Below are 226,474 nucleotides of genomic sequence, written 5' to 3' on the forward strand. Positions count from 1 at the left end.
GGGGACAAAGGAGAGCCCGACGGGGCCACGACCGTGCTGCCCGTGGAGATATGGAAGACCGCGTTCACCTATTCCAAGGTCGGTTACGCCTCGGCGATGGGGGTCGTGCTGTTCTTCCTCACCGTGACGTTCGCGGTGCTGACCTTGCGCACCACGCGGCGCGAGAGGATCGAGCTCTGACATGACCACGCCTCGTCCGGCCAGACCTCGGCTCGGGGTCCTTGGCGGCCTTTCGCATCTGGCGCTCTTCATCTGGGCGCTGCTGATCATCCTGCCGCTGCTCTGGACGTTCCTCGCGTCGTTCAAGAACAACACGGAGATCTTCGGGGACGCGCTTCAGCTGCCCGGTCAGTTGCGGCTCGACGCCTGGGGGAGGGCCTGGGACAAGGCCCACGTGGGGCAGTACATGCTCAACACCGTTGTCGTCGTGTTCTTCAGCACGTTGGGGACGATGCTGTTCGGCTCGATGGCGGCGTATGTGCTGGCGCGCTACCGGTTTTTCGGCAACAGGGTGATTTATTACTTCTTTGTGGCCGGGATGGCGTTCCCGATCTTCCTGGCGCTGGGGCCGCTGTTCTTCGTCGTCCTCCAGCTCGGGCTGCTGAACTCCCACGTCGGGCTCATCCTGGTCTACATCGCGTACTCGCTGCCGTTCACGGTCTTCTTCTTAGCCGCATTTTTCCGTACATTGCCGGACACCGTGGCCGAAGCGGCGGCGATCGACGGCGCCTCGCACACCCGCACGTTCTTCCAGATCATGCTCCCCATGGCCAAGCCCGGCCTGATCAGCATCACCATCTTCAACGTGCTCGGCCAGTGGAACCAGTACCTGCTGCCCCTGGTCCTGCTCACGGACGACAAGGACAAGTGGGTCATCACCCAGGGCATCGCCGACATCTCCACCATCGCCGGGTACGAGGCCGACTGGCCGAGCCTGTTCGCCGCCCTCAGCATGGCGATCATCCCGGTGATGATCGTCTACATCATCTTCCAACGCCAGATCCAGTCCGGCCTCGGCGCGGGGGCGCTGAAGTAACGTGAGTTCATGGACGTCGACAGCAAGCTCAACGACCTGCCTGAATGGCGTAGGGAGGGCGAGGAGATCCGGCGTACGATCACCGCGCCCGACTTCCCCACGGCCATCCGGATCGTCGACGAGATCGCGGTTCAGGCAGAAGAGATGAACCACCATCCCGACATCGACATCCGGTGGCGCAGACTGCACCTCTCGCTGACCACCCACGACAAGGGACGGCTCACGGAGAACGACTTCACCCTGGCCGGACTCATCGACGGGATCGCCGCCAAACACGGTGCGTAGTGGATCGGTTACTGGTTAGAGTGGTGGCTTCGTGAGCCTGGCCAGGGCTCGTCACCGCTTTGGGGGTTCCCATGCGCCTGCCCACGCCCGCCATCGCACAACGGATGCCCGCGTCCGTCCGGTCACAGAGGGCGCGTGCCCAACTGAGTCCTGGATACCCCGACTTCGTCATCGTGGAGCAGTCCGCCGCCCCACTCGGCACGGGCCGCGCGACCGCCCGCGACGCCGTCGGCGGTGCCGCCCGATCTGGCGGCACCGCCCGTGACACCGCCCGGCCGGGCGTCTCGGCCCATGGGGTCGCTCGCCCGCTGAGGGCGCGTTCGGCCGCGTTGCTGCTCGCCCTGGCGGTCGCGGGCTGCGCGCAGAGCCCGGCCGATCCCGAGGCCGACGCGCCCGTGGGAAACGCCGTCCACAGCTCCGACGCCGCCGCGGCGCCCACCACGCTCACGGGCGCCGGAGTGTTCAAGCCGCGCACCACGATGGCCATCGTCTACAACCGCAAGCTGGTGCCCAAGGGGGCTCAGGCGAGCGTGACCGCCGAGTCCACGGGCGGCAAGACGGTGACCTCGCTGGTGGTGGAGGGCCTGGTGCCCAACCATCGATACGGCGCCCACCTCCATGTCGCACCCTGCGGAAAGGGCCCCGCCGCCGCGGGGGCGCACTTCCAGCACATAGCCGGCCGCGCTGACGCCACCAGCGAGGTGTGGCTGGACCTGAAGACGGACGGCTCCGGCGCCGGACGCGCCACCGCCCGCCACGACTGGTCGCTGACGGGCGAAGTGCCCCACTCCCTGGTCCTCCACGCCAGGCCGACCACCCCCGACGAGCAGCCCGCCCCGCGCATCGCCTGCCTCACGCTCAACTGAGCGTTTTTAAGGGCGATTTTTACGGGCCATTTTTTACGGCCGGCCACACCCACCCCACCCACCGTCCCACTTGGGGTCTGTCCAGGGGCACGCTCCTGCGGTTCACGGGGCTGGGCACCGTGACGTGCGCACTCTTGGCCGCCCGCAGGGCCCATTCGTAGACCGGTGTCAGCACGAATGACGAGAGGGTCGTGGACCGCTGTCAGCGCGTGCGACGGGAGTTTCGTCGCCCATGGTCAGCCCGTACGACGAGAGATTGGTAGACCGTGGTCGGCGTGTGCGGCGAGATGGGCGCCCGTCACGGCAGATGCCGGGCGGTCGCGGCACTCGCCCGGCATCTGCCGTATCCGGCCTCCGTCATGGATCGCCCTTACGAGCTGACCACGACGTCGATCGTCATCTCGTCATCACCCGGCGTGCCGGAGACTTCGATGGTCACGCCGGTCCATCCGCCCCCGGGCAGATCGAGTGGGGGCCTGGTGTCCCGGCCGATGCTCGCGTTGCCCAGCGACGGATACAGATCGTTGGCGTCACCCCTGTTCCCCAGGCTGCCGATCTGGGCGAGCTGGCGCAGGCCGTCGGCCTGCATCAGCTCGATCGCCAGGCGCCGCTCGTCGTCGACGTTGGGGATGGCCTCGTCCACGACGTAGGCCGCGATGCCCTGGTCGGGCAGGAACTCGTCCTGGCCCCGCTTGCGGCGATATTCCACGACGATGTACTGCGAGTCCTTCATCGTCCGATCGTTACGGATGACGATGAAGTCACCGCCCTCGGCCACCGGCCGGAGCGTGATGCCGTGGGTGGTCTCGGTGACCAGCCGCGGGGTGACCCAGTCGTGGAACATCCGCAGCATGCTGGTCGGGTACACCGGCGTGACCCCGCGGTTGCCCCACGAGCCGGCCGCCATCAGGCAGAAGTTGCCCAGCCCGTGCGACTTGGCGCCGGTCTGCGCCCGGTCGGTGTCGTAGTAGTCGGCCCAGCGCGCCGCCAGGTGCCCCCACTCGTGGGCGCAGACACCGACGTTGCAGTCCTCGGGCACGGTCAGGAAGGTGCTCACCTCCAGGTCGGGCCCGACCGCGATGGGCTCGTCGCCGACGGTCCACTTCAGGCTCCAGATGTACTGGAGCCCTTCGGCGTCGGCGAAGGTCTCGGCGCCCGGGCCGGCGTGCACGACGAACAGCGCGGTGACCCGGTGCTCGTCGAGTACGTCGTAGGAGGGGTCGAACTCGACACCCGCCGCCATAGCGGCCTGCACGGCGTCCCGCGCCATACCCTGCGCGTTGCGCGGGAAGTGGTCCTCGTCCAGCCCCGACTTGTTGTTGGCGTAGAAGGCCAGCTTCTGCGGCAGCCGGAACCAGCCGAACACCTCGCCCTGCACGTCGATGCCGTGGTCGTCGCTGAAGCCGCTGACCTTCCGATAGAAGTCGCGCATGCTGCCCGGCTGGGTGCCGAACAGCAGCCGCCTGAAGTGCTCCGCGTCGTGAGCCGGATCGTGCGGCCGGTCGTCGAAGTCGACCAGCAGCACCAGCGTCTTGATGACGCCCTTGAGCTTCTTCGGCGGCCGGTTGATCAGGCTCACGTCGGGAGCCTGTGGGGTGAGGTTGCCGTCATCCAGGCCCACCGAGCGCGGCCCACGCCGCTCGGAACGCCACATCGCGTAGTAGTCCTCGAACGTCAGGTGCTCGGGCAGGAGCCCGGCCGCCTTCAGCTCGTAGAAGCGGGTCTCCAGCTTGGCCAGCGCATCCGGCGCTAATGGAACGAAGTGCATGGTGTCCCCCCATCGTCCGTCCTTCCGTGAAGGTAGGCCGGATAATGGGGTCCGTCCTGAGTACCCCCTACTCAACCGATGCCGTGCACACCAGACCTCCAGGGCGACATAATTACACAATTACATGTGGGAGGTATGGGTGAGCAGGAGTTGGCAGCCGCCTAGGTTACGGCTGTTCGAGGGAGTGCAGCGACGGGCCACCTGGCTGGAGCTGCTCTATGACCTGGTGTTCGTGGTGGCCGTGGCCGAGTTGGCCGATGTACTGGCCGAGGGGACCGAACCAGGGCGGATTCTGGCGTTCATAGGGCTGTTCGTGCCCATCTGGTGGGCCTGGGCGGGATACGTGTTCTACGCGAACAGGTTCGACACCGATGACGTGAGCCATCGCCTGCTCGTACTGCCCCAGATCCTGGCCATCGGCACGATGGCCGCGAGCGTGGGCGACATCGGGCAGCGCTCCGCGTTGTTCGCGCTGTCCTATGTGGCTGTGCGGATCCTGCTCATCGTGGCCTACCTGCGCGCCGGGCGGCATGTGCCCGAAGGGCGGTCGCTGACCAGCAGCTATGTGGCCGGGTTCACGGTGTCGGTGGTCATCTGGACGGCGTCGCTGGCCGTCGAGCCGCCGCTGCGCTATGTCCTGTGGGCCGTCGCCATGGTCATCGATCTGGCCACGCCGCTCATGGCGCGGCGGCACCAGGGCGCGCTGCCGCCACAGAGTGAGCACCTGCCTGAGCGGTTCGGGCTGTTCGTGGTGATCGTGCTGGGCGAGGTCGTCGCCGCGGTGGTGGTCGGGCTGAAGAGCCACGCGGTCACGCCCGGCACGCTGCTGATCGCCCTCGCGGGCATCGCGATCGCCATGGCGTTCTGGTGGCTGTACTTCGGGCACATAGATGAGTCCGTGGTGCTGCGTACGCAATTGGCCGGACAGGTCTGGGTCTACTCCCATCTGCCGCTGTCGCTGGGCCTGGTCGCGTTCGGCATCGGTGTCGAGCACGCGATCACCCACCCGGGGACGGGCTGGGCCGTCGGAGTCCCCGCCGCGGTGGTGTTCGTCACCCTCGGCCTCCAGCACCTGTGCTCCGGCGACCGGCTCGCGACCGCCATCCGCATGGCGGCTGCCGTGCTCACGCTCGTCACCTCCGCGCTCCCGGCCGCGCTGGCGCTCCCCTTGATTCTCTTGTACGGCGGAGCGCAGGTCGCCTACGATCTTCGCCGTCCCCTGCCCGGAGGAGAGGCATGACCGTGATGGAGCTGTTCGACCGCCAACTGGCCGCTATCGCGGATCGGGACCTGGAGGCCCTGCTGGCGCAGTACCACGAGGAGGCCATGGTCGTCCGCTTCGACCGCGTGGCCAGGGGAGCGGGGGAGATCCGGGAGCTGTTCGGCGCCTATCTGGCCGCCGAGCCCCAGGTCGTCGAGGTCACGTCGATCCAGGCGGTGGACGACGTCATCTTCTACAACGCCCTCATGACCGTCGCCGGCAACAAGGTCACCACGTTCGGCACACTAGTGATCAAGGACGGCAGGATCTGGCGCCAGACCGCCGCCGCCCTGCCGTCCCCCTGACCACGCCCAGCCCTGACCTGCCCTCCGCCAGGCCGCGCGCAGCCCGCCGGCCCGGCCCGGCTCGCCCTGGCTGAGCTCGGCTCGTTGGCCCGGCTCGGCCTGTGAGCTCAGCCCATCAGTTGCCTCATCGGCTGCCACGGCGTGGCGTCGAAGATCAGCATGATGGAGACGATCCGGCCGTCGGCGAGCTGGAAGTGCTCGGCGGTGCGCTGGGTGCCCACCGGCGTGGCGGTGTGCACGTCATAGACGAGCGTGGCCTCCGACTCGCCGTAGAGCTCGCTGATCAGGTCGACGCCGGTGACCACCTGGACGAAGCCGGTGATCCCGGCCAGGTGGCCGGCGGCGTCGTCGGAGCTCATGAGCGGGCTCTGGAAGCTGAACCCGTCACCGATGAGCGCGGCGGCCGTTGCCACATCGCCACGGAAGCGCGCCTCGTGGTAGCCCCGTACGACCTCACGTGTCCGGTTCTCACCGCTCATGAGGCACCTTCCAGATACTGCGCGAGCCGGTGCTGATTGTCGGCCACCCGCAGGCACAGGTCTCGGAACCGGGTCAGGTCGTCGGCCGTGAAGTCCCTGAACATCGCCGTCATCGCCCGCTGCGACGGCTCGCTGAACGCCTTGATCCAATCCCGTCCCCCAGCCGTGATCTGGGCCAGGACCGAGCGCCGATCATGCTGGTCGGGGACCCGCCGCACCAGGCCCTCGCGCTCCAGCGTGTCGACCAGCCCGGTCACGTTACGGGAGCTGACGCCCGCGGACTGGGCCAGCTCTCCGATGCTCACTCCGTCCCCCTCGGCGGCGCCGAGCCGCATCAGCAGGTCCATCGCGCCGGAGCTCAACCCTCTGCCCTGGCTGCCATGAGCGCGCATCCGCTCGATGGCGTGGAAGGCGGTGCGAACGGCGGCCGCGGCCTCCAGCGTGGCGGTGTCGCCTCCGCCGGTGAACTGCCGCATGGCGGTCCTGGTCGCGGGATCGAAGAGGCTTCCGTCGGGGTCAGTGTCAAAGTCTGATTTATGTACGTCCTTCATGATGAGGCAGCACATTAGTACGTACTTCACGACTTGTCGATCGGCCGGAGCCGGGATCGCAGGGCTCCCGGACGGGGCCTCCTCGCGCCAGGGCGGTCCGTCCGACCCATGGCCGGGCCGTCCGGCCATGGGTCGCACTCGACGAGCGTGCCGAATCGGCGCGCACTTTTTATGAACTTTGCCGTCGATGTCGTCGTCTTTCCTACGGAAATGCAAAACGACAGGGGGCATTGTGAAAAAGCTGCTACTCGTCACCGCCATCGCCGGACTGGCGCTCGCCACCATGGGCACCACCGCCGCTTCGGCAACCGCGCGGGCGATTCCCCGCGCATCCCTGAGTGACGGGCACGGGGGCGTGCTCGCCGAAGCTCAATTGGAGAGCGACACGAGAATCATCGTCTGCGACCGGAACGCCGATCACCGCTACGCGATGGCCAAAGTCAGGTACCAGGGGCACACCTACCAGTACGCCAACTACTACAAGAACCAGGACTGCCTTGAGCAGCGGACCAGGCGCATGTCGCACGGCAAGATCGAGCTCTGGGCCTGTGTGAGCAAGCCGTACAAGGTGAAATTCGACCACTGCGGGCCGAAGAAGACGGTGGTGCGCCCGTAATCGCTGCGTCGCTCTTAAACACAATGGGCCGCCGTGAATGACGGCGGCCCAGTTCCAACGAGTTGGTGGTGTTCAATAGCGAAACGCTCGATAGCGGGCCCGCTTAATAGCGGGCCGCTCGATGCGATTCTCGTAATCAGGCGGCGGGAATGGAGCCCAGGCGTCCCGCCTGATAGTCCTCGAAAGCCTGGGCCAGCTCGGCGCGGGTGTTCATGACGAACGGCCCGTAATGGGCCACCGGCTCGCCGATCGGCTGACCGCCGAGGATGATGACCTCCATCGTGTCCTTCGCCGACAGCGTGATCGTCTCGCCCGACGTGGTCAGCCCCGGACGGTCGCCGAAGCCGTCGAACACGGCCAACTGGCCGCTGACCAGCGGGCGCCGCTCGGTCCCGACCGTGCCGCGTCCTGACAGGACGTAGGCGAGGGCGTTGAAGTCCTTGCGCCATGGCATCGTCAGCCGCGCACCCGGGCTGATCGTGGCGTGCAGCAGGGTGATCGGCGTCTGGGTGCTGCCGGGCCCGGTGTTCCCGGCCAGGTCGCCCGCGATGAGGCGGACCAGGGCGCCGCCGTCGTGGCTGCTGAGCAGCGCGACGCTGGAGCTTCCGATGTCCTGATATTTCGGGGCGATCATCTTCTTGGCGCCCGGCAGGTTCACCCACAGCTGGATGCCGTGGAACAGCCCGCCCTGCTGCACCAGCCACTCCGGCGGCGCCTCCTTGTGCAGGATGCCGGCGCCGGCGGTCATCCACTGGGTGTCACCGTTCGTGATCGTGCCGCCGCCTCCGTTGGAGTCGAGGTGCTCCATCACGCCGTCGATCATGTACGTGACGGTCTCGAAGCCGCGGTGCGGGTGCCACGGGGTGCCCTTGGGCTCGCCGGCCGCGTAGTCGACCTCTCCCATCTGGTCCATCATCACGAACGGGTCCAGGTACTCGGGCTTGATCGCGGCCAGGGCCCGGCGTACCGGGAAGCCCTCGCCCTCGAAGCCGCTCGGCGCGGTCTCGACGGCGAGCACCTTGCGGCCCTGCTCCTCGGCCAGCGGTTCCGGCAGGCGGGGCAGGCTGAGCGGGTTCTCTACGGTGACGGCGGGCATGTCGGGCTCCCTTCGGCGGAATCTGCTGTGCTCAACCAAGTTGAGAATTCAACTATTCCAGGCGAGCGGCCCCGGCCGCCAGGAAGCCCGGACTCAGGCGGCCAGGCCTCCGGGCCCAGGGGCAGGACGCCGAAGGGTCCAGGGGCAGGACGCCGAAGGGTCCAGGGTCAGGACGACTTGAGCAAGGCGAAGGCGCCCCGCGAGAGTGCGATGAGCTCCTCGTACACCTGGTCCTCCTTGAGGGCGGCGGCCGGGTCGGAGGCCATGGCCGTGACCACGAAGGTGCGACCGGACGGCGTGCGGGCCAGGTAGCTCAGGTCGAGCACGCCCTGCTCGGAGCCGCCCTTGTACCAGACGGTGGGCCACTCCTTGGCCGGCAGTTGGATCCCGCCGGGGTTCTGCGACATGATCTCGCCGACGCGCTTGTCACGGCTCTTCGCCAGTCCCGCGTACGCGCGGCAGATGTCGGCCGGGGAGCCGAACCACTCCACGGTGTCCAGCTCGCGCGGCTCGGCCCACGCCCTGATGCTGGACCGCGGGAGCTTGTCGACGACCGCAGACAGGTAGTCCCGCCGCCCGGCCGTGTCGCGCGACAGGAATTCCTTGGAGTATCGCGGGTAGTCCGCGCCCTTGAGCGCGAACAGCTCCCTGGTGGTCAGGAACGGCGTGTTCCGCTTCACCTGGCCGTGCCAGGCCCGTACGCGGCCCTCGACCGCCGTCCGCCCGGCCTGGTGGAGCAGCAGGTCCGCCCCCGTGTTGTCGCTGATGGCGATCATCATCTTGGCCGCCTCCAGCACCGACACCTGGCTGTTGTCGGGGCGGTCCTGGAGCTCGCCGCTGGGCAGGCTCTTCAGCTCGGGCTTGATCGTCATCGCGGTGTCCCACGAGAACCTGCCCTGCTCGATCTTCTTGGCGACGGCCCCGAGGACGTACAGCTTGAACATCGAGCCGAGCGGGCGCGCCTGCCCGCCGGCGATGGCGTGGACCGGGCGGCACGTGCCATCGCGCTTGACCTCGGCGGCGAGGAACCCCACGCGGGCCGCCGCCTTGCGCGCCCGCCGATCCAGCTCGTCCCAGCTCGTGGGGGAGGGCTGAGGAGTGGCCGGTTCGGTGAACCGCACGCCGTTGATCTTGCCTGTGGCGTCCACCGAGAGCGTCAGCTTGAGCGTCTGGGCGCCGACCACCACATACGCGATCAGAGCGGTGGGCGCGGCTCCAATGATCTTCTGCAACTGGATCCCGCGCAGCCCGGTCAGGGTCTCGTTGACCTTGTCCGCCGGGACCTGCTCCAGGAACGCCGGGGCGAAGTGCTCGGCCAGCTCGGCCTGCCCGATCGGCACCCTGGCGGGGGCGTCGAGCAGCCAGCGCAACTGCTGCCCGGCGGGCGTACTGGGAATCTCCACGGGCGGCGCGGTGGTCGCCGAGGGAGTGTTTGGAACGTTCCTACCAGCGGCGGAGACCGTGAGCGCACTCACGGCGGTCACGGGCGAGCTCGTGTCGCCCGCAGGCCGGTTCGCGGCGACCCTGGACAGGCTCGTGTCGCCCGCAGGCCAGTTCGCGGTGACCCCGGACAGACTGGTGACGGCCGCAGGCCGGTTCGCGGCCGCCCCGGGCGGGCGGCTGGTGGTGGTCCCGGTCGCGCAGGCGGTCAGTGACACGGCCACGGCGGTGACCGCGACAGCGAGGGCGGGCTTCGACGGGGAGGACATGGTGGCTCCTTCGACTTCGCGTTCGACTTCGATTTCGACTCAGACCCAGGTGGAACACGCGCCTCCCACTCAACAGACCCCGTCCTACATACCCCACCCGGTGAGCCGCCGTCTTGAGACTGCGGATAACCGCACCGGATGTGCGGTTATCCGCATAGACGCAGCCCACCGCCCCCGCGACGATGGGGCCTTATGAGTTCCAGGTTGGTGGCCGGGCTGCTCGCGGTGATCGCGGCCGCGGGTGTGACGGCGGGCGCGTTGCTGGACAGCGGCCTGCCCGCACCTCTGACGCAGTGGGCGTACATCGTCATCGGCCTGGTCTTGCCCGCGCTCGGCTGGCTGCTGGCGGTCCGCCGGCCACAGATCCCCTATGTCTGGCTGCTCCTGGCCACGGCGGTCTGCCTGGGTGTGAGCACTTTCGGCGTCGGGCTGAGCAAGCTGGACATGGCATCGGTGGTCGTCCGCGTGCTGGTCGCGGTCTTCCCCGTCTACTACGGCCTGTTGTGGATCTTTGTCCCGCTGCTGTTCCCCGAGGGTCGGCTGCCGTCGCCCCGCTGGCGGCCCGTCGCGTGGATCGGGGCCGTGGCGATCGCCGTCCACTCCACGGGCAACCTCCTGATCGGCCCTATCCCCTCCGCCGCGCCCGACCAGCTGGTGCCGGCCAGCTCGGCGGACCTGGTCGCCGGGCTCATGTCCGCGGTCGGCCAGCTCGTCACCTGGATCATCACCCTTGTTGTGCTCGGCGGGCTGGTGATCCGCTGGCGGCGGAGCGGGAGCGGCGAGCGCGGCCAGTACGCCTGGATGGTCGCCGGAATGACCGTCAACCTCGCCGGGTTCGTGCTGCTCTCCTTCTTCCTCTTCGGAGTCGCTGAGCCGCTGGCCGGGGTGGTCGGCGTGCTGGCCGTGCTGGGGTCCCTGCCCGTGGCGATCGCGGTCGCGGTCTTCAGGCACCGGCTGCTCGACCTCAGGATCGGCATCATGGGCTCGCGGCTCCTCGTGGTGTTCGACGTCCGGCCGACCGTGGGCGAGATGCTGACGAGCCTGGGCACGGCGTTGGAGGAGACGCCGGAGCCCGTGGAGCAGCTTGGCCGGCTCGCGGCGGCCGTACGCGATGGGCTGGAGGTCAGGTGGGCGGCGGTCACGCTCGCCGACGGCACCCGCGTGGTCGCCGGGCGGGAGGAGGGCGCCGCGGCGCTGACGCTGCCCGTGCGGGGCGGTTCAGGGCGGATCGAGTGCGGGCCCAGGGACGGCGACAGCCTCACCGCCGCCGACCGGCGGCTCCTGGAGGCGCTGGCCGTGCCCGCGGGGCTCGCCATCCAGAGCGCCGGGCTGGCCGGACGCCTGGTCAACGCCCAGGAGGCCGAACGCCGGCGCATCGAGCGCAACATCCACGACGGCGTGCAGCAGCAACTCGTCGCGCTCATCGCCGGGCTGGAGCTGGCTCGCGCCACCGGTGGCGGCCCCGGCATGCTCGCCGAGCTGCGCGAGCAGGCCCGCCAGACGCTCAACGACCTGCGGGAGCTGGCCGCCGGCATCCATCCCAGCTCGCTCAGCCAGGGTGGCCTGGTGGAGGCCGTGGAGGAGCGCTGCGCCCGGCTGCCGGTGCCGACCACGGTCGTCGCGAGCAGGGAACTGCGCGCCCAGCGCTTCCCCGACGAGGTGGAGGGCGCGATGTACTTCACCGTGAGCGAGGCGGTGGCCAACGCGCTCAAGCACGCGGGCGCCACCAAGATAGAGGTACGCCTGGCGCGGGCGGACGGCCGTCTGCGTGCGACCGTGATGGACGACGGGCGGGGCTTCGATCCGCCGGCCGTCGTCCGTCGGGGGCTGGCCACGCTCGCCGACCGGCTCGACGCGCTCGGCGGCGGGCTGGATCTCGACAGCGGGCAAGGAGAGGGGACACGGATGAACGCCTGGGTGCCGGTCGATGCCTGAGCGGATCCGCACGATCGTGGCCGACGATCACTACCTGGTACGCGAGGGCACCCGGCGGCTGCTGGAGACTTCGGGCGAGGTCCTGGTCGTCGGTGCGGTGGGCAACGCCGACGAACTCGTCGACGCCACGCGCAGGCTCGGCCCCGACGTGGTGATCACCGACATCCGGATGCCGGGAGGGGGCTGGCGCCAGGGGTTCGAGGGGATCGACGCCGCACACCGCGTTCACGCCGATCATCCGGGCGTCGGGGTCGTGGTGCTGTCGCAGTTCTCGGACGCGCTGTTCGCCTTCGAGCTGTTCAAGCACGGCACCGAGGGGTTCGCCTATCTACTCAAGGACAGGGTGGGCGATCTCGACGAGCTGCTGGGAGCCATCAAGGCGGTTGCCTCTGGTGGCTCGGTCATCGACCCCAAGGTGGTGGAAGGGCTGCTGGCCAGGCGCGATGTGCGGGGCGAGCAGGAGGCGCTGACGTCGCGTGAGCGCGATGTGCTGCGTGAGATGGCACATGGCCGGTCCAACGGCGCCATCGCCAGGGCGCTGCACCTGTCGGTCTCGTCGGTGGAGAAGAACGTCAACTCCATCTTCGCCAAGCTCGGCCTGGAGAACAGCGGCGACGTCCACCGCCGGGTCGCCGCGGTCCTGGCCTACCTGGGGCCCTGAGCCCGGTTATCAGCTTCTCAGCCGAAGACGGCCGGGGGTGGCACCGGGGCCAGCACCGCGTCGCCGTCCTTGATCGGGTGGGCGCCCGCGACGAAGTTCGTCAGCGCCTCCCCGTACACACACCTGGCCTGAGTGAGGCCGCCGGCCGCGCGGCGGGTCAGCAGGTCGATCGGCAGTTCGGCCCGCGAGGCGGCGACGATGAGGTTGCCGAAGCGGCGCCCGCGCATGACGCCCGGCTCCGCCAGCAGCGCCACATGCCGGAACGTCCCCTGGACCGTCGCCGCGAGCCGCCTGGCGAAGGCCAGGCCCTTGCCGTCGGCCATGTTGATCAGCAGCGTGCCCGACGGGCGCAGCACCCTGGAGATGTCGCCCATGTACTCCGTCGTGGCCAGCTCGACCGGCATGGTCGCGCCGGAGAAGGCGTCGAGGACCAGCAGGTCGGCCGAGTCGTCCCAGACCTTGGCGGTGCCCTCGCGCCCACCCTGCACGATCACCTTCAGCCGTGGCACGGACCGCAGGTCGAGCTGCTCGCGGATCAGGTTGACCAGGAGGCCGTCGGGTTCGAGGACGATGTGCCGGGACCCTGGCCGGGTGGCCGCGACATAGCGCGGGATCGTGCACGCCCCGCCGCCAACGTGGACGCAGGCGAGCGCGCCTTCCGGAAGAAGGTCGATCACGTCCGCCATAAGCCGTACGTACTCGAATTCCAGATATGTAGGGTCTTGTAAGTCAACGTACGACTGAGGTACGCCATCCTTGGACAGTACCCAGCCGTCCTGCCTGTCCAGGTCCCGGAGCAGTTCGATCTCGCCGAACGTCACCGGGTAGAGGCCAGGCATCGGCTCCCGCTGTCCTCGTGCCACGATGATCCCCTCCTGGGAGTAACCGTATGCGACGACGAAGACTGATTGTGCTGGTTATCGCCGTTGTTGCGGTAGTAGGTGCAGGTGTCTTCGCGACGGTGGTGGCCAATCGGGTCAAGGGCAGCGCCGCGCAGACCTCGGCCGCGTACTTCACGGCATGGCAGCGGGGGGACCTGCGGGCCATGGCCACCCTTGTCTATCAGCCGCCGGCGGACTTCGTCACCCGGCACCGGTCGTTCTCGGACGACCTGCACGTACAGGACATCCAGTTGCGGCCCGGGGCCGTGAAGAGCACGGGGGAGACCTCGGCCGAGGTGCCGTTCACCGGGAGCAGGACGCTGAGCGAGTTCGGGGCGTGGCCGTTCAGCGGCACGTTGCGGCTGGCCGTGCGCGACCGGACCTGGAAGGTGCTCTGGGCGCCGGAGACGCTGGACCCCCGGCTCAAGGACGGGGGCACGGTGCGGCTGGCCGAGTTCGACGGGCCCGCGGTCGAACTGGTGACCAGCGAGGGTGACAAGATCCCCAACGACAGCTACGCCGAGTCCTATCTCGCCGAGCTCAAGCCCGAGTTCGACGACGTGGCCCAGGGATGGGCGCTGGAGACCGCGCTGCCGGGTCAGCAGGCGCGGCGGCTCATGACCGTCGAGCCCAAGGTGAGCCTGGAGCGTACGACGCTGTCGCGCTCGGTGCAGGCGGCGGCCGCGCGGGCGCTCGACGGGGTGCGGAACGCGTCGATCATCGCGATCCGGCCCAGCACCGGCGAGGTGCTCGCGGTGGCCGATCGGCTGGAGGGCAACTACAGCGCGATCCGCGACTTCTTCCCGCCCGGGTCCACGTTCAAGACGGTGACGGCGGCGGCGCTGTTGGAGTCGGGCCTGGATCCGGCGGCGGAGGTGGACTGCCCGGCCACGTACACGATCCCGCACTTCAGGACGTTCAAGAACGCGGGCGAGCAGGCGCATGGCCAGGTGACGTTCGCCGACGCGTTCGCGTACTCCTGCAACACCACGTTCGTGCGCGAGGCCGTCGCCCGATTATCGGGTGACGATCTTGTCGAGACCGCCGCGAAGTGGGGGTTCAACGGCGCCGATCTGGCTACGGGCCTGGGCGGCAAGTGCGGGCGGATGGACCCGCCCGACGGCATGGACGAGCTGGCGGCCGACTCCTTCGGCCAGGGCTCGGTGGAGGCGACCCCGCTGTGCATGGCGATGGTCGCGGCGGCGGTCCAGAGCGGCACACTGCGTGTGCCACGCATCCTGTCCAAGGCCGCCGCCGAGCGGATCGACGGCCCGGCCGCCAAGCCGGTCGACCTAGACGAGGGGACGATCGCGGCGCTGCGGGAGATGATGGCCGCCGTCGTCGACCACGGGACGGCCGCCAACGCCGGGCTGCCCGCGGGCGTGTCCGGCAAGACGGGCACGGCCGAGGCCGCCGGCGGGCGGGAGCACGGCTGGTTCATCGGCTACCGCGACGACCTGGCCTTCAGCGTCTTCGTACGCAACGGCGGCTCGGGCCGGAGCGCCGCGCTGCCGGTCGCGGCCCGCTTCCTCAACGGGATATGACCGGCTTCTTCGGCGGGATATGACCTTCGTCTCGTTGAAGGTCCATACCCTCAACGTGGCTATAACCTACGGTACCGTAGGTTATATGACGACCATCACTGCGAAGCCGAGGCTACGAGGTTGGTTGCACACTGGAGCGTTGCCCGTGACGCTGGTCGCCGGGTTCGCGCTCGTGGCGCTCGGCCCCACCCTCCAGGCCCGTCTCGCGTCCGCGATCTACGCGATCACCTCGGGTCTGCTCTTCGGCATCTCGGCCACCTACCACCGCGGCACGCTGGGCCCCCGCCTGGCGGAGGCGCTGCGGCGCTTCGATCACGCCAACATCTACCTGATCATCGCGGGCACCTACACGCCCTTCGCACTCCTCGCGCTCGACGGGGCCGCCCGCGTGGCCGTCCTGGCGGTCATCTGGGCCGGCGCGCTGTCCGGGGTGCTCTTCCGGGTGTTCTGGATGAGCGCGCCGCGCTGGCTTTACACGGTCCTCTACCTGGCGCTCGGCTGGACCGCGATCTTCGTGCTGCCGCAGCTGCTCGCGGGCGCGGGCGTGGCCGCCGTCGTGCTGGTCGCCGTCGGCGGCGTCTTCTACAGCGCGGGAGCCATCGTGTACGGTCTGCGCCGCCCGGACCCGGCACCTGGCTGGTTCGGCTACCACGAGGTGTTCCACGCGTTCACGATCGCCGCCTACCTGGTCCAGTACATCGCGGTGTCGATCGTGGTCTACTCCCAGGTCTAAGGACCTGCTCGGTTTGGTGATTTCGCCCGAGTTTTGACCGTGCTGTGGGCTGCTTGCGTGATCGATCGGGAGATCACACCAGTATGGAGCAAATCGCACGCAACTGGTGGCTCGTCCTGATCCGCGGCATTTTGGCGGTGATCTTCGGCATCCTGGCGCTGATCTGGCCCGCGATCACGCTGCTCGTGCTCGTGATCTTCTTCGGCTCGTACGCCATCGTCAGCGGGCTCGTCTCGGTGTTCTCCGCCTTCCGGCATGGAACAGACTCCCGCGTCTGGCTCATTATCTCCGGAATTCTCGGGATCCTGGCGGGGATCATAGCCTTCGTCTGGCCGGGCAAGACATCGCTGATCCTGCTCTTCGTGATCGCGTTCTGGGCGATCCTCAGCGGGGCGTCGGAGATCGTCGCGGGCGTACAGATGCGCAAGGTGATCGAGAACGAGTGGATGCTCATCGTGGGCGGAATCCTGTCCATCGTCTTCGGGGTCCTGCTGCTCATCTGGCCCGGCGCGGGACTGCTGACGTTGGTCTGGCTGGTCGGGATCTTCGCCATCCTGTACGGCATCGCGATGATCGTGCTGTCGTTCGAGGTAAAGAAGTTCGCCCATGCCGCCTGAATTCCGGAAATTTTCCGCATAGACCTAGGTCTGGCAGGGAAACGTATGCCATGTCTGGTTTCAACGTGGAGGTGACATGGACGTACACGACCGCCTTGCCCGCCATCTACTCGTCGACGGCTACCGGCTCGTGCTCGATCTGGAACACAGCCAAGGCTCCTGGCTCGTCGACGCCGGCAACGGCCGCCGATACCTTGACTTCTACACGTTTTTCGCCAGCGCGCCGCTCGGCGTGAACCCGCCCTTCGACCCGGAGTTCGTCCGTCTTCTCGGCGAGGTGGCCCGTAACAAGCCCGCCAACTCCGACATGTACACCGCCCACCTGGCGGACTTCGTCGAGACCTTCTCCCGTGTCCTCGGCGACTCCGAACTGCCCCACCTGTTCTTCGTCGAAGGCGGTGCGCTGGCCGTCGAGAACGCCCTGAAGACCGCCTTCGACTGGAAGAGCCGCCGCAACGAGGCGGCGGGCCGCTCCCGCGACCTCGGCACCCAGGTCATGCACCTGACGAAGGCGTTTCACGGCCGCAGCGGCTACACCTTGAGCCTGACCAATACCGAACCAGGCAAGACCGACCGCTTTCCCCAGTTCCGCTGGCCGCGCATCGACGTACCCGCCGTACACCTCGGAGACGTCGAGGCCGCCGAGGAGCACGCGCTCGCCCAGGCGCGCGCCGCCTTCGAGGCGCACCCGCACGACATCGCCTGCTTCATCGCCGAGCCCATCCAGGGCGAGGGCGGCGACAACCACATGCGCCCGCAGTTCCTGCAGGCGATGCAGCGGTTGTGTCACGAGTACGACGCGCTGTTCATCCTGGACGAGGTGCAGACGGGCGGCGGCACCACGGGCACCCCCTGGGCCTACCAGCAGCTCGGCCTGGCGCCGGACATCGTGGCCTTCGCGAAGAAGGTCCAGGTGGGCGGCATCATGGCGGGCCGCCGCGTGGACCTGGTCCCCGACAACGTCTTCCAGGTCAGCGGCCGGATCAACTCGACCTGGGGCGGCGGGCTGGTGGACATGGTCCGCTCGCGCGGCCTCCTGGAGATCGTCGAACGCGACAACCTCATCCCGCGCGCCGCCACCCTCGGCACCGTCCTCGTCGAACGCCTCGTCAAGCTGCAGGCCGAACACCCGGACCTGGTCTCCAACGCCCGGGGGCGCGGCCTGATGTGCGCGTTCGACCTGCCCGACGGGGCCGCGCGCGACGCGCTGGTCACGCGACTGCGGGACGAGGCAGGCGTACTGCTCCTGGCCTGCGGGCCGCGTTCGGTACGGCTGAGGCCCGCGCTCAACATTCCCGAATCCGACCTGGAACACGGCCTCGCGGCCATTTCGGCGGCTCTTCCGCAGATGGCACGGGCTTAGGTCGCGAATCCGACCTAGAACGCGGCCTCGCGGCCATTTCGGCGGCCCTCCCGCAGCTGGCACCGGGCTTGGGCCGCCAACCCTCTGACACGCGGCGACGTCCACGCGACGTCGCCGCCTGGCCGAAGCTTCCACCGGCACTGTGCTCGGGCCTGGCTGTGGCTCGCGCCCCTGCCCGGCTGCGACGCCTGCTCGGCTTGTGACCTCAGCCCGGCTGTGATGCCTACCCCACTGTGACCTCAGCCCGGCTGCGACGCCTACCCCACTGCGACCTCAGGCCCGCTGCGACCCTGCTTGCGTGGAGGTCAGGAGGGGGTCTGTGGTCGGGGTGAGCAGGCGAGCCGAGCCGGAGTGAGCGGGAGGCGAGCGGGCGGCCCGGGTCGGGGTGAGCGGCGAGGGATCGGCGGCCCCGAGCCGGGGTCAGCGGCGAGGGATGGGCGGGGGAGCCCACGTGGGGTCAGTCACGGTGGCGGGACCGCAGGAAGGCCGCTGTGGCGGCGTCGGCGGGCAGGAACGCCTCCAGCTTGAGCTCGGCCAGCGTGACGTCCACCGCGGTGGCGAAGGACGTGAGCGTGGTCAGCAGCCGCAGCTCGGCATCGCCGGTACGCAACCGCAGCGGCACCGCGAACCCGAGATGATCGCTCCCCGGCACCGCGTCGGGCACGTACGACTCCAGTTCGGCGATGAACGCGTCCAGCCGTGGATCCGGGCTGCGGAGGAGCTCGGCCCGCAGGCTCTCGATGATGTGCCGGCCCCAGTCCGCGAGGTTGACCACCCGAGGCCCCATGCCCTTGGGATGCAGGGCGAGCCGCAGCACGTTGACCGGCGGCTCCAGCAGCTCGGCCGCCGCCCCCTCGGTGAGGACGTCGAAGGCCGCGTTGGCCGCCAGCAGCTCGCCGTAGGGCCGGACGACGACCGCCGGATACGGCAGGTGCCCGTCGAGGATGCTGTCCAGAGCCTCGCGTACGGGGCGCAGCATGGCGTCGTCCAGACCCGACTCGGGGAACACGGGAGCGTAGCCGGCCGCCAGCAGCAGGCCGTTGCGTTCGCGCAGCGACAGCTCGAGTGACTCGGCCAGGCGCACGACGATGGCCCGCCCGGGACGGGAACGGCCGCGCTCGATGAAGCTGAGGTGACGCTGGGTGGTGCCGGCCCGGTTGGCGAGTTCCAGCTGGCTCACCCGCCGACTGCTCCGCCATCGCCGCAGCTCGCTCGCGAATCGTTCCACGCCTCCCTTTTTAGCCCACGCGGGTGACGGAGCACGATTCCCCGCAGGGAATCACCGGGGGCGGTCATGCCGCGGCGGGACGACGCCTCGGTTCTCACAGTGAGGTCGGTTGGATTCGTCCCGGGGCCGGGTTGCGGCCGGTGAGCAGCCGGGCGGCTATCAGCAGGGCGGCGGCGAAGACCAGGGGGCCGATCGTCTGAGGGACCTGATGGTGAGCGGCGCCGATCGCCGCGTCGCCGATCTGGACCGCGCCGTTCAATGCGAGCAGCAGGCCAAGGGAACGCCACGCGCGCAGGGCCAGCAGCCAGACCATTCCGCCGAGCAGCACCACGCTGCGGGCCGCCATGTAGGCGGCATAGGTCCTGGGGGCGGTCTGATCGCCTCCAGGCACCAGCCCGCCCGGGTCCGCCAGGCTGGACACCGCGAAGTAGCCGGATGTGACCACGGTAAGGAGCGCGACAAGTCCGCCGAATCGGCGCGCATTTAGTGAGGTAGCCATATCATTCGGATGCCGAATCATATGGCTAGGCTAGCATTGGTGGTGTGACGGTGGAAGAGTCGTTGATCGGCACGGTGGGGTTCTTGCTGGGCAAGCTGGGCCAGCAGGCGAATGGGCAGTTCGCGGATCGCCTGGCCCCGCTCGGTCTGCGTCCGCGGCACTGTGCCGTCCTGGAGCTCCTGGTCGGCGGGCCCAGGGCGCAACTGGAGCTGGCCAAGGCCATCGGGGTGACCGCCAGTGTGGTCGTCGACATGCTCGACGAACTGGAGAAGCTCGGTGCCGTACGACGGGTGCGGGACACCGCGGACCGTCGGCGCCAGCTCATCGAGCTGACGCCGACCGGCCAGGACCTGCGGCAACAGACGCTCGCGCTGGCGAGGCGGAACGACGAGGAATTGCTGAGCGCCATCGACCCCGCCGAGGTGGCGGCGCTGCGCCAGATCCTGGGTCGGATCGCCGCTGCGACTGGTCTCGTGGAGAAGTGACGGCGTCACGCGAGACAGCCCGCTACGCAAAACAGCCCGCTACGCAAAACAGCCCGCCACGCAAAACAGCCCGCTACGCGAGACGGCCCGCCACGCGAACCGGCCCCACTACGCGAGACAGCCCGCACGCGAGAGGGCCCGTCACCTGAGAAGGGCCGTCACATGAGGCAGCCCGTCACGGCGAAACGCGCGAGATGGCCGGATCAGGGCAGGTTGGGGCGAGACTGCCAGAGGCCGATCGCGGTGACGCGCGAGTCCACGCCGAGCTTGGCGTAGATGCGATTGACATGGTTCTTGACCGTCTTCTCACTGAGAAACAGCCGCTGCGCGATCTGCCCATTCGACTGCCCAGTGGCGATCAGGTCCATGACCTCGGTTTCGCGCTTGCTCAGGGACGTGAACACGCTATCGAACGCTGCGTCTTCGACTCTCATCCGGCCTCCGGGGGCGCGCGCAGACGGTCAGATCGCCGAGGCCCCCGCGCATCCGGCGTAAGCGGTAGACAGCGAGCATAACTCGCAATGTCATGTTTTGGGGACGTTGCCGTAGAAAAACGACAACGGCCGGTCCCGAAGGACCGGCCGCGTGCATGGGGTGAGTGAAGGGACTTGAACCCTCGACATCCAGGACCACAACCTGGCGCTCTACCAGCTGAGCTACACCCACCATTGGCCGCCGACGTGGCGGCACAGGAAAAGTGTAGCGTTCTTCGGGAGTCTTTACGCCACTCGATTAGCCGCTGACACGCTCGGCGACCGCTCTGGCGGTGGCCGAATCGGGGCCGGGCTGGCCGACGAAGATGGCCGCCCGGTAGTAGCGGAGCTCCCTGATGCTCTCCGTGATGTCGGCCAAAGCGCGGTGTCCGCCCTGCTTTTCCGGGGCCGCGAAGTAGACCCGGGGGTACCAGCGGCGGACCAGCTCCTTGATCGACGACACGTCGATCATCCGGTAGTGCAAATAGCCGTCGACCACGGGCATGTCGCGCGCGATGAACGTGCGGTCGGTGCCGATGGAGTTGCCGCAGAGCGGCGCCTTCTTCGGCTCGGGGATGTGGCGGCGGATGTAGTCGAGCACGAGCGACTCCGCCTCCGCCAGCGTCACCCCGCCCGCCATCTCGGGCAGCAGCCCCGAGGCGGTGTGCATCTCGCGGACCACCTGCGACATCTGCTCCAGCGACTCGGGCGGCGGCTTGATGACCACGTCGACGCCTTCGTCCAGCTGGTTGAGCTCGCTGTCGGTGATGATGCACGCCACCTCGACGAGCGCATCGCGACCCAGGTCGAGCCCGGTCATCTCGCAGTCGATCCAGACCAGCAAGTCACTCATTCGATCTCCTCGCCCAAGCGGCTCGGAGTCATCCGCCCGCCTGAATACCCCACCAGCCTAGTGCCACCGGTTACGCGGGCTTGAGCGAGCTGAGAACCTTCTCGACCACGTCGGTGCCCAAATTGTCCGGAACTGACACGTATACGAGGGCTGGGCTCTGGCCCGCGCCGCGATCCATCACCACGATCGCGCCGTTTTCCTTGTTCCACTTGTAACCTTTGGCCTTCGACTCCTTCGAGAAGTCGAGCTGGAACTGGAGCACCCAGGCGGACTTGTCGCCGATTTTGAGTGCTTTGTCCTGAATGATCTTGTTGGTGTGGGTAACCGGGTAGTACTGGGCGAAGTCCACGAACACCGTCTTGGCCGTGTCCCCCAAGCCGGTCGTCCCCGTGTAGGGGTATTGCTTGTTGAGCAGCCCTGTGTAGATGTTGCCGCTCCAGTCGTCCTTGCCGTTGTACTTCTCCTGCGAGGTCGCCCCCACGCCGCTCGACCAGGCCTGCTGGGACGGGTCACTGCCGTTCAGGGAACTGGCGGCCGGCACCTTCCAGCCCTCGGGCACCTGGTACGACAGGTTGGCCTGCGGGTCGGTGATGCGGCCGTCCTGGGGCTGGGGCAGCTCTGTGATGCTCGGTGGCGGCTCGGTGGTCTCCTGCTGCTGCGGCAGCTGCTCCGTCTCGCTGGGCGTCGGCGACGAGGCGAGGGTGCCGTCGGTGTTGCGGTTGACGAAGAAGATCCCGGCCACCACGATCAGGCCGACGACCACCAGCGCCGCGAGGCCGCCGAACACCCACGGCAGCGGATTGCTCTCCTTCGGCTGTGTGCCGTAGCCGGGGCCGGGCAGCGGCGTGCCACCCCACTGGCCCTGACCGGGCTGCCCATACGAGCCTTGCGAAGGCTGGCCGTACGCGGACTGGCCCTGGGTGGATTGCCCGTACGCGGGCTGTTCCTGCGTCGGCTGCCCGTACGCGGCCTGTCCGTACGTCGGCTGCCCGAACTGCCGCGTCGGGTTCGCCGGCGTGGCGGACCAGTCGGGGCTCGACTGCTGCTGCGGTCCGGAAGACGGTTGCTGTTGCGGTGACGCCCCCTGCTCCAGCGGGTGGGTGGCGTCCGTCCACTGGCCGCCGTCCCACCAACGGAGTTGGGGCGATCCGTAGGGGTCGGGGTACCAGCCCGAGGGGGTCTGCGTGGTCATGTTCGTCAGCGTAGTAACAACGGCTTTGATATGCATTGCTGGCTCGGCACCAACGCTCAAGATCAGCGCTCAGCACTTGTACGTGAAGCTCGCCTTGTCCGTCCTGAGCGGGCCGGGGGACAGCACCCGCAGCGTGGCCGTGGCCTTGACGGTGCTCTTGCCCTTGAGCGTCCATCGAAGCGGCACGGTGTAGGAGGTCTGGTCGGCGGTCGTCCGGAGTGTCTGCTTGACGACCTCCTTGTCCAGGTTCTTGCGCCACTCGTAGCTGATCTCGCCCGCCTCGCCATTCGTGACGATCTTGCCCGTGACCACGACGGCGCTGTCGCAGCCCTGCGTCTTCTTCGGGGCCACGACGTCGATCGACTTGATCGCCAGCTCCGGCGCGCCGCTCAGCTTGAGCCAGGCCAGTATCGCGCCGCCCATGATGACCGCGAACAGTATCGCCGCGAGGATGGTCCGGCGCCGCCTCGCCCGTGCCGCCTTCCCCGGCTTTCCGCCGCGCTGGACCGTTCCGACCTGCTCCCGGCCCTCACGCCAGATCCGTTCGGCCGTGGTGCCGGCCTGCGGCGACTCCGTGCTCACTCCTGAGCTGACGCCCGGCCCGAAGTGCACCGGAGTCTGATGGGGGCTGGGAACGGCGAGCAGCGTGACGATGTCGCCCTCGTCGAGCGGCGGCTGCGCCTCCACGGGAGGATGCGCGAACGCCGACCTGCCGCGGGCCGCCTGGGCCAGCTGATCGTGCCTGATCGCCCCGCCCGGCAGCGCTGCGGGCTCGGAGAGCACGACGGACCTGGCGGTGCCCAGGCCGTGCGTCGTCGTGGTGACCGCGGCCCGCTCGAACAGGGCCGCCGCGCGCGGGGCGCTCCGCGTGACCGCGGCGGCCAGTGCCCTCGCCAGTGACGCCCACGCCGCCACGTCCCGCTCCGGTGGGGAGACCTGGCCGCGGATGGCGTCGGACAAGCCGCGTTCCGACAGCAGCGCCGCGCCTTCGGCGGTGATGACCACCGAGCCGGGATGCACCGAGCCGTGGGTGACCCCGGCCGCGTGCAGCGCGAGGAGGGTCTGGGCGGTCTCCGCCAGTACGGCCGCCGCGCCGCTCGCGTCGATCGCCCCCGAGGCCAGCAGGTCCGACAGCGTCGGGCTCACGGCCTGCGCGGTGAGCAGCCAGACCTGCTCGCCCGCCGCGACGACGTCGGCGACGGGGATCAGCCCGGCCAGCCCGCCCAGGACCAGCCGCTGGTCGGTCAGAACCGTCGCCACGACGCGCTCACGCACCCCGGGCAGCCCGATGATCTTCGGGTCGAACAGCAGGGCCCCGGCCCGGCGTCCATCGGGCGAGATCGCGTCGATCCAGTTGCCCAGTTCGGTGTTCCAGGTGTGCTCGGTGAGCCGGAAGCCGGCGATACCGTTCCTCGGGTTGTCCATCGCCGTAGCCCCCCGATGCCCTTCTCGTGCTTCGTCCGATGTCATCCCGCCATGCGGCGCTTAACGGCAAGTGTGACCGGAAGTGCGCCAGTCGTCACCAGCACGAGCCCCGGCAGGGCGCCGTCGCGCGGTGACGGAGTCCGTGTTCATCCTTTCCCGCGGCCGTCGTCGCCGGGGCTGCTCGGCGGGTCGGAGGAGGGGGCCGGGCTGCTGAGGGTACGCGTAGGGCGGACGGTCGGCGGCGCGGTCGTGGGCGGCTTCGTGGCGGCGGCCGTGGCCCCCGGCGGCGGGTCGTCGACCGTGCCGGTGATCTCGGGCTCGGTCGAGGCGACCGGGGGCGGGGTCCTGATGACGGTCTTCGACGGCCTGGGCTTCACGGTCCTGATGGGCTTGCGCGTCGGCGTGGGAGTCGGTGTCCGCTTCGGCGTCGCGCTGATGACGGGCGGTGGCGCGGTGCTCGCCGGGGTCGTCGGCTCCGGCGTCGTCTCCTTCGCCGTCGGCGTGGGCTCCTCGGAAGGCTCCTCTTCCTCCTCGGCCGCGGCGGACGGCTCCGGCGCCGTCGTCGTGGGCGTCACCTGCGTGGTCTGCGCCTGCAGGGCGGGCTCGTCGGACATGGTCTTCACCAGGACGATCGCCACGCCGATCAGCAGGCCCGTGCAGGCGGTGCCGACCAGGATCTTCGTGGAGAGCCTGCTCAGCAGCCCGCGCGGCTCGGTGAAACGGGTCTCGGCCAGCGAGGTCTGCGCCTCGGCCGGCACCTCGGGCGGGCCGGGGAAGAGCATGAGCAGCAGGCCGGACAGCCGGGCCAGACGGCGCCTGCCGCGCTCCTCCCAGTCGGACCCGTACGCCCTGGCCGCGACCGCTTCGAGCTCCGTCAGGAACGCCTCGGCGGACGACGGGCGATCGAGGGCGTTCTTGGCCAGGCCGCGCTCGACCAGGTTCCGCAGCGGGCCGGGCACCTCCTCGATGGGCGGTGGCGAGCTCTGGTGCTGGCGGGCCAGTGCCGCGAGGTTGGGCGAGCGAAAGGGGCGGGTGCCGGTCAGGCACTCGAAGAACACGATGGTGGCGGCGTACACGTCGGTGGTGGGTGCGGCGGACGCGCCCGACCACTGCTCGGGCGCCATGTACGGCGGGGTGCCGGCGGCGCTCGCGTCCTCGCCGGTCCTGACCGCGATGCCGAAGTCGACCAGCTTGCTGGAGCCGTCGCCCTGGACCATGACGTTCTCGGGCTTGAAGTCGCGGTGCACGACGCCGATCGCGTGGGCCGCGGCCAGGCCCTGCAACGAGCCCTTGAGCACCACCAGCGCGGCCTCCGGGCCCGTGGGACCCTCCGACCTGAGCAGCTCCCGTAAGGAGACCCCGTTGACGAGCTCCATGACGATGGCCGCGCCCCCGCCGGCCTCGACATAGTCGATCAGGCGGGCGTTGTGCGGGCTGCGCATGGTGCCCAGCAGCCGGGCCTCGTGCCGGAACCGGGCCACGAAGCCGACGTCGGACCGGAGCTCGTCGGACAGGTACTTGACGGCCACCTCCACGCCGTCATGGTCCCGCCGAGCCAGCACGACCCGCCCGGCGGATCCCGCGCCGAGTTCGCGAATCTCGGTGTAGCCCGGGACCCCCCACTGACCATGGTCGTCGTACATGCGGTCTCCCTCTGCGGTCCTCTGGGCCCCCACCCTCATCAGACGGACCGTAGCTTAACCAGAGGCGACCGCTTTCCCACAGTTAATGTCCGGACACAGTATGAATACGGAGGTCAACCAATGGTTCCCGAATCGTCGGACGACGGGTCAGGGGCCGGGGTCTTCGGTCCGTCCTTCGTGGGGTCGTCCTTCGGCGGGTCGTCCTTGGGTGGGTCGTCGTCCGTGGGCGGGTCCTCCTGGCAGGCCGCGGTCTTGCCGCCCGAGCTGTCGCCGCCGTTGTCCGCCGTGGGCCGGGTGGCGGCCGTCACGAGCCAGGACGTGCCGCACGGCACCTTGTCGAAGGTGTAGCTCACGGTCCTGGTGTAGGAGGTGTCTCCGGACAGGGTCAGGGTCTCGGTGTGCGCGATCCGGCCGCCGAGGGAGAAGGCGACGCTGAGCCGTACCGGCTGGTCGTTGTCGGTGGTCACGGCGACGACCGCGGTGGCCGGGCCGCGCGGGCTGAGCGAGGCCCGCACGATCGATACCTTCCGCACGCTCGGCGGGCAGGTCACCCTGGTCCGGGCGGTGGCCGTCCGGTCGCCCGCGCGGACCACGACCGAGACGGTGGTGTCGCACGGGCGGGACCTGAAGGCGTGGCTGAATGCCCGCGAGTAGGCCGTGCGGCCGGACAGGGTGGCCGAGCGAGTGGAGACCTGGTCGCCGTTCAGCGCGAAGGCGGCCTCGACGGGCACCTCGGCGGTGCCGCTGGTGGTCACCCTGACCCGGGCCTGAGCCGTACGGCCCGGCGAGGCGGCCAGGTCGAGCGAGACCCGCAGGCCCGTCACCCGCGTGGGACACGGCGGTACGTTCACCGTGGCCGTCCGCGCCCCGCCGGGAGCGGCGGGGAAGGTGGTGACGGTCAGCGTGACGGTCTTGCCGCACGGGCGCTCGTCCGCGGTGTAGCTGAGCGGGCGGTCATAGGACCGGTCGCCGCTCAGCCGCAGAGTCTGGCTGCGTACGCCGACGCCGTCCACGGACCAGGCGGCGGTCGCCGTGATCCGTCCCGTGCCGGTGGTGCGGATGGACAGCGAGGAGCCGGCCACGTTGTCGTCGTTGAACGTCAGCCCGCCGAGCGTGAGCCCCGCGACCGAGGTCACCGGGACCGGCGTCGGCGTCACCGTCGGCGTGGTCACGGTGACGATCGGCGTCGGCGTGATGGTCTTGGGCGGCTTAGGCGTCTTCGTCGGCGTGGGCTTGGTGACCTTCGGAGTGGGCTTGACGGGCTTGGTGACAGTGGGAGTGGGTTTGACAGGCTTGGTGAAAGTCACCTTGGGAGTGGGCACGGGCTTGGTGGTCGGTGGCGATGTGGCCACCACCGGCTCGGCGGTGTGCGGCTTGGGGCTGGGGGAGGCTACGGCCAGTGCCGTCGGCTGGTCGCGGGGGAGGCCGACCGGGGACTCCTCGGGCGGCTGGCTCAACGTGACCGGCGTGGCCGGCGGTGAGCCCTCCTCGGCCGGGCCCTGCGACTGCGAGGGCCTCGCCAGGGCCACTTCCACGGCCTGGTCGCGGCTCGACAGCACGACGATCACGGCGATGGTCGCGACCGCGACCACCCCCACGCCCATGGCCAGCCGGGCCGCGTTGTGCTTGGCCGTACGCAGCGTCGTACGGAAGACGGTCTGCGCCAGCGAGGTCGTGACCTCGGCGGGGGGCGTCTGGGGCATGGGCAGGAGCAGGGCGAGCAGGGCCACCAGCCCGGCCAGCCGCCGCCTGCCGCGCTCCTCCCAGTCCTCGCCGTACGCGGCCCGCGCCGCCGCCTCCAGCTCGATGACGAACGCGGCGGCGCTGACGGGCCGCGCGGCCGGGTCCTTGGCCATGCCGCGGGTGATCAGCTCGCGCACCGGCTCGGGCGCGTCGTGGACCGGGATCGGCGCGTGCATGTGCTGGTAGCCGAGCACGCTCGGCTCGGTCGACCGGTACGGCCGGTGCCCGGTCAGGCACTCGAAGAACACCGCCGTCGCCGCGTACACGTCGGTGGCGGGCGAGGCGGGCATGTTCTCCCACAGCTCGGGCGCCATGTACGGGGGCGTGCCCTCGGCCCGCGAGGCGGTCCCCTGCCGCACCGCGATGCCGAAGTCGACCAGCTTGCTGGCCCCGTCGTCGCGGACGATCACGTTCTCGGGCTTGTAGTCCTTGTGCACCAGTCCGTGCGAGTGGGCTCGGGCCAGGCCGAGCAGCGAGCCCTTGAGCACGGCCAGCGCCGCCTCCGGCCCCGTCGTCCCGTGCTCGCGCAGCAGCGCTCGCAGAGACACGCCGTTGACCAGCTCCATCACGATGGCCGCGCCGTAGCCGTCCTGGATGTACTCCCACAGCGTGGCGATGTTCTGGTCGCGCAGCGTGGTCAGCAGCCGCGCCTCCGACTGGAACCTGGCCAGGGCCACCGAGTCGCCGAGTAACCGCTGTGACAGGTATTTGATCGCGACCTTGACGCCGGTCTCATCGTGCACCGCGAGCACGACTCGGCCGCTACCGCCCGCCCCGAGCTGCTTGATCTCCGTATAACCAGGAGCGTTCCACTCCATCGCCATCCCCCATCAGGAGTTGGGCCCACCTGATGAGACGTGTGATCAAGGAGAGAAGTTTGCCAGGTGGTTCCTGATTTATGGAACTACCTCCGGCCGCGGATGTGAACAGGTACGTCGATACCTTCTGGGAGTACCGGATCCGGCACAGGCTCCCCCCAGGACGTCACGAGCGGCAGAACCCCGGCCCAGACGGGCAGCTCGTAGTCCTCCTCCTCGTCCAGAGGAACGCCGCTCCGCATCTTCACCGACGCCTCTTCGAGCGACAGGGCCAGCACGGCCGTCGCGGCCAGTTCCTTGGGCGACGGCTCCCTGACGTAGTCCCACTGGCCCGGCGCGAGCTGCTCGGACACCGCGCGGAGCCCGGCCAGCCGCTCTTCCGGGTCCGTCAGCAGCCGCGCGCGACCGTAGATGATCGCGGAACGGTAGTTGACGGAGTGGTGGAAGATCGACCGGGCCAGCACGATGCCGTCGAGGTGGGTGACGGTGACGCACACGTCCGTGCCCTCGCTCGCGCGCAGTGACCGCGCGCCGGTGGAGCCGTGCAGGTAGAGGGTCTCGCCCAGGCGCCCGTATCCGGTGGGCACCACCATGGGGTGGCCGTCGACCACCACACCCAGGTGGCAGATCAGCCCGGCGTCGAGCACCTCGTACAGGTCGTTCCTGTCGCTGCTGCCACGCTCCTTGGAGCGGCCGAGCTTGGTGCGGGGTGTGGTGGAGAGCATGGGGCCACGGTAATGAGAAAGTGGACATAGCCTGTAGGGCCACTAATGACCGCTTCCCGGAGACCACTTTCGTGCGCACCCTCGTCGACCTGCCTGTATCCCTGTCCAGGGAGTCGGGCGTCCCGCTCTCGGCACAGCTCACCGGCTGGCTGCGCCGGGCCATGCTGGCCGGGACGCTCGCGCCGGGAGAGCGCCTGCCGTCCTCGCGCGGGCTCGCGGAGCAGCTCGGCGTGAGCAGGACCGTGGTCACGGAGGCGTACCAGCAGCTGTACGCGGAGGGGTGGCTGGAGGGGCGGCACGGCTCCGGCACGTTCGTGGCCGCGCTGGAGGCGTCACACCTGGCCGTCGAGCCGCCGGCCGCGCCCGAGCCGCCGCCGCGCCCACCGGCCGAGCGGATGATCGACCTGACCCCCGGCACTCCCTGGGTGCGCGACTACGACCGCGCGGCCTGGAAGCGGGCCTGGCGCAGGGCCGCCGACCTGCCTCCTGGCGACCACCCGGACCCGTACGGCCTGCCGTACCTGCGCGAACTGCTCGCCGACCACCTGCGGCGGGCCAGGGCCGTGACGGTCGGCCCCGAGAACGTCCTGGTCACCAGGGGCACCGGCAACGGCCTCGACCTGTGCGCGCTCGCGCTGCTGCGTGAGGGCGGCCGGGCGGGCGTCGAGGATCCCGGCTATCACGTGGCGCGTACGGTGTTCGGGGCCAGGGGCGCGAAGGTCGTGCCGTGTCCCGTCGACGAGGAGGGCGTGATCGTCGAGGCGCTCCCCGACGACCTCCGCGTCCTCTACACCACGCCGGCCCACCAGTACCCACTCGGCGGGCGCCTGCCGATCCCGCGCAGGGAACGGCTGCTCGCCTGGGCCAGGAGCACCGGCGCGATCATCGTGGAGGACGACTACGACGCCGAGTTCCGCTACGACGTCGCGCCGCTGCCCGCCCTCTACGGCCTCGACCCCTCGCGCGTCGTCCTGCTCGGCACGCTCTCGAAGACGCTCGCCCCCGACATCGGCGTCGGCTGGCTGGTGGGCTCGCCCGAGCTGCTCGACCGGATCGCCGCCATCCGCGGCTCGATCTCCGACCGCACCAGCGGCCCGGTCCAGCAGGCCGTCGCGACCCTCCTGGAGCGCGGCGACCTCGACCGTCACCTGCGCAGGATGCGCCTGGAGTACGCCCGCAGGCGCGGCGCGATCGTCGAGATCCTGGGCCCGGTGTGCCGCCTGCGCGGCGACACGGCCGGTCTGCACCTGGTGGCGGAGCTGCCGCTCGAAACGGTCACCGGGCTGGTCGCCGCCGCGCGGCGGCAGGGCGTGCTGCTCGACTCCACCGCCCGCCACCACTACGGCACCGAGCGCCTGCACGGCCTGGTGATCGGGTACGGCTCGGCCACGCTGGCCGAGGTCAGGCGCGGCTGCCGGACGGTGGCCGAGCTGATCCGCGCGGCCACCGGCGGGTAGCCCCAGCCGCCGGCGCGAAGCCCAGCCACTCACCCGTAGCTCGGCCACCGGCGCATAGCCGTCTCAGGCGGGCTCGAGCTCGCGCAGGATCGGCAGGGAGCGGGCGGCGTAGACCGGGTCGACGGGCAGGGCGTGGCGGGCCCACCAGCGGGCCGGGCCCGGATCGGGGGAGGGGTCGGTGAAGGCGGGCGCATAGTCGTCGTACGGCGGGTCGTAGAGGTAGCCCGTCACCACCCCGCGCCGCTCCAGCGCGGCGATGGCCGCGTCCCGGTCGCGCACGAGCAGCGGCACCCGGAACAACGGCTGGTCGACCTGATCCCGTACGCCCGCCGCCACCGACGGCAGCTCAGCCAGCGAGCGCACCCCCGCCAACCGGCGGGCCCGCTCCCCGGGCACCTTGGCCAGCCGCCTCGACTGGTACCAGCGGGCGAGCGCCCCTCTCCGGGCGCGGTAGTCGTGCAGATCGGCGCGGACCCACGGATCGAACGGCGGCAGCGACGGCACCTGCTTCATGGCCGCCGCGAGCTCGTCGGGCCGCAGCGAGATGCGGTAGCCCTCCCGCGACTCCTCCATGCCCAGCAGGCGCGAGAGCCGGAGCGCGGGCCGGACCAGGTCGAGCCGGAGGGCGGCCTGGCGGGCCATCGAGGTGGTCACGGCCAGCAGTTCGGCGCGGAAGGCGCCCGGCTCCAGCAGCGCGTCGCGGGCCCGTTCGAGCGCGCGCAGGTCCGCCAGGCTCTCCACCGCGAGGACCCCGCCCGAACCGGCCCCCGGATGCTTGGACAGGCTGAAGACTCCGGCCTGGCCGAACGTGCCGAGGGGGCGGCCGGCCACGCTGGTCTCCATGGCGTGGGCGACATCCTCGATCAGGATTTTTCCCGTGAAGGCGGACACGGTGTCCGGCAGGCCGTACAGGTTGGTGGTCAGGACGGCGTCCACCTGGCCGAGGTTGACGCGGGTGGCGTCGATGTTGCCGTCACGGCGCGACAGCGGCGCGATCACCGGGCGCAGGCCCGCCGCCAGCACCAGGAAGAGGATCTCGTCGGCGGAGATCGGCGACATGAGCAGCCGCTGGCCCGGCGTGCACCAGTGACGCAGCGCGAGGTAGAGGCCGAGACGGTTGGAGGGGAGCAGCAGGCAGTGACGCCCGGTGCGTTCGGCGATCGCCCTCACGACTGGAGGGCCGTGCGGAGTCTCCCGAACGTCTTCAGCGCCCGGTCGGCCGTCCTGTGCAGCAGCGGGTTGGCCAGCACGGTGGCCCGCGTCTTGCGCACGGGCACCCGCAGCAGCCAGTGGACGGCCGAGGCGGCGCCGACCGTGGCGACCCGCCCTTCGGCCACCTGGAACTCGCCGTTCTTGAGCTTCTCCTTGTACTCCTTCTCGCCCCGGCCCATGTCGATCACCTGGATGCCGGAACCGGCGGCCTGCTCGGCCATCGCCAGGTGATGGATGAGGCCGGGGGAGTATTTGGCGTAGTGGGTGTCGTAGGCCGGGAACCAGCCCGCGAGCGTGGTGCGCGTGCGGAGACCGAAATGCCCGGCCATCGGCAGGTCGTTCACGTAGATCATGTCGAGCACCCCGGCGAAGCCCTCGGTCTGCGTGGCCAGCAGCCGCTCGACCAGCTCGACGATCCACTGCTGGGCGAACCGGTCGGTGCGCCCCGTGCGCCGGTATTGGTCGGTCTTCCAGCCGAGCAGAGTGTGCAGCGGCGCCGGGTCGGTGGTCGCGTAGTCGTGGCGGATCGGCCCGACGTCGCGCTGGAGCTTGCGCGACTTGGCCAGGGTGGTCTTGTACGTCTTGCCGGAGTGCAGGCGCAGGAACTCGGTGTAGGGGCCGTGCCCCTCACGCAGGTCGATGATCGGCGACGGGTGGCGCTCGTGCCGCCCGGAGATCAGCGGCTGACCCGCGACCAGGTGGTCGAACTCGTAGACCGACAGCCCGCACTGCTTGATCAACCGGCGTGGGTCGATCTCCAGGTCCTTGGCGTGGACCAGGCCCTGCGCGTCGGTGAGCCCGGCGGCCACCGGCTTGCCGATGCCCATCGGATGGCGCTCGAACGGGAAGAACCCCACGATGTCGGGCCCGTCGTAGAGCACCGCGACACGGACCATGTCGCGCAGCTCACCGACCGTGATCGTGAACTCGGGGGACAGGAACGGATTGTCGAAGGCCGCGTGCCCCTCCTGAAGAGCCCGCCATCGGCTCAGCTCAGGTGCTCCCAGCTCGCGAGGGTGAGCAAGTGTGACGCGCATGGGCTCCTACGTTCGGCATACCTTCAGTTAGTTTGGAGGTAGCTGTGTATACCCAGGGTAAATGGTCTCGCATGATGGTCGTCTCCGCAGCTCCGGAACGTTACACAACTCTCAGCTAGCGTTCAGGACAGAGTGACGTTCTAATGTGTGTGCATGACCGTACCTGGGATTGACCGGCCCCGGCTGTTCGGCTGGATGGGCGCGAACGTGCCCGACGCGGGCGAACCCCTGTCCGTCTCCCTGATCTCCGGCGGCAGGTCGAACCTCACGTACCTCATCGAGACCCGCGAACGCCGGGTGGTGCTGCGCCGCCCGCCCCTCGGTCACGTGCTGCCCACCGCGCACGACATGCGGCGCGAGTGGCGGGTCATCTCCGCGCTGGCCGGGACGCCGGTCCCGGTGCCGGAGCCGGTCGCGTTCTGCGCCGACGAGGAGGTCATCGGAGCGCCGTTCTACCTGATGGGGTACGTGGACGGCCTGGCCGCCAGGACCCGTGAGCAGCTCGGCGAGCCCGCGCCCGCCGAGACGCGGCGGCTGGCGGAGCGGCTGGCCGAGGTGCTGGCCGCCATCCACGCCGTCGACTACCAGGAGATCGGTCTCGGCGACTTCGGCCGCCCCGACGGCTACCTGGCCAGGCAGCTCGGCCGGTGGTGCCAGCAGTGGGACCGCTCGAAGACGGCCGACCTGCCGGAGTACGACCGCCTGGTCACGCGCCTCCGCGCGTGCATGCCGGCCCGCTCGGCCAGCACGCTCGTGCACGGTGACTACCGCCTCGACAACACGCTCGTACGGCTGGCGCCCGGTCCGCCCGAGATCCTGGCCGTGGTCGACTGGGAGATGTCCACCCTGGGCGACCCGCTGGCCGACCTGGGGCTCACGCTCACCTACTGGCAGGACTCCGGTGACGAGGAGCGGGCGGGGATCCCGGTGGCCGGAGATGTGACGCTCACCCCCGGGTTCCTCAACGCCGCCGAGTTCGCCGCCCACTACACGAAGGTCTCCGGCCGCGACATCTCGGACCTTCCGTTCTACGTGGCGTTCGGGAACTTCAAGCTCGCGGTCATCGTGGAAGGTATCCACGCCCGTTTCCGGCAGGGTAAGACCGTGGGTGAGGGCTTCGAGAACATCGGCTCCGCCGTACCCGCGCTCATCGCCCGCGCGCACCGCATGCTGGACCAGCCCGTGAACCCCTGAGCGTGAACGGCCCGACCCGTGAACCGCCCGAGCATGAGCCCCTGAGGAGCGCACATGAGCACTGTGGCACTGATCACCGGAGCGGCGAGCGGCATCGGCGCCGCGGTGGCGCGGCGGCTGTCGGCGGGCGGGGCCAAGTGCGTCCTCCTCGACCTCGACGCCGAAGGGGCCGAGCGCCTGGCGAAGGAGGTCGGCGGCGTCTGGCTGGCCGGTGACGTCGGCACCGAGGAGGCTTCGCGGCAGGCCGTCGCGCTCGCCGAGGAGACCTACGGCCGGCTCGACCTGGTGCACCTCAACGCGGGGATCTCGGGCGGGGTGGATCTCGCGGCGTTCGACGTCGAGCGCTATCGCCAGGTCGTCGGGGTGAACGTGGACGGCGTGGTCTTCGGCGTCGCCGCCTGCCTGCCGCTGCTCAAGCGCTCGGGCGGCGGCGCGATCGTGGTCACCTCGTCGCTGGCCGGGCTCGTCGGCTTCGCCGGTGACCCTGTGTACACGATGACCAAGCACGCCGTGGTGGGGCTCGTCAGGGCGCTGGCCGCGCCGCTGGCCAAGGAGCGGGTCCGGATCGGCGCGGTCTGCCCGGGGTTCACGGACACACCGCTGGTGGCGGGAGCGCGCGAGATGTTCGTCAACGCGGGGTTCCCGCTGCTGAGTGCCGCCGATGTCGCCGCGGCCGTCGAAAGCGCCTTCTACGCCGACGAACCGGGCACGCTCCTCATCGTGCAACCGGGAAGGCAGCCAGTGCCGTACCGTTATGCGGGAGTCCCCGGACCGGCTGGAGGGCAGCGCCCGCCGGCCCCTTGATCGACCGCAAGTCCCTTGCAAGTACTGATATATACCGTGAGAAGGGCTGGGAGAGGCGTCCCGGCCCTTGTCTACGCGCGAGGGTGGAGGCACCGTGATTCCCACCGATGGCAAACACGCACGCAGACGGCCGCCATGGCCGATCGCGCTGGGCGTCGGGATCCTCGCGGTCGCGCTCGTCGCGGCGATCATGGTGTACGCGGGCACGCGGGGCGGCCCCCGCGACGAGTACAAGGGCGGCGAGGTCGCCCAGACCCAGCCGAGTGAGCCGCCGCCCACACTGGAGCAGCCGCCGGCCCTGGACGACTGGCCGCGCTGGGGCGTCACCCACACCCAGTACAGCGCCGACAACGTGCCCCGCGAGATCACCGAGCAGGCCAAGAACATCCTCGGCCGCGTCCCCATGCTGCAGAACCAGCACATCATGGGCTGGGGCGTGGGCAACCCGGAGCCGAGCCCGGACCAGTACAACTTACGGGACCTCGACCGGCGGCTGAAGCTCATGGCCTCCTCGCGGGCCGTCCCGGTCATCACGCTGTGCTGCGCGCCCGACTGGATGAAGGGCGGTCAGGCCGGCCGTACGGACTGGTCCAAGAACCACACGGTCGCCCCCAAGCGTGAGCATTTCGATGATTACGCCAAGCTCGCCGCGCGGATCGCCAGGCAGTATCCGACGGTGAAGTACTTCATGGTGTGGAACGAGTTCAAGGGCTTCTGGAACCCGTCCACGAACCGCTGGGACGCCGAGGGCTATACCGAGCTCTACAACAAGGTCTACGCGGCGCTGAAGAAGGTGAACGGCGACATCCAGGTCGGCGGCCCGTACATCCCGGTCGAGACCAACTCCGGCAGCGGCCCTTCGGAGCTCAGCGGTCCCTGGGGCACGGTCGACCAGCGCGCGCTCGACGCGATCGAATACTGGATCGAGCACAAGAAGGGCGCCGACTTCATCGTGGTCGACGGCGCCTCGATGACCAACGACAAGGCCAACGTCCCGGACGACTTCGCGGCCCAGGCCAAGTTCGGCGCGGTCACCGCCTGGCTCAGGCAGAAGAGCAACGACATGCCGGTGTGGTGGGCCGAGTGGTACGTCGAGCCCACCAACTCCGGCTGGAGCGAGGACAAGCGCACCGCCGTACAGGCCACGACGCTGATGGAGTTCGCCAGGAGCGGCGTGACGACGGCGCTCTACTGGAACCCGGAGCAGAAGGACGGGACGGAGTGCCCTGGCTGCCTCTGGTCGTCCGGCACGGGCCAGGAACTGCCGATGGCGGGGCTGCTGAGCGGGTTCGCGAAGTGGTTCCCCGCCGGGGTGAAACTGGATCCGGTCACCACCTCCGACCAGCGCATCAAGACGCTGGGGCAGGAGCGGCAGATGGTCATGGTCAACACGGCCGACACGAGCGTCACCGCGACCGTGGACGGCAAGCGGGTGACCTTGAAGCCGTACGAGATCCAGTGGGCGGGACGCGGCGCCTGAGGCCGGTCAAGGGCTCCGTTGGTCTGCTCGGGCGGGCGGGCGGAGCCCTTCTCTCACCATTCTTCGGAACAATCGTTGCCGTCCCCCGGAATTCCATTGCCTAGGGCGACTTGCGGCGGACAGAGAAACGTCAAACCGCTTTTCCACTTCTGTGGTGATCGAGGCGTCGGCTTGGGTTTGCCCAGGTCCCAGCGGGGTTCTGGTATGGGGCGGGATGTGAGCGCTTTATCGCTGATTTACATATCACACATGCGCAGATCTTTTCCATGAGCACCGGTCAAATCCGATCAAAGAACGCCCCCAAGCCCTGATTTTTCACCATTTGGGTGCTAGCGTCCTATTTTGAAAGCCGAAATAGTGCTACTGGCACAGGGGGGAATCATGACTCTCGGTAAGCTCTTCCCGGCTCACCGTAGCGACTGGTGGGGATGGGGCCGTCGCGGTTGTGGTCGGCGGCGCTGGTGGGGTGGATGCGGCGGCGGCTGCGGTGGCGGCTGGCGCAGGCGGTGGTGGTGGTAGAAGAGGTGCCACCTGAGAGCCGTCGGGTCTCCCAACGGCTCTCACTCTCCGCCCCGCCCCTGGCGCCGACGGTGTCCATCCGGAACACCTTCCGGGCGTTCTGGCCGGACACCCGCGGCGTCAGGGCGCTGTTCGCGGCCGGGGTCGTGTTCGCGATCCTGGCCGCGCTGTGTGAGGTCGCCGCGATCGCCCTGTTCGGCTACATCACCGACAAGGTCCTCAGCGAACGGGACCTGGGCGCCTTCTGGGCCCCCGCGGCCGCCTGGCTCGGCCTGGCGGTTCTGGCCGGTCTCGTCTCCTTCGCCGGTGCGTACATCACCGCCGCGGGCGCGGAACGCTTCCTCCTCAAGCTCCGCGACCGGGTCTTCGGCCACGTCCAGACCCTCACACCCGACTTCTTCGAGAACCGCCGCACGGGCGACCTGATGGCCCGGCTCACCGACGACATCGAGGCCATCGAGGAGCTCGTCGGCTCCGGCCTGGTCAAGATGTTCACCACCGTGGCCAGCGTGATCTTCTTCGCCGGCGCGGCGTTCATCATCAGATGGGACCTGGCGCTGGTCACGTTCGCGCTGATCCCGGCGTTCCTGGTGGTCTCCAAGCTCTTCGCGTCCCGGTTCAGGAACGCGGCGGCCCGCGAGCGGACCAGCAACGGCACCATGAACAGCGTCATCGAGGAGAGCCTGTCCAACCAGTCGCTCGTCCAGGCCTACAACCAGCAGGAGACCGAGGCCAGGCACCTGCACCGCGAAGGCCGCACCTGGCTGCGCGCGAACCTGTCCCAGGCGTGGCTCTCCGGCCTCTACGGCCCCGCCGTACAGGTGCTGGAGACCATCTGCCTGATCGTCATCCTGGGCTTCGGCGCCTGGGAGATCACCCAGGACCGCCTCACGCTCGGTGGTCTGCTCGCCTTCGCCGCCTACCTCGCCTATCTCTATCCCGCGGTCCAGGGTCTGGGCCAGCTGGCCCTCACCGTCTCGGAGGCCGCCGCCGGTTCGGACCGCGTCATGGAGGTCCTCTCCGTACGTCCGACCGTCGTGGACCGTCCCACCGCCGTGCCGGTGGTCGGGCGCAGCAGGGGGCGGATCGAGTTCTCGCGGGTCGGCTTCACGTACCCCAAGCGGATCAGGGCGACACTGCGCGAGCTGTCGTTCGTGATCGAACCGGGGGAACTCGTCGTCTGCACCGGAGCCAGCGGTGCGGGCAAGTCCACGCTCGCCAAGCTGCTCCTGCGTTTCTACGACCCGAACACCGGCCGCATCCTTCTGGACGGGGTGGACCTGCGCGACCTGACCCGATCGTCGCTGCGCGACACCATCACGCTCCTGCACCAGGAGAACCTCCTGTTCTCCGGCACGGTGCGCGACAACATCGCCTACGGCTCACCGGGTGCCGACGACGCCGCCGTGATTCTGGCGGCCGAGCTGGCCGACGTACACGATTTCATCCAGACATTGCCCCAGAAGTACGACACGCCCATCGGTCAGCGGGGCCGCCTCATGTCCGGCGGCCAGCGCCAGCGCCTGGCCATCGCCCGCGCGATCCTGCGTGACACGCCGGTGCTGGTGCTGGACGAGCCGATGACCGGGCTGGACGTGGTCACGGCCGAGCGGGTGATGGTGCCGTTGCGCCGGTTGATGGAGGGGCGGACGACGCTGCTCATCACCCATGACCTGCGGCATGTTCCGGAGGGGGTGCGCCGGATCGACCTGGAACCGGTACGGCGTTCGGACCGGATCCGGCTCCGGCCGAAACGAAGTGACCTCGGGGTGCATGGCGCGTACTGACCCGACAATTCACCGGGCCTGGGCGGGGAACCGCCCAGGCCCGGTCCTGTGAACGCCACCCCCGGCTCGGCCAACTGTGCCATGATCAACAACCGCGGATGTCGAAGCGCGGCCGCCGCTCAGTAGCCGGGAGCCTACTAATCCGGCATACTCCACACCCAGCAAGATCTGTTGTCAGATCCGGCGCCCATGCTCAAGCAGCTCGACTATTGGGCAGGGCAGGCGACAATGGCCGCAATTGGTGACCAAGTGCCCACGCAAAGCGAAGATTCCACTACAATCCGATCAAGACTTCCAGGCCGTATGTTTCTGACCTCCGACGAGGACTTGATGTCAGCAACTCACATACCTGTTCACCGTCGGGCCCTGCTCGTACCGCTTGGCGTCGCCGTCGTGGCCGGCGTCGCGTGCGTATGGGCCGTGGCCGAGGCGCCGGTCGAGGGGCGGACGCTCGTGGCCTGGTGCCTGGGCATAGCCGCCCTGCTGCTGTGCGCCGCCATCACCTATGGCTTGTACGGCCGGCAGCAGGCGAGCCTGCTGCGTGACCGGCTCGCCATGAGGGAGGCGGACCTCTCCCAACTGGCCGACCACACACTGCCCGCGCTGGTGAAGAGGTTGCGTGACGGGGCGTCGGTCGACACCGCGCTCGCCGAGGTGCCCAGGCCCGCCGACCTGGCTCAGCAGCGCATCCTGTGGACGCTGGCGCAGGAGGTCGGCAGAGGGGACAGGATGCGCGCGGCCGCGATGTCGGCCTGCGCCAACGCCGCCGGCCGGGTGCAGGCACTGGCGACCAGCATGCTGGCCGATCTGCGGGAGATGGAGGACCGGCATGACGAGAAGGTCCTCGGGGACCTGCTGAGGCTGGACCACAGCACCGCCCAGGCGGGCCGGCTGGCCGACAGCATCGCCGTGCTGACCGGTGCGCGTTCCGGGCGGCGCTGGACCAAGCCGATCGTGATGGAGAGCATCATGCGCGGCGCGGTGGGCCGGATCAGCGCCTACCAGCGGGTTCGGGTGCACTCGGCCAGCACCGTCGCGATCGCCGGGCACGCCGCCGAGGGCGTCATGCACGCCCTCGCGGAGCTGATGGACAACGCCACCAGCTTCTCGCCTCCTTCCGAGGAGGTGCACGTGTACGTCGAAGAGGTGAGCACGGGCATCGTGATCACCATCGAGGACTGCGGTCTGGTCATGAGCGCCGTGGCGCTGAACCGCGCGCGGCAGGCCGTCTCGTCCGAGCCCCTGGACCTGACGACGCTGTCCGGTACGCGACTGGGCCTGGCGGTCGTGGGCTGCCTGGCTCGCAAGCACGGTCTGACCGTCTCCTTCAGGCCGTCCTCACGCGGGGGCACCGGAGTGGTGGTCATGATCCCGCAGAAACTGGTCACCCAGCCCGCGCCGGCTCCCCAGGTGGAGGCCCCGCGTAGGCCGAGCGTCCCGGCCGCCCGCCGGGCCACCTCGGCCCCCGTCCCCGTGCGGGCCGACGCCGCGAAGGCCGACCCCGTCGCGGATGGCGAGCTGCCCAGGCGACGGCGCGGTCAGACACTCGCGGCGGCGACGTCCGCGGCCCCCGTGCCCGAGCAGGCTCCGGCGCGGCCCAAGCCGTCCCTCTCCGAGGCCGGAGCGAGATTCAGCGCTTTTCGCCAAGCCAGCCGCGGGACCGGCGCCGGCGCGGCGGGCCAGGAAGTCGAACACCCGCAAGCAGAGGGCCCGGCAGCAGAAGGCCCGAAAGACGACACCCGGTGACCAACTTACAGATTGGAGGGAGGGCTGCTCGTCCGGCGACGCCGGATGACCGTCCCAGACTCTCGATGAGAACCTCAGACCGCGACCTCGCCTGGCTGCTGGAGAACCTCCTGGAGAGGACACCGCAGACCCGGCACGTCTTGGTGCTGTCGAAGGACGGCCTCAAGCTCTCCCACACCCACGGGCTGTCGGTGGACCGGGCCGATCAACTGGCCGCCATCGCCTCGGGCATCCAGAGCCTGGCCCACGGGGCGTCGATGGAGTTCGGCGACGGTTCCGGCGGGCTGCGGCAGTCGATGACGGAGTTCCACGGCGGGCTGCTGTTCATCGTGGAAGCGGGAGAAGGCGCCCACCTCGCCGTCGTGGCGAGCGATGACGCCGACCCCGGCATCATCGGTCACAACATGAACGAACTGGTCGAGCAGCTCGGGGAGTATCTGACCGCCCCGCCGCGCGAACCCCAGCAGAGCAGCCGCTCGCTATGATCTCGCGGCGAGTGGCCAGCGAGGACCCGGACCGGCTGTACACGGTCACCGGGGGGCGCAGTCGCGCGGACGAGAGTGCCATGGACGTGGTCACACTGATCGTGAGCGAGTGCGATCCGACCCCCGGCATGCAGTCCGAGCACGTCAAGATCCTCCAGATGTGCCGCCAGCCGATGGCGGTCGTGGAGATCTCCTCGGCGCTGAGACTGCCCGTCAGCGTCGTACGGATCCTGCTGTGCGACCTGCTGGACACCGGACGCATCACCGCCCGCCATCCGCCCAAGGCTCCCGCCAAGGCGCAACTGCCCGATCCCGAAATCCTGGAGCAGGTGCTTGTTGGACTTCAGAACCTCTGACCCACCCGGCCGTACACCGCTACGGAGCACGATGACCACCGGTCTCAAGATCGTGGTCGTCGGCGGGTTCGGCGTGGGCAAGACGACCATGGTCCGCTCGGTCAGCGAGATCCGGCCGCTGAGCACCGAAGAGACGATGACCCAGGCAGGCATGGGGATCGACGACGCGAGCGGCGTACAGACCAAGACCACGACCACGGTGGCCTTCGACTTCGGCCGCATCAGCCTGAACGATCAGATGGTGCTCTACCTGTTCGGGGCGCCCGGCCAGGACCGGTTCTGGTTCCTGTGGGACCGGCTGTTCTCCGGGACGCTGGGAGCGGTCGTCCTGGTGGACGCCCGCCGCCTGGCCGACTCGTGGTACGCCATCGACCGGCTCGAACACCACGGAATGCCGTTCATCGTCGCGCGCAACAACTTCGACGAGCCGAAGCATCCCCTGGAGAAGATCCGGGAGGCGCTGGACCTGTCCGAAGAGGTTCCGCTGATCGACTGTGACGCCCGTCAACGCGACTCCAGCAAGGCCGTGCTGATCGCCCTCGTCAACCACCTCCACGCGATGTCCTCCGCCAGGGGGGTTACCCGATGACCGATTCCCACTACACACCCGAGCCCATCCGGATGTACGGGCCCCAGTTCCAGGAGGATCCGCAGCAGCTGTACCGGGACATGCGCAAGCTGCACGGGCCCGTCGTCCCGGTCCTGATGGAGGGCGATGTCCCCGCCTGGCTGGTGGTCGGCTACCGCGAGCTGCGCTACGTCCTGAGCAATCCGCAGCTGTTCGGCCGCGACTCCCGCCGGTGGAACGCCTGGGACCGCATCCCGCCGGACTGGCCGCTGATGGCGTTCGTCGGCTACCAGCCGTCCATTCTGTTCACCGAAGGCGCCGAGCATCAGCGGCGGGCCGGCGCCCTCAGCGACGCCCTCGCCTCCGTCGACCAGTTCGAGCTGAGATCGCAGTGCGAGAGGGTCTCCGACAGCTTGATCGACGCGTTCACCGGCCACGGCCGGGCCGACCTGATCGCGCATTACTCTCAGCCGATGCCGCTGCTGTCCATGGTCACGATGTTCGGGTTGCCGGAGGCGGAGACGCCCCGCCTGGTGGCCGACGTGACCACGGTGCTGAACGTCGGCCCGGAATCCGCGGAGGCGTACGGACGAGTCACGACCGCGATGCAGCGGCTGATCGCCACCAAACGCGAGCGCCCCGGCCCGGACCTGCCCTCACGCCTGCTGGCCCATCCCGCGGGGCTCAGTGATGAGGAGATCGCCCAGGACCTGGTCATCCTGATGAGCGGGGGCCAGGAGCCGACCGCCAACTGGATCGGCAACACCCTGCGGTTGATGCTGACCGATGAACGGTTCGCCGTGACCCTGTCGGGCGGCCGCCGCAGTGCCAGTCAGGCCCTGAACGAGGTCATGTGGGAGGACTCGCCCGCCCAGAACAGCCTGGGCCGCTGGGCGGCGCACGACACTCAGCTGGGCGGGCAGCGCATCCGGGCCGGTGACGCGCTCATCATCGGTCTCGCCGCCGCGAACGCCGACCCGCAGGTGCGGCCGGACTCCTATGGTGGCTCCGCCGGCAACCACGCGCACATGTCCTTCGGCCACGGCGAGCACGGCTGCCCGCACCCGGCGCCGGAGCTCGCCGAGGTCATCGCCTACACGGCCGTCGAGGTGCTGCTGGACCGGCTCCCGGACATGGCGCTGTCGGTGCCCGCCGAGCAGCTCGTCTGGCGGCCGTCCTTCCGGCTGCGCGCCCTGACCGCCCTGCCGGTGGAGTTCACGCCCGGCTACCTCAGGGGACCCGGCTAGGACGCCGAAGTGGTGTGTCCCCTGACACCTCCAGGGGACACACCACCGGTCAGCTCGCCGTCAGTGGACCGGGCGGCCCGTGATGGACAGCGGGGAGTCCTGCGGGGACAGCGTCGTCGCGGGCGGTTCCGTCGGGAATTGCGTGGCGCAGTGCGTTCCCGGCGCGGGCATGGTGCGGTTGATCAGATATTTCTCGATGTAGTCGCGGGCACAGGTACTGTTGCGGAACTGGCCGTGGCCGACGCCGTCATACTCCAGGACGACCGAGCGCGGGATCTGCCGTGCGGCGGCGTAGTTCCAGGCCGCCGGGGTTGCCACGTCATCCTTCGCCTTGACGACCAGGATCGGCGGGGTGCCGCTGATCTTGAGGCGGTGCTGCGGGTTGGACGTCCTGCCCTGCCAGTTGAGGCAGGACATCACGTCGGTCCAGAACGGGGAGAGCTCGGTGTGCGGGGCGATGGCCTTGAGACGGCGCTTGTAGGCGTCGAGTTCGGCGAAGCCCCTGACGTTCCACTTCCAGTCGGAGCACCAGATGGCCGGGTAGGCGTAGTTGACGCCCTCGGCGGTCGACGGCGCGGCCTCGGCCGCGGCCCTGGCCGTCGACTTCGCCTCCGCCGATTCCGACGCCACCGGCTTGTCCGCGACCTGCTGGTCCGCCTGGCGGGCCGCGAGCGCCTTCAGCCGCTCGGCCAGCGGGAAGAAGCCCGTCCACGGCCGGTACATCGGCTCGAACACCTCGATCCGGAGCTGCTCGTCCGAGATCACGTCGCCGGTCTCCGGGTCCTTCAGGGCGCCGGCCCTGGCCTTGGCCAGCAGGCCGTCCAGGACCGCCGTGGCGTCCTGGCCGTGCAGCGCGCAGGCCGCCGTCTCGCCGCACCACTTCGCGAACGCCTGATAGGAGCCTTCGAGGTCCTCGGTGGCGGTCTTCATGTACTGGTAGGCCGAGGTGATGCTGTGGTCCATGTTGGAGTCGATGGCCATCGCGCGCAGGTTCTTCGGGAACATCTCGGCGTACTGCTGGCCGACCTGCGTGCCGTAGGAGATCGCGAAGAAGCTGATCTGGCGCTCGCCGAGCGCCGCGCGGATCGAGTCCACGTCGCGCACCACGTTGGTGGTGCCGACGTGGTCGAACAGCGGGCCCGTGCGCTCGCGGCAGTCCTTCGACAGCTTGGCGTTGAAGGCCAGCCAGTTCTGATACTCCGCCTCGTTGGCCGGGTAGGTGAGCGGGGTCTCGTTGACCACGTCCTCGCTGCACAGAATGGGCGTGCTGCTGCCGACTCCGCGGGGGTCCACGCTGACGATGTCGAAGTACTGGCGCAGCGGGCTGTCGTCGGGGATGCCGCGGCCCATGATGTACGCGTTGAGGCCGGACCCACCGGGACCACCCGGGTGCACGAACAACACGCCCTGCCGCTTGGCCGGGTCGAGTGCCTTCAACCTGCCGATGGCCAGGTCGATCGTCGGGCCGCCGGGCTTCGCGTAGTCCATCGGCACCTTGATGGTGGCGCACTCGCCCTTGTACGTGGTGCCACATTCCGCCCAATCGATCGCGGTCGATGGGGCTGCCTGCGCTGACTGGGCTGATGCCGCTCCGGCGAGCTGGGTCACCAGCGCGGCACCGGCCAGTGCCGCGGTGAACAGTCGTAACCTCACTATCCATCCTTCCCCATGCGTCAAGCGGGCACATCGGCGCCGATGTGCCCGCTTTGATCATCCTGGCGGACGACAGTGCGGTTTGCGCGGCTTTACTGGGCTTGTTGGTGAAATATGAGTACTAGACGTAGTAGCCCTCGACCGGCGCCCGCGCCTCGTCGTACAGCGCCGGTCCTTCGAGTCGTGCCCCGGTGTTCCCCGCGGGTGGCTTGAGCCCGCCGAGCTGCTCGCTGGACAGCGCGAACACCACCCGCCCGAGCCCCGACCGCTCGATGGCGCCCGTGCACATGCCGCAGGGCTGGCAGCTGGTGTACATGACGGTGGTCGCCGCGGCCTCGGGGCTGAGCTCACGGGCCGCCCAGCGGGCCAGCTTCAGCTCGGGGTGCGCGGTGATGTCGGCGTCGCTGATGGAGGTGTTGACGTCCTCGGCGAGCACGTCGCCGTCCGGCCCCACCAGGAGCGACCCGAAGGGCGGGTTGCCCGCCGCCCGCGCCTTGGCGGCCAGTCCGATGGCCCGGCGCAGGAACTGCTCGTCGTCATGTGTCATGGCTGCTCCGTTCGTGGGTGGTTCGCGTGAAGGCCTCAGGAGGTGGCTATGGCCGTTCGTGGGCGGCTCGCGGCGAGGTCCCAGGAGGCGGCTACGGCCGCGAGAGCGCGCCAGGCCACCTCGGGGTGACGTGTCTCCTGTGGGTCGCCCTCAAAGGGGTCGAGGACGACGGTGTCCGCGCCGAGGAGACGTAGCTGTTCGAGGTCGTCCACGATCTGCTCGATCGTGCCCTCACCGGCGCGCCGGTCGGGATCGGTGATCGGGGACGTGGTGAGCCGCAGGATGATGCGGGGTGCCTGGGCGGGCATCGGGCGGCCCTGCTCGTCGGCGAGGGACTTGAGCCGGCCGAAGGCCTCGCGCAGCCAGGGCAGGGTGTTGCGCAGCGGGTGCCAGGTCTCGCCGAGGCGCACCGCGCGGCGCAGGCCGGCGTCGCTGTTGCCGCCGATCCAGATCGGCACCGGTCCCCCGCGATAGTCCGCGTCGTCCGCCCAGGCGGCGCGCAGCGCGTCGAGATATTCGTCGGTCAGCGCCCCGCGCCGGTGGAACGGCATGCCGAGCGCCTCGAACTCCTGCCGCGCCCACCCCACGCCCACGCCGAGGACCAGTCGTCCGCCGCTGAGGTCGTTGAGGTTGGCGGCCATCCGGGCGACGAGCAGCGGATGCCGGTACGGCATGATCAGCACCGTGGTCCCGAGCCTGATCCGCTCGGTGATGCCCGCCAGCCAGGCCAGCGTGGTGAAGGGCTCGTAGAACGGCGCCGGATACTGCTCGGCCACGTCCGGCGTCACTACCACGTGGTCCGACAGCATCAGCAGGTCGTAGCCGAGGCCCTCCACCGTCCGCGCCCAGCCGCGCAGGACGTCGGGGTTGGTGCCTGGTCCGAAGTTCGGGACGTTCACGCCTATTCGCACCCGTGCAGGCTAGCCAATCGATCATGTCGGCCGGAAGGGAGCTCTCCCTGCGTACAAGACGATTGGCCGGGGAATTGCCGGTATTTTGGGCCGATGACCGAGAGCCTTGACGCGACGGACTGGGCGATCATCGCCGAGCTCCAGAGGGACGGGCGCGTCGCGCTCGCCGAGTTGGGGCGGCGGGTCAACCTCAGCTCTTCCGCGACGACCGAGCGGGTCAAGCGGCTCGAGGCGGTCGGCGTCATCACCGGCTATCGGGCCGAGGTCGATCTGGAGAAGGTCGGCTACGCCGTGCTCGCCGTGGTGCGGCTCAAGTATCCCGGGAGCAGGCACGAGCCGCTGCATCGGCTGCTCGATGAGCGCTCCGAGATCCTCGAATGCCTGCGCACCACCGGCGACGACTGCTACCTGCTGAAGGTGGCCGCGGCCTCCATGGCCCATCTCGAACGGGTCGTGGACGAGCTCGCCCAGTTCGGCAGCACCACCACCAACCTGGTCTACAGCCGGACGCTGCCCTATCGGGGGCCTCAGGCGCGCGCCGGCTTCTGATGCGCGCCCCGGTGGCCTGGCCGGCTCCAGTACGTCACGGCGCGCAGCAGCCATTCCACCGGCCCGTACCGGTGCGCGCGGAGCCACCAATGGCTGAGGAAGACCTGACCGACGAAGACGACCAGCGCGATCACCACCTCCACCGGCGGGCTGACGCGGTCCACGAGCGCCAGACCGTACCCCGTGAAGATCAGTGAGCAGATGAGCGACTGCCCCAGATAGTTGGACAGCGCCATCCGGCCCGGCGCCGCCAGCGCCCGTCCGATGCGCGGCAGGTGCGGCAGCAGCCGCAGGAACGTCGCCGCGTAGGCGGCGGCGAGCAGGGGAGCCGTGACCAGGTCCACGGCCTCGCCGAGGAACTTGTTCACGCTGCCGTGCCAGGCCGACAGCGTGTAGATGAACGCGCCGCCCAGCCCGAGGGTGAACCCGAGCCACTGCAGGCGGCGGAGCGTGGCCGTGTGCGCGGACAGGTCGCGCAGCACGCCCAGCTTGCCGACCGCCAGCCCGATCAGGCAGGCGGCCAGTACGGCCGGACCCTGGAAGAGCACGCGCAGCACGACGATGAGGGAGAGCTTGCGCAGGTGCTCGCCGATGATCTGGAAGCCCGAGCCGCGCAGGGCCGCGTCGGAGTTCACCGCCTCCGCCACCCCGTGCGAGACCGTCCCGGCCGTGTCCAGACCGACCATCGCGAGGACGGCCAGCAGCACGAAGCCCAAGGCCAGCATGGAGGTCAAGGCGATGGCGAGCATGACCGCGGTCTTGGGCGAGACCTTGCGGAGCAGCAGCAGGGCCAGCCCGACCGCGGCGTAGGTGGTGAGGATGTCACCCGGGAACAGCAGCACCGCGTGGGCCAGCCCGATCAGGAACAGCCCGGCCAGGCGGCGCAGGAACATCGGCACGAACGCCTTGCCCCGCCGTACGGCCGAGTCGACCTGCAGCGTGAAGCTGTAGCCGAACAGGAAGGAGAACAATAAGTAGAACTTGTTCTCCATGAACAGGGTCACGGTCCACCGCACCGCCCAGTCGAGCGGTGAGATGAACGCGGGCTCCGCCATTCCGGCCATCCGGTAACCGGACGCCAAAAAGGCGATGTTCACGACGAGGATGCCGAGCAGCGAGAAGCCGCGCAGGGCATCGACCGAAGTGATGCGTGTTGCCATGGATCGCCCAGGTGAAATGGCGGGATGTGTCCTCATCAGCGAACATCATTCCGCAAAACCTGAGGGTTTCCTGTGAATCTAGGTATTTGATGCGATATAGATAAATCGCTCGATGATCACACCCACCGCCACGGCGAATGCCGGGATGGCCACCCACAGCAACCGCCGGCGCGCCTTGACCGCCCGGTTCGGCCCATTGAGCCGGATCACCTCGTAGCCGAACAGAGTTACCCAGGTCAGGGCCAGTGCCGCGAGGCCGACCGGCGTCCAGGGCGAGGTGGGGTCGCCGCGTCCTACGTACGGGAGGGGTTCCGGGATCTCGGTGCCCTTGACGAACTTCTTCCAGGTGTACAGAGCGGCGTCTTTGTTGGCGTAGACCTTCTTGACATCCGGCGAGGCGTCCAGCGCGGCCCTGAACCTGGCACCCCAGTCTGCCGGGAAGCCCTCATTGAGCTGCAGGTAGGCGATCTGACCGGTGCTGACGGCGAGATAGGTGTTGCGCGGGCTCGCCTTGAGCGTCGCGACCGCCTTGGCGATGTTCGTCGGATCCTGGTAGACGAGCGCCTGGCCGTTGAAGTTGACCAGTTCGATGTCCTTCTCGCCCCACGGCAGCGTCGGCGTGACCTCGGGGCCCTCCTTGGCCGTCAGGTAGAGGACCTTGGCGCTCGGCTTGTCGTGCGCGTAGATGTAGTGCATCGCGGCGACCTCGCCGGTCGTCACCCGCTCGAACTTCTCGTTGCCATAGCGGGCGATCAGGAACGCCCCCGCGAACACCACCGCGAAGCAGGCCGCGAGCACGACCGACAGCTTCCTGGTCAGCTCGGGGTTGAAGCGGACATTCCGCTTGCGCATGGGCACGGTCTCTTCGCGCACGTCCGCGCTGTCGGCGGGCAGGTTCGGGAAGAACGCGTACGCGGCCAGCAGGCAGGCGCCGGGCAGTGCGAACATGTAGATGCGCAGCCCGATCTCACCGCCGTAGCTCTGCAGCCCCAGCGCCAGCACCGGCACACAGAGCAGGATCAGCGCCGCCCGGTCGACCACCCCGCGCCGCAGCCGCCTGAACAGGCCGGTCGCCGCCAGGGCGAGGATCACGACCAGGATGCCCAGCCGCGCCTGCAGCACCAGCGCGTGCGCCGGGTCGCTGCCCGCGATGCGGTCGCCGGTGTTGCGCTGCAGGTTCGTCAGGATCCGGCCCAGGCCGCCGAAGATCGCGTCGATCTGGCCCGCCCAGAAGCCCACGGTCTCGTAGCTGATCCAGGCCAGTACGGCCAGGCCGAGGAAGAACGGCAGCGCCCAGGTCAGCTTGGTCCGCTTGAAGATGAGGAAGGCCGTCACCACACCGAGCATCATGAACGGCGTGATCTGGTGCGAGGCCGTCGCCGCGAAGAACAGCGCGAGCAGCATCAGCAGCATCAGCAGCCGGTCGGCCCGGAACGTACCGGTGTTGGCGATCTCGCCCGGCGTCATCGCGTCGAGGCGGCCGAGCAGCTTGCGCAGCCCCTTCGGCGGGATCGGCTTGGTGCGCGGCTCCACCCGCCCGAACCAGCGCAACAGGATCGCGACAAAGGCCAGATAGAGCGCGAAGGTAAAGCCCTGCGGCGAGAAGTAGTCCTGCCCGATCCACTGCACCAGCACGAACAGCAGCGCCGCGTACCAGCGCGCCCGCGTGGTGGCCACCACCTGGCGCAGGATCAGCACGAACGGCAGCAGGTAGAGCAGGTTCGTCAGCAGCGGCGTCCACTGCAGGATCGTGGTCATGTCGCTGATGCCGGCGGCCTTCGTCACGAAGGCGAACAGCGCGAAGTAGCCCGGCCAGCCCATGCGGGCGTCGATGCTGATCGCGGTCTCGCCGGTCCGGCCGATGAAGTCGACGAAGCCCGCGTGGATGTACGCCGTGGGGAACCTGGGCTCGCTGGCCACCAGCGAACCGGCGCCGTGCAGGGCGAAGGTGATGACGGCGATCTGGAACAGCAGGAGGAACTTACGGTCCGTGCTCTGGGCGACGGTGACGAAGAACGACACCAGCATGATCAGGATCGCGGCGAACGCGCTGGCCGGGAGGGCGGCGATCAGGCCGAGGCCGTTGATGTCGGCCGGGTTCACGCCGCGCAGCGGGCCCGGGGCCACGCGCAGGGCGAGGACGTACATGATCAGGCCCTCGACCGTGAGCAGCGCGGGGAGCCACATGGGCGCGCTACGCCCCAACCGCCGCAGCCGCTCGCCCAGGCCCTTCGCCTTGGCGGGGGCTGGTTCGGTAGCGGCGGGCGCCTTGGCCGGGGTTTTGGCGGGGGTCTCGGTGGGGGCTGTGGCGGGAGTATTGGTGGGGGCTGTGGAGGGGGGCTCGACGGGCGCTTTCGCGGGAGCCGGGGGAGCCTCCACGGCCAGGCTCGCGACCGGGGTGGCCGCCACCTTGGTCGGCACGGTCCCCGTGGCATCGTCATCCGTGGCGGACACCGCCTCGTCCGCGCCCGGACCCTTGGCGCCCTTCGGCTCCTTCGCGGCCTTGGGCGCCTGCGGGCCCTCAGCCTCCTTCGGCTCCTTCGCGGCCTTGTGCTCCTGAGGGCCTTCGGGCCGCTGCGGATCCTTCGACTCCGTGGGCTCCTTCGAGCCCTCGGGGGCTTTTGGCGGCGAGCCGATGTGGAGGGTGGCGGGCAGGCGGATGGCGGGCAGGGTGCCTGTATCCGCCTCGTCGTCACCATCGTCGTCAGCGTCGGCGACGTCCGCGGCGGTGTCCGGCGCGGGGCCGGTCGGGCCCTTCGGGATGGACAGCCGGGGGATGACGCCCGTGGCGTCCGGATCGAAGGGCACGCCCGTTTCCCCCTCTGCCTCGGTGCCGTCCGTGGAGTCGCCCACGTGCTCGGAGGAGCCCGTGATCCCCGTTGTCATGCCATCGCCGTCGCGTTGCCTCACGTTGACCATCATGCGGCCCCGGACGACCCCTGAGTGACGGGAGTCCGCCGTGTATCGCCAAGAATGAGTATTTTGCGAAGAGATTTGAAGATCAAAAGTGCCATCAAAGTCTCGCTGAGCAACAAGCCGTACCCAACGGCGTTGACTCCGGCGAACGGGAACAGCGCCAGGATCGACACGAGAACGAGCACCGCGAGCCCGATCTGCACGAAGGCCAGCTGCCGCGCGTCACTCCGCGCCCGCAGCACGCTCAGATAGACCTCGATCAGCACTCGCGGCAGCACGGCCAGCGCCATGAGCCGCAGCAACGTCGTACCCACCGCCGCGAAGCCGTCCCCGAAAACGCTCAGGATGAGCGGCGCGCCCGTGAGCACCACGACGATGATCGGTACGATGATCATGAAGGCTCGCTGCAGCGCCCGGCGGCAGTTCTCGGCCAGTTGCGACCGGTCGAAGGAACCCTCGACGGTCAGCGACACGGCCATGTTCATGGCCAGCAGTTCGATCATGCTGGCCAGCGTGTGCGCCATCGAGAAGCGGCCGAACGTGGCCTCGTCCACCCGGGTCGCGACGACGGTGGGCACGAGGTAGACGATGGCCAGGATCGACAGCGTGCCGGGGAAGTCGCCAGCCAGGAACCGGCCGATCTCGCGCAGCCGCGGCGGATCCTGGACGGTCTCGGTCCGCTTCATGTGCCGGGGCACGATGACGCCGAAGATCAGCCAGTTGACCGGGATCAGCGCGAGCGCCGTCGGCACCATCCAGGAGGTGAAGATGCCGCCGTCGGGCAGCGCGCCGGCCATCGCGACCAGCAACCCCATCTTGGCCAGGCCGAAGACCAGGTTGTTGAGCGGCACCCAGGTGGCGTTGCGCAGTCCGGTCAGCACCACGTCCTGCAACGTGAACACCGACCAGACCAGCACCGAGCCGAGGAAGAACAGGCCGGGCCCGAACGCGCCGAGCACCGAGTAGGTGCGTCCCCACAGGGGCAGGGTCAGCAGGAAGCCGAGTGCCGCCACGCCGCCGGTCGCCGCCGCCAGGCCGTACCCTCGCAGGATGAGCTCGGGGATGCGGCGGCCCGCCAGCGGAAGGAAGCGGGAGAGCGCGCCCACCAGGCCCAGCGCGGTCAGCGACGCGAACAACCGCATCGCGGTGATCATCGCCTGGCCCCGGCCGAACTCCTCTGGCGTGTAGAAGTGGGCGGCCAGCAGCCAGTAGCCCATGCCGAGCGTCGCGGTGATCGCCGTGTTGGCCATCAGCGCGTAGCCGTTGCGGAACAGGGGGTTACGAAGGTCGCGCAGCACCCTCCCCCAGAGGCTAGACATTTCCACGCACCCGCTGCAGGCCGTACTTCGTGCGCCTGACGATCGCGTAGCCCTTGGTGAGGACCCGCTCCTTCAGGTAGATCAGGGGCACACCGGTGCCCTCGACGGCGCGCTTGAACATGCTGATGGAGGTGTGCCGCGCCACGGTCAGCCGGGGGATGGCCAGCATGTCGTGACGGTCGGCGGCGATCGAGTTGTTGACCGCGCAGGCGGCGAAGTAGCCGGCCTTACGCACCTCGCGCCGCACGCGGGCGCTGGAGTAGCCGTAGGGGTAGGCCATGGTGGCGACCGGCGCGCCGATCTTCTCCTCCAGCAGGCCCTTGTTCTTGCGCAGCTCCTGGCGCAGCTCGTCGATGTGGAGCTGGTCGAGCTGCGGGTGGCTGTGGCTGTGGCCGCCGATCTCCATGCCGGCCTGGGCGGTCTCGCGGGCCTGACCCCAGGTGAGCATGTCGTCGAGCGGTCTGCCGGCGGCGTCGTCGCCGGCGTCCGCCACCCAGCCGCTGGTCAGGAAGACCGTGGCCGGGAACTTGTAGCGGTCGAGCAGCGGCAGCGCGCGGCTGTGGAAGTCGGCGTAGCCGTCGTCGAAGGTCAGGACGATGGGTTTGTCCGGCATGCACCTGCCGTTGTTCTTGTTCAGAGAGGCCACCAGATCGCCCAGCGTGAGCGGGGTGAACCCGCTCTCCGACAGGTAGGCGAGCTGCTCGTCCAGGTCCGACGGCCGTACCGAGTGAGGGAGTGTCTCCTCGTTCGGGTCGTCGGCGACAGAGTGGTACATCAATATCGGTACGCGGATCATCAGCGCACTGCCTTCAGTCGTGCCGAGCCGATCAGGTAACCCCAGGTCGTCCAGGCCAGTCCGACCACGATCGCGGCGGCCCGGCCGAGCCCGCCGACGTCGCCCCGGAACGCCTCGCCGACGCCCCGCAGCGCGCCGAGCGGCAGCGTCTTCAGCGCGTGCGCCCGCTCGCTGGCCAGCCCGTCCTGGGTGCCCACCTCCTGTGTGACCAGGGCCTTGGACAGTCCCTCCGCGTAGCACCTGGATCTGAAGTAGGCGAACCGCTCGCGCTGCACCGACACCTTGTGCCCGATCAGCGCGCGCGGCTCGAACAGCATGACCGAGCCGGGCTTGCGCTGGCTCAGCCTGATGCAGAACTCGGTCTCCTCGCAGCCCAGCGGCCGGCTCTTGCGGCCCTGAACGCTGCGCCCGATGCCGCTGTGGAAGCCGCCCACCTCGGAGACGACCTCGCGCAGGAAGGCGGCGTTGCCGCCCATCACGTTGCGGATCGGCGCTCTTACCGCGGGCATGCCGCGGTAAGAGCAGCCGACCGTCCAGTCGAACTCGTAGGGGAACCAGCGCGGCCTGCGCTGGGACGCCCACAACGGCTCGGTGCGACCGCCCACGCCGACGACACCCGGTTCCTGGAAGCCCTCCTCCAAAGCCTCCAGCCAGCCGGGGTCGGCGACGGCGTCGTCGTCGAGGTACGCGACGATGTCACCGGTGGCCGTGGCCACGCCGGTGTTCTTGCCGCCGGACAGCCCCTTCTCGTGCGTGTTCTCCACCACAATGGCCTGTGGGTAAGCACGCTTGAGTTTCAGGTGCAGGTCCGGGTTGTAGTCGACGACCAGGATCAGCTCGTACGGTCGTCGCCGCTGATTCTCGACCGACTCGACGGCTTGCCTGATGTCCTCCCACCGCTCGTCGGTGTATACGCAGATGACAACAGACGTCTTCACAACGGACCTTCTTACGCGACACCCCGGTCCGCGGCCGGAGCAGTGGCGGGCTTGGGCTGCGGAGGGGCGGGCTGGCGGCGCCACTCTCGCAGGATGGTCTTCAGCACACGCATGCCGTCACGCACGACGCGCAGGTTGCTCTCGCCGTGGATCCGGTTGCGCTCGTGGCTCGGCACCTCGTGCACCTTCAGTCCGGCCTTGGCGGCGCGGACGTTCAGCAGCGTCTCCACCTCGAAACCGTCGCAATCGAGGTCGAGCACCTCGAGGTGGCGGGCCCAGAAGGCGTTGTAGCCGTAGCACAAGTCGGTGTACTGGGTGCCGTACATCACATTGACGATGCCGGTGAGGACCTTGTTGCCCAACCGGCGGCCGACGGTCAGGTCGTCGCTGCCGCCACCGGCGGCGTAGCGCGAGCCCTTGACGAAGTCGGCGCCGGTCACCAGCGCACCGACGAACGTGATGATCTCGTGGCCGTCGGTGGAGCCGTCGGCGTCGATCATCACGATGATGTCGCCGCTGGCGGCGGCGAAGCCGGCGGCCAAGGCGTCACCCTTGCCCTTGCCGGTCTGGGTGACCACCTTCAGGTTGGGCCGCAGGCGTCTGGCCACCGCCACGGTGTCGTCGACGGAGTTGCCGTCGACCAGGATGATCTCGTCGATCCACTGGGGCAACGTGGCGAAGACATGAGGCAGGTTGTCCGCCTCGTTCATGGCCGGGACCACGACGCTCACCGTGGGAGAGATGGCCAGGTGAGGCGTGACCGGGGTGAAACGCTCAATAGGTGGCATCGATCGCAGCGGCGCGATCTGCACTTTGCCGTTGTGCTTGGTGATGTCGGGACTCATGGTGAGGGAATTCCTTCCGAGACCCAGCACACTGGCCGGACGCAGCCACTCCCGGGTGCAGGAGGAATGGCGGTGCTGCGAACGGTGCATGAAGGGTCCACTGGGAGCGAGGGTTGCGCGGGGATTGCTAGGGCTGTACGGGGTGGGAGCGCTAGCGCGCTCCCGTTGGTTCCTTGACGACTGCGTTGGATGACTCCTGGTGCTGCAAAGTGCTGCGCACCCGACCGAAACCCTTCAGGACTCTGTCGGCTGCCCTATATAGAGACGGCCGGTCCATGACAATAGTTCTGGCTTTGTTGAAAGGAGTTCTGCCCATCCAGTGCACCGCCGCCGACGCGGAGGGTCTGGAGACCCGGCCCTCTGCGACGTACAGCACCCCACTCTTGAGCCAGTCCTTGTATTCCTTGCCGCCCTTGCCCATGTCCACCATGTGCAACCCGGCCGCCGCGGCGGCCTCTGCCATTTGCAGATGGTGCACGATGCCCGGTGAGTACCGGGCGAACTCGGTGTCGTAAGCGGGGAACCACCCGACGAGCGTGGTGGCCGTGCGCAGTCCAAAATGGCCGGCGACTGGCACGTCTCCCGCGTACAGCATGGTAAGGACACCCGAGAAGTCAGCCGACTTCTCGGCGAACATCAGGTCGATCAGCTCGACGATCCAGGGCTGGGCGAACCGGTCGACCCGGCCCGTCCGTCTGTACTGGTCGGACTTCCACGCGAGCAGGGTGCGCAGCACCTCCGGATCGGCCGAAGCCCATTCGAAGCGCAGCCCACCGTGCTCCCTGCCGAACTTGCGCTCCTTGTAGCGCACGGTCTTCAGGTTCTTGGGGGAGTTGGTCTTCACCTGCTGGAGCCAGGCGTCGAAGCCCTGGGTGAAGTCCATGACCGGCGCCGGGCGCACGTCGCTCTCATAAGGCGCGAACGTGGGCTGCCCCGCGACCAGGTGGTCGAAGTCGAAGACGCTGAGCTTGCAGGCCCTCAGCAGCGCGCGAGCCTCTAACTTCAGGTCCGGCTCGGAGATCAGGCCATGGCAGGTGGTGAGGAAGCCGCCGAGCGGCTTGCCGATGCCGAAGCTGTGGCGCTCGTACGGGAAGAAGCCGGCGATGCCGGTCTCGTCCTGGATGACCGCGACCCGGATCCGATCCCGCAGGCGGTCCATCGCCAAGGCGAATTCGACGGAGAGGAATGGATTGTCCAGGCTCGGGTCCGCCTTCTGGAGCGCGCGCCACCTGGCCCGCTCGGACTCTCCGAGGTCTCCGGGGCGAACGACTGTGATGTTCACCTTGCCTTGGCCCCCTGTTCGGTCTGCATGTTCTTCCCCCGGTACAACACGCGAAGCACGTACATGAAGCCTCCGAGCACGGCGACCGTTGCCACACCGGCCCGAGGCGACCATGCGTTGAACTGCAGCATGGCTTGGGCGAGAAGCACGTTAAGCACGAGACTTGCCGCAGCTCCTACTGATAGTGCGGCAAGTGGGTCACGATCACGCAACAGTCCTACGACTGCGGCTCCTGGCACCACCAGAAGGAAAAGAGAGATGAGGAGCGGGCGCAGCGGTGTCTGGATGTCGAACAGCGCGATCACCGCTCCCGCGATGCAGGCGAGCGCGAGGATCCACGTCAGCGCTCTGCGGTGCTTGAGCATCTACTTGTCTTCTCTCCTGGGGCCTAGCTGGGTAAAGGCGCGATTGATCGCATTTCATGGGACCAATGCACCCGTGGACACGTCAATGCCGACGCTTGGCGACGCGCTCTGGGTTACCGGTAGGCAGATATTCTTCGTGTGTTTTTGAACACACGGTCATGCTCCGGCCTCCGTTGCGGTCCCCAAACCACAAGGATGCCCTACTTGCGGCAAGATCTTCGAGCTATGGTCCGTTTTATCCCCACTTGTCACGTAAGTGTACTCCGGGCTCAGCGGTCACTGGCGTGGGGGAGGCCCATTTGACGGCCGGGAGTCAGAATTTCCCTGCCTTATCAGGCGGAATGTCATCCCGAGTAACCATCAGGAGTCGTGGGGCGGGTCCACCTGGACGTTGTCCACGGACGAGCTCTGTGTCGGCCCGCTGGGTGTCTCGCTCGGCTCGGGACCGCTCGTCGGCTGGTCCGTGGGCGGCTCCGGGGTCTGCTCGGTGCCGCCGTGCCACGACAGCGAGCATGTGGCGCCGCCGCCGTTGGAGCTGAAGGACACCGAGCCGCTGCCACCGGTGCCGGGGTCGTCGACCGTGACCCAGATCGCCATCGAGCCGCCCGCCTTGATCGACCCGCTGGCGGGATACACCTGCAGCCCCGCGGACGCGGTCGCGCGCCAGGCGACGGTGGCGTTGCGCGCGGTCAGCCCGATCCTCGCGGCGCCCTCGACCCCATCCGGGCAGGAGGTGGCGAACCGGGCGCCGCGCACGGTCTGCCGGCGGGTGGCCGTCGGGGCGGCCGCGGGCTTGGTGGTCGTGGCGGGTCTCGTACTCGGCACGCCGCCGCGAGACGCCGTGGGGGACGGGTCAGGCGTGGGCGTGCTGTCGTCCTCGGACTCAGACTCGGGCTCCGGCGTGGTGCCGGTCAGGTCGTCAAGAGAGGCGTCGTCAGGAGAGGGGGAGGCCGAGGGGGCGGGGGCCACGCGCAGCGCGGTCTTGGCGGGGTCGCCGCTGTTCATCGCGACCATGGCGCCGGTCGCCGCGAGCACCGCCGCGCCGGCCAGCAGCACGGGCCCGAGGCGGCGCGGCCTGCGGCGGCGCGAGCGCCGCTCGACCGCCACCGGAAATCCCGTGCGGTCGAAGCTGTCGCCCCGGTCGGTGATCAGCGTCCGGGTCTGGTCCCGCTCCGGGTTGACGCAGGTGTCGACCACCCTGCGGCGCAGCGAGATGGGGGGATAGGCCACCGGCACCATGTCGAGCAGCCGGGTGGCCGCCACCTGCCGGTGCCGTCCCTCCGTACACACCTCGCACCCTGAGATGTGTCCCGACAACCGCCGCCGCAGCAACGAGGTGAGCGGCCCTTCCCACGAGTCCAGCATTGCCGACAGGTCGGGACAGTGCGCGCGTCCGATCCTGGCCAGGATCACGGCGGCGGCGGCGTTCTCCAGATGATCACGCGCCCGGCCGAGCCGGGCGGCGGCCTGGCGAGAGGTCAGCCCGAGCACCGCGCCGACCTCCGCCGGGGTGAGCCCGTGACGCAGCGACAGCTCCAGGACCTCGCGCTCGTTCCCGCTCAGCTCCCCGAGCGCCTCGTGCACCAGCGCGGCGAGTTCGGGGTCCTCCGGCTCGTCGAAGACCGGCAACGGCACGCTGCCGGTCTTGGCCGAGCCGCTCCTGTGGGCCAGCCGGGCGACGGCCTGGAACCTGGTCAGCGCGTACAGCCAGGCTCTCAGCCGGCCGGTCTCCTTCAGTCGCGAGACGCACCCGTGCGCGGTGACGAGCGCGTCATGTACGGAATCGGCCGCGGCGTCGCGCTCCCCGGTAAGAGAGCACGCGTAGTCGTGCAACCGCTCGGCATAAGCGTCATAGAGCTTGGCCGCGCCTTCGACGGCACCCATCCGAAGCGCGTCGACCACCTGCTGATCGTCACCGCGGTCAACAGCCGGCCATCCAGACACGTTTCCTCCCCCGCTGAACGAGGGCGGAAGCCCTCACGGCGGGTAGGACGCCTCCCCGCGCGAGCGGGGTTACCACAGCGTGTCAGTCCATGCCCAACTGGCATGAGCTGGGAAAACAGCGTCAGATGTGACTAACGGGGCCAGCCATCACTAACGGGGTCAGACGCCTTTTGGGGATCAGCCATCGCAGCGCGGCGCGCAGAGGCGGCGCTGCATGCCCTGGAGGAAGAAGTCGCGCACCTGCAGCACGTTCTTGGCGATGTAGGCCTCGCCGCCGGTCGCCTGCGCGAGCGCGTCCATCTGCTGCTTGCCCTTGGGAGCGTCCGGGCCGAAGGCGATGAGGAGGATGCTGACCGGGCGCTTGGGGTTATACGTCTTCTTGAGATAGTTCAGGATCTGCTTGTTGCTGAGCCCGCCGTCCGGATCGTCGTTGCCGGCGCCGTCGGTGAGGATCACGATCGTGTTGATCTTGTCTTCCTGGTACGACTTCGTCATTTCCGCGTACGCGGCCTTGAGCGTGTCGTTCAGCCCCGTGTCGCCCGTGGCCTTGGCCTGGGCGGTCCCCAACTGCTTGCCCAAGGCGTCCTTGCGGAGCACGCCGTTGACGCTCTCGCTGAGCGGCCCGACCGAGACCACCTCGCGCCAGTCCTTGCCCTGTCCGTCGAGGTGGGTGGAGAACGCCCACACCCCGATCTCCGCGTCGGCGGGGAACAGCCCGAGCCCCTCGACGGCGATCTTGCCGATGGCCTGCATGCGGGTCATCTTCGTGCCGGGGACGGGCAGCGCCATCGTCCCCGAGACGTCGAGCAGGGTGAGCAGGCGGGTGCCGAGGTTCAGCCGGGACCAGGTCTGCGCCATGCTCACCACGGTCTTGTCGTCCGGGGCGGGCAGCGGTGTGGGCGGGGCCGGGGTGAAGCCCTTGTCCTTGGACAGGGCGTCGCCGGCCTTGCCGTCGGGCGTACGGAAGCCCTGCTCGCGCAGCGTCCGGTGGGCCGACTCGGTGCCGAGCTCCTGCTTGAACGCCGCGGCGGCCTTCTGCGCCGCCGCGTCCTTGGTGACGATCACGAGCGGGTAGTCGAGGCTGAGCGTGCCTTCGGCCGGGTAGAGCGGCACCACCGGGGTGTCAGGCTTTTTCGTGTTGTGGAGGTAGATGGTCTGCTCGGACGTGACGCCGATCGGGACCTTGCTCCCGGACTTCACGGTCAGGCTGGCCAGCAGCGCGGTCGGGTCGGCGACGAGCTGGCCCGACAGCTCCTTGAGCGCGCCCACCAGCGCCTTGCTCTGACCGGCCTGCTGGGCCGAGCCGGCGGCGGCCAGCAGCGCGGCCATCCCGGCCGAGTTCTTCTGCGGGTCGAGGGCAAGTACGCGGACCTTCTTGCCGGGTCCGTCCGGATTGGCGACGTTGGCCGCCGCGATGACGCCCGCCCAGCTCGGCTGGAGGCTGCTGGCCAGCTTGGCCGCCGCGGCCTTGGCGGCCACCAGCACGACTGGCGAGGTGGCGACCGAGCCGCTGGACTCCGGCAGGGCGGCGCCCGCGGCCTGGCCGCGGAGCCTGGAGACGACGAGGCTGGAGTCGGCCACCCACAGATCGGCGTTGACCTTGCCGGCGGCCAGCGCGTTCGCGGTCCGTGCCGCGGCCTCCTTGGCCACCGTCACCTCGACGCAACGGCTGTCGATCGAGTGCATGGCCTTGTTGTAGTTACCGGCGATCTTGTTGAGCGCGGGCTGGATGTCCGGGCTCGCGACGACGCGCAGTGGCAGTTTGCCGTTCGAGCAGTCGTGGTCGCGGTTGAAGATGACGAACGCCGCGACGCCCAGCAGCACAGCGAGTGCGACCGCCCCGGCGAGCGGGACGAACACCTTGCCGCGGCCACCACCGTTCCCACGCTTTCGGGGAGTCGGTTCCTGAGCTTGGTAGCCGCCGTCGAGCTCGTCTGTGCGGTGTCGCCCCACGATGTCCTCTTCGGTGTGTCGGGACCTTTCGGAGACCCTAGCGGGAGATGCTCCGCAATACTTCCGGAACGATACTCGGTGCGCTTACTGTGGCAAAACAGCCCGTTTGGTGCGACGATTACCTGGTGTGACGGTCAATGGCAGCATGAGTGACCGCGCCAGGCCCGAGTTCCCTCCCTCGTGGCGACCGCTGCCAGAGCCACCGCCATCACCGGATCGACCCACCACCAGCCGAGCGTGTTCAGCCACAATCCCGTCAGGACGCCCGCGGCCATCGCGGCGCAGATGAGGTTCTGGGTGCCTTCCCCCGAAGTCGCGGGGGACCCGAGCCGCCGGCCGAGCCGCCGCTTGGCCAACCCCAGCACCGGCATACTGGCCAGGCTGACCGCGGTCACCACGATGCCGAGCACGGTCGGCACGGCCCGGTGGCCGGCGTCGAGATCGTGGGCGACGTGGACGACCAGATAGGGAGCCAGCAGCCAGAAGCTCACCGCGACCGCCCGCCCCGCCCGGCGCTCCGCGCTCGGCGACAGCGTGCGCGAGCCGGTGAACCGCCACACGACGATCAGGCTCGCCGCCGCCTCCACGAGAGCCGACAGCCCCCAGCCGATCAGCGCCACCGAATGCGCCTCCAGGCCTGCGGCCAGGCCGAGCGTGCTCTCCACCCCCAGCCACACGAGGGTGAGCACCGAAAGGGAGCGAGCCACGCGCGCGGCGCGCAGCCAGGCGGCTGACGCGGCCGGATGAGCGTGAACCCGCTGTTCAGGCACCTTGAACCCCCGAATCCCGACTCCGGCCGTCGACAGCGATAAGTAAGCTACCCATTACTAATGGTGACCTTAGGGTCTACGGGCAAAGCTTGTTCAAGGTTCGCGAGGTAATCTTCGAAGATCAGCTACGGGGGAGGGGTTGGGGCCGGTGCCGTTCACGCCCAGTCACATCGCGGCGGTGCTTCCCCTGGTGTCGTCACCCCGGTTCCGCCGGCTGGCCAACCCATGGGCGCTGGCGATCGGCGCGATGGTCCCCGACCTGCCGATCTTCCTGCCGTTCCTGCCCGACTACACCGACTGGCACTCCTGGCGCGGCGTCGTCACCATCGACCTGGCCGCCGTACTCATCCTGCTGGCCCTGTTCCACCTCTTCTTCCGCGAGCCGCTGATCTCTCTGCTCCCACCCGCCCTCGCGGGCCGCGCCGCGACGCTGCTCCCGCCGCGCCTCCGCGACCTGCCGGCGGTCCTGGCCGGCGCCCTGATCGGCGCCGCCTCCCACGTCCTGTGGGACTCCTTCACCCACTCCACCGGCCCCGGCGAGTGGGGCCCATGGCTGGGGGTGTCGGTGTTCGGGGTGATGAGGCTGTTCCGCCTGCTCCAGTACACCTCCTCGGTGGTGGGCCTGGCCATCGTCGTGTGGTGGGCCTGGCGTGGCCTCACCCGGATGGGCGCCGCGACCGTCCCCGACCGGCTGCGGCTCCACGCGGGCGTACGACGGGCGGTCCTGGCCCTGTGCATGGCCGGCACCGTCGCGGGCGCCTTCCTGTGGCCCATGGTCGACGAGCCCATCCCCAAACTCGGCATGGCCAGCGTCATCACCAAGGTGGGCGCGGGCACGCTCGTGGGCCTCTGCCTGGTGCTCAGCTGCTATGCGGCGGTCTGGCAGGTCACGCGCCTCATGGCAGTATCTGAAGGTGCCTGACTACGTAACGGACCCCGCCGACCCACGCCTGACCGACTACACCCGGCTCAGGGACGTGGACCTGCGCAAGAGCCTGGAGGCGGAGCGCGGCCTGTTCGTGGCCGAGGGCGAGAAGGTGATCAGACGCGCGATCGGCGCCGGCTACCCGATCAGATCGGTCCTGACGACCGCGCGCTGGCTGGAACCGCTGGCGGACGTGCTCGGGGACGCGACGGTGTACGTGGTGAGCGACGAGACCATGCTGGGCGTCGCCGGGTTCCAGGTGCATCGGGGAGCGCTGGCGTCGATGGAGCGCCTGCCGCTGCCGTCGGTGGAGCGGGTGCTGGCGGGCACCTCACGCATGGTGGTCCTGGAGGACCTCGTGGACCACTCGAACGTGGAGTGCGCCGAACAACACACGCGGCGGATTCTGGTCCTGGAGGATTTGGTCGATCACTCGAACGTTGGTGCGATTTTCAGGTGTGCTGCCGCGTTGGGAGTGGACGGGATCATCCTGTCGCCCCGGTGCGCTGATCCGCTGTACCGCCGTGCTGTGAAGGTGTCCATGGGGGCGGTGTTCTCGATTCCGTATGCGCGGATGGAGAACTGGTTCACGGGACTCGATCAGATCCGTGAGGCGGGCTTTCAGAGGCTTGCGCTGACCCCGGATCAGGCGATGGTACCGATCGACATGGTCAAGCTGTCGGATCGCGTGGCGCTGTTGCTGGGGTCTGAGGGGGACGGGTTGTCGTCGCGATGGCTGAAGGAGGCCGACGAGGCGGTGTGTATCCCGATGAGCGCGGCCGCGATGGCCGCGGGGGTGGACTCGCTGAATGTGGTGGCCGCCGCAGCCATCGCCTGCCATGGGCTCATGAGAAGTGGCACCCGATGAGTATCCACGTTCGCCGCCTTGGTGCCCCAATACGAACACGTCCAAGGCGTCGAGCACCGCCACACCCTCGCAACCCGGCACCAGCTCGCGCGCTGGACGGGTGAGGCGGGTGACGCGGTGGCCGCGCGTGATCAGTTTGCGACCTTGCTTCCCGTACGGGAGCGCGTTCTAGGCGCCGGGCATCCATCCACCTTGGCCAACCGACACAACCTCATCTACTGGTCGGAACGTGCTCGGTCATAGCCGGAATTACAGAGAGTACTAAGGGAAGGTGCCTGCAGGAACGTCGGTGCGATCTTCAGGTGCGCCGACGCGCTCGGGGTTGACGGGGTCATCTTGTCTCCTCGGTGCGCTGATCCGCTGTATCGGCGTTCGGTGAAGGTCTCGATGACGTCCTCGGTCTGCCAGCTCCCGCACTTCTGACCAGGGCGAACCGAAAGATCGGTATGGCTACCGATGCACATACGTATTTGCACGCCTGATCGCAGCGCTTAGCGTCTGGCGGCAGCAAGGTCAACGGTTCGGCGCTCAAACCGCTCCCTCACCCACCCCCCTTTCCCGGTCGGTTCCGCGGCCCAGGCGATCCCTGAGGCGGCGTGGTCGGCGTGCGCGCGCACGCCGCGGCGTCCGGGAAACGCCGAAAGGAGCACCACGCGTGAAACGCACTGCCTTAGCCGCCGCGGCCGTGGGACTCGCCACCGCCGCGTCGATGGCTCTCGCCGTCCCCACCGCGTACGCCGCCCCACCCGGAGCCGGTAAGCCGGACTCCGGCGCGCAGGCACGAGCGGCGGCCGATCCGGCCTCCCTCGCGGCGGCGGTCGCCGACAAGGCCGTCTCCAGCGGGCTCGACAAGCTGGCCAAGGGGCCTGACGAGGCGTACAGCCGCGTGTCGGTCACCCGCGGCACCAGCGACATGTACTTCGTCGGCTACGAGCGCACCTACAAGGGGCTGCCGGTGGTCGGCGGGGACGCGGTCGTCGTCACCGACTCGGCGGGGCACGTCCGCGACACCGTCGCGGCCGGGCCGAGCGCCCAGGACGTCCGGACCACGGCCGCGATCAGCGCGGAGAAGGCGACGGAGGTGGCGAAGACCCGGCTCTCGCGGGTCGACGACTCCGCCGCCCCGCGTCTGGTGGTGCTCACCTGGAGCGGTACGCCCACGCTGAGCTGGGAGGCCGTCGTCAGCGGCCTGGTCAAGGGCCGGCCCAGCATCCAGCACGTGTTCGTGGACGCCCGCACCGGCAAGATCGCCGACTCCTACGACCTCGTACGTGAGGGCACCGGCAACGGCTACTACTACGGCCAGGTCACCATCAACACCAGCGGCTCCGGCAGCTCGTTCTCCATGACCGACACGACCAGGCCCGGCATCCAGTGCGGCGGGCAGGGCGGCACCGCCTACACCGGCACCGACGACGCGTGGGGCAACGCCAGCGGCACCAACCTGGAGACCGGCTGCGTCGACGCGCTCTACTCCGTCCAGCGCGAGTGGGACATGCTGCGTGACTGGCTCGGCCGCAACGGCATCAACGGCAGCGGCAGGGGCTTCCCCGCCCGCGTCGGCCTGGCCGACGTCAACGCCTACTGGAACGGCAGCTACACCAACTTCGGCCACAGCCAGGACAACGCCCGGCAGGCCACCAACATCGACGTGGTGGCGCACGAGTTCGGGCACGCCATCTTCCAGACCACGCCCGGCGGGGCCGGCTCCGGAAACGAGAACGGCGGCATCAACGAGGGCACCGGCGACATCTTCGGCGCCCTGACCGAGCACTACGCCAACAACCCCAACGACCCGCCGGACTACCTGGTCGGCGAAGAGGTGGACCTCGTCGGCGACGGGCCGATCCGCAACATGTACAACCCGAGCGCGCTCGGCGACCCGAACTGCTACTCCTCCTCGATCCCCAGCACCGAGGTGCACGCGGCGGCCGGCCCGCTGAACCACTGGTTCTACCTCCTGGCCGAGGGCAACAACCCCGGCGGCGGCAAGCCGACCAGCCCGATCTGCTCCGGTGGCCCGTCGTCGGTGACCGGCGTCGGCGTGCAGAAGGCCGGCCAGATCTACCTGGGCGCCCTGAACCGCAAGACCTCCAGCTGGCGCTACACCAACGCCCGCGCGGCCTCCGTCGCGGCCGCGATCGAGCTGTTCGGCGCCAACAGCGCCGAGTGCAACACCACCAAGGCGGCGTGGAGCGCGGTGAGCGTGGCGGCGGCGTCGGGCGAGCCCGCCTGCGGCACCCCCGGCAACGACTTCTCGCTCTCGCTCAACCCGTCGACCGGTAGCGCGCAGCCTGGCGCGCAGGTGACCACCACGGTCAACACCCAGACCACGTCCGGCAGCGCCCAGACGGTCACCCTGACCGCGTCCGGGCAGCCCACCGGTGTCACGGCGAGCTTCAGCCCGTCGTCGGTCACCTCCGGCAACTCCTCGACGCTGACCCTGTCCGTCGGCTCCTCGGTGGCCCAGGGCTCGTACCCGATCACCGTCACCGGCGCGGGTTCGGCCACGCACACCGCCGTCTACACCCTCCAGGTCGGCACCGCGACCCGCGACTTCTCGATCTCGGCCAACCCGACCTCCGGCACGGTGCAGGCCGGCTCCGCGGCCACGACCACCATCGGCACCACCACGACGGCGGGCACCGCGCAGACCGTGAACCTGGCCGCGACCAGCGGTCTCCCCACGGGCGCCACGGCCGCCTTCAACCCGGCCTCGGTGACCTCGGGCGGTTCGTCCACCCTGACGATCTCGACCGCGCCGACCACGCCCGCCGGCTCGTACACGGTGACCGTGACCGGCACCGGCGTTACGGCGACGCACACCACGACCTACGCGCTCACGGTGCAGAGCACCTCGGGCGGCAGGACGTTCACCAACGGCACCGACTACGTGATCAACGACTTCAGCACCATACAGAGCCCGGTCACCTCCACGGCGACGGGCACGGCGGTCTCGCCGGTCAAGCTGTCGGTCACCATCGCGCACACCTGTGCGGAGGATCTCGACATCCGGCTCCGCGGGCCGAACGGCACGTGGTATTCGGTCGACAGTTCCGGTGGCACCAGCTGCACCTCGTACGGCACCAGGACGTACTCGGTCCCGGTGAGCCAGCAGGCGGCGGGCACCTGGGTGCTCGAAGTCTCCGACGACTACTTCCTTGACACCGGGCGCCTGGACACCTGGAGCATCACCGTCTGACGCACGGCACAACCTGACAGCCCCGGTCGATCATCCGGCCGGGGCTGTCGCTCATGGGGGGAGAGCCACCTCGTTACGCGTGCGGACGCCGAGTTTCTGCAGCACCCGCGCCACATGGGTGTCGACCGTGCGGCGCGACAGGAACAGCACTTCGGCGATCTCCCTGTTGGTCCGGCCGAGCACGACCAGCCTGGCCACCTCGCTCTCCCTGGGCGACAGCACCCCGCCGGCCGGCTTCCGCCCCCGGCGCGGCCGGCCGCCCGCGCCGATCTCCCGCAGCAGGTGGCGGCAGCGTGCCGCGTCGTGGGTGGCGCCGAGCGCGGTGTACCGCTCGTCCGCGTGAGTGAGGATCTCCGCGGCGGCCGCCCGGTCCCCGAGCGCGAGCCGCGCGCCCGCCTCGGCCTCCGCCGCCCGAGCCGCCCCGTACGGCCTGGGCATCGCCTCGTAGGCGGTCCGCGCCCGGCCGTAGTAGCGGGCGGCCTCCTCGAACCGGCCGCCCGCTCCGGCCAGCGCGCCGCGCGCCGACTCCAGCGCCGCCTCGGCCGCCGGCGCGGTCGTGCCCGCGACGCCCGCCGCGAACTCGGCCACCAGCTCGGCGGCCTGGGTGCGGTGCTCGGCCCTGAGCAGCGCGGTGACGGTCGGCGGCACCACCTGCTCGCCCCACACCTACACGCCCTTGCGCCGCAGCCTGGTCACCGCGCTGTCGGCCTCCGACAGCGCGTCCTCCACCGAGTCGCGGGTCAGGTGCAGCTCGACCAGCCCCCCGGAGGCGGCCGCCGCGACCGGGAGGAAGGCCGAGTCAGGCTCACGCGGACCGGCCGCCTCCAGGTGCTCGCCGGCCTCCTGCCACTCGCCCCTGGCCAGCGCCAGCATGCCCAGGACCAGCCGGGCGTCCACGCTGAGCAGCGGCGTCTCGGGGGTCACCTCGACCGCCGCGAGTGCCCGCTCCCGCAGGCCGTCCCAGCGTCCGGTCAGCCAGTCGAGCTTGATCGACGACACCTCCACCAGGTAGGCGGGGTACAGGGCACCGGTCTCCCCGGCGATCCGCCTGCCCTCGCGCGCGAACCGGCCGGCCGGGCCGTAGTGGCCGAGCGCGGTCGCCGCGTCGCACAGGTTGGAGTAGCCGCGCGCGGCCTGCCTGCGTATCGCCGCCGACGGATCGCTCACGGGCAGCGTGTCGGCCAGCGCGAAGGCGTCGGGCGCGCCCACGAGCATGGCGAAGGTGACCTTGTTGACGTACACCGTCGCCGTCAGCTCGGGGTCCTCGTCGGCGACGGCGACAAGGAGGCTCTCGGCCTGGTCCATCCACTTCTTGTGGGTGGCGATCGGCTCGCCGCCCCAGGCGGGCATCGCCAGCAGGGCCAGCCCTCTGGCGGCGATGCCGGGCCGGCCGCTCAGATCAGGGAGCGAGGCGAGGACCTCCTGGCGTCCCGCCGCGATGTCGCCCGCCTGGTTGGCCAGCAGTACGCCCAGATTCAGCCTGGCCTCGCCGCGGACGTCCCCGGTCAGGAAGTCGTCCGACAGCAGACGGCGGAGCATCCGCACGGCGCGCCGATGCGAGAGCCCGATCGTCGCGAGGCGGCTGAGCTGGAGAGCCAGTGGGCCGCGGGCCTCGCGCGGCAGCTTGGGGTCCGCCAGCATGCCTTCCAGCAGCTCGACCACGAGCGGGACGTCGCCCAGCGCCGCCGCCTGGTCCGCGGCGGCGACGCCGTGCCTGCGCCACGCCTCGTACTCGCCCGCGCGCCTGGCGTGGTAGGCCAGCTGTACGAGCGGCGGGGGATCCAGCGCGGCCAGTGCCGCCATGGCCCGTCTGTGGGTGAGCTGCCTGTCGGGGCCGGGGATCGCGTCGTAGACGGCCTGCTGGGCGAGCGCGTGGCGGAAGCCGTACTGGCCGTCGGGGTGCTCCAGCAGGACGCCGGCCTTGAGCGCCTCACGCAGGGCGGCCCCGGCGGGGGCGATCGTCGGTTCTCCGGCGGTGCCGGAGATGGTGGCGATCAGTGGTTCGTCGGCGGGGAGCTTGAGCACGGCGGCGGCGTGCACCGCGCGCAGCGCGGGCGGCGACAGGTCCGCGAGCCGCTCCGCCATCGCCTCGCGGAGCAGCAGCGGCACCGCGACGCGGTCGAGCGCCTCCGGCTCCTCCACGCCGCCGGGGAACTGGCCGTCGCCGTCGAGCAGCGAGCGGACGACCTCCTCGATGAGGAACGGCACGCCGGCGGTCCGTTCGCGCAGTCTGGCGGCGAAGAACTCCGTCACCTGAGGACGGCCGAGCAGTGTGCTGGTCAGAGTCCTGACAGCCTCGACGTCCAGCGGCTTGAGCGAGATCACCACGCTGTTGGCGCCCGGCGGATGCCGGTAGGCGTGGCCCAGCGGCAGCCCGGTCACGGGCAGGTCCTCCCGCCGGAAGGTCACCACCAGCGCCAGGCCCTCGGGTGGTTGCTGGGTGAGGAACCGCAGCAGGTCCCGGGTGCCGTCGTCGGCCCAGTGCAGGTCCTCCAGCACCAGTACGGCCGGTGCCGCGGCGTCCAGCAGCGCGTGGACCGCGCGGAAGAGGCGGTGCCGCTCGGCTCGCGGGTCGTCGACCGGCGGGAGCGAGGGCGGCAGGTGCCCGGCCAGCTCGGGGAGGTAGCCGCGCAGCGCCCCGGTCACCGGGTTGAGCGCCTCGGTCGCGGGCAGGGCGGCGGCGACGTGGCGCAGCGCGTCGAACACCGGGCCGTACGGGAAGGGCTCCCTGAGCTGGTGGCAGTGACCGAGCAGCACGGTGCGCCCGCCGTCGCGCAGGACGTCGATGGCCGCCCGCGCCAGCCGAGTCTTGCCGATCCCCGCCTCGCCCTCCACCAGGGCCACGGCGGGTGGTCGGGTGATCGCGCCGAGGAGAGCTCGCAACGGCGCTTCGCGTCCGACCATCGCGGGACTGGCGACACTCGTCATCGGCGTCTCCGAGGGTCCGGGTTTGGTGCCCGTGCCGGAATACCGTTATCTACTACCAGTCATCTACGGTCAACCCTCGCTTTACTGACATATCATCCTTTAACGCTATAAAGCGGACGGGCGGGAGGGGCGTCGGCGCTCGGCTCAGAGGGCACGCTTCAGAGCGGTGCGCTGAGGAGGCTGTGTGCGCTCCGATGGGCCTGGGCCGCTGATCGCTCTACCGCCGAACCTCGCCGAAGCGGCGATCCAGGATATGTCCCAGCTTATGCTACTGTCCGGGCCGTTCGGGTGGTCGATAAAGGGCGCCGGGCGATTTCAGCGACATAGAGTGCTGGATAACTGCATTCTCTTCTGTGCGACGCCTCATTATTAAGCGCTAATCCGAATTATAGCACCAGGCGTGGTGTCGCGACCATCCCCAGGTCTGGGTATGGGGGCTCGGTCGAATCCCTCCTAACTTTAAGGAGTCAGGAGTTCGTCACCCTAAAAAGGGGAAGAGAAATGCGCGGTAAGGGAATCACCAGGCGCGGGATGCGCAGGCTCGGCAGCGCCGTCATCGCCACGGGACTGTTGTCGGCCGGCCTGATCGCGTCCGCGGCCGGAGCGAGTGCGAGCGCCGGCTCCGCTCGCTCGTTCTTCAGCTTCGAGGTCTTCCTGAGCAACAACACGGGTTGCGACCTGGTGCTCGTCACGGCACGGCTCGACCACGGCGAGTGGAGCAGGCAGCCGCCGGCCCGGATCAGGTCGGGCAGGCTCATCAGCTGGGAATCCGAGTCGGACGGGATCGGCACTGGAGACGAAGGAGAAGCCGACTACATCACCGAGAACTGCGATCCCTCGAGCAACAACACCAAGAGGATCCATGCGCACCGGGATAACCCGGCCATCGGTAGCAATTCCGGCGACGCCGACGGAACGGACCCCGCCTTCCGTACCAATGTCGTGATCGGCGGCGGTCACCACGCGGGCGGGCAGTTCACCTACTTCCTGCCTGAGTAATCCAGCCCGGCAGTAGTAGTACCAGCGGATTCACCGAGTGGTGGGCGCGGGGCCCCCGCGCCCACCGCCTGCCACCGATGAGCCCACCACCGATGGGCTGGAGAGAGTCATGACCAGGAAGACGCTCAGCCGCAGGGTTCTCGCCGCCTGTTTCTCGGCGCTGACGATGAGGGTGGGCCTGTCGGCTGTGATCGGCGCGACGGCTGAACCCACGAAGTGTGCGCGTTAACTGCTTCACCTCGTTTCTTGCCGCCATTTCCTATGATGCCGACGGCGTCGATCCGGCCTTCCGAGTCGATATAAACAGCGATTCAGAAGAGCATGCGACCGTGCGTTTCGCGCTCCGGGCGGCATGGCTTCAGGTCGGCAGGCTATTCGGAAACGATGGTCAAGGTACGCCTTGACGGCTTCCTTGGCCGAAGTTATTTTGTGCGCATGATCAAGAGGAAAAAGCGGAAGCGTACGTTATGAGAGGGCCGTTCCGCAGTTGGCGGCATGTGCTCACCGCCTTCTTACTCGTGGCGGCGACCTTGGCCATAGGCCAGGGCGCCGCGTACGCCGACTACCCCGGCAACCGGTGCGACGAGGCGGCGCAGGACGACATCGTCACCGTCAGCGGCGAGACCTGGGAATGCGCCTACGACGGGGACATCGACGACTACATCTGGAAGCCCACGTTCGAGGAGCTGGGACCGCCCGACTACTGGATCTTCAGCTACGGCTGGGCCACGTCCACCACGGGCGGCTATGAGCACGGCACCCGGTCGCGGGTGGAGTTCCTGCCGGACGGCGTTCACACCGGGGCCGACGGCTTCTCCTACCGCGACGGCAGCCGGTGGCGCACCACGCAGGTCAGCGAGAGCCTCCTCTACTACTGGGACGGCGGCACCTGGGTGCAGTGCGGCGGCACCGGGCAGGTGTCGGGCTCGTCCTCCTTCACGTTCGCCCCGACCTGGGGCTGGGGCGGCGCCTGCGGCGAGGACCGCTACTACGCGACGACCGCCTGGTCGTGGCAGTGGACCGGCTCGGCGTGGAACGGCTCCTCGGCCTGGTCCGGCTTCCTCTGGGCGCCGTGCCGAGGCTGCCTGGCGGCGACGGACCCGCCACCGCCACCTACGGGACGGCCCTCGGCCAACCCGCCCGCACCACCGATCGGACCACCAGGCCGCCTGAAGCTGCGCCTGCCGACGGGCACGACCCCGAAATCGGTACGGATGTGAAAAACCCGGTTCGGGCCTGTCCCCGGCTCGGGCCTATTTCCGGTTCGGGCGGCCCGCTGAGCTTGGCCATCCGTGCAGAACGCCGCCACCCGGCGGGTGGCGGCGACCTCTTCGGCGAAACGGGCTCTGGCCTTCGCCCTTTCCATCCGGTCGAGCCTGGGCGGCTTGCCGGCCGCCCCGGGGTCGCACGTCCTTCTCGAAGACCTCGTGGACGGCTCCCTGTCCGCCGGAGCCGAGCCGTCCGCAGAGCCGGTGATCGCCCACCTGCCGGTCAGCCCCTCGGGCGAATGGCGCTTGAACCATCGAGCCCCCCGCTTTCGATGGAGGAAGCCGCCACGCGCCTCTGGCCGCAGGTGGAATCCAGCGTAGATCGAGTGTCGGGCCGGGCACCTCAGGGTCCGACCAGGGGAAAGCCCTAGGACGGATCTTCGGGGCGGTCCTTCGGGCACAGCCGGTCGAGCTGGTGGCGGAGCGCCGCCAGCGCGTCGTCGGCCGAGCGCTGGCCCGCCAGCACGCCAGAGCTCAGCCCGGCCGACATGGCGAGCAGCGCGACCGCCTCCAGCCGGGGTTCGGCGACGCCGGCCTTGCCGAGCTGCGTGGCGATGAACTCCTCCATCGCGTCGGGCGCCGTCAGGAACGGCAGGGCGGCCAGCGCCGGGTCCGTCATGGCGAGCACCGCGTAGGAGGTGTAGATCAGGTGGAACGTCCGGCTCTGCGGATCTGTCGGCAGCGCCTCCACCAGGACGGCCTCGACCACCTCGCGCGGAGTGGCGCCGATGGCCGCGAAGCGCTCCTTGAGCCGGTCGGCCATCCGGGTGACCAGTTGCTCCAGGGCGAAGGCCATCAGCTGCTCCTTGGTCGCGAAGTAGTGCTGCACGAGGTGCAGTGAGACCCCGGCCTCCGCGGCGACCGCACGCATCGTGGCCGCGTGCAACCCTCCTGTCCCGGCCACCCGAAGGAGGGCGTCCGCGATCTCACGCCGACGCTGCTCGCGGTCATCCTTGCGGGTCATTTCGGAACTCCTTCTAGACTTGGTACGACTGTACCCGATACGGTTGTACCAGGAGGCGTAAATGGCCGAAGGTGGTAGCCGCGGGCAGGTAGGCCGGTTCATCGACGCGGGGATCAGGGACGCGTTCCAGATCGCATACGAGGAAGCGATGGCCCTGTGGCCCGCCGAACGAGAACCTCTCGACGTGGAGACCCGTTTCGGCACCGTCCGGGTCCATCGCCACGGCACCGGCTCCGGCGCGCCGATCGTCCTGCTCCATGGTCACGGGGCCAACGCCTCCACCTGGTACGGTCTGGTCGCGCGGCTCGGCGTACGGCATCCGGTCTACGCGATCGACATCATCGACGATCCGGGTGGCAGCGTGCAGCGGGTCCCGATCACGGGGGCTCGCGACGGCGCCGCGTGCCTTGAGGAGGTATTGGCCGGGCTCGGGCTGGAGCAGGTCCATCTGGTCGGGCAGTCGTACGGGGGCTGGCTGGCGCTCGGCCCGGCCGTGTACGGGTCGAGCAGGACGGGCGCGCTCACCCTGCTCGACCCGGGTGGCCTGGAGAAGGTGCCGCTACGGTTCCTCCTCGCGCTGGTCGCGGTTCTGTTCGCGATGCGGGCGCCGAGGTCGTGGAGACCATGGCTGGCCCGGTTGCTGGCCGACCACGCGCTCGTCGAACGAGCCGAGATCATGGCTCCGGTCCTGCTCGGCGTCCGTGGCTTCCGCCCGCATCGCAGCCCCGCGGGGCCGTACACCGATGATGAACTGCGGCGGATCACCGTGCCCACGCAACTCATCCTGGGAGGTCGCAGCAGGCTGCTACGGCCGCGCCGCGCGCTCGCGCGGGCGCGGCGGCTGATCGCCACGCTCCGTCACGCGGAGATCGTGCCGGGTGTCGGGCACGGCGTGCCACAGGAGGTTCCCGAGCTGGTCGTCGAACGGATTCTGCGGTTTCACGGACGGGAGGGATTGCGTTGACGAGTAGAGCACTGGTCCTCGGCGGTGGCGCCGTCGTCGGGATCGCCTGGGAGGTGGGGGTCCTGGCTGGCCTCGCCGCCAAGGGCGTCGACCTGCGTGACGCCGATCTCGTCGTCGGTACGTCGGGCGGGTCCCTCGTCGGCGCGCAACTCGCCGGCGGGATGGGCATCGAGGACATGTACGGCAGGCAGACCGCCCCTCCGGCGGGCGAGCCGATCCCGAAGGTGTCACCGTTCGGGGTGTTCCGCCTGGTGTGGCAGCTGAGCAGGGCCAAGGACACCAAGGACTTCGGCGCCCGGATGGGCCGCATCGCGCTGGCCGCCAGGACCGGGTCCGAAGAGGAACGCCGGTCGCAGATCGCCAGGTGGCTCGGCGACGTGCCCGGCTGGCCGCGGACCCGGCTGGTGATCGCCGCGATCGACGCCGAGTCGGGGGAGCCCGTCGACTTCGACGGCGGCAGCGGCGTGGACCTCGTATCGGCTGTCTCGGCGAGCACCGCGGCTCCGGGTGTGCGGCCTCCCACGACCATCGGCGGGCGCCGCTACATCGACGGCGGGTTACGTTCGGCGGCCAACGTCGACCTGGCCATGGGGTACGACCGGGTCGTGGTCATCGCGCCGATGACCAGGGGCGGTGGTCGCGTCATGAAGGGCGTGGCGGAGCAGATCGCCGGACTTGGCCGGCGGTCGCGCGTCGTGTTGGTCGAGCCCGATCCGAAGACCTGGCGCTCGATCATCGGCCGCTCGGTCGGCAATCTGCTGGATCCGGCGCGTCGCGCCCCGGCCGCCCGGGCCGGCCGGGAACGGGGCGTCGAGCTCGCCGCCGAGGTCGCGGCGGTGTGGAACGACTGACCGTCCGGCGTGGCGGGCCCGGTTGATCGGCAACCGCTGTGCTCCCTCGTACGGGCGTGTTCTTCTAGAGGGGAGGTCCATCTCGATCGCCGATGGAGGCGCGATGCCCGCAGGATCGACCGACCACGACGTGATCATCATTGGTGCCGGATTCGCCGGCCTGTACATGCTCCACCGCCTGCGCGGCCTGGGCATGGCCGCCCGCGTCCTGGAGGCGGGGAGCGGCGTCGGCGGCACCTGGCACTGGAACCGCTACCCCGGAGCCCGCTGCGACGTCGAGAGCCTGCAGTACTCCTACGCCTTCTCCGAGGACCTCCAGCGTGAATGGACCTGGACCGAGCGGTACGCCGCCCAGCCCGAGATCCTCCGCTACCTCGATTACGTCGCCGACCGCTTCGACCTGCGCCCCGACATCCAGCTGGACACCCGCGTCACGGCCGCGTCCTGGGAGGCGCCCGGAGTATGGAGCGTCGAGACCGGTGGCGGCGAGCGTCTGTCGGCCCGCTATCTCGTCACCGCGGTCGGCTGCCTGTCGGTGGCCAACCTGCCCGCTCTGCCCGGTTCCTTCCAGGGGCCGAGCTATCACACCGGACGGTGGCCGGCCGAGGGCGTGGACCTGTCCGGACGGCGGGTGGCGGTGATCGGCACCGGCTCGTCGGCCATCCAGTCCATTCCGGTCATCGCGGAGAGCGCCGAGCATGTGACGGTGTTCCAGCGGACGCCCAACTTCAGCGTCCCCGCGCACAACGGGCCGCTGTCGCCGGAGTACGATCAGTGGTTCAAGGCCAACCACCAGGACCTCCGCCGTCAGCTGCGTACCTCCCACAGCGGTCTCCTGGCCAGCCCGAACCCCGACTCCGCCCTGGCGGTGACGGACGAGGCGCGGGGGCAGGAGTTCGAGGCGCGCTGGGAGCGGGGCGGCCTGGGCTTCCTCGGCTCGTTCTCCGACCTGCTGACCAACGAGGAGGCGAACGGGACGGCCGCCGGCTTCGTCCACGGCAAGATCCGGGCCACGGTCCAGAACCCGGCCGTGGCCGAGCTGCTGCTTCCCGGCGGCCACCCCATAGGAAGCAAGCGGCTCTGCGTCGACACGGGCTACTACGCCACGTACAACCGCCCGAACGTCACCCTCGCCGACCTCAGGACCGCGCCCATCCGAGGGCTCACCCCCGGCGGCGTGCGTACGGCCGAGCGTGAGCATCCGGTGGACGTGATCGTGTACGCGACGGGGTTCGACGCGATGACCGGGCCGCTGCTGGCCATCGACATCCGGGGCGAGGGCGGGCTGTCGCTGCGGGACAAATGGCGCGAGGGGCCCAGGAGCTATCTCGGGCTGATGAGCGCCGGTTTCCCGAACCTGTTCACGATCACCGGGCCGGGGAGTCCGTCGGTGCTGAGCAACATGATCGTCTCGATCGAGCAGCACGTGGACTGGATCGCCGAGTGCCTGGAGCGGCTGGAGGGGCGGGCCATTGACGCGGATCCGCAGGCCGAGGACGCGTGGGTGGGGCAGGTGAACGAGATCGCGGCGCTGACGCTGTTTCCGCGGGCGAACTCCTGGTACATGGGGGCGAACATCCCTGGAAAGCCTCGGGTCTTCATGCCTTACGTCGGTGGGGTCGGCGTATATCGGGATAAATGCAGTGAGGTGGCCGCCAAGGACTACCAGGGGTTTGTGCGCCACGAACGCGGGGTGATCGTGTGAGGTAGCAGCGATCGCACGTGGTGCTGCACGAGAGATGAAGGAGTAGTGGCCCTTCGGAGCCGCCCGTCGGGGGGAGGCTTCAAACCGCCCTCTGCTGCGTTAGCTGAAGACTGTCGTGGTGAGCGTGAGGGAAAAGGCGCCCTTGAGGCGTCAGGTGGGGATCAAGAAGGCGTTGCATCGAAAGCTCCCTGTGGGGGTTCTCCGCGGAAGCGCCGTTAGGTATGAAGTGGCATCAAAACCGGGCCTTTAAACCCAGCCCGGGATGAGTCTGGCGGGTGCCCGATGTCTTGGCCAGGCGGTGTCCGGCGCAGAGGTGGCGCGATCTTGATCTGTTGCTCTCGTGTGGAACGTGGGAGGGCGTGTCCCGACACAGTCCCGTTCCGGCCGCTATGGCTGCTCCGGGGCGGGGCGGCAGGGAGTTCCCCAAGCGTCTGAAACGCAAGGGGGTGAGTACCGTCGCGGGACACGCAGGCGGACCGGCCCGTAGTAGCGGTGATGCTCCTGCTTGATGCGGTGGGGGCGGAGCGAAGGAGTCGGCTCGGCCGTGGTTCGTGCATCAGATCAACCGGGCCCAGGGTCTGGGAGGAATCGCGTGGACGAGCAGAGACCGGCAGGCAAGCCGTTCGATATTTCCAAACAGGAGGTGTGGAACGCGTATCTGAAGGTGCGAGCCAACAAGGGCGCACCGGGCGTGGACGGCTGCACAATCGGGGACTTTGAGAAGGATCTGAAGGACAATCTCTACAAGATCTGGAACCGGATGTCCTCGGGCAGCTACTTTCCGCCTCCGGTGCTGGCGGTGGAGATACCCAAGCCGCACGGCGACGGCACCCGCATACTCGGGATACCGACCGTCGCGGACCGGATCGCGCAGACCGTGGTGGCCACCCGGCTGGAGCAAGCGGTGGAACCGAAGTTCCATCCGGACTCCTATGGGTATCGGCCCGGCCGGTCGGCACTGGACGCGGTGGCCGGATGCCGGGAACGCTGCTGGTCGAACGATTGGGTCGTCGACTTAGACATCCAGAAGTTCTTCGACAGCGTTCCGTGGGACCTGATCGTCAAGGCGGTGCGGGCCAACACCGACCAGCCCTGGATCGTCTTGCTGGTGCAGCGGTGGCTAGCCGCTCCTGTCCAGACGAGCGATGGCTCGCGGGCGCGAGCGTGATCGCGGGACCCCGCAAGGGTCAGCGGTTTCGCCCGTGCTGGCCAACCTGTTCCTGCACTACGCCTTCGACATGTGGATGGCGCGGAGGTTTCCGTCCGTGCCGTTCGAGCGCTACGTCGATGACGTGGTGGTGCACTGCCGCAGCGAAAGCCAGGCCCGCATGCTGGCTTTGGCGATCGGCCAGCGGATGGAGCAGGTTGGACTGCGACTGCACCCGGACAAGACCCGGATCGTTTACTGCAAGGACGGCCGACGCCGAAGCTCCTTCGAGCACACCGCGTTCGACTTCCTGGGGTTCACCTTCCGGGCACGCGGGGTGCGCGGCAGGCACGGGACGGTGTTCACCGGTTTCGGCCCGGCGGTCAGCAAGACCGCCATGAAGAAGATGAGTGAACAGGTGCGGTCCTGGCGGCTGCACCGCCGCACCACCTCCTCCGAGCGGGACCTGGCACGGTGGATCAACCCCATCGTGTCCGGCTGGATGAACTACTACGGCCGGTTCTACCGATCGGAACTTCATCCCCTGCTGCGGCGCATCAACGCCTACCTGGTGCGCTGGATGAGGAAGAAATACAAACGGCTGAGGACCTTCAAGAAGGCCCTCGCAGCCTGGGACCGGACCACCCGCCAATACCCGCGCTTCTTCGCGCACTGGCGGTGGGTCCCCGAGTTCTGACGGAGAGGCCGAGAAGAGCCCGGTGACGGGAGACTGTCACGCCGGGATCTGTGGGAGCCCGGAGGTGAGACTCCTCCGGGCGACCCGACCTCCGCGGCTGAGAAGCCGCCCGGTCGGGTCAGACAGCGGGCGCGGCGGTGGAGCCGCGGACGATCAGCTCGTGCGCGAACAGCAGCCGTCCGTCCTCGGCGAGCGGCGGCGGTTGCCCGTGTCCGGTGCCGGCCAGCAGCAGGTGGCCGACCGCCGCGCCCATCTCCTGCTGCGGCTGCCTGATCGTGGTCAGACCGGCCTCCTCGGCGGCGCTGTCGGAGAACCCGACCACCGACAGGTCGCGTGGCACGTCGAGCCCGAGGTCGGCCGCCGCGTCGAGGATGCCGAGCGCCAGTACGTCGGTGTTGGTCAGGATGGCGGTGGGCCGCGGGTCCCGGCCGAGCAGCGCGTGGCCGGCCTTCCTGCCCGCCTCCCGGGAGTTGCGGGCCAGTTCGTAGAACGGCACCCCGGCCCAGTCGATGCCCGCCTCCTCGCATGCCGCCTGGTAGCCGCACCGCCGCCCGCGCATGGCCTCGAACACCGCGCTCCGCTGCCGGGTGACGTCGGCCCAGCCGGTGTAGCCGTCGTCGTTCAGTCCGACCATGGCCACGCCGACGCGCCGGTGCCCCAGGTCGAGCACGTGGCGGGCGGCCTGCGCCCCCGCCGCGGGCTCGTCGATCCCCACGAACGGATGGCCGCGCACGTAGGGCTCGTCGACCACCACGACGGGCAACTTCCTGCCCAGCACCTCGGCCAGCGCGGGATGCCCGTCGGGCAGCGAGACCACGCAGAACGCGTCGACCACGGCGTCGCGTACGGTCTCCGTCCGCCTGTCGCCGTGGGGCAGCGGCAGGATGAGCAGCCCCACGCCCGCGTCCTCCGCCGCGGTGGCCAGCCCTTGGAAGAAGCCGATGGCGTAGGGGTCGGCGAAGGCGTACGCGAGGGTCTCGCTGAACAGCAGCCCCAGCGCCCCGGCCCGGCCCAGCCGCAGTGACCGCGCGGTCGGATTGGGCCCCGCGTAGCCGAGCTCGTCGGCCACCTCCATGATCCGCCGCCGTAGCCCGTCGCTGAGCTGGTCGGGCCGGGAGAAGGCGTAGGAGACGGTGGCCCGGGACACGCCCAGCCTGTCAGCGATCGTCTGCAGCGTGACTCTGGCCATCTGCCAACGGTATCGCCCGGCCTTGCCCGACCCATCTTAATCAATTAAGCTCTTAATCGATTAAGGAGGAAAGCCGTGGATGCCATGCAGGTCCTCGCGCACCAGACCGCGATGGGTCATGGACACACTCTGGAAGAGGCGCTCCCCGGAGCGCCGGTCAAACGGTCATCCGACAGGGCCGGGGTCCGGCTACGCCTGGCGCACACCCTGCGCTGGACCGCCGATCGCCTCGATCCCGGCACCTGCCCCCGAGCGGTCGCGGCCCGGCGATGACCGGGCAGGTCGTCGCCGGGCCGTGGGATCAGCTGCCGGCGATCTGCTCGCCCGCGTAGTCGAGCAGCTTCTCGGCCGTGCTGAAGCGGCGTGCGTCCTGGTCCCCGAGGAGCACGCCCACCACCTGCCTGCCGCCGCGCTCCGCCGCGAACAGCAGGCAGTAGCCCGCCGCGTTCGTGTAGCCGGTCTTGACGCCCAGCACCCCGTCGGCCTGCGTGAGCAGTTTGTTGGAGTTGTGCCAGGTGTGCGCCCGGTGTGTGGACGTCTTGGCCACCTTGTGCACCTCGCGCCCGACGACCGTCTTGAACGTTGTGTCGCGGAGCGCCGCCTGCGCCAGCTTGGTCTGGTCGACGGCCGTGGAGTAACCGCCGTTGCTGGGCACGGGCAGGCCGTCGGCGTTGGTGTAGCGGGTGTCGGCCAGGCGCAGCCGCTTGGCCGCGGCGTTCATCTTGGCGACGAATGCCGCGTTGCCCGGCCCGTACGTCCTGGCCAGCGCGTTGGCGGCGTCGGCCCCCGACGGGAGCATGAGCCCGTACAGCAGGTCCCTGACCGTGAGCCGCTCGCCCTTCTTCAGCGAGGCGGTGGTGCCGCCGTACTTGGTCGCGTGCTTGACGTCAGCCGCGGTGATGGTGATGGTGTCGCCCAGTTTGGCCTCGCGGAGCACCACGTACGCCGTCATCACCTTGACGAGGCTGGCGACCGGGACGCGGCTCGTCTCCCGCTTGTTGAAGTGGATCGTTCCCGCTGAATCGACCACATACGCTGATTTTGCCGCCACAACGGGCGGATCCGCCGCCTGCGCGGCCGCTGCGGGCGACGAGATCCCCACGACCACGGCGAGCGCGGCGCCGCCGATGAAACCCCCAATATGCATGCCGACATGGTCGCAGGTGATCACCGCTTAGTACGCCGAACTTTGTCCCAAGTTGAGGACACTCAGGCGGCCAGCACCTTGTCCGCCCGCTTCTTCCGGCGCCACACGACGAACCCGACCACCCCGCCGACGAACAGCACCGCCAGGACCGCCGCCGTGATCGGCGACCGCGCGGCGACCTGGAGCCACGCCCAGATCAGCGCGCTCAGGCCGAACCACCAGATGGGCGCCCAGGTCAGGCAGCCGAGCGCGCTGGCCACGAGGTACCAGGGGTAGGAGACGCGCAGGGCCCCGGCGACCCACGGCAGCGTGTGCCGGAGCATGGGCACCCAGAAGCACCCGTAGACCGCGAACGCGCCCCACTTCTCCACGACCCGCTCGACCTTCGCGATCCGCTCGCGGCCGAGGCGGACGCCGATACGCGAGTCGTAGAGCCTCTCGCCGAGCCTGCGGCCGATCCAGTAGTACGCCTGGAACGCGCCGAACAGGGCGATGATCAGCACGACTCCCAGCCAGATCGGCCCCACGGGTTCGATGGTGATCGCCAGCTGTCGCATCAAGGACCCCCACACCCCCGTCACGTGCTTTAGGTCAGCCTTACCTTAGTTGAAGGGGCAAGTCGTCGCCACAGCAGGGTGCAACTCGCCGACAACCAGGGTTCAACCACCTTCGCGTACCACTGTAGTGAGCAAGAAGGAGTGTTGATCATGGCAACGAGAAGCACCGCGGTTCTGGCCTCCGGCACAGCCAGCACGGCCAAGCTCTTCGTGGCGGCCCTCGCCTTCACCGGAGCCTATGTCGGTTTCTCGGCCTACGACACCGCCAACTCCGCGCCGCACCCGGCGCAGACGGTCACCCTGTCGGCCCGTGAGCTGCCCATCACCTCACCGACCACCGCCCGGACGCCCGAAGCCGCCAAGCCGGGCAGGATCAGCCTCAGCGCGCTGCCGGGCGACGCCGGGTGCGTCAAGACGTTCGTGGCCCGCAGCGTGGTGGTCAACCCCGAGCCTGACCACACCGTGCTCTACGGCTGGGAGCTGTCCCGCTGGAGCCCCGGCACCAACACCTGGCGCTCCTACTTCGTCGACTACGACGGCTTCGCCGGCGGCACGAAGACCGTTCGCTGGAGCCCCAGCATCTCGAACAACCCCGGCTGGTATCGCATCGAGCTCACCGTCGAGGGCGCCAAGACCATCAAGAGCGACCGCTTCCAGGTGAGTTGCTGACCGACCGCCGCGCCGCCTCCACCCAGCGCGGCACGCCGACCCGCTCGGCCACCTCCAGCGCCTTCTCGTAGTGGGCCCGCGACGCGTCCGGCTGACCCAGCCGCACCGCCAGGTCGCCGAGCGTCAGGGCCACCGGCCAGAGCGCCACGACCCCGGTGCCGGCGCCCGCGACGCGGTCGGCGAACGGCTTGAGCTTGTCGTAGCAGTCGATCATCCGTTCGCGGTCGTCGAGCAGCATCCCGGCCAGCGCCCGCCAGGTCATCGCCAGCTCGTACAGGAAGTCGGGCCGCACCGGCGGGCGTACGGCGGCCACGGCCTTGGCGTCGGCCACGCGACCCGCGGAGGCGAGCGCCAGCGCGTAGGCGTCGAGGGTCCACTTCGCGCCCCGCTGGTGCTTCTCGGAGAGCAGCTCGACCGTCTCGGCCGCCCGGCCGTCGACCAGGTGCAGGCAGAACGTGGTGATCAGCGGCAGGTCCTGGCGGCCCTCCAGCATGCCCGCCCGCTGGGTCATCCTGGCCGCGTCGGCGTAGGCCCGCTCGGCGCCGCGGTAGTCGCCGGCGATCATCAGCCGCTGTCCGGAATACCAGGCGCAGATGGCCGCCGGCGCCGACAGGTCGTACTGTCTGGCCAGCCGGTCGGCCGCGGCGGCGTGCTCGTCGGCGATGGCGAACTCGCCGCGTGCCGCCGCGCATTCGAGCAGCACCAGGTGGGCCAGCGCCTGCGTGGCCATCTGCCCGGAGCGCTGGGCGACCTCCAGCAGCTCGCGGCCGATGCTCTCGCGGGTGTCGACCGCCGGGATGTCGTAGGACTGGCGCAGCCGCCCGCTGAGGGCCGCCGCGAGCAGCGTCGGGTCACCGCTCTGCCTGGCCAGCTCCAGCGCCTCCAGCGACGCCTGCCGCCCCCGCTCGGGCGAGGAGGAGCCCTCCAGCTCCAGCGCCAGCGTGGTGAGCAGGCTCGCGCGCAGCGTCTGCTCCCCTTCGGGGAGCTCCATCAGCGCCTTCTCGGTGACGTCGACGATCTCCCACGCGGTGCGGGTGAAGTCGCGGGCCATCCCCTTGTGCGGTACGGCGAGCGAGGCCGCCACCCGCGCGGTGATCTCCAGGTCGCCCAGCGGCAGCGCGGAGTCCATGGCCTGGCGGCGCAGCAGCCGTGCCGCGGTCATGTCGCCGCACAGCGCCAGGGCCCTGATCTGGCGGAGCATGAGCTGCAGCCGGTCCTTGGTGTCGCCGCCGGTGCGGTCGAAGGCCGCGATGGCCTGCTCCCACAGCGTGGCGGCCTCGCGGTGGGCGAACCTGCGCTCGGCCTGCTCGGCGGCCAGCCCGGCGTAGTGGACGGCCTTCTCGGCGGCGTCGGCCAGGAAGTAGTGGTGCGCCAGCGCCGCCACGTCGGACGGCGTGCGTCGTTCGATGCTCGACGCCACCGCCGCGTGCAGCCGGGTGCGGCGCAGCCGCGAGGCGTCGGAGTAGATCGTGTCGCGCACCAGGTCGTGATCGAACCTGAGCAGCCCGGGCCCCGGCTCGGTCACCAGCCCGGCCAGCAGCGCCGCCTCGACCGCCTCCACCACGGCGTCCTCGTCGCCCGCCACGTCGACCAGCACATCGACGTCGACGTCACGGCCGATCACCGCCGCCTGCAACAGGATCTGCTGGGCTCCGGCGGGCAGCCGGGAGATGCGCCGCCGCAGCACGTCGCGCACCCCGGAGGGCACCCGCGACAGCACCTCGATCGCGCTGGCCCGCTCGGCCGCCGCCTCGGAGTCGAGCAGGCGTACGGTCTCGCGCACGAAGAACGGGTTGCCGCCGGTGCGCTCGACGATGGACTCGACCGCGTCCTCGTCGATCTCGCGCACACAGGTGGCCCTGACCAGCTCGCCCACGGCCTTGGGGTCGAGGCCGGACAGCCCGACCCGCACCGGGCCGAGCCGGGCCAGCGCGGCCAGCACGTCGGACTGACGGTCGTCGAGCTCGCTCTCCCTGCAGGTGACCACGAGCAGCACCCGGCTGGTGGCCAGCAGGCTGGGCAGCGCGCGCAGCAGCGCCAGCGTCTGGTCGTCGGCCCAGTGGAGGTCTTCGAGCGTGAGCAGCACCGGCGCGCGCCGCGCCACTCCAGCGAGGTAGCCGCCGACCGCCCGGTGCAGCCGGAAGCCGCCGGACACCTCGTCGTCGTCGGGATCGGGGTCGGCGTCATCGAGCAGCGGCGCCAGCAGCTGGGCGTATTCGCCCGCGCCGGTCATCCCCACCAGGGCGCGCAGGATCTCCACCCACGCCCAGCCCGGCGGTGTCGCGCTGGAGTCGGGGCAGGCGCCGGAGGCGGTGATCCAGCCGTCACTGGTGAGCTTGCCGTCGAGCTGGCGCAGCAGCGTGGTCTTTCCCGCGCCCGCGACGCCCGCCACGATCGCCACCTGGAACCTGCCGGTGCGGGCGGCGGCCGTGGTCAGCCTGGCCAGCTCGGCGTCGCGGCCGACGAACGGCTCGGGCTCCAGCGGCGGCGGCTCGACCGGGGCGGCGGGCCGGGGCGGCCAGGTGTCGGTGGGCGCCTGCACGGGTCTGGACGGCCGCGGCGCGACGCTCAGCTCCAGCTCGGGCGCCTGGGCCAGGATGTCGGACTCCAGCTTGCGCAGCGCCGGCCCCGGGTCGATGCCCAGCTCGTCGGCCAGGATGCCCCTGGCCCGGCGCAGCGCCGCCAGCGCGTCGCCCTGCCGGCCGCAGCGGTAGAGGCCGAGGCCGAGCAGCCGCCAGCCCTCCTCGCGCAGCGGGTGCTCGGTGGTGAGCGCCTCCAGGTCGGGCACGGTCTCGGCGGGCAGGCCGAGGCGCAGCCCGGTGTCGGCGTGCCGCTCGCGCGCCACCAGCCGCAGCTCGGTCAGCCTGTTGACCTCCGCCTCCGCCCACTGCTGGTCGGCGAAGTCGGAGTAGGGGGTGCCCCGCCACAGGCCGAGCGCCTTCTCCAGGCGGGCGCGCGCGGACTGCGGATCGCCCTCTTCGAGGTGCTCGCCCGCCGCCCTGACCAACTGCTCGAACTTGAGCGCGTCGACCTGGTCGGGCGCCACCCGCAGCGCGTAGCCGGAGGCGACGGTCACCAGCAGGCGGTTGGGCCCGCCCCGCGGACGGCCCGGCTCCAGCACCCGGCGCAGCCGGGAGATGTAAACCTGGAGCCCCGACTGGGCTCCCTTGGCCGTGTCGTCATCCCACAAGTCGTAAAGGAGGGTGTCAACCGGCACGACCTGACCTCTGGCCACGAGAAGTCGGGCGAGGACGGCCCGCTGCCGCAACCCGCCGAGGTCGAGTTCGTCGTCGTGTTCGTACGCCTCGACTGGCCCCAGAACTCGGAACGCCACCATGTCAGCCGCCACGCTATGCGGGCTTCCGAATCAGGCACAAGGGCCGTGATTGATTAACGCCTGTTCGGTTTGGGATTGTCACTAGGGGGCCTTCGAGATCGCGGACGGGGGCTCCGCGTCGGCGTTCCTGGCGTTGCGCCTGCGCAGTAGCGCCCACGCGCCTAGAGCGAGGCCGCCGAACGGGATCTCGATAGTGTAAGTCCAGAAGCCGAAAAGCAGTGCGGTCGCCGTCGCCGGAGCGGGTGCCACGCCGAAGGCGTAGAGCAGCGCGGCCACGCCGCTCTCCATGATCCCCGCGCCGCTCGGCGTGACCAGCGCGCTGGTCAGCACGCGTGACAGGGCGAAGACGGCGATCGACTGGGCCAGCCCCGGATAGGCGCCGGTGGCGTGCATGCAGACGACCATGATCGCCCACTGGAAGCCCAGGAAGAAGATCATGGCCAGCGACAGGCCGATCGAGCGCGACTTCACGATCTCGGCGGTGTCCTTGCGCAGCCGCTCAAGGGCCTCGGAGGCGTGGAACTTCAGCCTGAGCAGGCGTACGAGGAAGTCGAGGCCCTTGCCCAGGAGGGCGGCGGCGCGGTCCCAGTAGAGGGCGGCGGCCACGACCAGGCAGAGCGCCAGGATCGACACCGCGCCCACCCAGCCGGCCTTGGCCACCGTCGGATTGGGTGCCTTGCCGGCCGCCAGCAGCGCGATGATGCCGACGGCGGGCAGGATGAACCTGAACAGAGTGTTCCAGATGCCGCTGACCAGGGTCATCACCACGATCGAGCGGTTGGCGAACCCCCAGCCCCTGGTCATCGCGAACGTCAGCGCCACCCCGGCCGCGCCGCCGAACGGCAGCAGGTTGCTCACCGCGCTGCCCGCCGCGTTGAGCGAGAGCGCCTGCAGGTTGTTGAGACCCGGCAGCGAGTTGGTGAGCACGAAGGTGTAGGCCAGCAGGCTCAGCAGCCAGACCACGGTCATCAGGGCGATGGTGCCGAAGCTGAGGCTGTGGAAGAGCGCGCCGATCTCGCGCCAGGACACGGGCTTGCCGGTCAGCGAGTGGACGATCTGCGGCAGGTAGACCACGAGGGCCAGGGCCAGCGCCAGGGAGAGCGCGGACAGTGTGATCTGGAGCCATCTGTTCTTCATCGCGGTACAGTCTGCCGCTCGCGGGGGCGGCCCGGATCATACTGGGGAATCATTTCGGCCACTGGTCCAGAGGATGACTGAGGCGGGTGCCGGGCGGAAGATCGCGCCGTACGTACCACTCGGTGCCGAAGACGAGCCGGTAGAGCGGGCCGGGCACCTTGAGCATCACGGCCAGTGTGCGGTCGCTGTCGCCGCCGGTCGCCTGGGAGGCGTGCGCGGACATGGACGCCCGCTTCTGTTTCGCATATTTCCGGACATTTACCCGGTGGGTGATCGTCTCACTCGCCGAATAGGCGCTCTCGAAGGTCCGTACGTCGAACTCGGGCGGGAACCGGTAGAACCTCCCCGCCAGCTTCAGCAGCCTGACCAGCGGGTCGCGGTTGACCGTCGCCTCCAGCACGACCGCCGTGCCCGCGATCTCCGCCGCCCGCCGCCCCACCCGGTGCACCTGGACGTGGTCGGGATGGCCGTAGCCGCCCGCCGGGTCGTAGATCGACAGCAGGTCGGCCTGCTCCTCCTCCAGGATGGCGGCCAGCTTTCCCGCGGCCTTCTCGGAGTCGGCGTCGATGAAGGCGTCGTCGGGACGCTCCTCGGCGCTGCCGCCCTGCGGGCTCAGGCCCGAGTCGCCGTAGCCGAGGCACTCGACGCGGGCGCAGCCGAGCAGGGCCGCCGACTCGTACAGCTCCTTCAGGCGGGTCGCGCGCAACTCCTCGCCCGGCCCCATCTCGGCCAGGCCGCGCTCGCCGGCGGTCGCCACCACGAGGACCACGCGGTGTCCCTCGGCCGCGAGCATCGCCATCGTGCCTGCCGTCAGCAGGGCCTCGTCATCGGGATGGGCGTGGAAGAACACAGCGGTACGTGGAGGCACAACGCCCAGATTAGTCTGGGAGGGGTGCGGATCTTTCACGTGAGTGACTGTTACCTGCCGCGACTCGGGGGGATCGAGGTTCAGGTCGCCGACCTCGTGCGTACGCAGCGCGAGGCCGGCCACGTCGTCGATGTGGCGACCGCGACCAAAGGAGAGGCGCTGCCCGGCGTGCACCGGATCGTCGCCAGGATGCCCTTCGACCTGCCGGTCCACCCGTTTGGAGTGGGACATCTCACGCGGCGGCTGACCTCCTCGCGGCCCGACGTGGTGCACGTCCACATGGGCGCGGTCTCGCCGTTCGCCTGGATGGGGGTGCGGGCCGCGAAACGGGCCGCGATTCCCTGCGTCGTGACCGTGCACAGCATGTGGGATCCCGTCACGCGCGGCGTCTACCGGTTGCTGCGGCTGGTCTACGGCTGGCAGAGCTGGGGGCTGGTGGCCACCACGGTCAGCAACGCGGCGGCGGCCCCGATCCGGTCCGTCGCGGGGGAGGGGGTGCCCGTGCACGTGGTGTCCAACGGCCTCGACCTGTCGGGCTGGCGGCTGTTCTCCGGGTCGCCGCCGGAGCCGCGCGAGGAGGTGCACATCGTGGCCGTGGGCCGTCTGGCGCCGCGCAAGCAGCCGGTCCGGCTGCTCAAGCTGCTCGACATGGTGCGCTCCCGGGTCCCCGCGGGCATTCCGCTGCGCGCCACGGTGATCGGCGACGGCCCGGCGCGCGCCCAGATGGAGCGCTACCTGGCCAGGCACGGCATGACGGGCTGGGTCTCGCTGCCGGGACGCTACACCCGCGAGCAGATCGCCAAGGTGCTGGAGTCGGCCGACGTGTTCGTGGCGCCGGCGCCACGCGAGTCGTTCGGGATCGCCGCGCTGGAGGCCCGCGCCGCCGGGCTTCCCGTGGTGGCGCGGGCGCAGAGCGGGGTGGCCGACTTCGTCCGGCACGGCACGGAGGGGCTGCTCGGCCGGAGCCTGGGCGACCTGGCCGCCGCCGTGGCCCGCCTGGCCACGGATCCCGAGCTGCGGCAGCGCATGATCGCCCACAACCGCGCCGTGCCTCCGTCGGCGGGCACCTGGCCGACCGTCCTGGCGGGCTTCGACCGGGCGTACGCGGAGGCCATCGGATAAGCCGCCCAGGTCACGTACGGCGTAGCACCACATACCCATCGCGGTCGAACACCTTCGTATATCCCTCGGTCACCAGCCGGTCCACCTGGGCGCGCTGATCGTCGGGGGAGCCGAACGGGAACTGCCAGCGGGCCGTGTCGGCCGCCACCCACGCGGCGCCGCGCGGCTGCCCGGTCCAGAGCAGGACGGTGGTGCGGGAGGTCAGGGCCGGGCCGAGCGAGTTGGCGGCCTCCACGGTGACGCCCGTGGGCACCGCGGCCACCGCCGCGGCGGCCGATTCGGTCCTGATCTCCTCCGCCTTGTAGAAGGCCGGATGGTAGAGCTGGTCCAGGGCGAACTTCGGCACCAGAGTGAGCGCGACCACGAGCGCGCCCGCCGACCAGGCCAGCTTGAGCGAGCGGTCGTCGGCGCGCTTGATCCGGCGCAGCAGCCTGGACAGCCCGTCGACCCCCGCGAGGAGCAGGATCACCACGGTGAAGGCGTTGTACTGGAAGTCGGCCCGCCACCACGGCTCGCGGTCCGACAGCATGCGTTCGAGCACGTGCGGCAGCGCGACCAGCGACAGCGGCGACAGCAGGCAGAGCAGCAGCGTCGGCCAGGCCAGCAGGAACAGCGTGTCGACCTTGGTCTCCTCGCTGAACGGCAGCAGCAGCGCGTTCAGCGGGTCGCGCAGCAGCGTCAGGATCGCGCTCGGCGCGTCGGGCCCCAGGTGGCCGTAGGCCCAGAAGTCCTGGCTCTCGCCGCCGAGCAGCGAAATGAGCGCGCCCCGGGTGAGCATGACCCCGCCGAGGCCGATCGCGGCGCAGCACATCCCGCGGAACCTGTCGCCGGTGAGGAAGAGGTAGAGGCCGAAGCCGATCACCGTGAGCCCCATGTCCTCCTTGACCAGGAGGAGCGCGCCCATCGCCGCGAAGGCGGGCAGCAGCCGCCCCGCGTGGTAGCGCTCGATCATGATCGCGGTGAGCAGCGGGACGAACATCACCTCGTGCGCGTCGAACGCGATCGCCTGCGCGACGGGCCACGACAGCGCGTAGGCCACGGCGACCAGGTAGGCCGGGGCGGTGCCCAGCATCCGCCTGGTGAACAGCCAGATGAACGGGATCGCGGCGGCGAACAGCAGTGCCTGCGCCACGATCAGCGAGGCCGGGCCGTCATGGATCCAGTAGAAGGGCGCCAGCAGCGCGTAGATGGGCGAGAAGTGGTCGGCGAGCTGGAGGTAGTCCAGCCCCCGGTCGTGAAAGGCGCCGACCATCGGGATGTACGGCGGCCGGAAGTGCGCGTAGTTGCGCACGGCCTGGTCCACGATCACCAGATCGAACGTGCTGGCGCGATAGGTGGCCAGCTTGACCAGGCCGAGCACGGCGTAGACGGCGGCCGAGACCACGGCGATCAGCCCGACGCGCAGGCGGTTCGGCGTGATCCGGGCCGTCCAACGGGCAGCGCCTGCTGCCAGAGCTTCCCCCGTCACGGGCAGCAAGCGTAGACCGATTCCAGCTGGACCGCGTTCGCGGAAAAGTGCCCCCTGAACCGCGTTCGCGACAAGGCCGCCGCACCGAGCCGCCCCCCGCGGCCGGTGCGGCATGCCGGCGGAAGCGTCAGGTGCAGGCGCTCTGGATCTTCGTTACGAAGCTCTGCAACTTCGAGACAGAGTCAATCGAGCTGGTGGGATCCTTGGCGTCGATCTTGATGCCGTCGAGCCCGGTGGCAAGGTCGTTGAGCGCGGCGGCGAGGTCGCCGTCGTACTTGCCGGCCAGGGTCTTCACCTTGGCGGCCGCCTCATCGCCGGCCTTCTCGAAGGCCTTGGGATCGGTCGCGGCCGAGGTCATGCTGCTGTTGAAGTCAGTCATGATCTTCGTGACTTCGCTGCCCATCTGGTTGCAGTCGACAGCGTTGCCGATGGCACCACAGGCGGTGGTGAGGCCGGCAAGAGAGAGCGTCGCGATCGCGATGGCGATGCGACGACGAGGGGGTGTCATTTCCATGCCCTTCGTTGCGTTTAGCGACGAAGCGACATTATGGAGTAAACCTTGACAGGTGCTTGCACCCCACTAGCACCATCAGTATCAAGTCGTTGTAAAGCGGGCGACCAACTCTTGACGGCTTCTGGGACCGACCAGACGATCTTCTGCGCGGTCCGGCCCGGCCGGGGACGTTCAGGACGGTCCAGGTCGGACGGCCGCCTCGCCGCCGCGCCCAACCTGGCGAAGATGCCCGACATCGACCGGGTGGAGTACGGGCTGATCCCGGTGAGCCTGCGCGAGTGGCTCGGCCACGCCTGGGTCTGCCTGGCCGACGAGCCGCCCTCGTTCGAGGAGACGGTGACGAGCGCGGCCACCGAGTGCCTGGGCGATCCGGCCGCGATCGAGCACTACCACGTCGACAAGCGGAGGGGTTCACCGTGGACGGGAGCCCGGGGGTCGGGGTCGCCTCCGGCGCCGACCTGTCGCTCTCGGTCGAGCTCTTCCACCGGTTCAACGAGCAGGATTTCGCCGCCTGCGAGCGGACCCAGCCCGGTATGTCGTCACGCGCCTACCGGGCGGGCGGGGTCCTGGTGCCGAGCGAGCACCACATCTCGATCTTCCATCAGTGGGTGAACCAGCGCTTACGCGGATAGCGGATCGCCAGATTCCCGTACTTCGCCTGGCCGCTCACCACCACATAGAGGGCGCCCGACTGAGGCCGGCCCGGCACCTCCGACGTCACGGTGTTGCCCCACTCCGTGCGGAACCGGTCGATGTCGGCCGCGGCGCCGTCGGGCAGCAGGATCTTGGCCGAACCGTACTTGAGGTCGAGGTCGATCTCGATGACCGGATGGGAGATGACCGCCTCCGACAGGTCGAGTTCGACGCTGCCGTACTTGGAGGCGACTTTGAGCCGGCGGGGGACCGCCCAGTCGCCTGATCGCTTGATGTGGCCGTTCTTGGACTCCAGTTCCACCACCTCGTCGGCCACGGGCCCGTCCACCGCGGGCCCGTCAGCCGGCAGGTCGGCGGTCAGACCGGCCAGATCGCCGTATGTTCGCGCCGTGAGGGCCAGTTCGAGCCGGTCCTCCAGTTCCAGTTGGGTGAGACGGCCTTCCATGAACGCTTCTTGGAGCTTTCGCGCGCCACGCTCACGGTCAGCGTCTGAGACGCGCATCTGTAAATCCGACATGTTCCGAGCATAGGTTCGCCCGCTTCAGAACGGGAGGCGTCGGCCGGAGGGCGTACGCAGATCGAGAGGGAGCGGCCGGGGGGAGGGCTTCGTCGGCCGGACGATCTGGAGTCTCTTCATAACACATGGATACCCAACGGATTGCCGTAAAGACCTCATGGCGGGGTAGCTTGAAGTGTGATGGCGGCGGATCCCTTCGTACACCCGGCACTCTTCTACCGAGGCGACCGGGAATATGTGGCGGCCACCACGGCTTTCGTCCGCGAAGGGCTAGGTTCGGGAGAGCCCGTCGCCGTCGCGGTTCCGTCCAGGAACCTCGCCCTGATCGAGGCCGGTCTGGGGCGCGACGCCGACGAGGTGCTCCTGCTCGACATGACCAGCGCCGGGCGCAATCCTGGACGCATCATCCCCGCCGTGCTCCACGAGTTCGCGGACCGCCACCCTGTCGGTCACGTACGGATCATCGGCGAGCCCATCTGGCCGGGCCGCACGGTGACGGAATATCCCGCCTGCGCCCAGCACGAAGCCCTGATCAACTACGCCTTCGCCGGGCGCCACGTCACGATCCTGTGCCCGTACGACCTCGACGGGCTCAACCCCGAGGTCATCCGCGAGGCCGAGCGGACCCATCCCGTGCTGCGCGACGGCTCCGGCGAGTGGCACAGCGGCGACTACGCGCCCCAGGAGGTCGTCGACGGGCACAACCAGCCGCTGGACGAGCCCGCCGACTTCGTCTCGCTCCGCTTCGACCACACCAACCTGGCCGCCGCGCGCGGGCTGGCCGCCGCGCGGGCCGCCGACCTCGGGTTCAGCCGGGCCAGGCTCGACGACATCCGCCTGACGGTCGCCGAGCTGGGCGCCAACAGCCTCGACCACGGCGGCGGCGCCGGGCTGATCAGGATCTGGGCCGAAGCCGACCGGCTGGTGTGCGAGGTCAGCGACTCGGGCCACATCATCGACCCGCTGGCCGGGCGGATGCCGGTCGATCCGCGCACTCCCGGTTCGCGCGGCCTGCTGATCGTCAACCTGCTCAGCGACCTGGTCCGCGTGCACACGCGAGCGGGCGCCACCGTGATCAGGGCCTACTTCGACCTGCCCTGACCTGTTTATGGCCTCACTCCGTGAGGCGGTCTCGGTCGCCAAATGCCGCCGTCTTCCCCCGTCGCTCTGGTCGCTACGCTCCCGGCGCTCCTCCTCCAGACGACGGCGCTCCCTCGACGCGGCGGTACGGCTGGCCCTACCAACCCTGAGGTGGTGGCCTGGACCCAGGGGCGGGTTCTCGCAGGTCAGCGGGCCGGTATCCGAAGTGCTACGACCTAGGTATTAAGGGGCGGTTCAGGGCCTGTTCGGGTCGATCTCCGATACTCCGGAAGCCCGTATTCCACGACCTTTTAAGCATGAAGGCATTGCTTGTCAGTGGATTCGCGGCCATCGGAACCGGCGCCGGCGCCATGCTCACCTTGCACGCGGAGTCGGGGCTGGACCCCATGCACAGCGTGATCAGTGAGTACGCCTTCCAGCCCTTGGGATGGCTGCTGCCGACCTCGCTGACGCTGTTCGCGGTCGGCTCGGCACTGATCGCCGAGTCGCTGCGCCGGGCGGGCGCGAGCGTCTGGGTCGTGCTGCTGCTGCTGGCGTGGGGCGGGAGCATGTTCCTGATCGGTGCCTTTCCCACGGACCGTCCGGGCGTGCCGCTTTCGCTGTCGGGCGGCATTCACAGATATGCCGCCTTCGCCGCCTTCCTGGTGATGCCGGCCGCGGGGATGCTGCTGGCCAACGCGCGAGTCCGGTACGCCAGGGCCGTTCGGGTCCTGAGCGCGGTGGCGCTGGGCGCGCTGCTGCTCGTCGTGGTCCCGTACGTCGTGCGGATGTTCGGCATCGAGTTGTCCAACGACGACATCCCCGCCGGGCTCACCCAGCGGGTCGTGGTCCTCACCGAGATCGGGGTGCTGGCCCTGGCCGGGATGTCGCTGCTCAAGCCCTCGGGTCAGCGCTCCCAGGGTGGCGTGTCGCCCATCTTGGCGTAGTACTTGGCCAGGTTGTTCTTGACCCTCTCGATGTCGCCCTGCGGGATCTTGACCCCGCCCCTGGCGCCGTCCACGACCGCGGCGGCGGCGATCACGGCCCGTGGGACGACTTTCAGCTCACCACCGACGACGTCGGCGATCGGCAGCTTGTAGGCGCCGAACTCGTCGGCGTCGTCGCTGTCGTACCAGAGGAAGGCCTGGCGGTACTTCTCGTCGGGCTTCTTCTCGGCGTCCGCCCACTTACGCACCCGCTTGTCGGCCGCGGCCGCGTCCCACTCGCGATCACGGTCGGCGAGAGGCAGGTCACGGAACTGTGTGACAGTCATACCCGCTGGCTACCCGGCTCTCGGGCGTGAAACGGGCTGATCTGGAAAGAGCTCGCCTATGGAAGCAACTGAGCGGACCATTCTGATCGCGTACGACGGCTCCGACGACGCCAAGGCGGCGATCGCCTTCGCGGGCACGCTGATGCCCGGCGCGCGCGCCGTCGTACTGACCGTGTGGGAACGCCTGGCGCTGGCCTCGGCGCGGGCGTCGGCCGGGCTGATGATGACCATCGACGATTCGCCCGTCGAGGACGAGGCCGTCGGACAGGCCATGAGGGAGCTCGCCTCGCAGGGCGCGGAGCTGGCCCGACAGGCGGGGTTCGACGCTTCGCCGCGGTGCGAGCCGGACGCGCTGTCCGTGTGGTCGTCCATCGTGGACGTGGCGAACGACATCGGGGCCACGTTGATCGTCACCGGGACGCGGGGGCAGGGCGGGGTGAAGTCGCTGCTGCTCGGGAGCACGTCCGACCGCGTGCTGCACCACGCGCGCCGGCCGGTGCTGGTGGTGCCCACGCCGGAGTAGCTCTGGCGGCGGCGTGCTGCCCAGATTTTCGGATGCGCCGGTTTCATCCGGAACACTACGATGAGCGCATGACGTCGCGACTGGTGATGATGGCCCCGTAGGGGGCTTCCACCGACGACGTCTTGTTCGAGGCCCTGCTAGCGGGGCCTCGCATCGTGTCCGGGGCCCCCGGGAGACACACGATGTACATCACGACCACCATCCCCTACGTCAACGCCCGCCCGCATCTGGGGCACGCCCTGGAGTTCGTGCAGGGCGATGTGCTGGCCCGGCACTACCGGTCGCGTGGCGAGCCCGTACGCTTCCAGACCGGCACCGACGACAACTCGCTGAAGAACGTGCTGGCCGCCGAGGCGGAAGGCGTCCCGGTGCGCGAGCTGGTCGATCGCAACGCGGCCGCCTTCGAAGGGCTGCGCGAGTCGTACGACCTGTCCTTTGACTCCTTCATCCGGACGAGTCACCATCCGGGGCATCGCCCGGGAGTCGAGCGGATCTGGCGGGCGATCGACGGCGACCTCTACCAGCGGCACTATGAGGGGCTCTACTGCGTCGGCTGCGAGCAGTTCTACAACGAGGGGCCCTGCCCAGAGCACGAGGCGCCGTTACAGCGCGTCTCTGAGCGGAACTGGTTCTTCCGCCTCTCGCGCTACCAGGACGCGCTGCTGGACCTGATCCGCGGCGGGCGCCTCAGGATCGAGCCGGCCGCGCGGCGGAACGAGGTGCTGGCGTTCATCGAGGCGGGTCTGGCCGACATCAGCGTCTCGCGCGCCGCGGACCGAGCCCGCGGCTGGGGCATACCCGTGCCGGGCGATCCCTCCCAGGTGGTGTACGTGTGGTGGGACGCCCTGGCCAACTACGTCACCGCGCTGGACGGCGGCGACTACGACCGCTGGTGGGTGGCGGAGCCGCGCAAGGTCCATCTGATGGGCAAGGGCGTGATCCGCTTCCACGCGGTGTACTGGCCCGCGATGCTGCTCGCGGCGGGCCTGCCGCTGCCCGCCGAGATCTTCGTGCACGACTACCTGACCGCCGGTGGCCGCAAGATCAGCAAGTCGGCCGGGACACCCGCCGACGCCGAGGCCATCGCGCGGGCCTACGGCGCCGACGCGGTGCGGTGGTGGCTGCTGCGCGAGGTGCCACGGGTCGGCGACGCCGACTTCACCGTGGAACGGCTGGTCGCCAGGGCCGACGAGGATCTGGCCAACGGCGTCGGTAACCTGGTCAACCGGGTCGTCACCATGGTGCACCGCTTCCAGGGCGGCGTGGTGCCCATCGTCGCCGTGGACGGGGACGCCGGACGTGGGCTCGTCGACGCCTGCGAGAGCGCGCCGGGGCGGGTGCACGAGGCGCTGGAGGATTTCGACTTCCGCCGCGCCGCCGCCGCGGTCTGGACGATCGTCGAGGAGGCCAACAAGTACGTCGAACGCGTACAGCCGTGGCGCCAGGAGCCCGGTGACAGGGAGACCTCGCTGGCGACGCTCGTCCACGCGTGCCGGGCGCTGGCCGGACAACTGGCGACATTTCTCCCCACCGGGGCGGCGCGGGTGGCGGCGGCGGTGAGCGGGGAACGGCTGCCCAGGCCCCAGCCGCTGTTCCCGCGGCTGGCTGGTTGTTGACGGGGGATAGGGGGCGGCCTAGGTTGGCGGCACCGACCAGCCGGTATGGAGGCGCTCATGCCCACCGTCAACACCGTTCGCGGTCCCGTCGACGTCGATGAGCTCGGTCAGACATTGATGCACGAGCACATCTTCGTTCTCTCTACCGAGTTTCTCGACAACTACGGCAAAGGTGCTTGGTGGGACGAGGAGTTCCGGGTCGCGGACGCCATCGGCAAGCTCAAGGCGGCGGCGGCGAAGGGTGTGCGGACGATCGTGGACCCGACGGTGTGGGGGCTCGGACGGTACATCCCCCGCGTCCAGCGCATCGCCGCCGAAGTGCCGGATCTGCACATCATCGCCGCGACCGGCATCTACAGCTTCGAAGAGCTGCCCCACCAGTACGACTACCGCGGCCCCGGCCTGCTCCTGGACATGCCCGATCCGATGATCGACGACTTCGTACGCGACCTCACCGAGGGCATCGCCGACACCGGGGTCAAGGCGGCGTTCCTCAAGTGCGTGGTCGAGCAGAAGGGCCTGACGCCCGGGGTCGAGCGGATCGGCCGGGCCGTCGCGCGGGCGCACGTGCGTACCGGCGCGCCGATCACCGTCCACACGAACTCCTTCACCCAGAGCGGGCTGACCGCGCTCGACCTCTTCGCCAAGGAGGGCGTGGATCTGACGAAGGTCGTGGTCGGGCACGCGGGCGACACCAACGATCTCGACTACCTGATGCGTCTGGCCGACACGGGTGCCACGCTGGGGATGGATAGATTCGGGTTGGATGTCTACAATGCGACGTCCGACCGGGTGGCCACCATCGCCGCCCTCTGCCAGCGGGGATACGCTGATCGGATGGTCCTCAGCCACGACACCGCCTGCTTTATGGACTACTTTGTGGAGTCTTGGGATGACGCACTACGCACGATGGCGCCCAACTGGCGCTACGATCACATCCACGATGAGGTCTTGGCCGCACTGCTGGACTCGGGTGTGACCGGCGATCAGATCGAGCAGATGCTGGTGTCCAACCCAAGACGCTACTTCTCGTAAAGTGGTGACATCGGGCGAGCAATGCGGGTAGGTGGAACTGGGTGACTTCGGAGCAGGCCTTGTCGATCAGCCTCGGGCTCCAGGGACCGTGTGTCATCGCCAGGCTCACGGGAGACTTCGACTTCGGGTCCGCGGCCGAGGTGCGCGATCGCGTCACCAAGGCGCTCGACCTGACCCAGCCACCCTTACTAGTCATCGACATGCAGGCGGTCAGCGTCTGCGATTCCTCCGGGCTTTCGGTGCTCGTTTATCTGCACAAGGCGGTGACCGCCTCCGGCGGCCGGCTGTTGCTTTCCGGGCTGAATGGCAGGTGTAAGCACCTTTTCGCGATCACCGCCCTCGACAAGTTCTTCGACATCCGCACCACCGCCGAACTCGCCATCGCCGAACTCAATGAACCGGGGAGTTCGCCGCCGTTTACCGGGTAGTCGCATTGGTATGTCGGCCGAAGAGCCCGACCTGCTCGGCATGTATCTGGAGCAGATCGGAAAGACACCATTGCTCTCCGCCGCGGACGAAGTGGACCTGGCACGACGGATCGAGGCGGGGCTCTACTCGGGCTTCCTGATCAGTCGTGGCGAGGGCACACCGGAGCTCGAACACGTCCGCCGCGACGGGCAGCGTGCTAAGGACCTGCTCATCAGGTCCAATCTCCGGCTGGTGGTGGCCGCCGCCAGACGCTATGCCTTTCGTGGGCTCCCACTCCTCGACGTCATCCAGGAGGGCAATCTCGGGTTGATCAGGGCCGTGGAGAAGTTCGACTACAAACGTGGCTACAAGTTCTCCACCTACGGGATGTGGTGGATCCGCCAGGCCATCGAACGCGGCATCCACGACAAGAGCCGCACCGTACGGCTGCCCACGCACGTCGCCGAAGAGCTGGTGCGACTGAGCGGAATCGCCCGGCAACTGGCCGCCGACCTGGGGCGCGAGCCCCGGGAAGCGGAGCTCGCCAAGGCCGCGGAACGCTCGCTCCGCCACATCGCCGTGCTACGGCGGCTCGCCCAGGAGACGGTCAGCCTGGACGTGCCCGTCGGCGAGAACGGCGAGGGGAGCATCGGCGACATGATCCCCGACGAGGACGGTCTCCAGGTGCAGGAGTTCACGGAGCGCCGCGCGTTCAACGCCGAACTGCACCAGGTGCTCACCTCACTCCCGCCGCGAGAGGCATTCGTCCTCAGACTCAGGTACGGCCTGGCGGGCAATGAAGCCCGCAGCTATACCGAAATCGCGGATCGTCTCGGGCTCACCAGAGAGCGCATCAGGCAACTGGAGAAACAGGCGTTGAAACGCCTGCGACAGCTGCGTCCATTGCTCGCCTGGGCTTCGTAAATGCCCGGTAATGCCCAGTAGCGGGGTAATAGATATGTAGTGCGAACAACGATGGACCATGCCGGTTTTCTGATGGTTAATCGGGGGCCTGATGTCGCTTTCAACAGGGGGAAGCGGCAGCACGTCGTTGCTATGGGGGCAACATGGTCAAGGGTCTCGTCGGCGCGCTCTTGCTGGCCACTTCGGTCGTGGCGGTGGCCGCGGCGCCGTCCGCCGCGTCTCCCGCGGTGGTGGCCACCAACGCGACAACCACCCTCTCCGGCACCGCGAAACCGCACCTGATCAAGTACAAGATCTACTGGGGTCGGTGCAAGGACACCTGCCGTGTCAAGGTGCGGATCACCAACATCTCCCGCCAAACCCTCTACTCCGTCAGCCTGAACGCCCGGCTCAAGATCAACGGCAAGAAGGCCGGGTCGTGCTTCGACTATGTCGGCACCATTCGGGCCAAGCACTCCCGCTGGGGAGGGTGCACCGTCAGATCTCGTACGCTCTCGACCCTGTGGAACCGGTGGCTCGACGGCGACATCCGCTTCGACCGTGACGTCAGCACGGTCGTGCACTACGAGTATTACCGCTGAACAGGGCGCCGGGGGCCGCACCCGGTCCGGCCCCCGGCTGTCAGGAGGTGACCATCAGAGCGAGGCCGATGAGGACCACGACCGGGACGAGCCAGACCACGGCCTCGGCGGCGAACTCCTTGTACATATCGCTGATCTCCCTTGAGACGCCCGTGCGGGGGCGGCGGTAAAACGTCCAGTGCGCAGCATAGCCGCCCGTACCTACTACTCCAGTTGTAGATGGTGATGTTCGTCGTCACTGCCGCGACTTGCCGCTGGTAGCGGACTTGCTCGGGGTGCCCGCTCCGTCTCGCCTTCTGAGAAGGGCGTGGCCCGCCTGTGGTTACCGGTCGTTCTGGGCCATGCGCTTGCGGAGCCCGGCCAGCGACTCGTCCGCCATCAGCGCGGGCAGGCGCGGCGCGTCGGCCTCGATCTGACGGAGCACCTCCGGCTCGGCGCCGTGGAAGCGGCTCCAGGCGCGGACCACCTCAGGCATGGCCGAGACGGCCGCGTCCGTCAGGATCGCCTCGCGCGGCAACCAGGAGGTGAGGAACCGTGAGACTCGGGCCGGACTCCACCACAGGGGCCGATCACCCACGAACTCGACCAGTTTCTCGAACGCCTCCTGCGCTCCTGGCAGGTCCGGCAGATCCAGGAACCGGGACAAGGTGTCGTCGGGCGCCTGCCGTACCGGATCTTGGATGGTCCGCGCACGGGCGAGCGCCAGGGGGCGGACGGCGGGCAGGCTCTCGGCGATCGGTGCCCCCATGACGAGGTCGGTCATCTCGAACGCGTCCAGCACCCGCCCTGCCACCACCGCCGGATCCGCCGACCGCAGGTCCAGGTCGTCGAGGAACTTCGGCTCCTCGACCGCCGCGTCGACCGCCAGGCCGCCGTTGACCTGGTCGATGCCTACGATCAGGACGTGCGGCTCCTTGTCGTCGGGGTAGCGGAAGCGCAGGGCGGCCAGGGTCTGCTCGCCGTAGCGGTCGGCCTTGCCGTACCACGCTTGCTCGCACACCACCTGCCCCATCCGCCCCACCCACTCGGGCAGTCCCCGCGCGGCCTCCCTCCCGGCCTCACGCAGTGTCTCCCGAAGAGTCTTATCTCCGGCCGGCTCCCGCGCGGCCGTCTGCCCGGCGGCCCGCCCCGCCTCATCGCCCAGAGTCTCCATGTCGTCCAGGGTTGCGGCCTCGACGTCGTCCGGGACGGTGGTCTGCACGGTGGCCAGGGCGGCGAGTGTGAGGCGGGCCTCCGGGCTACCGTCTTCGGTCAACTGCCGGACGAGCGGCTGGACCTCCGCTGGGCGCAGTGCGGCCGTGAGCCGGGCCGCCCAGAGCTCGGTGCGCAGTGGTGAGCGCCACCTGAGCAGGTCGCGGGCCTGGGTGATCGCCGTGGTGTACGCAGATGTGCTCACCCTCCGACCGTATCGCCCCAGCGGGCCCGGCTGACTCGCCAAGGGTTGCGCCGGCAGCGGACCCACCTCGACGGCGGGCGACCCTGGCGGCAGGAGCGGACGCGCGGAGCGCTGGACAGGCGCCGACCCTCCTCTGATATGTTTCATACGTTCAGTATGAACTGAACGTATGAAACTTTCGCGGAGGCAGGATGCCGACACAGGATGAGCTCGAGTTCGTGGACCACTTCGGCCTGTTCTTCGAGACCGCCGGCGGCAGCCGTACGGCAGGCCGGATGTTCGGGTGGTTGCTGATCAGCGATCCCCCCGAGCGGTCGATCACCGAACTGGCCACCGAGTTGCAGGCCAGCAAGGCGTCGATCAGCACGGTGGTACGCCAGATGCAGCAGGCCGGCTTCGTCGAGCGGGTGCCCGCTCCGGGTTCGCGGCAGCACCACTACCGGCTCAAAGAGGGCGGCTGGCTGCAGATCGCCCAGGCCCGGCTGGGCTTTCTGACCACCGGCAAGGACTTGACCCGGCGTGGCATGAAGCTGGTCTCCGGTGACCCGGCGCGACAGGAACGGCTGCAGGAGTTCGCCGACTTCCTCGGCTTCATGGAGAAGGAGTACGGCGACGAGATGATCCGTCGCTGGGAGGCCTACCGCAGAGGAGAGCGGTCATGACGACGGATGTGATCGCGGTTTCCGGCTTAGTGAAGCGATTCGGCCGGGCAACGGTTCTGGACGGACTGGAGCTGAATGTCGCGCCTGGCGAGGTGCACGGCTTCCTCGGCCCCAACGGTGCCGGGAAGACCACCACGGTTCGTGTTCTGCTGGGCCTGCTGCGCGCCGACTCCGGCGGCGTTCGCCTGTTCGGCGCCGACCCCTGGGAGAGTGCGGTGGCGTTGCACCGCAAGCTGGCCTACGTTCCCGGCGATGTGAACCTGTGGCCGAACCTGACAGGTGGTGAGGTGATCGACCTGTTCGGCCGCCTGCGCGGCGGTGTCGACCGGGCTCGCCGCGCCGAGCTGCTGGATCGGTTCGGCCTCGATCCGAAGAAGAAGAGCCGCACCTACTCCAAGGGCAACAGGCAGAAGGTCGCGCTGATCGCCGCGTTCGCTTCTGACGTGCCGCTCTACATCATGGACGAACCCACATCCGGTCTGGACCCGCTGATGGAGGCGGTGTTCCAGGAGTGCGTGCTCGAGGCCAAGCAGGCGGGCAGAACGGTCCTGCTCTCCAGCCACATCCTGGCCGAGGTGGAGGCCCTGTGCGACCGGGTCAGCATCGTCCGCGACGGCCGGACCGTCGAACACGGCACCCTGGCCGAACTGCGCCACCTGACCCGGACCAGCATCACCGTTGAGACCGCCACCCCGCTGAGCGGCCTGGCCGACCTTCCCGGTGTGCACGATCCGTCGGTGAACGGAACCAAGGCCACCCTGGCCGTCGACACCGCCGAACTGGACCATGCGATGGGATACCTGCATCGGTTCGGCATCCGCTCCCTCGCCTGCGCGCCTCCGACGCTGGAGGAGCTGTTCATGCGCCACTACGACCGCTCCTCCGGCGGGCCTGCGGATCAGGTCGGAGCGGCATGATGAGCACCGCCCCTCTCCTTGTGCCCCGCCGCGCGTCCTTCGCCGAATCCGCGTTCGCCGGGACGTGGGCCGCTGTACGGCTCATCCTGCGCAGGGACCGGATCCTGCTCCCGGTGTGGATTCTCGGTCTCGCCGCGATCACCTCGAGCACCGCTGCCGGTGTCATCGGGCTGTACTCCTCGGCGGCCGACCGGCAGGAGTGGGCCGACGGAGTCGCGGGCAACCCGATGGAACTCGCGCTGGTCGGGCCGATCTTCGGCTCGAGCAGCGGCGCGATCACCAGCTGGCAGGTCGGCGTGCGAAGCCTGCTCGGCGCGGCGCTGGCCGGCCTGCTCATGGTCATCAGGCACACCAGGACCGAAGAGGAGACCGGCCGCCGAGAGCTGCTCGGCTCCACGCCGTTCGGCCGCCACGCTCAGCTGGCCGCGGCGCTGCTGGTCACTGTGGCGGCAAGCTGCCTGGCGGGTCTGCTGACGGCGGCGGCGCTGGCCCGGCTGGGTCTTCCGCTCGCCGGAGCACTCGCGCTGGGAGGCGCCATCGCGAGCATGGGACTGTTCTTCGCCGGGGTCGGCGCGGTCACCGCTCAGCTGTCGGCCGGCGCGGGTTCCGCCCGCGGGATGGCTCTCATCGTGCTGGCCGTCGCGTACGTGTCGCGCGCGGTCGGTGATGCTGGCGGCGACTCCCCTCTGTCCTGGCTGTCGCCGTTCGGCTGGGCGCACCGGGTCCGGCCGTTCGCCGGGGAACGATGGTGGGTCCTACTGCTCCCCGTGATCGCTACGGCGCTCCTCGCCGGCGTGGCCATCGCGCTGTCGGCGCGCCGGGACATCGGCGGAGGTCTGATCGCGTCCCGCGAGGGCCCGGCCACCGCGTCCAACAGCCTGCGCGGTCCGCTCTCCCTCGCCTGGCGGCAGCATCGGACCGGCCTCGCGGGCTGGGCCGTCGGCTTCTGCTGCGCCGGGTTCGCCCTGGGCGGCATCGCGCTGAGCGTCACCGAGCAAGCGGGCCAGAGCGAGCAGCTCCAGGAACTGATCGCCTATCTTGGCGGCGAGGGCCGGCCGGTGGACGGCGTCTTCGCGCTCTTCGTGTACATCCTGGCGCTCGCCGCGGGAGCCTACGGCGTGCTGGCGGCGCTTCGGCCACATGCCGAGGAGGCGTCCGGACGGGCTGAACCGATGCTGGCCGCCCCAGTCGGTCGCGTTCGGTGGCTGGGCGGCCATCTGCTCATCGCGGCCATGGGCTCGGCCGCCCTGCTCGCCGTCCTGGGCCTGGCCACCGGCCTCACCTACGGCCTGGCAAGCGGCGATGTGCCGGGGGAGCTGGCGCGGATGCCGGCCGCCGCGCTGGCGTACGCCCCCGCGGTCTGGGTCATGATCGGGATAACCGGTGTGCTGTACGGCGTGACGCCACGGGCCGCCACCGCGGGTGCCTGGACCATTCTCGTGCTCAACGTCCTGGTCTTCTTGATCGCGCAAGTGCCGGGGATGAATCCCTCGATCGCCTATGCCTCGCCATTCATCAACGTCCCGAAGCTGCCCGCCGCCGCGCTGTCCGTCAGCCCTCTCGCAGTGTTGGTGCTCATCGCGGCGGTGCTGGCGGCGGGTGGGTTGTTCGGCTTCACCCGCCGCCGCATCATGTGACGGACCGGGCCGGCACGCGGCACCTGATCAGATCCAGATGGATCCGATGGCTGCGCGACTGAAGGTCACTTCGAGCTGCGGTCGTCTCCGGTCAGGCCGGCCTTGCGGAGGGCTTCGGCCATGGCGCCCGAGGGGGCCGGGCGGCGTGCGCCACCGCCGCGCTGTCCGCCCTCTCCACGACCCCGCTGGCCGCCGTCACCGCGCTGACCGGCGTCGCCCCGCCCGCGCTGACCGCCGTCACCGCGACTGCCGCCACCTCGCGCACCGTCCCCGCGTCCGCCGGACCCAGCGCCTCGCCCGCCATCCTCACGCCCGCCGGGCCCGTCACCGCGACCGCCGTCACCGCGCGAGCCGCCTCGGGGTCCGCCGTCGCCACGGCCGGCCGCTGCTCCACGTCCGCCGTCTCCGGCGGCCCCACGACCCGCCGCGCCGCGCCCGCCGTTTCCGCCCGACGCGCCGCCCCGGGCACCGCTCGCGCCCCGGCCGCCGTCTCCGGCCGAGCCGCGGCCCGCGCCGCCCTGGCCGCGGGAAGCGCGGCCGTCGGAGGTGGTCTCGTCGTCCAGGCGCAAGGTCAGGGAGATGCGCTTGCGGGGGATGTCGACCTCGAGGACCTTGACGCGGACGATGTCGCCGGGCTTGGCGACATCGCGGGGATCCTTCACGAAATTTCGGGACATGGCGGAGACGTGGACCAGGCCGTCCTGGTGTACGCCGACGTCCACGAACGCGCCGAAGGCGGCCACGTTCGTCACCACGCCTTCCAGGATCATCCCGGGCAGCAGGTCGGAGATCTTCTCCACGCCCTCCTTGAAGGTCGCGGTCTTGAACGCCGGTCGCGGGTCACGGCCGGGCTTCTCCAGCTCGCGCAGGATGTCGGTGACCGTGGGCAGGCCGAACGTGTCGTCCGTGAACTCCTGCGGCTTGATCGCCCGCAGCGTCGCCGTGTTGCCGATCAGCGTCTTGAGGTCGGTCTGGACCGAGCCGAGGATGCGCCGGACCACCGGGTAGGCCTCGGGGTGCACGCTGGAGGCGTCGAGCGGGTCGTCGCCGCCCGCGATGCGCAGGAAGCCCGCGCACTGCTCGAACGCCTTGGGCCCGAGCCGGGCCACGTCCTTCAGGGCCGCGCGGGTCTTGAAGGGGCCGTTGGAGTCGCGGTGGCGCACGATGCTCTCGGCCAGGGTGGCGCCGATGCCCGACACGCGGGTGAGCAGCGGCGGCGACGCGGTGTTGACGTCGACGCCCACGGCGTTGACGCAGTCTTCGACCACCGCGTCGAGCGAGCGGGACAGCTTGGTCTCGGCGAGGTCGTGCTGGTATTGGCCGACGCCGATCGACTTGGGATCGATCTTGACCAGCTCGGCCAGCGGGTCCTGGAGGCGGCGGGCGATGGAGACCGCGCCGCGGATCGACACGTCGAGGTCGGGCAGCTCCGCGGAGGCGTAGGCCGAGGCGGAGTAGACGGACGCGCCCGCCTCCGATACGACGATCTTGGTCACCGACGGCATGTGCTTGACCAGCTCGCCGGCCAGCTTGTCGGTCTCGCGGGAGGCGGTGCCGTTGCCGATGGCGATCAGCTCGACGCCGTGCTTCTGCGCCAGCGCCCCCAGGACGGCCAGCGACTGGTCCCACTGCCGCTTCGGCTCGTGCGGGTAGATGGTGGCGGTGTCGACGACCTTGCCGGTGGCGTCGACCACGGCCACCTTCACGCCGGTGCGCAGGCCCGGGTCGAGGCCCATGGTCGCGCGGGTGCCGGCGGGGGCGGCCAGCAGCAGGTCGCGCAGGTTGGTGGCGAACACCCGCACCGCCTCGTCCTCGGCCGCCTGCCACAGCCGCATCCGGATGTCGATGCCCAGGTGCACGAGGATGCGGGTGCGCCAGGCCCAGCGCACGGTCTCGTTGAGCCAGCGGTCGGCCGGGCGGCCCTGGTCGGAGACGCCGAAGCGGGAGGCGATGCGCATCTCGTAGTCGGGGCTGTCGTCGGGCTCCAGCGTGACGGAGAGGATCTCCTCCTTCTCGCCCCGGAACATGGCCAGGATCCGGTGCGAAGGCAGCTTGGTGAACGGCTCCCCGAACTCGAAGTAGTCGGAGAACTTCGCCCCCGCCTCCTCCTTGCCCTCACGGACCGTGGAGATCAGCCGGCCGCGCCCCCAGAGCTGCTCGCGCAGGCCGCCGATGAGGTCGGCGTCCTCGGCGAAGCGCTCGATGAGGATCGCTCGCGCGCCTTCCAGCGCGGCGGCCCCGTCGGCGACGCCCTCGGTGATGAACGTCTCGGCCAGCGCGGCCGGGTCGAGCGAGGGATCGGCGAGCAGCTGGTCGGCCAGCGGCTCCAGACCCAGCTCGCGGGCGATCTGCGCCTTGGTGCGCCGCTTGGGCTTGTAGGGGAGGTAGATGTCCTCGAGTCGAGCCTTGGTGTCGGCCGCCATGATCTGGGCGCGCAGCTCGTCGTCGAGCTTGCCCTGGGACTCGATCGACTCCAGGATCGCCGTCCTGCGCTCCTCCAGCTCGCGCAGGTAGCGCAGCCGCTCTTCGAGCGTGCGCAGCTGGGCGTCGTCGAGGGCGCCGGTGACCTCCTTGCGGTAGCGGGCGATGAACGGCACGGTCGCGCCGCCGTCGAGCAGCTCGACGGCCGACAGCACCTGCCCGTCGCGTACGCCGAGCTCTTCCGCGATCCGCTGGTGAATAGAGAGCACTTGCCTGCCTTTCGATGGTCCCGCCGGTCAATTGTGCAGGACGGTGCCGTCTTTCATGACCAGAGTGCGCGCCGGGTGCGTGATCACGGCCTCGGCCGCGCCGCTCGCGGGGACGACGACGAGGTCGGCCCGGTCGCCTGGAGCCAGCCCGTAGGCGTCGAGGCCGAGCACCCGGGCGCCGCCGTAGGTGGCCGCTTCCAGCGCGAGCTCGATGTCCTCGTCCCTGCGGAACGTGCTGCGGTAGGCCACATGCATGGCGCGCTCGAGCATGTCGCCGCTGCCATAGGGCCCCCACAGGTCGCGGATGCCGTCATGACCGCAGGCCACCGTGACGCCCGCGGCCCGGAGCTTCTTGATCGGCGGCACCGGGAAGCTGTAGACGGCGGCCGTCGCCAGCGCCACCCCGGCCTCGGCGAAGCCCTGGGCCAGGCGATCCTGGTAGCCCTCGTCGACCTGGCCGAGCGCGTAGGCGTGGCTGACCGTCACCCTGCCCCCCAGCCCGAGCACTCTGGTGCGCTCGGTGATGAGCTCCAGCTCCCAGGCGCCGAGCGAGCCGCCGTCGTGGAGGTGGATGTCGAGCCGCGCGCCGTAGCGCTCCGCCAGCCCGAAGACGAGGTCGAGGTGACGCACCGGGTCGCGGTCGATGCCCGCCGGGTCGAGCCCGCCGACCGCCTCGACGCCGCTCTTGAGCGCCTCTTCGAGCAGCTCCGCCGTGCCGGGGTTGGTGAGCACGCCGTGCTGCGGGAAGGCGACCTGGCGCACGTCGATGGGCGAGCCCGCCGCCGCCTCCCGCACGGCCTCCACGCCGCGCAGGCCGGCCAGCGGGTCGATGTCGGTGTGCGTACGGACATGTGTGGTGCCGTAGGCGCTCATCCGCGCCAGCAGCGCGGCGACGCGTTCGACGCTCGGCACGCCCAGCTCGGCGCGGCGGCCCAGGTCGTTGCCGATGCGACCGGCCAGCGTGTCGGCGGCCGAGTGGGGCACCCAGGGCCCTCCGTAGAGGGTCTTGTCGAGATGGCAGTGAGCCTCGACGAGGCCGGGCAGCACGAGGCCGCCGGTGACGTCGAACGATTGCGCCGCGGGCGCGTCGATCCCGGCCGCGACCCGCTCGATGCGGCCGTCGCGGACGAGGATGTCGGCAGGCGCCTCGTGACCCCACGGCCGCCCGCCGTGGAGGAGCACATCCGTCATGCCCAGCACCCTAAAGGGCGGCACCGACGTTTCCGCGATTCCGCCCAAGGTCATTTCCCGTACGGCGGGTCGCCGTCAGATGGTGTCGAGGTGGGAGACGTTCGCCTGGTCCGTGGCGTCCGTGCTCGGTACACCGGCCAGCCAGGCGTCGAGGATCTCGTCGAGCACCACCTCGGACGTCAGCCGCAGGCTCAGCGCCAGCACGTTGGCGTCGTTCCACTTGCGAGCCCCGCCGGCCGTGTAGGCGTCGACGCAGAGCGCCGCCCGTACGCCGGGCACCTTGTTCGCCGCGATCGAGGCGCCCGTGCCGGTCCAGCAGCACACGACCGCCTGGTCGGCGCGTCCCTCGCTCACGTCGCGCGCGGCGAGCTCGGAAGCCCATGCCCAGTCGTCGCGTTCCTCCGGGTTGAGCGCGCCGTGCGTGACCACCTCGTGGCCGCGCGTACGCAGCAGCTTCACGACACGCTCGGCCACGCCGTCCAGACTGTCGGTCGCCACCGAAATCCGCATGCTCGCTCACCTTTCCGGATATGTCGGGACGGCGCCCATGCCGCCGCCACCATGGCACCCATGCCGCCAACCATGGCACCTGTGCCGCCAACCGTGCCCACATGCCGCCACCACGGCACGCGTGCCGTCGCCACCTCGGCGCCTATGCCGCCGCTACCACCGCAAATATGCCCGCCACGAGCTTCGCCGCGCGGAGCCGGATCGCGCAATCGGATCGCGCACCCGGTTCGCCGACTTGAGTCGGTCTCCGTGACCGGTTCGCCCACTTGAGTCGGCCTCCGTGACCCCGGTTCGCCGACCTGAGCCGACGGTTCACAGACCTGAGTTGGTCCTCGTAACGCTGACCTGACTGGCGCAATGAGTGGCTATGTGCTTGGTTGTGTCGCCATATGACCATCGACATCAGTGACATTCCCGCCCTCGCCCGGGGATGCGCCGTGCTGGGCACCGGAGGCGGCGGGGACGTGCGTACCGGATCGCTGGCGGCGATCCGGGCGATCCAGACGTACGGCCCGGTACCGCTCATCGAGCTCGCGGACCTGCCCGCGGACGCGCTGGTCGTGCCGCTGTCCGGCATCGGCGCGCCGACCGTCAGCCACGAGATGATCCACGGCGAGGACGAGCCCAAGCGGATCGCGGAGGAGATCGAGCGGATCTTCGGCCGCCCGCCGTCGGCGATCATGTCGTCGGAGATCGGCGGGGCGAACGGCGTCGCGCCCGTCGCCTGGGCCGCCCAGCTCGGCCTGCCGCTGCTCGACGCCGACGGCATGGGGCGGGCGTTTCCCGAGGTGCAGATGGTGTCGATGTACGTGGCGGGGCTGCCGGCCGACCTCGTCATCATGTCCGACATCGTGGGGAACATCGTGACGATCCGCCCCATCGACGGCCTCTGGTCCGAGCGTCTGGCGCGTGCCGTCTGCGTGGCGGCGGGCTCGCACGCGCTGATGGCCGACTACGTGCTCACCGCCGCACAGGCGCGCGGCGCGGTCATCGAGGGTACGGTCACCCGCGCGCTGGCCGTCGGCCGCGCCACCGAGGGCGTGGCGGAGCCGTTGCGCGCCCTGGCGGAACGTCTCGGCGCGGCCCGGCTGATCACCGGCAAACTGACGGACGTCGAACGGCGCACCACCGGCGGGTTCGTCAGGGGTACGGCCACGATCGAGGGCACCGGTGACGACCGGGGCCGCACGCTCACGCTGGAGCTCCAGAACGAGAACCTCGTCGCTCTCGAGAACGGCCGCCCCAGGGCCATGGTGCCCGACCTGATCACCGTGGTCGACACCGAGACGGCCGGCGCCGTACAGACCGAAAGCCTGCGCTACGGCCAGCGCGTCACGGTGCTCGCCTGGCCGTGCGACCCGCTCTGGCGGACGCCCAAGGGGCTGGAGACGGCGGGGCCGCGCGCGTTCGGCTACGACCTGGAGTACGTGCCGATCGAGGAGCTGGCGAAGGGGGAGCCGCGTGGCTGAGGGCGCGCTGCGGATCGGGATCGACGTCGGCGGGACGAACACCGACGCCGTCGTGCTGGACGCCGCCGACCGGGTGGTGGCGAAGGCCAAGCGGCCGACGACGCCGGACGTGACCGAGGGATTACGGGCGGCCCTGGACGCGGTGCTGGCAGACGTGGCCGCGTGGGAGCGGATCACCCGGGTCATGCTGGGCACCACGCACGCGACCAACGCGATCCTGGAGCGCAGGAACCTCGGCCGGGTGGCCGTGCTCCGGCTCGGCGCGCCCGCGACCACCGCTGTGCCGCCGCTCTCCGACTGGCCGGACGACCTGCGCAAGGTCGTGTCCGCCGGTGAGGTCATCGTGCCGGGCGGTCACTACGTCGACGGCCGCGAGATCGGCCCGCTCGACCTCGGCGCGATCCGCCGGTTCCTGGACGGTGTACGGGCCGACGCCGTGGCGGTGACCGGGGTGTTCAGCCCGGCCAGCGCCGACCACGAGCGGGCGGTCGAGGAGCTGGTCCGGGAGGAGTACGGGCTGCCCGTCTCGGTGAGCCATGAGATCGGCTCCCTCGGGCTGCTGGAGCGGGAGAACGCGACCGTGCTCAACGCCGCCCTGTACGGCGTGGCGGCGCATGTGACCGAGGCCCTGGTGACGGCGCTGGCCGAACGGGGGCTGGGGGCGCGGCCGTACCTCGCCCAGAACGACGGCACGCTCATGACGGTGGCGCACGCGGCGCGGCTGCCGGTGTCCACGATCGGCTCCGGACCGGCGAACTCGCTGCGCGGGGCGGCGTTCCTGTCGGGCGTACGCGACGCGATCGTGGCCGACGTGGGCGGCACCTCCACGGATCTGGGCGTGCTCGTCGGCGGCTTCCCGAGGGAGTCGGCGGCGGCGGTGGAGATCGGCGGGGTGCTGACGAACTTCCGGATGCCGGACATCCTGGCCATCGCCCTGGGCGGCGGCACCGTGGTCCGGATGGGCGGGGGCGGAGCGCGGGTGGGGCCGGACTCGGTGGGGTACCGCATCGCGGAGGAGGCGCTGGTCTTCGGCGGCGCCACGACGACGGTCACCGACGCCGCCGTGGCGCGCGGCCGCGTCCCGGCGAACGCGGCCGACTGGCGCGAACGACTGGAAGCCGCCGCCAAAGCCGCCGCCCACGCCACAGAAGCCGCCGCCCACGCGGCGCGGGCGGGCGAGGCCGCGAAGCGCGCGGAAACGGCGGCGTACGGCGCGGGCGACATGTCGGAAACTTTCCGCGACACTCTGCAAAGCGCGCTGGCTGTCGCGGACGCCATGGTGATCGACGCCGTGGACCGGATGGCGCTCGGCCGAGGCGACCGTCCGCTGGTGGCGGTGGGTGGCGGCGCTTTCCTGCTGCCCGCCGAGATCCCCGGCGTGAGTGGCGTCATCCGGCCCGAGCACGCCGAGGTGGCCAACGCCGTTGGTGCGGCCATCGCCCTCGCGAGTGGCAGAGTCGATACGATCTTGCCTGCGGGCGAAAGCCGGGCAAAGGCGATCGAAAGAGTCAAAGAGGAGGCGGCGGCTCGTGCCGTGGCGGCGGGTGCGGACCCGGCCAGGGTGGAGATCGTCGACCTGCTCGAGGTGCCCCTGAGCTACCTCTCAGAACCCGCGGTGCGGGTACACGTCAAAGCCGCCGGACCTCTGTCCCGGTGACAGATCGAAAGGACTCCCCACCCATGCGCTGGCACAAGCGTCTGCTCGTCGCCGGGGTCACCGGGGCCGTGGCCATGACCGCAACCGCGTGCGCGGGCGGCCAGGTGCGCGGTGCTGATCGGACCCCGAAACCGAGCGCCACGACGAGCGAGTCCGCCGCCGCCACCAAGGCCAACGACGCCACCTTCGTCTACGCGCCCAACCTCGACGTGGTCACCGACTGGGACCCGGCGACCTCGTACTCCAACGAGATCATCGCCATGTCGAACATCTACGAGGGCCTGACCAGGTACAACACCCAGTCGCAGAAGCCCGAGCCGCGTCTGGCCACCGAGTGGACATCGGCCGACGGCGGCAAGCAGTGGACGTTCAAGCTGCGCCAGGGCGTGAAGTTCCACACCGGCGCACCCATGGACGCCGAGGCGGCCAAGAAGGCCATCGAGCGCACGATCAAGATGAACGCGGGCGCCGCCTACATCTGGGGCTCGGTCAAGACGATCGAGACGCCCGACCCGGCGACGCTGACGTTCAAGCTCAAGTACGCGGCTCCGCTCGACCTGATCGCCTCCTCCGGCTACGCCGCCTACATCTATGACACGGCCGCCGCCGACAAGCTCAAGGACGGCAAGACCGACGCCGGCACCGGCCCGTACACCATCGACACCTGGCAGAAGGGCAAGGAGACCGAGCTCACGCTGAAGGCGTACGAGGACTACTGGGGCGGCTGGAAGCCCGAGCAGTACAAGAAGATCGCCTTCCGGGTCACTCCCGAGATCACCACCGCCTGGCAGCTGCTGCAGAAGGGCGAGGTGAACTTCGTCGAGCGCCTCAACCCGCAGCTCTTCGAGCAGGCGAGCGCGGCCCAGGGCGTGCAGACCTCGCAGACGCCGTCCTTCCAGAACCTCCTGCTGCTGTTCAACACCGCCACCGGCCCGATGAAGGACGTCAAGATCCGCCAGGCGCTCCAGCTCGCGCTCGACTACGACGGCCTCGTGGCGGCGCTGAAGGGGGCGGGCAAGAAGAGCACCGGCCTGGTGCCGCAGGGCCTCATCGGCTACACCGCCAACATGGAGCCCAAGCAGGACCTGCCCAAGGCGCAGGAACTGCTCGCGGAGGCGGGTTACGGCCGCGACCTGCCCGAGTTGAAGCTGAAGATGACCTACGCCCAGGGCGACGAGGACCAGAAGCTCCTGGTCACGCTGCTCAGCTCGGCGCTGAAGGAGCTCAACGTGAGCCTGGAGGCCAAGCCGATGGCCTGGAACGCGCAGTGGGACCAGGGCAAGAAGCAGGGTCAGGACATCTTCGTCATGTACTGGTATCCCGACTACGCCGACGCCTACTCGTGGTTCCTCAACGTGTTCAGGAGCGCGGACAAGCCGCAGTTCAACCTCTCCTACCTGAAGAACGCCGAGATCGACAAAGAGATCGACGCGCTGCCGCAGCTCACGGCCACCGACAAGTTCGCCGCCGAGCAGTCGTACTCGACCATCCAGAAGCAGATCATCCAGGACCAGGCCGCGGTGGCGGTGCCGTACGTGCAGACCTACCAGCGCGCGCTGACGGCGGACGTGCAGGGGTACGTCGACAACCCGGCCTATCCCAACGTGGTCTTCTTCTACGATCTCAAGCCCGCAAGCTGAGCCGTGCCGCGCTATCTGGCCCGCCGCCTCGGCCAGGCCGTCCTGGTCGTGGCCGGGGTGGTCGTGCTGACGTTCGCCATCATGCGGCTGGTGCCCGGCGATCCGGCGGTCGCGTTCGCCGGGCCGAAGGCGACGCCCGAGGAGCTCGCCGCGGCCCGGCTGCGGTTCGGGCTGGACGACGCGATCCCGGTGCAGCTCTGGAACTACGTCAGAGATCTGGTCACGGGCGACTGGGGCACCAGCCTGCGTACCCGGCAGCCGGTCCGCGACGACCTGCTGCTCGCGTTCCCCGCCTCTTTGGAGCTGGTCGGTACGGCGCTGCTCATCGCGATCGCGGTGGGCATTCCGGTCGGCGTGCTCGCAGCACGCTATAAAACGAAATTTCCGGACTTTGGGGTGCGGGTCACGAGCATGCTGGCCGTCTCGGTCCCGGTGTTCTGGCTGGCTCTGACCCTGCAGACGGTGTTCGCCAGCAACCTGGGCTGGTTCCCGGTCGCCGGAGAGTACGACTCCACGCTCGACACCACCAGCCCGCTGACGCTCTGGACCAACATCACCATCGTCGACGCGCTCATCACCGGCAACTGGCCGATCTTCACCAGCACGCTCGAACACCTGGTGCTCCCCGCGCTGGTCGTGGCGGCCTACCCGGCGGGCGTGATCGCGCAGATGACCAGGGCGGCGCTCATCGAGGAGTCCGGGCAGGACCACGCCCGGCTGGAGCGGGCGCTCGGCTTCGGGGAGACGTCGATCCTGACCAGGTTCGCGCTGCGGCCCGCGCTGAACCCGGTGCTGTCACTGATCGCCCTGGTCTTCGCGTACGCGATCGTGAACGGGTTCCTGGTCGAGGCGGTGTTCAACTGGCCGGGGCTGGGCCGGTACGCCGTCGAGTCGATCCACAGCCTCGACACCCCGGCCATCGCGGGCGTCACGCTGCTGGTCGCGATGGTCTATGTGCTGGCCAACCTGGTCGTGGACCTCCTCCAAGGCGTGGTGGACCCGAGAGCGAGGGCCCGATGAGCATGGGTCCGACGAGCCAGGAGGACCGCTTGGAGCCGCGGCCCGAGGACGCTCCGGAGCCGGTGCGGCTGCGTCGTACGCTGCCGAAGATCACCGACCGTTTCGCCGCCGCCGGGGCGGTGCTCATCGTGCTCATCCTGCTGGCCACGGTCCTGGCGCCGTGGCTCGCGCCGTACCCGGTGGACCGGCTCGCTCCCGTCGACGCGCTGCTCCCGCCGAGCGGCGCGCACTGGTTCGGGACCGACAAGGTCGGGCGCGACGTGCTCACCCAGGTCCTGTACGGCGGGCGGACCTCCCTGACCATCGCCGTGGCCGTGCTGGCGATGTCGGCGGTCGTGGGCGTCACGCTGGGCGTGGTTGCGGGCTACGCGGGCGGCTGGGTGCGGGACGTCATCATGCGCGTCACCGACGTCTTCCTGGCCTTCCCCGCGCTGCTGCTGTCGCTGTCGCTGGCCGTGGTGCTGCAGCCCAGCGTGACGACCGCGATCGTGGCCATCGCGGCGACCTGGTGGCCCTGGTACGCCCGGCTGTCCGCCTCCGTGGCGGCCTCCATCTCGACGCGTGGGTACGTGGACGCGGCCCGCTGCCTGGGCGTGCCCGCGCCCATGATCGTCCTGAGACACGTCCTGCCGAACTCCCTCACCCCCGTCCTGGTCCAGATCTCCCTCGACGCGGGCGGGGTGATCCTCACCGCCGCCGCGCTGTCGTACCTGGGGCTCGGCGCGCAGGAGCCGACGGCGGAGTGGGGGCTGATGGTGGAGCAGGGTCAGACGCTGTTCACCACGAACTGGTGGGTCGTGACCTTTCCCGGCCTGGCGATCCTGGTGACGGCGTTCGCCTTCAATGTGCTCGGGGAAGGGCTGCGCAACGCCCTGGACCCGCGAAGGGTCGTGAAGTGATCGAGGTCAGGGATCTTCAGGTGCGGTACGGCGAGCGGCTGGTCGCCCATGTGCCGGAGCTGGACGTGCGCGCCGGGGAGTGCGTGGCGATCGTGGGGGAGAGCGGGTCGGGCAAGTCGACCACGCTGCTCTCGCTGCTGGGCCTCACCGAGGGCGCCCACGTGTCCGGAAATATCCGGGTCTGTGGGGTCGAGGTGCTCCAGGCGCCGGAACGGCGGCTCCGCGAGATCAGGGGCGCCAGGGTGGCGCTCGTGATGCAGTCACCCCAGGCCGCGCTCAGCCCCACCACCCGCCTGGGCACCCTGATGCGCCGCGCCCTGAAGCTGCATGGCCGCGGCGGCGGGCAGGGGGCCGAGCGGGGGCCCGAGGCAGGGGCCGAGCGGGGGAACGTGCAGCGGATCATGGTGGAGGCCGTCGAGGCGGTCATGCTCGATCCGGGCATCCTGCGCCGCTATCCGCACGAGATCTCCGGCGGCCAGGCGCAGCGGTTCGCGATCGCGCTGGCCATCGCGCTCGGCGCCGAGGTGATTCTGGCCGACGAGCCCACCAGCGCGCTCGACGTGACCGTGCAGGCCGAGGTCGTCGGCGTGCTGCGGCGGCTGCGCACCGAGCGCGGCCTGACCCTGCTGCTCGTCTCCCACGACCTGGCCCTGGTCTCCACGATCGCCGACCGGGTGCTGGTCATGAAGGACGGCGCGGTCGTGGAGAGCGGCCCGGCCGCCGAGGTGCTCGCCGAGCCGTCCCATCCGTACACCCGTGAGCTGCTGGAGGCGCTGCCGTGACGATGCTCAGGGCGGAGGGGGTGACGCTGGGGTACGGCAAGACGCCGGTCGTGCACGACGTCACGCTCGACCTCACTGACGGCGGCGTCGGCCTGATCGGGGAGAGCGGCTCGGGCAAGACCACGCTGGCGCGGGCCTTCCTGGGCCTGCTAACCCCCACATCCGGAAATATCTGGTACGGCCAGCAAACCCTGAAAAAAGCTGACATGAGGGCGTTTCGCAGAGACGTCCAACCGGTCTTCCAAGCCGAAGCCCTCGACCCCAGGATGCGCGTCGGCGCCTCCATAGCCGAAGCCCTCCCCAGGAACGCCAGGCACCGCGTCCCCGAACTCCTGGACCAGGTCGGCCTCTCCCCGGACCTGGCCACCAGGCGCCCGCACCAGCTCTCGGGCGGCCAGCGGCAGCGCGTGGTCATCGCCAGGGCGCTCGCGGTCGGCCCCCGGCTGCTCATCCTCGACGAGCCCACCAGCGCGCTCGACGTGACCGTCCAGGCCAGGATCCTCGACCTGCTGGCCGGCCTCGACACGGAACATCTGCTCATCACGCACAACCTGGCCGTGGTGGGCCGGCTCTGCCGCACCTCGCACGTGCTGTTCGCGGGGCGCGTCGTGGAGTCGGGGCCGACAGCCGACATTCTGGCCAGGCCCGCGCATCCGTACACGCTGGCGCTGCGTGACGCCGTACCGAAGCTCGGGGGAGAGCCACCCGTGGCCAGGGGCAGGACCGAGGCGCGGCCCGCCGAGACGGGCTGCCCGTTCCGGCTGCGCTGCCCGCTGGCCGTGAAGGAGTGCGAGCAGCCGCCCGCGCTCAGGGACGTCGAGGGCCGCCAGGTGGCCTGCCACCGCGCCGAGGACGTGCTGGGCTGAGAACACTCACCTGGCGGAGCTGTCCGCCAGGTGGCTCTGCAGTTGTACGCACAGGTCGTCGGAGAGTTTCGACAGCAGTCGTTGCAGTTCGGCCCGCTCCGCCTCGGGCCAGTCGGAGATCGCGGCGCCGAACCACTCGACGGTGACGCGCCGGCACCTGGCGGCCGCGTCGGCGCCCTCCTCCGTGAGCGCGATCTGCCAGGCGCGGCCGTCGTCGGGGTCCTTGACCCGGGTGAGCAGCCCGCGCCGCTCCAGCGACGAGACGTGCCGGGTCACGTGCGGGCTCTCCACCTGCAGGCCCTCGGCGATCGCGCCGACCCTGCGCGGGCCGCCCGCGTCGAGCAGGTGGACGAGGATCTGCACGTCGGGCCGGTCGAGCTGGACACCCGCGGCCTCGGTCAGCATGCCGTGGGTCTTGGCGCGGTTGAGCGTGGTCACCAACTGCCTGAAGGCCGCCACGGTCTTGCCGAGATCTTCGTCCATCTATTTGCTTACCTAACTTAGGTATGTATCATCGCTGCTTGGTTACTTACCCAAGTTATCTAAAGGAGCCGTCATGGCGACAGTTGTCGCTTCTTCCACGCGCGAGACACAGGTCAGGAGCCCGTGGCCCGCGGTGGTCGCGCTCGCGTTCGCGGCCTCCATCGCCGCCTTGCAGAACACGGCCGTGGTCCCCTTGCTTCCCGTGCTCCAGCGCGAGCTGCACACCTCGCTCTCCGCCGTGAGCTGGACGCTCACGCTGAGCCTGCTGGTCGGCGCGGTGTCCACGCCGTTGCTGTCCAGGTTCGGCGACATGTACGGCAGGCGGCCGATGATCCTCGGCGCGCTGACCCTCCTGGTGATCGGCTCTGTCATCGGGGGACTGGCCACCTCGTTGCCGTGGCTGCTCCTGGGCCGGGTCTTGCAGGGATTCGTGGCGGCGCTGGTGCCACTGGCGATCGGGGTGGTCCGCGACCTGCTGCCCAGGCAGCAGCTGGCCACCGGCATCGGGGTGCTCAGCGCCACTATGGGGTTCGGCAGCGGGGGCGGGATGATCCTGGCGGGGCTCGCCTCGGGTGATTACCACGCCGTGTTCTGGATCACCGGAGCGATCACGGTGGTCGCCGCGGTGATCGTCGCCTTCCTGGTGCGCGACCGGGCTCCGGGTCGCGGCGGGCGGCCGGACCTGGCCGGGGCGTTCCTGCTGACCGTGTGGCTGGTCGCGCTGCTGCTGGCCATCAGCGAGGGCGGATCGTGGGGCTGGGGCTCACCGGGGGTGCTCGGGCTGTTCGCGGCGGCGGTGGTGGTCGCGGTGGTGTGGGTGGCCGTCGAGCGGCGGGTGGCCGAGCCGCTGGTGCAGATGTCGATGCTGGTGCAGCGCGGCACGGTCGGCGCGACGGTGGCCTCGATGCTGCTCGGGTTCGCCTTCTTCACCGTCATGACGGGCATCTCGGGGTTCACCCAGGCGCCGGCCTCGGGGCTGGGGGCCTCCACCTTGGAGGTGGGGTTCTACCTGCTGCCCAGCACGCTGTTCATGCTGGTGATCTCGCTGTTCGCCGGGCGGTTCATGCGCAGGTTCTCGGCCTCGTCGATGGTGGCGGCCGGTGCCGGGGTCGTCACGCTCGCGGCGATCTGGCTGGTCTTCGCGCACCGGACCGGGGGTGACATCTACGTGGCGACGTCGCTGCTGGGCATCGGGCTCGGGGTGGGCTACGCGGCTCTCGGCACCATGGCGGTCGAGCACGTCGCCCCGGACAAGACGGCGCTGGCCGCCGGGGTCAACGCGCTGGTACGCATCGTGGGTGGCAGCACTGCGGGCGCGGTCATCGCCGCCGTCCTGGCCGCTCAGCCGGGCGTACTCGGATATCAGTGGGTCTTCGGGGTGGCCGCCGTCGCGGGTGCGGTGGCGGCGGCCTTCGCCGCCGTGTTCGGCCTGCTCAACCGCCATGTGACAGCCTGAACACGACAGCCCGTGCGGCCTGGGGGCGCTCTCAGAGCGCCTTCAGACCGCTGATCACCTCCAGCAGCACCTTGGCGTCGGGCGCGGGGCGCGGCGGCTCGACCTGGACGAGTTCCTGCGCGTGCAGGTCGCCGACGAGCACCCTGATGACGCCGATGGGCAGGTTCAGCTCGGCGGCCACGTCCACGAGGCGGGTCGGTTTCGTGCACTTCTGCATGATGATCAGATGCTCGGGGCCGAGCCCGGCGGGCGGCGTCAGGCCGCCGGCCGTGATGATCACCGCGATGAGGTCGATGGCCTTGCTCGCGGGGACGGTCCGGCCCCTGGTCAGTAAGTAGGCGGGGACGATAGGACCCGCGTCCTCGTCCAGCCACCGCTCGTCATTCACTGGGCACCACCCGCATGGGCCGGGCGGCGGGCTCCTTGGCGCGGCTCTCCGGCTCGGCCGGTGGGTCGCTCACGTGTTCTGCCGGGATCAACACGATCGCGGTGGTCCCTCCATATGGTGAACCGCGTAACGTGACGCGGATGTCATGCCTGGCGGCCAGGCGGGAGACGACGAAAAGGCCGAGCTCGTCACTGTCGGCCAGGTCGAACTCCGGTGGGCTGGCCAGGCGCTCGTTGCACTCGGCCAGCTTCTCTTCGCTCATCCCGAGACCGCGGTCCTCGACCTCGAAGACGAAGCCGCGGGCCGCCGCCTCACCGCGCACGACGACCGTGGTGTGCGGCGGGGAGCTGACGGTGGCGTTCTCGATGAGCTCGGCGATCAAGTGAATCACATCTCCGACGACCGGACCGGCCAAGCGCTGGCCGGGCATCGGCTCGACGGTGACGCGCTGGTAGTCCTCGACCTCGGCCGCCGCGCCGCGCGCCACGTCCAGCAGCGGCACGGGCTTGCTCCAGCCGCGGCCGGGGGTGGCGCCCGACAGGATGATCAGGCCCTCGGCGTGCCGGCGCATGCGGGTGGTCAGGTGGTCGAGGCGGAACAGGTCGTCGAGGGCGTGCGGGTCCGTCGTACGGTGCTGCATGCCCTCAAGCTGGATCCGCTGCCGGTGCAGCAGCGTCTGGCTGCGCCTGGCCAGGTTGCGGAAGACATGGCCGACACCGTCGCGCAGCTGAGACTGCCCGACCGCGGCCTCCACGGCCGTCTGCTGGACGGTGGAGAACGCCTGGCCGACGTCGGCGATCTCGACGGTCGTGCTCGCCACCGACAGCTCGGGCACCTCGACCTTCTCACCCTTGCGCAGCTTGGCCACCACCTGCGGCAGCCGCTCCTGGGCCACTTCGAGCGCGGCCTGCCGGAGCCCGAGCAGCTCCTTGGACAGCCGCGTGCCCATCCGCAGCGAGAAGGCGATCGACACGATCACCAGGACGAAACACGTCCCCGCCAGCACGAACGACTGGTAGAGCACCGAGTCCGCCACCGGCTCCGCCCGCGCGGAGAGCATCGTGCTCGCCTGCATCTGGGCTTCCTGGAACGACTTGGCCAGCGTGTCGGCCGTGGTCAGCCAGGACTTCGGGGCGCCGCCCGCGATGATCTGGTCCTCCATGAGCCGCATCCGCTGATAGGCGGCCGAGGTGATCAGCGACACCTGCGTGTCGCGCAGGCGCGGGTCGAGCTCGCCGAGCGCCTGGTCGATGAGGAAGCGCCGGTTGCCGACCCACTGGGTGAACAGCCTGCGCTCGGCGACCGTGGTCGGCCCGACCGCGATGGCCTGCTCCCTGGTGAGCAGCTCCTTGGCGTACCCCATGTCGATGACGATGCGCGACTGCTCGTAGATGGGGATGTCGTCGATGAACGCCACCCGCCGGTGCAGGCCGAAGAGCGCGTCGGTCATCGCGTTGTAGGACTCGACCGCGCGCAGGCGGTCGGACAGGCCCGCGTCGATCTCGGCCCTGACCGCGTCCAGCCGGTCCATCTGCGTGAGCACGGAGTCGACCTGGGTCCGGATCGTCTCCGAGGAGTTCATGGACAGGCTGGAGAGCTTCTTGAAGTCCGCGTCGGCCACGTCGGTCTTGGTGCGCTGCGCCGCGGTGGCCGACCGGTCGGCCGGGCTCCCCGTACGCAGCAGCTTCACCGAGGCCAGGCGCTCGCGCTGGATCTCGTTGATGAGCTTGTACGCGGGCAGCCGCAGGTTGGTCCACAGCGTCTTGTACTGGCGGAGTTCCAGGCTCTGGCTCGCGCTTACAGCGGTGATGACTCCCCACAGGACCACCATCGAGGCAAGCGGAACCAGCAGTAGGCCGATGATCTTCATGCGGATCGTTCGGCTACGACCCATGGCACCTCATTCCGGTCGGTCCCCTGCTGGCAACCCCGGACGGGACAAGCCCAGAGAATAGCAATTGGATCTCTGGATTGGCTAATTTTTCGGGACTTTTGGACTTTTGGCGGGCATCGTGCAGTAGGTTTCGGCGTACATCCGTCACAGAGGGAGATGCGTTGCGCCGTCGTCTCGCAGCGGTCGCCGCGCTGGTGCTCTCCATCGCCGCGTGCTCGACCCCTACAGAGGTACGGCAGGCACCGGCCGGAGAGTCGCCGTTCGTGTACGTCCAGAACCTGGACGTGATCACCGACTGGGACCCCAGCCGCTCGTACTCCAACGAGATCATCGCCCTGCAGAACATCTACGAGACGCTGACCGTCTGGAACCCGGTGACCAAGAAGTCCAGCCCCCGGCTGGCCACCGCGTGGCGCTCGTCGCCGGACGGCAAGACGTGGACGTTCACGCTCCGTTCGGGAGTCACCTTCCACACCGGCCGGCCCCTGGACGCCGCGGCGGTGAAGGCGTCGATCGAGCGGACCATGAAGGGCCAGACCGGCGCGTCCTACATCTGGAACGCGGTGTCCGGCATCCGGGCCGACGACGCGGAGACCGTGACGTTCACCCTCAAATACCCGGTCCCGCTGGACCTGGTCGCCTCCTCCGGCTACGCGGCCTACATCTACGACACCCAGGCCGCGCCCGACCTCGGCAAGTGGTTCCAGGAGGGCCGGGACGCGGGCTCGGGCCCGTACACGGTCGCGAGCTGGCGCAAGGGCAAGGAGAAGGAGCTCACGCTCAAGTCGTACGACGGCTACTGGGGCGGGTGGAGCCAGCCCCACTACCGCACGGTCGAGTTCCGCGTCATACCCGACCCCCAGCGAGCCTGGAAGATGCTGCTCCGCGGCGACGTGAGCTTCGTGGACCGGCTCAACCCGCGCCTGTACGCCAAGGCGTCGGTCACGCCGGGCCTGCGCACGTCCGAGCGGGCGTCGTTCCAGACGATGATGCTGCTGTTCAACACGGCCGGGGGCCCCATGGCCGACGTACGGGTACGGCGCGCGGTGCAGAAGGCCGTCGACTACCAGGGCATCATCCAGGCGCTCAAGGGCGCCGCATCACCGACCAGCGGCATCGTGCCGGAAGGGCTGCCCGGCCACACCCCGGGACGAGCGCCGAAGCAGGACCTCGTGGAGGCCGCGCGGCAGCTCCAGCTGGCGGGCTACGGCCCCACCGGCCGGCCCCTGCGGCTGCGGCTCACCTACGCCGAGGGCGACAACGACGAGCGACTGCTCGTCACGCGGCTACAGGCCACGCTCAGGACGCTCAACGTCACGCTGGACGCGCGGGCGATGCCGTGGAACGCCCAATGGGAGCAGGGCAAGAAGCGCGGCCAGGACATCTTCGTCATGTACTGGTGGCCTGACTACGCCGACGGCTACTCGTGGTTCGGCAACGTCTTCCACAGCGCCGAGCCGCCCGTCTTCAACCTGGCCTATCTGAAGGACAAGAAGACGGACGCCCTGCTCGACACGCTGCCCGAGCTCACGGTGACCGACAAGGCCGCCGCCCAGCGAGGCTTCACGCAGGCCACGAGCCGCATCCTGGACCAGCGGGTGGCCGGGGCGTTGCCGTGGGTGGTCAACTACCAGCGGGCTTATCTTGGCGGCATCCAGAACTATGACGACAACCCGGCCTATCCGGACGTGGTGTTCGTCTACGACCTGCGGCCGGCCGGCTGATCTCCTCCAGGAGACGGCGCTCCCTCGACTCGGTCTCGCAGTCGTTGCTTGATCTCTTCCGGGGTGTAGGCGCGGCGGCGTCGTTCGGCCCGTGCGATCGCCACCCCGGTGGCCGCGACTCCCGCGACCCCGGCCAATCCGAGTACCTTCCACCAGCGCATGTGCCTAGGCTAGCGACTGTGCTGACTCTCGACGAGGCCGTGAGCCTGACCAGGACCGGCGATCTGTGGGTCTTCCGCGGTCGCTCGGTGCCGGACCGCGCCATCCAGACGATGACCAACAGCCCGATCAACCACGTCGGCATGGCGATCGTCGTCGAGGACCTGCCGCCCATGATGTGGCACGCCGAGCTGGGCAGGTCGCTGCCCGACCTCTGGTCGGGCACCCACCAGCGTGGGGTGCAGCTGCACGACCTGCGCGACGCGGTCACGGTCTGGGCCAACAGGTACGGCCAGCGCGCCTGGCTCCGCCAGCTCGAACCCGAGGCGACCCCCGAGATGGAGGACGCGGCCCTGCGCGCGGTGGCCCGGCTCGACGGCACTCCGTTCCCCTCCACCGCGAGATTGGCGGCCCGCTGGGCCAGGGGGCGGGTCCCGCAGCTGCGGCGCCGGCTGGGGGAGAGCACCCTGGAGAGCGCCTACTGTGCCGAGATCGTCGCGATCACGTACGAGGAGATGGGGCTGCTGCCCGGCGGGCGCCGGCCCAACTGGTACGACCCGGGCCGGTTCTGGAGCGGCGACTCACTCGACCTCGTGGGTGAGCACAAGCTGGGCAACGAGATCACGGTGGGCGTCGAGCGGACGGGCTGACCCGCGTTGTTCGGCGGTGGGTTCCGTGTCACCGGTGCGTCTCTTTTAGCGGTGCGTCCTGTTTCAGCCGTGCGCTGTGGCACGGGTGCGCCGCAGGGCCAGCGGCAGGGTGGCGGCGACCAGCGCCGCGGTCACGGCGAAGCCCACGGGGTAGCCCGTGTGACCGATGAACAGGCCGAATCCCATCGCGCCCACACCCATCCCCGCGTCATAGGCGAGGTTCCACAGGGCGCTGACCGGACCGGCGGGGCCGCGTTCGAGCATCAGCGCCAGCGTGGCGTTCTGCAGCACCCCGAACCCGAGGCCGAACAGCGCCATCCCGGCCACCACCGCGACCGGCTCGGCGGACCAGACCTGGAGGGCGACGCCGACGGCGGTGACGAGAACGCCGGGCACCAGCAACCGCTCCGAGCCGTGCCCGTCCCCGACCTTGCCCGCCCACCAGCGCGCCAGCGGCGTGCCGAGCGACTGGGCGAGCAGCGCGCCCGAGGCCAGCTCCGGCGACCCGGCCAGCGGCAGGAACGTCACCAGCACACCGACGGCCAGCGTGACGGCGGCGAAGATCAGCGTGGGCCGCACCTGACTCCGCAGCTCGAACGTCCCGGCGGGCTTGGCACCAGGCCCGCCGGTGGGCGCGGTGGAGGGCTCTGTAGACGGCTCTGTGGCGGGCGTGAGGGCGGGCAGTCCGAGTACCGCGACCAGTCCGGCCAGCGGGATCAGCCCGCCCACGATGAGCACCGGGGTGAAGCCGAGCACTCCGGCCGCCCACAGGCCCAGCGGCAGCCCGATGACCGACGGGACACCCACCGCCACGCCGTACAGGCCGAGTCCCTCGCCACGCCGTTCAGCGGGCACCAGTTCGGCGGCCAGCGCGGTGCCCGCGACGACCAGGATGCCGAGCCCGCCGCCGCGCAGAAGCGCCACCGCGAGGATCAACGGCAACCCCGCCGAGAGGGGGAGCAGCAAGGAGGGCAGGCCGAGCAGCACCAGACCGAGCGCCAGCACGGCGCGGTAGCCGTACCTCGACAGCAGCCACGGGACGGCCAGCTCCAGCAGGACCGTGGACAGCATCATGGCGCCGGTCGTGAACCCCACACCGGACTCGCCCGCGCCGCCTGACGCCGCGTAGAGCGGCATGGTCGCGAACAGCAGGTAGAACCCGAGCAGCCCACCGGCCGCGGCGGCCATGGTCATGAGCAGCGGGCGGGTGAGCAGCGTGCCAGAGGGGGCGGGGTGGGTCAGCATGCCACAAACGGTGCCGGAGGCGCGTCCTAGGCACATCCGGCATGATGCGTAGCCGCCTCTTCATAATAATTAGAGGTGTGTTCGTCGGACGTCAGAAGCAGCTCGTCGCGCTGGCTGCCGCCCTGGAGCGCACGCCGGGCGCGGTGCTCGTCGTCGGAGAGGCGGGCATCGGCAAATCGGCCCTGGTACGCGAGTTCGCGCGCGGCGTCGACGCGCTGGTGGCCGAGGGCGGCGCCGACCCGGGGACAGCCCTTCAGACGGCGGCCGTGCATGGTGGTCAGGGCGGCATGCCATATGCGGTGTTCGTGCCGGTGCTGCGCCGCCTGATCCGGGAGTACGGTGCCGAGCTCGTTCCCGGCGGCGGCCGGAAGGGGCTGGCTCGGCTGCTGCCCGAGCTCGGCGAGCTGGAGGAGCACCCGGAGCTGGGGCGGGCTCGGCTGTTCGAGGAGGTGCTGTTGCTGGTCGAGCGGGCGGCCGAGCGGCGGCCCGTCGTCCTCGTACTGGAAGATCTGCACTGGGCGGACCAGGCCAGCCGCGACCTGCTGGTGTTCCTGCTGCGCAACCTGACGCGGCCCGGCGTGCTGGTGATCGCGACCTCGCGCGAGCCGCTGCGCCTGCCCATGGCCGAGGTACTCAAGGTCCCGCCGCTGGGCCGCGACGAGGTGGCGCGCATGCTCGGCGGCACCGACGGCGAGCAGGTCACGTCGCTTGGGCGTACTGACGGCGAGCGGGTCGCGCCGCTTGGACGTGCCGACCTCGACCGGATCGTGGCGCGTAGTGAGGGCAACCCGCTGTTCGTGGAGGCGCTGGCCGACGCGGGCACCGCCACCACGCCCGCGTCGCTGCGCGAGCTGCTGCTCGCCGGAGCCGAGCGGCTCGGCCGGGCCAGTCTGGACGTGCTGCGGATCGCCGCCGTGTCGGCGTCGGTGTCGCCGTCGTACGGCGAGAGCTGGACGCCGCACGAGGTGCTGCGGGCCGTGGCGGGGCTGGACGATCTGGCGCTCGACGAGGCGCTGCGGCCGGTCGTCCGGGCTCGGCTGCTGCTGGTGGACGGGGACGGCTACGCGTTCAGGCACACATTGATCCGGGACGCCGTCTACGACGACCTGCTGCCGGGGGAGCGGATCCGGCTGCACACCCGCTGCGCCGAGGCGCGGCCCGAGCTGGCCGCCGACCACTGGTACGCGGCGGGCGACCGGCGCCGCGCCTTCGAAGCCGCCTGGCGGGCGGGCCGGTGGGAGCGCGTACTGGAACTGTGGGATCAGTCCGACCCGCCTGACAGCGGTATGGATCACGCGGCGGTGCTGGAGCTGGCCGCCAAGGACGCGCTGCACGCGGGTGACGCCGAGCGGGCCGAGGAGCTCGCGAGCCGGGCGCTGGACGAGGTACGCGACCCGCTGCGGGCCGCCCACCTGCTGGAGCTGCGCGTGGCCATCCGCGACCTGCTCGGCGAGGAGGGGCTGGCGGACCTGCGGGAGGCTATCCGGCTGGCGCCGCGCGAGGCCCGGCTGATCGGCGCCCTGGCCAACACGCTGGCGTGGAACGGCCAGGACGCCGAGGCCCGTGCCCATGCTGAGGACGCGCTGGCGCTCGGCGACTCCAGATCCCTGGTCACGCTGGCCGCGCTCACCGCGCTCGAAGGCGACCTGGCGACCGCGTCGCGACTGCACGCCGAGGCGCGGGCCGCCGCTCCCGACGACGACACGCTGCTGGCCGCGTACGCCGGTGAGGCCGACGTGCTGGAGGCGGCGGGCGAGCACGCCAAGGCGGAGGCGGTCGCGCGCCGGGGCATGGCGCAGGCCAAGCGCCTGGGCATGGCCCGCTCGCGCGGCGCCCACATCGCCGCGAACCTGGCCGAACCCCTCGCCTCCCTCGGCCGCTGGAAGGAGGCGCGCGAGGTCATCGACGCGGCCCTGGCGCTCGACCCGCCGCCGATCCACCGGGCCTGGCTGCTGATGGTGCTCGGCACGGTCGCGGTAAGGGAGGGCTCGTTGGAGGAGGCGGCCGACGTTCTGGATCGGGCCAGGCCGCTGATGCGCGGGCGCTCGCGCGGCTACGACTCGTGCCTGGAGCCCGACCTGCTCGAAGGCAGGCTGGCCGTCGCCTCCGGTGACGTGGCGCGGGCCGGGCGGCTGGCCGATCATGTGCTGTCCGCGCACGACCTGACGCTCAGCCGCCGCTACGCCTGGCCGCTGCTCGTGATCGCCGCGCGTACGGGCCGGGTGCGCCGGGCGCCCGAGGGCATGGAGACGACGGGGCGGGTTCAGGAGGCGTACCGGGCGACGTTCGAGGCCGAGTGCGGGGGTTCTTGGGCGGCCGCCGTGGCCGCCTGGCGGACGGTCGGCCAGCCGTACGCGCTGGGGCAGGCCCTGGTCAGGGCGGCCGAGCAGGATCCGGAGCCGGCCCGCGAGCTGCTGCGTGAGGCCGCCGCCATCGCCGAGCGGCTGGGCTCGGCGCCGTTGCGGCAGGAGGTCGAGGCGGCGGCGGCCAGCGGCCGGGTACGCCTGACGGCCGAGCCTGGGCTGTCGGCGCGGGAGCTGGAGGTGCTGGAGCTGGTGGCTGAGGGGCTGAGCAACAGGCAGATCGCCGAGCGGCTGTTCATCTCGGCCAGGACCTCGGGCGTGCATGTGTCCAACATCATGGCCAAGCTCGGCGTGGCCTCCCGGGTCGAGGCGGCGGCACTGGCCCGCCGTACCGGGCTTCTTTAGCACTGTCGTTGACGTCCGATCGTGGCTAGCCGTCGCGCTCCGGGCCACGTCACAGTGGGTCGGGTGATGGATGCGGACAATCTGTACGCGGTGCTCAGGAGCCGCGACCGGCGCTTCGACGGGCGGTTCTTCGTCGGGGTCGTCACCACGGGCGTCTACTGCCGGCCGAGCTGCCCGGCGGTCATGCCCAAACCGGAGAACCTGCGGCTCTACCCCTCGGCCGCGGCCGCCCAGCAGGCGGGCCACCGGGCCTGCAAGCGCTGCCGTCCCGACGCGGCGCCCGGCTCGCCCGACTGGAACCTGCGGGCCGACGTGGCCGGCCGGGCGATGCGGCTGATCGCCGACGGGCTGGTGGACCGGGACGGCGTCTCGGGGCTGGCCGCCCGGCTCGGCTACAGCGAGCGGCAGCTGCACCGGCTCCTGCTGGCCGAGCTGGGCGCCGGGCCGCAGACGCTGGCCAGGGCGCGGCGGGCGCAGACCGCGCGGGTACTGCTGGAGTCGACGGGGTTGGGGGCGGGGGAGGTGGCGTTCGCGGCGGGGTTCGCGAGCATCAGGCAGTTCAACCAGACGATCAGGCAGCTGTACGGGCTGACGCCGACCGAGCTGCGGTCCCGCACCTCCGGGAACCACGGAAGCCGGCCGGGCCCCGCGGCCGAGCTGCGGTCCGGTGCCGCAGGGAACCACGCAAACCGGCCGGGCCCCGCGACTGAGCGGGGCTCCGCGGAAGGAGCGCGGTCTATCCGGGTCGAGGTGCGGCTGGCCTACCGGCCGCCGCTGGACGCGGAGGCGCTGTTCACCTACCTGGCCGCGCGGGCCGTGCCCGGCGTCGAGGAGGGCGGGGCCGCGTTCTACCGAAGATCGCTGCGCCTGCCGTACGGGACAGCCGTGGTGAGCGTGACGGACGGCGGCGAGCACATGCGGTGCGAGCTGCTGCTGGCGGACGTCAGGGACCTGGCCGTCGCCGTGCGGCGATGCCGGGTGCTGCTCGACCTCGACGCCGACCCGCGCGAGGTCCAGGAGGTGCTCGGCGCGGACCCGCTGCTCGCCCCGCTGGTCACGGCCCGTCCAGGGCTGCGCGCGCCGGGCCACGTGGACCCGGCTGAGCTGGCCGTACGCGCGGTGTGCGGGGAGGGGGAGGAGCTGGCGGAACTGGTCGAACGCTTCGGCGAGCCGCTGGGCAGCCCGGCCGGGGCCGTGACCCACCTGTTCCCGCCGATGGCGGCGCTGGCCGAGATCGTCCCGATCGCCGAGGCGCTGGTCACCGGGCGGCTCACGCTCGATCCGGGCGCCGATCGGGACGAGGCCGAGCGGCAGTTGCGCGCCGTACCCGGCGTGGACGAGCGAACCGCCGCCTACATCCGCATGCGCGCGCTCGCCGACCCCGACGTCTTCCTGCCCACCCAGCACGTACGGCAGGCGCCCGCGAGCTGGCGCCCCTGGCGCTCCTACGCCCTGCACCACCTGTGGGCCGCGGCATGACGCTCACCGTTCTGGCCGCGCGCGACTTCCGCAGGCTGTGGATCGGCTCGTCCATCTCGCTGGTCGGCGACGGCATGACGCTCGTGGCCCTGTCCTGGCTGGTGCTCAACGGGCCGGGCGGCGTCGGCGCGCTCAGCCTGCTGGCCGCCTGCTACACCGTTCCGGTGCTGGCCGGTGGGCTGGCGGTGGGCCCGCTGCTCGACCGCTTCGACAAGCGGCACGTGCTGGCCGCCGACAGCCTGATCAGGGGTTTCGCGGTGGCCACCGTGCCGCTGACGGCCGTGCTGGGCGGCGTGCCGGGGTGGCTGCCGTTCGTCGTGGCGGCCCTGCACGGCCTGCTCAAGATGGTACCCATGGCCGGTGTGCCCGCCGCCATCCCGGATCTCGTCGAGCCGGACGCGCTCGACAAGGCCAACGCGCTGGAGTCCCTGGCGTACGCCGTGTCCGGAATCGTGGGCTATGCCCTGGCCGGGACGTTGATCGACGCCATCGGCGCGGTGAACGTCCTCGCCCTCGACGCGGTGAGCTATCTGTGCTTCGCCGTGGCCGCGCTGCTGGTCCGCACGCCGCTGCGGCCGCACGTGACGCCGGAGACGGGCCGGCCGCGCCTCGGCCACCTGCTGCGCGATCGGGCGCTGGTGCGCACGACGCTGGCGTTCATGGCGTTCAACATCGCCGAGGGCGCCCTGGTGCTGGTCGCCGGTCCGTGGCTGGCCAAGGACCGGCTGCCCGGCGGCCCGGCCACGCTGGCGCTGCTGCTGAGCGCCCTGTCGGTGGGGGAGCTGGCGGGCGGGTTCCTGGCCGGGTCGTGGAAGCCGAACGTCAGCCGGATGCGGGCGATCGGGCTGGCGCAGCTCGTGGCGGCGGCCGGATTCCTGGCGCTGCCGGCCGTACCCGATCGGTGGGTGCTCGCGGCCGGGTTCCTGCTGATCGGGGCGGCGGGCGTGGTGATGACCGTCTGGGCCCAGTCGCTGCGCATGGAGCTGATCCCGCCCGCCCTGCGCGGTCGCGCGTTCAGCGTGCTCCGTACGCTCATGCAGGCCACTCCGCCGGTCGGCGCCGCCGCCGTCGCCCCGCTCCTGGCCAGTGGCGACCTCACACTGACCGCCGTCCTCATGGCCGCTCTGGCCGGGCTGCCTGCCCTTCTCCTGCTTCTGCCGCACGACTGAGCCGGACCCGCCGGACCGGGTCGGGATGGCGTCATCGGTCGGCTTTCACCGGTCGGCTTTCATCGGCCGGCTTTTCAGGAGCGGCGGCGGAGGCCCCAGGCGGTCAGCACCGCGACTCCGGCGGCGGTCAGGCTCACCGCGCGGGTGAGGCGCACCGCGCGCCGGACGTCCGCCGGCTCGGGCTTAGGGCCGTCGCCCATGGTCGGCCGGTGCTCGGTTCTGCCGCCGTAGACGTTCGTGCCGCCCAGCGTGACGTCGAGCGCCCCGGCGAACGCGGCCTCGCACCTGCCCGCGTTCGGGCTGGGATGGCGGTGCCCGTCCCTTCGCAGTACGGCCAGCGCCCGAGCCCGGTTCGGGGCGACGAGTACGGTGATCAACCCCGTGAGCCGGGCCGGCAGGTAGTTGGCCACGTCGTCGAGCCTGGCCGCCGCCCACCCGAAGCGTTCGTAGCGGGGGGAGTGGTGGCCGATCATCGCGTCCAGCGTGTTGACCGCCCGGTAGGCCAGCAGCCCCGGGACGCCCGCCACGGCACCCCAGAAGAGCGGGGCCACGACGGCGTCGGAGGCGTTCTCGGCCAGTGACTCGACGGTGGCCCTGGCGATCTCGGGCGCCTCCAGCGCGGCGGGGTCGCGGCCGCACAGGTGGGGGAGGCGGGCGCGGGCCCTGGTCAGGTCGTCGTCCTCCAGCGCCGCGGCCAGGTAGGCGCCCTCGCGGGCCAGCGTGGTGCCGCCGAGCACCGCCCAGGTGGCGACGGCCGTCAACGCCGTACGGGCGACGGGGTTCGCCACGCGTTCGGTGAGGACGCCCAAGCCCGTGGCCGCGCCCGCGCAGAGGGCGACGTGGACGACGCCGTTCGGCCTGGCGTCTCGGTAAAGGGCCCGCTCCAGCCGGGTGGCGGCACGCCCGAACAGCGCGACGGGGTGGGCCGCGCGCGGGTCGCCGATGACGGCGTCGAGCGCCACGCCCAACGCGATGCCCACCGGCCTGGAGGTGTCTTGAGTTGGGCGGGACTTAACTGACCAAATGCGCATGGAGCCTATCTTCGTGCTTGTCCAGCCAGGCGGCCGCCCGGCGGATGCGCTCGCCCGCGCCGCCCGCCCACATCTTGGCCCAGCTCCCGCCCGTCGCCGCCCGGTCGCGCATGACCGTGTACGAGCGCTGGAACCGGAGCCTGGCCAGCTCCAGCAGCCGTCGGCGATCACGCGGCGGCACCCCGTACGCGTCGCAGAACAGGCGCAGCCGCGCCCCCACATCCAGCCCGCGCTGGAGCGGCGCCAGGTCGACCGGGTCGCCGATGGGGGCCCAGTGCCTGAGCGTCGTGACGACATCGAACAGCCGGGTCGTCGGCCGGGCCAGATCGAAGTCGATCAGTGCCTGGGGCCTTCCATCGCGAAATATCACGTTTTGCAGGGTTAAATCGCAGTGGCCGATGACCTCCGGGGCGGCGTCGTCGTTCGAACCGCCCTTCCATCCGCCGCCCGTCAGCGGGAAGCCCTGGGTCGCGTCGTGGAAGTCGCGCAGCAGCTCGGCCAGCCGTACCAGAGCCTCGTCGGTGACCGTCACCAGGCCGAGCCCGGTCGTACCCGGAATATAGGTGAGGATCTCGCGCCCGAGCCCGTCCATGCCCACGACGCGCGGCGCGCCCTCGAACCCGGCGGCTTCCAGGTGGCGGAGCAGGGCGTGCACGGCGGGCGTCGACGGGCTCGCCGGTCTGCGGACGGTGTCACCGACCCGGACCACCCCGTCTGTCACGTCCCCGCCCTGCAAGGGGATCTCGTGCAGGAGCGTCGCGACCATGCCGAGAAAGCTTAGACCCTTTTGCACCCCTCCCGCCTGGCGTTTAGCGTGCCCGCTGCCTGGCGTTTTAGCGTGTCGCGACTCTGTGACGCGCACGCGCCCCCTAGCCTGGAGCCTCATGCCGATCATGCTGTCGTTCGCGGCATTCCTGATGACGCTGCTCGGCGGGCTGGTCGCGCATCGGGTCAAGGAACGCCGTCACCTCGTCCTCGGCGCCGCCGCCGGCGTCATGCTCGGCGTGGTGGCGTTCGACCTGCTGCCGGAGGCGCTCTCCCGCGACCCGGCTCAGCTGGGCGGGGTGCCGGTGCCGATGCTGATGTTCGCGCTGGCGTTCCTGGGCATCCACAGCGTCGAACGCTCGATGGGCATGCACGACGCCCACGAAGGCGACTACGCCTCACACCGCCACTCGCACGCGGGCGTCGGCCTCGTCGCCGGCGCCGCGCTCGTCGTCCACAGCTTCCTCGACGGCGCCGCGATCGGCGCCGCCTTCCAGACCGACACCACGCTCGCGGTCGCGGTCGCGATCGGCGTCATCGCGCACGACTTCACGGACGGGTTCAACACGTACACGATCACTTCCCTGTACGGGAACGCGCGCCGCCGGGCGCTGATCCTGCTGGGCCTGGATGCTCTGGCGCCGGTGACGGGGGCTACGTTGACATCACTGATCGCGATACCGGCGGGGGTGCTGGGGGCGTATTTGGGGATGTTCGCCGGGTTTCTGTTGTACTTGGCGACGTCGGACATCCTGCCGGAGGCCCACACCACCAGCCGCGCGGCGGGTCCGACGCTGCTGGCCACGGTGGCGGGGGCGGCGTTCATGTGGGTGGTGATCGCCCTGACGGACTGACGTGCTGTTGCTGGTGGTCCGGTACGGGAGGCAGTCGGCGCTGAGGTTCAGTGGCGTTCGGCCGCGGCGCTGAGGTAGCGGCGTGCCATCTCCACGCTCTTCCACCCGGTGATCCGCATCAGGTCGAGCGGATCGCCGCCCTTCTCCAGATAGTCGTCGGCCATCGTCTGCCGGAACCGGTGCGGATGCAGCCGCCCAGGGATCCCCGCCTCCCGACCCCGCCGTTCCAGCATCTGCTGGATGCCCGTAGCGGTCAGCCGCCGCTCCCCACCCTCGGCCGTGATGCCGCGTACCGGAAGCCAGAGCCAGGGCGAGGCCGCGTGCGGATGCCGCGTACGGGCCCGCAGATACCTATCGATCGCCGCCGCGGTCTTGGGCCCGATCGGCACCAGATGCGCGTCGTCACCCTTACGGACGATCCGCAGCAGCCGCCGATCCAACAACACATCCCCTTGAGCAGTGTCCCGCTGATCACCGGCAGGACCGTGCCGGAGCCCGGCCAGCCAGGACAGCCGCATCCCGTTGTCCATGAGCACCCGCATGATCGCGGTATCCCGACGATCCACCCAGGTCCCTCCGGAGCACACCTCCAGCAGTGCCTCAAGCTCCCGGTCAGCCAGCAACTCGACCGTCCGACCGGCCCCTTTCGGCGGATCGATCCCGTCCATGGGCGTCCCCGAGATCCGCTCCTCTTCCGCGATCAGCCAGTTGAAGAACACCCGCAGGTTGCGAAAATGCTTACGCGCGTTCCCGGAACTGGTCGCGGCCGTACTGGCATCGAGAAACGCGCGCACGTTCGCGGCGTCGACCGCCTCCACCTCCACGGGCAACCCGCGCTCGGAGAGAAACCGGGCCAGGACGCGTACGCTGTCGAGGTAGCTCCGGATCGTTCCGGGTGACTTGTCAGCCGCCTGAAGGGACAATTCCCAGGAGGGCACCAGGTCGAGCAGGGGAGGCGAAGAGGGCATCTGTCTTCGGGATCGTGCCATGGTCCCTCCAAATCCGATACTGTTCGATCGGCGTATGATTATGCTACCGTCTCCTCTGGTCGGCTGACATGCTGGTCAGAGGCCGAATTCGAGCGCCCTTAGCTCAGCTGGATAGAGCACCGGACTTCTAATCCGACGGTCGCAGGTTCGAATCCTGCAGGGCGCGCTTTCTATGACCGGTCTGACCTGGGCGTTCTACTTCTGTTCGAGATCCGATGGGTCGGCGGAGTGGATCGGGGAGACCGAAGGGAGACCGCCAGTTTCGGACGGGTCTCCCATCGCGGCCGCGCGAGGCACCAGAACGACGCTCGCTTCGGCTGCCGCGTGAGCCACCTCTGGGAGCACCGTGGTGTACAAGTCGGACGTGATCGCGAGGCTCGCGTGCCGCAGCATCGCGGACGTGGTCTTCATGTCGTTCCCGGCCGCCAGCGAAAGTGTCGCCGCACCATGGCGGAGATCGTGCAGCCGGATCGGCGGCACGCCGGCCGCGAACGCGACGCGCTCAAACTGCTCGCTCACCCAGTCCGGCTTCAGCTCCGAGCCGTCCTCGCGGGTGAAGATGCGGCCGGTGTCCTGCCAATCCCGACCCCACCTCAGTTTCTCCGCGAGTTGCCGCTTGCGGTGAATCCGCAGAACGGCCAGCGTGCCCTTGTCGAGCGCGACGATTCCGTCCGAGGATTCCGTCTTCGGGTCGCCCTCCTCCACCTCCCGGCCCACGATCGTGAGCTGCTTGGCCACGGCTAGGACGCCGTCCTCGAAGTCGAGGTCTACCCAGCGGGCGCCGCAAGCCTCGCCGCGGCGCAGCCCGCGGAACGCGACCAGGTGATAGAGCGCGTACAGCCGGTCGGCCACTGCGTGGTCGAGGAATACGCCGAGTTGCGCGGGCGTCCACACCATCACCGGTGAAGGTCGCAGGTCGGTGCTCGCCCAGACCTTCACGGCCGATGTGGACGGCAACTCCGGGTCGGCACGCACGGCCGCCAGACGCTTCTGGAACGCTGTGTTGAACGCCTCCACGCGCGCCTTGGTCCACACCATGCCCTTCGGCTTCTTGCCCGCGGCCAGGCTCACCAGCGCGGCGGCGTTGAACGTCACCAGGTGCTCGCGCATGGCATCGGACAGCACGGTCCGGATCGTGGCCTTGATGCGCAGCTTCGTCGTCGGCCCGGTCAGCTTTTTGCCGCGCACGGCCTTCCGCACCTCGGGATCGTCCGACTTGCGCGCGGCGAAAATCTCGGCGTTCTTCTCGTCGATCCGGGTGAACACCTGCTCGACGGTAGGAGCGAACAGCCGGTCCAGGCGGACGTCGTCCAGGACCGGCCCGATGTGCACGTCGTGGTGACTGATGTAGCCCAGCAGCGTCGACTTGCGGATGTCGCCGAGTCGCCGACGCCGAGCCTCCCATGACGTCCAGTACTCGCCGAACGTCATCGACTGGAGCGGCTGGCCCGCCTTGAACTTGCGGTGGACGTCCTCATACTCCGGCAGCGGCGCCTGCTTCTTGTGGGCTGCCCGGATCATGCCGAGGATCTCCATCCGCGCCTCGTGCCCTTCCGGGCCAGCGTCTGGGATGTCGAGTAGGCGGCCAGCCTGCGAGTAGAACAGGGCCAGGTCCGTCTCGCTGGCAAACCCACCAAGCCGCAGATAGATGCGCTTCCCGTCTGGCCCGGCAGGCACCTCTTCCTTGCCGTACCAGGATCCGTGATTCGGGTTCCACGAGCCGTCTTTGCGACGCAACTTCGGGCACTTCACACCGAACTCGCGGCCGGTCTCATCGCGACACTTGCAGCGCTTGAAGCCGTTGCCCGTCATAGCGACGTCCCCTCTGTCGTCTCGCCCGCCGGTGTGTCTTGGCGTTTAACCCGCGTGGTGACGGCCACCGCCGATGGAATCAGATGCTCGTGCTCACTCGTCGGGCCAGCTGCTTCCCCGGCGAGGCGATCACCGGGTGCTGCTGGCCGGCTGGGTCGCAGCACCTCGGGACGCCTTGCCGCTGAGGGCGCCGGCCTCACGGAGCGCCTTGAGCAACGTTATGACGTGGATGCGCTCCTCATCCGTGAGTTCCCCGATCGCCAGCAGGCCGGTCCAGACGGCTTGCAAGCCCGGGTCATCGCCAACGAGGGAGTCCAGCGCGGAACGGTCCGGTCCCTGCTCCGGTTCTGCAGTCGTAATGATCTCCGGTTCACCGCCTTCAAGGATCGCCTCGAACGAACCCGGTTTCCAGCCGAGCCGTTCCTCTACGACGGCCACCGACGCGTCGCTGACCTGTCGGCGGGCTCTCTCGACGTCGCCGAGAGTACGGGTCGACAGTCCTGTCGCCGTCGCGAAATCTTCTCGGTACTTGAAGCCCAGCGAGGTACGTCGACGGACGACGTAGCGCGCGAGCCGCTGCAGATCCTGGGCACCCATGACGCCATCGTGTCGAAGGTGACAGGAACAATCAAGCGAGCTCCGGCAAGGAGAAGAGCGCCCATGGCCGCAGGTCTCATCCAGGGTCGCTGAATAGTTGGCGGGTAGAGCCACGAGGACAGTATTTGCCTGTTCTCTCCTATCTCTCTTGACGCCACTTCTCGAAGTCTCCTATCTTCAGCCCATGGAAGTAGGAGAGAATAGGAAAGAATCGGTGATGCGACCGAAGCAAAACGGCGCCGCGATCCGAGACTTCCGGCGTAAGGCGGGCCTGAAGCGGCGCGACCTCGCCGAGCGCGCCGGCATCACCTACCCGCACGTCGCCAACATCGAGAACGAGCACAAGGACGTCTCCTTCGAGGTCCTCTACCGGCTGGCCACCGTCCTCACAGTGGACATCCGCTCAGTGCTGCGCAACCCGCCCGCCCTCGGCGAAATCGCCGCCCTGGCCTGTACCGCAGAGCGCGAGCAGGCGTCATGACGAGACTCAGCCCGCAGACGATCGACCGCCTGGCAGAGGACGTCAACCGATGACCGTGCAGGGCTTGACCGAAGAACAGGTGCGTGCCCTCCCTGTGGCCGTTCCGCTGGTCACTGCGGGACAAGCACTCCTCATGGGCCGTACCAAGAGCCACGAACTGGCGCGCAAGGGCGCGTTTCCCTGCAAGGTGCTGCGACTCGGTGCCGCCTACGTCGTTCCCAAGGCCGCCCTGCTCGACCTACTGGGGCTCGCCGACGACAGCCTCGCCAGCGGAGCTCCCGCTGCCTCTTCAACGACCGCGGGCCCACCCGTCGCGACCGGATGAGCCCGCCCGAATCTGACCTCACTTGATCCAACATCCCCGACTTGCAAGGGACACGGACATGACCATCATGACAGCGACACCTGAGAGGGCGCGGCACACTAGCGTGCTCGGCTCCTTCGACGTCCTCGACGTCAGCGAGGCCATCCGCAACGCGGTCAGCCCGCACTGCACCCGCCTCAACCCGCGCGACCGGCAGGCGCTCGCTCACCTTACCTACGAGCTCGGCCTGCGCGGCATCACCCGCATGCTGCTGTCCAGGCTCGCCAACGGCACCGCCGCCCTGCCGCTGCCCGACGGGCTCGCCACGCACCTGATGGGCGTTCACGGCGACCACGACCTGCTGCCCGTCATCGACGAAGACGTGCAGGACGCATGGCTGGCCGCGCACGATGCCGCCGCCCTGCGTCGCGTCGCCGACGGCAAGGCGTGGGACGAGGACATGTGGCTCGTGCACAGCCTCACGTCCCGCATGACCTGCTGCGACAGCGACATCACCGACGCGGAGCGGGCCGCCATGCAGGACGTGGCGTGGGACGGCACGCTCGGCCGGTGCCAGGTGGCAGTGCTGCGCCAGCTCGCCGACCGGCTGATCGCGGAGGCCCCCAAGGTCACGCTGTCGCCGTGTCAGCACACGGATGAGCGGCCGGAACTGGCGGACGTACCCCACTCCATCACCGTCGAGCGGATCACGCCCGAGCTGAGGTACGGCACCGAGCTGCCCGACGACGCCACTCTCGTGGTCGTCGAGCGGCACGCGGGCCGCCTCGCCAAGGTGTGCAACATCACGGACGCGCACGTCGCCGACTACACCGAGTGGGGTTACGACGTCACCATCGAGGACCTGGCGCGCGGCATCGCGGGTACGTACGGCGCCACCTACGTCGAGACCGCGCTGGCGGTGACTCGGTGAGGCTCTCCGTACCCAAGAGCGTTCATCGCGAGATGGCGCGGGCCATCCGGCTCGGCTATCGCATCGAACTGCCGCGCAGCCGCAACCGCAAAGGCCAGGTCGCGCTGCTCACGCTGCAGGGCAGTCCGATCGACCAGTGCGACGACGTTGAACCGCAGGACCTCGCCTCCGCCATCACCGAGTTGCTGCAGGGCCGTGCCGCGAGCGGCGACCTGGAGCACGGCAGATGGGGACGCAAGAGCAGTAACAGCAGCCCGGGAGCCTGCCGCTACTGCAGCAGCAGCAGCGGCGGACCGGACGGAGACCACCCGCGCACGATGTGCCGCGGCTGCGACATGCCGCAATGCCTGTACCCGAGCAAGTGCCGCATCTGCCTGGTCGGCTACCTGAACGGCATCTCGTACGGGCTGTACGGCGATGACCGACAGTGCGGCTACAAGGGCTGCACCAGCGAGGCTGTGGCCGAGGCTCCGCACGTGAAACGGGTCTGCCGGGACCATCTCGACCGGCCGGTCCGACGCTTCGGCGGCGAGGCCCTCAAGCTGATCGACGAGATCACCTCGCAGATCGCCCTGCTCGGCCAGACGTACGGCGTCCTCGACTGGCAGCGGACGCACTGGTTCGCCGGGGGTGCGCGATGAGGAAGACCAAGCTGCCCACCGTCCCCGTCGACGCCACCGCCGTACGACGCGACCACCTCATCCCCGTCGACGGCATCGTCGCCACCATCACCGCAGTCGGACAGCCCGCCCCCGGCCGGCTGAACATCTTCTGGCGGCAGGCCGACGCCGAAGACGACACGACCCCGATCTCCGGGACGTTGCCGGTCCGCGAAGACGACGACGTGCTGTGCATCCGCAAGGCCGACTGGCTGGCCAGCCAGGACAGCGAGGTGTCCTGTGGCTGACTTCCATCTCGACCCCGACGGCCCGCACTCCGACGACAACACCAGGCACGTCGCCAACGCCTTCGCCGAGACAGTGCGGGTCCTCAACTACGCCACCCGCACCAGCGACGGAGTCACCTACCCCAGCACGGTGCATGACGTGCTCGGCAGCCTCCGCACAGGCATTCAGCGCATGGAGCAACTGCTGCAGCAGCTTGGCCAGCGCCTCGGCCGTTTCGAGGATGGCGACCTCGCCGACAGCAGCGGAGGCGACCCCAGACAGGCCGCAGGAGACGCGCGATTGAGCATCGCCGAAGCACTCAGCAGCGTGCAGGCCGCAGCCGTCCAGCTCGATCTGGCGTTCAACGACACCTCCGGCCTCTACCTGCGAGACGGAGGCGAGGGGTGACCGCCAAAAGCACCGCCACGCTGGCCCGCCAACGCGGAGCGGCCAGATCTCGCGCCAAGTACGCCCAGCAGGCCGCCGACCGGCGAGACGAATTTGCTCAGCTCCGGCAGCAGGGTGCCACCATCGCGCAGACAGCCGAAAGCATGGGCGTGTCATACGAGCAGGCCCGGCGATGGGACGTCCGACTCCGCGACGAGCGGCCCGGCTATGCGCCGCCCGCCCGTGGCCGTGCCATGCAGACCGCCCGCGAGAAGTGGCTCGCCAAGGCGCAGGCCCGCTACGAGGAGTACCTCGAACTGCGTGCTGACGGCGTGCACCCGGGGATGATCGCCCAGAGGATGGGCGTGTCCCTCGGCACCGTCCAGCGCTACCAGCGCCTCTACCGGCAGGACGCCGGGATCGACTCCTGGTGGGGGCAGCGGTCCGCTGAGCTGCGGCCGCGCATTATCGCCCACCTTCAGCAGTGGCCCGGGGTCGTGTTCAGCGCATACGACCTGCAACGCAAGCTCGGCCTGCACACCGACCACACGTACTCCGTGCACGCAGTCATGCGAGATCTGGTCGCCGAGGGAGTGGCCGAGCTCGTACCGGGCGTCCGCGACCGAGGGGTCGCCCCCGACGACACTCCGGTCCGCCGCTACCGCTACGGCAATAGGCGCCATCAACCGCATCGGTGACGAGCGCCTGCCCGGCGGCGCATTCTCGCCCTTCCCAGACCTCTTCTCCCGTGGAGACACGCCATGACCCTCAGCCTGACCTTGACACCCGCCAGCGTGGCACTGGGTGTCGCCGACCTGATCGAACGGCAGGGCCTCGCCCGCGACTACTACCTCGACCCGCAGAGCCCGCTCCCACCGCGCGAGGCGCCCGTCTGCCTGCTCGGCGCCATCGCGCTCGTGTGCGGCTACCCGCCGGAGGCATGGGAGGACGACCCGGACAGCTTCCGTAGCCCTTCGTGGCGGCTGGTGCTCGACACGGCTGACGCGCTCATCGACTGGCTGGCGCTCGACCACGACGAGGCGTACACCGAATCGCTGGGCCGCTGGTCGGACGAGCGGGACGCCGCGACGGTCATCGCCGAGCTGCGCGACTTCGCGATGGGGGTGCTCAGCTCATGAACGCTTCCGTGCGCGCGTTCTGGGTCGACACCGACTACGACCGCGAGGCGGCCAGCGACAGCGTGTCCCGCTACGGCTTCTACGTGCGCGACCGCGCCGATCGCTTCGGCGAGGCGTGGGACTGGCAGGAGACGGGGCAGGCCCGGTTCGCGGCCACGGCGTGGCGGGTGGCTACCAGCCCCATCATGGCGCCCGGCTACGTCCGCTTCCACCCGCGGCTGCTGTCCGCCCGGGTGGACGTCAACGACTGGGACGGCTCCCTGATCGGCACCGCCGACCTGGTCACGCCCTGGCCGCAGCCGCTGGCCGCCTCCCGCGACTGGCGAACTGAGGACACCTGGTGGCGGGACTGGCCCACCGAACCCAACTGGAGCACCGACACCGTCCGCTACCTGGACCCCGGCGGCGAACAGCTCGCCGACGGCGCGCACTTCCTGATGGCCAGTGCCGCCCTGGTGTTCCCGCTACCCACCCGCCCGCTGCCGACCCTGCCCCCGAGCCCGCCCACCGACTTGGCGGCCCTGGCCCGCACCCACGTCAATGCCTTGGTGACGGAGATGAACCGCATCGTGACACCCGTGATCAGCACCTTGGAACGGTCGTGAACCCGATGATCCGCAGCCACAGCGCCGCCGTCGTGCCCGCACTTCCCTCGGGCACGACGGCGGCCAGCACCACCAGCATCTACCCGCGCGCATGGGCGTGCTGGGCTGCCGCCACCACGACCCACGCCTGGAGAACACCATGAAGATCCGTATCACTGGCCTGCCCGACGAGGTCGAGCTCGCCGCCGCCGAAATCGGCCGTGTCCTCAACATCATCGAAACCTCCGCCCCCTACCCCTGCCGCGGCATCTCCCGGCAGGTCCGCCTCTACCTGGAGGTGCGACTGCCATGAGCATGACGACGACCACACCCGCCCCTGTGCAACCGGACAGCGTCTCCTGGATTCGCCCCTGGTATTCGGGTGGTGTCGACGTCGCCGCCAGTGGCACCGCAGGCCACATAGTCATGGTCGGCCACCTCTACGCCGACTGCGACGACCTGCTCGACGTCGAGGCCGACCCGCGCGAGGGCGCTGGCTGGCTCGACCCGCGCCAGCCCGGCACCTGCCCAACGTGCCTGTACCGGCACGACCCGACTCTCTACGCCGAGATCTTCGGCGAGGAGGAGGACACCACGCCATGAAACTCAGCATCGACCCGAAACTGCTGGCCGGCACCGTCACTGCGGCCGCCCGCTCCCTCCCGCAGCGGCCGGTCATCCCCGTCCTGTCCGGTCTGCTCCTGGAGGCCGCCGACGACCGGATCACCGTATCCGCGTTCGACTACGACATCGCCCACCGCAGCCACGCCGCCGCGGACGTCGCCGAGCCCGGCCGTGTCCTGCTGCCCGGCCGCGTGCTGGCCGAGGTCGCCAAGAGCCTGCCTACCGGCGTGTTCGTGGAGGTGACCGCCACCGACACCGAGGCCACGCTCACATGTGGCCGCTCAGAGTTCGTGCTGCCCACCCTGCCCGCCGACGATTTCCCTGCCCTGCCCGAGCCGCCAGAACCCGCCGGCACCGTGGACGGCGACGTGTTCGTCACTGCCATTCACCAGGTCGTCACCGCCTGCAGCACTGACGACACGCTGCCGATGCTGACCGGCATCCGGGTCGACGCCGACGGCGACACGCTAACCCTGGCCGCCACCGACCGGTACCGGATCGCTCTCCGCGACCTGTCCTGGCGGCCCGCGTCCGCTAGCAGTATCGGGAAGCTCGTGCCCGGGCGGATCCTGCACGACATCGCCCGCGACCTCGGCCACGGCCCGGTCACCCTCGCGTTCAACGATCAACTCGCCGCGTTCACCACCGACACGCGGCAGAGCACCATCCGGCTCCTCGACGAGGAGTACATCGACTACCGCCGTCGCCTCGGCATCGACACGCCCATCGTCGCCCGGGTGAACGCCCCCGCCCTAGTCGATGCGGTCAAGCGGGTGGCGCTGGTCGCCGAGCGGAACACCACCATCCGCCTGTCCTTCACCGCGGGTGAGGTACTCGTGCAGGCCGGCGGTGCCGACATCGGCCGCGGCAGCGACGTCGTGGCCTGCGAACTGGACGGCGACATCGAGATCGCCTTCCAGTCGAAGTACCTGCTCGACGCCCTCAACGCGATCGACGGACAAGCCGACATCGGCATGACCGAACCGCATCAGCCCGCCCTGATCACCTCCGAGGACGGCGCCTACCGCAACCTCACCATGGCCGTGAGGGTCGCATGAACGGCCGCCGGTACCTGCTCCACGGCGATCCCGTGACGGTCGTCTGCTCCTTCGTGCTGCCATCCAGGGCCCGACCGCTGGCGCCCGTCCCTGCCTGGCTCACGTGGGCCGCCCCGCCATCCGGGGCGCCCCGCAACGTCGCCGTGCGCTACCCCGACGGCCGTGTAGTCGTCCGCCCGTTCCGGGGCCTGCGGAGGGCGCGATGACGTACGCCGACTTCCTCGAGCGCCGCGCCAGCGGGCCAGCAAGCCCGGCATCCCGGCCGCCTGACCGGGCGGCGCAGGCGGAAGTCGTTGACCACCAGGACACTCTCTTCCCCGACGGCTCGCATGGCGCCGTCATCGACGGCCAGTACCGCTACACCCTGTGGCGCATCTGGAGATCTAAGCCGGAGCCCGCCCTGTGCGCCTGGGTCATGCTCAACCCGTCCACCGCCGACGCCAGTCACAACGACCCCACTATCCGACGCTGCATCGCCTACGCGCGAGCGTGGGGATACGACGGCATCGTCGTGCGGAACCTGTTCGCGCTGCGCGCCACCCAGCCCGCCGACCTCCTCGCCGCCCACGACCCGGTCGGCCCCGACAACGATGCCTGGCTGAGCTGGTGGGACGGCGTGCGCAGCGTCGTCGTCGCCTGGGGCACCGGCCGTTACCCGAACCTGCGCGGGCGCTCGGCGCACGTCGCGGCGCTCCTGGAGCCCCTCGATCTGGTGTGCCTGCGCATCGCTGGCGACGGCCAGCCAGTCCACCCGCTCTACCAGCCGTCCGGTCTGGTGCCGACGCAGTGGCGCCCACCGCGCCGAAGACAGCGCCCGCTCTGAGCCTTAAGACCTCCGCAGATCAGTCGTCAACCAGCTATTTCGGGCAACTACCAATCGCTACTGAACGCACAGGAGAATCCGCTATGTCTGGCGAGACCACGATCACCATCATCGGCAACCTGACCGACGACCCCGAGATGCGCTACACCCCGGCCGGCGTCGCGCTGGCCCGTTTCACCGTCGCCTCTACCGCCCGCGCCTACAACAAGCAGACCAACCAGTGGCAGGACGGTGACCAGCTGTTCCTGTGGTGCACCGCCTGGCGCGACCTGGCCGAGCACGTCTGCGAGTCCCTCATCCGCGGTACCCGGGTCATCGCCTCCGGGCGGCTGCGCACCCGCAGCTACGACGACAAGGACGGGATCAAGCGCACCGCCACCGACCTGACCGTCGAGGAGATCGGCCCCAGCCTGCGCTTCGCCACCGCCAAACCGGTCAAGGCAGAGCGCACCGGCCTCCACGGCAGCGGCAACGGCGCGCCCGCCGACGACCCGTGGGCCAGCGACGAACCCCCGTTCTGACCAGGCCAGCTCTCGGCACCCTCCGGGAGCGCCCGTCCATGTTCCACTCCGCACCACCCACACAGGAAAGGCGCCTGCGCAGGATGATCGCCTCCCGCACCCGCGACCACTGCCCGCCCCTGCCGTACGCCCTGGCCGCCGCCGCTCGCGGCTGGCATGTCTTCCCGCTCACTCCCGGCGACAAGACGCCGCTGGAGGGCATGAGCTGGAGGCGGCTGGCCACCACCGACCCCGTGGTGATCCGCCGGATCTGGGCCCGCCACCCCTACAACATCGGCATCGCCTGCGGCCCCTCCCACCTGGTCGTGATCGACCTTGACATGCCCAAACCGGGCGAGCGGCCGCCGCCCGAGTGGGCCCGGCCCGGCATCACCGACGGGGCCGACGTCTTCGCCGTGCTGTGTGGCCAGGCCGGGCAGCCGGTGCCGCTGGAGACCTTCTCCGTGCTCACCCGCCGCGGCGGCCTGCACCTGTACTTCACCGCCCCGGACGGCCCGGCCCTAGGCAACACCTCCGGAGACCGCGGCAACGGGCTCGGCTGGAAAATCGACACCCGCGCGGTCGGTGGGTTCGTCGTCGGCCCCGGCAGCCACGTGGACCTGCCCGACGGCACCGGCCCGTATCAGGTGCTGCACGCCGTCGACCCGGAGCCGCTCCCGGCTTGGCTGGCCGACCGGCTGCGCCCGGCCCCGCTGCCACCCCAACAGCCCGTCCGGGTTCCGCTGCGCAGCGGCCGGCGCGGCGCCTACCTGGATGCCGCCATCGCCGCCGAACTGCGCCGGGTGACCGCGTCCCCGCCCGACGGCCACAACAACGCCCTCTACTGCGCCTCGGTCGCGCTCGGCCAGCTCGTGGCGGGCGGCGACCTCGACGAGGCCGACATGACCGACCTGCTGGCCCAGGCCGCCCTGCAGGTCGGCCAGCCCCGCCGTGAGGCTCTGCGTACCATCGCCTCCGGCTTCCGCGCCGGTGCCCACCGCCCCCGCCGGGTGCCCGCATGACCAGCTCCACCCCGGTCCAGGTCGGCTCCGGGCCGGAAACCATCCGCGTCCTCAAAGGCGCCCTGACCGACGGGCTGCTGCCCGACACCTACGTCTCCGGCGGCGCCCTGATCCACACCGAAACCGTCTCCGGCGGGCAGACCAGCCCGGCCGCCGACGAGGACTCGCCGCTGCCCGTGGCCGCCAGCCCGCTCACCCCCGACAACCTCGCCGGCCTGCTGGCCGAGAACGCCTACGTCTACCGGCTGCGCTCCCGCAAAACCCCTGACGGCGGCTCGGAACTCTATGAGGAGGAGGTCACCCCGCCCCGGGCCATCCTGTCCGCCGTGCTGGCCGGCAAGACCTGGCCCAAGCTGCCCGTCCTGCGCGGCGTCATCGGCGCCCCCGTCCTGCGCCGCAACGGCACCCTCCTGCAAGAACCCGGCTACGACAAGGAGACCGGCCTCTACCTGGCCGCCAAGGTCGCCCTCCCGCCAGTCCCCGACCAGCCCACCCCCGACCAGGTAGCCGCAGCCCGCGAGTTCCTGCTCGAGCGCTTCCTGCGCGACTTCCCCTGGTCAAGCGCCGCCGACTGGGCCAACTACGTCGCCCTGCTGGCCACCCCGATCCTGCGCCACTTCACCCGCTCCCTGACCCCGTTCGCCCTCATCGACGCCACCATGCCCGCCTCCGGCAAGAGCATCCTCACCGCCGGCCCCGGCATGCTCTACGGCCAGCGCGTCATGCCCTGGCCGTATGCCGAAGAAGAACTGCGCAAGGCCATCACCGCCGTTCTGACCGAACAGGTCGGCGTCGTCATCTGGGACAACCTGGCCGAAGGCACCGTCATCGACTCGGCCACCCTCGCGGCGCTGGTCACCGCCGGCGTCTGGTCCGACCGCCAGCTCGGCGTCTCCCGCAACATCACCGGCGTCAACGACCGGTTGTGGATGGCCACCGGCAACAACCTCCAAGTCGGCGGCGACATGGCCTCCCGCACCGTCCGCGTGCACCTCGACCCCAACATGCCCCGCCCCGAGCAACGCGACCAGACCACCTTCGGCATCCCCCACCTCGACCAGTGGATCACCAGCCCGGCCAACCAGCACACCGTGCTATGGCACCTGCTCATCCTGGTCCTGGACTGGACCCGCGCGGGCGCACCCCGCGCGGCCGGACTGGACATGCGCCAGTTCACCCCCTGGGCCCAGCACCTGGGCGGCTTCCTGGCCCACCACGGCATCGAGGGATTCCTGGCCAACGCCGCCGACGTGCGTGGCATCGACGAAGACGAAACCCGCTGGCGCGCTTTCCTGGCCTGCTGGCACACCCTGCACGGCATCGAGCCCAAGACCGCCGCCGAGCTGCGCCGCTCGGCCGAACCCGACCACCTCGGCGAGAACGAGCTCGACCGCTGGGACGGCCAATTCATCACCACCCACACCGGCCGCCTGCCCAACCCGCTCTCCCTCGGCCGACTCCTGGCCGGCCAAGTCGGCCGCTGGCGCGGCGACTACGTCCTGCGCACCAGCAAGAACGACCGCGGCGATCGCAACGTGTTCTGGGTGGAATGCCATGCCGACCACGCCTGACCGAAAGCCTGCCGTGACGCAGAAAGAGCTGAAACATCTCCGCAACTCCGCAACTCCGCAAACACACCCTCAACCAGCAGAGATGGGTTGCGGAGATAAACGATCAACCAAGGCTCTATCTCCGCAACTCCGCAGATTTGCGGAGATAGAGCCCGTTTGCGGAGATGGAGTCACTCCAGAATTTTCTATCTCCGCAAGCGTTTCCCCAGCTCAAACAAGATCATGCGGAGTTGCGGAGATGCGGAGATGTTTCAGCCCTCCGCCCTATAGACACGCGCGACGCCCCACGTAACGGACCCTGCGGCGACACCGAACCGCCGAACCGAAAAACCCACCGAACAACTCTGAAGGGACGCCCGACATGGCGATCACCAGCACACCTGAGCATCCCGCGCTGTTCACCCTCGGCCCCGACGCCGCGCCGTCGATCTCCGGCCTCGCCCACGTCTCCGCCGACCCGGCCGTCAGCGACGCGGCGCTGACCAGCGACGGCTACACCTGGCTGGCCGCCATCCTGCCCGCCCCGACCCCGCCCGTCTGCGCGGCCTGCCGACACCCGACGGTACTGCCGCCTACGGCGCCGGTGCTGTGGACCTGCCCCCGCTGCCACCCGCAGGAGGCGCGATGACCGCTCTCGCCGCCATCAGCCTGCCCGCTTCGTACACGCGCCACCACGGCGGTCACACCATGACCGTCCACGGCCCGGCCACCTTCGACCCAGGCGCCTTCGCCCGCTTCACCGCCGGCCAGACGCTACTCGGGCTGGACGTGGAAACCAGCGCCATCGACGACAAAGGCCCGCGCCACTTTGACCCGGGCTTCACCGTCCGCCTGGTGCAGTTCGGCTCCGAAACCGAGGCGTGGGTGCTCGACCCGGCCGATGAGGCGCAACGGGCCGCCGCGACCGCGGTGCTCGCCGACCCCGAACGCCGGTTCGTCAGCCACACCCCCTACGACCCGCTCGCCATCTGGTCGGCGTTCGGGATCGCGCTCGGCCAGCACGTCATCGACACCCACCTGATCTCCAAGCTCATCGACCCCGACGAGCGCGCCGGCCACGGCCTCAAAGAGCTCACCACCCGCCACCTCGACGACGGCCTGGCCCAGGCCGAGACGGCACTACACGCCCGCATGCGCACCCTCGCCCCAACCGGCCATCGAGCGGGCAACACCTGGCTGACATGGGGCTGGAACCACCTGCCCACCACCGACGAAACGTACGTCGTGTACGCGGGCCTGGACGCCGTCTACGTCCGCCGCCTCCTACCCGTGCTTCTCGAGCGGTGCCGCGCCTTCACCCACCTGGTGCGGATGGAGCAGTGGCTGGCCGCCCAAGCCACCGGCATCACCATCCGCGGCCTGCTGCTGGACCGCCCCTACACCACCAGACTGCTCACCGACGTGCGCGCCCAGCACGATGCTGCGGCCGAGCGCATCGCCGACGCGCTCGGCTTCCCCGGCGGCTCCCCGCGCTTCGCCGCCTGGCTGGACGAGCAGCTGGCCGACGCCGACATCGACGACCGCGACCTGCCGCGCACCCCCACTGGCCGCCTGCAGGTCACTCCCGACAGCCTCACCATCCTGATGGACCGGCACGCCACAGCGCTCGCCGAACAGGCCCGCGACCTGATCGACGCGCGCCTGGCCATGGCCCGCACATCCAACCTGATCGCCAACCTGAAGGGCTTCCTGCGGTTCACCGACCCGGCCGGCCGCGTCCACCCGCAGATCAACACGCTGCGCGCCAAGACCGCCCGCATGAGCATCACCGCGCCCGCGCTGCAAACGTTGAAGAAGCACGACCCCAGGTTGCGGCGCTGCTTTCGCGCCGATGACGGCCACGTCCTCATCTCCTGCGACTTCTCCCAGGTCGAGGTACGGGTGGCGGCCGCCCTTTCCGGCGACCCCACCCTCACCCACGTGGTCGCCTCCGGCACCGACATCCACGATGCCACCGCCGCCCTCATGTACGGCGAACACTTCACCGCCGAACAGCGCACCATCTCCAAACGCTGCACCTTCGGCACCTTGTACGGCGGCGGCGCCAAAGCCTTGGCCGCGCAGACCGGCGTCACCCCCGACATCGCCCGCCAGGTGATCGCCCGTTGGCAGTCCGCCTACCCCCACGTCATCGCCTACACCAAACGCCTGGCCAGCAAAAGCGTGGTGACCACGCCGAGCGGCCGCCGCATCCCCGCCGACCCCGCCCGCGGCTACGCCAACGGCAACTACATGGTCCAATCCACCGCCCGGGACCTGCTGCTGGCCGCCGTCTACACCTTCACCACCCGCCACCCCGAAGCGAAACTATGGCTGTTCGTCCACGACGAGATCATCATCCAAGCCCGCCACGGCGACGCCGACCGGCTGCGCGACGCCCTCCAGCAGGCCATGACCACCACCTTCCGCGGAGTGCCGATCGTGGCCGACGCCGAGATCCTCGGCACCCACTGGGGCCACCTGCATGATGACGAACCACCCGGTGACACCTCCGGCGGAACCGAGACGGCCGCTCCGCCATCGCCAACAACTCCGGTCACGATCAACCTCGACGAGCGGCGCGTCGACCGGCGACTGGTCGGCGAACTCCGCCGGATCCTGCGGGCACACCGCGGAACCATGCCGGTCCACATACACCTGTGCAGGCTGCACGCCTCCACGGTGGCGCTGGACCTGCCCGACTACTCGGTGAGCCCGGGCCCAGCCTTCCACGCCGAGATCGAGACACTGCTCGGCGCCACTCTCTCAGCGCCAGGAAGCACGCAACAGCCATCCTCGGGGTACACAGCGTGATTGCCCAGTAGGGTGCATACCGACAAAGCCCCAGCACCGCTCCCGACGGTCCGGGGCGTGGCCGATCTGGATAGGAGATCGAGCATGTCCGATGCGACCCGCCGCAAGTCCGCGCACGAAGCCCCAGCACCCCAGGTTGAGCGTCCGGCTCCCGTGCCCAAGGTGACCACCCCGCCGCCGCCTGAGGTGAAGGAAGGTTATCCGCTGCCGGTGGCCTGGCCAGCGCCCACGCCCGCCGCGCCGCCCGGATCGCTGATCGTCGAGCCCGCTCCGGCGCCCTCGCCTGCCCCAGCGCCGACGTCGACGGAGGGTTCATCCCCCGCCGCCACAGACGGGGGCGGGAGTTCGTAGCAGACCTGGATAGCCCGCACAGACCGTGCCGACAGGCACACGGCATGTCCAGCCAGTTCCTGCTTGCCGCCTGTCTCGTCCCAGCGGATCAGTGGTGCCACGAGGATCAGGTCGCGGTCTGTGACGTCGCCGCTGAGCTGGTTAAACCAGGCGAGAGTACCTTCGAACTGGGAGCCGTCGTCCAGGAAACAACACACCCGGGCAGAGGGCAGCTCGCCGCAGGCGGCCGCCATCTGCCGGGGCCGGTCTGCGAAGAGCTGGAACCACGCCGACTGAGCAGACGGGTGGGGCCTGGCCGCCGCCCACCTGCCGATGAGGGCAGCCAGGAGGGTTGCCGCAGCAAGCAAGGCGATCCCCCACCAGGTCAGCGAAACCCAGTGCACGCTGGCGTACCTGCTGCCCTCACGCACGAGTCGGCCCACATCTGGCGTGGCCGCTGGCACCACCGCGCGGAAGGCAAAGAACAGGGCGAGAACGGTCAGCTCGGCCAGCACACTGCCGAACACCACCAGCGCGGTCTCCCTGAAGGTCGACGGCCGCCGATGCGGCGCCTTGCGCTCCCAGACCAACACGTAGACGAAGCCGGGCAGCAGCAAGACCACGAACAGCAGCAGGGCGGGCACTGAGGTCGGCATGTCGCCTACGGTAGCGGCGGCTTACCGACCTACGGGAACCCGGCATCATGCTCAACCCGCGCTGCTTCTTGACGACCGCCCGCGCTCTCGGGAGGCTGCCTCTTATGGCCATTGATCGGTGCGTTACGGAATGGCGCTCGTGGGCGGACACCGACGAGTGGACCGGGTCGGTGGAACGTGCCCGGGAGTTGGTGGAGCCGTACTGGAGGGACTTGTTCTCCGCTCACTGGATGGGGCCAGACGCGTTGGCAGCTACGATCGCGGGCGTGCTCGTGGTGAGCCGGCAGCGGGGTAAGTCTCCGCGCCACGGGAACGCCCGCGACGTGTGGGCTCTGTTCGACAGAATGCAGAACCCCTTGATACCGAACGACTCCCGCCCAAGCGCCTACGAAGTGCTGGGAACAGCGGTGACGGAGCTCGGGCAAACCCTGCAGCCTGCTACGGCCATGGCTCTCCAGCGCTTGTGGGAGACCGTACTGCTGGAGGACAACACGCCCACTCCAGATCAGTGGAAGAGCCTCGCGGAGGAGTCGTTTGTACGCTGCGGGCTGGCGGTAGACGATGTCGCAGGTCCGGTGCGCATAGCGCTGGAAAGGTCCATGGCTCAGACTTGACCGGAACGCAGGTCCCACCGACCAGCCCGCACCATACGCGGGCGCCACAGCCTACTGCGGCGCCCGCATGGCTCAGGCCGTCGTGGCGGCGACCCTGCCCAGGAAGTCATCGCGTTTGGCGCAGACACAGCAGCGGTCGAAGCTGAACGGCCGGTCGCGCGACTCCTGCCAGATTCTGGCGCTGTACGGATCCTTGGACTCGGGGTTGATCACCCGTGCGATGACGAGCGCCACCACCGCCCCAGCACCCTTCTCGATCAGCGCGGACGCGGCGCTCTGCACGTGGGCGCCGGACACGAACAGGTCATCCACCAGCAGCACCCGCGCGCCGGCCAGTCCGTCACCCCGAATGCGGAAGGCGTCCCGGTGCGACCAACGGTCGGCGAGGACCGGCGCGAGCTTGTCGTCGGCCTCCAGGAGGGGTCGGTGCAAGCGGGCAAGCGCGTCGACCCCGCCGACGACCTGCCACATGGTGTGGAAGGCCTCGAGAGGTCGCTCGTCGCGGGTACTCGGAATCGTGGTCACCAGCGTGAAGGGCCCGCCGGCCAACCCCTGCAGACAGTCGGCGTGCCGCTGGTAGAAGTGTGTCACCGTCGCGGTGAGAAAGTCTGACCGCTTTCGCCTGCCCGCGCTGCCGAAGGCATCTCTCTTGTAGACGACGACGTCGTACAGCTGTGTGTCCTTGGCGGTCAGCGAGATCGGCACCACGTGTTTAGTGTGCCCGTACAGGTTCTTCGTGGTGCGTTTGCAGCTCGCGCATGTGTCCCAGGGCCCGCCGGTGTCATCGGCATTGTTCGGGCCGGAGTGGCAGATCCGGCATACGCCCGGCTGCGCCGGTGGAACCGGGCGATACAGCGGCAGGAACTCGCGGGTGAACGCCTCAGCGTCACCCATGATCAGCAGGTGTTCGTTCGAGGGGTCATATCTATGAGATTGACTGCGTGCTTGGATAGGTCGTCAATGTCCTGGACGCCAGTCATGCCTCCCCGGAGACCCGCTCTGTCCACCCACGGCTGTTCCTGCTGGAGCCGCTGGGACACGAACACATACTTGCCGGTCTTCAGTGCCTCCTCGACGTGCCCTGAGGCGGGCCCGCCGTCAGTGCCGTCGACGGCGTACAGACAGTCGGCCAACCCGCAGGTCACGATGCGTGCCAGCGCGATGGTGCGGTCGGTGGGGGCGGTGCCGGGCCAGAACGGGGAGACGATCGCGCCGCGGTCGGCTATCTGCTTGGCCACACTGGCGTACTCGCCGAGCGTGGCCGGCTCCGCGATGCCGCCCGCAAGGACGGCCAGGGTACGGCCACCGGCGTCGAGCGCGGCCTGATGGATGGCCACGTCCAGGTCGGTGCGCAGCGGCGCGACGACGGTCAGCCCGGCCTCGGCCAGGGCCTGCGCCGCGGCGGTCGCGTGGGCGGCGTCGTGCTCGCCGACCACGGCGACCGCCCGATGGTCCCCGCCCTGGAAGCGGCCGCGGGTCCACAGGAACGGCTGGCGGTCGTAGGCCCAGATCGCGTTGCCGGGGTAGGTCTCATCCAGCACGGTGGTCAGATGGACGCTGTCGGCGCGCATGGCGGTGATGAGGTCGCGTGCCCAGGCGAGGTCACTGGGCTGGACGCGGGCGGCGATGGCGGCGGCGTGCGCCTGGTCGTCCTCGTCCCGGCTCGTGTAGCCGCCGTCGAGGAGTTTCAGGGCGCTGCCGGCGTCGAGGATGACGCGTGAGGTGTAGTGCCAGGGCTTGTCGTGGGTGGCCTTGGTGAGGGCGAGGACGGCGGATTGCTCGTCGATCGTGGTCATGGTCATCACCATCTCGAACGTGGTTTCGGTTGTGAACGTACGCGCCGACACCGACAAAGGCGGCAACGGGATGCGTGGTTCCAGGGGCCTATCGTGCCGAGGTTGGCCAGACGGCGCCCCGAGGTTGGCGCGAACCGGCTATGCCGTTTCGGGCTTTGACAGCCCGGCCGCGCAGGGGAGGCGACCGGGTGATATTGGGGCGAGTCAGACTGTGGCGCGCTTGAGGCGGCGGCGTTCCCGCTCGGTGAGGCCGCCCCACACGCCGAAGTGGATGTTGTTGCCGAGCGCGTACTCCAAGCACTGGGCGCGCACCTCGCACGCCCGGCACACCTGCTTGGCTGCTTTGGACGAGGCGCCTTTCTCCGGGAAGAACGCCTCAGGATCGGTCTGAGCGCACAGGCCGTCGGCCATCCAGTCGCCGAGCACGTTCAGCAGCACCGCCCCTTCAGGGGCATGGGCCGGCGAGGGGATGACGTGGAAGTACGTGCCGCCCGCACCGGCGTAGAGCGGCGGGGTGAGGATGTCAGGCATCGGCCACCGCTCGCCTGGTGGTGTGCGCGTGGAACTCGGTGTCGAGGTCGGCGGCTGGGATAGCGCGCCGGCAGTGGGCGCACCGGTAGATGATGGGGCCTTCGTCGAGCGGGGTGCTGCAGCGTGGGCAGCGTGATCGGGTCATGATGGAGATGCCTTTCGATCTCTTCGTTGGGGGTTGAGGGTGCGGGCGCGTACCGCTGTGGCCGGTCTTGGCGGATAGGTCCACGGTCTGGTGCGCGCCCGTCTGCTACATCAGCCGAGCAGGTCGTACAGCACCGCTTCGTGTGCGGCGAACACCTCTCCCTGGTAGGTCGCCTTCAGGTAGGCCACCAGGTCGGCGTAACCGTCAGCCCGCACCCATGCGGCCCGCGCGGCGTCATCCGCACCCACCGGGACCGGAAGGTCGGAGCGGCGCACGGTGCCCAGGTGGAGCCTGGCGGGCACGGTCACCATCCACGCCTCGTCGCTGGCGCGCGGGTCGGGCACGTACCGGGCCGGGAGCGCCTCCCACGCGCCCTCCAGGGCCAGGCACGTCTCCTCCTGCAGTTCGCGGATCGCCGCCGCCAGCGGCCCCTCGTCGTCGGGGTCGACCGTCCCGCCCGGGAACGCCCACCCGTGGCCGTCGCCCCGCTCGACCATGACGAGCCACCGGTGGCCGTCTTCGTCGAAGGCGGTGACGATGGCGTCGGCGCAGACCTGCTCGCCCCAGTGCCAGAGCTGCCCGCGGCCGTGCCGTACTCCGGTCGGGGCGTAGGGGTTGACGGGGCGGCCACCGATCACGTCGAACGGCACCACGGCGGCCGCCTGCCGGCTACCCCAGTCGATCAGGGTGGGGTCGTCCTCCGGGCGCGTGTAGGTGTCAGTCATGATCTTTCCTCCTGCGGTGAGTGCCCCCGTACGGCCACTCCGTACGGGGGCGTACGGGTGCTAGTTGGCCACTCGGAGAGGCGCCCGTACGGGCTCCGTACGGGGCGTCTCGTCGTCGTCCGTACGGGGCTCCGTGTCGCCGCCCGTACGGGTGTCGTACGGGTCCTCCGTCCGGGTGTCGCCGCCGTCCGCATGGAGCCCGTACGGGGCGGCCATACGGGGCGTGGCGGGCTTGTCAAGACGTGCGGTGGCGCGAGCTTCCTTGACGACCTTCTCGCACCACGACCGGCCGAAGCCGGCACGTGCCATCAGCGCGTCGTAGTCGGGCTTCCAGTCGTCGCCCAGTGCCCTGATCTCGCTGGCCAGCTCGTCCACCAGGTCGTCGCGGTCGACGGGCGCGGACTGCGTCTTGGCCAACGTCTTGGGCGGCTTGACGGTCGTTGCGGCGCTCGTGGCCGCCGGACGGCTGGTGTTACGGGTAGCCGTACGGGGCGTTTCCGGCCGCGCCTCATGCCCCGTACGGCCGTTCGTACGGGACTTGTCGATCTCTGTTGGACGCCCCTGCACAAGGCTGCCGCCGTCCGTACGAACGGGTTCCGTACGGGGCGGCTCGGGCGTGCGTACGGGGGCCGGGAGTTCCGTCCGTACGGGCTCGGGTACGGGCTCCCGTGCGGGCTCGGACGTCGGTACGGAGACCCTCGCCCCCGCCCGTACGGCCGCCTCCGTACGGGGGCTCGCGTCTACCTCCGGAGCATCCTTGGCTGTCTGCCGCCGGGAGCTCAACGTGTCACTGATCGCCTCAATCAGGAGGATCAAAAGGTGCAGGCTCAACGCGAGCGCGACGGCCGGGATTGCCGAAACGGCACCCTGCTGCCACCCCTCCAACGTCACATCGGTGCCAACCGACTGGGTGGCGTGCAGGGCGTTACAGGCGATCGAGATGGTCACGCCGGCCAGGACCACAAACCAGGCGTAGCCCGTCTTCCTGCCCAGCATCTTCAACACGAGCGCGGTCATCGTGCCCACCGTCATGGCACCGTCCACGCTGGTGGCCATCAGCCAGGACAGGCCTGCGTCGATGTGCGCGGCCTCGGACACCGCTGTGATCGCGGCGAAGGACAGCACGAACGCGCCGGCCACCACGGCCACCAGGGCGACGACCGCCACCGCGATCATCGTGGTTAGCTTGGCGTCCAGTCTCGGCGCTTCGGCACCGTGCGAGGTGTTCACGACAGTCTCCTCATATCGTTTTGAGCTGCGCTTATACGGTGATCTCGCCCGAGATGAACCGGCCCCGGTACGGCAACTGGCGGCCGGCGCGGACGTGCCGGTAGCAAGCGGCGTATGTCTCGGCCAGCTCCTCCGGCGCCCTGATGATGCGGTTGAGCGCGGCGGTCACCCGGCCGCGTGCCGGGCCGAGCACGTCGGCTGCGGCCTGGAGGGCGTGGAAGTAGGCGGCGTTCTCGGGGATGTTCGGCGTGTTGGCCCACTCGTATTGAATCTGGGCGATCACGCGGTTGATGTGCTGCAACTTGGCGAATAGGTCGCATTCCAGGTCGATGAGCGCGCCCACGAACTCGACGTCCTGCCGCCAAGCCGGGCCTCTCAGCCCCTCGTTCAGACCAAGGTTGATTGCGGCACCGACCACACACCGGTACGCGGCGGCGGCCAGGCCGGACGCGTGGCAGCGGGACATGATGAGCGCCGCGATGGCGGCCTCCTCGGACGTGTCGGCGGTGTCTATGGCGATCTGCAAGAGCGACATCAGGTTCCTCCTAGTGGTCGCGTTCGGTAGTTGCTGTGGGGGCGTCTATCCCTTCACGGATCCCTTCACGACCCCCTCGGATATCCCTTCATGAGGGCCGTGAAGGGGTGGGTATAGGGGCGACACCGTGAAGGGGTTGAAGGGATTGAAGGGATAGCGGCACTTCCAGCGAATCGGTTACGCAACGTGGTCACCCCTCCGGATCCAGCGGGTTGCCGGGCCGCTGCCGTGAGACTCCACAGCCCCTTCAGAACGGAGGTGATTCATGTACCGCCAAGCGGTCGCGCTGCTCACCCCGAGCGCGTTTTCAACATCGCGAGTGGCGATGCCGCCTTCACGATCAAGCAAGGTGATCAGCTTCCCCCGGACGTCCGCCGGCAGCGGCGAAGCGGCGGCCAGCTCCTCCTGCGCGGCCTGCTCGCGTTCGGCCTCGCGCATCTGCCGCGCCTTCTCCTGCCCCTCCGGGGTCAGGGCGGGCACCAGGAACAGGTGCTGCTTGCGGATCTCGTCGATAGTCGAGGACCGTTCGTCGGACGAGGTCACCTCAGGGGCCATGTCGTCGCGGCTCTCGCCCGCCGTATCGTCGTCTGCTTCCCGTTCGAGCGTCGCTGTGGCGGCCGAGCTCGGCGTCTGTCCTGCCTTGAGGGAGGCGTACGCCTCTCCGAGGTGAGCGATGGCGCTGCCCTCCAACGAGTTCGGCAGCCGACTCTCCACAACGCGGTCGATCTGCTGAAGACCCGTCTCCGCGGTCTTGCCTGCTGCGAGCGCGAAGGTCCGCCCAAGCCTGGCCCGGTCTTCGCTTTTGAGTAGCGTCGCGGCGACGCCAGCGTGCTGGCCGCCGTACTCGCCCATGTCCGGGACGGCAATGCCGATGCGGGCCAGGTCTCCGACGCTGACGCCCTTCAGTACGACGTAGTTGGTCATCTGCGTGGTGATGTTCGTGGTGCCTGCGGCGCCCTGCGTGTTGCGCTGGTCGGCCAGCAGCAGCACGACCGCCTCGGAACGGCCCTTGCTGGCGACGTAGGCGGCATCATCGACGATGCTCATGTCGATCGACCCGTCCTCGGTCCTGGCCGATGCGCTGAACTCGTCCATGACGAGCACGAGCATCGGCTGCCGGGCGGACGGGATGACGTTCGCCGAGTCGCGGTGCTGCGCGCCACGCCAGACGATCAGCTTGCGGGCCATCTTCAGCATGATCCGGGCTCGCTTGCGCTGATCCCTGCCGCACGCGGCCAGGTCGAGGGCGGGCGCCCACCGGCGCATCTCCTGCGCCTTGGACAGGTTGATCCCCCACACCACGCAGTTGAACGCGGCGGTCAGGCGTTCCAGGATGTCGTTCAGGGTGACGGACTTGCCGCCGCCATTGACGGCCAGGATGAGCGTCTGCTTGCCGCCGTCATCGTCATACAGGGTGATGGTCAGCGGTTCGCCCGTCTCCGGGTCCATGCCGATCGGCAGAGGCTCGCGTACATCGGCGACCTCCGGAAGCGTGATCTCACTGTCAGGGTCGAACAGGGGATGCGGTACGACGGTGGCCCACGGGTCGATCAGTTGCACCGAGATGAGCAACTGGCCGGCGGGCAGCCCCGCGTTGGTGACCCGAACGCGGGCGGTCGCAACGTCGAAGTCCTCCGCGATCCGCTCCGCCAAGCCCCTGGTGACGAACGAGGATGCTCGGCTGCCGGTGCCCTTGGTGTTGAGCAAGACCCGCTCACCGAGCCGGGTCGGCTCCGCCACGATGACCGCAGCGCCCTCCATGCCCCAGCCAGCGAAGTGCCTCTCCCAGGTGATGCGCGGCGTCTCCTCCGACACGACCTCGGGCTGCGGGGCCGACTGGTCGCCGTTGCCCTTCTTGGCGCGGCTGCGAGCCCACCGGTAGATGGCGTAGCCGAAGCTGAACGCGCCCACATAGATCCAGTTCGTCAGGTGGCCAGCGCCTACCTCGGCAACCGTGGCCAGCCACGAGCCGCAGGTGAGAGCCGCCAGCGTCACGCCGAGAGTGGACGGCATGCTCAACCGGTTCACTCCTGCCGCGTACGCGGTAATGCCTGCGGCGACCGTGGGCAGGCCGATCGCCCACCACGGCACGTCAAGGCCGTGGAGGAGCAGGCCGACCCCGTACATGGCGGCGCCGCCGAGCAGCGGCAGCCGCTCGGCGGGCGCGTCACGGAAGTAGTCGAAGGTGGCGACACACGCGGCCTTCAGGAACTCGGCGGTGCGGTCCCGCTCCTCCTCGGGAGCGTCGGGGATGTCGTCCGCGTTGGCCGTCAGCGCGTGGAGCTCATGCGGCTCCTCAGGGCACCGCTTGGCGTGACGGCCAGACATGGGCGACTCTCCTCTCTCAGCAGGGGATGGGTCAGACTGCGACGTCGCCGGTGAAGAACCGGCCGTTGTGCGGCATCACGGTCCCGTCAGCGACCATCCGCATGACCTCCTCGTAGATGACGACGAACCTTTTGTGGGCCAGCGCCATCTCCCGAGTCAGGTCCACGACCCGCTCGCCGAACTCGCCGAGACCGGCCACCGAGCGCGGGTCCAGGCCCAGGCTGTTGGTGCACGTCTCGAACAGCGCCTCGTAGGCGTCGGAGTAGCCGCACATGCCGGCGATCTCCATGCTCATGAAGTTGATGAGGTCGGCGTCGGACTCCGGGTTGAACTCGGCGACCCGGCCCGCCGTAGCCCTCCAGTCGATGGGCATCGGGATCTGCGGGGTCGGCTCCGCCGCTGCGGCGCCCTCGGTCGTGGCGTTGATGGTGTCGGTAGGTGCGGTCATGCTGTCCTCCTTGGTTGTGGTGCTGTTGGCTTCGGCGTCCGGGTCGGTCATGGTCTGGCCCGGAACTGCCTCGTCAGGGGGGTCGTTGGGCGCGCGGTAGAAGGTGATGCGGAAGCCGCACCTGCAAGGGGCGGTGCGCTCCTGTTCCGAGGCAGGGATGACGGTCCTGACGGCAGCGCCGCAGCGAGGGCAGTCGGTCCGCCCAAGGAGGGGCGGGTCGCCGCCGTCGCCCGGCTGCGGCGGGGAGGTCCCCACCGCCGCGTCCGCCTCGTCGACGGCGACGCGCAGCCATTTCTCGCCGTCCCACACGAGCTTGTGCTGGGGCTGGGTGTTGTCCGCCCCATCCGTGGCCGTCTCGGGGGCTGGATCCGCGTCGTCGTGGCGGCCCCATGACAGCAAGCGGGGTCGGCCACCCTTGCGGTCCTCCCAGCGGCGTGCGACCGCCGCGACGACGGCCCGTCCCCGCTGGAGCGCAGCCGCGGTCGCCTTGTCGGTGAGCTCGGCGGCTCGTTCGTCTCGGGTCTGCCGGGCTTCCGTGCGAGCCTCGCGAGCGTCCGCGCGCTTGCCTTTGAGCTCTGCCACCTTGGCCCTGCCGACATCCCCCGCCTTACCAGCGGCGGCGACGGTGCCGCGGCCGATCAGCTCGCCGGTCGCGGGCAGCAGTCGGGTGGCCTCGACGTTGCCGCCGGCCGCGTTGATAGCGCGCACCGCCCACGACGGCTTCGCCTTGTCCTCCTCGCTGCGGTTGGCCGCCCGGACCAAGGACAGGATCGCCAGGACGGCGAGGATCCCGACGAGGATGTGTTCAATCCGCATCGTGGCCGCCCTTCTCCGGGGGGTCGATGCACTCGACGGCCCCGGCCTTGCGCAGGTCGGAGAGCGCCATGTGCATCGTCCCGCCAGCGAGAATCAGGAAGACCACCAGGGCGAGCACGGGCACCGGCAGGCCGAGCGCCCAGTGGCTGATGGCGACGGCCACGGTCAGGAACAGCAGTTCCGGCGCGCTGGGGCGGTTCGCCCACACGGCGGAAGCCATCTGCCGGTTGCTGGGGCGCGTCATCAGATCGACCCCGTCATCTGCGTCCACGCCCACGCTGACAGAGCCTTAGGCCAGGAGAGCGACCCGCCGGCGGTGGCCCACAGCAGCGGGAACATGACGATCATGGCGTAGGTGGTGGGCTTCAACCCGTTGCCGTCGAACACGTCGATGCCTACCGCGAAGCCGAGCAGCACGGCGACGATGGTGGCGATAGCCCCGGAGCTGACAGCGCCGATGCTGAAGTCCATGCCGCGCAGCCAGTCTCCGAGGAACGTGGAGGCCAGGCCGACGCCGCCGAGGAACATCAGCGTGGAGATGATCCGGTACAGCACCGGGCCGGGGATACTGAGCTTCTTGCTCTTGCCCGATGCTGCGCCGCCGCCGGCGGGGACCGCGCCACCGCCAGTCCTCATCAGCTTCGCGCGCTTCTTGTAGAACAGGATGCCCAGCGCCAGGCTGAGCAGCCCGAACGCGATCGCGGGCGTGTCGCCCATCAGGAACCTCCAGGTGAGTCAGTGAGAGAGATGGTGGCCACGTACGTGGCGTTGCCGCCCTCGTCGAGCCACAGGTCGCCGTACAGCGCTTCCGAACCCGGATCGGCGCCAGCCTCTTCGATCAGTTCGTTCAGCCAGTCCGGGGCGAAGTCGCACGCCTCGTCGCCGTCGACGGCGATGAAGTAGCCGGAGTTGAGCTGCGCGTTGTCGGCGGCACGAAGCAGGTCCAAGCGGAACTCGGCCATCACGCACCTCCGGTCAGGAAGGCGGACAGGTGGTTAACGGTCTCCTGCATCGCGGCCAGTTCTTCGTTGACGAGAGCGAGCAGGTCCTCAGCCGCCGTGAGTCGCGCCCGCTCTTTGGCGAGGGCGTCCCTCTCCACGTCGAGCAGGGCGTTTTCGATGCCGGTCATCAGGCACCCGCCGCGATGATCAGCGAGGTGATGAACAGCCAGCCGACATGCCACGACTGGTCAAGGGCGTAGGCGCCTGTCCCTGTGGGGGCTATGGCCCGCTCGCCAAGCTCGTAGAAGTCGCCCTTGTGCAGCCGGTTGGCGAGCCTCTGCAGCGTGACCGTGACCTGGCGGTCCTTGTGGTAGGCCGACCTGTCCGCCCAGTAGTGGGTGGCGGCGTCCAGCAGCAGGCCCGCCATGAGTGTCCAGTTGTTGAACGGCAGCCCGGTCACGAACTGCAGCCCGAGCAGGGCGCCCATCTTGGTCACCGTCAGCGACAGGACGTGCATGAAGCACGCGAACCGCCCCTGCGGGCTGGGGTCGCCCTTGCCGCACGCCTGCTCGTGGGTTTGCATCCAGTGATCCCCCACCTGGTGGGCCGCGTACAGGGCGCAGAACACGGCAGGGAACGAGATGACAGCGGCGTAATGGATGGAGTTCACAGCCACACCGGCCCGGCATCGTCGGAATCGGCGGGGCTACTGCCGTTGGCACGGACGTACACGTCAGCCAGCCCGGCCTCGACGTCGGAACCATCGTCGAGCTTGCTGAGCAGGCTGTCCTGAGCAGAGGCGATCCTCGCGTCGAGGGCCTTACTGTGCCGACGCATCGTCCACCGACGGCGCCACTGCCACCACCGCACCCGGTCGATCACCTCTGCGACGTTGTCCAGGGCTTCGGTGACCGTCTCGGTGTGCTCGCGGATTGCTGCGGCGATGTCGATCGACCCGGCCACGGCGTTCTCGCCGCTTCCCTCGATGGCGGTATGCACGTCGCACACGTCGTTGCTGAGATCGGTCAGCGCGCCCTGCATCGTCTCGCTGGCGGCGGTCACGTGATCGGCGAGCCACTGCACCGCCCCGGGCAGGGCGGCCAGCGTGCGCAGCGATCCGGCGATGTCGGCCAGCTCGGCGCGAACCGCCAGCATCGCGTGGCCCTGGCCGACCAGCGCGTCCCGCACCGCGTCGATGCCGTTCTTGTAGTTGAAGAGCTTTTCGTCGTAGCTGTAACTCGGGCGTACGTCCGCGCCCTGGGCAGCCTTGAGCAGATCACTCGCCACATCGGCACGCATGGCAGCGTGGTTGGCGGAGATCGCTGCCGCGCCCTCGTTCTCCGCCGGGTATGCGAACGGGTCGGTCGTCGTCATCGGTGCTGTCCGATCTGCTGGGCGAGGTGGTCGGGGGTGTACCAGTGCGTCTGGCTGGGGTCGTCGCGCCAGCGCACGACGACCATGCCGGTCGCCGGCGAGTAGCCGACCACCTTGTACGGGTGGAGCTGCCGGTATCCGGCGGCGGCCACGGCGGCGATGATGAACAGCCAGGCGGCCAGCCCGACGACCGCGAGAACATCGTCGAGAGTGGTCATGCGACCGCCCCCGGCACTGCGGTCGGGTAGCCGTCGGCGACGGCACGGAACGCCGCCGCGGCGGAGAACTGCCAGGCTGCGTCGAAACCCTCAGCGCGCTCGATCAGGGACTCGCGGCTGGCGCCCGCGCCCTTCAACGATTCGGCCTGGCGGTAGGCGGCCTCGAAGGTCGTCACAGCGCCACCCCCGCCAGCCAGCGGTCCAGCTCGGCGTTCACCTGCGGGAGTTCGCTGCCGCACCGCACCAGTGCGCACGTCTCGGTGATGAAGTCCTCCAGCGGGGCCCGCTCGGTGTAGAACTCCTTGCCGTCGCGGGTCACCGGCAGGGTGAGCGAGGTGTACTCGCGGACCACGATGTGCGGCTCGACCCGCACCGCGCCGTCACCGGCTGGCTGGTCGAAGCCCTCGATGAGCAGTCCCCGCTCGAACACGACCTCGGTGACCTTGCCGGTGGTCGTGTGGTCAGGGACGAGCAGCGTGACCGCGAACGGGTCGCGCTTCCTATAGATCAGGAAGCAGCGGTATGGCCGCTCGTCGTTTCCCGAGGCATCCCACAGGAGGATCGACCTTCGGACGGTGCGCCTGGTCCACTGGTGGATGGCACGCCTGATCACAGCGATCATGCCGACACCGCCCCGGTCAGCGTGCCACGGGCGATGGCGACCTGAACGAGCATCGCCTTGGCCAACTCCTCGAACTCTTCGGACGTCAGCTCGGCGTCCGGGTCGTGGTGCAGTGTGTGCAGCGTGCCGCCGGAGGGCCCGTGGCTCATGGAGATGTGGCCGGGCATGCCCCACCGGCCGCCGGGGGTGGCGGCGGTGGGCCCGGTACAGATCCCCTCGGCGTGATCGTGCTCGACGCACCACGGCTTGCAGGGGAGCCGCTGGGCGGGGACGAGCAGCGTCCGACCGCTGTTGGCGGGCTGTGGCATGATGGAGGCGTTCCTTTCGTCCTCGACTCGGTTGAGGACACGCGGGCGGCCCGGATCTTGGCGGTGAGGGGCCGCCTTTCGCGTGTCAGGGGAGGTTCCGGCCATCTCAGGCCACCTCAAGGGGAGCATCGACTGCGGCGTCAACGTCGGCGGAGCCGTTCACAACGACGATCTCCCAGAGATCATCGAATGGGACGCCGTTAAACGCCTGGAGCAGAGCGGCAACGAACCGGCCGCTGGGGGCTTGGCGTCCGTTGAGGACCTTGTTCACGGTGCCCTGGTGGAAACCCATGCGGTCAGCAAGCTGCTGCTCCGTGGTGAGTCCGGCGATCGAGCGGTACTTCTCAAGCTGATCGTGACGCAGCCGCAGGGCGACTTTCACTGTTACCCTCCTCTGTACTGCGCTTATGCTTATGAGCGTAACGCTAACGTGCATACGCATAAGCGTCAAGCAGTTAATTGGTATGTGCATGAGTGCGCGCCTGATGCTTCAGCGCATACAGTTACCCCGTGAGTTGGTGGGAATATGTGCAACGTGTCAGCGGCGGGACGGCCCAGGCCGCCATCGGAGAGCGGATGAACATGAGCCAGTCCGCAGTGGGCCGGTGGAAGTCTGCATCACCGAAGCCTGAGACCGTCGCCGCCTTCGCGAGAGCGTTCGGTCGCCCGGTGCTGGAAGCATTCGTTGCCGCAGGATTCATGACCGAGGAGGAAGCTCGCCTAACCGAGGTCCCCGCCGATCTAGCGACAGTGGACAGCGACCTTCTACTCTCGGAGATCAGGCGGCGCCTTATGCGGTAACGCTGCAAGCTCATGCTTTCAGTGAACTGCTCAGAGTCGTACGCAGCCAGGCAACGGGCATGCAGATCCCACGCATCCGTGATGCACTGAACATGCAGACGATGTCGCCTTGGAGCGGACCGTGGAAGTCGACGTATGGACCGGCCGCACGGCCAGAGCACTACGGCACGCCATGCTCCTGACCCAGGAGGCGTTCGCCGAGCATCTCCACGTTGGAACGCGGACTGTCGCCGATTGGGAAACCACCAAGTTGGGCAGGGCTCTCTCGGCGCACGCGCACCAAGTCCTCTACGACACGCTGAATCGCGCACCGGTGCCGGCACGGAGTCGGTTTGCGGCGGTTCTCGAACAGGAGGGAACGTCCCTGCGCCGCTCAACCATCAGCGACAGCCCGCGAGAGGTGATTATGGCGGCAGCTCACGAATCGGCTGAAGACGCAGCATCGAGGGCGTCGTGCGGAGGCGAGAGCATCGCGGACCTTCACGATCGCACTGCCGCCGCTGCCCGAGCGTACTCCTCCAGGCCACCGCTCGACGTGTTCGTCGACACCAGAGCAGTGCGAGACCTCGCATGCTCTCTCACCGAATGCACCCGCCGCCCCTCGGACCTCGCAGACCTGTATGTGGTGCTGGGGGAGACGAATGCGCTGATGGGGTCCATCGCGTTCGACCTGGGAAACTGGCCTGCCGCTGCCACGCTTGCCCGCTCAGCCACCACGTACGCAGAGCTTGCCAGCCACAACTCACTGATGGCGTGGACGCTCGGGTTGCAGGGCACGCTGGCATTCTGGAGAGACGAGCCCCGCCGAGCTCTGGAATTCATAGCACGAGGTCTTGCGGTCGCCCCAAAGGGCGCGCCTCGCTACCGGCTCCAGCACATCAAGAGCCGTGCCCACGCCATCGAGGGAAACGCTGCGGCGGTTGAGGACGCCCTGGCTGCAGCGCAGGCGGACGCCAACGATAGACATGCCTACCCCGACGAACTGGACCGCGAGGTCAAGGGTGAGTTCACGTTCGATGACGCTCGCGCTTCGGCGTGTGCGGCTGCAGCCTGGCTGCACATGTACAACGGTGAGCAGGCGGCCATCCATGCCCGGCGCGCGCTCGACAGCTACGCCACCGTCCCTGAAAGCCGACGACCGTTTTCGCCCGTCGCCGGAGTGACAATCGACCTGGCTGCGGCCCACCTGCTCGCCAGGGAGTACGACGAGGCTGCGGGCGAACTCGAATCAGTATTCTCCCTCCCGCAAGAACTACGGAACGTGTCGCTGGCGGGGCGGATAGCCAAGATACGCGACATCCTTCATGCACCCGGCCTCGCGCGGCAGGCGCCGCGGCAGCTGACGACTCGCGTCATCGACTGGCTGAACGACACGGCCGCCAAACCTGACGCGGTCGACGGGGTCACGTGATGACCGTGGCCAAGACCTGGGCCTCGCGCTCTTTGCTTAGCCCGATCTCGCCGGAACGCTCGTTCACGATCTGACGCGATGCCAGAGTGGCCATCCACGCCCATGTGTCATGCACGGTGCTACGGAGGGGCCGACATACGAGTCCTGCCGCGTGAGCTCGAGCGGAGGAGACCTGCCACACCCCGGGGAAGGTGCGCCAGAGCGGGATCTCGGACCACTGGCGGACGCCGGCCCGCACCAGGTCATCGTCCGGCACCCAAACAAGTTCGGCCACGCTCTGCGTCGCCTCCTTGCAGTGGGAGAGTAGGCCGCCGAAGGTGTCGAAGTCGGTGGGGGCGGTCACGTTGAATGGGCCGGAGAGGTCATGCTCGATGGCGTGGAGCGCGAAGGTGGCAAGGTCACGAACATCCACCGGCTGGATCGTGCGGTCAGGGTCTCCAGGTGCGAGAACTCGCCCGCCCTCAGCGACACGACGCAGCCACCATGGGAGTCGGCCAACGTACTCGTTCGGGCCAAGCACCACGCCCGACCGGAGAAGAGTCGCCTGACTCTCCCCGAACGCCAACTGGACCGCAGCTTCGCACCCGGATTTCTGGTATCCGTACCGGGTGGGCCCGTCTTCCGTGTCCTGGCCGAAGCTCTCGTCTGCATCAGGAGGGCAATCCAACAGGGTTGAATCCTCATCGAGCGACTCCACCGGCCACGCGGCATAGACGCTCACGGTGGACATGAAGAGATACCGGCTGGCTCGGCCCCTCAGGGCCGTGGCCGTCCTGAGCACATTGCGCGGTACGTACCCCGAGGTATCGACGATGGCGTCCCAGGTGCCCGCCGCGGCGAGTTCTGCGAGGTCCGCGCTGCTGTAGCGATCTCCCCGGATCGTCTTCACTCCGGCCACGTCCGACCCGGACATACCGCGGTTGAACGTCATGACGGCCCAGCCCCGCGCCACGCTCTGAGACGCGATGGCGCGGCCGACGAAAGCAGTTCCACCAAGGATCAGAAGTCGCATCGAACCAGCGTGGCCGCAGCCTGATCAAAATTGCAAGCTCCCAGCGTGGTCAGCGCCGCAGGCGCGATCCTCGACGAGCGCAACCTGGAAGGACGCTGAGTTCGATCAGGCCCGCACACGCCGCACCATGTCCAAGATTGCCTCTACCACCAGCTCCGGCTGGTCGTGGTGGATGTAGTGGCCCGCATTCTCGACCACGACATGCTTGCTGTCGGTGGACAGAGCCGCAAGATCGGCCTGCAGCGGGTACCACGTTCTGAAGTGCTCCCGGTAGTACGCGATCTCCTTCTGGGTCGCGGTGTCTGGACCGGCCTCGCTGCACGTCAGCACTGTCACCGGGACGTCGCCGAGCGGACCCGTCCGGCAGCGAACCTGGGCACCGATCTGCGCCCGCAATGCGAGTTCCCACCACGACGCGCGGCGCTGCCGGTCACCGAGCTTCAGCGCGACACCTACGTCCGCATACTCCTGCGGATACCAGGACACGTCCAGGTCCGCGATGCCAAATTGGACAGCCAGGCGGCGCAGACCGTACCACCGCGCGCGGCGCAGCGACGCGTACCTGACCGTCCACCAGTGATAGCCGGGCAGTTTGTGCTGGCTCGGGTGGCTGGAGTCGATGAACACAGCTCCGGCCATCTCCTCCGGGTATGCGGCGGCGAAGAGCCGGATGATGAACCCGCCCATGGAGTGGCCGGCCAAGATGTACGGCGGGACGATGCCAGCCCGGTGGAGCGCGGTGTGTAGGTCGTCGGCCGCGCCCAGCTGGGCCATCGGCTTCCAGATGGGCTCGCTCCAGCCGAGTCCAGCCCGGTCAAAGATGACCGTCGTCGTCTCCTCGGACAGCTGCGGCAGGAGCGGGGCGAAGTCGAGGGACGGCTCCCCGAGAGCGGGGATGAGGACGACCGTCGGCGAGTCGGTTCCGGCCGTCCACAGGTGGATGCGTCGGCCACTGACGTCCACCATTTGGCCGGGCGGCGGGAAGCGGCGTCGGTCCCGCGCCGAACCCCAGGCCTGGTAGGTGGCGCTGGCAAGTCCGAGTGTGGCGGCAGTGATGGCGCCTGCGACGAGTGATCTCTTGAGGATGTGCACGACTTCCACCCAAGCAATCACGCCAGACAACGTCACGGCTCCGAGCAGTCACATCCGGCTACCGAGCCGCGCTCGACCGGGGGTTGCCGCCAGTGGGATCGTCGCTCACGCTGAAGGCATGGCGGCGTGGCTGGTGACCGAGGATCCGCAACAGTTCATCCGGGTCGACGCGATCGTAAACGTCAACCCGCTCCCAATCTTCAAGGATGACGACGAGCTCCAATGGAATCACGAGCCATGGAGGCGCTTCCGCGCCGCCGACCATGTCCAGATCATCGTGGGGACGCAGGCGGGCCAGCAGGTGCGGGTATTGTCGTGCCCCGGGTATGCCGCGGATGGTGCGATCGCGGAGTTACTGTATGTGCTGGCGGATCTGGCTGGTAAGTATGAGGCAGCGTCGCAGCCGATGTTCGTGTACGGGCCGCGCGGGTCGGATGCACGCTGGGACCGCGGAGTATGGACGGTCTCCGAGCAGATCCCGCGACCGGACTGGCCACCGCGCTGGTGAGACCGCGCACGGATTGGGGGACGGCCCGCTCGTCGGCCATGGTCCACAACATTCGCGCGGGCGGCAGGTGCTGGGGCACGTCCGTCAGGCCTGGCCCCCCGAACGATTCTTACCACGGGCGAGGGAGACCTGGGCGAGCCCGATCAGGCAGAGCTGCTCGAACTCGTCGGTGGTCAGCTCGGCGTCCGGGTCGTGGGCGAGCATGAATAGCGTGCCGCCGGCAGGGCCGTGACTCATGGAGATGTGGCCGGGTATGCCCCACCGGCCGCCAGGGGTGGCGACGGTGGGTCCGGTGCACACCCCCTCGGCGTGCTCGTGCTCGACGCACCACGGCTGACAGGCCAGCCGCTGAGCAGGAACCAGCGCCTCAAGACTCGCGGGCGAAGGTCCGAGCGAGGCACTACGCGTCTCAATGCCCTTCTCCCGGCCTTCGATACTCAGCATCAAGCACCTCATGACGTCGATGAGCGTCCGAAGTCTTGACGGGCTCATTGACATGACGCCGTCCCGAAGGCGCGCATGGCGAACGTGCCACACCCTGGGTCGGGATGCTGGCAAACCGTAAGGATAGGGGCTGCCAGGCGGGCCCTGACGGGCGCGATAGGTGCAGATAGGGCGTGGAAATGGCTCAGGAAAAGGCCAGGCCACGAAGCCTGGCTCGGGTGACCCATTTAACTTGACAAGATACCTTGACTCTCCAGTAGCGGACGCTGTCATGGTGTGGATAATAGCCGCTGACTGCGACAAACCGTCATAGGCGCGCCTTTCCGCACTCGGCGACCGGCCACGGCGCCGTCACGCCCCGGCGCAACAGGTTGGTGGCGAAGATGCGCCGCAGGATGCGCGCAGAGACGGCGGGTGCGCCGGGGCCATTATCGACCAGGTCCGCCTCGGCGCGCGCTCGTCGACCATATGGTCGACCACGCGCCTGGCGGCACGTCGGGGACGTCCAGGGCGACCAGCTCGGCGACGCACAGCCCTGGAGTAGAACAGCAGGCGTCTGATGGCGCGGGCGTGCCGGCGGGTCTCCACGACGCGCAGGAAGCGCTTCTACTCCTTGGGCGTCCGGGGGCCTTGGGGTGAGCTTCGGTGGGATATCGCGACGTCCGTGGGCCTGGCCCAGGCCGCGGCGGGTGAAGAGGTCGAGGGCGGTGCTGATCCGGAGCGAGAACTGCCAGATAGATCATTCTGGAGCCATCCATCAGATGCAATGCGTCACAGATCATCAGTCAGCAGTAATTAGACAGCAGCAAGACGGCAGATCAGAACCTGATCAATCAGAGATCATAGACCCAAGATCGACTAGAAACAGTGCTAAGGTATCGTCACTTCGCGACGATACGCGGGACCACCCTGGCCGCCCCGGCCGGGGTTTTTCATGCCTGTGACCAGCCCGGCCACCGCCTCCGCTACGTGCGGAGCAAGTTATAGGTTTGGGTTCCCCAAACTGTCGGGAGGGTCCCGTGTCCGACGCTGCACCACCGACACCCGCACGCCGCCGGCGGACCCGGCAACGCGGTCAGGGACGGCGCGTCAAGCGGGTCAACCTGCGCCTGTCCGACGCCGAACATGACGCTCTGGAGGCGATCGCCACCCGGCATGGGCAGACGCTGGCCGGGTACGTGAGCGCCGCCGCGCTGGCGGCCGTACGTGACGAGCTGCCCGCCGATGCTCGTGAGGCGTGCGTCCGGCTGTTCTCCATGGAGGCCGACCTGAGGCACCTGCGTGCCGTGCTCGGCGGGGAGCACGGCGACCTGTCCGACGACGTGGCCGACACGCTCTACGCCATGCGCGAGGCGCTGGAGGAGGCCGTCGACGAGTTCATCAACCTGTCCCGTAGGGCCCGCGGGCAGCGCGCAGCCCGGTCGATCAGCCGCCCCCGGCCCGCGCCGGAACCGCAACAGCAGGCCGCAGCCGCCGCACCGCGCACACCGTCGACGGCGGACGAATGGCGGAAGCAGCTCGCCCGGCTCGTCCGCGAACTGGAGCCCGGTGGGCCGCTCGCCCACCAGCACTGGCAGCACGGCAGGTTGTACGGCGCGCTCCTGGACGTCGTCGTCGCGCTCGGCAACGCCTACCCCGGAGGCATCGACCGGCTGCAGCCACGCCACTGAAACGCCCGCGTCGACCGGGCCCCGGCACGGCTGGATCTTGCCGGGCAAGATAGTAGATAAGACTGTCTTTATCTTTCGTCCGGGACGGAATCAATCGCTTGAATTCCCGCCGCGAGGCCTCGCTCGGCGTCAGAGTTCGCGCCCCTCCTGCTGCCTAGTGTCGGCAGCCGGGACGAGGGCACTGTGGGAATCTTCGGAAGATCGGGTGGGACCCACAACCACGAGCACATACTCAGCGTCATGAGTGAATCGAGGATCGTCATCCGGATAGTTGGCGTTGAGTCGTTGGAGATCGCCGTGAGCCTTCTCGCGGCTGCCGGCGCTCAACGGATCGGCCGCTCTCGCAGCTTCGCCGTCGAGGGACCAACCCTCACAGCTACTCAAGCAGAGGCGATCTACAGATTGGGCGACGAAGAGGGCGTGACCGTACACCCACCCACCGTTCCGTCCGCGTGGACGGTCACGGACGAGTACAGGGAGATTGCCGAAATGGAGTTCGGCGAGGCGGACCGATGGTGGGGCGCCAGCTTCAAGAATCCGGCTTGATCGTGACCGGGAGCGACTACATGGTCATGCATCACCGGCCCACCGATTCGGGCATTCAGCCCCTCGTTCAAGGAGAGTCGTGATCGAACCCACATGGGACATCATCGCGGCCTGCGACACCCGCATCGCTGCCCTCGACGTCCTCGTTCAGCGCGTGGCCAAGAGCGTGGCTGCCGACGAAAGCCGCTGGTGCGCCAATGCGTTCTTCAGCACGGCTGTCAAACCCTTCCTGCTTGAACTCGTGGGGAATGGGCGGGGCTATCCACCGGAGTGTGCAAACGACCCCACCAAGATGCGGGAGCCCATCGTCTGGGAGGAAGCCTTCGCCGCGCAGGATGATCGAATCCCAGCGACCACTCCCTTCGAGGAAATGCTCCGCACGTCCGAGGCGTACGACCTGGTGTACGACCGCTTGTACTTGCCGCTGCCGGGCTGTAGAGACTGCAGCTGCCTATGATCGGCCCGATACTTGGGCAATGGCATGGGAATGGGTCGCACCCGTCGCGACCTCACGTCGTACCTCGTAATATGAGCAGCACCCTCCGTCACCACTACTGGCCACGCGGTGTCGCTGCGGAGGTGCTCGCTTCCCGCGCCCGGCAGGGCGGGGTGTCTTCGCGCGTGCAGCTAGAGCAGGCTCTTGGCGTTCAACCAGGAGTTCCACGCGGCGATGACGTCGTCGGCGAGCTGAACAGCGTCGTACGGCTGTCCATCCGACGTGATGATCCATTCATGGGTAGCGGTTGCTTGCGCCTGACGCGCTTCGGCTTCTCTGCGTGCTCGCTTACGTTCGGCCGGGCCGGGGAACTCGACGCGTACCTCGAACGCGGGGAGGGTGATGGCAACGCTCTGGCTGGAGATGGTGGTGCTCGTATCGCCTGTCTCGGCACGGGACAGGGTGAAGTGCTTGGTGCCGTTGCACACGTCAGCGCACAGCGCGAGCACGGGCGTCGTCTTGATGTAGGTATTCTGCTGGTGCTTGAGGCCTGCTGCCTTGGCTGCCACTACTGGGTCGTCGGAGTTGTACAGCCAGTCGCGTAGGTGGAAGGCGTCCTGGAAGAAGTGGTAGAGGCGATCACGCGCCTCGTCGCTACCGATACTGGACGGGCCTGCGGCTTCGGCGAGTCGGGCTCGGCTGCGCAGCATGCGCTCGTAGTGGTCTCGCCATCCTTCGGATAACGGCATCATGGCCCCCATCGGTTGGTCTTTTCGACTGGCCTACGGTACATGCCGGTGCCCGCGCGACCGGGCCTGCTGCTGCCAAAAGGGCCCCGCAAGGTGGGCCGCCGCGCCGAATTCAGAACGGCCCGACCTCTTCACGTGAGCTCCGAGATGGGGGCGTCGGGGGAGACCGTAGGGGGACCGGCAGTCTCACACGACCCCGATTCAGGGCGGAAATCCCGACACGACCGACCGGAGAAGCGTCGCTCCGACCAGCGAAAACCTTGATCCCGCGACACATCCCGGCACCACGTGACACGCTTAACCACGGACTTCTAATCCGACGGTCGCAGGTTCGAATCCTGCAGGGCGCGCTTTGATCATGTTCTGACCTGCGATTATGCGTGGTCGGATGCGTTCTAGAATTTTCGTCTAGCGCTGCGTGCGCCAACCCCTGTGCCGCTTCAAATTCATCGCATAGGGCCGGAGCTGGGAGTCCTCCGGAGTGACTACGCGGCTCGGTGGTACTCGTTGATCAGCCCGTCGAGTATTTTGCGGCGTTCGATCCGGCCTTCCAACGGTACGACGGTTTGCCCATTGTGATCGGGTGGTCGCTGTGAGCGGGACTGGTGCGGATGCGCCCGCGCGGCGGCCGCACCGGCAAACGCGCGGTCATCTGCGAGGACCTCGAGCGTCACCGGCCTGACGCAGCCTTTCGGATGTCTGAACACCCGATCATTCTCAACGACGCGATGGCCGCTCTGGCCCGCTACGAACTAGCCCCGGCCGCCAACCAGAAATTGGAGACCCTCTCGGGCGGCCAGCAGGCCCGCCTGCAGATCCTGCTGCTGGCGCGACCTGGACCGAGAGCCGGGCCGCCGGAAAGCGGGCCATTGGCTCGTGAGGCGCACGCGGTCCGGGGATGGCGAGCCGTGGAGCCGTCACCCGGCTGGCTCGTTTCGTCTGACGCGCCCGGCGCACTATGGAGACAATTGCCAGCATGATCCTCAATGTGGCTCTCGCGCTGTCCCTCGTCGCCGGTCCAGGCCCGCACTGGGAGAAGACCCCCGCCGACAGCCTGGCCTTCCTGACGAAGGATCACAAGATCGAGGGCGATCTCGCCGTCGCCCTCGACTGGGAGAAGCGCCACGTCTGGCAGATGCTGCGCTGGAGCGGCCGGCGCTGGCGCGCCACGGCCACCCCGGCCGCCTTCGCCCGCGCCAAGACCGTCGAGATCAGCCGTTCCTGGGCGTTCGCCGGCACGGACGGCACGATCCATGCCTGGCGCATCTCTGGCAAGACCTGGACGGACCACCCAATCCGGGCGGCTGGCCGGTTGGCGGACGGAGTCGTGGCCGCCCAGGACGAGGTGTGGGTCGCGGGCGCGGGCAAGCGGGCCTGGCGCTGGGACGGCGCGACCTGGCGCCGCCAGGACACCCCTCGCCCCGTCGGCCGGCTCCTCGCGGCGGGCGGCGACGACGTCTGGGCGCTGAGCGCCGATCGCCGCACCCCCATGCGCTGGGACAGCGGCCAGTGGGTAAAGACGCCGCTGCCCAGTGTCACCCTGCCGCCAGCCCCCAAGGGCGGCGTCTCCGGAGCCTGCGGCACGAAGTGGACCGAACCCGCCGTGGAGATCACCGACTGGGCCGCCGACGCCACCGGCGGCGTCTGGGCTTCGGCCGAGGTCCGCTCGCACGTCGCCAAGTGCGCGGGTCACGTGTACAGCACGCTCAAGACCCTCGCCTTGCACTGGGACGGGGCGCAGTGGCAACGGCTGGACCTGCCGGTCAAGCCGGACCGGCTGGAGCACGTGGTCACCGACGCCTCGGGCGCGGTGTGGTTCGGCTCGGATCACCGGCCGGAGGTGGTGTACCGGGCGGGCGCATGGCAGCGGATCAAGGCGCCGCGCGGTTTCGACCTGCCGGACGCGATGGGCCCCACCGCCGACGGCCGCGGGATCTGGGTGTGGGCCGGTACCATCTACCGTCTGTCGTAGGCGGGCCTGCCACCGACTCACGTCCAGATCACCCGCGTGCCCTCCTCGAACGGGTCGCCGTCGCACACCGCCAGGTCGGTGACCTCTCCGGGGCGATCCCGCGCGGCGTTCCGGCGTCGGCCGGCCGCCGGGCGCCGGCGATCGCCAGGTACCGGTCCAGCTCGGCCGGGACGAACCGTGCGCCTGCCGAAGTTCCATCCATGCAGGTCAGAGGACGCCGCCGAGCCGGTCTCGTCGGCGTACATTCAGGTCGATGATTCGCTCTGGATCTGTGATCGGATCGGGGACTTCCGGCCCACCGCCCGTACAACCTTGCCCGCGCCCGGATCGTGGTGCGCTAACCGCCATCCCGGCCAACGCTTTGGTGGCATCTTGAAACCAAGATTTGGTAGCATCATGAAACCGAAAGGAGGAGTGCGGCATGGTGCGACGAACCCGCCTTGGTGACAGCACCTGCCCCGTCGCCCGGACACTGGACGTGATCGGCGACTGGTGGTCGCTGCTGATCGTCCGGGCCGCGCTCGACGGGGACCGCCGATTCAGCGAGTTCCACCGCACGCTCGGGGTGGCGAGAAACATCCTCACGACACGCCTGCGCGCACTGGTGGACGCCGAGATCCTGATGATCGTGCCCGCTCCCGGCGGCGGAGCCCACCATGAGTACGCCCTCACGCCGAGGGGCGAATCCCTGCGTCCAGTGATCGCGGCTCTGCGGCAATGGGGGGAAGAGAACCTTCCCGCCGCCCCGGATCAGGCGCGTGGCCCCGGGCCTGCGGACGCCCCCTCTTCTACCCGCCCCCAGTAGAAGGAGAGTCCCGTGCCTGAGTCGACGATCAAGGTGAACTCGCTGAGTTTCACCGCACTGATGGACGGCCCACCGGAGGGCGAACTGGTCATCCTGTTGCATGGTTTCCCGGAGAACTCCCGGCAGTGGGCGGCACACGTGGCAGCACTCGCCGAGGCGGGGTTCCTTGCCGTGGCCGTGGACCAACGCGGGTACTCACCCGGCGCACGACCGGCGGATGTGACGGCCTACCGGATGCCTTACCTGGTGCGGGACGTGCTGGACGTGGCGGACGCGTTGGGTGCCGATCGGTTCCACCTGGTCGGGCACGACTGGGGCGGCTCGGTCGCGTGGTGCACCGCCTTCGCCAGCCCTGGCAGGATCGCGACGCTCACCTCGTTCTCTACGCCGCATCCCCGCGCTTTCGCCGATGCGGTGCGGGAGGGCTCGCAGGCGGTGCCGGACTACCACCGGACTTTCACGCCGGACGGTGCGGAGGCGATGCTGCGGAACGGCCTGGCGTGGATCCGGAACGCGCTGGGCTCGGCGGTCCCGGTGGACCACGTCCAGGAGTACGTGACGCGGTTGAGCGACCCCGGGGCGCTGCGTGCGGCGTTGAGCTGGTTCGCTGCCAAAGATCCGGCGGACGTGGCGATCGGTCCGGTGGAGGTGCCGAGCCTGTACGTGTGGAGTGACGGCGATCCTGTGGTGCGGCGCCGCACCGCGGAGCTGACGGCGAAATGGGTGACCGGTCCCTACCAGTTCGTGGCGCTGGAGGGCACCGGTCACTGGATCTCGGAGGAGGCGCCGGAAGCCACCGCACGGCTGGTGGTCGAGCACGTACGCAGACATCGTCCTGCGTCTTGTCGAACGCCTACTCCACCTCAGCCAGCGACGGGGTGAGCACTTCCGCCGACTCCCGAGCAGACACAGCCCTTGCGAATCTCGGGCAGGCCGTCCGATCGATCGGCGTCACCCGAATCCCCGGAAACCGTCACCGGTACGGGGAGGTCACCTACGGGCAGTTCGCCGTGTTCTCGATCTTCACACAGCGTCAGCGGTGATCCTTTGAGTGGCGGTCAAACAAGTACCTGGCGGGCTCGGTCAACTTCGGCGGTGCGATGAAGGGCTGACGGCCGTGCCCGGCCCGATGGCCGGGCACGGCCGTCGGGTCACTTGACGATGATCTGATGGGTGGCCTGGGCCGGTCCGGTCCCGCCGTCCCCGGCATAGCTCGCGAGGTAGCTGTACCTGCCGGCGTTGGCGGGCGTGTCGGTGAACGTGTACGTGCCGTCGGCGTTCACGCTCACCGGCGGGAGCTTGACGGTCTTACCGCTGGTGCCCTTGATGTACAGGGTGCGCTGCACGGTGAGCGTGGACCCCGGTGAGGGCGGCCTGCCGCCCGCCGTCAGGGCGCCGCTCAGCTCCACGGCCGTGCCGGCGACGCCGGACTGCGGCCCTGTCAGGGTGAGCGTGGCTTCGTGCTTGACCGTCACGGTGGCGGAGGCGCTGCTGCGGCGGTGGCCGTCGTCGCCGTCCCAGAACACCCAGTAGATCACCTCGCCGATGTATGGCGGCAGCTCGAAGACGGGCGTGTCCTGGAAGGTGAACGTGCCGTCCTGCCGCGTCGTCACGCCGGTGATCGGCAGTTTCGTCCAGCCGGGCAGGTACTGGATCACCGTGAGCGGCTTGAGCCCGAGCGCCTCGCCGTTGGCGCGGGTGAGCCGCCCCTCGACGGTGATCGGCGAGCCGGCGTACGCGTCCGCGGGGGCCGTCACCGTGAGTTTGGTGGCCGGTAGCGCGACGCCCGTCACCCGCCACAGCAGCAGCCGGTCCGTGGAACTGCGCAGCAACGCGAAGACGTCCGTGCCGGAGAACGCGACGCCGTCCGGGAGCAGTTCGGCGTCCGGCTGGTCGGCTGTGAACAGCTCCGTGCCGGTCGCGGCGTCGTAGAGGGTGAGGTCGGTGCTGCCCCACTGGCGTCCGGCCGCGACGTAGGCGCCGTCCGAGCCGAGCGCCACGGCGGACGGGTACCCGTCCCAGCCGTCGCTGTAGGTGCCGGTCGCCGCCAGGGTCCTGGTGTCGTACCTGGTGAATTGACCGGGGGTGTCGGCCGCGCTGAACAGGGTGCCGCCGTCGGAGCTCAGGGTGAGGTCGCTCAGGGAGTCGATGCGCCACTTCTTGCCGTCGATCGTGCCGCGCAGCGCGGGGGCGCCGTCGCCGATGTCGTAGACCAGCATGTCGGCGTGGTGCAGGGCGGTCTGGCCGACCACGAGGGTGTCGCCGGCGGCCGCGAGCACGGGAGGCCGCAGGTGCTCGCCCCCGACCGCCACCGGCGCCGGTGTGGTCGCGCTCAGATTCAGGCCGACGACGCCGCCAGGGCCGTTGTCGCACCCGTGTCCCACCCACAGCCGCTCGCCCAGCAATGCCAGGGTGGACGGGCACGGGTGGGCCGACAGGTCGATCCGCCGGGTGACGGCTAGGCTCGCGGTGTCGATCTCGGCCACCTCGTTCGAGCCGGTTAGCGCCGCGTACAGGCGGGTGCCGTCCGCGTTCACGGCCAGCTCGCGGACGCCGGACAGGCCGGTGACGACGCCGCCGGTGAGGTTTCCGTCAGTGTCGGCCACGATGATGCGGTCGCCGGCGGGAACGAACACTCGGCCGCCGCCGACGGCCAGGTCGGCGGTGTAGGAGTCGGTGACCCCGAGGTCGGTGGTAGTGCCGGCCGCCGAGGCGGCGGGGGCCGCGACGGTGAGCAGGCCGGTGATCAGGCCGGCGGCGCCGCAGTAAGCGGCTAATCGGCGAACCAGTGGGTGGCGCACGAGAACCTCCTGCACAAATGGGAACAGACGTTCTAATAACGACTTATGAGTGTTCCCACGTCAAGATCGGTTGGTCGCACGACACCAAACCGTGATCAAGCACTGCGCCTGCCGGAAATCTCATCCATGCAGTTCAATTTGCGCGGTCGGATTGTCGGTGCCCGTTGATAGCTATGGCCTGTCACGTTGACCGACCGACGACGATGGAGCCCCCATGGCCACGGCCACCTTCAGAGACGAGAGCGCCACCGCCAGGTGCCCAGTCGAGATCGCCCTTCCCGCTCGGCCCGACGTGAGCCCGGCGCGCGAGCTCGTCCGCCCCGTGCGGCGGGTCGGAGCCTGACATGGGCGTCCTCGACAACTTTCCCAAGTCCCAGGGCTACCTGCTCAACTACCGCATCGAGGGGCTGCCGCGTGAGCTGTTCGCTCTGTACGACGCGGGCGGGCGGCCTGGCGCCGACGAGGCCGGGCGCAGGGCGTTCGGCATGTGGGCGCAACTGCGGCTCAGCCTGGGCGACAGGGGCGGCCACGAGCACCCCGAGGAGGTGCTCCGGCTGGTGGGCGAGGTGGCCGATGGCGACATGTCCTGGACATTCGAGGACACGCGCTTCCTGTGGGAGATCGCCGACGCGCTGTCGAGTTGCGGTCACACCGGCCACGCCGAGCTGTACCGGATCCCGCTGGCCGCCATCGCGACGCTCGGATACCCCGAGCGCCGTCAGATCCTTGATGACGTGCCGCCGTGGCACCCGGCCCACCGCGGCCCGGGCCGGGCCGCGTTACGCAAGGACCTGGAACGCGTCCTGACCGAGCCCCCGGAGCACGGGCCGGCCGGGGTCGTGCGCACCCTGGTCTGGGACGGCGACCCCATCGCCCGTGCCATGGCAGGAAAGTACGCCGACCGGCTGACCCACCCCGCCGTGCTGCCTCTGCTGAGACACTGGCGCAAGGCCAAGGCCGGCAGGCCCAGCGAACCCTGGCTCGCCAAGGTCCGCACGCTGCTCACCGACGACGGCGTGGCGGTGCTGCGCGAGATCCTCTCCCGCGTGGCCACCCACCGCGAGAGCCGCGAGCCCGACGGCAGGGTCTTCCTCGCTCGCCGCACCGCCCTCCCGCTGCGCGGCATGCTGTGGACCTGCGAGGTGATCGACGCGCCCTGGGTGTCCACGCTGCTCGGCGACGTCGCCGTCAACTGCGGCATCGGGCGCAACGGCACCGGCGGCGCTGCCGTCTGCCGCAACGAGAGACTGGCCAACGCCGCACTGAACGTGCTGGCCAAGCGGGGCGGCCTCGACACGGTGGGCGTGCTCGCGCGCGTACGAGCCAGGCTGCGCAGACCGGCCCTGCTGGCGAAGGCGTCCGACGCTCTCGACGCGGTGGCCGTACAAGAGGGGCTGAGCCACGAACAGCTCGTCGACCGGACGGTCCCGGCCTTCGGGCTCGGCCCCGACGGGGTCCGGGAGGAGCAGGCCGGCGACTGCGTCGTCCGGCTCGACGCCGAGGGGCCGGTGCTGCGGTTCGTCAACGCGTCCGGGCGCGTCGTCAAGTCGGCGCCCCAGTCCATCCGCCAGGATCCGGTGCTCGCCGATCTCAAGGCCACGCTGAAAGACCTCAAACGCACGCAGGCCGCCGAGCGGCTACGCCTGGAGCAGATGCTCATCGTCGAACGCGAGCTGTCCTGGCAGGAGGCCGAGCAGTACTTCTTCGACCATCCGGTCACCGGCCCCTACACTCGCGCCCTCATCTGGCGGCTCCGCGACGGGTTCGCCGGGCTGCCGGTCAGGGATGGCGGCGGCTGGGCACTGGCCGGCGTGAGCGGCGAATCCGTGCGTCCGGGCGCCGGCACGCCCGTCCGGTTGTGGCACCCGATCCTGGAGAGTGTCGAGGGGGTGCGCGGCTGGCGCGACCACCTGCTGGAGCGGGGGATCAGGCAGCCGTTCAAGCAGGCCTACCGCGAGGTCTACCTGCTCACCCCGGCCGAGGAGCGCACCCGCACCCACTCCGACCGTTTCAAGGGCCACATCGTGCGCTACGGGCAGGCCAAGGCGCTGCTGGAGCAACGCGGCTGGAGCAAGCTGTCGATCGGTCACTGGGACTACGAGTGCGGCGGCGACATAGGGGCCGCCGTCAAGACGCTCGCCGGCTGGCAGGTGAGCTGGGGCATGCGGGTCGCCTCCGACCCCGCGCAGGATGACTGGGGCACGGCCTCCTGCGCCGCCACCGACGCGATCCGGTTCCGCCACGCGGATCTTCCCGGCGACGCGCCGCTCACCGAAGTGCCGCCGCTGGTGTTGTCGGAACTGCTGCGCGACGCCGACCTCGCCGTGGGGGTCGGGTCCCTGGGGCTCGACCAGCAGGCGGCGGCCGGGCACGACGGCTACTGGCAGTCGTACGGGTTCGGCGAGCTGAGCGAGACCGCTCGCACCCGGCGTGACGCGCTGGCTCGGCTGTTGCCCCGGCTGAAGATCGCCGACCGGGCGGAGCTGACCGACCGATTCCTGCGTGTGCGGGGGCAACTGCGCACCTACCGGATTCATCTGGGGTCGGGCAACATCCTGATGGAGCCGAACGACGCCTACCTGTGCATCGTCCCCGGCCGCGACCCCTCCGCCTCATCGGTGTTCCTGCCGTTCGAGGAGGACGGCGGAATGCTGTCGGTCATCTTGTCGAAGGCGTTCCTGCTGGCGGACGACACCAGGATCAGTGATCCCAGCATCACCCGCCAGCTCGTCGCTATCTAGACGAGCAAGTCCGATCTCCGGTTACTGGTCGTAGGCGGTCAGTGACCGGGTGATCGGGGCATTGGTTGTGTGGTTGTGCCAGATCGCGGCGGCCATCGCCAGGATGCGCTGGGCGAGGCGGAAGGCGACCCCGGCGATGGAACGGCCGCCGTGGTCTTTCAGGTCGAGTTGGCCTTTGAGGGTGTCGTTGACTGATTCGATCAGCTGCCGGACCTTCTTCAGCAGCGGTTCGCCGTAGCGGGCCTTCTCGTCCTTGCGGGACGGGCGCAGCATGGTGATCTCGTACGTGCCCAGAAGCGTCTCGAAGTCCTTGCCGGCGAATCCCTTGTCGCAGATCGGCAGGATGCCGTCGTGTTCGGCCGTCACGCCCGCGTCGACTTCGAGCATCGCGGCCAGGACCTCACGCTCGCCGAAAAGCTCGACTAAGTCATTCTGGGACAGAGCCATCGTGAGCGTGTCGACGGCCGCCGGAGGTAGGCCAGGCGTAGGAGCACGGCCAATCATCATGGCGCACGCGTTATCCGTCTTTTGAGGGCTGGAGCTCGCGAACGCCATGCGGAGTTCCACATGATTATGGCCTGGGCGGACGTAATTATCGGCAGGTGCACTGGTCACTGCGGATGGTGAGCGGCTGAGGGGAGATTTGATCAATCGGCCGCCGCTCAGGGCGGGCAATGGCGATCTTTGACCTGACATCACGACCGCCCAGAGACGCCGATATGCGAATTGGCGGAAGAACGCCTTACAGAACTCGGGATCCGATGCCAGACTCCTGACATGGCAGATGCTTCTGTCGTTACGGCCATCATCTCGGCGGCCGGTGGAATGGTCGGCGCGCTCAGTGCCCTCGGGGGCGTTGCCCTGACCAACCGGGCCGCGGCCAGGAAGGAAGAGCGGGAGGCACGGCGGCGGAGGGAAGAACAGCAGACACAGGCGCGCGAGCAGGCGTACGGGGATCTACTGGGCGGAGTCCTCAAGCTGCGACTACAGGTGGAGGTCGCGGCTCACCATCCCTGGGAGGACATGAACGAGCGGCTCGCCGCCATCGAGGCGCAGGCGGCGTCCGTTGGCGATTTGGCCTCCCGGGTGGCCGTATTGTCCCCCAGCGAGGTGGCCGGAACAGCGCGGGCGCTGGCGACAGCCGCGTACAGTCTGGCGAGCCAGACCACCCGGTACACCCGGATGAACTTTGACGCTGGCGGCCAGTTCGTGAGCGGACAGATGCTGGAGCCGCCGTCGTTTCAGCGGCTGGATCTATGCGTCGATGACTTCTGCCGGGTAGCCGTCGGGCCGGAAGACGCTCAGGAGCCGCTCGGGACGTCCCCCAAGAGCTGAGCGGCCTCGGCGCACTGATGGCGGGTAAGGGCGGGAGCGGTGGCGGCCAGCGAGAGCCGGGCCAGGTCCGCGGCTGCGATGCGGTCGCCGCCCAGCGCCCGCACCCGGGCCGCGTAGAGGAGCACAGGTCCGTTGTCGGAACCGGGTTCGAGCACGGCCGCCATCTCCTCTTCGGCACCACGGGAATCCCCTGTGCCGATGAGGGCGAGGGCGCGGGCGGCACGGCCTTCGGGGCGTAGTTGCAGCCGGACCTGGTCGAGGTCGCGCAGGGCACTTTCCGCCCGGCCCAGATCAGCCAGCATCTCCCCACGGGTCCGCAGCGCCTCGGGCGTGTGGGAATCGGCGTTGAGCACCTCAGTGAGTACGGTCACCCCGGCGCGGCCGTGCCCTACCTTCCACAGCGTCCGGCCCAACTCGGTCTGCAGGGTGAGGTCGGCAGGCAGCCGGTCGACAGCGGAGCGCAGGGTCTCGACCGCTTCGACGTCCAGGCCCTGCGCCAGGAGCGAGTGGCCGATAGCGGCCAGCAAGTAGGCCACGGCCATGTTGTTCTGGAGGGCCTCGAATAGGGCGGCGGCGGCGCGGTAGCAGGTCACGGCCCGCTCAGGGTCGCGGCGCAGATGGGCGATGTCTCCCATGCGCGACTGGGTGTGCGCCAGCAGCGTCAGGTCCGCCTCACCCGCGGCGGCGAGGGCGGCGCCGACGTTGTGCTCCGCGGCCGCCAGATCTCCTCTGAACAGCGCGGATGCGGCCGCCGACAGATGCCGCCCCGGACCAGTGCCGCCCGGGTGCAGATCGGCGATGTCCAGGTTCATAAGCGGGCCGGTCAGGAGTTCGTGGCGCAGCCGGTACGGCGGGTTGGCCGCAAGCACGTACCTGTCCTGGAATGCCGCTAGCACGGCGGCGGGCAGACCCTCGCGGGCGGCGGCCTCCACCGCGTCGGCGCTAGGCCCCGTGGCGAACGTCCGTTGCAGCCACGACGCGAGGCGCAGCGTCGAGACGTTGTGCTCGGCGGCCACGTCCACGATCGCCTGCCCGCAGAACTCCCTAAGCGATCGCTCGATGCCGGGATGCGCGTGCACGTCCTGGACGGTGATGGCCGTGATGTCGGTGGGCAGCGACGCCCACAACCGGGAGCAGATCACCTGAAGGAGAACCGGATCGACTGCGTCGCGTCCCGTGGCGACCGTGGCGACGATGTCCTCGGCCGCGCCGTCGGCGTACCATCTCCCGCTGCCTTGGATCGGCCGCTCCACGGCCTCCACGGCGTCGGCCGTCGTCAGCGGGGCCAGCACGTATGGCTCCAGGGGCCCCAGGGCAGCTTCGAGGTCGGGGAGATGCTCCTCCCTGACCGACAGCAGGAGGTGCAGATCCGACAGCTCGCCGATGGCCTCGCGCAACTGGGCCAGGAAGCCGGCCCGGTGGGGATCGAGCCGGGCGTGTCGTTCGAAGACCTTCTCGACCTGGTCGATTGCCACGAAGAAAGGACTAGGACAGCCTGGATAGCCGTCGCGGCGGAGGAACTCGTACAAGGACAACCCGGCGAGATGGTTCGGCGGTGTCGTAGGCATCCAGGAGCAGAGCAGTGCCAGCGTGTACGGGTTGTGCTCGGGCAGTGCGGCGAGCGCCGGCGGTGGCGGTCCGAAGGGCCGGCCGACGGGCAGGACACCGGCGGTGCGGAAGGCGGTGTCAGAGACGAGCCGCGCGTGGAGCAGCGAGGTCTTGCCTGAGCCGGGCGGCCCAGTGAGCACGCTCAGCCGATGCCGCCGCCAACGGTCGGCGAGCTCGGCCGCTGCCTCGGAGCGCCCGAAGAATTGCCCAGCTTCTTGTGCGCGAAAAGGGCGTACGCCAACATATGGCTGCCGATCGACATAGTGGGCCATCACGCTGACAGTCATCGCAGCGATCCCATTCGAAATGGGGGTCCTGCAAGCAGGATCGGCTTCGGATACGAGAGTCCGGCCACGCTCATTCGCCGACCGCCAGGCTGAAGGAACGGCCATGCGGTGATGGCGAGAAGGAGGCGCGTCGGCCGGATGCGCGATTGCCATGGAGAAGACGGCGACTGCTCAGCAATGCTGTCGACTCCTCTCACGGAAAGCGCCGTCGACCGGCGGAGCCCGGTCCGACGTATGACGTGAGTTTATGCCGGTGGGCGGCGCACTCACGCCGCGACCCACCGCGGAGCCTGCGTGCGCGTCGTGCGCCCGCATTCTGGTCTCCTCTCTTACCTCGAGGAGAGCTGGCTGCGATCCGTGTCGAGAAGTGGGCGTCATATGCTCTGACTGAACCCGAGGAGCGATCCGTTCTGGGCCAGTGCCCTCTTCACCGCCTGGCCGAACACGGAGGGGTCTTCCGCGGAGAGAGCCGCTATGTCGCGGAGCGAGGCTTCAGAGAGATCAAGCAGGCCACCGTCGTCTTCATCGACACGCTCGTACAAACCATCCTCCTGCCTCTCCACTGTCACTCCAGACTTTTCCAGGGCGCTCGCTCGCACAGTCGGGCCACGCGAGCCCGCTTTGTGAAGGCACGCCTGCCACAGCATCGCCCATATGGCGGACCTTGCCTAGGGGGAGGGCGTGGACGCCGCAAACTTTGTGACCAGGTGGAACCTTCGAGTAGAAGATCGTCAGATCGGCGGTCTGTCCCTTTATATCCTGATTGGTGTAATAGATGATGATGTGAGGACATTGGTAGAATATTAGGATGAAATGTGAATTCTTTGCCATGCTGACCACGCCTGAGGTGTCAAGCTAGGAGCCCTGCTCCAGTGTTGCTACGATCGGTCCGTGACGGCTTCTCGGACGGTGGGGCGCGGCGGATTGCCGGAGGTTTGGGGCGAAAAGATACCTCCGCGCAATAAGAATTTCACCGGTCGGGAAGGGCTTCTCGAACGGCTGCGCAGTGGAATCACATCTGATGTGACAGCGGTGGTGCCGCATGCCCTTCACGGTATGGGGGGCGTCGGCAAGACCCAGGTCGCCGTGGAGTATGCCTGGCGTTATCAGTCCGAATATGACGTCGTCTGGTGGATATCCGCAGACCAGGCGCTGCTGGTGCCCGCAGCGCTGGCCGCGCTGGCTCCCCGGCTCGGGCTCCCGCCCGCCAAAGCGGTCGGCATCGACGACACCGCGGCTGCCGTTCTGCATGCGCTGCGCCGCGGCGAGCCGTACGAACGGTGGCTACTCATTTTCGACAACGCCGACCGCCCCGAGGACATCAACCAGCTCATTCCGCGCGGTCCCGGCCATGTGCTCATCACCTCGCGCAACCAGGAGTGGCGTAGCGTCGTCGAGACCGTCCCGGTGGACGTGTTCACGCAAGGCGAGAGCGTTCAGTTCCTGCACAAGCGCGTGTCTAACAACCTGCGTGAGGCGGACGCCCAGCGGCTAGCCGACGAGCTTGGGCACCTGCCGCTCGCGCTAGAGCAGGCGGGCGCGCTGCAGGCCGAGGCGGGCATGTCGGTGGACGAATACCTCCAGCAGCTCGCCAAGCACATGCCTGACACGTTGCAAATGCCCAAGCCGCTGGACTACCCACGGTCGATGACGGCGGCCTGGCGGTTGTCAGTGAGTCAGCTGGAGCAACAGCTGGCCGAAGCCGTCGAGCTTCTCCGGTGCTGCGCCTTCTTCGGCCCCGAGCCCATTCCGGTCGACGTCTTCCGCTGGGGCGTGTCCGATGCGGTGGGGCCGGGCCTTCAGCAGCTCCTCGATCGGCCGCTGCTGCGCAGCAAGGCCATCCGCGTGATCGGTCGCTACGCCCTGGCCAAGCTCGATCCCGAGACGCGCACCCTGCAGGTGCACCGACTCATCCAGGCGCTGCTGCGTGCCGACCTCAGAGAAGAAGATCATCACCGTTACCGGAAGGTGGTCCACCTCCTGCTCGCCAGCGCCGTGCTGGGCGATCCGGACGACGAGGCCAACTGGCTACGCTACGCCGAGCTGGTCCAGCACATCGTGCCAGCCGAGGTGGCGGCCACTCGCGATCCGAAGGTGCGCGAGTTCGCGCTCAAGATGGTGCGCTACCTCTACATGTCCGGTCAGCACCAGACGAGCCGTGCCTTCGTGGAGAGCTTCCTCCAGCAGTGGATCAAGGACTCCGGTCCGCACGATGAGCACGTGATCGTGGCGGAGTCGCAGCTCGGCCTCGTTCTGCGTGAGCTGGGCGACTACTCGAAGGCCTACGACACCGACAGGTCGGCGCTGGAGCGTTCGCGTCAGGTTTTCGGGCCGGAGCACGAAAGGTCATTGTTCATCTCGCAGGGGTTTGGGGCGGATCTGCGCGCCCTCGGCGACTTCGACCGGGCACGAGAGCACGATGAGGACGTCCTGCGCGGCCACGAGGCCACGTTCCCGCCCGACCACCTCGAGCTGTTGTCCGCCAAGAACAACCTGGCCCTCGACTACGCCCTGATCAGCCGCTACGAGCGCGCGCGAACCGAGCACGAAGAGGTCTTCACCGTCTCGAGTCGGAAACTCGACGTCAGCAAGGTGGCCCACCTCGCGTTTTGGGGCAATCTCGCCCGGGTGGTGCGGCTGTGCGGCGACTACGAGGAGGCCAGCGATCTCGGCGAGGACGCCCACGCCTTCGGCGTTCAGGAGCTCGACGTCGAGCACTGGGTGACCCTGCGCACCGCCAAAGACCGTTCGATCGCACTCCGCCGGACGGGCCGTGTCGATGATGCGCTCGAGTTGGCACAGGACGTCTACGAGCGATACAAGCGGCTGTACGGTGCGAGCCACCCTGACACGCTGGCCGCCGCCATGAACCTCACCAACAATATGCGGAGCACGGGCCGGATCAATTCCGCGTTCGAGCTGGCCCTGGACACAATGAACCGCTATCCGGAAGCGTACGGCCAGGACCATCCGTACAACCACGGATGCGCGGGCAACCTCGCGTTGCTGCACCGGGTGCGAGGAGACGTCGAGAGCGCGCGCAAGCTCAACGACCAGTGTCTGCGTGCCCTAGACTCCAGGCTCAGCCGTGACCACCACTACTCCCTCACCGTGGCGATCAATCTAGCCAGCGACCTGACAGCGCTCGGCGAGCTGGACACCGCGCTGAGCCTCAGCGAGGACACGCTCGAGCGGTCCCGGCGGCTGCTCGGTGAGACCCACCCGTTGGCGCTCGGGTGCGCTGCCAACTTGTCTGTGGTGCTTCGGCGCCGGGGCGCCGACGAGCAGGCCGAAGAGCTGCAGTCACGGACCATCGCCCAGTACGAACGCGTTCGCGGCCACGACCACCCCGACACGGTGGTCGCGACGGAGGGCAGGCAGCTCGACTTCGACTTCGACCCACCGCCCATCTGACGGCCGTCGTCACGCCGGCAGGCCCGCGTTCGCCCGTCGCCAACGGACCAGGTGGCGCTCGCTCGCCGCGCGCGCCCGCGCCGCGGCGGCAGTCGGCACCTGCTCGCTCTGCCAGTCGGCCAAAACCCGGCACATGTGCGCGGCGAAGTGTTTTCCCGCAGACGTCAGCAGGCCGGAGGTCATGAGGGTGTCCACAGCTCTGTGGGCACCTGTACGCCAGCGTGCGAACTCACTGTGCGCGAGCAAGGCCCTGTCACCGCGCTCGCGGGTGCGCTGGCACCGCCAGAACCCGCTGACGCCCAGGTAGGCGTAAGCCCCTTGCAACAGACCGTCGGCCGGTCGCGGATCCTCCCGCCACGGCGCATAGAACCGGCAACTGTCATCGGGCTCGATCAAGCGCACGATGTCGAGCAGGGCGCCCAGCTTGGCGTGCTGTACCTCGTGCGCGAGCATCGCGGCGAGCGTGAGGCCGTCCGAGGGCGCCGACAGACCGACCGTGCCGAAGGTCTCCGAGGCCGTCCCGCTCACCTGCCCGTCGGCGGGCGGGCGAAGCGGGGTGAGTACACGATGCGCCACCGCGATCTCCGCGGCCGTGGTCGGGTGATGGGTGGTGAGTATGTCCCACGCCTCCTCGAGGGCGGAACGCCAGCTCCGCAGCTCTCCTTCGGACAGCCGGTCGGCTACGTCCGCCGGCATGCGGTGCGGGTCGACGTCGTCGAGAAGGAGATTGAGAGTGCGGCCGTTGGCGGAGGCGGTCAGTCGCCGCACACCGCGCCAGCCTGGGGCGTCGCGGGTGTGGTCCGCGGGGATCGGCACGCGGACGCCTTGGACGAAAACCTCTGCGCCCCAGGGCGTGGACCGCACTGTGGCCGTGCCCTCCGGTATGAGCGCCTCCCCCAGCGACGGTAGGGGCAGCGATCCCCCAAAGGTGCGCACGTCAATGGAAAGCGGGGCCCGCGCCCTGATGGCGGCGGCCGCCGTGACCGCGGCAAGGTGGTCGGGCCGAGCCCGCGCCGGATCGTGATCGAGGGCGAGCAGGGTGGTCCGCAACCAGGCTCCCACGGCCGGATAGCACAGCACGTCCTCGACCGCCTCGGGCGCCTCGTCCTGCAGTGCGGAGAGCCGATCGTAGGCGTCCGCGGCCCAGCCCGCGCCCGGATGCCTCGTCATCCTGGCACTCTGCACGACCCCGCGCAGCAGCAGCAGATGTTTGCTGCGTTCGACGGTGGCTAGCTGGCGCACGGCTTCGGCGCCACCCCCTCCGGCCGCCAGAGTGGCGAACGCCTCGTCAGATATGCGGTGTCTGCAGAGGTTCATCGAAGCCTTTCGACCTGGGCGGCGAGATCGGCCGCCACGACCCTTCTAATGTGTCGGATGAGCTGCAGCAGGTCGGGGCAGTACACCGACGGATTGGCGAAGCCGCTCCCCGAGCGGTAACGGTGGACGAACTGGCCGCCGCCGCAGACGTTTCGCATGTCGCACGCCCGGCATTCCGGGGCGAGCGCGGGCTCGCCAAGCTGGCGGGCCGCGGTCTCGGGCAGGAGCAGGGCGTCGTCGAACGTGTTCATGTCCACGTGCAGCCCGGTGGAGGCGGCACCAGGGGAGGAGGATCGCACTGTGTCGGACAGTTCTATCGTGCCGTCGGTGTCGATCACGAGGACCGTCACCGGGGACAGTCCCACCGCTTCGCTGTTGGACCGGCCGCCGAGCAGCAGTTGGATGATCTCGCTGAAGAGGCGGACGTTGGTCTCCATGTGGGGCGCGGCGTACCAGCGGTCGAAGACAGCGATCAACCAGTCGGCATACGGCGTCGTGGCGGAGCCGGGTAGGCGCCGCGGTGGCGGAAACGACCAGTTGCCCAGCGGGAGCAGGAAGTCGATTTTTGGCGGTCGGTGCTCGAGTAACGCCTCATAACTGGCTAATGGGTCGTTGCGCAGATCTATCGTGCACAGCAAACCACTGAACAGATGCGGAAACGAGTCGCGGAGCAGGCGCAGCGACTGTGTGACCGCATCGTAACTGCCCTTGCCGTTCGCGAATTTCCGGTGTTGGTCATGGGCGTTCCTGTCGCCGTCAAGACTTACCGCCACAGCGATATCAAGTTCCGCGAACAGGCGAAGGTGGTCGACGTCGAGCCGGATGCCGTTCGTTTGCACGCGGGCGCCCACCCGGGCGGATCGGCCGACCGCCTCGCGGGTTGCGGTAATGATGTGGGCGATGAGGCCGGGACCAGCGAGAAGGGGCTCGCCGCCGTGGAGTATCAACTCAACGGAGGGCAAGTCGTGGGCCCGGACATGTTCGGCGATGCGCGTGGCGGTGCGCGTGGCGGTGGTGGTGGACATGCGGATTGGCTGGTCCCGCCAGCTCTGGTCCGCCATTTCATAGACATAGCAGTACGCGCACGAAAGGTCGCACCTGCTATTGACCTTCAATACGAATTCACGAAATGGAGTGGGCGCCCACCCTTGAGCCCTGAGGATGGCAGGATCCAAGGTTCTCGGCCACTCGGTATGGTCCGCACGCCCCATCGATCCGAGGTTCACCGCCACGCCTTGATCAACTCCCGAGGTTTGAGCATTCGGCGCGTCGTTGCGCAATCGGTTGATGGACCACAACCACTATGAGCGGGTAAAAGGATCTCGTCAAACCACCGAGCAGGGAGAAGGTCGTTCCAAATGGCGAAAGAACGGCCTTGCGGACCGCCGTGTAAAGCTAGGCAAGACCTGCGCCGCCGTTTCATACGGCGGATTTGCTCGGGGTGAACCGTTCGACGGGGCCGAGCCTGAAGCGGTCGTGGCGTTCGGCGATGATGACGCGGCGGAGCTTGATCGCCATGTCTTCGAAGGATGGTCGGTCTTGGTGGTGTATCAGCGGGCTCGTGCCCGTCGTTCGGCGGTGTCGGGCTGAGACCGCTCATGGCGTACCAGAGGATGGTCGGGCTGAGGCAGATCATGCCGAACGGCACGGTGCGTTCGACCGCGAGCCGGGTGCGGTTGCGGGCCTGGCCGACGCCGAGGCTCTGGCCGGCGCACTGTTGCGCGATTGGCTTCCGGGCGGCGGTGCCAGGCCGGCAGGGTGCCCGGCGTCACCAGCCGATGAGCCCGCAAGTGGGGAGGCAAGAGTCGCGCCAGCGCGGCGGGGGCCGCTCGATCGGCCCAGTCCTACTTCGGCCGGACGACCTGATGGTGCAGCACCGTGACCTCATACCGGAGCACCATGATCTCGATGTCCTTGACCGTCTCACTTCGGCCTAGGAGCACCATCCGGCCAAACGCCTGGATCATACGTAGGTAGAGAAGACGGAGAGACATAAGAACCGACCCTGCCTGAGCGGCGTCCCAGGTCGGCTCCCAGGTCAAGCGCCTTGCGACGACTTCTGAAGCGGTGCAGGTTTTAGGCGGTTTTAGGGATGAGGGAGCCGCGGCCGGCGGAGCGCCGAACAGCAGGCGGGCAGCGCCGCGAACGCAGCGCTCACTGCTCTGCTCATGCCCTTCGGCGTGACGCACCAGGGTGGAAGCGTCGACGTCGGCTACCTTCTGTCGGCGTTAGGTCTCGGCTTCCTCCTGGGAGGGCCCGTCAGCTTCAGCGCCGCGTGCGGTTCAGCATGACCAGCCCGGCGATGAACGATCCGAGCAGAGCCGGTGACAGGACCGCGAGGGCGCCCCACGCAAAGAGGCCGAGATAGCCGAGCGCGGACGAACCGTATGTCGGGTCGGCGTCAGCGGCCGCGAACAGCCCCAGGCCGAGGATGATACCGGCCACCGTGAGCGCGATCGGCGTCCACAGGAGCACGTGGGCCCACACACGGTACGTCCGACTGTAGACACGCCGGGCCGACGGTACGTTCGGCCGCGGGGGATACCCGACGGATTCGCTCATGCCGCATTTGTAGCAGCCCGCGTGGCCCCGCACCGCCAGGGCCGGCCGTGGCGGTGCGGGGAGCGTCAGTGGGGCGAAGCGGTGGAGCGGCAGGTTGGCCAGGCCGGTCAGCTCGGCCACGCAGGCGCCGAGCCGCACTTGCCGGTCGGCGTCGTAGGCGGGGGTCCACGCTGGTGGGCAGGCGCAGGACTGCCTGCTGGATCTCCTCGGTCAGGGTGAACCCGATCGAGTGGGACAACCGCCTGCCGGGTTTGGTGAGCCAGGTCAGGAACTCTTGGGTGCCGCCGCCGGAGTCGGTGCGAATCAGCACCTGACGCCGGTGGTGCTTGGGGAACTGGGCTAGTGCCAGGCGGGTGGCTTCGATGTGGTCGGCGGCAGTATTGGAGCCGGCGTTGCCCGGCCGCAGCACGATGGCCAGTGGTTCACCAGACCCTCGCGGGCCGTGGTCGGCGAAGACCGTCATGGGGTGGAAGCCGAAGGTGTGTTTCCAGGTCGGCGAGGCGTGTTCTTTGTCGGAGTGGGCGATGACGATGGTGGCGTCGAGGTCGAGGGGGATCAGCCCGCCGTCAGTGCCCTCCGCCCTCGTTCCGGCCAGGTCCCAGGCATGCTCGCGGGCCGCGCGCAGGGCCTTGAGAGCCTTGGCCTCGTCGCGGGCGAGCCGGTTGATCAGCCGGGAGCCGGTCGGGTCGGAGGCGACGGGGCCGAGCAGGCCGGGCTGGGCGCGCAGCGGGGCGATGTCGGCCGGGCAGTCACCGCCCAAGGCAAGGCTGACGGCCAGTCGGCCACGATCCTGCCAGGGTCGTGCACTGCGCGCTCGGGCCGCCAGCATTCCAGCCGCGCGGACAGGGCCCGGTCCAGGCAGGTGACACGCAGCGTCCGCAGGAGCAGCAGGGCGCCCGCGTGGGAGAGAAGTCCGGCAGCGTCAGCGGATGCGGTGATCTTGCCGCCGCTGCGGCGGTACCTTCCGGCGGCCTGGTGCTACGGTTGGCTCTCTAATGTGCATATAAGGGGACGTATGTTCGGCATTGTCCGCCCGTGTCGGCACGTCCTGTGCAAAGGGCTCTACGCGGACTGGATGGGCCACCTGTGCGGGCTCTGCCTGGCGCTCCGCGACGAGCATGGACACCTGTCCCGTCTGGTGACCAACTACGACGGTCTGCTCGTGTCCGTCCTTACCGAAGCCCAGTCGCCCACGTTCACGTCGCGCAGGAGGGCGGGCCCGTGTGCGCTACGCGGTTTCAAGGGCGCCGACGTAGTGGAGTCCGAGGGGGTACGGCTGGCGGCCTCGGTGTCGCTGCTCCTGGCGGCCGGCAAGGTGAGCGACCACGTGGCGGACGGGGACGGCGTGTACGCCCGCCGCCTGGTGGCCGCCGGCGCCACCCGCCTGGCGGGCCGCTGGTCCTCGGCCGGCACGGCCATGGCCGGCACGCTGGGGTTCGACCCCACCCCGCTGACGGCGGCGGCCGACCGCCAGACCCTCCTGGAACGCGCCCCCGCCCAGGAGCCCCCGGGGAACAGCGCGGGCCCCGGGTTACGAGAGTTGACGGGGCCTACTGAGGACGCCGTAGCCGCCGCGTTCGCGCACACAGCGGTGCTTGCAGGGAAGCCGCACAACCGGGAGGCTCTGGAGGCGGCCGGTCGCGGATTCGGGAAGCTGGCACACCTGATCGACGCGGTGGAGGACCTGGCCGACGACCGGGAGTCAGGGGCGTACAACCCGCTGGCAGCCACCGGCACCGGCCTGGAGGAGGCGCGCCGCCACTGCGACGCCGCGCACGCCGAGCTGCGCGCCGCCGTGGATGAGCTGGACATGCCCCGACCTGGCCTAACGCGCGCCCTGCTGGTGCGGGAGACCGGCAGCGCCGTCTCCCGAGCCTTCGCCACCGCCGGAACCCACGGCACCGGCCACCCGCCCGAACACGCGCCCGGCGATCCCGGCGCGCCGCCGGGGGGACGGCCGCCGAAGCAGGATCCCGGTGGGCTGCTGTCGCTGGCGTGCGCCGCACTGACGTGCTGCACGTGTGGCCTGTACCGGCCTGCCTGGGACGAGGACCGCGAGGGCTCCTTCTGCGAGCGCTTCGACTGCTCCGGCTACGACTGCTGTGGCGACTGCTGCTCCTGCTGCCCGGGCGAGGACGGCTGTTGCTGTGACGGCTGCGGCTGCGACTGACCGCCGCGGGAGTCACGTCAGCAGGGTCTGGGCGATAAGCCCGGTGGCCGAGGCCGAAGCGCACGGTCAGGATCGCGACCCCGGAGCGTGCCGTCAGACCCCATCACCGGCGGTCAGCCGTGCTCGTACGCCCCGTCACGTGCCGTCAGGGCCTGGCTCTACCGGACATGAAAAGCGCGCTAAGGCGACGCAAATCGCCATCAGGCGGCACCGTGCGGCACTAAAAGATCTTGATTCTAATCCGACGGTCGCAGGTTCGATTCCTGCAGGGCGCGCAGCAATCTGCGGGTTGACCTGGCCTTTTGCATGATCGGTGGTCTTTGGTCAGCCTGAAATAACGACGGCCTTGGACTCTACCCGGACCTGTTGGCATGCCCGAGAATGTCCGTCATGGGATCCCCATTGATCTTGGCCAGTCTGCCTTTCGCCATCGGCATCGTCATGCTCGGCCTGGGCCTCAGCCTGACCGTGGACGACTTCCGGCGGGTGGGGCAATATCCGAAGGCGGCCGTGGTCGCGTTGCTGTGCCAGATCGTGCTGCTGCCGGCGATCTGCTTCGGCCTGGTGCTCGCCTTCGGGCTTCCGCCGGAGCTGGCCGTCGGGCTGCTGCTGGTCGCGGCGTCGCCCGGCGGTCCCACGGCCAATCTGTTCAGCCACCTGTTCGGCGGGAACGTCGCGCTGAATGTCACGCTCACCGCGATCAACTCGGTGCTGGCCGTGGTCGCCCTGCCGGTCGTGGTGAACCTCTCGGCCGGGTATTTCCTGTCCGGCGGGGCCGCCCTCGGGCTGCAGTTCGACAAGATGTCGCAGGTCTTCTTGATGGTGCTCGTACCGGTCGCGGTCGGGATGCTCCTGCGCGCGCGGGCGCCGGAGGTGGCGCGGCGGCTCAACCTCCCCGTCCGGGTGTTGTCGGTCGTGGTCCTGGTCGGGGTCATCTATGCCGTGTTGTACGCGGAGCGGGCGAACCTCTTCGACTATTTCGTCTCGGTCGGGCTGGCCGCGTTGGGTTTCAACATTGTGAGCCTGCTGATCGGCTACGGTGTGCCGCGCCTGGCGGGCGTCGATCATCGTGCGGCGACCGCGGCCGGGTTTGAGATCGGCATCCACAACACCGGGCTCGCCATCACGGTCGCGCTGAGCCCGACGCTGCTGAACAACGCCGAGATCGCCGTCCCGGGCGCGGTGTACGGCATTGTCATGTTCTTCACGGCGACCGGGTTCGGCTGGTTGATCAGCCGTCGAGCTCGAAGATCGGTCGAGCCTTCAACGGCAAATCCCGGGCCCATATAATCGGTGCGCACTGCGGTGCGAAACGGGTCGTAAGCTGACAAATTTGTCATGTCCATCCGGGAGTCGACGTGACCGGGCCAGCCCATCCCGTCCGGCGCGACGGTGAAGGTCCGCCGACCGGTGCTGGTTCGCCGCGCCTGCAGATCCTCGGTTCGCTGCGGCTGTGGCGCGATGGCGCCGAACTGGACACCGGCCCCCGGCAGCAGGCACAGCTGTTGGCCCTGCTGCTGGCGCGGGTGGGCCATCCGGTCAGTACGAGGGAATTGATCGACCTGATGTGGGCCGATGACGCTCCCGCCAGCGCGCTCAATCTCATCCAGAAGTACATCGGGGCGTTGCGGCGGGTGCTCGAACCTGATGTCCCCGCCCGGGCAGCCGGTACGTACCTGCACCGCCGCGGCAACGCGTACGTGTTCAGCGCCGGCCCCGGCACGCTGGACCTCGTCACGTTCCGGGAACTCCTCAACGGCGCCCAGGCCGCCCTCGCCCAGCTAGCTCGCGAAGTGGCGCTCGACGACTACGTCAGAGCTCTCGGCCTCTGGCGTGGCCCCGCTGGGGATGGATTGTCCTATGGATCGACCGCGATGCCGATCTTCGCCGCCCTCGACGACGAGTTCTACGCCGCGTGCGTGGCAGCGGCCGACCTGGCCGTGTCGTTACGCCGGCCGGAGCGGGTGATCCCGCCGTTGCAGCTGGCCGCGTCGATGGCGCCGTTCCACGAACCCGTACATGCCGCCCTCATCACCACCCTCGGCGCGGCTGGGCGGCAGGCGGAGGCGCTGTCGGCGTTCCACGCGGTCCGTGACCGCCTCGCCGAGGAGCTCGGCATCGACCCCGGCTCGGCGTTGCAGGCCGCGCACCTTCGGGTGCTGACGCAGGGCCCGACGTCGCCGGTGGTGACGAGCACGGAGAGCGAGGGTGACCGCGCACCGGCGAGGCAGGCGGCCGGTCTGGTCGGCCGGGGCGAGGAACTCGGCGTGTTGCGGCAAGCCATCGAGGCGGCGCTCACCGGCCGCACGGGGCTCGTCATCATCGAGGGCGAACCGGGCTCGGGTAAGACGCGTCTGCTGGAAGAGGCCGCCGCCGGCGCGGACTGGCGTGGCGCGCTCGTCGTCAGGGCCTCCTGTTTGGAAGGCGACGGAACACCGTCGATGTGGCCATGGGAGCAGGCGCTCGCCGTCGTCCTCGACAGCCTGCCCGTGCTGGCGCGCGAGAAGTGGCTGGCCAGTGAACTCGGGCGCCTCCTCGAATCTCGAGACGATGACGCCGCGCCGCCGGTTTCCGGCGGCCGCGCCCAGTTCCGCCTGTACGAGCAGGTCGTCACCTTCATCGGCCAGGCCTCGGCGGAACGGCCGATGCTGCTCGTCATGGACGATCTTCAATGGATCGATGCCACCTCGCTCCAGTTGTTCAACCACCTGGCGGCTCGGTTACCCGCCGGCACCGCGATCATCTGTGCCCTTCGCGACCGCGCACCCACACCCGGCCCCGACCTTTCGCGGGTGCTGGCCGCCGCCAGCCGGCTGCCCAACCACCGCAGGATCCAACTCGGCCCGCTCAGCCTGACCGACGTGGCCGAACTCATCCGCCGCGAGACCGGCCACGAACCCGGCGCGGACATCGCCCGCAACATCCACGTTCGCACCGCCGGCAATCCATTCTTCGTCCGCGAACTCTCGCGGCTCCTCAGCGACCGCGGCGCGCTCGGCGATGGAGACGCATCGGCCCGGGCCGGGGTGCCGTCCACCGTACGAGACGTCGTCCGCGACCGGATGGCGAGCCTCGACGACGGCGCTCGCCACCTGCTGCGCGTCGCCGCGCTGATCGGCCGCGAGGTCGACCTCGGTCTGCTCGCCCGCGCCGCCGGTGTCGACGTCGCCGACTGCCTCGAACGCCTCGAACCGCTGCGCGCGCTCGGCCTGCTCGAAACGGGGCCGGAGAACCCGTTCTCGTGGCGCTTCGCGCACGACCTGGTCCGCGAATCGATCACGGAGACAACGGAGCAACTGCGGGCCGTCCGCCTGCACCTGCGTGTCGCGGACGCGCTCGAAGAAAGCCAGGCGGACGACGAGTCCATCACCGAACGCCTCGCCTTTCACCTGTCCGCCGCCGGTCCCCTCGCCGACCCGGTTCGTACCGTGGAGGCGCTGAAGCGCGCCGGTCGTCGCGCGGCGACCAAGCTCGCGTTCGCCGCCGCCGATCGGCACCTGGAATCGGCCGCCCAGATCGCGCGGACCGCCAAGCTCCCGGAACTCGAGCTCTCCGCCCTCTCGCTCCTGGCCATCGCCCCGCGCCGGCAAGCCGGGTTCGGCGGTACGACGTTCGACCTGCTGGAGCGTGCGGAACACCTGGCCCGCCAGCTCGGCCGGGATGTCGAGGCCGCCGGCCTCCTCTTCGCTCGCCTGTTCGGGGCCTACACCTTCCTGGAGTGGGACCGCGTTCGTCTGGTCCGCCGGCTGTACGAGCAAGGGGAGGCGTCCGCCGATCCGGTCCTCCGTGTGTACGGCAGACAAGCCTGGGGCCTGCACCAGTGGGACATCGGCGACATCGGCGAGGCGTTCCGATGCTTCAGCGAGAACAACCCCGCCCTGCTCGACGGGGTCGTCTCCGCGCACAGCGAGACCCCGATCCGGCGTGACGTCTCGGGGGAGTGGCCCGGCTGGCATGCCGTCGTGACGGCACTACATGGTGACGCCCGGACGGCGGAGACCATCATCGACAAGTGGAACGGCCCCGACGACTCGTACGCGGTCGCGACCTGGGCCTACTACACCACGATCATCGCTTCGATAGCCGGTGACGCGGGCTGGGTGATGCGCACGATCGAGCGGTGGATGGCCGTGGGCACTGGCCGCGCGGCCATCCAGCAGGAGCACTACATACGACTGAACTGGTACTGGGCCCGCGCCCTCACCGGCGATGACCCGGCCGGCATCGCGGCGGAGGCCGACCAGCTCATGGCCGGAACGATGGTCGACCCGCCGCGGTGGGGTGTCGCCTACCATCACGCGCTGATCGCCGAGATGTGGCTGGCCGCCGGGATGCCGGACGCGGCGGGCATCGCCCTCGACCGAGCGGACCAGGCCCTCGATGCCTACGGTCAACGCTACGCCGAAGGACTTGTCCTGCTGCTGCGGGCGCGCCTGCTCCACGCCCGCGGCGAACCCGCGGACATCGTGCGAGCCGCTGCGGAAAGGGCCCGCGACCGGTCCCATGAACGCGGGTCTCACCTGTTCGCGCGCCGCGCCGAGAAGTTCCTCGCGGTATTCGGCGAGTAGATACTCCAGATGTGAAAAGCCAGCCCGACGCCCCAGAAGACTATCGACCACACCGGCCAGAAGTGGCTTCCCGAGTCGTAGAGAAACCACACCACGACCTGGGCCAGATTGGACAGGGCATAAAGAGCCAGGTGAATCCGTAGACCCCACTTCCTGGCCGTCTCGCTCTTCTGTGTGTTCATGCCCGCAGGCTAGATCGACGTACTTGTCGAAGACTGAGGCGTACTTCCCGAAGACTGAGCTACTGGATTCAGTGATCGTCAAGTATTCGAGATCTACTCTGACTTGCAATTGAGGTACCAATCGCAAACCTTTGAAAGGACCACCCATGACGACGACCCGCCGAGCGGTGCTGGCCGGATCCGCCGCGGTCGCTGCCGGTGCCCTGCTGGGAACCTCCGAGGCGCAGGCACAGCCCCGGCCGGGAGCCAAGCCCAAACCCACCGTGGTGCTCGTGCACGGCGCGTTCGCCGATTCCTCCGGCTGGAACAATGTCAGCGCCAGGCTCATCCGAGAGAACTATCCGGTGATCGCCCCGGCGAACCCGCTGCGCGGTGTGGCCGCCGACTCCGCCTATCTGGCCTCCATTCTCGCCACGCTCAGCGGCCCGATCGTCCTGGCCGCTCACTCTTATGGCGGAATCGTCATCACGAACGCCGCGACTGGTAACTCGAACGTGAAAGCGCTGGTCTACGTGGCCGCGTTCGCCCCTGACCAGGGTGAGTCGCTGCTGGATCTGCAGAACAAGTATCCGGGAAGCAAGCTCAATGAGGCGGCGCTGGACTTCCGTCCTTATGGTGAAGGGGTCGTCGAGGGATACATCAAGAAGGAGGTATTCCACGACGTCTTCGCCGGGGACGTGCCGAGGGCGACCACCGACCTGATGCAGGCCGGCCAGCGGCCCGCTGACACGCGCGCGCTCGGGGAGCCGTCCGGCGCCCCGGCGTGGAAGACCATTCCCTCCTATTACCTGGTCGCCAAGAACGACCAAGTGCTCCCCGCCGCGGCTCAGCGGTTCATGGCGCGGCGGGCCGGGTCACGGGTCCACGAGGTCGGCGCCTCGCACGTCGCGATGATCTCGCAGCCCTCCGTGGCCGCCGACCTCATCAAAAGCGCCGCGCGCTGACGTCTCAAGGGGGACGGCGACGGCTGAAGTCGGCGGTCGGTCCCAGTGATCGTTCCGACCCGGCGTGACGGAGGAACTACATGAACGACGGTGCGGCGCCGCGCGGGCCGGTCCTGAACGACGAGCAGTTCCGCCGGCTCGCCGCGTACGGGGAGGTGGAACACGCCGAGGCCGGTCGGGATCTGTACGTGTCCGGTGACGACTCCTACGACTTCTTCCTGCTCCTGACGGCGGCCGTGGACATCATCCGGGACGCGACGGCGATCGAGCCGGAACGTCTGATCTTCCACGGTGGCCCCGGCGACTTCCTCGGCGAGCTCAACCTGCTGACCGGTCAGCACGTCTACCTGACCGCTCGGGTGGTGGCCGCCGGGACAGTCGTGCGCATCGGGGCGGCGAAGCTGCGCCGGGCCCTCGCCGAACAGGATGACATCGCCGACCTCGTGCTGGCGGCGTTCCGGGAACGGCGCGAGGTCATCCGCTCGGCCGCCGGCGAGGTCCTGGAGATCGTCGGTCACCCGGAAACCGCGGCGACTCTGGAACTGCGCACCTACGCGACGCAGATGCTCCTGCCCCACACCTGGCGCAGTGCGACCTCCCACCCGGGACGTTCGCTGATGACAGCGGCCGGGCTCACGGCGGACGACCTGCCGGCGGCGATCGTCGGTGGTTCGGTGCTGCGGCGCGCGACGTCGAGAACGCTCGCGGAGAGGCTCGGCCTCATCTACCGGGCCGACGAATATCCGGTCGATCTCGTCGTGGTGGGCGCCGGCCCGGCGGGGCTGGCCGCCGCCGTGTACGGGGCGTCCGAAGGCCTCGTCACCGTACTGCTGGATCGAAGCGGGCTCGGCGGCCAGGCCGCCAAGAGCGCCCGGATCGAGAACTACCTGGGCTTCCCTCACGGTGTCAGTGGTGCGAACCTGACCCGCCTGGCGATGATTCAGGCACTCAAGTTCGGTGTACGGATCCACTCGCCGTGCGCGGTGACCGGTCTCGATCTCTCCGACGATCGACGGCCGACCGTCCTGCTGGAGGACGGCGTACGCATTCCGTGCCGCGCGGTGATCGCGGCTACCGGAGCCCATTACCGGCGTCTCGACATTCCCCAGTGGGCGAGGTTCGAGAAATCCGGCTGCGTCCGGTATGCGGCGACCGAGTTGGACGTCCGCGAATACGAGTATCAGCCGGTGGCGGTCGTCGGAGGCGCCAACTCGGCCGGGCAGGCGGCCCTGTCCCTAGCCGCCCACGGCGCGACGGTGGATCTGATCGTTCGCGGCGCCGATCTCGAGGCCGGGATGTCTTCCTACCTGACCGACCGAGTCCGTGCCCATTCCCGGATCCGCATCCACACTGACAGCACGGTCCGCGAACTGGCCGGAGACGATACCCTCACGTCGATTGTCGTCGAGAGGCCGGGCGAGCGGCCGGAACGGCTGGCTTGTCACGCATTGTTCTGCTTCATCGGAGCCGATCCCGTGTCGGGCTGGCTGTCCGGCGTCGCCAAGGCCGACGACGGCTTCGTCCTCACGGACAGCCGGCTTCCCACCGGCCCGCGCCTTCCGTTCCAGACGAGCGCTTCCCGGGTCTTCGCGGTCGGCGACCTCCGCTCGGGCTCGACGAAACGAGTGGCCACGGCCGTCGGCGATGGCGCGAGCGCGGTCTCCTCCGTACACGTGGCGCTGACCGGCGACTGACACGCCCGACGTGATCTCCATGGCAGCGACGACCAGCCCACGCAGGCACATGACCTGCCTCTCACACCAGCCCATGCGTAAGGAGCATCGAATGCCAACCCGCGTCAACCGGCAGACCGTCGACCTGTCCGCCTATCCAGACCTCCTCGTCCTCTACCTCGGCATGCGAGTGAATCACCTGTACGGGATCCGGACCTTCTTCAGCTTCGGCCGGAAGATCAGTGAGTCGGTCGCGGGCAAACCGGACGGGCTGCTGCTGCACGAGCCCGTGTACTACTCGTTCTTCCCGATGAACATGGGGATGCGCCAGTACTGGCGGGACCTGCCGTCGCTGCTCGCCTTCGCCCGGTCCGAGCCGCATCGGGAGTGGTGGCTGGACTTCCTGCGGGACTCGGGCGGCACCGGATTCTGGCACGAGACGTACTCGGTCAGGGGCGGCATGGAGGCCGTCTACGACGACGTTCCCAAGCCGATCGGGTTTGGCCGGTTCGCCGGAATCCAGCGCGCTCGTGGACCCATGTTCGGTTCCGCGGCCCGCTTGGGGCGCGCCGACGACAGCAAGCCGGTCCTGAGCGAGACGGAGCTCTACGAGTCCTAGCCGGCCCGGACCACACCAGCGAGGCCCGGAAACCTCACATTCATCTACAAACACGATGATGAGCTTGAAACCCACAAACAACACAATGTCGGACGATCGGCAATAAAACCTCCCAAGACTCACCTCCAGAAAATCTTGGAGGTACGTGTTGGGGTACAGCAGACGCGATTTCCTGTCCGCCGTTGGTGTTTCCGGCGGTGCGGGCGCGCTCTTCGCGACCATGGGCGCGCTCGGGCTCGCGCCGACCGCGGAGGCATCCGCGAAGGAAACGTTCGACCCGCCGCAGCAGTCCGACTTCTCCCTCACCGGACGGTCGGCGAAGAAGGTGGTGATCCTCGGCGCGGGGATAGCCGGTCTTGCCACGGCGTACGAGCTGGGCAAGGCGGGCTACGACTGCACGATCCTGGAGGCACTCGACCGGGTGGGCGGCCGGAACTGGACCATCCGCGGCGGTGACCGCCTGACCGAGCTGGACGGCTCCACGCAGGTCGCGAAGTTCAGTGACGGCGTCTATCTCAACGCGGGACCGGCCCGGCTGGCGCAGTGGATGGTCACCATGGACTACTGCCGCGAGCTCGGCGTGGACCTGCAGGTCTTCACCAACTCCAACGCCCAGGCCTACATCTACCACCAGAACATGCAGGCCCCCGTCCGCTGGCGTACCGCCAAGGCCGACGTGTACGGGTACGTCTCGGAGCTGCTGTCGCGGGCGACCGACGCGGGGGCGCTGGACGCCGCGCTCACCGCCCAGGACAAAGAGCGGCTGATCGCCTTCCTGGCGAGCTTCGGCGCGGTGGGGGACAAGGCGAGCGGATTCAAGTACTCCGGAGGCGACCGCCGCGGCCATACCGTGAACCCGGGCGCGGGTGAGCAGCCGGGCACGCTCCTCGAGCCGGTGCCGTCGCTGTCGGAGGTGCTGGCGAGCGGCGTCGGGCAGCGGTTCTCGTTCGAGTTCGGCTACGAGCAGGCGATGCTGATGTTCCAGCCGGTGGGCGGCATGGACGCGATCCCACGGGCCTTCGCCGGCAAGATCGGGCGGCAGCGGATCCGGCTGCGCGCCCAGGTGACCAAGATCACCGATCTGCCGGACGGCGTGGAGGTGGAGTACGAGGACCGCCACGGCCGTACCCAGAAGATCAAAGCGGACCTGTGCATCGCGGCGATGCCCCCGCACATCCTCGCCAAGACCGCGCACAACCTCGGCCCGGACGTCCAGGCCGCCCTCGCCACCCCGACCGTCACGAACGCGGGCAAGATCGGTCTGGAGTACCGCCGCCGCTGGTGGGAGACCGACGAGGACATCTACGGCGGCATCACCGCCACCGACCTCGACCTGGCCACGATCTGGTACCCCTCCTACGGATACGGCGCCTCGCGTGGCATGGTCGTCGGCTACTACAACTTCGGCGCCCAGGCCGACGCGTACGCCAAGCTGAAGCACGCGGACCGCGAGCGCCGCGCGATCGAGCAGGGCGTGAAGATCCATGGCGCGAAGTATCGCGACGAGCTGGCGTCGTCGGTGTCCGTCGCCTGGAAGCTCCAGCCGCACATCGAGGGCGCCTGGGTGGGCTGGCCGTCCCGGCAGGGCGCGTACCAACTCCTCAACAAACCGGCCGGGCACGTCTACTTCGCGGGGGACTGGCTGAGCTACATGATCGCCTGGCAGGCGGGAGCCCTGGAGTCCGCCCGCAAGGTCGTCACCGAGCTGCACCAGCGCGTCATGAGCACCTCCTGAGAGGACACCTCCGCATGAAGATCCGCACCATCGCCCTCTCCGCGGCCGTCGTCCTCGTCCTCGGCACCGGTACGGCCGCCGCCAACCCCACCTGGTCGCCCCGGCCGCAGGAGGTCAAGCCCTTCCTCCCGGCCGGCACCACCAACCCCGCGATCGCCGACGGCGTGGCGCTCGGCAAGCAGGTGGCCTCCTACACCGCCAGCGGCCTGGGCCCGGCGGCGGCCAACACCGGGGCTCCCGCCGACTCTCCCGAGCGCTACGTCGACTTCCCCGGCGCTACTTTGCCGCCTGGCGTCACCATCACCGAGGCCCAGGCACTCAACGTGCTCAAGCGCATCAAGGCCAACCTCTCCGCCGCTGGGCTGGGTCTGGCCGACGTCGTCTCCATGCGCGCTTACCTGGAGAAGCCTCCCGGAGCCGACTCGGCCGACTTCGCCGGCTGGAACCGCGCCTACCGCCAGTTCTTCGCCAACACGGACCTGGCCACCGGCCAGCCCGTACCCGTTCCTCTCGGTACCGCGCCCTCCGCTCTGCCCATGGAGGTCAACCCGGCCCGCCCGGCCCGCGTGACGATCGAGATCGCCAACCTCCCGGTCGCGGGCTGGCTCGTCGAAGTGGAGGTCGTCGCCGCATACAAACGCTGATTTCGAGCGCTGACCGCCGCACAGGGCCGCGGGCGTGTCCGGCTGATGGAGCCATCCAGCAGCCGGACACGGATGCTGCCCGGCAAGCACCGCACCGGACGTCGTGCTCGCCGGCGAAAGTGTCGCCGCGCCGTGGCGGAGATCGGCCGGCCAGCAGCCCGCCCATCCCTCTCTGCCTGGACCTGCCGCCACGCCGTCACGGCAGGTCCAGGATCGACTCCAGCGCCGTGGTGTGACTGAACTGCCCGTGCGGCAGGTCTGGCCGTATAGTGACATCACGCGTCGTCCGTATCGATCAAAAGGGAGCTATGGCCAAGGTCGGAATCAGTGACGTCGCCGCTCGTGCCGGGGTCAGCGAAGCGACCGTCAGCCGTGTGCTCAACCGTCGGGGTGTGGTCGCCGCCGGCACGCGCCGTGTCGTGGAGGACGCGATCCGCGAGCTGGGATACGACCGCGGCGGACAGAGTCAGCTGGTCATCGTCCTGACCCCGGGCCTCGCCCAGCCCTTCTTCGGACGGCTCTGCGAGCTGATCGAGTCGGCGTTGGCGCCCCAGGGGTTCAAGGCCGTCGTGTGCTCCACGACGGTGGGCGGGTTGCAGGAGATCGACTTCATCACCTCCACCATGGATCTGGGCATCGCGGGCGCGGTCTTCGCCTCGGCGAGTAACACCCTGATCGGTGTGGACCAGGCGCCATACCGGCTGCTGCAGGAACGCCAGATCCCGTTCGTCTCGATGAACGGCGCGATCGAGGGCCTCCCGGCCCCCAGCTTCTCCACGAATGACAAAGTGGCGGCGGCGCTGGCCGTCGAGCACCTGTGGAACCTCGGCCACCGCGACATCGGCATGATCGTCGGCCCGGTGGGCAACCGGCCCAGCGAGCGGCGCCTCGACGGTTTCGTCGAGGCGATGAGTTCACGCGGTGTGGATGATCCGCGACGACTCGTCGCGCGCCAGGTCTACAGCGTCGAGGGCGGAATGTCGGCCGCCGAGACCCTGCTCGACCAGGGCGCGACCGCGATCGTCGCCGCGAGCGACTACATGGCCCTGGGTGCGATTCGTACGGCGGGGCGCCGCGGTCTGTCCGTGCCGGGCGACGTGTCCGTCGTCGGCTACGACGACTCCCAGATCATGGGATTCGTCGATCCGCCCCTGACGACGGTCCGGCAGCCGATCGAGCGGATCGCGCAGGCGATCTCCGCCACCATGGTGCATCTGGTCAACAGGCGGCCGGTGCCTGCGGGGGAGCTGATGTTCGACCCAGAGCTGATCATTCGCGGCTCGACGGCCGCCCCACGCGCATAGATAGTCGCCGATCGATCGCGGCACAGCAGGCTGACCGCTGCCGCTCGCTGATCGCCTAATTCGCCGGATTCGCCCCATTAATCCGATGTCGTCAGTGTGACGGCATCGGCGATCGTGCCTGCTCGCGGGGGGTGTGTCCTCCGCTGATGGCTTGCCCGGACAAGCTGATGGCTGCCCGGACGATGAGGGCTGCCTGCCGCCACGGCGGGCTGTGTGACTCCTGCCGAGCCCACGATGGACTGTCGCCCGCGGTGCGGGTTCCTTAAGCGTGTGGCCGTCCTGTGACGCACCGCGTTGCCCGGCTGTTGACGTGTTTATGACGTGTATGTAACACTCCCTTTTCATGACGGAGCAGTCATCACCTGCGGCTCATGCCACACGGTCCGGCCAAAATCACCCACCATGGCACCTTCGGGTTGATTCGAGCATGCACGATCTTGTCGAATCTTTCATTTGGGCGTCACGTCGTTCGCGTGAGTGGGTTCAGACCGGCCGGGACCCGAGATATCTCCCGAGTTACTGGGCCGGTTTGACGGACCGGCCGATGTTCTATTCGAGAGACCTCGCCCACCAAATGCTCGGCGCGCATCTGCTGGGACTGGACGCGGAGAACCTTTCGATGCTCCGGCATTTCGCCGGATCGGCGAACGGCGCCCGCGGCTGGTATCCGTTGTGGGCGTTCGACTTCGACGGCACGCCGGCCGCCATCGACTACCACTCGGATGACGACTTCGTACGAGAGGTCCCGGCGCCATTCGAGCTCGTCGAGAAGGCGGTCGAGCAATATCGCTGGACGGCCGACGACCGATTCCTGCTCACTCCGGAGATCGCGGCGTTCGTACGCAGCACGATGACGTCGTTCGTCGACGCCCATGACCCCCTCGGGACGGGTGTCGCGGGCGAAGGCGGCAGCGGGGACATCTTCCGCGGAACGGCGACGTACAACGAGGGGGAGCGGCCACCGCACCTCCTGGTCGCCGCCGACGGGATCGCCAGCCAATGGGCGGCCCACCTGGCACTTGGCTCCGTCACCTTCGACGTCACCCTCGACGAAGAGTTCGCCGCGTGGAATCGTGCGCGGGCCGAGCAGCTGGACGAGCACTTCTCGGCATCGTGGTGGTTGCCCGGCGACCAGCACTACACCGCGGGCTTCACCGCCGACGGACCGACCGGCGGGTTCCGGCTGGAGAGCACCTGGTTCCCCGCGCTCAAAGGGATCATGCGCGACGACCGGCGCTCGAGCGCGCATCTCGACTTCCTGCGATCCGGCCTCGCGGCGACGCCGCCGGTCAATATCGAGGCGTTCACGTACCTTCCAGAGGCGTTCTTCCGGTACGGATGGGACGACGAGGCGTTGCGCTGGATGCGATACCTCGCGGACTCCAGGGCGGACTATCCCGAGGTCCCCTTCACACACGTCGCCCACGTCGCGGTCGGCCTGACCGGGCTGGAGCCGGGCGCCCAGGAGGGCGTCGTCCACACCCGCTCGCATCTTCCGGCCGGGGAGTGGATCGAGGTCGGAGAAGTTCCGGTCGGTGGTTCCGTCGTCGGGCTGCGGCACGAGGCCAAGGAAGCCACCGAGTTCGAGGTGACCGGCGGACCAGGCGTGACCTGGACCTCCACCTGGGACGACGGGCACGTCACCACTGTTGACGTGCCGAACGGTTCGCGTGTACGCGCGGCTGCCGACGGCAGCGTCGTCGTGCTTCGCGGGCAGCGATAGATCACTGAAAAAGGAGACCCCCCCTTGCACCGAAAGGCACTCGCCGCCGTCACCGCCGCCTCGTTCCTCGCGCTCGCCGCCTGTAGCAGCGAGCCCAGTGGTGGAGCAGGCTCGGCCGGAACCACCACGATCAGCTTCGCCTTCTGGGGGACCACTGACGAGGCCGCCACCATGAAGTCGATGATCGCGGCGTTCGAGAAGGCCAACCCGACGATCAAGGTCGAGCCCAACTGGATCCAGAGCGACTACGAGCAGAAACTCCAGACGTCGATCGCCGGCGGCGACGCCCCGACCGTGGCGGAGATCTCCGACACCTCGCTGCCGAGCTTCGCCAACGCCTTCAAGCAGGTCGAGGTCGACAAGAGCGTCTACTACTCGCCGGCCGTCCAGAGGGCGGGGACGTTCGGCGGGGCCGACTACGCGGTGCCCTTCGTCGCGAAGAGCAAGGTCCTGGCCCTCGGCAAGGACGCCTTCGACAAGGCCGGCGTCGCCGTCCCGGACGGGACGACGCCGATGACGACCGCGGACTTCGTGGCCGCGGCCAAGAAGCTGACGTCGGGATCGGGCGCGAAGAAGGTCTATGGCTCCGCGCCCCTCTGGTACGACGGCTGGCTGATCGCGGAGGGCGGCTCGTACTACAGCGCGGACGGCAAGCAGTGCACGATGGGCAACCCCGATGGGATCCGCGCCGCCCAGACCGTGGTGAACGCCGTGAAGACCGACGGCTTCGCACCCAACCAGGCCGACGCCCAGGGGCAGGACATGTTCCAGTGGCTCGCTGACGGCAAGGTCGCGATGCTGCCCGACTTCGGCCCGTGGAACATCGCCAAGATCGCCGCCTTGGACTCCTCGAAGTTCCTCATCGTGCCGTTGCCCGGCAAGGGCGAGCCCATGGAGGTCGACAGCCTGGGCATCGCGAAGGACGCGAGCGATGCGGAGACCGCCGCGGCGAAGACCTTCACGAAGTTCATGAGCTCGACCCCCGACGCGCAGAACCTCCTGGCGACGACGAAGTCCGCGCTCGGCATCCCCGTCATCCAGGGATCGCTCGACGCCTTCAAATCCATCGCCCCGAAGGTGAACCTGCAGGCCTTCATCGACGCCGTCAAGAACGCGGTCACCACGCCCGCAGTCAAGGACAAGGTGCGGATCGAGAGCGCCTTCTCAGGTGACCTGAACTCACGCACCGCGATCGGCTCCGGTACCGAGGATCCGGCCGTCGTACTGCCGCAGCTTCAGGCCGCGTGCCAGAAGCTGCTGGACGCGGCGCAGTGACGGTCACCAAGCGGATCGCGTAGAGGGGGATCGCGGCATGTCAGGCATCGTGGATGGGCTGTCGGGGTTCCTCGAACGGCTGCGCGTCGACGAAGGGCTCAGGCCCATCCTCTCCCTGGTCATCATCTTGGCCATCGTGTTCGGCCTCATCGGCGCCGGCCTGTGGGGCGCCGTCCGGGCGCGCTGGATCTCGCGGAACACCGCCGCGTTCTGGCTCTTCGTCTCTCCGTGGATCGTCGGCTTCGTGATCTTCACAGGCGGGCCGATGGTGTACTCCCTGGTCCTGTCCTTCATGGACTGGGACCTGATCGATCCGGCGAAGTTCACCGGGCTCGCCAACTACAAGGAAGCGCTCTCGGACCCAAAGCTCGGTCAGGCGATCAAGGTCACCCTGACGTACGCCGTCGTGAGCGTTCCCCTGCAGACGTTGCTCTCCCTTGCCGTCGCGCTCCTGATGAACGTACGGGTCCGCGGGGTCAACGTGTTCCGGACCATCTGGTACTTGCCTTCGCTCGTGACGGGAGTGGCCCAGGCGGTGCTGTTCATCTGGGTCTTCCACCCCAGTTACGGCCTCGTCAACGGGGTGCTCCGCCTGTTCGGCGTCGACGGACCCAAGTGGCTCTTCGACGCCGATTGGGCCCTGCCCGCGGTGATTCTCATGAGCCTCTGGACGGTCGGCGGGAACATGATCATCTATCTCGCGGGCCTGCAGGACGTACCGAAGAACCTCTATGAGGCGGCCGAGATCGACGGCGCCGGGCGCTGGCACTCGCTGTGGCACATCACGCTCCCCCAGGTGAGCCCCGTCATCTTCTTCAACGTGGTCACGGGTCTCATCGGCGCGATGCAGACCTTCACCCAGGGCTACGTGGTCACGCACAACGGGGGCGGCCCGTCCGACTCGCTCCTCTTCTACGTCCTGTACCTGTACCAGAACGCGTTCTCCTTCTTTCAGATGGGATACGCCTCCGCCCTGGCCTGGGTCCTGTTCGCCATGATCATGGTGCTCACGGCGCTGGTGTTCCGGGGGAGCGCTTTCTGGGTCTACTACGAATCGCAACGGCCGAGGGAGCGGAGACGGCGTGTCCATGTCAGCTAGCGCGGAGAGGGCGCGACCTCGGCCGCTCGGGCCCAGGGTCTTCGCGGTCACCCTGCTCGTGGTCGGGTCCGTCGTCTTCGTCTACCCCTTCCTCTGGATGATCGCGACCGCGCTGCGGACGCAGGCGGGCGTGTCGCAGGGCGGGGTGTCGCTCTGGCCCATCCAGTGGCAGTGGTCCAACTTCTCCGACGGTCTCGGGTCGTTTCCCTTCTGGACGTACCTGCGCAACTCGGTGCTGAGCACGCTCGTCCCGGTCGTCGCGGTGGTCTTTTCGTCCTCGCTCATCGGGTTCGCGTTCGCGCGGATCCGGGTCCGGGGCTCCGGGGTGCTGTTCGCGATCGTACTGTCGACGATGTTGCTTCCCGGAGAGGTGACGATCGTCCCGCAGTTCATTCTTTTCAAGAATCTCGACATGATCGACACGCTGTGGCCGATCATCGTCCCGACCTTTTTCGGCTCCTCGTTCTTCATCTTCCTCTACCGGCAGTTCTATCTGCGATTGCCGGACGCGCTGACGGACGCCGCCCTCATCGACGGCGCGGGCTGGTTCCGCATCTGGTTCTCGATTTACCTGCCGCTTTCCCGGCCCATCGTCATCGCGACAGCGGTGTTGCAGTTCATGTCCTACTGGAACAACTTCTTCCAGGCCGCGATCTACCTGTCAACGGAGCGGTGGAAGACGCTGCCGCTCGCCCTGGCGGGTTTCCAGTCCGTACACGGCACCGACACTCCACTGCTGATGGCCACCACCCTGGTGGTGACCTTTCCCTGCGTTCTTCTTTTCTTCTTCGCGCAGCGTCACATCATCGGCGGAATATCATTCACGGGGATCAAATGACGGAAATCGAAATGCCTGCCTCCTGGCTACCGGGGTGGACCCACTCGGAGCCTGAGGCGCCTGTCCCGCTGGGCGCCGATCGCTCCGGCTCGGGGCTCCTGCTGCGGGCGACGCGGCCGGGTGACGTGCGCGAACCGCGGGGCGGAGTCTTCGAGGTCATGTTCAGCACGCTGGGCGAGCCGCTCAGTCTTACCGTGACGATCCCAGCGACCGACGCGGGCGCGTGGTGGCGTCCGGGCAGCACCGAGCCGCACGCGACGATCCCGCCGTCGTGGGGGGCGCCGGTCGACGCGACCGCCCTGCGGGGTCTTCCGCTCGGGGCCCTGCTCGGCTCGCGCGACGCCACCCGTCTGGTGTACGCGGTCGACACGGGCCATAGCGAGACCCAGGTGCTGGCCGGCCTGGTGGAGGAGACCGCCGACTTCGTGATCAAGATCGCCGTCGGCGGCTCTGGTACGACGGGCGACGTGCGGCTTCTCCTGGACGTGTCCGGCGGCACCTTCGCGCAGGCCGTTCCCGAGGCGGGGCGCTGGCTCCAGGGGGAGGAAGGCCATCGCGTGGCGCCGGGGGCCGAGGACCCGGTCCTGTGCACCTGGTATTTCGCGCACCAGCACGTCACGGCCGCCACCGTACTCGCGCAGGCCGATCGCGCGGCCGCGATGGGGTTCGGCACCGTGATCATCGATGACGGCTGGCAGACGAACTCGCACGGCCGGGGATACGGATCGTGCGGCGACTGGGAGGCCGCGGAGGACAAGTTCCCCGATGCGGCCGGCCTGGTCGAAGCGTTGCGCGCCCGAGGGCTGCGCACCATGTGGTGGATCGGCACACCGTTCCTGGGCTATCGGGCGAAGGCCCGCGACCTGGGGCTTTCGACGCTGCGCGACAAACCCGAGCTGGAGGCGGAGGTCCTCGACCCGCGAGACCCCCTCACCCGCGCCTACCTGGTCGGGCGGATGGAGGAGATCATCGCGCGGACGGGGGCCGACGGCCTGAAGCTCGACTTCCTGGAGGAGTTCCATGACCGGGGGGCGCCGGGGTCCGTGGCCGCGGCCGTCGAGACCATCTCCGAGATCGTCGACAGGCTACGAGGGCTCGGAGCCGAGCCGTTGATCGAGTTCCGGGAGCCGTACATTCATCAGGAGCCCGCCAAATACGCCTCGATGATCCGCGTCGGCGACTGCCCGCTGAACGCGGTCCAGAACCGCGTCGGCATCCTCGACCTGCGCCTGAGCCGGCCGGGCACGCCGATCCACAGCGACCCGATCATGTGGGCCGAGGGCGACGGCCCGGAGCGGGTCGCCCATCATCTGATCAACTCCCTGCTGGGCGTGCCGCAGGTCTCCGTGGACCTGACGCGGCTTCCCGACGGCCAGTCCGAGGCGCTCACATTCTGGCTCGGTGTCTGGCGGGAGCACCGCGACCTGCTGCTGCACGGCCGGCTGGTGCCCGAGCGCCCCGAACTGATGTACCCGGTGGCCCGCGTTCACGACGGCGGCCGGCACTTCGTCGCGAGGTACGCGCCGCACGCCATCCGGATCCCGGCCGGCGACTGGACAGAACTGCTGGTCGCGAACGCCGACGACAGCTCCCCGATCCTGGTGAACGAGGGGGACGAGGTCAGCGCCGGCCTGGAGATCTGGGACGCCAGGGGGCGGCGGGTCATCGACCGGGACATCGTTCTGGCCGCCGGGCCCCACGCGCTGGCCATCCCCTCCGGCGGGCTCGCCCGGTTGCGCCGGGCCCGTTCGATGTCCTCGACATGACGGAGGCGACCTGCGGGCCAGGAGTCAGGCCGCACGCACGGCTTGTGCTCGATTTCGCGGGCGAAGGGGTCTAGCTCGGTGCCGGAGATGCTGGACGTCACCGACTTCGGGGCGGCTCCCGGCAGCCGCTCCGATGCCGCGCCCCCGGTCGCGGCGGCCCTGCGGGCCGCCGGCGCCGTGGCGGGACCGGTGGTCCTCCGATTCCCTCCGGGCGACTATCACTTCTGGCCGGACGGCGCTCAACGTCGCGAGCTCTACGTTTCCAACACGGTGGGGGACGATCCGCGGTACCGCGAGAAGACGATCGCCGTACTCATCGAGGCGATGGACGACCTCGTCATCTCGGGAGAGGGCGCCCGCATCTTCCTTCATGGGCTCCAGACGACCTTCGCCGTCATCGACTCGCGGCGGGTGCGCGTCGAGGGACTCGAGTTCGATTTCGCCGTGCCGACGGTCGTCGACGCCACGGTCGTGGACGTGGGCGTCGAGGCGGGGCGGGCGTACCGGGTGATCCGGGTGCCCGCCGTCACGCTGTTCTCCGTCGAAGGACGCTCGATCCGCTGGCACGGTGAAGCCCTGGGCTCGGGCGCCGTCGCCTGGGAGGGCCGTGACGCGCTGGAATATACGCAGATCCATGATCCGTCCGCCTACAGGACGCGGCGCGGCCCGAACCCGCTCTTCGACGACGTCCGGTCGATCAAGACAGTGGGGGACCGCGAGATCCGGATCGACTACGACCACGGCGAGGAACCGGCCGACCTTGGCGTCGTCTATGAGATGCGCCTGACGACACGTGATCACCCCGGCGCGCTCGTGCTCGACAGCTCCGGCGTGAGGTTGTCCGGGCTGCGTTTCCGGTTCCTGCACGGCTTCGGCGTCGTGGCACAGGCGAGCCGTGACGTCACGATCGAGGGCTGTGAGTTCCGAAGCCCACCGGACAGCGGGCGGCACACGGCGGGTTTCGCCGACTTCGTGCAGTTTTCCGGCTGCTCGGGAGTCGCGGCCGTTCGCGACTGCCTCTTTGACGGGCCGCACGACGACCCGATCAATGTGCACGGCACCTACCTCCGCGTCGCCGATCAGCCTGACCGCCGCACGCTTGCGCTCGAGTACGCGCATCCGGAGACGGCCGGACTCCCGCAGTTCTCGCCCGGCGACCTGATCGAGATCGTCGAGCGGGCGACGCTCCAGCCGATCGCGACCGCGACGGTGGAGCGCGTACGGCAGCCGAGCGGGCGGGACCGCGCCCACCCGCTCAGGGTCATCGTCCTGACCGTCGGCTCCGATCTGCCCGGCGACCTCACCGGGCGGGCCGCGGTGGAGAACGTGACCCGGACGCCGGCCGTACACATCGCCCGCAACGTCTTCCGGAACGTGCCCACGCGCGCCGTGCTCGTGACCACCCGGCGTCCGGTGATCATCGAGGACAACCGGTTCGAACGCCCGGGAATGGCCGCGGTCTACGTCTCGGGCGACGCCGCCGAATGGTGGGAGTCCGGGCCGGTACGCGATCTGATCGTCCGCGGAAACGAGTTCGTCGAACCGGGTGGGCCGGCGATCTTCGTCGATCCGCGGGCCGACTCCGCGTACCCGGTCCACCGTGGCGTCGTCGTCGAAGGAAATCGTTTCGTGCTCCGTGACGTCCCGGCGCTCGACGCCAAGAGCACCCAGGGCATTCGCTTCAGGGACAACAGCATCGTGCGCTCCGGGCCGGAGGCATGGGACGTCGTCCTCCGATCGTGCACGGACGCGGACATCGACGAGCCGACGCTGAGGGTCAGCGAGCGCGGAGATGAGCCGACGTTGAGGGTCGCCGAGCTCGGATGAGCGACACCAGCAGCACCCTTTCTCATGTTTCGCGTCACTACCACCTGACTTGACTACGTGAGGCCAACCAGGTTGGTTGATCAGATCCTGCGGCATACCGACGCCTTGAAGGCCGCCTCTTGCTTGAAGGAGGGCGGGTTGAAGCCGGGCGGTCCTGATGACCCTCCGGCGGGATAACGGCATCTGGGAGTCTTCGTCCACAGCCCGGCACCGAGTACCCGTGCTGTTCGGCTGATCCGCCTGAAAGAGGCGGGCGGGGAGGGCACGATGGTGTCTCACGAGCCGGCCAATTCGTGGAGGAGAAGGTGCAGGACGCCTTGTTCGGCGGCCCAGCCGCGAGAAGATCGCAGGTGGCGAGCCGATCAGGCAGATGACTCTTTCGCGGCCGAACGATGGGCCGCAGGAGCCGTCAGAGCCGCCTGTGCAGCAGAGATCGCTTGGCGAACCTGACCTACGATGGCATCCAAGATCTGCACTCGTTCTCCGGCGAGCTCAGCCATCGCCGACTTCGACGCCTCCTCGCAGCCCCCACTCATCAAGGCCGGAGTAGATCAACGCGATGCGACTCATGGGGAAGTCGAGTGACGTGGCCTCCCCCGTATAGAGCGCCACCAGCGAGTCGGGCCCCCTCCACCAGGTGTCCGCCAGACCCATCACCTCGCGCACCGGCTCGTACCCGTCCAACTCGATGCCATCGACGTCATCGCCGACGAGCCTGGTCACCTGCTTCGCCCACATGGATGCGTGGTGGGCCAGTGCCAGCGACTCCACCCAGCCCTCGACGGCCGCATGGAGAGGCGCCCACCTGTCCGCATGAATGCCAAACTCACCAGACGGACTGATCATGAATGAGTAGGGCACTGCGGTCCGCTGCATCCCCGCTTCGAACCACCACCCCGCAGAGTCCGATTCGGGTGAGTCCGGATCGAGGTACTTGGGGCCTCCGTCGTACTGCGACGCGGGTGGCAGGAGCAGACCGCCCCACCGCCTCTGGTAGGCCGCCATCCGGTCGATCACCGCTGCGGGGATGTCTCGCTCAAGCCACCACTGCCTGTGACCCTCGACAGGCCGAACGTCGATCTTGACGCCATGCACGCCCACAAACGATCGAGCTCGTCGGGTCAGGCCATCGGGTACGTCGTTGATGAGGTGAACATTCATCGGAGAGACGCTACCCAGTAGCCGTTGGGAGAGCGTATGCGCGCCGGACTGCCGAGTGCTGGCCTACTGGGCGACCTCGTGATCGTTTACGGCAGGCAAGCGCGCCGTCACTTGTTCCAGGCCACCAGGAACTCCGCTAACGAGATGCGCCCGTCCACGTCCCCATCATGCTCGTCCGAGGCTTTGAAGATCGAGTCGAGCTCGGCGGCGGTGACCTCCTCGCCGCGCGAGTTCACGGCGAGCGCGAACTCCTCGCGCGTGATGTATCCGTCCCCGTCGCGGTCGAACTCCTGGAACGTGGCGGCCGGGCCGTCGAGATCTGGCATGGGTGACCTCTCATCGTGCGATTCAAGCGGTGTAACGGACGAAGCAACATCGAAGCACGAGCTGGCACCCCACGCGAGGGATGACGGGCCGGAAAACGCCGGTCGCGGCGCTGGTGCCGGGAGTCTCGGAGCGCGGAACCAGCCGACTTCAGAAGCGGCCGAACCCACCGACCTACGAGCCATCCGGGCGAAGACGGCACACGAACTTGACCGGCCAGAAGGATGACGGCTGGAGGACCGCATGCTTGTCCTCCACCTGCGCGAACTCCTCGGCATCGTGTCCCACGCCGATGACGACTGGGGCGCAGCCGACCATGTCCGGCTGACCGCCGCCTTCCGCCGTCGCTGAGCCGATCAGGCATCCCGGGTCAGGAACTGGTGGAGGCTCCGGCAGGCTCGGGTCAGCGAGGTCGAACCGCGCTTCCCCGCATGCGCGGCCACCTCGGGGATCTCCCCCCGCGCGCCCGCCAACATGGCGATGTCGATGGCCAGCACGACAGCGTCGGTGTGCGGACGCTGGGCCCGCTCGCCCTCCCCCGGGAGGAAGGAGGCCAGAAAGTAGCGCATGATTGTCCATATCTCGGCGTGCGCGCCCTGCTTGGCGGCCAGCTCCAGCGAGGGCAACGCGGGGCCGGCCTCGTAGCGGGTGCGGCGGCCCAGCAGGCCCAGCAGGCGGCCCGTCTCGGCGGCGGGGAGTGCGCCCTTGGCCGCCAGCTGAAGCAGTGAGGGCACCGCGTCGTCGCCCTCCACAGTGAGGAAGTAGGCCAGGACCAGGGCCGTCGCCGGGCCGGACGCGCCTTCGGCCAGGGCCAGGTTGCGGAGGTCGTCGATCGCGATGTCCGGCGGGTCGAAACGGTCGATCAGGCCGAAGGCCAGATGGGCCGCCGCGAGCTCCCGGTGGTGGGGCGTCATGCCGGGCCAGAAGTCACGTGACACGCGCCGGAACGGGCGCGTCTCGGGCGCGGTCAGCAGGGCGTCGAGGTGGGCGAGACCGGTGGGCTCCGCTGACCGCCAGCTCACGTTGGCGATGCCGAGCTGGCCGAGGACACGGTCGTCGTAGGGCATGCCGAGGTCGAGGGTCCAGGTCAGCTCCACCTCCGGGGGTGGGGGCGCGCCGCGCTCGAACCAGCGGGCCACCACCTCGGCGGCCGCCGAGCCGATGCTCTTCGCGCGTTCGGCCAGGTCAGGGGCGGGATCGGGTGGGAGGCGTAACAGAGCCTGCTCCACATCCAGCGGGAGCGGTTCGCGGCCGGAGTGCGCGCACACGGCCAGGCGGTCGAGCAAGGTCTCGGGGTCGAGGTGGCCGTCGGCGCGGGTGGGGGTGGCCAGCAGGACCGGGGGTAGGGCTCCGGCCTTAGCCGCGCGCAGGAGTTCGTCGAGGCGGGACAGGAGGAAGGCGTGGGGGCGGGCGCACTCCCGCAGGCGGGGGAGGCGGTTCCAGGGGGTGGGCGCGGGTCGCGCCGTCGGGTCGTAGAGGTCGGTCTGGACATCGACCGTCCGCAGCATCTCCTGTACGTCGTCGGGCATCTCGTGGAGCGGGACGACCGTGCGGAGGCCAGGGAACAGCTGGAAGGCCGTGGCCGCGACGTTCACCATGCTGTCGTACAGGGCCTGCCCGAGACCGCCGGACAGGCCCTGCTCCTCGAAGATCGTTCTTCGGTACGACGGGCGCTGCCTCGGCGAACGAGACATGGGCGGCCCAGGATCTTCGCCGGGGTTGACGAGTTCCCTGGCCAGCGCGGTGCACCAGTCACGCGGGGACTGCCACGTCGGCCAGTCGTAGAGCACCGGCCGCAGGTGTTCGCCGAACCGCCGGGCCAGCGTCTCCTTCAGGGAGTCCGGATTCGTATGCGCTTCTCGCGTGACCGCCGCCAGCCACGCCTCGACGTCGATCCAGCCGACCTCCTCCGGCGGGCCGCTCTCCAGGTCGGAGGTGGGGAACGGGCCGGGGATGGTGGCCTCCGGCAGTCGGCCAGGGGTGAAGTCGCCACTCCAGCCTTCGGTGAAGCGCTCGAAGAGCTGCCGGGCCGAGGCCGGGGGCAGCAGTTCGGCCGCCTCCAGGATCGGCGCGGGGTCGGTGAGGTGGTCGGCGTGCTTGAGGGTGAGGGTGACCGCGCGGTCGCGTACCTCATGAGAGGTGTGCGCGTACGCGTTGGTCAGCGCGGTGACGTGGTCGGCCAGACGTTCCGGGTGGTGACGGAGGTCGCGGTCGAGCCAGGTCAGGCCCTTCACCGCGAGCTTGGCCTCCTGGCGGAAGGTCATCGCCTCGATGGCCTCGGCGGCGTCCGCCGGGTCGAGCGGCGCTTGGCGTACCTGCTGCCAGGCCAGCTCGGCTACCGGGCCCGGCGCGGCGGGCAGCAGGCGCAGGTAGTCGCGCAGCCGCGCGGCCGACTCCTCCGGAGAGGGCGCCACGAGCGTGTGCAGCCGGACGAAGAAGCGCAGGTCCCGTACGTCGCCGCCGAGCAGGAAACGGCTCACGCAGCCGGTGATGATCTGCTCGCGCGGCAGCGTGCGGGCGGCCAGGGCCAGCCAGTGGGACGGCTTCGGAGTGAGCGTCTCGTTGACCAGCGCCCGGCCCGCTCCGGCCGCCTCGAAGATCTTCGGAAGCAGGTGAGGCGTCAGCGGGTCCTTGGCCACTGTGACCGCCGACAACCAGGCCGCCACCAGCGGCTCGTGGTCGGGTGGGGTGGCCTCGCCGTCGCGCAGCAGTGCCAAGGCCAGCCGTACGATCCGGTCGTCGGAGCGGCGGATACGGCGCGCGAGCCGTACGGCCAGATCGGCCCGCCAGGCCACCGGGCGACCGGAGAGCGCCTTCACCAGCCGGTGCGGGCTCGGCGCGCCGGACCAGCGGGGATTGAGGTCGCGCTTCATCAGCCAGGTGGCCGCCCCGGCCGGGCCGGGAATGGTCGCCGCGCCCACCATCATCAGCACCTCGGACCGGCTGGTGATCTGGTCGTCGGGGTCCCAGCCGAAGGCAGGGGTCCGCGGCGGGCTCTCGCGGAGCTCGGCGAGCAGGCCCGGCAACTCGGCGGCGAGGGTGGCCCGCTCGGCGTCGGTGAGCTTCGGCAACCGCGACGCCAGACCCTCGGCGTCGTGGTGCAGCACGAGGTTCCGGATGTCGTCAGAAATCATGACATGGCTCCGGTGAGCTGGGCGTGCAGGCGCTTGCACTCGTGGACGAAGCGGATCGTCCGGCGGCTGCGTGCGAACTCGGCGACGACCGGGATCTCCCCGCGCGCACCGGTCCAGCGGGCCACGTCGGCGGCGAAGGCGACGAGCTCGGCGTGGGTCACGGTGATGCGCTGCCCCTCGCCCGGCAGTATCCCGGGCAGCAGGGCGCGCAGGATGCGCCACACCTCGTGGTGGCCGCCGGCGTCGGCCAGCTCGGTCAGGGCCGCGATGACGGGGCGGGTCTCCAGCCAGGTGCGGCGCAGCACCAGCGCGAGCTGGCGGCCGATCGCCTCGGCGGGCAGCTCGCCCCTGGCGGCCATGCTCAGGACCAGCGGGATCATGCTGGGCACGTCGTCGGCCAGGAGGAACGCGAGGATCACCGCCGTGGACTCGCCCATCGGGCCCTGGGCGATCTCCAGGCCGGTGATCTCCGCCGGGGTCAGCCACATGCCCCAGCGACCGCGTGGCATGAAGGGCAGGAAGTTGACGGCCACGACCTCGCGGTGCGAGGGCAGCATGGCGGGCCACGCCCTGAGCGTGCCGCCGAACTCGTCGAGCGTCCAATCGAACGGTTGGCGCAGCAGCACCTCGTCGATCAGCCGATGGCCGGTCGGGGCCGTCACCCGCAGCACGGGCTGCAGCCTGACCTCGGTGAAGTGCTCAGGTTCGCCGTCACCGAACTCGACCATGGACGCGCCGACCATGTGGCGCCACACGTGGCCGCATTCGGGATCGGCCATGCCGCCACCGGCGAGCCAGCGGGCGGCCGAGCGCGCCGCCTCCGAGTCGACCTTGGCGGCCCGGTCGGCCGCGGCCGGGTGGCTGCCCCGGGGCAACCGCAGCAGCGCCTGCGCCAGGTCGGCCGGGAGCGTCTCCACGCCGGCGGTGGCGCAGGTCTCCAGCCGGTCGACCAGTACGTCGGGATCGAGGTGGCCGCTCATCCAGGTCGGCGTGGCCAGCAGCACCGGCGGCAGGGTGTCGTCGCGGAGCGCCTCGGCGAGTTCCGCGTAGCGGTGCAGCAGGAAGTCGTGGGGCGGGGAGACGTGATCGGGGTGGGGCAGGCGGTTGCGCCGCCGCCACTCGTCGTTCTCGGACAGCGCCTCGGGCATGAAGGAGCGCAGCCGGGGCGGCACGAAGACGACGGTCACCTGCACGAGCGGCTCGCCCGGGCCTGGCGGGGGTACCTGCTCCTCCGCCCGCATCGCCGCGATCCGGGCGGGGTCCACGCCGAGCTCGGCCATGCGCTCGTAGACGTCGTCGAGGACGAAGGACGGCATGGCCTCCTCGGAGTCGTCGTACAAGACGCCGGGCCTCTTCCGCACCGGCCGAAGGTGATTCGGCGGTCCGTTGTCGGTGGGGGAGTCGTACAGCTGGATCCGGCCCTTGGCGAAGGGGATCTGCCGGTCGCCTTCGTGGGCCACCGCCTCGTCCGGGCCGTCGTCGCTGGTCCAGGTGATGGTGAAGGCGCGCAGTGGGGCGTCGTCGTCGAGATAGCGGCCAGGCTGGTAGGCGCTGCCCATCATGATCCCCCGGCCCTCCGGCTCCGGGGCGGGCTCCTCGCCACGAGTGAGGGTGCGTACTCCCACGGAGCAGCTCGCGCTGTCCCAGAACTTCTCCGGCCGGACCGGCGGTGGCTCCGGCACGCTGCCGGGGGCCACGAGCTCGGCGGACAGCGCCGACTGCCAGTCATCGGGGTCGAGGCGCACCTTGCTGGACCGCCAGTGGCCCTGGCCCTGCTCGACGTGCGGCTTGAGCTTGCGGCGTAGTTCCGCCCGGTCGTCGGCGATCCCGGCGACGAAGGCCGCCAGCCAGCGCTCCTGGCCGATCCAACGCTCGTGGTAGTCGTAGTTGGGGAAGATCGACGGCTCGGGGAACCGCCGCGCCTCCGGCGGCTCGGGCAGTGGCGGGAACTCCTTCCGCTCCAGCACCTCCTCGACCGGGGTCTCCCCGCCGAACCGCTCGGTCAGCTTCGCGCCCAGGTCGGCGGGGAGGTGGTGGACGCCGTCAAGGATCACCTCGGTGTGGTCGGCGAACCGGCCGGCGTGTTTCAGGGTCAGCTCGGCCGCGCGGTTGCGCACGTCGAAGGATTTGTGCGCGTACGCCGTAATCAGCGCGGTGACGAAGTCGGCGGCCGCTTCGGGCGTGGCCCGGATCGCCCGGTCGAGCCAGCGCAGACCGGTGGCGGCGAGCTTGGCTTCGTCCCGGAAGGTGAGCGCGTCGACCGCCTCCACCAGGTCGGCGTGGTCGATCGGCATCGCTCCGCGTACTTGCCCGGCGGCCAGCTCGGCGACCGTGCCCGGGGCCGACGGCAGCAACCGCAGGTAGTCGCGCAGGCGGGGCGCCGACTCCGCGGGCGTGGGGTCGAGGAGCGTGTGCAGCCGTACGAAGAACCGCAGGTCCTGCGCCTCGCCGCCGCGCAGGAAGCGGCTCACGCAACCGTCGAGCAACTGCTCCCTGGGCAACTCGCGGGCGGCGGCGGCCAGCCAGCGGGTCGGCCGGGGCTCCAGCCGCTCGTCACGGAGAACGCGGCCCGCGCCGTCGGCGTCGAAGACGCGAGGCAGCAGTACGGGGGTCAGCGGGTCATCGGCCACGCTCGGCGCGGCCAGCCAGGCGGCCACCAGCGGGTCGTGGTCGGGTGGCACGGCGCCGGACTCGCGCAGCAGCGCCACGGCCAGCGGCGCGACGCGGTCGGCGGGACGACGCACCCGCTGGGCCAGCCGGACCGCGACATCGCGCCGCCACTCCAGGGGGCGGGTGGCCGCCACCCGGCACACCTGGGCGATGTCGGGGTCTTCGGCCCAGCGGCGGTTGACGTCGCGGCTGGTCATCCACGTCACGGCGGCCGCCGGGCCGGTGATGACGCCGACACCGGTCAGCAGCAGCGCGCCGGCCAGTTCGTCGAACAGTTCGCCGACCTCCCAGGAGGCCATCTCCTCGAAGTCGTCGGGATACCGGGCGCGCACCTCCTCGGTGTGGGCGCGGCGCAGCTCCTTGACGAAGCCGGGCAACCGCCCGCCCAGCTCGGCGCGCTCCTCCTCGGTGAGCGTGACCAGCCGGTCGGCCAGGCGGGTGACCTCGTTGCCAGTGACCAGGTAGCGGATCTCCGTCCAGAGGCTCATCGGGAGACCTCCACGGCGGCACGGGCGACGATCCGGGCGGCCAGCACGTGTTTGCACGGCCCACGGGAGCCGCGATGGTCCCACCACCACTCGCAGGTGCAGGAGCCGTCGGTCAGAGAGACCCGGCGCGCGCCGCCCGAGGTACGGACGGTGGCCAGCTCGCCTTCGAGGCGTACGGCGCCCGCGTCGACGAGCTTGCGCGCCTTGGCCAGCCGTGGGTTGAGCAGGAGCACGTTGTCCTTGTCGTAGGGCAGCTCACGGTGGAAGTGAGCGGCCTCCGACAGGTCGTAGCCGACCCGCCCGGCGACGCCGAGCTGCGTCAGCGCGGCCCGCACCCGGTCGGCGGGGATGCCCGCGCGGTCGGCCAGCAGGCCGATCTCGATCTCGGGCTCGAAGTTGAGCAGCATGCCCACCACGTCGGCGTCGTTCTCGGCCTCGTCGGTGGCCAGGTCGTCGAGCACCGCGCCCTCGCCGGAGAAGCCGCGCCAGCGCTCGGGCGAGAGGGTGAGCGTGTAGCGCATGCCCGGCAGCTCCAGCTCCCAGGCGCTGGAAGCGGCGTCGGCCGGGCCGTACATCCGCAGGGACTTCGCGAAGCGCAGCAGCGGCAGGAGGGTGCCGAGCCGGTTGGGTCCGGCGACCTGGACCGAGCCCGGAACCCGCTGGCCGGAGACCTTCAGCTCCCGCCCCGCCTGCGCCACCCACACCGTGCCCTTCTTGGGCAGCCCGCGCAGGAACCGCACCGCCGCCATGCCGGTCAGCTCACCGCGCTGGTCCATGCCCGAGGCGATGACCTGCACCTCGGCGAATCCGCGTAACCAGCGTTCGGGCAGCGGCACCTTCTTCTCCACCACCGCGCCGTCCATCGTGGTCACGACCAGCTCGTCGAGCCCGACCCCCAGGTGCATCGGGTCACGTGCGCCGATGCGCGCCAGCGCCTCCCGGAGCGGCGCGTTCACGTCGACGTTGGTGGTGCCCCGGTCGAACACCTCGCCGTCGAGCGCGCCGTTCAGCAGGTCAAGCCGGGCGTACACGCCGCCACAGGCCGAGAACGACTCGAACCGCAACCGGTCTCCGTTGCACGTCACCACCGGGTCGCGCACCCAGCCGGGCCGCGCCTGCGGCTGGTGGTAACGGGCCAGCGCCACGTCGGCGACGCCGAGCAGGGCCGCCGCGGCGGGCGCCGCCTGGGTCACCACGCCGCTGAAGAACCGGGGGGCCACGGCCGGGCCGGACAGGGCCCGGCCGCCGGAGGTCGCCAATCCGAGACGACCGTCGACAAGGGAGGAGGGCGCGGCGTAGGTGTACGCCTGCGTCGTTGAGGTCATGGCCGGGACACTAGATCGCCCCACCGACAAACCGGCGTGCCGTGATGCGAAGAGTTCGCGTCGCGGTGCCGACAGGTGTTACAGCAGGGATCCGGCCAGCGGGATGTTCTGTGTCCGCAGGGCGCCGGTGACCAGCCGGGCGATCCGCCGGGCGCCGTACGCCTCGAAGTGGGTGTGGTCGTTGCAGAAGAACTGTCCGACCGGCCCGGAGGTGTAGTCGCCGTTGTTGGGGCACAGGCCCAGGGAGTTGTAGTAGTCGACGCTGAGGGTCTGCAGGTCGATGATCGGTGAGCCGGTGGCGGCGCCGGCGGCGGTGGTCTGGGAGACGAAGCCGCGGTTCTTGACCGCGGTGCTGCCCGAGCAGGTGATGGCCGCGACGGCGGTGAGCAGGATCGGGTGGGCGCCGCGGTCCTTCGCCGCCTGCACCATCATCGTCATCAGCGCCTGGTAGCGCGCGGTGCCGACGTGGCGTGGGCAGGTCGTCGAGCTGTCGTTGATGCCGAACTGGATGAACAGGTAGTCACCGGCCTTCATGCCGGTGAGCATCTGCTGCCACCGGGAGGAGTAGGCGGTGGAGCTGAGGACGCACTCGCCGTTCGAGCCGATCGTGGAGGTCACGTTCCCCTCGTAGAGCCAGGTCTGGATGCTGCGCCCGGCGACGGCGAGGTTGTCGACCACGATGTTGGTGTGGAACAGCGAGTCGAATTCGGTGGCCCAGCCCACGGGGCAGGTGGAGCTGGGGTTGGCCATGGTCGAGTCGCCGGCCATCCAGACGGTGGTCGTCGCCACGGCGGTGGTCGCGGCCGCGTTGGCGACCCGGGCGGTGCACCCGGTCGCGCTGGTCGCCGTGGCCGAGGCGGGGCTCGGGGCGGCCAGCGCCAGGGATGTCACCAGGGCAGAGACGATGGATAAGAGGACCTTACGCATGGTTTCTCCTGTCACCCCAAAGGCGAAAGGGCCGCGTCAGCTACTGTGAGCGCTAACATTCAAGGGAGTAATCCCTTCGTGGGCGCCATTGAGGGATAGCGGTGATGGCCCAGAGCAAATATGACGCCGCCGAGGCTTGTCAATCGCGGTGTCAGCTCTCCGGTCCCTGCCGATCGCGAAGGTCTTCTAACCGGGCGTTGCCTCGCCCACGCGGGTCGTACCCGATGAAAATTTCAGTGGTCGTGGCAGCAGGCGACCCGGGCTGCCTCGAGTTCGGCGGGGTCGTTCCACCAGTGGCTCGCGGCGCTCTGGTGGACGGGGACCCGGTCCTTGACCTTGCCGGAAGGCGCGGAGGCCGCGGGTGTCGCCTGGTCGGTGGTGGTGGAGGACGGGTAAGGCGCGAGGAGCTGCTCGACGGTGTGGTGTCTGCCGCCGACGACGACGGCGGTGACGTTGGCGGCGTCCTCGATGCGCGACAGCGGGTCGCCGTCGATGATGGCCAGATCGGCGTACATGCCCTTGGCGATCCTGCCCAGCGGGAGGCCGAGGTAGGCCCCGGACGTGCTGGTCGCTGAGGTGAGCGTTTCCCGTGGCGTCAGGCCGTACTTGACCATGGCGCGCAGGTTCATGTGCAGGCTGATCCCGAGGTGGTCGATCGGTGCGTCGGTGCCCGCGGTGACCACGCCGCCGCCGCGGATCATCGCCACGAGCTGCGCGACCTGGTTGGCGAGGTTCGTCCTGATCACCTGGACCGCCGTCGGGTCGGCGGTCTGCGCCGTGGTGACCGTCGCCCGCAGCGCGGTCATCCGCCAGTTCGGGTAGAGCCGGCGCACTCGTTCGTCGGTGACCAGTGAGGTGTCGTCCCTGTAGAGGGTCGAGGAGTTGAACAGGGTGGGGGTTCTGGCCATCTTCGAGGCGTTGAACATGGAGATGACGTCCGAGTAGGCGGAGCCGACGTTCGTGACGGTGCGTGAGTAGCCGAACCGGTTGGTGGCGCCGACGTGCTCGGTCTGGTCGCCGCCCATGGCGATCGCCGGATAGTGGTAGTGCGAGCTGACCGGCTTGCCCTGGCGGTGGGCCCAGTCGATGACCTCCTTGTGCCAGACGACCGGTAGCCGTACGTAGCACTTCATCATGTCGTAGTCGAGGGCGGCGGCCCGCCGCAGTTCGAGCAGCAGCTGGTCGTGGGAGTACGTCGGGCGCATGAAGTTGTAGTAGACGCGCGGCCCGTCGATGGCCTCGCCCGTGCCCAGGTAGCGCGGTGCGAGCCGGGCGCCGGACTGGACCGACTCGCGCTCCTCGACCATGTGGTACGCGGGTGAGCCAGGTGAGCGCGTCGTGGTGACGCCCAGGGCGAGCCACAGCGGACCCTGTCGCGATCCGTACGCGTAGCCCTGCATCTCACGGTGATGGTGGATGTCGATCAGGCCGGGCATGACGAACCTGTCGCGGGCGTCGATCCGGGTGCCGGGCCTGCCGTCCCGGTGCGGCTCGATCGCGGTGATGCGCTGGCCTCGTACGATGATGTCGACGTCGCGGACGACGCTCTTGGAGACGCCGTCCCACATGCGCCCGGCGTGAATGACGACCTGATCGGGACCGGTGTCGTTGCGCCAGGTCAGCTTCATCGGAATCGACCGGGCGGGCTTGCCGTCGAGGCCCACGCTCTTGAGACGTCCCTCGTTCAGGTAGAGGAGGGTGGCCGAGCCGCCGGCCCAGACAGGGGCGTCGGAGACGTCCCGGGTGACCTGACGGGCGCCGCCGGTGGGCCGTCCGGTCTTGTCGACGGGCAGGACCCACAGGACCGATTCCATGGCGAAGGCGAGCATGGTGCCGTCAGGCGACCAGACGGGGCCGTCGTCACCACGGGTCTGCAAGGACCGATGTGGCGCGGGGTCGATGTAGGTGCCGGCACCCGTGGCCCGGTCGACGAGCAGGATCTTGGACAGCCCCTCACGGTAGCGTCGTGAGTACGGCACCACCGCGGCCAGCGCGAGAGTCTTGCCGTCGGGTGACCAGGTCGGGCGGCCTGGTTCGAAGGTGGCGTCGAAGATCTTCTGGATGTCGCCGGTGGAGACGTTCACCGACCACAGGGCGCCGTCCTGGTCCAGGTAGGCGATCTCCCTCCCGTCGGGTGACCATCTGACCGACAGGGCGGCCGAGTCGGTCAGATGGGTGATCTGCCGGTCGGTGCCGGTGCTCAGGTCGCGGGCCCAGATGTTGAGGGTGCCGGTGCGGTCGGTGACGAATGCCAGTTGCCGCCCGTCCGGGGAGAAATCCGGGTCGGCCTTCCACCAGTGGTCACGGAACAGCGGTTCCGGCGTGCCACCGCCGCGCATCAGATAGATGTCGTTGAGCGCGCGGAAGGCGATGGCGGACCCGTCCGGGGACACGGCCGGGCTGCCGATTCCGACGACGGGGAATGACCCGGGCTCGTCGAAAACGCGGACCTTCTTCTTGTACTTCGGAGTCGTCGTCGTCAGCGCGGCGGTGAAGCCGATGGTGCCGACGGACGCGGAGTTGAGGCGGCGGACCTTGATGGTGCCCGCGGAGGTGTAGTAATAGCGTCCGTCCGGGGCGAACCGGGCACGGAACGGGAAGACCTCCTCGCCGGTGACGAGGGTGCCCGCGGTGCCGGCCAGATCATTGGCGCCCGAGTGGAAGAGGTGGTAGGCGAGGTCGGTGCCGTTCGGCAGCCAGGACGGCTGGTGAATGACCTGACCGGCCGGGACCGTGACCGCGGTGGCGCGCGTGCCGCTGGCGACCTCGATGACGTCGATCCTGGTGTCGGCGACGACGAACGCGATCTTGCTCCCGTCGGGTGACCAGGCCGGCTCGTACTCCTCGGCGGAGGTGTCGGTCAGGACGTGGGTCGCTCCGGTGGCGACGTCGAGCAGGTGGATCCCGTAGCTACCCCCGGCGTCGGAGGAGTAGGCGATGGTGCGCCCGTCCGGGCTGTAGCGGGGCTCGCGATGATCGAACGGGCCGGTGGTCAACTGGGTGATCGCGGACCCGTCGGGGCGGATCGTCCACAGGTTGAAGACGCCGTCGCGGTACGACTGGAACACGATGGTGCCGCCGTCCGGGGACCAGTCGGGCTGGGCGATGTCGTACAGATCGCTGGTGAGCCTGCGGGCGGTGCCCCCGGAGGCGGAGCAGACCCACAGGACGCCGAGCAGGTCGAGGGCGAGCAGGCGGCCGTCGGGGGAGGGTGCGACGGCGTAGTCGGTGCCGGAGGCGACGGCTGTCTTGCCGGCGTTCTCCGCTACGCCTGCCCTCGCCGGTGCGGCCGGGGCGAGCAGGGCGGCACCGGCGCCCGCCAGGACGGCCCGGCGGGACGGGCGGGACATCGATCCGGAGGCGGAGGTGAACGCGTCGGGAGAAACCGGCGAGTGAGACATGGGGGGATTTCCACTCCACTATTCACGCATGGTCAGGTGGCCATCGAGCAGCGGCGGGCTGACGCGTTCAGTGAGGGCGGTGGGACCTGCTTGACCAAAGTGATTGCATAGGAATGTACATACGTCGGTCAACAGAATTGGTCAAGAGGATTGGCCAAGAGGAAGCCGGTGGGACGGGATCGCGTCGTGGGGCGTTCGCGTCGCTCGCCTGGCGCCGGAAGATCGCCTGAGGCAGTCTGAGATCATGCTCACCATCAGCCAGCTTGCGGCGTATGCCGGCGTGACGGTGCGGGCGGTACGCCACTACCACCAGATCGGGCTGCTGCCGGAGCCCGAACGCGACCGCTCCGGATACCGGACCTACGACACCGCCGCGATCGTGCGGCTGATCCGGATCCACACCCTGGCCGACGCCGGCGTACCGCTGGCCCGTGTGCAGGAACTCCTCGACGCCGGCCCGGAGGAGTTCGCCGATGGCGTCCAGGAGATCGACAAGGAACTGCGCGCCGAGATCCGGCGGCTGCGGGGCACTCGCGAACGGCTCGCCCGGCTCGCCGCCGGAGAGCACCTGGCGCTCCCGCGGAGTGTCGTCGACTACCTCGACCGGCTGCGCGGCCTCGGCGTCGACGAGCGGTACATCGAGCTGGAGCGGGACAGCTGGATCCTGGTCGCCGCCCAAGTGCCGCACCTGATCGACGCCGTGATCGCCAAGAAGCACGAGCAGCTGGACGACCCGGACATGCTGCGGCTGTACGGCTTTCTCAGCGGGCCACTCGACTGGGCGGCCAACGATCCGCGGGTCGTCGAGATCGCCGACATCCTGGAGCGCCTGGCGATTCGCGCTGTGGAGGCCGGCGAGGTGGGTGCTGCCCAGGGCGTCGACGACCGGTTCGTCGACCTGATGGACTCGGCCATGGTCGAGTCCTCACCGGGCGCCGCGCGGATCCTGGCGATCCTGGAGGAGCGGGGCTGGCGGGGCTGGACCCGCATCGAGCGAGTGCCCGCCGGCAGACTCAACGCTCAGGCTGAGTGATCGAGGTCGGGAGGCTCGCCCGCCCATGCGGTACGCAGGAGCCCGGTCAGACCTTCCGCGGTGACCTCGACCGGGTTGGCGTACGGGTCGGCGAGCACCTCGTCGACGATCCGGGGGATGTCCGTCTCCGCCATTCCCAGCTGCCGCAGCGACCGCGGGGCGCCGAGCTCGCCGGCGAGCTCCCACAAGCGGCGCGCCGGGTCCGGGGTGTCGCCGAGCGCGCGGCGCAGCGCGGCCACGGCCTGTGGCGCGCCCGGCTGGTTGTAGGCGAGAACGTGGGGGAGGACGACCGTGTGCGTGGGGGCGTGGGGAAGGCCCAGCGTGCCGCCGAGGCTGTGGCACAGCTTGTGATGCAGCGACATCGTGGTGGCGCCGAGGCAGGCGCCGCTCAGCCAGGCTCCGTACTGGGCCTGCTCGCGGGCTTCGAGGTCGCCGTTGTCGCGTACGAGGGCGGGCAGAGCGGTGGTGAGGGCACGGACGCCCTCCTCGGCCATCAGCGAGATGATCGGGCTGGTGTCGGGCGCGTACAGGGCCTCCACGGCGTGCGCGGCGGCATTGATCCCGCTGGTCACCGACAGGGCGGTGGGCAGGGTGAGGGTGAGTTCGGGGTCGTAGAGGACGCTGACCGGCAGGACGCGCGGATCCCGGCCGGTGCGCTTGCGTCCGTTCTCGGTCAGCCCCCAGATGGGCGTCATCTCCGAACCGGCGTAGGTGGTGGGGACGGCGAGGACCGGCAGCCCGTGGGTCAGGGCGACCGCTTTGCCCAGGCCGATCGCCGAGCCGCCGCCGACGGCGACGCAGCAGTCGGCCCCCAGCGCTCGGGCTCGGTCCCGGGCGAGGTCGGCGATCTCCAGCGGTACGTGCATGCGGGCCTCGGCCAGGAGCCCCGCCGAGCGGCCGCCGAGC

Annotated in this window: 217 protein-coding genes, 3 tRNA genes and 2 pseudogenes (2 of these 222 running past the window's edge); 119 read left to right on the forward strand and 103 right to left on the reverse strand. The window is 69.4% G+C overall.

Annotated features, from left to right (window positions below):
• The 4 genes from ACQP2T_RS12700 to ACQP2T_RS12715 form a co-directional block, all read left to right on the forward strand.
• Positions 1-180: the 3' end of a carbohydrate ABC transporter permease gene (locus ACQP2T_RS12700; protein WP_433516339.1), read on the forward strand. 735 nt of this gene lie to the left of the window's left edge; 180 of the gene's 915 nt are visible here — the last part of the coding sequence; the start codon falls outside the window, past its left edge; the stop codon is at positions 178-180.
• Position 181: 1 nt separating this feature from the next.
• Complete coding sequence (locus ACQP2T_RS12705; protein ID WP_433516340.1) at positions 182-1,036, forward strand: carbohydrate ABC transporter permease; 855 nt, start codon at positions 182-184, stop codon at positions 1,034-1,036.
• Between the two features lie 9 nt (positions 1,037-1,045).
• Positions 1,046-1,321: a 4a-hydroxytetrahydrobiopterin dehydratase gene (locus tag ACQP2T_RS12710; RefSeq protein ID WP_433516341.1), complete on the forward strand. Its 276-nt coding sequence runs from the start codon at positions 1,046-1,048 to the stop codon at positions 1,319-1,321.
• Positions 1,322-1,392: 71 nt separating this feature from the next.
• Complete coding sequence (locus ACQP2T_RS12715) at positions 1,393-2,187, forward strand: hypothetical protein (protein WP_433516342.1); 795 nt, start codon at positions 1,393-1,395, stop codon at positions 2,185-2,187.
• Between the two features lie 370 nt (positions 2,188-2,557).
• Here ACQP2T_RS12715 and ACQP2T_RS12720 read toward each other — a convergent pair whose 3' ends face one another.
• Entirely contained in the window at positions 2,558-3,955 is a 1,398-nt protein-coding gene (locus ACQP2T_RS12720) for a M6 family metalloprotease domain-containing protein (RefSeq protein ID WP_433516343.1), read from the reverse strand.
• A 139-nt stretch (positions 3,956-4,094) separates the two neighbouring features.
• Between ACQP2T_RS12720 and ACQP2T_RS12725 the strand changes: the two genes are divergently transcribed.
• On the forward strand, positions 4,095-5,195 hold the full coding sequence (locus ACQP2T_RS12725) for a low temperature requirement protein A (protein WP_433516344.1): 1,101 nt from the start codon (positions 4,095-4,097) through the stop codon (positions 5,193-5,195).
• Positions 5,192-5,521 (forward strand): nuclear transport factor 2 family protein, encoded by a 330-nt coding sequence (locus ACQP2T_RS12730; RefSeq protein ID WP_433516345.1) that lies wholly within the window; start codon positions 5,192-5,194, stop codon positions 5,519-5,521. The genes ACQP2T_RS12725 and ACQP2T_RS12730 overlap by 4 nt, the downstream gene beginning before the upstream one ends.
• A gap of 107 nt (positions 5,522-5,628) precedes the next feature.
• Here ACQP2T_RS12730 and ACQP2T_RS12735 read toward each other — a convergent pair whose 3' ends face one another.
• Together ACQP2T_RS12735 and ACQP2T_RS12740 are read right to left on the reverse strand one after the other, a co-directional pair.
• Positions 5,629-6,000, reverse strand: a complete 372-nt coding sequence (locus tag ACQP2T_RS12735; RefSeq protein ID WP_433516346.1) for a hypothetical protein — start codon at positions 5,998-6,000, stop codon at positions 5,629-5,631.
• Positions 5,997-6,476 (reverse strand): MarR family winged helix-turn-helix transcriptional regulator, encoded by a 480-nt coding sequence (locus ACQP2T_RS12740; RefSeq protein ID WP_433516347.1) that lies wholly within the window; start codon positions 6,474-6,476, stop codon positions 5,997-5,999. The genes ACQP2T_RS12735 and ACQP2T_RS12740 overlap by 4 nt, the downstream gene beginning before the upstream one ends.
• A gap of 307 nt (positions 6,477-6,783) precedes the next feature.
• On the opposite strand from ACQP2T_RS12740, the gene ACQP2T_RS12745 reads away from it, so the two are divergent.
• Entirely contained in the window at positions 6,784-7,167 is a 384-nt protein-coding gene (locus ACQP2T_RS12745) for a hypothetical protein (RefSeq protein WP_433516348.1), read from the forward strand.
• Between the two features lie 136 nt (positions 7,168-7,303).
• On the opposite strand, the gene ACQP2T_RS12750 is transcribed toward ACQP2T_RS12745, so the two are convergent.
• Positions 7,304-8,263: a pirin family protein gene (locus ACQP2T_RS12750; protein WP_433516349.1), complete on the reverse strand. Its 960-nt coding sequence runs from the start codon at positions 8,261-8,263 to the stop codon at positions 7,304-7,306.
• Positions 8,264-8,430: 167 nt separating this feature from the next.
• Positions 8,431-9,972 (reverse strand): serine hydrolase, encoded by a 1,542-nt coding sequence (locus ACQP2T_RS12755; protein ID WP_433516350.1) that lies wholly within the window; start codon positions 9,970-9,972, stop codon positions 8,431-8,433.
• Positions 9,973-10,164: 192 nt separating this feature from the next.
• On the opposite strand from ACQP2T_RS12755, the gene ACQP2T_RS12760 reads away from it, so the two are divergent.
• Positions 10,165-11,907 (forward strand): histidine kinase, encoded by a 1,743-nt coding sequence (locus ACQP2T_RS12760; protein ID WP_433516351.1) that lies wholly within the window; start codon positions 10,165-10,167, stop codon positions 11,905-11,907.
• The gene (locus ACQP2T_RS12765; RefSeq protein ID WP_433516352.1) at positions 11,900-12,568 is read left to right on the forward strand and encodes a response regulator transcription factor; all 669 of its coding nucleotides are present in this window, start codon (positions 11,900-11,902) and stop codon (positions 12,566-12,568) included. The genes ACQP2T_RS12760 and ACQP2T_RS12765 overlap by 8 nt, the downstream gene beginning before the upstream one ends.
• A gap of 17 nt (positions 12,569-12,585) precedes the next feature.
• Here the strand turns inward: ACQP2T_RS12765 and ACQP2T_RS12770 are convergent, their stop codons facing one another.
• Positions 12,586-13,431, reverse strand: a complete 846-nt coding sequence (locus ACQP2T_RS12770) for a spermidine synthase (protein ID WP_433516353.1) — start codon at positions 13,429-13,431, stop codon at positions 12,586-12,588.
• A 98-nt stretch (positions 13,432-13,529) separates the two neighbouring features.
• On the opposite strand from ACQP2T_RS12770, the gene ACQP2T_RS12775 reads away from it, so the two are divergent.
• The 4 genes from ACQP2T_RS12775 (at position 13,530) to lat (ending at position 17,706) form a co-directional block, all read left to right on the forward strand.
• Entirely contained in the window at positions 13,530-14,993 is a 1,464-nt protein-coding gene (locus tag ACQP2T_RS12775; RefSeq protein ID WP_433516354.1) for a penicillin-binding transpeptidase domain-containing protein, read from the forward strand.
• Positions 14,994-15,078: 85 nt separating this feature from the next.
• Positions 15,079-15,726 (forward strand): PAQR family membrane homeostasis protein TrhA, encoded by a 648-nt coding sequence (gene trhA, locus ACQP2T_RS12780; protein ID WP_433516355.1) that lies wholly within the window; start codon positions 15,079-15,081, stop codon positions 15,724-15,726.
• 83 nt (positions 15,727-15,809) lie between these two features.
• Entirely contained in the window at positions 15,810-16,343 is a 534-nt protein-coding gene (locus ACQP2T_RS12785) for an HdeD family acid-resistance protein (RefSeq protein WP_433516356.1), read from the forward strand.
• Positions 16,344-16,419: 76 nt separating this feature from the next.
• Positions 16,420-17,706, forward strand: a complete 1,287-nt coding sequence (gene lat, locus ACQP2T_RS12790; RefSeq protein WP_433516357.1) for an L-lysine 6-transaminase — start codon at positions 16,420-16,422, stop codon at positions 17,704-17,706.
• 457 nt (positions 17,707-18,163) lie between these two features.
• Here lat and ACQP2T_RS12795 read toward each other — a convergent pair whose 3' ends face one another.
• A complete protein-coding gene (locus ACQP2T_RS12795) occupies positions 18,164-18,934 on the reverse strand; it encodes a helix-turn-helix domain-containing protein (protein ID WP_433516358.1) in 771 nt (256 codons plus the stop codon).
• A gap of 94 nt (positions 18,935-19,028) precedes the next feature.
• The gene (locus ACQP2T_RS12800; RefSeq protein ID WP_433516359.1) at positions 19,029-19,379 is read right to left on the reverse strand and encodes a hypothetical protein; all 351 of its coding nucleotides are present in this window, start codon (positions 19,377-19,379) and stop codon (positions 19,029-19,031) included.
• Positions 19,380-19,477: 98 nt separating this feature from the next.
• Between ACQP2T_RS12800 and ACQP2T_RS12805 the strand changes: the two genes are divergently transcribed.
• Positions 19,478-19,918 carry a MarR family winged helix-turn-helix transcriptional regulator gene (locus tag ACQP2T_RS12805; protein ID WP_433516360.1) on the forward strand — a complete coding sequence of 147 codons (441 nt, stop codon included), beginning with the start codon at positions 19,478-19,480 and terminating at the stop codon, positions 19,916-19,918.
• 203 nt (positions 19,919-20,121) lie between these two features.
• Here ACQP2T_RS12805 and ACQP2T_RS12810 read toward each other — a convergent pair whose 3' ends face one another.
• From ACQP2T_RS12810 to ACQP2T_RS12845, 8 genes are all read right to left on the reverse strand, one after another.
• A complete protein-coding gene (locus ACQP2T_RS12810; RefSeq protein WP_433516361.1) occupies positions 20,122-20,352 on the reverse strand; it encodes a helix-turn-helix domain-containing protein in 231 nt (76 codons plus the stop codon).
• Positions 20,353-20,508: 156 nt separating this feature from the next.
• A tRNA-His gene (locus ACQP2T_RS12815) sits at positions 20,509-20,584 on the reverse strand.
• A gap of 66 nt (positions 20,585-20,650) precedes the next feature.
• On the reverse strand, positions 20,651-21,244 hold the full coding sequence (orn, locus tag ACQP2T_RS12820; protein WP_358178208.1) for an oligoribonuclease: 594 nt from the start codon (positions 21,242-21,244) through the stop codon (positions 20,651-20,653).
• Between the two features lie 70 nt (positions 21,245-21,314).
• Positions 21,315-22,436, reverse strand: coding sequence for a DUF2510 domain-containing protein (locus ACQP2T_RS12825; RefSeq protein WP_433516362.1), 1,122 nt, complete (start codon positions 22,434-22,436; stop codon positions 21,315-21,317).
• Positions 22,437-22,505: 69 nt separating this feature from the next.
• Positions 22,506-23,861 (reverse strand): hypothetical protein, encoded by a 1,356-nt coding sequence (locus ACQP2T_RS12830; RefSeq protein ID WP_433516363.1) that lies wholly within the window; start codon positions 23,859-23,861, stop codon positions 22,506-22,508.
• 146 nt (positions 23,862-24,007) lie between these two features.
• Positions 24,008-25,504: a serine/threonine-protein kinase gene (locus ACQP2T_RS12835; protein WP_433516364.1), complete on the reverse strand. Its 1,497-nt coding sequence runs from the start codon at positions 25,502-25,504 to the stop codon at positions 24,008-24,010.
• Between the two features lie 113 nt (positions 25,505-25,617).
• The gene (locus ACQP2T_RS12840; RefSeq protein ID WP_433516365.1) at positions 25,618-28,065 is read right to left on the reverse strand and encodes a serine/threonine-protein kinase; all 2,448 of its coding nucleotides are present in this window, start codon (positions 28,063-28,065) and stop codon (positions 25,618-25,620) included.
• Positions 28,066-28,151: 86 nt separating this feature from the next.
• On the reverse strand, positions 28,152-28,790 hold the full coding sequence (locus ACQP2T_RS12845) for a pyridoxamine 5'-phosphate oxidase family protein (protein ID WP_433516366.1): 639 nt from the start codon (positions 28,788-28,790) through the stop codon (positions 28,152-28,154).
• Positions 28,791-28,861: 71 nt separating this feature from the next.
• On the opposite strand from ACQP2T_RS12845, the gene ACQP2T_RS12850 reads away from it, so the two are divergent.
• Positions 28,862-30,247 (forward strand): PLP-dependent aminotransferase family protein, encoded by a 1,386-nt coding sequence (locus ACQP2T_RS12850; protein WP_433516367.1) that lies wholly within the window; start codon positions 28,862-28,864, stop codon positions 30,245-30,247.
• A 63-nt stretch (positions 30,248-30,310) separates the two neighbouring features.
• Here the strand turns inward: ACQP2T_RS12850 and ACQP2T_RS12855 are convergent, their stop codons facing one another.
• Together ACQP2T_RS12855 and ACQP2T_RS12860 are read right to left on the reverse strand one after the other, a co-directional pair.
• Entirely contained in the window at positions 30,311-31,417 is a 1,107-nt protein-coding gene (locus ACQP2T_RS12855) for a DegT/DnrJ/EryC1/StrS family aminotransferase (RefSeq protein ID WP_433516368.1), read from the reverse strand.
• Positions 31,414-32,496, reverse strand: a complete 1,083-nt coding sequence (locus tag ACQP2T_RS12860; RefSeq protein WP_433516369.1) for a GNAT family N-acetyltransferase — start codon at positions 32,494-32,496, stop codon at positions 31,414-31,416. The genes ACQP2T_RS12855 and ACQP2T_RS12860 overlap by 4 nt, the downstream gene beginning before the upstream one ends.
• 153 nt (positions 32,497-32,649) lie before the next feature.
• On the opposite strand from ACQP2T_RS12860, the gene ACQP2T_RS12865 reads away from it, so the two are divergent.
• From ACQP2T_RS12865 to ACQP2T_RS12905, 9 genes are all read left to right on the forward strand, one after another.
• The gene (locus tag ACQP2T_RS12865; protein ID WP_433516370.1) at positions 32,650-33,690 is read left to right on the forward strand and encodes a phosphotransferase family protein; all 1,041 of its coding nucleotides are present in this window, start codon (positions 32,650-32,652) and stop codon (positions 33,688-33,690) included.
• 54 nt (positions 33,691-33,744) lie between these two features.
• Entirely contained in the window at positions 33,745-34,494 is a 750-nt protein-coding gene (locus ACQP2T_RS12870) for an SDR family oxidoreductase (RefSeq protein WP_433516371.1), read from the forward strand.
• 94 nt (positions 34,495-34,588) lie between these two features.
• Entirely contained in the window at positions 34,589-35,974 is a 1,386-nt protein-coding gene (locus ACQP2T_RS12875) for a GH39 family glycosyl hydrolase (RefSeq protein WP_433516372.1), read from the forward strand.
• A gap of 428 nt (positions 35,975-36,402) precedes the next feature.
• Complete coding sequence (locus ACQP2T_RS12880) at positions 36,403-38,280, forward strand: ABC transporter ATP-binding protein (protein ID WP_433519763.1); 1,878 nt, start codon at positions 36,403-36,405, stop codon at positions 38,278-38,280.
• 330 nt (positions 38,281-38,610) lie between these two features.
• A complete protein-coding gene (locus ACQP2T_RS12885) occupies positions 38,611-40,026 on the forward strand; it encodes an ATP-binding protein (RefSeq protein ID WP_433516373.1) in 1,416 nt (471 codons plus the stop codon).
• A 65-nt stretch (positions 40,027-40,091) separates the two neighbouring features.
• Complete coding sequence (locus ACQP2T_RS12890) at positions 40,092-40,511, forward strand: roadblock/LC7 domain-containing protein (RefSeq protein ID WP_433516374.1); 420 nt, start codon at positions 40,092-40,094, stop codon at positions 40,509-40,511.
• Complete coding sequence (locus ACQP2T_RS12895) at positions 40,508-40,867, forward strand: DUF742 domain-containing protein (protein WP_433516375.1); 360 nt, start codon at positions 40,508-40,510, stop codon at positions 40,865-40,867. Before ACQP2T_RS12890 ends, ACQP2T_RS12895 begins: the two co-directional genes overlap by 4 nt.
• A gap of 31 nt (positions 40,868-40,898) precedes the next feature.
• A complete protein-coding gene (locus tag ACQP2T_RS12900) occupies positions 40,899-41,456 on the forward strand; it encodes a GTP-binding protein (RefSeq protein ID WP_433516376.1) in 558 nt (185 codons plus the stop codon).
• Positions 41,453-42,682 (forward strand): cytochrome P450, encoded by a 1,230-nt coding sequence (locus ACQP2T_RS12905; RefSeq protein ID WP_433516377.1) that lies wholly within the window; start codon positions 41,453-41,455, stop codon positions 42,680-42,682. The genes ACQP2T_RS12900 and ACQP2T_RS12905 overlap by 4 nt, the downstream gene beginning before the upstream one ends.
• A gap of 60 nt (positions 42,683-42,742) precedes the next feature.
• Here ACQP2T_RS12905 and ACQP2T_RS12910 read toward each other — a convergent pair whose 3' ends face one another.
• The 3 genes from ACQP2T_RS12910 to ACQP2T_RS12920 form a co-directional block, all read right to left on the reverse strand.
• Positions 42,743-44,335, reverse strand: a complete 1,593-nt coding sequence (locus tag ACQP2T_RS12910) for an alpha/beta hydrolase (protein ID WP_433516378.1) — start codon at positions 44,333-44,335, stop codon at positions 42,743-42,745.
• Positions 44,336-44,456: 121 nt separating this feature from the next.
• Positions 44,457-44,882, reverse strand: coding sequence for a nucleoside deaminase (locus ACQP2T_RS12915; protein ID WP_433516379.1), 426 nt, complete (start codon positions 44,880-44,882; stop codon positions 44,457-44,459).
• Positions 44,883-44,917: 35 nt separating this feature from the next.
• On the reverse strand, positions 44,918-45,793 hold the full coding sequence (locus tag ACQP2T_RS12920) for an LLM class flavin-dependent oxidoreductase (protein ID WP_433516380.1): 876 nt from the start codon (positions 45,791-45,793) through the stop codon (positions 44,918-44,920).
• Between the two features lie 93 nt (positions 45,794-45,886).
• Here ACQP2T_RS12920 and ACQP2T_RS12925 point away from each other — a divergent pair, with 93 nt between their 5' ends.
• Positions 45,887-46,342, forward strand: coding sequence for an Lrp/AsnC family transcriptional regulator (locus ACQP2T_RS12925; RefSeq protein WP_433516381.1), 456 nt, complete (start codon positions 45,887-45,889; stop codon positions 46,340-46,342).
• Here the strand turns inward: ACQP2T_RS12925 and ACQP2T_RS12930 are convergent.
• From ACQP2T_RS12930 to ACQP2T_RS12980, 11 genes are all read right to left on the reverse strand, one after another.
• Positions 46,321-47,502 (reverse strand): DUF418 domain-containing protein, encoded by a 1,182-nt coding sequence (locus ACQP2T_RS12930; protein WP_433516382.1) that lies wholly within the window; start codon positions 47,500-47,502, stop codon positions 46,321-46,323. The genes ACQP2T_RS12925 and ACQP2T_RS12930 overlap by 22 nt on opposite strands.
• Positions 47,503-47,580: 78 nt before the next feature.
• On the reverse strand, positions 47,581-50,412 hold the full coding sequence (locus ACQP2T_RS12935; RefSeq protein WP_433516383.1) for a hypothetical protein: 2,832 nt from the start codon (positions 50,410-50,412) through the stop codon (positions 47,581-47,583).
• A gap of 8 nt (positions 50,413-50,420) precedes the next feature.
• Positions 50,421-51,737, reverse strand: a complete 1,317-nt coding sequence (locus ACQP2T_RS12940; protein ID WP_433516384.1) for a lipopolysaccharide biosynthesis protein — start codon at positions 51,735-51,737, stop codon at positions 50,421-50,423.
• Positions 51,730-52,533 carry a polysaccharide deacetylase family protein gene (locus ACQP2T_RS12945; RefSeq protein ID WP_357644162.1) on the reverse strand — a complete coding sequence of 268 codons (804 nt, stop codon included), beginning with the start codon at positions 52,531-52,533 and terminating at the stop codon, positions 51,730-51,732. The genes ACQP2T_RS12940 and ACQP2T_RS12945 overlap by 8 nt, the downstream gene beginning before the upstream one ends.
• Positions 52,533-53,471 (reverse strand): glycosyltransferase family 2 protein, encoded by a 939-nt coding sequence (locus ACQP2T_RS12950; RefSeq protein ID WP_433516385.1) that lies wholly within the window; start codon positions 53,469-53,471, stop codon positions 52,533-52,535. The genes ACQP2T_RS12945 and ACQP2T_RS12950 overlap by 1 nt, the downstream gene beginning before the upstream one ends.
• Positions 53,472-53,482: 11 nt before the next feature.
• Positions 53,483-54,316 carry a glycosyltransferase family 2 protein gene (locus tag ACQP2T_RS12955; RefSeq protein ID WP_433516386.1) on the reverse strand — a complete coding sequence of 278 codons (834 nt, stop codon included), beginning with the start codon at positions 54,314-54,316 and terminating at the stop codon, positions 53,483-53,485.
• 151 nt (positions 54,317-54,467) lie between these two features.
• On the reverse strand, positions 54,468-55,598 hold the full coding sequence (locus ACQP2T_RS12960) for a GNAT family N-acetyltransferase (protein ID WP_433516387.1): 1,131 nt from the start codon (positions 55,596-55,598) through the stop codon (positions 54,468-54,470).
• Positions 55,595-55,963 carry a hypothetical protein gene (locus ACQP2T_RS12965; RefSeq protein WP_433516388.1) on the reverse strand — a complete coding sequence of 123 codons (369 nt, stop codon included), beginning with the start codon at positions 55,961-55,963 and terminating at the stop codon, positions 55,595-55,597. Before ACQP2T_RS12965 ends, ACQP2T_RS12960 begins: the two co-directional genes overlap by 4 nt.
• Before the next feature lie 360 nt (positions 55,964-56,323).
• Complete coding sequence (locus ACQP2T_RS12970) at positions 56,324-57,907, reverse strand: sigma-70 family RNA polymerase sigma factor (protein ID WP_433516389.1); 1,584 nt, start codon at positions 57,905-57,907, stop codon at positions 56,324-56,326.
• Between the two features lie 177 nt (positions 57,908-58,084).
• Positions 58,085-59,860, reverse strand: coding sequence for a substrate-binding domain-containing protein (locus ACQP2T_RS12975; protein WP_433516390.1), 1,776 nt, complete (start codon positions 59,858-59,860; stop codon positions 58,085-58,087).
• A 134-nt stretch (positions 59,861-59,994) separates the two neighbouring features.
• Positions 59,995-60,630, reverse strand: a complete 636-nt coding sequence (locus ACQP2T_RS12980; RefSeq protein WP_433516391.1) for a cation transporter — start codon at positions 60,628-60,630, stop codon at positions 59,995-59,997.
• Positions 60,631-60,778: 148 nt separating this feature from the next.
• Here ACQP2T_RS12980 and ACQP2T_RS12985 point away from each other — a divergent pair, with 148 nt between their 5' ends.
• The 5 genes and pseudogenes from ACQP2T_RS12985 to ACQP2T_RS13005 all read left to right on the forward strand — a co-directional run bounded on the left by ACQP2T_RS12985 (position 60,779) and on the right by ACQP2T_RS13005 (position 65,625).
• Positions 60,779-61,552: a DUF4184 family protein gene (locus ACQP2T_RS12985; protein WP_433516392.1), complete on the forward strand. Its 774-nt coding sequence runs from the start codon at positions 60,779-60,781 to the stop codon at positions 61,550-61,552.
• Positions 61,500-62,423, forward strand: a complete 924-nt coding sequence (locus tag ACQP2T_RS12990) for a TrmH family RNA methyltransferase (RefSeq protein ID WP_433516393.1) — start codon at positions 61,500-61,502, stop codon at positions 62,421-62,423. Before ACQP2T_RS12985 ends, ACQP2T_RS12990 begins: the two co-directional genes overlap by 53 nt.
• Positions 62,424-62,540: 117 nt before the next feature.
• The gene (locus ACQP2T_RS12995; protein WP_433519764.1) at positions 62,541-62,666 is read left to right on the forward strand and encodes a hypothetical protein; all 126 of its coding nucleotides are present in this window, start codon (positions 62,541-62,543) and stop codon (positions 62,664-62,666) included.
• A 39-nt stretch (positions 62,667-62,705) separates the two neighbouring features.
• Positions 62,706-62,840: pseudogene (locus ACQP2T_RS13000) on the forward strand (TrmH family RNA methyltransferase); the annotation flags it as partial.
• A 238-nt stretch (positions 62,841-63,078) separates the two neighbouring features.
• The gene (locus ACQP2T_RS13005) at positions 63,079-65,625 is read left to right on the forward strand and encodes a M4 family metallopeptidase (RefSeq protein ID WP_433516394.1); all 2,547 of its coding nucleotides are present in this window, start codon (positions 63,079-63,081) and stop codon (positions 65,623-65,625) included.
• Between the two features lie 51 nt (positions 65,626-65,676).
• On the opposite strand, the gene ACQP2T_RS13010 is transcribed toward ACQP2T_RS13005, so the two are convergent.
• Both ACQP2T_RS13010 and ACQP2T_RS13015 read right to left on the reverse strand, forming a co-directional pair.
• The gene (locus ACQP2T_RS13010; RefSeq protein ID WP_433516395.1) at positions 65,677-66,291 is read right to left on the reverse strand and encodes a helix-turn-helix domain-containing protein; all 615 of its coding nucleotides are present in this window, start codon (positions 66,289-66,291) and stop codon (positions 65,677-65,679) included.
• Complete coding sequence (locus tag ACQP2T_RS13015) at positions 66,292-68,553, reverse strand: ATP-binding protein (protein ID WP_433516396.1); 2,262 nt, start codon at positions 68,551-68,553, stop codon at positions 66,292-66,294. It lies immediately after the preceding gene.
• 501 nt (positions 68,554-69,054) lie between these two features.
• Here ACQP2T_RS13015 and ACQP2T_RS13020 point away from each other — a divergent pair.
• Both ACQP2T_RS13020 and ACQP2T_RS13025 read left to right on the forward strand, forming a co-directional pair.
• Positions 69,055-69,552: a hypothetical protein gene (locus tag ACQP2T_RS13020; protein WP_433516397.1), complete on the forward strand. Its 498-nt coding sequence runs from the start codon at positions 69,055-69,057 to the stop codon at positions 69,550-69,552.
• Between the two features lie 467 nt (positions 69,553-70,019).
• On the forward strand, positions 70,020-70,772 hold the full coding sequence (locus ACQP2T_RS13025; protein WP_433516398.1) for a hypothetical protein: 753 nt from the start codon (positions 70,020-70,022) through the stop codon (positions 70,770-70,772).
• A gap of 415 nt (positions 70,773-71,187) precedes the next feature.
• Here the strand turns inward: ACQP2T_RS13025 and ACQP2T_RS13030 are convergent, their stop codons facing one another.
• The gene (locus tag ACQP2T_RS13030; protein WP_433516399.1) at positions 71,188-71,784 is read right to left on the reverse strand and encodes a TetR/AcrR family transcriptional regulator; all 597 of its coding nucleotides are present in this window, start codon (positions 71,782-71,784) and stop codon (positions 71,188-71,190) included.
• Between the two features lie 61 nt (positions 71,785-71,845).
• Between ACQP2T_RS13030 and ACQP2T_RS13035 the strand changes: the two genes are divergently transcribed.
• The 5 genes from ACQP2T_RS13035 (at position 71,846) to ACQP2T_RS13055 (ending at position 77,148) form a co-directional block, all read left to right on the forward strand.
• On the forward strand, positions 71,846-72,748 hold the full coding sequence (locus tag ACQP2T_RS13035; protein WP_433516400.1) for an alpha/beta fold hydrolase: 903 nt from the start codon (positions 71,846-71,848) through the stop codon (positions 72,746-72,748).
• Positions 72,745-73,599, forward strand: a complete 855-nt coding sequence (locus ACQP2T_RS13040) for a patatin-like phospholipase family protein (RefSeq protein WP_433516401.1) — start codon at positions 72,745-72,747, stop codon at positions 73,597-73,599. Before ACQP2T_RS13035 ends, ACQP2T_RS13040 begins: the two co-directional genes overlap by 4 nt.
• A 103-nt stretch (positions 73,600-73,702) precedes the next feature.
• Positions 73,703-75,304 (forward strand): flavin-containing monooxygenase, encoded by a 1,602-nt coding sequence (locus tag ACQP2T_RS13045; RefSeq protein WP_433516402.1) that lies wholly within the window; start codon positions 73,703-73,705, stop codon positions 75,302-75,304.
• Positions 75,305-75,896: 592 nt separating this feature from the next.
• On the forward strand, positions 75,897-76,472 hold the full coding sequence (locus ACQP2T_RS13050) for a reverse transcriptase domain-containing protein (RefSeq protein WP_433516403.1): 576 nt from the start codon (positions 75,897-75,899) through the stop codon (positions 76,470-76,472).
• 34 nt (positions 76,473-76,506) lie between these two features.
• Complete coding sequence (locus tag ACQP2T_RS13055; protein ID WP_433516404.1) at positions 76,507-77,148, forward strand: group II intron maturase-specific domain-containing protein; 642 nt, start codon at positions 76,507-76,509, stop codon at positions 77,146-77,148.
• Positions 77,149-77,266: 118 nt separating this feature from the next.
• On the opposite strand, the gene ACQP2T_RS13060 is transcribed toward ACQP2T_RS13055, so the two are convergent.
• Positions 77,267-78,337: a LacI family DNA-binding transcriptional regulator gene (locus tag ACQP2T_RS13060; protein WP_433516405.1), complete on the reverse strand. Its 1,071-nt coding sequence runs from the start codon at positions 78,335-78,337 to the stop codon at positions 77,267-77,269.
• A 75-nt stretch (positions 78,338-78,412) separates the two neighbouring features.
• Between ACQP2T_RS13060 and ACQP2T_RS13065 the strand changes: the two genes are divergently transcribed.
• Positions 78,413-78,610 carry a hypothetical protein gene (locus tag ACQP2T_RS13065; RefSeq protein ID WP_433516406.1) on the forward strand — a complete coding sequence of 66 codons (198 nt, stop codon included), beginning with the start codon at positions 78,413-78,415 and terminating at the stop codon, positions 78,608-78,610.
• A gap of 28 nt (positions 78,611-78,638) precedes the next feature.
• Here ACQP2T_RS13065 and ACQP2T_RS13070 read toward each other — a convergent pair whose 3' ends face one another.
• Together ACQP2T_RS13070 and ACQP2T_RS13075 are read right to left on the reverse strand one after the other, a co-directional pair.
• The gene (locus tag ACQP2T_RS13070; RefSeq protein WP_433516407.1) at positions 78,639-79,484 is read right to left on the reverse strand and encodes a D-alanyl-D-alanine carboxypeptidase family protein; all 846 of its coding nucleotides are present in this window, start codon (positions 79,482-79,484) and stop codon (positions 78,639-78,641) included.
• Between the two features lie 62 nt (positions 79,485-79,546).
• Positions 79,547-80,041, reverse strand: a complete 495-nt coding sequence (locus tag ACQP2T_RS13075; protein ID WP_433516408.1) for a DedA family protein — start codon at positions 80,039-80,041, stop codon at positions 79,547-79,549.
• 150 nt (positions 80,042-80,191) lie between these two features.
• Here ACQP2T_RS13075 and ACQP2T_RS13080 point away from each other — a divergent pair, with 150 nt between their 5' ends.
• Positions 80,192-80,710: a hypothetical protein gene (locus tag ACQP2T_RS13080; RefSeq protein WP_433516409.1), complete on the forward strand. Its 519-nt coding sequence runs from the start codon at positions 80,192-80,194 to the stop codon at positions 80,708-80,710.
• Here ACQP2T_RS13080 and ACQP2T_RS13085 read toward each other — a convergent pair.
• The 3 genes from ACQP2T_RS13085 to ACQP2T_RS13095 form a co-directional block, all read right to left on the reverse strand.
• Positions 80,679-84,047 (reverse strand): BTAD domain-containing putative transcriptional regulator, encoded by a 3,369-nt coding sequence (locus tag ACQP2T_RS13085; RefSeq protein ID WP_433516410.1) that lies wholly within the window; start codon positions 84,045-84,047, stop codon positions 80,679-80,681. The two genes, ACQP2T_RS13080 and ACQP2T_RS13085, sit on opposite strands and share 32 nt — an antisense overlap.
• A gap of 81 nt (positions 84,048-84,128) precedes the next feature.
• Positions 84,129-85,184 (reverse strand): lysylphosphatidylglycerol synthase domain-containing protein, encoded by a 1,056-nt coding sequence (locus ACQP2T_RS13090; protein WP_433516411.1) that lies wholly within the window; start codon positions 85,182-85,184, stop codon positions 84,129-84,131.
• Positions 85,185-85,233: 49 nt separating this feature from the next.
• Positions 85,234-86,052, reverse strand: a complete 819-nt coding sequence (locus ACQP2T_RS13095) for a PIG-L deacetylase family protein (protein WP_433516412.1) — start codon at positions 86,050-86,052, stop codon at positions 85,234-85,236.
• A 39-nt stretch (positions 86,053-86,091) separates the two neighbouring features.
• On the opposite strand from ACQP2T_RS13095, the gene ACQP2T_RS13100 reads away from it, so the two are divergent.
• The gene (locus tag ACQP2T_RS13100) at positions 86,092-87,174 is read left to right on the forward strand and encodes a glycosyltransferase family 4 protein (RefSeq protein WP_433516413.1); all 1,083 of its coding nucleotides are present in this window, start codon (positions 86,092-86,094) and stop codon (positions 87,172-87,174) included.
• Positions 87,175-87,184: 10 nt separating this feature from the next.
• On the opposite strand, the gene ACQP2T_RS13105 is transcribed toward ACQP2T_RS13100, so the two are convergent.
• Both ACQP2T_RS13105 and ACQP2T_RS13110 read right to left on the reverse strand, forming a co-directional pair.
• Complete coding sequence (locus ACQP2T_RS13105; RefSeq protein ID WP_433516414.1) at positions 87,185-88,642, reverse strand: DUF2079 domain-containing protein; 1,458 nt, start codon at positions 88,640-88,642, stop codon at positions 87,185-87,187.
• A gap of 127 nt (positions 88,643-88,769) precedes the next feature.
• Positions 88,770-89,156: a hypothetical protein gene (locus tag ACQP2T_RS13110; RefSeq protein WP_433516415.1), complete on the reverse strand. Its 387-nt coding sequence runs from the start codon at positions 89,154-89,156 to the stop codon at positions 88,770-88,772.
• 416 nt (positions 89,157-89,572) lie between these two features.
• Between ACQP2T_RS13110 and ACQP2T_RS13115 the strand changes: the two genes are divergently transcribed.
• A complete protein-coding gene (locus tag ACQP2T_RS13115) occupies positions 89,573-89,788 on the forward strand; it encodes an SRPBCC family protein (protein ID WP_433516416.1) in 216 nt (71 codons plus the stop codon).
• On the opposite strand, the gene ACQP2T_RS13120 is transcribed toward ACQP2T_RS13115, so the two are convergent.
• Positions 89,758-90,255, reverse strand: coding sequence for a DUF1707 SHOCT-like domain-containing protein (locus tag ACQP2T_RS13120; protein WP_433516417.1), 498 nt, complete (start codon positions 90,253-90,255; stop codon positions 89,758-89,760). The two genes, ACQP2T_RS13115 and ACQP2T_RS13120, sit on opposite strands and share 31 nt — an antisense overlap.
• A gap of 252 nt (positions 90,256-90,507) precedes the next feature.
• Here ACQP2T_RS13120 and ACQP2T_RS13125 point away from each other — a divergent pair, with 252 nt between their 5' ends.
• Together ACQP2T_RS13125 and ACQP2T_RS13130 are read left to right on the forward strand one after the other, a co-directional pair.
• Positions 90,508-91,428, forward strand: coding sequence for an anti-sigma factor RsbA family regulatory protein (locus tag ACQP2T_RS13125; RefSeq protein WP_433516418.1), 921 nt, complete (start codon positions 90,508-90,510; stop codon positions 91,426-91,428).
• Positions 91,429-91,724: 296 nt separating this feature from the next.
• A complete protein-coding gene (locus ACQP2T_RS13130; protein ID WP_433516419.1) occupies positions 91,725-92,354 on the forward strand; it encodes a DUF998 domain-containing protein in 630 nt (209 codons plus the stop codon).
• Here the strand turns inward: ACQP2T_RS13130 and ACQP2T_RS13135 are convergent.
• A complete protein-coding gene (locus ACQP2T_RS13135; RefSeq protein ID WP_433516420.1) occupies positions 92,315-92,680 on the reverse strand; it encodes a hypothetical protein in 366 nt (121 codons plus the stop codon). The genes ACQP2T_RS13130 and ACQP2T_RS13135 overlap by 40 nt on opposite strands.
• Before the next feature lie 58 nt (positions 92,681-92,738).
• Between ACQP2T_RS13135 and ACQP2T_RS13140 the strand changes: the two genes are divergently transcribed.
• The 6 genes from ACQP2T_RS13140 (at position 92,739) to ACQP2T_RS13165 (ending at position 97,767) form a co-directional block, all read left to right on the forward strand.
• A complete protein-coding gene (locus ACQP2T_RS13140) occupies positions 92,739-93,203 on the forward strand; it encodes a universal stress protein (RefSeq protein ID WP_433516421.1) in 465 nt (154 codons plus the stop codon).
• A gap of 182 nt (positions 93,204-93,385) precedes the next feature.
• Complete coding sequence (locus tag ACQP2T_RS13145) at positions 93,386-94,819, forward strand: methionine--tRNA ligase (RefSeq protein WP_433516422.1); 1,434 nt, start codon at positions 93,386-93,388, stop codon at positions 94,817-94,819.
• A 57-nt stretch (positions 94,820-94,876) separates the two neighbouring features.
• The gene (locus ACQP2T_RS13150; protein ID WP_433516423.1) at positions 94,877-95,854 is read left to right on the forward strand and encodes a phosphotriesterase family protein; all 978 of its coding nucleotides are present in this window, start codon (positions 94,877-94,879) and stop codon (positions 95,852-95,854) included.
• Between the two features lie 41 nt (positions 95,855-95,895).
• The gene (locus ACQP2T_RS13155) at positions 95,896-96,282 is read left to right on the forward strand and encodes an STAS domain-containing protein (protein WP_219530398.1); all 387 of its coding nucleotides are present in this window, start codon (positions 95,896-95,898) and stop codon (positions 96,280-96,282) included.
• Positions 96,283-96,292: 10 nt separating this feature from the next.
• Positions 96,293-97,186: a sigma-70 family RNA polymerase sigma factor gene (locus ACQP2T_RS13160; protein ID WP_433516424.1), complete on the forward strand. Its 894-nt coding sequence runs from the start codon at positions 96,293-96,295 to the stop codon at positions 97,184-97,186.
• A gap of 143 nt (positions 97,187-97,329) precedes the next feature.
• On the forward strand, positions 97,330-97,767 hold the full coding sequence (locus ACQP2T_RS13165) for a hypothetical protein (protein ID WP_433516425.1): 438 nt from the start codon (positions 97,330-97,332) through the stop codon (positions 97,765-97,767).
• A gap of 322 nt (positions 97,768-98,089) precedes the next feature.
• On the opposite strand, the gene ACQP2T_RS13170 is transcribed toward ACQP2T_RS13165, so the two are convergent.
• Positions 98,090-99,163 (reverse strand): hypothetical protein, encoded by a 1,074-nt coding sequence (locus ACQP2T_RS13170; protein WP_433516426.1) that lies wholly within the window; start codon positions 99,161-99,163, stop codon positions 98,090-98,092.
• A 191-nt stretch (positions 99,164-99,354) separates the two neighbouring features.
• Here ACQP2T_RS13170 and ACQP2T_RS13175 point away from each other — a divergent pair, with 191 nt between their 5' ends.
• From ACQP2T_RS13175 to ACQP2T_RS13185, 3 genes are read left to right on the forward strand one after another with little or no spacing between them, the layout of a single operon-like run.
• Positions 99,355-99,825 carry a GbsR/MarR family transcriptional regulator gene (locus tag ACQP2T_RS13175; protein ID WP_433516427.1) on the forward strand — a complete coding sequence of 157 codons (471 nt, stop codon included), beginning with the start codon at positions 99,355-99,357 and terminating at the stop codon, positions 99,823-99,825.
• Positions 99,822-100,742 carry an ABC transporter ATP-binding protein gene (locus tag ACQP2T_RS13180; RefSeq protein WP_433516428.1) on the forward strand — a complete coding sequence of 307 codons (921 nt, stop codon included), beginning with the start codon at positions 99,822-99,824 and terminating at the stop codon, positions 100,740-100,742. Before ACQP2T_RS13175 ends, ACQP2T_RS13180 begins: the two co-directional genes overlap by 4 nt.
• Complete coding sequence (locus tag ACQP2T_RS13185) at positions 100,739-102,379, forward strand: ABC transporter permease (RefSeq protein WP_433516429.1); 1,641 nt, start codon at positions 100,739-100,741, stop codon at positions 102,377-102,379. The genes ACQP2T_RS13180 and ACQP2T_RS13185 overlap by 4 nt, the downstream gene beginning before the upstream one ends.
• Positions 102,380-102,444: 65 nt before the next feature.
• On the opposite strand, the gene ACQP2T_RS13190 is transcribed toward ACQP2T_RS13185, so the two are convergent.
• From ACQP2T_RS13190 to ACQP2T_RS13200, 3 genes are all read right to left on the reverse strand, one after another.
• Positions 102,445-105,069 (reverse strand): Tex family protein, encoded by a 2,625-nt coding sequence (locus ACQP2T_RS13190; protein WP_433516430.1) that lies wholly within the window; start codon positions 105,067-105,069, stop codon positions 102,445-102,447.
• A gap of 27 nt (positions 105,070-105,096) precedes the next feature.
• Positions 105,097-106,260, reverse strand: a complete 1,164-nt coding sequence (locus ACQP2T_RS13195) for an amidohydrolase (protein WP_433516431.1) — start codon at positions 106,258-106,260, stop codon at positions 105,097-105,099.
• A 75-nt stretch (positions 106,261-106,335) separates the two neighbouring features.
• Positions 106,336-106,770 carry an RpiB/LacA/LacB family sugar-phosphate isomerase gene (locus tag ACQP2T_RS13200; RefSeq protein WP_358178117.1) on the reverse strand — a complete coding sequence of 145 codons (435 nt, stop codon included), beginning with the start codon at positions 106,768-106,770 and terminating at the stop codon, positions 106,336-106,338.
• A gap of 389 nt (positions 106,771-107,159) precedes the next feature.
• Here ACQP2T_RS13200 and ACQP2T_RS13205 point away from each other — a divergent pair, with 389 nt between their 5' ends.
• The 7 genes from ACQP2T_RS13205 to ACQP2T_RS13235 are packed head-to-tail and all read left to right on the forward strand — an operon-like array spanning position 107,160 to position 115,103.
• Entirely contained in the window at positions 107,160-108,239 is a 1,080-nt protein-coding gene (locus ACQP2T_RS13205; RefSeq protein WP_433516432.1) for a DUF917 domain-containing protein, read from the forward strand.
• Positions 108,232-109,896: a hydantoinase/oxoprolinase N-terminal domain-containing protein gene (locus tag ACQP2T_RS13210; RefSeq protein ID WP_433516433.1), complete on the forward strand. Its 1,665-nt coding sequence runs from the start codon at positions 108,232-108,234 to the stop codon at positions 109,894-109,896. The genes ACQP2T_RS13205 and ACQP2T_RS13210 overlap by 8 nt, the downstream gene beginning before the upstream one ends.
• 23 nt (positions 109,897-109,919) lie before the next feature.
• Entirely contained in the window at positions 109,920-111,536 is a 1,617-nt protein-coding gene (locus ACQP2T_RS13215; protein WP_433516434.1) for an ABC transporter substrate-binding protein, read from the forward strand.
• Between the two features lie 3 nt (positions 111,537-111,539).
• Positions 111,540-112,556 carry an ABC transporter permease gene (locus tag ACQP2T_RS13220; RefSeq protein ID WP_433516435.1) on the forward strand — a complete coding sequence of 339 codons (1,017 nt, stop codon included), beginning with the start codon at positions 111,540-111,542 and terminating at the stop codon, positions 112,554-112,556.
• Positions 112,553-113,455, forward strand: coding sequence for an ABC transporter permease (locus ACQP2T_RS13225; protein WP_433516436.1), 903 nt, complete (start codon positions 112,553-112,555; stop codon positions 113,453-113,455). The genes ACQP2T_RS13220 and ACQP2T_RS13225 overlap by 4 nt, the downstream gene beginning before the upstream one ends.
• The gene (locus ACQP2T_RS13230; protein WP_433516437.1) at positions 113,452-114,237 is read left to right on the forward strand and encodes an ATP-binding cassette domain-containing protein; all 786 of its coding nucleotides are present in this window, start codon (positions 113,452-113,454) and stop codon (positions 114,235-114,237) included. The genes ACQP2T_RS13225 and ACQP2T_RS13230 overlap by 4 nt, the downstream gene beginning before the upstream one ends.
• A 2-nt stretch (positions 114,238-114,239) precedes the next feature.
• On the forward strand, positions 114,240-115,103 hold the full coding sequence (locus tag ACQP2T_RS13235; RefSeq protein ID WP_433519765.1) for an ABC transporter ATP-binding protein: 864 nt from the start codon (positions 114,240-114,242) through the stop codon (positions 115,101-115,103).
• 6 nt (positions 115,104-115,109) lie between these two features.
• Here the strand turns inward: ACQP2T_RS13235 and ACQP2T_RS13240 are convergent, their stop codons facing one another.
• Positions 115,110-115,586, reverse strand: a complete 477-nt coding sequence (locus ACQP2T_RS13240) for a MarR family winged helix-turn-helix transcriptional regulator (protein ID WP_433516438.1) — start codon at positions 115,584-115,586, stop codon at positions 115,110-115,112.
• 73 nt (positions 115,587-115,659) lie between these two features.
• Between ACQP2T_RS13240 and ACQP2T_RS13245 the strand changes: the two genes are divergently transcribed.
• The gene (locus tag ACQP2T_RS13245; RefSeq protein ID WP_433516439.1) at positions 115,660-117,042 is read left to right on the forward strand and encodes an MFS transporter; all 1,383 of its coding nucleotides are present in this window, start codon (positions 115,660-115,662) and stop codon (positions 117,040-117,042) included.
• 31 nt (positions 117,043-117,073) lie between these two features.
• On the opposite strand, the gene ACQP2T_RS13250 is transcribed toward ACQP2T_RS13245, so the two are convergent.
• Positions 117,074-117,430, reverse strand: a complete 357-nt coding sequence (locus tag ACQP2T_RS13250; RefSeq protein ID WP_433516440.1) for a DUF742 domain-containing protein — start codon at positions 117,428-117,430, stop codon at positions 117,074-117,076.
• Positions 117,423-119,324 carry a sensor histidine kinase gene (locus ACQP2T_RS13255; protein WP_433516441.1) on the reverse strand — a complete coding sequence of 634 codons (1,902 nt, stop codon included), beginning with the start codon at positions 119,322-119,324 and terminating at the stop codon, positions 117,423-117,425. Before ACQP2T_RS13255 ends, ACQP2T_RS13250 begins: the two co-directional genes overlap by 8 nt.
• A 161-nt stretch (positions 119,325-119,485) precedes the next feature.
• Between ACQP2T_RS13255 and ACQP2T_RS13260 the strand changes: the two genes are divergently transcribed.
• Complete coding sequence (locus ACQP2T_RS13260) at positions 119,486-121,048, forward strand: ABC transporter substrate-binding protein (protein WP_433516442.1); 1,563 nt, start codon at positions 119,486-119,488, stop codon at positions 121,046-121,048.
• Here ACQP2T_RS13260 and ACQP2T_RS13265 read toward each other — a convergent pair.
• A complete protein-coding gene (locus tag ACQP2T_RS13265; RefSeq protein WP_433516443.1) occupies positions 121,024-121,209 on the reverse strand; it encodes a hypothetical protein in 186 nt (61 codons plus the stop codon). The genes ACQP2T_RS13260 and ACQP2T_RS13265 overlap by 25 nt on opposite strands.
• A 21-nt stretch (positions 121,210-121,230) precedes the next feature.
• Here ACQP2T_RS13265 and ACQP2T_RS13270 point away from each other — a divergent pair, with 21 nt between their 5' ends.
• The gene (locus ACQP2T_RS13270; protein WP_433519766.1) at positions 121,231-121,857 is read left to right on the forward strand and encodes a hypothetical protein; all 627 of its coding nucleotides are present in this window, start codon (positions 121,231-121,233) and stop codon (positions 121,855-121,857) included.
• A 63-nt stretch (positions 121,858-121,920) separates the two neighbouring features.
• On the opposite strand, the gene ACQP2T_RS13275 is transcribed toward ACQP2T_RS13270, so the two are convergent.
• Positions 121,921-123,102 carry an MFS transporter gene (locus ACQP2T_RS13275; protein ID WP_433516444.1) on the reverse strand — a complete coding sequence of 394 codons (1,182 nt, stop codon included), beginning with the start codon at positions 123,100-123,102 and terminating at the stop codon, positions 121,921-121,923.
• Between the two features lie 77 nt (positions 123,103-123,179).
• Between ACQP2T_RS13275 and ACQP2T_RS13280 the strand changes: the two genes are divergently transcribed.
• From ACQP2T_RS13280 to ACQP2T_RS13290, 3 genes are all read left to right on the forward strand, one after another.
• The gene (locus ACQP2T_RS13280) at positions 123,180-125,810 is read left to right on the forward strand and encodes an ATP-binding protein (RefSeq protein ID WP_433516445.1); all 2,631 of its coding nucleotides are present in this window, start codon (positions 123,180-123,182) and stop codon (positions 125,808-125,810) included.
• A 66-nt stretch (positions 125,811-125,876) separates the two neighbouring features.
• On the forward strand, positions 125,877-127,289 hold the full coding sequence (locus ACQP2T_RS13285) for a DNA-3-methyladenine glycosylase 2 family protein (RefSeq protein WP_433516446.1): 1,413 nt from the start codon (positions 125,877-125,879) through the stop codon (positions 127,287-127,289).
• Complete coding sequence (locus ACQP2T_RS13290) at positions 127,286-128,458, forward strand: MFS transporter (protein WP_433516447.1); 1,173 nt, start codon at positions 127,286-127,288, stop codon at positions 128,456-128,458. Before ACQP2T_RS13285 ends, ACQP2T_RS13290 begins: the two co-directional genes overlap by 4 nt.
• 74 nt (positions 128,459-128,532) lie before the next feature.
• Here ACQP2T_RS13290 and ACQP2T_RS13295 read toward each other — a convergent pair whose 3' ends face one another.
• Together ACQP2T_RS13295 and ACQP2T_RS13300 are read right to left on the reverse strand one after the other, a co-directional pair.
• A complete protein-coding gene (locus ACQP2T_RS13295) occupies positions 128,533-129,438 on the reverse strand; it encodes a cobalamin biosynthesis protein (protein ID WP_433516448.1) in 906 nt (301 codons plus the stop codon).
• A 31-nt stretch (positions 129,439-129,469) separates the two neighbouring features.
• Positions 129,470-130,255, reverse strand: a complete 786-nt coding sequence (locus ACQP2T_RS13300; RefSeq protein WP_433516449.1) for an aminoglycoside phosphotransferase family protein — start codon at positions 130,253-130,255, stop codon at positions 129,470-129,472.
• A gap of 118 nt (positions 130,256-130,373) precedes the next feature.
• Between ACQP2T_RS13300 and ACQP2T_RS13305 the strand changes: the two genes are divergently transcribed.
• Entirely contained in the window at positions 130,374-131,108 is a 735-nt protein-coding gene (locus ACQP2T_RS13305; RefSeq protein ID WP_433516450.1) for a ZIP family metal transporter, read from the forward strand.
• A gap of 47 nt (positions 131,109-131,155) precedes the next feature.
• Here ACQP2T_RS13305 and ACQP2T_RS13310 read toward each other — a convergent pair whose 3' ends face one another.
• Entirely contained in the window at positions 131,156-132,097 is a 942-nt protein-coding gene (locus ACQP2T_RS13310; protein WP_433516451.1) for a tyrosine-type recombinase/integrase, read from the reverse strand.
• Between the two features lie 92 nt (positions 132,098-132,189).
• Here ACQP2T_RS13310 and ACQP2T_RS13315 point away from each other — a divergent pair.
• Positions 132,190-132,263: transfer RNA gene (locus ACQP2T_RS13315), tRNA-Arg, on the forward strand.
• Positions 132,264-132,292: 29 nt separating this feature from the next.
• On the opposite strand, the gene ACQP2T_RS13320 is transcribed toward ACQP2T_RS13315, so the two are convergent.
• Entirely contained in the window at positions 132,293-133,909 is a 1,617-nt protein-coding gene (locus tag ACQP2T_RS13320; protein WP_433516452.1) for a tyrosine-type recombinase/integrase, read from the reverse strand.
• 129 nt (positions 133,910-134,038) lie between these two features.
• Entirely contained in the window at positions 134,039-134,506 is a 468-nt protein-coding gene (locus tag ACQP2T_RS13325) for a hypothetical protein (protein WP_433516453.1), read from the reverse strand.
• 217 nt (positions 134,507-134,723) lie between these two features.
• On the opposite strand from ACQP2T_RS13325, the gene ACQP2T_RS13330 reads away from it, so the two are divergent.
• From ACQP2T_RS13330 to ACQP2T_RS13420, 19 genes are all read left to right on the forward strand, one after another.
• Complete coding sequence (locus ACQP2T_RS13330) at positions 134,724-134,987, forward strand: helix-turn-helix domain-containing protein (protein WP_433516454.1); 264 nt, start codon at positions 134,724-134,726, stop codon at positions 134,985-134,987.
• Positions 134,988-135,051: 64 nt separating this feature from the next.
• A complete protein-coding gene (locus ACQP2T_RS13335) occupies positions 135,052-135,312 on the forward strand; it encodes a DNA-binding protein (protein ID WP_433516455.1) in 261 nt (86 codons plus the stop codon).
• 58 nt (positions 135,313-135,370) lie between these two features.
• A complete protein-coding gene (locus ACQP2T_RS13340) occupies positions 135,371-136,222 on the forward strand; it encodes a hypothetical protein (protein WP_433516456.1) in 852 nt (283 codons plus the stop codon).
• A complete protein-coding gene (locus ACQP2T_RS13345) occupies positions 136,219-136,863 on the forward strand; it encodes a hypothetical protein (protein ID WP_433516457.1) in 645 nt (214 codons plus the stop codon). Before ACQP2T_RS13340 ends, ACQP2T_RS13345 begins: the two co-directional genes overlap by 4 nt.
• Positions 136,860-137,129, forward strand: coding sequence for a hypothetical protein (locus ACQP2T_RS13350; RefSeq protein WP_433516458.1), 270 nt, complete (start codon positions 136,860-136,862; stop codon positions 137,127-137,129). Before ACQP2T_RS13345 ends, ACQP2T_RS13350 begins: the two co-directional genes overlap by 4 nt.
• Positions 137,122-137,517 carry a hypothetical protein gene (locus tag ACQP2T_RS13355; RefSeq protein WP_433516459.1) on the forward strand — a complete coding sequence of 132 codons (396 nt, stop codon included), beginning with the start codon at positions 137,122-137,124 and terminating at the stop codon, positions 137,515-137,517. Before ACQP2T_RS13350 ends, ACQP2T_RS13355 begins: the two co-directional genes overlap by 8 nt.
• Positions 137,514-138,194 carry a hypothetical protein gene (locus tag ACQP2T_RS13360; RefSeq protein WP_433516460.1) on the forward strand — a complete coding sequence of 227 codons (681 nt, stop codon included), beginning with the start codon at positions 137,514-137,516 and terminating at the stop codon, positions 138,192-138,194. Before ACQP2T_RS13355 ends, ACQP2T_RS13360 begins: the two co-directional genes overlap by 4 nt.
• Positions 138,195-138,257: 63 nt before the next feature.
• Positions 138,258-138,635 (forward strand): DUF6197 family protein, encoded by a 378-nt coding sequence (locus tag ACQP2T_RS13365; RefSeq protein WP_433516461.1) that lies wholly within the window; start codon positions 138,258-138,260, stop codon positions 138,633-138,635.
• Positions 138,632-139,240 (forward strand): hypothetical protein, encoded by a 609-nt coding sequence (locus ACQP2T_RS13370; protein WP_433516462.1) that lies wholly within the window; start codon positions 138,632-138,634, stop codon positions 139,238-139,240. Before ACQP2T_RS13365 ends, ACQP2T_RS13370 begins: the two co-directional genes overlap by 4 nt.
• The gene (locus ACQP2T_RS13375; RefSeq protein ID WP_433516463.1) at positions 139,237-139,383 is read left to right on the forward strand and encodes a hypothetical protein; all 147 of its coding nucleotides are present in this window, start codon (positions 139,237-139,239) and stop codon (positions 139,381-139,383) included. Before ACQP2T_RS13370 ends, ACQP2T_RS13375 begins: the two co-directional genes overlap by 4 nt.
• The gene (locus tag ACQP2T_RS13380; RefSeq protein WP_433516464.1) at positions 139,380-139,532 is read left to right on the forward strand and encodes a hypothetical protein; all 153 of its coding nucleotides are present in this window, start codon (positions 139,380-139,382) and stop codon (positions 139,530-139,532) included. Before ACQP2T_RS13375 ends, ACQP2T_RS13380 begins: the two co-directional genes overlap by 4 nt.
• On the forward strand, positions 139,529-139,822 hold the full coding sequence (locus ACQP2T_RS13385) for a hypothetical protein (protein WP_433516465.1): 294 nt from the start codon (positions 139,529-139,531) through the stop codon (positions 139,820-139,822). Before ACQP2T_RS13380 ends, ACQP2T_RS13385 begins: the two co-directional genes overlap by 4 nt.
• Positions 139,819-140,901, forward strand: coding sequence for a DNA polymerase III subunit beta (dnaN, locus tag ACQP2T_RS13390; RefSeq protein WP_433516466.1), 1,083 nt, complete (start codon positions 139,819-139,821; stop codon positions 140,899-140,901). Before ACQP2T_RS13385 ends, dnaN begins: the two co-directional genes overlap by 4 nt.
• Positions 140,902-141,103: 202 nt before the next feature.
• Positions 141,104-141,724 carry a DUF1643 domain-containing protein gene (locus ACQP2T_RS13395; RefSeq protein ID WP_433516467.1) on the forward strand — a complete coding sequence of 207 codons (621 nt, stop codon included), beginning with the start codon at positions 141,104-141,106 and terminating at the stop codon, positions 141,722-141,724.
• Between the two features lie 83 nt (positions 141,725-141,807).
• Positions 141,808-142,245 (forward strand): single-stranded DNA-binding protein, encoded by a 438-nt coding sequence (locus ACQP2T_RS13400; protein WP_433516468.1) that lies wholly within the window; start codon positions 141,808-141,810, stop codon positions 142,243-142,245.
• A gap of 83 nt (positions 142,246-142,328) precedes the next feature.
• The gene (locus ACQP2T_RS13405; RefSeq protein WP_433516469.1) at positions 142,329-143,246 is read left to right on the forward strand and encodes a bifunctional DNA primase/polymerase; all 918 of its coding nucleotides are present in this window, start codon (positions 142,329-142,331) and stop codon (positions 143,244-143,246) included.
• Entirely contained in the window at positions 143,243-144,817 is a 1,575-nt protein-coding gene (locus tag ACQP2T_RS13410; protein ID WP_433516470.1) for a hypothetical protein, read from the forward strand. Before ACQP2T_RS13405 ends, ACQP2T_RS13410 begins: the two co-directional genes overlap by 4 nt.
• A 361-nt stretch (positions 144,818-145,178) precedes the next feature.
• A complete protein-coding gene (locus ACQP2T_RS13415; RefSeq protein ID WP_433516471.1) occupies positions 145,179-145,445 on the forward strand; it encodes a hypothetical protein in 267 nt (88 codons plus the stop codon).
• Positions 145,442-147,610 (forward strand): DNA polymerase, encoded by a 2,169-nt coding sequence (locus ACQP2T_RS13420; protein WP_433516472.1) that lies wholly within the window; start codon positions 145,442-145,444, stop codon positions 147,608-147,610. Before ACQP2T_RS13415 ends, ACQP2T_RS13420 begins: the two co-directional genes overlap by 4 nt.
• A 197-nt stretch (positions 147,611-147,807) precedes the next feature.
• Here the strand turns inward: ACQP2T_RS13420 and ACQP2T_RS13425 are convergent, their stop codons facing one another.
• Positions 147,808-148,596 (reverse strand): DUF6338 family protein, encoded by a 789-nt coding sequence (locus ACQP2T_RS13425; protein WP_433516473.1) that lies wholly within the window; start codon positions 148,594-148,596, stop codon positions 147,808-147,810.
• Between the two features lie 47 nt (positions 148,597-148,643).
• Here ACQP2T_RS13425 and ACQP2T_RS13430 point away from each other — a divergent pair, with 47 nt between their 5' ends.
• Entirely contained in the window at positions 148,644-149,210 is a 567-nt protein-coding gene (locus ACQP2T_RS13430; RefSeq protein ID WP_433516474.1) for a hypothetical protein, read from the forward strand.
• A gap of 72 nt (positions 149,211-149,282) precedes the next feature.
• Here the strand turns inward: ACQP2T_RS13430 and ACQP2T_RS13435 are convergent, their stop codons facing one another.
• The 20 genes from ACQP2T_RS13435 to ACQP2T_RS13530 form a co-directional block, all read right to left on the reverse strand.
• Positions 149,283-150,104 (reverse strand): hypothetical protein, encoded by an 822-nt coding sequence (locus tag ACQP2T_RS13435; RefSeq protein WP_433516475.1) that lies wholly within the window; start codon positions 150,102-150,104, stop codon positions 149,283-149,285.
• Between the two features lie 2 nt (positions 150,105-150,106).
• Positions 150,107-151,006, reverse strand: coding sequence for a DNA-processing protein DprA (locus ACQP2T_RS13440; RefSeq protein ID WP_433516476.1), 900 nt, complete (start codon positions 151,004-151,006; stop codon positions 150,107-150,109).
• A 204-nt stretch (positions 151,007-151,210) separates the two neighbouring features.
• Positions 151,211-151,537, reverse strand: a complete 327-nt coding sequence (locus ACQP2T_RS13445) for a WhiB family transcriptional regulator (RefSeq protein WP_433516477.1) — start codon at positions 151,535-151,537, stop codon at positions 151,211-151,213.
• Positions 151,530-151,682, reverse strand: a complete 153-nt coding sequence (locus ACQP2T_RS13450; RefSeq protein WP_433516478.1) for a hypothetical protein — start codon at positions 151,680-151,682, stop codon at positions 151,530-151,532. The genes ACQP2T_RS13445 and ACQP2T_RS13450 overlap by 8 nt, the downstream gene beginning before the upstream one ends.
• A gap of 110 nt (positions 151,683-151,792) precedes the next feature.
• Positions 151,793-152,407, reverse strand: coding sequence for an NUDIX domain-containing protein (locus tag ACQP2T_RS13455; protein WP_433516479.1), 615 nt, complete (start codon positions 152,405-152,407; stop codon positions 151,793-151,795).
• A 60-nt stretch (positions 152,408-152,467) separates the two neighbouring features.
• Positions 152,468-153,637: a DUF2637 domain-containing protein gene (locus ACQP2T_RS13460; RefSeq protein ID WP_433516480.1), complete on the reverse strand. Its 1,170-nt coding sequence runs from the start codon at positions 153,635-153,637 to the stop codon at positions 152,468-152,470.
• Positions 153,638-153,668: 31 nt separating this feature from the next.
• Positions 153,669-154,172: a hypothetical protein gene (locus tag ACQP2T_RS13465; protein WP_433516481.1), complete on the reverse strand. Its 504-nt coding sequence runs from the start codon at positions 154,170-154,172 to the stop codon at positions 153,669-153,671.
• A 177-nt stretch (positions 154,173-154,349) separates the two neighbouring features.
• On the reverse strand, positions 154,350-156,500 hold the full coding sequence (locus ACQP2T_RS13470) for a hypothetical protein (protein ID WP_433516482.1): 2,151 nt from the start codon (positions 156,498-156,500) through the stop codon (positions 154,350-154,352).
• A gap of 31 nt (positions 156,501-156,531) precedes the next feature.
• Complete coding sequence (locus ACQP2T_RS13475) at positions 156,532-157,764, reverse strand: hypothetical protein (RefSeq protein WP_433516483.1); 1,233 nt, start codon at positions 157,762-157,764, stop codon at positions 156,532-156,534.
• Positions 157,754-158,008 carry a hypothetical protein gene (locus ACQP2T_RS13480; protein WP_433516484.1) on the reverse strand — a complete coding sequence of 85 codons (255 nt, stop codon included), beginning with the start codon at positions 158,006-158,008 and terminating at the stop codon, positions 157,754-157,756. The genes ACQP2T_RS13475 and ACQP2T_RS13480 overlap by 11 nt, the downstream gene beginning before the upstream one ends.
• The gene (locus ACQP2T_RS13485) at positions 158,008-158,481 is read right to left on the reverse strand and encodes a hypothetical protein (protein WP_433516485.1); all 474 of its coding nucleotides are present in this window, start codon (positions 158,479-158,481) and stop codon (positions 158,008-158,010) included. Before ACQP2T_RS13485 ends, ACQP2T_RS13480 begins: the two co-directional genes overlap by 1 nt.
• Positions 158,481-158,726, reverse strand: a complete 246-nt coding sequence (locus ACQP2T_RS13490; protein WP_433516486.1) for a hypothetical protein — start codon at positions 158,724-158,726, stop codon at positions 158,481-158,483. The genes ACQP2T_RS13485 and ACQP2T_RS13490 overlap by 1 nt, the downstream gene beginning before the upstream one ends.
• The gene (locus ACQP2T_RS13495; protein ID WP_433516487.1) at positions 158,726-158,893 is read right to left on the reverse strand and encodes a hypothetical protein; all 168 of its coding nucleotides are present in this window, start codon (positions 158,891-158,893) and stop codon (positions 158,726-158,728) included. Before ACQP2T_RS13495 ends, ACQP2T_RS13490 begins: the two co-directional genes overlap by 1 nt.
• Positions 158,893-159,375 carry a transcriptional regulator gene (locus ACQP2T_RS13500; protein ID WP_433516488.1) on the reverse strand — a complete coding sequence of 161 codons (483 nt, stop codon included), beginning with the start codon at positions 159,373-159,375 and terminating at the stop codon, positions 158,893-158,895. Before ACQP2T_RS13500 ends, ACQP2T_RS13495 begins: the two co-directional genes overlap by 1 nt.
• Positions 159,372-160,079, reverse strand: a complete 708-nt coding sequence (locus ACQP2T_RS13505) for a hypothetical protein (RefSeq protein WP_433516489.1) — start codon at positions 160,077-160,079, stop codon at positions 159,372-159,374. Before ACQP2T_RS13505 ends, ACQP2T_RS13500 begins: the two co-directional genes overlap by 4 nt.
• Positions 160,076-160,297 (reverse strand): hypothetical protein, encoded by a 222-nt coding sequence (locus ACQP2T_RS13510; RefSeq protein WP_433516490.1) that lies wholly within the window; start codon positions 160,295-160,297, stop codon positions 160,076-160,078. Before ACQP2T_RS13510 ends, ACQP2T_RS13505 begins: the two co-directional genes overlap by 4 nt.
• Positions 160,294-160,473 (reverse strand): hypothetical protein, encoded by a 180-nt coding sequence (locus ACQP2T_RS13515; RefSeq protein WP_433516491.1) that lies wholly within the window; start codon positions 160,471-160,473, stop codon positions 160,294-160,296. The genes ACQP2T_RS13510 and ACQP2T_RS13515 overlap by 4 nt, the downstream gene beginning before the upstream one ends.
• Positions 160,470-160,919 (reverse strand): SsgA family sporulation/cell division regulator, encoded by a 450-nt coding sequence (locus ACQP2T_RS13520; protein ID WP_433516492.1) that lies wholly within the window; start codon positions 160,917-160,919, stop codon positions 160,470-160,472. Before ACQP2T_RS13520 ends, ACQP2T_RS13515 begins: the two co-directional genes overlap by 4 nt.
• Positions 160,916-161,227 (reverse strand): hypothetical protein, encoded by a 312-nt coding sequence (locus ACQP2T_RS13525; RefSeq protein WP_433516493.1) that lies wholly within the window; start codon positions 161,225-161,227, stop codon positions 160,916-160,918. Before ACQP2T_RS13525 ends, ACQP2T_RS13520 begins: the two co-directional genes overlap by 4 nt.
• Before the next feature lie 106 nt (positions 161,228-161,333).
• Positions 161,334-161,609, reverse strand: coding sequence for a helix-turn-helix transcriptional regulator (locus ACQP2T_RS13530; RefSeq protein ID WP_433516494.1), 276 nt, complete (start codon positions 161,607-161,609; stop codon positions 161,334-161,336).
• A gap of 200 nt (positions 161,610-161,809) precedes the next feature.
• Between ACQP2T_RS13530 and ACQP2T_RS13535 the strand changes: the two genes are divergently transcribed.
• Positions 161,810-162,028: a hypothetical protein gene (locus tag ACQP2T_RS13535; protein WP_433519767.1), complete on the forward strand. Its 219-nt coding sequence runs from the start codon at positions 161,810-161,812 to the stop codon at positions 162,026-162,028.
• A gap of 121 nt (positions 162,029-162,149) precedes the next feature.
• On the forward strand, positions 162,150-163,439 hold the full coding sequence (locus ACQP2T_RS13540; RefSeq protein ID WP_433516495.1) for a helix-turn-helix domain-containing protein: 1,290 nt from the start codon (positions 162,150-162,152) through the stop codon (positions 163,437-163,439).
• Here the strand turns inward: ACQP2T_RS13540 and ACQP2T_RS13545 are convergent.
• Complete coding sequence (locus ACQP2T_RS13545; RefSeq protein ID WP_433516496.1) at positions 163,432-164,451, reverse strand: NAD-dependent epimerase/dehydratase family protein; 1,020 nt, start codon at positions 164,449-164,451, stop codon at positions 163,432-163,434. The genes ACQP2T_RS13540 and ACQP2T_RS13545 overlap by 8 nt on opposite strands.
• Before the next feature lie 105 nt (positions 164,452-164,556).
• The gene (locus ACQP2T_RS13550) at positions 164,557-165,543 is read right to left on the reverse strand and encodes an alpha/beta fold hydrolase (protein ID WP_433516497.1); all 987 of its coding nucleotides are present in this window, start codon (positions 165,541-165,543) and stop codon (positions 164,557-164,559) included.
• Positions 165,544-165,661: 118 nt separating this feature from the next.
• On the opposite strand from ACQP2T_RS13550, the gene ACQP2T_RS13555 reads away from it, so the two are divergent.
• Entirely contained in the window at positions 165,662-166,051 is a 390-nt protein-coding gene (locus ACQP2T_RS13555; RefSeq protein ID WP_433516498.1) for a hypothetical protein, read from the forward strand.
• A gap of 84 nt (positions 166,052-166,135) precedes the next feature.
• Here the strand turns inward: ACQP2T_RS13555 and ACQP2T_RS13560 are convergent, their stop codons facing one another.
• Positions 166,136-166,495 carry a hypothetical protein gene (locus ACQP2T_RS13560; protein ID WP_433516499.1) on the reverse strand — a complete coding sequence of 120 codons (360 nt, stop codon included), beginning with the start codon at positions 166,493-166,495 and terminating at the stop codon, positions 166,136-166,138.
• Between the two features lie 1,019 nt (positions 166,496-167,514).
• Between ACQP2T_RS13560 and ACQP2T_RS13565 the strand changes: the two genes are divergently transcribed.
• From ACQP2T_RS13565 to ACQP2T_RS13575, 3 genes are all read left to right on the forward strand, one after another.
• Positions 167,515-168,165, forward strand: coding sequence for a hypothetical protein (locus tag ACQP2T_RS13565; RefSeq protein ID WP_433516500.1), 651 nt, complete (start codon positions 167,515-167,517; stop codon positions 168,163-168,165).
• 240 nt (positions 168,166-168,405) lie between these two features.
• Positions 168,406-168,711 carry a hypothetical protein gene (locus ACQP2T_RS13570; RefSeq protein ID WP_433516501.1) on the forward strand — a complete coding sequence of 102 codons (306 nt, stop codon included), beginning with the start codon at positions 168,406-168,408 and terminating at the stop codon, positions 168,709-168,711.
• A 79-nt stretch (positions 168,712-168,790) separates the two neighbouring features.
• Positions 168,791-169,168 (forward strand): hypothetical protein, encoded by a 378-nt coding sequence (locus ACQP2T_RS13575; RefSeq protein WP_433516502.1) that lies wholly within the window; start codon positions 168,791-168,793, stop codon positions 169,166-169,168.
• A 170-nt stretch (positions 169,169-169,338) separates the two neighbouring features.
• Here ACQP2T_RS13575 and ACQP2T_RS13580 read toward each other — a convergent pair whose 3' ends face one another.
• Positions 169,339-169,908 carry a hypothetical protein gene (locus ACQP2T_RS13580; RefSeq protein ID WP_433516503.1) on the reverse strand — a complete coding sequence of 190 codons (570 nt, stop codon included), beginning with the start codon at positions 169,906-169,908 and terminating at the stop codon, positions 169,339-169,341.
• Positions 169,909-170,164: 256 nt separating this feature from the next.
• Between ACQP2T_RS13580 and ACQP2T_RS13585 the strand changes: the two genes are divergently transcribed.
• From ACQP2T_RS13585 to ACQP2T_RS13595, 3 genes are all read left to right on the forward strand, one after another.
• Positions 170,165-170,246: transfer RNA gene (locus tag ACQP2T_RS13585), tRNA-Ser, on the forward strand.
• 345 nt (positions 170,247-170,591) lie between these two features.
• A complete protein-coding gene (locus tag ACQP2T_RS13590; protein WP_433520026.1) occupies positions 170,592-170,876 on the forward strand; it encodes a hypothetical protein in 285 nt (94 codons plus the stop codon).
• Positions 170,873-171,868 (forward strand): hypothetical protein, encoded by a 996-nt coding sequence (locus ACQP2T_RS13595; protein WP_433516504.1) that lies wholly within the window; start codon positions 170,873-170,875, stop codon positions 171,866-171,868. The genes ACQP2T_RS13590 and ACQP2T_RS13595 overlap by 4 nt, the downstream gene beginning before the upstream one ends.
• A 17-nt stretch (positions 171,869-171,885) precedes the next feature.
• Here ACQP2T_RS13595 and ACQP2T_RS13600 read toward each other — a convergent pair whose 3' ends face one another.
• On the reverse strand, positions 171,886-172,113 hold the full coding sequence (locus tag ACQP2T_RS13600; protein ID WP_433516505.1) for a hypothetical protein: 228 nt from the start codon (positions 172,111-172,113) through the stop codon (positions 171,886-171,888).
• Positions 172,114-172,289: 176 nt separating this feature from the next.
• Between ACQP2T_RS13600 and ACQP2T_RS13605 the strand changes: the two genes are divergently transcribed.
• Both ACQP2T_RS13605 and ACQP2T_RS13610 read left to right on the forward strand, forming a co-directional pair.
• Positions 172,290-172,673 carry a winged helix-turn-helix transcriptional regulator gene (locus tag ACQP2T_RS13605; protein ID WP_433516506.1) on the forward strand — a complete coding sequence of 128 codons (384 nt, stop codon included), beginning with the start codon at positions 172,290-172,292 and terminating at the stop codon, positions 172,671-172,673.
• A 12-nt stretch (positions 172,674-172,685) separates the two neighbouring features.
• Complete coding sequence (locus ACQP2T_RS13610; RefSeq protein WP_433516507.1) at positions 172,686-173,555, forward strand: alpha/beta fold hydrolase; 870 nt, start codon at positions 172,686-172,688, stop codon at positions 173,553-173,555.
• 269 nt (positions 173,556-173,824) lie between these two features.
• Here the strand turns inward: ACQP2T_RS13610 and ACQP2T_RS13615 are convergent, their stop codons facing one another.
• A complete protein-coding gene (locus ACQP2T_RS13615) occupies positions 173,825-175,474 on the reverse strand; it encodes a hypothetical protein (protein WP_433516508.1) in 1,650 nt (549 codons plus the stop codon).
• A gap of 214 nt (positions 175,475-175,688) precedes the next feature.
• Here ACQP2T_RS13615 and ACQP2T_RS13620 point away from each other — a divergent pair, with 214 nt between their 5' ends.
• Positions 175,689-175,817: a hypothetical protein gene (locus tag ACQP2T_RS13620; RefSeq protein ID WP_433516509.1), complete on the forward strand. Its 129-nt coding sequence runs from the start codon at positions 175,689-175,691 to the stop codon at positions 175,815-175,817.
• Position 175,818: 1 nt separating this feature from the next.
• Positions 175,819-178,215 carry a DUF4132 domain-containing protein gene (locus ACQP2T_RS13625; protein WP_433516510.1) on the forward strand — a complete coding sequence of 799 codons (2,397 nt, stop codon included), beginning with the start codon at positions 175,819-175,821 and terminating at the stop codon, positions 178,213-178,215.
• A gap of 21 nt (positions 178,216-178,236) precedes the next feature.
• Here the strand turns inward: ACQP2T_RS13625 and ACQP2T_RS13630 are convergent.
• Positions 178,237-178,626: pseudogene (locus tag ACQP2T_RS13630) on the reverse strand (IS982 family transposase); the annotation flags it as partial.
• Positions 178,627-178,992: 366 nt separating this feature from the next.
• Between ACQP2T_RS13630 and ACQP2T_RS13635 the strand changes: the two are divergent.
• Positions 178,993-179,550 (forward strand): hypothetical protein, encoded by a 558-nt coding sequence (locus tag ACQP2T_RS13635; RefSeq protein ID WP_433516511.1) that lies wholly within the window; start codon positions 178,993-178,995, stop codon positions 179,548-179,550.
• On the opposite strand, the gene ACQP2T_RS13640 is transcribed toward ACQP2T_RS13635, so the two are convergent.
• Positions 179,517-181,598 (reverse strand): hypothetical protein, encoded by a 2,082-nt coding sequence (locus ACQP2T_RS13640; RefSeq protein ID WP_433516512.1) that lies wholly within the window; start codon positions 181,596-181,598, stop codon positions 179,517-179,519. The genes ACQP2T_RS13635 and ACQP2T_RS13640 overlap by 34 nt on opposite strands.
• Before the next feature lie 221 nt (positions 181,599-181,819).
• Positions 181,820-182,008, reverse strand: a complete 189-nt coding sequence (locus ACQP2T_RS13645) for a hypothetical protein (RefSeq protein WP_433516513.1) — start codon at positions 182,006-182,008, stop codon at positions 181,820-181,822.
• Positions 182,009-182,354: 346 nt separating this feature from the next.
• On the opposite strand from ACQP2T_RS13645, the gene fxsT reads away from it, so the two are divergent.
• Positions 182,355-184,859, forward strand: a complete 2,505-nt coding sequence (fxsT, locus tag ACQP2T_RS13650; RefSeq protein ID WP_433516514.1) for an FxSxx-COOH system tetratricopeptide repeat protein — start codon at positions 182,355-182,357, stop codon at positions 184,857-184,859.
• Positions 184,860-184,868: 9 nt separating this feature from the next.
• Here fxsT and ACQP2T_RS13655 read toward each other — a convergent pair whose 3' ends face one another.
• Both ACQP2T_RS13655 and ACQP2T_RS13660 read right to left on the reverse strand, forming a co-directional pair.
• A complete protein-coding gene (locus tag ACQP2T_RS13655) occupies positions 184,869-186,176 on the reverse strand; it encodes an HEXXH motif domain-containing protein (RefSeq protein ID WP_433516515.1) in 1,308 nt (435 codons plus the stop codon).
• Entirely contained in the window at positions 186,173-187,387 is a 1,215-nt protein-coding gene (locus tag ACQP2T_RS13660; protein WP_433519768.1) for an FxsB family cyclophane-forming radical SAM/SPASM peptide maturase, read from the reverse strand. Before ACQP2T_RS13660 ends, ACQP2T_RS13655 begins: the two co-directional genes overlap by 4 nt.
• A gap of 76 nt (positions 187,388-187,463) precedes the next feature.
• On the opposite strand from ACQP2T_RS13660, the gene ACQP2T_RS13665 reads away from it, so the two are divergent.
• Complete coding sequence (locus ACQP2T_RS13665; RefSeq protein WP_433516516.1) at positions 187,464-187,766, forward strand: hypothetical protein; 303 nt, start codon at positions 187,464-187,466, stop codon at positions 187,764-187,766.
• 254 nt (positions 187,767-188,020) lie between these two features.
• Here the strand turns inward: ACQP2T_RS13665 and ACQP2T_RS13670 are convergent, their stop codons facing one another.
• The 3 genes from ACQP2T_RS13670 to ACQP2T_RS13680 form a co-directional block, all read right to left on the reverse strand.
• The gene (locus ACQP2T_RS13670; RefSeq protein WP_433516517.1) at positions 188,021-188,143 is read right to left on the reverse strand and encodes a hypothetical protein; all 123 of its coding nucleotides are present in this window, start codon (positions 188,141-188,143) and stop codon (positions 188,021-188,023) included.
• Positions 188,144-188,441: 298 nt separating this feature from the next.
• Positions 188,442-188,621 (reverse strand): hypothetical protein, encoded by a 180-nt coding sequence (locus tag ACQP2T_RS13675; RefSeq protein ID WP_433516518.1) that lies wholly within the window; start codon positions 188,619-188,621, stop codon positions 188,442-188,444.
• The gene (locus ACQP2T_RS13680; RefSeq protein WP_433516519.1) at positions 188,578-189,498 is read right to left on the reverse strand and encodes a transposase; all 921 of its coding nucleotides are present in this window, start codon (positions 189,496-189,498) and stop codon (positions 188,578-188,580) included. The genes ACQP2T_RS13675 and ACQP2T_RS13680 overlap by 44 nt, the downstream gene beginning before the upstream one ends.
• Before the next feature lie 255 nt (positions 189,499-189,753).
• Between ACQP2T_RS13680 and ACQP2T_RS13685 the strand changes: the two genes are divergently transcribed.
• From ACQP2T_RS13685 to ACQP2T_RS13695, 3 genes are all read left to right on the forward strand, one after another.
• On the forward strand, positions 189,754-190,908 hold the full coding sequence (locus ACQP2T_RS13685; RefSeq protein WP_433516520.1) for a DUF5685 family protein: 1,155 nt from the start codon (positions 189,754-189,756) through the stop codon (positions 190,906-190,908).
• 390 nt (positions 190,909-191,298) lie between these two features.
• Complete coding sequence (locus ACQP2T_RS13690) at positions 191,299-192,198, forward strand: bile acid:sodium symporter family protein (RefSeq protein ID WP_433516521.1); 900 nt, start codon at positions 191,299-191,301, stop codon at positions 192,196-192,198.
• 68 nt (positions 192,199-192,266) lie between these two features.
• A complete protein-coding gene (locus ACQP2T_RS13695; protein WP_433516522.1) occupies positions 192,267-195,476 on the forward strand; it encodes an ATP-binding protein in 3,210 nt (1,069 codons plus the stop codon).
• On the opposite strand, the gene ACQP2T_RS13700 is transcribed toward ACQP2T_RS13695, so the two are convergent.
• A complete protein-coding gene (locus ACQP2T_RS13700; protein WP_433516523.1) occupies positions 195,425-195,658 on the reverse strand; it encodes a 2TM domain-containing protein in 234 nt (77 codons plus the stop codon). The genes ACQP2T_RS13695 and ACQP2T_RS13700 overlap by 52 nt on opposite strands.
• Positions 195,659-195,804: 146 nt before the next feature.
• On the opposite strand from ACQP2T_RS13700, the gene ACQP2T_RS13705 reads away from it, so the two are divergent.
• The 12 genes from ACQP2T_RS13705 (at position 195,805) to ACQP2T_RS13760 (ending at position 211,105) form a co-directional block, all read left to right on the forward strand.
• Positions 195,805-196,602 carry an alpha/beta fold hydrolase gene (locus ACQP2T_RS13705; protein WP_433516524.1) on the forward strand — a complete coding sequence of 266 codons (798 nt, stop codon included), beginning with the start codon at positions 195,805-195,807 and terminating at the stop codon, positions 196,600-196,602.
• Positions 196,603-196,682: 80 nt separating this feature from the next.
• Entirely contained in the window at positions 196,683-198,296 is a 1,614-nt protein-coding gene (locus ACQP2T_RS13710; protein WP_433516525.1) for an FAD-dependent oxidoreductase, read from the forward strand.
• 91 nt (positions 198,297-198,387) lie between these two features.
• Positions 198,388-198,894, forward strand: a complete 507-nt coding sequence (locus ACQP2T_RS13715) for a monooxygenase family protein (protein ID WP_433516526.1) — start codon at positions 198,388-198,390, stop codon at positions 198,892-198,894.
• Positions 198,895-199,042: 148 nt separating this feature from the next.
• Complete coding sequence (locus tag ACQP2T_RS13720; protein WP_433516527.1) at positions 199,043-200,629, forward strand: flavin monoamine oxidase family protein; 1,587 nt, start codon at positions 199,043-199,045, stop codon at positions 200,627-200,629.
• A 14-nt stretch (positions 200,630-200,643) separates the two neighbouring features.
• Positions 200,644-201,273 carry a Rid family hydrolase gene (locus ACQP2T_RS13725; RefSeq protein WP_433516528.1) on the forward strand — a complete coding sequence of 210 codons (630 nt, stop codon included), beginning with the start codon at positions 200,644-200,646 and terminating at the stop codon, positions 201,271-201,273.
• A 308-nt stretch (positions 201,274-201,581) separates the two neighbouring features.
• Complete coding sequence (locus ACQP2T_RS13730; protein ID WP_433516529.1) at positions 201,582-202,577, forward strand: LacI family DNA-binding transcriptional regulator; 996 nt, start codon at positions 201,582-201,584, stop codon at positions 202,575-202,577.
• A gap of 544 nt (positions 202,578-203,121) precedes the next feature.
• Positions 203,122-204,300, forward strand: a complete 1,179-nt coding sequence (locus ACQP2T_RS13735; RefSeq protein WP_433516530.1) for a hypothetical protein — start codon at positions 203,122-203,124, stop codon at positions 204,298-204,300.
• A gap of 24 nt (positions 204,301-204,324) precedes the next feature.
• Positions 204,325-205,575, forward strand: coding sequence for an ABC transporter substrate-binding protein (locus ACQP2T_RS13740; protein ID WP_433516531.1), 1,251 nt, complete (start codon positions 204,325-204,327; stop codon positions 205,573-205,575).
• Positions 205,576-205,612: 37 nt separating this feature from the next.
• Positions 205,613-206,674: a carbohydrate ABC transporter permease gene (locus tag ACQP2T_RS13745; RefSeq protein WP_433516532.1), complete on the forward strand. Its 1,062-nt coding sequence runs from the start codon at positions 205,613-205,615 to the stop codon at positions 206,672-206,674.
• A complete protein-coding gene (locus tag ACQP2T_RS13750; protein WP_433519769.1) occupies positions 206,664-207,512 on the forward strand; it encodes a carbohydrate ABC transporter permease in 849 nt (282 codons plus the stop codon). Before ACQP2T_RS13745 ends, ACQP2T_RS13750 begins: the two co-directional genes overlap by 11 nt.
• Positions 207,509-209,278 carry an alpha-galactosidase gene (locus ACQP2T_RS13755; RefSeq protein ID WP_433516533.1) on the forward strand — a complete coding sequence of 590 codons (1,770 nt, stop codon included), beginning with the start codon at positions 207,509-207,511 and terminating at the stop codon, positions 209,276-209,278. The genes ACQP2T_RS13750 and ACQP2T_RS13755 overlap by 4 nt, the downstream gene beginning before the upstream one ends.
• Before the next feature lie 78 nt (positions 209,279-209,356).
• Positions 209,357-211,105, forward strand: coding sequence for a right-handed parallel beta-helix repeat-containing protein (locus tag ACQP2T_RS13760; RefSeq protein ID WP_433516534.1), 1,749 nt, complete (start codon positions 209,357-209,359; stop codon positions 211,103-211,105).
• A 492-nt stretch (positions 211,106-211,597) separates the two neighbouring features.
• On the opposite strand, the gene ACQP2T_RS13765 is transcribed toward ACQP2T_RS13760, so the two are convergent.
• From ACQP2T_RS13765 to ACQP2T_RS13795, 7 genes are all read right to left on the reverse strand, one after another.
• Complete coding sequence (locus ACQP2T_RS13765; protein WP_433516535.1) at positions 211,598-212,266, reverse strand: hypothetical protein; 669 nt, start codon at positions 212,264-212,266, stop codon at positions 211,598-211,600.
• A gap of 107 nt (positions 212,267-212,373) precedes the next feature.
• Positions 212,374-212,592, reverse strand: coding sequence for an EF-hand domain-containing protein (locus ACQP2T_RS13770; RefSeq protein ID WP_433516536.1), 219 nt, complete (start codon positions 212,590-212,592; stop codon positions 212,374-212,376).
• Between the two features lie 354 nt (positions 212,593-212,946).
• Complete coding sequence (locus tag ACQP2T_RS13775; RefSeq protein WP_433516537.1) at positions 212,947-215,724, reverse strand: hypothetical protein; 2,778 nt, start codon at positions 215,722-215,724, stop codon at positions 212,947-212,949.
• The gene (locus ACQP2T_RS13780) at positions 215,721-218,882 is read right to left on the reverse strand and encodes a hypothetical protein (RefSeq protein WP_433516538.1); all 3,162 of its coding nucleotides are present in this window, start codon (positions 218,880-218,882) and stop codon (positions 215,721-215,723) included. The genes ACQP2T_RS13775 and ACQP2T_RS13780 overlap by 4 nt, the downstream gene beginning before the upstream one ends.
• Entirely contained in the window at positions 218,879-220,207 is a 1,329-nt protein-coding gene (locus ACQP2T_RS13785) for an SWIM zinc finger family protein (RefSeq protein WP_433516539.1), read from the reverse strand. The genes ACQP2T_RS13780 and ACQP2T_RS13785 overlap by 4 nt, the downstream gene beginning before the upstream one ends.
• 78 nt (positions 220,208-220,285) lie before the next feature.
• The gene (locus ACQP2T_RS13790; RefSeq protein ID WP_433516540.1) at positions 220,286-221,134 is read right to left on the reverse strand and encodes a hypothetical protein; all 849 of its coding nucleotides are present in this window, start codon (positions 221,132-221,134) and stop codon (positions 220,286-220,288) included.
• A gap of 233 nt (positions 221,135-221,367) precedes the next feature.
• Positions 221,368-224,535: an amidohydrolase family protein gene (locus ACQP2T_RS13795; protein ID WP_433516541.1), complete on the reverse strand. Its 3,168-nt coding sequence runs from the start codon at positions 224,533-224,535 to the stop codon at positions 221,368-221,370.
• A gap of 244 nt (positions 224,536-224,779) precedes the next feature.
• Here ACQP2T_RS13795 and ACQP2T_RS13800 point away from each other — a divergent pair, with 244 nt between their 5' ends.
• Positions 224,780-225,568, forward strand: coding sequence for a MerR family transcriptional regulator (locus ACQP2T_RS13800; protein WP_433516542.1), 789 nt, complete (start codon positions 224,780-224,782; stop codon positions 225,566-225,568).
• Here ACQP2T_RS13800 and ACQP2T_RS13805 read toward each other — a convergent pair.
• Positions 225,556-226,474, reverse strand: the 3' portion of a protein-coding gene (locus ACQP2T_RS13805) for a maleylacetate reductase (protein WP_433516543.1). The gene runs 158 nt beyond the window's last position; the window shows 919 of its 1,077 coding nt (coding positions 159-1,077); its start codon lies off the right edge, out of view; the stop codon is at positions 225,556-225,558. The genes ACQP2T_RS13800 and ACQP2T_RS13805 overlap by 13 nt on opposite strands.

Source organism: Nonomuraea sp. CA-143628 (genome assembly GCF_050942315.1).
In the GTDB taxonomy this organism is placed as follows: domain Bacteria; phylum Actinomycetota; class Actinomycetes; order Streptosporangiales; family Streptosporangiaceae; genus Nonomuraea.

Coding starts and splice junctions, on each gene's coding strand:
- ACQP2T_RS12705 (WP_433516340.1), top strand. CDS start 182: ATGACCACGCCTCGTCCGGCCAGACCTCGGCTCGGGGTCCTTGGCGGC.
- ACQP2T_RS12710 (WP_433516341.1), top strand. CDS start 1,046: ATGGACGTCGACAGCAAGCTCAACGACCTGCCTGAATGGCGTAGGGAG.
- ACQP2T_RS12715 (WP_433516342.1), top strand. CDS start 1,393: ATGCGCCTGCCCACGCCCGCCATCGCACAACGGATGCCCGCGTCCGTC.
- ACQP2T_RS12720 (WP_433516343.1), bottom strand. CDS start 3,955: ATGCACTTCGTTCCATTAGCGCCGGATGCGCTGGCCAAGCTGGAGACC.
- ACQP2T_RS12730 (WP_433516345.1), top strand. CDS start 5,192: ATGACCGTGATGGAGCTGTTCGACCGCCAACTGGCCGCTATCGCGGAT.
- ACQP2T_RS12735 (WP_433516346.1), bottom strand. CDS start 6,000: ATGAGCGGTGAGAACCGGACACGTGAGGTCGTACGGGGCTACCACGAG.
- ACQP2T_RS12740 (WP_433516347.1), bottom strand. CDS start 6,476: ATGCGGCAGTTCACCGGCGGAGGCGACACCGCCACGCTGGAGGCCGCG.
- ACQP2T_RS12750 (WP_433516349.1), bottom strand. CDS start 8,263: ATGCCCGCCGTCACCGTAGAGAACCCGCTCAGCCTGCCCCGCCTGCCG.
- ACQP2T_RS12755 (WP_433516350.1), bottom strand. CDS start 9,972: ATGTCCTCCCCGTCGAAGCCCGCCCTCGCTGTCGCGGTCACCGCCGTG.
- ACQP2T_RS12760 (WP_433516351.1), top strand. CDS start 10,165: ATGAGTTCCAGGTTGGTGGCCGGGCTGCTCGCGGTGATCGCGGCCGCG.
- ACQP2T_RS12765 (WP_433516352.1), top strand. CDS start 11,900: ATGCCTGAGCGGATCCGCACGATCGTGGCCGACGATCACTACCTGGTA.
- trhA (WP_433516355.1), top strand. CDS start 15,079: ATGACGACCATCACTGCGAAGCCGAGGCTACGAGGTTGGTTGCACACT.
- ACQP2T_RS12785 (WP_433516356.1), top strand. CDS start 15,810: ATGGAGCAAATCGCACGCAACTGGTGGCTCGTCCTGATCCGCGGCATT.
- lat (WP_433516357.1), top strand. CDS start 16,420: ATGGACGTACACGACCGCCTTGCCCGCCATCTACTCGTCGACGGCTAC.
- ACQP2T_RS12810 (WP_433516361.1), bottom strand. CDS start 20,352: ATGAGAGTCGAAGACGCAGCGTTCGATAGCGTGTTCACGTCCCTGAGC.
- orn (WP_358178208.1), bottom strand. CDS start 21,244: ATGAGTGACTTGCTGGTCTGGATCGACTGCGAGATGACCGGGCTCGAC.
- ACQP2T_RS12825 (WP_433516362.1), bottom strand. CDS start 22,436: ATGACCACGCAGACCCCCTCGGGCTGGTACCCCGACCCCTACGGATCG.
- ACQP2T_RS12830 (WP_433516363.1), bottom strand. CDS start 23,861: ATGGACAACCCGAGGAACGGTATCGCCGGCTTCCGGCTCACCGAGCAC.
- ACQP2T_RS12835 (WP_433516364.1), bottom strand. CDS start 25,504: ATGTACGACGACCATGGTCAGTGGGGGGTCCCGGGCTACACCGAGATT.
- ACQP2T_RS12840 (WP_433516365.1), bottom strand. CDS start 28,065: ATGGAGTGGAACGCTCCTGGTTATACGGAGATCAAGCAGCTCGGGGCG.
- ACQP2T_RS12845 (WP_433516366.1), bottom strand. CDS start 28,790: ATGCTCTCCACCACACCCCGCACCAAGCTCGGCCGCTCCAAGGAGCGT.
- ACQP2T_RS12860 (WP_433516369.1), bottom strand. CDS start 32,496: ATGCGCGTCACACTTGCTCACCCTCGCGAGCTGGGAGCACCTGAGCTG.
- ACQP2T_RS12865 (WP_433516370.1), top strand. CDS start 32,650: ATGACCGTACCTGGGATTGACCGGCCCCGGCTGTTCGGCTGGATGGGC.
- ACQP2T_RS12870 (WP_433516371.1), top strand. CDS start 33,745: ATGAGCACTGTGGCACTGATCACCGGAGCGGCGAGCGGCATCGGCGCC.
- ACQP2T_RS12880 (WP_433519763.1), top strand. CDS start 36,403: ATGGGGCCGTCGCGGTTGTGGTCGGCGGCGCTGGTGGGGTGGATGCGG.
- ACQP2T_RS12885 (WP_433516373.1), top strand. CDS start 38,611: ATGTCAGCAACTCACATACCTGTTCACCGTCGGGCCCTGCTCGTACCG.
- ACQP2T_RS12890 (WP_433516374.1), top strand. CDS start 40,092: ATGAGAACCTCAGACCGCGACCTCGCCTGGCTGCTGGAGAACCTCCTG.
- ACQP2T_RS12895 (WP_433516375.1), top strand. CDS start 40,508: ATGATCTCGCGGCGAGTGGCCAGCGAGGACCCGGACCGGCTGTACACG.
- ACQP2T_RS12900 (WP_433516376.1), top strand. CDS start 40,899: ATGACCACCGGTCTCAAGATCGTGGTCGTCGGCGGGTTCGGCGTGGGC.
- ACQP2T_RS12905 (WP_433516377.1), top strand. CDS start 41,453: ATGACCGATTCCCACTACACACCCGAGCCCATCCGGATGTACGGGCCC.
- ACQP2T_RS12915 (WP_433516379.1), bottom strand. CDS start 44,882: ATGACACATGACGACGAGCAGTTCCTGCGCCGGGCCATCGGACTGGCC.
- ACQP2T_RS12925 (WP_433516381.1), top strand. CDS start 45,887: ATGACCGAGAGCCTTGACGCGACGGACTGGGCGATCATCGCCGAGCTC.
- ACQP2T_RS12930 (WP_433516382.1), bottom strand. CDS start 47,502: ATGGCAACACGCATCACTTCGGTCGATGCCCTGCGCGGCTTCTCGCTG.
- ACQP2T_RS12940 (WP_433516384.1), bottom strand. CDS start 51,737: ATGTCTAGCCTCTGGGGGAGGGTGCTGCGCGACCTTCGTAACCCCCTG.
- ACQP2T_RS12945 (WP_357644162.1), bottom strand. CDS start 52,533: ATGATCCGCGTACCGATATTGATGTACCACTCTGTCGCCGACGACCCG.
- ACQP2T_RS12955 (WP_433516386.1), bottom strand. CDS start 54,316: ATGAGTCCCGACATCACCAAGCACAACGGCAAAGTGCAGATCGCGCCG.
- ACQP2T_RS12965 (WP_433516388.1), bottom strand. CDS start 55,963: ATGCTCAAGCACCGCAGAGCGCTGACGTGGATCCTCGCGCTCGCCTGC.
- ACQP2T_RS12990 (WP_433516393.1), top strand. CDS start 61,500: ATGCGGCGGTCTGGCAGGTCACGCGCCTCATGGCAGTATCTGAAGGTG.
- ACQP2T_RS13015 (WP_433516396.1), bottom strand. CDS start 68,553: ATGACGAGTGTCGCCAGTCCCGCGATGGTCGGACGCGAAGCGCCGTTG.
- ACQP2T_RS13020 (WP_433516397.1), top strand. CDS start 69,055: ATGCGCGGTAAGGGAATCACCAGGCGCGGGATGCGCAGGCTCGGCAGC.
- ACQP2T_RS13025 (WP_433516398.1), top strand. CDS start 70,020: ATGAGAGGGCCGTTCCGCAGTTGGCGGCATGTGCTCACCGCCTTCTTA.
- ACQP2T_RS13030 (WP_433516399.1), bottom strand. CDS start 71,784: ATGACCCGCAAGGATGACCGCGAGCAGCGTCGGCGTGAGATCGCGGAC.
- ACQP2T_RS13035 (WP_433516400.1), top strand. CDS start 71,846: ATGGCCGAAGGTGGTAGCCGCGGGCAGGTAGGCCGGTTCATCGACGCG.
- ACQP2T_RS13045 (WP_433516402.1), top strand. CDS start 73,703: ATGCCCGCAGGATCGACCGACCACGACGTGATCATCATTGGTGCCGGA.
- ACQP2T_RS13060 (WP_433516405.1), bottom strand. CDS start 78,337: ATGGCCAGAGTCACGCTGCAGACGATCGCTGACAGGCTGGGCGTGTCC.
- ACQP2T_RS13070 (WP_433516407.1), bottom strand. CDS start 79,484: ATGCATATTGGGGGTTTCATCGGCGGCGCCGCGCTCGCCGTGGTCGTG.
- ACQP2T_RS13075 (WP_433516408.1), bottom strand. CDS start 80,041: ATGCGACAGCTGGCGATCACCATCGAACCCGTGGGGCCGATCTGGCTG.
- ACQP2T_RS13080 (WP_433516409.1), top strand. CDS start 80,192: ATGGCAACGAGAAGCACCGCGGTTCTGGCCTCCGGCACAGCCAGCACG.
- ACQP2T_RS13085 (WP_433516410.1), bottom strand. CDS start 84,047: ATGGTGGCGTTCCGAGTTCTGGGGCCAGTCGAGGCGTACGAACACGAC.
- ACQP2T_RS13090 (WP_433516411.1), bottom strand. CDS start 85,184: ATGAAGAACAGATGGCTCCAGATCACACTGTCCGCGCTCTCCCTGGCG.
- ACQP2T_RS13110 (WP_433516415.1), bottom strand. CDS start 89,156: ATGGAAATGACACCCCCTCGTCGTCGCATCGCCATCGCGATCGCGACG.
- ACQP2T_RS13120 (WP_433516417.1), bottom strand. CDS start 90,255: ATGGAAGGCCGTCTCACCCAACTGGAACTGGAGGACCGGCTCGAACTG.
- ACQP2T_RS13125 (WP_433516418.1), top strand. CDS start 90,508: ATGGCGGCGGATCCCTTCGTACACCCGGCACTCTTCTACCGAGGCGAC.
- ACQP2T_RS13130 (WP_433516419.1), top strand. CDS start 91,725: ATGAAGGCATTGCTTGTCAGTGGATTCGCGGCCATCGGAACCGGCGCC.
- ACQP2T_RS13135 (WP_433516420.1), bottom strand. CDS start 92,680: ATGACTGTCACACAGTTCCGTGACCTGCCTCTCGCCGACCGTGATCGC.
- ACQP2T_RS13140 (WP_433516421.1), top strand. CDS start 92,739: ATGGAAGCAACTGAGCGGACCATTCTGATCGCGTACGACGGCTCCGAC.
- ACQP2T_RS13145 (WP_433516422.1), top strand. CDS start 93,386: ATGTACATCACGACCACCATCCCCTACGTCAACGCCCGCCCGCATCTG.
- ACQP2T_RS13150 (WP_433516423.1), top strand. CDS start 94,877: ATGCCCACCGTCAACACCGTTCGCGGTCCCGTCGACGTCGATGAGCTC.
- ACQP2T_RS13160 (WP_433516424.1), top strand. CDS start 96,293: ATGTCGGCCGAAGAGCCCGACCTGCTCGGCATGTATCTGGAGCAGATC.
- ACQP2T_RS13165 (WP_433516425.1), top strand. CDS start 97,330: ATGGTCAAGGGTCTCGTCGGCGCGCTCTTGCTGGCCACTTCGGTCGTG.
- ACQP2T_RS13175 (WP_433516427.1), top strand. CDS start 99,355: ATGCCGACACAGGATGAGCTCGAGTTCGTGGACCACTTCGGCCTGTTC.
- ACQP2T_RS13180 (WP_433516428.1), top strand. CDS start 99,822: ATGACGACGGATGTGATCGCGGTTTCCGGCTTAGTGAAGCGATTCGGC.
- ACQP2T_RS13185 (WP_433516429.1), top strand. CDS start 100,739: ATGATGAGCACCGCCCCTCTCCTTGTGCCCCGCCGCGCGTCCTTCGCC.
- ACQP2T_RS13195 (WP_433516431.1), bottom strand. CDS start 106,260: ATGACGGATGTGCTCCTCCACGGCGGGCGGCCGTGGGGTCACGAGGCG.
- ACQP2T_RS13200 (WP_358178117.1), bottom strand. CDS start 106,770: ATGCGGATTTCGGTGGCGACCGACAGTCTGGACGGCGTGGCCGAGCGT.
- ACQP2T_RS13205 (WP_433516432.1), top strand. CDS start 107,160: ATGACCATCGACATCAGTGACATTCCCGCCCTCGCCCGGGGATGCGCC.
- ACQP2T_RS13215 (WP_433516434.1), top strand. CDS start 109,920: ATGCGCTGGCACAAGCGTCTGCTCGTCGCCGGGGTCACCGGGGCCGTG.
- ACQP2T_RS13225 (WP_433516436.1), top strand. CDS start 112,553: ATGAGCATGGGTCCGACGAGCCAGGAGGACCGCTTGGAGCCGCGGCCC.
- ACQP2T_RS13235 (WP_433519765.1), top strand. CDS start 114,240: ATGCTCAGGGCGGAGGGGGTGACGCTGGGGTACGGCAAGACGCCGGTC.
- ACQP2T_RS13240 (WP_433516438.1), bottom strand. CDS start 115,586: ATGGACGAAGATCTCGGCAAGACCGTGGCGGCCTTCAGGCAGTTGGTG.
- ACQP2T_RS13245 (WP_433516439.1), top strand. CDS start 115,660: ATGGCGACAGTTGTCGCTTCTTCCACGCGCGAGACACAGGTCAGGAGC.
- ACQP2T_RS13255 (WP_433516441.1), bottom strand. CDS start 119,324: ATGGGTCGTAGCCGAACGATCCGCATGAAGATCATCGGCCTACTGCTG.
- ACQP2T_RS13265 (WP_433516443.1), bottom strand. CDS start 121,209: ATGCGCTGGTGGAAGGTACTCGGATTGGCCGGGGTCGCGGGAGTCGCG.
- ACQP2T_RS13275 (WP_433516444.1), bottom strand. CDS start 123,102: ATGCTGACCCACCCCGCCCCCTCTGGCACGCTGCTCACCCGCCCGCTG.
- ACQP2T_RS13285 (WP_433516446.1), top strand. CDS start 125,877: ATGGATGCGGACAATCTGTACGCGGTGCTCAGGAGCCGCGACCGGCGC.
- ACQP2T_RS13290 (WP_433516447.1), top strand. CDS start 127,286: ATGACGCTCACCGTTCTGGCCGCGCGCGACTTCCGCAGGCTGTGGATC.
- ACQP2T_RS13300 (WP_433516449.1), bottom strand. CDS start 130,255: ATGGTCGCGACGCTCCTGCACGAGATCCCCTTGCAGGGCGGGGACGTG.
- ACQP2T_RS13305 (WP_433516450.1), top strand. CDS start 130,374: ATGCCGATCATGCTGTCGTTCGCGGCATTCCTGATGACGCTGCTCGGC.
- ACQP2T_RS13310 (WP_433516451.1), bottom strand. CDS start 132,097: ATGGCACGATCCCGAAGACAGATGCCCTCTTCGCCTCCCCTGCTCGAC.
- ACQP2T_RS13320 (WP_433516452.1), bottom strand. CDS start 133,909: ATGACGGGCAACGGCTTCAAGCGCTGCAAGTGTCGCGATGAGACCGGC.
- ACQP2T_RS13325 (WP_433516453.1), bottom strand. CDS start 134,506: ATGGGTGCCCAGGATCTGCAGCGGCTCGCGCGCTACGTCGTCCGTCGA.
- ACQP2T_RS13330 (WP_433516454.1), top strand. CDS start 134,724: ATGCGACCGAAGCAAAACGGCGCCGCGATCCGAGACTTCCGGCGTAAG.
- ACQP2T_RS13340 (WP_433516456.1), top strand. CDS start 135,371: ATGACCATCATGACAGCGACACCTGAGAGGGCGCGGCACACTAGCGTG.
- ACQP2T_RS13350 (WP_433516458.1), top strand. CDS start 136,860: ATGAGGAAGACCAAGCTGCCCACCGTCCCCGTCGACGCCACCGCCGTA.
- ACQP2T_RS13365 (WP_433516461.1), top strand. CDS start 138,258: ATGACCCTCAGCCTGACCTTGACACCCGCCAGCGTGGCACTGGGTGTC.
- ACQP2T_RS13370 (WP_433516462.1), top strand. CDS start 138,632: ATGAACGCTTCCGTGCGCGCGTTCTGGGTCGACACCGACTACGACCGC.
- ACQP2T_RS13380 (WP_433516464.1), top strand. CDS start 139,380: ATGAAGATCCGTATCACTGGCCTGCCCGACGAGGTCGAGCTCGCCGCC.
- ACQP2T_RS13385 (WP_433516465.1), top strand. CDS start 139,529: ATGAGCATGACGACGACCACACCCGCCCCTGTGCAACCGGACAGCGTC.
- dnaN (WP_433516466.1), top strand. CDS start 139,819: ATGAAACTCAGCATCGACCCGAAACTGCTGGCCGGCACCGTCACTGCG.
- ACQP2T_RS13395 (WP_433516467.1), top strand. CDS start 141,104: ATGACGTACGCCGACTTCCTCGAGCGCCGCGCCAGCGGGCCAGCAAGC.
- ACQP2T_RS13400 (WP_433516468.1), top strand. CDS start 141,808: ATGTCTGGCGAGACCACGATCACCATCATCGGCAACCTGACCGACGAC.
- ACQP2T_RS13405 (WP_433516469.1), top strand. CDS start 142,329: ATGATCGCCTCCCGCACCCGCGACCACTGCCCGCCCCTGCCGTACGCC.
- ACQP2T_RS13410 (WP_433516470.1), top strand. CDS start 143,243: ATGACCAGCTCCACCCCGGTCCAGGTCGGCTCCGGGCCGGAAACCATC.
- ACQP2T_RS13415 (WP_433516471.1), top strand. CDS start 145,179: ATGGCGATCACCAGCACACCTGAGCATCCCGCGCTGTTCACCCTCGGC.
- ACQP2T_RS13420 (WP_433516472.1), top strand. CDS start 145,442: ATGACCGCTCTCGCCGCCATCAGCCTGCCCGCTTCGTACACGCGCCAC.
- ACQP2T_RS13425 (WP_433516473.1), bottom strand. CDS start 148,596: ATGCCGACCTCAGTGCCCGCCCTGCTGCTGTTCGTGGTCTTGCTGCTG.
- ACQP2T_RS13430 (WP_433516474.1), top strand. CDS start 148,644: ATGCTCAACCCGCGCTGCTTCTTGACGACCGCCCGCGCTCTCGGGAGG.
- ACQP2T_RS13435 (WP_433516475.1), bottom strand. CDS start 150,104: ATGGGTGACGCTGAGGCGTTCACCCGCGAGTTCCTGCCGCTGTATCGC.
- ACQP2T_RS13440 (WP_433516476.1), bottom strand. CDS start 151,006: ATGACCACGATCGACGAGCAATCCGCCGTCCTCGCCCTCACCAAGGCC.
- ACQP2T_RS13445 (WP_433516477.1), bottom strand. CDS start 151,537: ATGCCTGACATCCTCACCCCGCCGCTCTACGCCGGTGCGGGCGGCACG.
- ACQP2T_RS13450 (WP_433516478.1), bottom strand. CDS start 151,682: ATGACCCGATCACGCTGCCCACGCTGCAGCACCCCGCTCGACGAAGGC.
- ACQP2T_RS13455 (WP_433516479.1), bottom strand. CDS start 152,407: ATGACTGACACCTACACGCGCCCGGAGGACGACCCCACCCTGATCGAC.
- ACQP2T_RS13465 (WP_433516481.1), bottom strand. CDS start 154,172: ATGTCGCTCTTGCAGATCGCCATAGACACCGCCGACACGTCCGAGGAG.
- ACQP2T_RS13470 (WP_433516482.1), bottom strand. CDS start 156,500: ATGTCTGGCCGTCACGCCAAGCGGTGCCCTGAGGAGCCGCATGAGCTC.
- ACQP2T_RS13475 (WP_433516483.1), bottom strand. CDS start 157,764: ATGCGGATTGAACACATCCTCGTCGGGATCCTCGCCGTCCTGGCGATC.
- ACQP2T_RS13480 (WP_433516484.1), bottom strand. CDS start 158,008: ATGACGCGCCCCAGCAACCGGCAGATGGCTTCCGCCGTGTGGGCGAAC.
- ACQP2T_RS13485 (WP_433516485.1), bottom strand. CDS start 158,481: ATGGGCGACACGCCCGCGATCGCGTTCGGGCTGCTCAGCCTGGCGCTG.
- ACQP2T_RS13490 (WP_433516486.1), bottom strand. CDS start 158,726: ATGGCCGAGTTCCGCTTGGACCTGCTTCGTGCCGCCGACAACGCGCAG.
- ACQP2T_RS13495 (WP_433516487.1), bottom strand. CDS start 158,893: ATGACCGGCATCGAAAACGCCCTGCTCGACGTGGAGAGGGACGCCCTC.
- ACQP2T_RS13505 (WP_433516489.1), bottom strand. CDS start 160,079: ATGACGACGACCGACCCGTTCGCATACCCGGCGGAGAACGAGGGCGCG.
- ACQP2T_RS13510 (WP_433516490.1), bottom strand. CDS start 160,297: ATGACCACTCTCGACGATGTTCTCGCGGTCGTCGGGCTGGCCGCCTGG.
- ACQP2T_RS13520 (WP_433516492.1), bottom strand. CDS start 160,919: ATGATCGCTGTGATCAGGCGTGCCATCCACCAGTGGACCAGGCGCACC.
- ACQP2T_RS13525 (WP_433516493.1), bottom strand. CDS start 161,227: ATGCCACAGCCCGCCAACAGCGGTCGGACGCTGCTCGTCCCCGCCCAG.
- ACQP2T_RS13535 (WP_433519767.1), top strand. CDS start 161,810: ATGAGCCAGTCCGCAGTGGGCCGGTGGAAGTCTGCATCACCGAAGCCT.
- ACQP2T_RS13545 (WP_433516496.1), bottom strand. CDS start 164,451: ATGCGACTTCTGATCCTTGGTGGAACTGCTTTCGTCGGCCGCGCCATC.
- ACQP2T_RS13555 (WP_433516498.1), top strand. CDS start 165,662: ATGGCGGCGTGGCTGGTGACCGAGGATCCGCAACAGTTCATCCGGGTC.
- ACQP2T_RS13560 (WP_433516499.1), bottom strand. CDS start 166,495: ATGCTGAGTATCGAAGGCCGGGAGAAGGGCATTGAGACGCGTAGTGCC.
- ACQP2T_RS13570 (WP_433516501.1), top strand. CDS start 168,406: ATGAGTGAATCGAGGATCGTCATCCGGATAGTTGGCGTTGAGTCGTTG.
- ACQP2T_RS13580 (WP_433516503.1), bottom strand. CDS start 169,908: ATGGGGGCCATGATGCCGTTATCCGAAGGATGGCGAGACCACTACGAG.
- ACQP2T_RS13590 (WP_433520026.1), top strand. CDS start 170,592: ATGTCTGAACACCCGATCATTCTCAACGACGCGATGGCCGCTCTGGCC.
- ACQP2T_RS13595 (WP_433516504.1), top strand. CDS start 170,873: ATGATCCTCAATGTGGCTCTCGCGCTGTCCCTCGTCGCCGGTCCAGGC.
- ACQP2T_RS13600 (WP_433516505.1), bottom strand. CDS start 172,113: ATGTACGCCGACGAGACCGGCTCGGCGGCGTCCTCTGACCTGCATGGA.
- ACQP2T_RS13605 (WP_433516506.1), top strand. CDS start 172,290: ATGGTGCGACGAACCCGCCTTGGTGACAGCACCTGCCCCGTCGCCCGG.
- ACQP2T_RS13620 (WP_433516509.1), top strand. CDS start 175,689: ATGGCCACGGCCACCTTCAGAGACGAGAGCGCCACCGCCAGGTGCCCA.
- ACQP2T_RS13625 (WP_433516510.1), top strand. CDS start 175,819: ATGGGCGTCCTCGACAACTTTCCCAAGTCCCAGGGCTACCTGCTCAAC.
- ACQP2T_RS13635 (WP_433516511.1), top strand. CDS start 178,993: ATGGCAGATGCTTCTGTCGTTACGGCCATCATCTCGGCGGCCGGTGGA.
- ACQP2T_RS13640 (WP_433516512.1), bottom strand. CDS start 181,598: ATGGCAATCGCGCATCCGGCCGACGCGCCTCCTTCTCGCCATCACCGC.
- ACQP2T_RS13655 (WP_433516515.1), bottom strand. CDS start 186,176: ATGAACCTCTGCAGACACCGCATATCTGACGAGGCGTTCGCCACTCTG.
- ACQP2T_RS13660 (WP_433519768.1), bottom strand. CDS start 187,387: ATGGGGCGTGCGGACCATACCGAGTGGCCGAGAACCTTGGATCCTGCC.
- ACQP2T_RS13665 (WP_433516516.1), top strand. CDS start 187,464: ATGGACCACAACCACTATGAGCGGGTAAAAGGATCTCGTCAAACCACC.
- ACQP2T_RS13670 (WP_433516517.1), bottom strand. CDS start 188,143: ATGATCCAGGCGTTTGGCCGGATGGTGCTCCTAGGCCGAAGTGAGACG.
- ACQP2T_RS13685 (WP_433516520.1), top strand. CDS start 189,754: ATGTTCGGCATTGTCCGCCCGTGTCGGCACGTCCTGTGCAAAGGGCTC.
- ACQP2T_RS13690 (WP_433516521.1), top strand. CDS start 191,299: ATGGGATCCCCATTGATCTTGGCCAGTCTGCCTTTCGCCATCGGCATC.
- ACQP2T_RS13700 (WP_433516523.1), bottom strand. CDS start 195,658: ATGAACACACAGAAGAGCGAGACGGCCAGGAAGTGGGGTCTACGGATT.
- ACQP2T_RS13705 (WP_433516524.1), top strand. CDS start 195,805: ATGACGACGACCCGCCGAGCGGTGCTGGCCGGATCCGCCGCGGTCGCT.
- ACQP2T_RS13710 (WP_433516525.1), top strand. CDS start 196,683: ATGAACGACGGTGCGGCGCCGCGCGGGCCGGTCCTGAACGACGAGCAG.
- ACQP2T_RS13715 (WP_433516526.1), top strand. CDS start 198,388: ATGCCAACCCGCGTCAACCGGCAGACCGTCGACCTGTCCGCCTATCCA.
- ACQP2T_RS13725 (WP_433516528.1), top strand. CDS start 200,644: ATGAAGATCCGCACCATCGCCCTCTCCGCGGCCGTCGTCCTCGTCCTC.
- ACQP2T_RS13730 (WP_433516529.1), top strand. CDS start 201,582: ATGGCCAAGGTCGGAATCAGTGACGTCGCCGCTCGTGCCGGGGTCAGC.
- ACQP2T_RS13735 (WP_433516530.1), top strand. CDS start 203,122: ATGTTCTATTCGAGAGACCTCGCCCACCAAATGCTCGGCGCGCATCTG.
- ACQP2T_RS13745 (WP_433516532.1), top strand. CDS start 205,613: ATGTCAGGCATCGTGGATGGGCTGTCGGGGTTCCTCGAACGGCTGCGC.
- ACQP2T_RS13750 (WP_433519769.1), top strand. CDS start 206,664: ATGTCAGCTAGCGCGGAGAGGGCGCGACCTCGGCCGCTCGGGCCCAGG.
- ACQP2T_RS13755 (WP_433516533.1), top strand. CDS start 207,509: ATGACGGAAATCGAAATGCCTGCCTCCTGGCTACCGGGGTGGACCCAC.
- ACQP2T_RS13765 (WP_433516535.1), bottom strand. CDS start 212,266: ATGAATGTTCACCTCATCAACGACGTACCCGATGGCCTGACCCGACGA.
- ACQP2T_RS13770 (WP_433516536.1), bottom strand. CDS start 212,592: ATGCCAGATCTCGACGGCCCGGCCGCCACGTTCCAGGAGTTCGACCGC.
- ACQP2T_RS13775 (WP_433516537.1), bottom strand. CDS start 215,724: ATGATTTCTGACGACATCCGGAACCTCGTGCTGCACCACGACGCCGAG.
- ACQP2T_RS13780 (WP_433516538.1), bottom strand. CDS start 218,882: ATGAGCCTCTGGACGGAGATCCGCTACCTGGTCACTGGCAACGAGGTC.
- ACQP2T_RS13785 (WP_433516539.1), bottom strand. CDS start 220,207: ATGACCTCAACGACGCAGGCGTACACCTACGCCGCGCCCTCCTCCCTT.
- ACQP2T_RS13790 (WP_433516540.1), bottom strand. CDS start 221,134: ATGCGTAAGGTCCTCTTATCCATCGTCTCTGCCCTGGTGACATCCCTG.
- ACQP2T_RS13795 (WP_433516541.1), bottom strand. CDS start 224,535: ATGTCTCACTCGCCGGTTTCTCCCGACGCGTTCACCTCCGCCTCCGGA.
- ACQP2T_RS13800 (WP_433516542.1), top strand. CDS start 224,780: ATGCTCACCATCAGCCAGCTTGCGGCGTATGCCGGCGTGACGGTGCGG.